Here is a 230,686-nt window from a genome sequence, read left to right as displayed (position 1 = left end):
TTCCTTGTTGAGAACCAGTGAACCATTGATGATGAGGTTGTCGAACTTCACGTTTCTTGTCTTGCCGGTAACCTTGGTAGGCTGCTTGATGACACCGTCGAACTTACAGTTTTTTACATGGATGTCGTATACGTTTTCTACCTTGTTTCCACCGATGATGAGCACACCGTAGTTGCTCTTCTGGCAGGTAACATCTTCCATGCTCACGTTGCGCACGGTAGGTTCAAATCCGCGGTAGCAAGCCTCTCTTGGCTCATAGTCGAGGTTGATTTTGAGTACGGCTTCCTTACACTGTCCTACGGTAACCTTGCGCATGTGGATGTTCTGGATGAGTCCGCCGCGGCAGTTGTTGGTCTTGATGCGGAGGATGCGCTCCAGATGAGGAGAGTCCATCTCGCAGTTCTCGGCGTATACATTCTCGCATCCGCCTGAAATCTCAGAACCGATGACTACGCCACCGTGTCCGTCTTCCATGCGACAGTTGCGGATGATGATATTCTTAGATGGCTTGTTCCAGAGACGACCGTCGTTGTTTCGTCCGCTCTTGATGGCGATGCAGTCGTCGCCGGTGTGGAAGATACAGTTCTGAATGAGTACATTCTCGCATGCTTCAGGGTCGCATCCGTCTCCGTTAGGTCCTTCGTTCCAAACGGTTACGCCGTCTACCGTGATGTCCTTGCAGAGCAGAGGGTGCATCACCCAGAAAGGCGAGTTGATCATCTTTACGTCCTTGATGAGAATGCGCTCAGAGCGTACGAAGTTGACGAGCTGAGGGCGGAGACCCTGTCCCATACCGAACTTGCGCTCATCGAAAGGCACACCGTCTTCTGCCATTTTCTGCAGTCTGGCGCGGGAGCCCATCTTCTGGTGTTCCTTGGTTACGCCCTCCTTGTATCCGAAGTAAGGATTGCCGTTCCACTGCCACCATGTATCATTGTTGCCGCCTCCGTCGATGGTACCTTTACCGGTAATGGCGATGTCGGAAACCTTGTAGGCGTAGATGCATGGAGAGTAGTTCCAGCATGCCAATCCTTCCCATGCGGTGCGAACCAGCGGATAGAGTTTTGGCTCAAAGGCAAACTGCAGTACGGCACCTTCTTCGAGGTTCAGTTCTACGAAGCTCTTCATCTCAATGGCTCCTGTGCGCCAGGTACCCTTCGGTATGACGATGGTACCGCCACCTTTCTTAGAGACGAGGGCGATGAGTTTGTTGATTGCCTTCTGGTTCTGTGCAGCCGAAGCGTTCTGCTTGGCTCCATAGGCAGAAATTACATACTTCTTGGTTGCCTGCTTGATATTAGGCAACTGTATGCTCTGTTCAATGCGCTGATATTCAGCATCGTTCCATCCGTCGGCCCAAGCGCAGGCTGGGATGAGAAGCAGAGCAACGAGTAAGGTCTTAAAGAATTTCTTCATTGTCTTTGTTCTAGTTTTATGATTATTTGTATTTATTTATTTGTATGAATCTGTTTATTCGTTTGTTTGGGTTTGATGTTTAACACATCGGTGCAAAGTTACGAATTTTATTTGGAAAACAGGTACTGGTAATGTTAAAATTAAATGTTTTTGCAAAAAAGTTTGGTGTTTTCAAAATAAATTGTTATCTTTGCAACGATATTTAACATTATTAACGCAATAAATACTGGGTAGCCTATTGGATAGACATTTACTTAATAAATAAGATTAAGAAAATGAGAAAACTCAATAATATGACAGACGAAGAGTTGGCCCTGGCTTATGTCGGGGGCGACAACAGAGCCTTTGACCTGTTGCTTTCACGCAACGAGGTGAAACTGTTCTCTTACATCCTTTTCGTGGTTCACGATGAGGATCTGGCGAATGATATCTTCCAGGAGACATTCGTAAAGGCTATCAGTCGTTTGCATGCTGGCCAGTATTCCTGTTCTGGCAAATTTATTTCGTGGTTAATGCGTATAGCGCATAATGTCATCATCGATGGTTATCGCAGTCAGTGTGTATTCCGCATGGTTGAACAGGGGAACGACAATGATCTTTCCTGTCTGCGAGGCGAAGATTTTCAGGCAGACTGTGCTGAGCAGGAGATGGTACGCAAACAGGTGCTCCGTGATGTGAAGAAACTGGTAGACTTTCTGCCGGCTCCACAACGCGAGGTGGTTTATATGCGTTATTATCAGCAGATGTCTTTCAAGGATATAGCCGAGTGTACCAATGTGAGCATCAATACGAGTCTAGGAAGAATGCGTTATGCGCTCCTTAACCTCCGCAAGATGGCTAAGGAGCACAATATCTATCTGAATCTTGATTAGAGGAGTTCTTTCAGGGCATGGATGGTAGCATAAGGGTCTGTGCTCTTGAACACATAACTTCCGCTTACCAGCACGTCTACTCCGGCTTTCACCAGTCTTGGAGCAGTTTCTGCCTGCACGCCGCCATCTACCTCGATGAGTGCCTGGCTTCCGCTCTCTTTGATGAGCTGGCGCAGACGGCCTATCTTCTTGATGGTGTTCTCGATGAATTTCTGTCCGCCGAAGCCTGGGTTAACGCTCATCAAAAGTACCATGTCTACATCGCAGATGATGTCTTCTAGTACACATACCGGGGTAGAAGGGTTGAGGGTAACTCCTGCCTTCATGCCTGCTGCATGAATCTGCTGGATGGTGCGGTGCAGATGGGTGCAGGCCTCGTAGTGCACGTTCATCAGCATGGCACCGAGCTTGGCAGTCTGCTCAATGTAATTTTCCGGGTGCTGTATCATAAAGTGAACATCGAGGGGCTTGGTGCACACCTTGCTCACGGCTTCTATCACAGGGAAGCCGAACGAGATGTTGGGCACGAAGACACCATCCATCACATCGAGGTGGAGCCAGTCGGCCTCACTCTTGTTAATCATCTCTATATCACTCTTCAGGTCAATGAAGTTGGCTGAGAGCAATGAAGGGGATACCATTGTTTTCATCTTTCTTCTTCTTCTAGTTAGGATAGCACACCTTTAGCTTCCCATTTTGCACCATGGTATGATAGGAGTAGGCTATCTGCTTGATGAAGTAGATGGTCTGAGCCGAAGGTCTCATTTTCTTTGGTGTAAATACTTGCTTCATAGGCGTGAATCTTTTTATTTGAATAATACTTCTTGTTATTTGTTTTTAGAACGGGCATGTCTTGAGGATGAGTTACCTGTTCTCTAAATAAATAACGGCGTATTGGGAAATTTATTACATTCAGGCGAAATATTTTTTCTTTTTCTTTCTCCCTATATATAATAAGGTATAGTGGAGAAAACGTGAGACGAAAGTGGAGAAAAAGGGGCGCTGGATGATAAAATAGTGTTAAATCTTAAAATTTCTCGACAAAAAGTTTGTAGTTTAAAAGAAAAACTGTACTTTTGCGGTAGAAATGAAGAACGAAGGAGAATCTTTTCGTTAAAAAGAAAGAAACGCCTCGTTTTTGGTAGTAACAAACAATTAAAAGAAAAGCAATATGAATACATTCGTATCTACATCATGGTGGTGGCGTAACTCAAGATTCCAGAAGTCGTGAGTCGAGACGCTGTATGTGGATGTGAACAACATAATATACTAGGGGTCTGCCGTAACTTACGACAGGCCCCTTTTCTTTTACAACGAAAAATAAAAACAAAAAATATAGGAGATATTAACTATGGAAATGAAGGACATTTTGAACAGAATGTTGAACCATGAGGAACTTTCCCGTGAGGAAACCCGAGACATCATTGTAGGAATCACCAAGAGTGATTTTCCTGAGGAACAGATTACAGCCCTGCTCACCGGTTTGCAGATGAGAGGCGTAACGGTAGATGAACTGCTCGGTTTCCGTGACGGAATTCTTGCCACAGGCGTGCCAGCCATCCTGGATTGCGACCGCTACATTGACGTGGTGGGAACCGGTGGCGACCGCAAGAACACCTTTAACATTTCTACTACTTCCTGCTTCGTCATTGCGGGTGCGGGTTACAAGGTGGCAAAGCACGGCAACTATGCGGCTACTTCGGTGAGCGGTGCCAGCAACATCATCAAGAACCACGGTGTCCAGTTTACCGATGATATAGACAAGCTGAACCGCAGCATCAACGAGGCAGGCATCGTTTATCTTCATGCCCAGCTCTTCGCCAAGGCAATGAAGTTTGTAGGTCCTATCCGCAAGGCTTTGCAGTTTCCTACCGTGTTCAACCTGTTAGGTCCTCTTGTTAATCCTAGTCAGCCTAAGTGCCAGTTGCTGGGTGTAGCCAATCTCGACCAGATGCGCCTTTACAATCAGGTTTACCAGAAACTAGGCATTGATTTCGGCATTGTTAACAGCATCGACGGATATGATGAAATTTCACTCACCGGCGACTTCAAGGTAACCACCAACAACTATGAGAAGATCTTCAAGCCTCAGGGTCTCGGTTTCGAGATAGCCAAACCGGAAGAGGTGCGAGGCGGAGCAACCGAGGAAGAGGCTAAGGACATCTTTGATGCAGTACTTGAAAACCGTGCCCTCCCAGCCCAGAAGAACATCGTTCTCGCCAATGCAGCCTTCGGCATCCAGGTAATGGAGAAGGGACAGAAGAGCATAGAGGAATGTGTGGAGATAGCAAGAGAGAGCATTGACTCGGGTAAGGCGCTCGCTACCTTCAAGAAATTCGTAGAGATCAACAGTTAAAGGTAAAAAGGGCTTTTAAAAGTAAAAAGGTAAAAGGGTAAAAAGGTAAAAAGAGCCTTAACCCCTTTGTTCCCCCCCCCTCCCCCCGTTCCCAGCGATTCCATCGCTGGTTCCCCAAGTCTTTATCTTAAATAAAAAAACGAAAAAAATGGCTGATATTTTAGAGGAAATTGTGGCTCATAAAAGAATAGAGATTGAGCAGCGTAAGCGCTTTATCCAGCCACGGCAGATGATAACCCTCACCGAGCAGAAAATGCAGGAAGATGGGGGAAAGGTGCCGGGCGGAAGCATGAAGGAGTCGCTGATGAACTCGGAAACGGGAATCATTGCTGAATTCAAGCGCAAATCGCCTTCTAAGGGCTGGATCAAACAGGAAGGTAAGCCGAGCATCATCCCGCTCGCCTACCAGCAGAACGGAGCCTCGGCGCTCAGCATCCTCACCGACATTGATTACTTCGGAGGATATGATGAGTATATTCAGGAGGCGCGCCATGTGGGCGTTACCCTACCTATCTTATATAAGAACTTCGTGGTAGAGGAATACCAGCTGCTGCAGGCGAGATACTGCGGAGCTTCTGCCGTGCTGCTCATTGCGGCCTGCCTGACCAAGGAGGAGTGTAAGCAACTCATGAACATGGCACACCAGCTGGGCATGGAGGTACTGCTCGAGATGCATAATGAGCGCGACTTCGAGTATGCTGAACTGGAACCGGATATGTACGGCATCAACAACCGAAATCTCGGAACCTTCTTTACTGATGTGGAGAACAGCTTCAGATTGGCAGAGAAACTTCCGAAGGATGTGTGCAGGGTGAGCGAGAGTGGCATCTCCAACCCGCAGACGGTTCTCCGGTTGAGAGAAGAAGGCGGCTTCAGAGGTTTCCTGATGGGCGAACAGTTCATGAAACAGGCTGACCCGGGCGTGGCGCTTCAAGAGTTTATTAAGCAGTTGAAACAATAAAGAAAATGTTAGTAAAGGTTTGTGGAATGCGTGAACCTGGTAATGTAAAGCAGGTTGCGCAACTCGGCGTTGATATGATGGGATTTATCTTTTATCCTAAGTCTCCACGGTATGCCAGTCATGTGCTGGCTCGCTCTGATGCTGACCGCAATGTGTGCCGAGTGGGAGTCTTCGTGAATGATTCCATTTCCAATATGTTGGATAAGATTCATTCATTCTCTCTGAATGCGGTGCAGATGCATGGAAGCGAGAGCAGGGAACTGTGTGAGCAGCTGCGTGCAGCAAAGGGGAATATGAAGATAATCAAAGCCATTAGTGTTTCCACTGCCGGGGACATTCTGAAATATAAGGAGTATGTAGGCGCTGTTGACTACTTCCTTTTCGACACCAAATGTAAGACAGTGGGCGGAAGTGGTCAGCAGTTTGACTGGCAGGTACTGGATGAATATGATGGCGATGTTCCATTCCTGTTGAGTGGCGGCATAGGTCCGGAAGATGCTTCCCGTATCCTGTCTTTCCATCATCCCCGATGCGTAGGAATCGACCTCAATTCCAGGTTTGAGATAGAACCGGGACTGAAGGATGTAGAGAAACTCAAGGAATTCCTTTTAAAGGTAAAAAAGTAAAAAGGTAAAAAAAATGAATAAGATAAATGCATTATTTGCAAACAATAAAGACCGCAAGCTTTTGAGCTTGTATTTCTGCGCCGGATGCCCAACTTTGGAAGGTACCGGTGATGTAATTAAGGCGATGGAGCGCAAGGGGATAGATATGATTGAGGTAGGAATCCCTTTCAGTGATCCGTTGGCTGATGGTCCTGTTATCCAGAGTGCCGGAACCGTGGCTCTGAAGAACGGAATGACGGTGAAGAAACTCTTCGCCCAGCTGAAGGAAATCAAGGATGAAGTGCAGCTTCCACTCGTGCTGATGGGTTATCTGAACCCAATCATGCACTACGGCATTGAGGCTTTCTTCAAGAGCTGCGTAGAGAGTGGAGTGAGCGGCACCATCATCCCAGACCTTCCCTTTGATGATTATCTGAAGGTGGTAAAACCCATAGCCGATAAGTATGACATCCGTGTCATCATGATGATTACGCCAGAAACCAGCGAGGAGCGCATCCGTTTCATCGATGAGCATACCGATGGATTCATCTACATGGTCAGTTCGGCAAGTATCACGGGCGCCCAGAGCAGTTTCGGCGATGCCAAGCTGGCTTATTTCAACCACATCAACAGCATGAATCTGCGCAATCCACGCATGATAGGTTTCGGCATCAGCAACAAGCAGACCCTTACCAGTGCGCAGGATAATGCGGCGGGAGCCATCATCGGCAGCAAGTTTGTAACCCTGCTCAATGAAACCGGTGATCCGGATAAGGCTTTAGATGGGCTTTTTGAGTGCCTCGAAAAGTAGTTGATAGTTAACAGCGGCTTCGCCGTATAGCAGGCTTGCTCTATAAACTATAAATAATAAATTATAAACTAAGTATTATGTATCAAGTTGACGAAAAAGGATTTTTTGGAAAATTCGGAGGAGCGTATGTTCCTGAGATATTATATAAATGTGTAACCGAGTTGCAGCAGGCTTACAAGCCAATCATTGAGAGCGAGGAGTTCAAGAAGGAATACCGTGCGCTGCTCAAAGATTATGTGGGCCGTCCTTCACCTCTTTATTATGCCAAGCGCATGAGCGAGAAGTACGGATGCCAGCTCTATCTGAAGCGCGAGGACCTGAACCATACCGGTGCACACAAAATTAACAACACCATCGGTCAGATTCTCATGGCCAAGAAGATGGGCAAGACCCGCATCATTGCCGAAACCGGAGCCGGACAGCACGGTGTGGCTACAGCTACGGTATGCGCCCTGATGAACATGAAGTGCGAAATTTTCATGGGTGCCACCGATGTGGAACGCCAGCATACCAACGTAGAGCGTATGAAGATGCTGGGAGCCAAGGTGAACCCTGTGCGCACCGGCAATATGACCTTGAGCGATGCCTGCTCTGAGGCCATACGTGACTGGTGCTGCCACCCACAGGATACCTTCTACATCGTAGGTTCTACCATGGGTCCGCACCCTTATCCAGACATTGTTGCCAAGATGCAGAGCGTAATCAGCGAAGAACTGAAATGGCAGTTGGAGGAGAAGATAGGCCGCGACTATCCTGATTACCTCATCGCCTGCGTGGGTGGCGGAAGCAACGCTGCCGGAACCATCTACCACTACATTGATGATGACCGCGTGAAGATATATCTGGCTGAGGCTGCCGGACACGGAATAGATACCGATTATACCGCTGCCACCATGCACTGCGGTACAGAGGGCATCATCCACGGAGCCCGTACCCTCGTGATGCAGACCGAGGACGGACAGATAGAGGAAGCCTTTACCATCAGTGCCGGTCTCGACTATCCGGGCATCGGCCCTATGCACGCCGACCTTGCCACATCGGGCAGGAGTCATGTGCTCGCCATTAAGGACGATGAGGCCATCTACGCCGGTTACGAACTCACCCGCATGGAGGGCATCATTCCGGCTATTGAGAGTGCACACGCCGTGGCAGCCCTGAAGAAGATGAAGTTCAAGAAGGATGATGTGGTGGTGCTCACCGTGTCAGGCCGTGGCGACAAGGATGTAGAAACGTATTTGAGCCATAAGGAAATGGCAGGAGAGTACGGAAACTTCTAATAGCAAAGATTTAATTTTTAAAATGGCAAAGTTTAGTTACAAGACAGTTACCCGCAAGATTCTCGCCGACCTCTATACGCCGGTGGGAGTCTACATGCGACTGAGAGATATTTATCCGCAGTCGGCTCTTATGGAGAGTTCCGACTATCATGGCTCCGAGAATTCGCGCTCCTTCATCGGTGTGCATCCGCTGGCAAGCATCGCCGTGAGTCATGGTGAGGTCATCAAGACCTATCCCGACGGAAGAGTAGAGAAAGAGCAGCTTCCTGCCTTCGGTGCCGGTCAGGGCGAGGACTGCAAACTCGCCATCTCAAAGAGTATCAACGACTTCATCTCTTCCTTCCATGTAGAGGGCGAGAGCAAGGAGTTCTGCGGACTCTACGGATTCACCACCTTCAATGCGGTGAGATATTTTGAGAACATCCCAGTCAAGGATACCACCATGGAGAAGAATGATGCGCCCGACATCTATTACATCATGTATAAGGACATCATCGTCTTCGACCATTTCAACAACACCATGGAGCTCATTGCGCTCCAGGAAAGTGAAGATCCTCACTCTTCACTTCCAGAGCTCGATGAACTGCTCAAGGCGGTGAACAAGGCAAATGTGAAACCTTATGATTTCCACCCGGTGGGCGAAACCACCTCTACGCTCACCGATGAGGAGCACAAGGCAAACATACGCCGATGCATACAGCACTGCCTGCGCGGAGATGTATTCCAGATTGTGGTGAGCCGCCGCTTCGTACAGAAATATGAGGGCGATGATTTCAAACTCTACCGTGCGTTACGCAGCATCAACCCTTCGCCTTACCTCTTCTATTTCGACTTCGGCGGTTTCCGCATCTTCGGTTCTTCGCCTGAAACCCATAACCGCATCGTGGGCAACAAGGCGTTCATTGACCCGATTGCCGGAACCACCCGACGCACAGGAGATATGGAGCAGGACCGCAAGGCTGCCGAATTCCTGCGCAACGACCCGAAGGAGAATGCCGAGCACGTGATGCTGGTAGACCTGGCGCGCAATGATCTGAGCCGCAACTGTCATGGGGTGAAAGTAGATTTCTACAAGGACATGCAGTTCTACAGTCATGTTATCCATCTCGTGAGCCGTGTGAGCGGAGAGTTGGATGAGCATGCCGACCACATCAAGGAGTTTATTGATACCTTCCCTGCCGGCACGCTGAGCGGTGCGCCTAAGGTGAGAGCGATGCAGATTATATCAGAGCTGGAGCCTCACAACCGCGGTGCCTATGGTGGCTGTATCGGTTTCATCGGTCTGAACGGCGACCTGAATCAGGCCATCGTGATACGTACCTTCATTAGCCGAAACGGCGAACTCTGGTTCCAGGCGGGTAGTGGAGTAGTGGCAAAGAGCAATGATGAGTATGAGCTGGAAGAGTGTAACAACAAGCTCGGTGCGCTGACCAAGGCGATTCACATTGCTGAAGAATTGTAATAGTGATTAATTATTAGTGATTAGTGATTAGTGATTATTTCTCGCTGATTGTACTCAATAATCAATAATAAATAACAAAAGATGAAAGTAGTAATCATAGATAATTACGATTCCTTTACCTATAATCTTGCCCATCTGGTAAAGGAGTTGGGAGCTGATGTTACGGTGTTCCGCAACGACCAGTTCCAGTTGCCGGAGCTGGAGCGCTTCGACAAGATCATTCTGAGTCCGGGTCCGGGCATTCCGTCGGAGGCGGGACTGCTGATGGATGTTATCCGCAAGTATGCAGGCCGCAAGCCGATGCTGGGCGTATGTCTGGGTCATCAGGCCATAGGCGAGGCGTTTGGAGCCAAGCTTACCAATCTTTCTGAGGTGTATCATGGAGTGGCAACCCCTTGCACCCATTTTGGCAACGATGTTATTTTCGACGGGTTGGACAAGCGCATAGAGATTGGCAGATACCACTCTTGGGTGGTAGACCGCTCGGGATTCCCTGACTGCCTGGACGTTACGGCAGTAAGCGATGATGGTTGCATCATGGGTCTGAAGCATAAGAACTATGATATTCATGGTATCCAGTTTCATCCGGAAAGCGTGCTGACGCCAGACGGCAAGAAGATGGTGAGAAACTGGTTGGAAAAAGCTTAATGACCTTAATGACCAATGACTTTAATGACCACCATGACCGCATGGTGGTTGTTGAGGTTTTTGTTTATGATAAGAAAGCAAAGCCTGACGCTCTCTCGAGTGCCAGGCTTTTTACTAACATCTAACCCTCGCTACAATCCTCTCACGAGTTTCGCGAGTTTGTATTAACTTAAATCATACCTTCCCAATGAAGGAAAGGTCTACTAATAACTGTCTTAATCTTTTAAAAATTTTACATATCCCAAGCCACAGCACTCGCACCGAGTACGGCAGCAGAACTACCATCAAGGGTAGAAACAAGGAATTTAGCCTTACCCTTGAAGGTGCGGAGCACGTGCTCATCATAAGCCTTCTGGATAGGTTTCATGATGAGGTCGCCAGCCTTGGTCAGACCACCGAAGAAGACGAAAGCCTCTGGTGAAGAGAAGGCTGCGAAATCAGCACAAGCCTCACCGAGCATCTTGCCGGTAAACTCGTATACACGCAGTGCCAGCTTGTCGCCCTTGCCTGCAGCAACGCTCACATCATAAGATGTAATATCCTCCGGATTCATCTCACGGAGCAATGAAGGCTCATCGCTCTTCTCGAGGAACTCGCGTGCTGTGCGAGCCACACCAGTGGCAGAGCAGTAAGCTTCGAGACATCCTGTACGGCCGCATCCGCAGATACGACCCTCTTTGCCACGTACCATGGTAACGTGACCCAATTCGCCTGCGAATCCGTCGCAGCCGTAAACCATCTGTCCGTTGATGACGATACCAGAGCCAACGCCTGTACCGAGCGTAACGTCGATGAAGTTTTTCATGCCTCTTGCTACACCGTATGTCATCTCGCCGAGCGCAGCAGCGTTGGCATCATTGGTCATACCTACAGGCAAGCCGCCGAGGGCTTTGCTGAACAAGTCGGCCAATGGTACCACTCCGTCGTGTGCCCAAGGAAGATTTGGAGCGAATTCAATGGTTCCATTATAATAGTTTGCGTTTGGCGCACCGATACCCATTGCCTTAATCTTGTCAATGCCGCCTACCGTATCAATGATAGGCTGGAGAGCTTCTACGGCTGCCTTCACATAGTCTTCAACTTTTCCGTAACCGCCTGTCTTGATGGCAGTTGTTGCTTTGATCTCTCCGCGAGCATCTACGATGCCGAAAACTGAATTTGTACCGCCGAGGTCAAGGCCTATTACGTACGGTTTAAGTGTATTATCTGTCATGTTAATTATTTAAAATTAGTTAGAATTATTTTATTTCTCGGCAAAGATACTGAAAACTTTTGAATCTCGTTTATTTTTAAATATAAAAAATTTTAATTTTCTTTTTTTTCTGCCAGATGATTTGCTGTCCGAAATTTCTCTGTTGCCCTAAATCCTGTTTATATTCATGCAGAACATCCGCGTAATCCGTGTAATCCGTGCCCGAAAATATAAAAAACGGATATAAAATGAACTTTTAGGCAAAAAAATTGTGCTTTGTGCCCAAAATTTTGTAACTTTGCCGACTGTTAGAAATTGTAACGATACTAAGATGAATTTAGCATTTCCAATTGAGATAAACATCCTTGACTTCATATTCAAAGGAATTGTCATCGGTGTTCTTGCCTCAGCCCCTATGGGTCCGGTAGGCATCCTTTGCATCCAGCGTACACTCAACAAGGGTCGCTGGTATGGGTTTGTAACAGGTGTGGGTGCCGCATGCAGCGACATTGTATATGCTCTGTTTACAGGCTTGGGCATGAGTTTTGTAATGGATTTTGTGAGTAACTCCGAGAACAAGTTCTATCTTCAGATTTTCGGCAGTCTGATGCTCCTCGTATTCGGAATCTACTGCTTCAAGAGCGACCCGATGAAGAACATGCACAAGTCGAGCAACAAGCAGGGCACCCTGATGCACAATGGCATCACGGCGTTCCTCGTAACACTCTCCAATCCGCTCATCGTGTTCCTCTTCATGGCCACCTTCGCGCAGTTTGCTTTCGTCGTACCGGATATGCCGGTAGAAATGGGAGTAGGGTATCTCAGCATCGTCTTCGGAGCCCTGCTGTGGTGGTTCGGACTCACCTGGCTCGTCGACAAGATTAGGAACAAGTTTGATACCAACGGCATCGTCATTATCAATAAGGTAATAGGCAGCGTGGTCATCATCTTCTCCATCATCGCTCTCTTCGGCACGATTTTCAATCTGTATCATCTGCCGGAATTTTAAAAGTCCTTAAACAGGTCTTTAAACACCCCTTCAATCAGAAGAAGGCAAAGCATAAAGTTCAAAAGTTAACAGTTCAAAGTTTATGTTTGTAGCACAAGAATTAAGAAAGAAAAGTATCGCAGAATACTTATTATATATGTGGCAGATTGAGGACATCATCCGAGCTTACGGATGCTCGCTGCCTGTCATCAAAAAGAATTATGTAGACCGGTTCGACTTTACACCCGAGCAGCGCGAGGAAGAACTCGACTGGTTTGGCAACCTGATTCGCATGATGAACGAGGAGGGAAAGCGCGAGGGAGGACACCTTAATATTAATAAGGTGATACTGAAGGACGTCATTGATCTGCACGGCATGCTGCTGCAGAGCACCAAGTTTCCTATCTACAATGCCGAATATTACAAGGTGCTGCCTTTCATCGTAGAGCTGCGCCAGCGGGGCGACAAGGATCTCAACGAGATTGAAACCTGCCTCGATGCTCTCTATGGTGTGATGATGCTGCGCCTGCAGAAGAAGGAAATTACGCCCGAAACCGAAAGGGCCATCAAGGAGATAACCGTTTTCATAGGTCTGCTCAGCGATTATTACATCAAAGACCGAACCGAGGGACTCAAGTTTGATGATGACGACATGTAGGGATTAGTTATTAGTGATTACTTTTTAAGAATATACATTATTATATATTTACAACAGGATGAACGAAATAGAAAGAAGAAGAACATTTGCCATTATCTCTCACCCGGATGCTGGTAAGACAACATTGACCGAGAAGTTTCTGCTTTTCGGTGGACAGATTCAGGTGGCAGGTGCTGTAAAGAATAACAAGATTCGCAAAACTGCGACTTCTGACTGGATGGATATTGAGAAACAGCGTGGTATCTCGGTATCTACATCTGTAATGGAATTTGATTATCTCCCTGCCGGACAGGAGGGAGAACCTTATAAGGTGAATATCCTGGATACTCCAGGTCACCAGGACTTCTGCGAGGATACCTACCGCACACTTACAGCCGTAGATTCAGCCATCATCGTGGTTGACTCTGCCAAGGGTGTGGAGGCACAGACCCGTAAACTCATGGAGGTGTGCCGCATGAGAAATACCCCGGTAATCATCTTCATCAACAAGATGGACCGTGAGGGACGCGACCCGTTTGATGTGCTTGACGAGTTGGAAGAAGAGCTCAAAATCAAGGTTCGCCCGCTGAGTTGGCCTATCGGTCAGGGCGCCCGTTTCAAGGGTGTTTACAACATCTACGAGCATCAGCTGAACCTCTTTACCCCTAACAAACAGCGAGTTACCGAGAAGGTAGAGGTAGACATCCAAAGTTCAGAACTCGACGAGCGGGTTGGTGAACGTGAGGCTGCACAACTGCGTGAGGAACTGGAACTGGTAGATGGTGTTTACCCTAAGTTTGAGGAAGAAACCTACCGTTCGGCCGAAGTAGCACCTGTGTTCTTCGGTTCGGCACTGAACAATTTTGGTGTTCAGGAACTCCTCGACTGTTTTGTTCATATTGCTCCATCTCCTAGACCCACCCAGGCAGATGAGCGACTGGTGAAGCCTGAAGAACCTAAGTTCAGTGGTTTCATCTTCAAAATTACAGCCAATATTGATCCAAACCACCGCTCCTGCATCGCTTTCTGTAAGATATGCTCGGGCAAATTTGTGAGAAATCAGCCATATTACCACGTGCGCTTGGATAAGAACGTGCGTTTCTCTTCGCCTACCCAGTTCATGGCACAGCGCAAGAGTACCATTGACGAGGCTTATCCGGGTGACATTGTAGGTTTGCCAGACAACGGTATTTTCAAGATAGGAGATACGTTGACGGAGGGAGAGAAGATGCATTTTCGCGGTTTGCCAAGCTTCTCTCCACTCCTTTTCAAGTACATCGAGAATGATGACCCGATGAAGAACAAGCAGTTCCAGAAGGGATTGGAGCAGCTCATGAACGAGGGTGTGGCGCAGCTCTTCGTCAACCAGTTCAACGGCCGCCGCATCGTGGGCACGGTTGGTCAGCTGCAGTTCGAGGTTATCCAGTACCGCCTGGAGAACGAGTACAACGCCAAGTGCCGCTGGGAGCCCGTGCATCTTCACAAGGCTTGCTGGATAGAGGCAGATGACGAGAAGGAACTCGAGAACTTCAAGAAGCGCAAGTACCAGTACATGGCCAAGGATATTGAGGGGCGCGATGTCTTTCTTGCCGATTCGGGCTACGTGTTGAGCATGGCGCAGCAGGATTTTGAACACATCAAGTTCCATTTCACATCGGAATTCTAAATCAATGTAAAAAAGATGGATGAAGAAATTCTAGATTACAACGGGCAGAAAGAGGGATGGGTCAGTAAGATGGTGGATTGGCAGAAAAAACATATTTCTGACCGCCAGATGACCCTTATCCTGGCTTTTATCATCGGCCTTCTGGCGTCGGTGGCAGGATATTTCCTGCACGGCATTGTGCACGAAATACAGTTGCTGCTCACTTCGGGATTTAACAAGGGCACCTATAACCTGCTCTTCCTGCTCTTCCCGATTGTGGGCATTTACCTCACCATGCTCTTTATTAAATATGTGGTCAGAGATAATATTTCCCACGGTATCACCCGTGTGCTTTACGCCATCTCTACCAAAAATTCCAAGCTCAAGGCCCACAACTGCTGGTCATCGGTGGTGGCATCAGGTATCACCATCGGTTTCGGTGGTTCCGTGGGAGCCGAGGCTCCTATTGTGCTCACGGGTTCGGCCATCGGCTCAAACCTGGGACAAATCTTCCGCATGGACAAGAAAACCATGATTCTGCTGGTGGGCTGTGGCGCCTCTGCAGCCATTGCTGGAATCTTTAAGGCGCCTATTGCCGGACTCGTGTTTACGCTTGAGGTGCTGATGGTAGACTTGAGCATGGCTTCCTTGCTGCCTATCCTTATCAGTTGTGTAACAGCTACTTGCTTTACCTACATCCTGATGGGCTCCAAGAGCCTTTTCGATTTTACGCTTACCAATCCGTGGGCGCTCGACCGCGTGCCTGCCTGCTTGTTATTGGGCATCTTTTGCGGTTTGGTGAGCCTTTATTTCATGCGCACCATGTCGGCATGCGAGGGCTTCTTTGCCAAGCTTTCGCCTTATCCATACGTAAAGCTGCTGTTTGGCGGACTGATTCTGAGTTCGCTCATCTTCCTCTTCCCTTCGCTCTATGGCGAAGGCTATACGGCAGTCAACGTGCTGCTGAAGGGACAGAATGTGGAAGACTGGGGGCAGGTGATGAGCCGTTCGCTCTTCTACGGGCACAACCAGCTGCTCATCCTCTATATCGCCTTGGTAACCTTTACCAAGGTTTTTGCCACCTCGGCCACCAATGGTAGTGGCGGATGCGGTGGTACCTTTGCTCCTTCGCTCATTATCGGAGGTTTTGCCGGTTTCCTCTTTGCGCGCCTTTGGAATGTGAATCAGGTAGGTGTCTATGTTCCTGAGCAGAACTTTACACTGATGGGTATGGCGGGCCTCATTACGGGCGTGATGCATGCACCGCTTACGGGCATCTTCCTCATCGCCGAACTCACGGGCGGCTACCAGCTCTTCATGCCGCTGATGATAGTGTGCATCTCTTCGCTGCTCACCATCAGCATCTTCGAGAGTCACAGTATCTACGCCCTGCGTCTGGCTAGAGAGGGCAAGCTGCTCACCCACCATATTGACAAGGCTGCGCTCACCCTGCTGGGCATGCAGGATGTCATTGAGAAAGACTATCATCCGGTAGGTTCGGATCTGCCGATGAGCAAGCTGGTGAGTGAGATAAGTCGCAGTAACAACAACTTTCTGCCTGTTTTGGATCAGGCGGGTGTGCTGTTGGGAGTAATAGATATTACGAAGATTCGCCACATTATCTTCCGCACCGAACTGTATCAGCATTTCACCGTGCGTCAGCTGATGATGCAGCCTGCTGCCGTTCTTACCGAACATGACAGTATGGACGAGGTGATGCAGAAATTTGATAAAACCGATGCCGCCCAACTGCCAGTGGTTGATGTGGCAGGCGTACTTAAGGGTTACATCAGCCGTACTAGAATCTATTCCATGTACAGGCAGATTGTAGCGGATATGTCGGCAGAGTAGGAGTTTTAAGTGAAGAGTGAAGAACGAAGAGTGAAGAATTCAACGGCTTTGCTGGTTTTATTTTAAAATATTAGTGTTTTATGGAGAAGAAGGATTTGAGAATTGTTTTCATGGGAACACCGGAGTTTGCGGTGGAATCCCTCAAGCACCTAGTAGAGGGCGGTTACAATGTTGTGGCTGTGGTTACGCAGCCTGATAAACCGGTGGGCAGACATCAGGATACGCTGCAACCTTCGCAGGTTAAGCAGTATGCCGTAGAGCATGGTTTACCGGTGCTGCAGCCTGTAAAGATGAAGGACCCAGACTTTGTGGAGCAGTTGCGTTCTTATCAGGCTGACTTGCAGGTGGTAGTTGCTTTCCGCATGCTGCCAGAGGTGGTTTGGGCGATGCCGAAATATGGTACATTTAATGTACATGCAGCCCTCCTTCCGCAGTATCGCGGTGCGGCGCCTATCAACTGGGCAGTGATTAATGGCGAGAAGGAGACGGGTGTTACCACCTTCTTCCTCGACCACGATATTGATACCGGTCGCATCATCCTGCAGAGACGTTTTCCTATTCCGGAGACGGCAAATGTGGAGTATGTTTACGACGGGTTGATGCATCTTGGTGCTGAATTGGCGCTGGAAACCATTGATGCGCTCATCGCTGCCGATGGCAATATCGGTTCCATTCCTCAGAGCGAAATGATAGGACAGGGTGCCGAACTAAAGCCGGCTCCGAAAATCTTCAAGGATACTTGCCGCATCGACTTCCACAAGCCTGCCAAGCAGGTGTATGATTTCATCCGCGGTCTTTCTCCATACCCTGGTGCATGGACTGAAATTAAGAAGAAGGAGACAGTAGTATTCTTTGACGATCCTAAGGGCGATGATGATTACGTGAGGTTCCCTGAGCCTACTGCTCATCCATCCCATAAGCAGAGTACACAGAAAATTCAGGTACTTAAGATATTTTCTACCCGTCTTTCATGTATGAAGCGTGGTGATGCGCCTGTGGGATCGCTCCGCGTTGAGGGGAAGTCGTTACAAGTAGCCTGCCTTGACGAATGGCTCATTATTCAGGAGTTGCAGCTCAGTGGCAAGAAACGCATGGATGCTTCTGCTTTTCTCAATGGTATGAAGGACATAGCTTATTATGAGTGTTTGAAGAAAGATGTTAGTGACGATTTTTAAGATTCAAAAGATTTTTGATTTTTAGTTTTATAGTATTATGACTGTAGATGAAGACATCAAGCGTGCTGTAGAGTGCATGCGAAAGGGTGGAGTGATACTCTATCCTACAGATACCGTATGGGGCATAGGATGCGACGCCACCAACCCTGAAGCGGTAAAGAAAGTTTATGAAATAAAGAAACGTGACGATTCTAAGGCGCTTATCTGCCTGATAGATTCTGCTGACCGCATGGCGCGTTATTTCCGCAATGTGCCACAGGTAGCATGGGATTTCATCGATGCTGCCATGCCTGTAAAGCCTACTACGGTTATTCTTGATGATGCGAGTGGAGTGGCTAATAATCTGGTAGCAGAGGATGGAAGTCTGGCGATGCGTATAACCTATGAGCCTTTCTCCAAACAACTCTGTTACCGTTTTCAGAAGCCTATTGTAAGTACAAGTGCTAATGTGAGTGGTGAGCCTGCTGCACAGAATTATCGCGACATCTCCGAGGAAATCCTCAATGCTGTAGATTATGTTTGCTGGAGCCGCCGTCAGGAGCATAAACCACATCAGCCTTCCAGCATCGTTAAGATTGCTAAGGATGGTGAAGTGAAAGTAATCAGATAGGTTTTCCATCCTTATATGAATGCCTGCTAGAGGGATATTTTCTTCCCTTAGCAGGCTTTTTTGTATGTTTCTGTCTATAATATACTTTAAGAAGTACTATTGTTATTCGTTTATATGACAAAAAAGAATTCCGCTCAATACGGATATATAACAAGAAACCCTGCAAGAAATGAATCTTGCAGGGTTTATCTTGGGTGGAAGGTGGGACTCGAACCCACGACATTCAGAACCACAATCTGACGCTCTAACCAACTGAACTACGTCCACCATATTGGTTATGTTTTGCTTTTTCAAAAATAGTTGGGTGGAAGGTGGGACTCGAACCCACGACATTCAGAACCACAATCTGACGCTCTAACCAACTGAACTACGTCCACCATATTCTTGTTAAGCGGGTGCAAAGGTACGAAAAAAAAATGGTTCTACCAAATTTTTTCGTACCTTTTTTCTTATTTTTTATTTTGCAGGGCTTGTTGGAACAACTGGAGCTGCCTTCTGGGCATCTGCACCAGCTGCAGGAATAGCCTTCTGCGCACCTGCTGCTGCATCCTTGCTAGCACCTGGCATAGCAGGAAGAGCGGTCTGCTCCTGAGTGGCTCCCTCCAAAACACTGCTTTCGCCAGCTGCCTGAGGGGCTACATAAGCACATGCCACGCTGATGACAACCAAGGCTGCAGCGAGGCCCCATGTTAATTTCTCAACAATGTCAGTGGTCTTGCGAACACCCATGATTGAGTTGGTTGAAGAGAAGTTACTTGCAAGTCCACCTCCCTTTGATTCCTGGATGAGCACGATGAAAATCATCAGGATAGCTACCAGGACGATTAATACTACTAATAATGTGTAAGCCATTTTTTAAAACTAGTTTTATTTATTTATTATTCTTCTTTATTTCTTCTTGCTGTTCAGCATCAGTTTCTCAAGGAATCTGAGCTGGTCAACATAATATCCGTTCTTGTCAGGATGCTGCTGATGCAGGCGGCTGATGATTTCGTAAGCCCTCTGATACTTGCCCTGCTTGATGTAGATGCGGGCGAGGGTTTCGGTGAATACACCGCTGTTTTCCTCTTCGCCATCCTTGCCGGAATCGGTCTGAAGTTCGGGAGTAAATTCTGGTTTGTAATCTTCGTCCTGCTGGATTTTGAGCAGTTTGAAACCGCCATCCTCCATAAAGTCGTCGATGAGACTCATGGTGCGCGAAGTATCTTCTGGCTCCTGCTGGTCTTCGGTCTCCATGAGATAAGCCACATAGTCTACAGCCGCGTCAGCAGGTGTAGGCTTACGTTTCTCCTTCTTCTCTTCTTCGTCTTCTTCCATAGGTATGGATCCCAGGAAGTGATCGATGAGGTCGCTAGTACGGTCTCCGTGTTTTTCTGCTCCTATTCCTCTTACGCCTTGCTGCTTGTCGGATTCAGCCTCTTCAGGGGCGTTTTTTATCTGATAGTGGGCTGCCTCTACCATCTCGAAGATAATCTTACGGTCGGTGATGTAGATGGCTGCACGGCGCAGTTCTTCGTCGAAACTCGGGTCGTGGAGCAGGTACAGATTCTTCAACATCAGCAGGCGTGCCGTCTGATAATACGGATATAAGGCCAAGAGGGCGCGCAAGTCGTAGAGCGTCTCTCGGTTCATTTCCTCCGGGTGTTGTATCAATCTGTTTAATTCCACGATATTTTTACTTTATTTTATTTTGAACTTTAAACATTGAACATTGAGTTTTGAACTTTATGATTAGTAAAGCCGTTAAATTCTTCACTCTTCGTTCTTCACTTACTTTACCAGTTAGCTACCGTAGCGTTGAATATCTGGTCTACCAGGTCTTTGATAATCTGGGTTACCAGTTCTTCCTGCACCGAGGCAAGGCTCTGAGTGGTGTCGTAGGTCTTGGCAGATGTAAACTGCTTTTCGAAGTCCTCGGTATGGTTCTTGGTGTTGGTGAAACGTACGTTTACGGTGATACTGAGCTCGGTCTGTGCTGAGTATCCCTCAGAACTAACCGACTTGTTGCGCTGAGAATATTGGGTGATTTCGCCCTCTATCTTCAGGTCTCCGTTGCGTGACACCTGTATGAGCTGGGTGTTGCTGGCAAACTTATCCTTGAGTTCGTTGTTGAACATCGGACCCATCGGACCCCATACATACGAACTTCTGATAGGGAAGTCGGCTATCTGTATGGTCTTGGTTTTGGTGTAGTCGATGCTGGCACCGTTGAACTTGTAGCTCACGGAGCATGCTGCCATGACCGCCACCATCAGTGTGACTCCTATTATATATAGGTACGCGCGTATATGCTTCATAACTTATATTTGTTAATCTTTCTGTACAGAGTTCTGTCGGAGATTCCCAGTTCTTCTGCCGCTTTCTTGCGGTTTCCGTTGTTTCTCTCCAGTGCCTTTTCTATCATCTGCTTGCTAAGATCGCTGAGGTTCAGATTCTCGTTTTCTTCCTTGATCTCCTCAATCTCAGCATCCTCGGCTTCGGGTTTGTAAGTGCCCCTCATGCCTCCTGTAGCTATTTCCTGACGGATGTGTTGTAGCTCGTCGAGATCGGTAATCGGAGGTACGGAAGATACCGGAGAAACCGATGAAACCGGAGATACAGATGATACTGGAGCTACCTGGGTATTCGGCTGAACCGGAGAAACATATCCGCCTGTACCGCCCAACTGGCGGGCCTCATCGAGTTGCTTGCGCAGGCTGTTCATCTCTCGTCTCAGGTCGCTCACGTTGCCCCTCAGTTCGTAGAGAATCTTATATAGCAGTTCGCGCTCGCTGGCGTAGCTATGGTCGTCCTTGCCATCCTTCTGTATGGTGGCGAGCTGTGTAGACTCCTCATCTCTCGGAATAAACTGGGTGAGAGTCTGTGCATCGATTTCTCTTTCCCGGCTTAGCACTGACATCTGTTCGGTAATGTTCTTGAGCTGTCTCACATTTCCCGGCCACTTGTATTTCAGCATGATCTGCTTGGCCTCATCTGAGAGTGAAATCTTAGGCAGACGGTATTTTTCGGCCATCTGCATGGCGAAGAGGCGGAAGAGCAGGAGGATGTCGTCTCCACGCTCTCTCAATGCAGGCATCTGTATCGGGATAGTGTTGAGGCGGTAGTAGAGGTCCTCGCGAAAGCGGCCTTCGCTCACAGCCTTGCGCATGTTTACGTTGGTGGCTGCCACGATGCGGACATCCGTTTTCCTTATCTCAGTTCCACCCACGCGGATGTATTCTCCCGTTTCGAGCACGCGCAGCAGTCTTGCCTGCGTCTGTATCGGGAGTTCGCCCACCTCGTCAAGGAAGATGGTACCCTTGTTGGCAATACCGAAGTATCCTTCGCTTTCGCCTATGGCTCCAGTGAAGGAACCCTTCTCATGTCCGAAGAGTTCGCTGTCAATGGTTCCTTCCGGAATGCTTCCACAGTTGATGGCGAAATATTTCTCTCTGCGGCGTGGCGAATTGTCGTGAATCACCCTTGGAATGATTTCCTTACCCACACCGCTCTCGCCGATGATGAGCACGGAGAGATCGGTCGGCGCTACCTGTAGGGCTACGTCGAGCGCATGGTTCAATCCGTCGCTGTTACCGACGATATTGTAGCGTTGTTTTATCTTTTGTAGTTCGGAAGTATCCATTTAGCTGCCAAAATTACTCATTTTTTCCGAATTATCTGCATTTTTTTTTAATTTTAACGTTCGGGAGGTCTGATTACAGGGCAGATTAGCCTTTTTTGCGTCATCTTCCCTCCCGAATCTTTCTTTATTCCGCTTTTTCTCGGGAATAGGGAATCTTTCTCTTATCCCTTTTTCTTAGGGATGGAGAATCTTACCTTCTCACTCTCGTCACGCTTCTCGTGGTAGAGTTTAGGCAGTGGATTCTCGTAGGCCTCATCATAGTCTTCGCGGTTGCAGAAGGCATCCAGCGCCAAGTAGATGGCGTGGCGGAAGGAGATTGCATCGGCTTCGTTGCAGCCCGTGATGCTGTAGCTAGGAGTGGTGTTGGCGGCGGTGTGCACGAGTGGCAGACCGGCAGTAAAGAGTACGCCATCCTCGGTGTAGAGAGAATGGAACGGGGTAGTAGCCTGATCATGATACATGGCCATGATGCCGTCGAACTCTACGAAATGGCCGTTGCCGAAGAACTCGTCAGCAGGGTAAGGACCAAAAGCTTGTATTTTCTGCTCGGCAAGCTGGTCAATGGCTGGGATGATGATGCTGGCTTCCTCTGGTCCGCAGCTCTCCTCACCGTTGTTGCTAGGATTCAGGGCGAGCACGGCGATGCGCGGGTTGGTAATCATGAAGTCTCGCTTCAGTGATGTGTGCATCTGCTTCACCTTCTCGATGATGAGCTCCTGGGTGATAGCTGCCGGCACGTCCTTGAGCGGAGTCTTTTCGGTTACGGATGCGATGCGAAGGTCGCCGCCGCAGAGGATGGAAAGGCCTTTGGCACCTTCGCCCAGGCAAGTTTCTATGTATTCCTTGTGGCCCTTGAACTGGAAGCCCTCAAATTGTGCGTTCTGGTTGTTTACCGGTGCGGTAACGAGCACGTCGAAGAGCTCGTCGCGGTAGTCGGTCATGGCTCGGTCAAGTGCCTTGATGGCTGCCGTACCCGATTCCTGAGTAGGCATGCCCATGTCAACCTTTACCTCCTCATCTACGGCTGGCAGGAGGTTGATTCTTCCGTCTTCAGCATCTTCTGCTTTCTGGATGATGGAGAACTGGGCTGGCAGATTCATCGCCTTGCGGTAATAAGCTGCCACTTTAGGCGAACCGTAGATGATAGGGGTACAATACTCCAACATCTCTGGCTCACTGAATGCCTTAAAAATGAGTTCGTATCCGATACCGTTGGTATCTCCGTGAGTGATGGCCACTCTAATCTTTTTGCTGTCCATTTATCGTTTTATTTTATAGTAGAAATCGCAGCTTCTAGCTGCTTGATTAATATTTTCTTTTTCATTTCGGGCGCATAGACGAAGCCGATGATGATGATTTCATCCCCCGTTTTTCTCAGGCGGATGCGCCTCATCACGTAGGGACCTCCCATGGCGTCGCCCTTCATCTCCCAGAGTCCTTTTTCTGAAAGGACCGGGATTATCATGTACATGCTGTCGGTTTCGCCGGGCATGTTTGTGCGGAGCATGCTGTCAATCTGCTGCTTCTCTTGAGCAGGAAAAGCATCAGAATTAGCTTTCCCTCTTCGTTCTTCCCTCTTCACTTTCATGAGGATGAGGTTCTTCATGCCCGAGCTGGCGTTGTTTGAGATCCAAATGAAGTTCTTCGCCTTTTTGCTTGCCTGCATTTCGGCAGGGATGTTCATGCTGATGCCGAAGTTCTTCTTTACCAGTTGTTGCATCTCGCGGTTCTGCTTGCTCGGGTTGGTGGAGATGATGGATGCGAGGTGCTCCAGTTCAGTCTCATCTACGAGCTGGCGCAGTTTCTCGGGGGTGAGTTTCTCTCTGAGTTGCTGCAGCGAGCGGGCAGAGATGCGGATGACGATCTGCGGTGAAGCATTCTCGTTGCGGCTCAGCCTGACTGAGAATTCCGCTGCCGGGATGTTCACTACGATGCGAGTTCTTACGAGCAGGTAGCTGTCGTGGATCTTGCCCTTCTTAACCTGGATGAGCCGGCAGAGCGGTTCGGGTTGGGGCAGGGCTGGCACCTCTTCCGTCAGTATCTTCGTAACGATGCTGTCGGTATCTCCCTTGAGTACCACCTCGTAAGGCTGTCCTGTGCTCTTGGGCAGTTTTCTGTTTCTTCCTCCTCCCGGGCTGCAACTTGCCAGAAAAAGGAACAAAAGACAGCCGGCAAGTAGGATCTTTAAAGATTCTCTAACCATTTTTCCCCACCTTTCCTTACTTATTCATCTTCTCTTCATCCTCGTGCTCACGGATTTCTCCGATTTTCTTCGAGGTGCTGAGCAGACCGCAGGCGGCGTAGATGTCCTGGCCGCGGCTGGCACGGATGGTGGTGAAGACACCATGCTGGGTGAGGTAATCACGGAACTGCTCCATCTTCTCATCATCCACACCTTGCAGAGGAATGTCTGGAATTTGGTGGAAACGAATCAGGTTGAAGCGGCAGTCAAGTCCCTTCACCAGCTTGATGATGGCCTTGGCATGCTGCATACTGTCGTTTACGCCCTTAAAGACGATGTATTCGAAACTCAGGCGGCGTTGATGAGAGAAATCATAGTTCCTCAGCAGTTCTACTACCTGCTCAATGCCCATGCCCCTTTCGGCAGGCATCAGTTCAGCGCGCTCAGAAGGGATAGGGTCGTGCATGCTGATGGCCACATGGCAGTCGCTCTCTTCCAGGAACCGCTTCAGCTTGTTCTTCACGCCCACCGAACTTACCGTGATGCGCTTCGGGCTCCATGCCCAGCCGTAGTCGGCGGTGAGAATCTCTGTGGCGCGCAGCACATTGTCGAGATTATCCATCGGCTCGCCCTGACCCATGAACACGATGTTGGTAAGCTTGTCCACCTCCGGCAGCGAGTAAACCTGGTTCAGAATGTCGCCTGCAGGCAAGCTGCCCTCAAACCCCTGCTTGCCGGTCTGGCAGAACAGGCAGTTCATCTTGCATCCCACCTGCGAAGAAACGCACAGCGTGGCGCGGTCTTTGTCGGGGATGTAAACCGTCTCGACAAATTTGCCGCTTCGGGTAGGGAAGAGGTACTTGATGGTACCATCCACCGAATGTTGTGCATCGGAATATCCGAAGCATCCTATTTCGTATTCGGCAGCGAGTTTGGCACGGTTCGCCTTCGAGATGTTGGTCATCTCATCAATGCTCTTCACATGCTGCTCATAGAGCCACTTCGCCATCTGCCCACCGGTGAAGGCGGGCATGCCTAAGTCCTTTGCCACCTGCTTCAATTCGGCAAGTGTAAGGCCCAAAAGATATTTTTTTTCATTATTCATACTGCAAAGATAGTGTTTTTTGCCGAAAAATTAGTATCTTTGCCACATATTTTAATATAATAAGATAAAATAAAGATAAAAAACACAGATTTAGCCCCCCGAAAAGGGCTGAAGTGAACAAAAATAACGTAAGAAAATGAGAGAAAAAATAGACCTTTTCTTGCCTTGCGAATACATCGATGATGCGCAGAATGCCTTGTCGGTGCTTCATGAGTACAAGACAGTACAGCATATCCACTTCCTGGTGAGTGCTGATTTTGCCGCTCATCATCAGGTGCCCGAAGGATGTACGTTTGTCATCACCGACCGCCTGGAAAGCAGTAACACCATTGTCAGCATCGCTGAAAATACAGATGCCGACTACGTGATGATCTGTACCCGCCACACCACCATAGGATGGGGAAACAACACGCTGGAGCGATTCCTCAGAGTGGCAGATGATACGGATGCCGTCATGGTTTACGCCGACCACTACAAGATGGTGGAAGGCAAAATGGAGAAACATCCGGTAATTGACTACCAGTCAGGTTCTTTGCGAGATGACTTCGACTTTGGAAGCCTCTGGTGCATCAAGGCACAGGCGCTGGCCGACTACATCGCCCAACCCGACCGCGAAGAGTATCAGTTTGCCGCCCTCTACGACCTCCGTCTCTATCTGAGCCGCGTGGGCGAAATCTTCCATCTCAACGAATTCCTCTATTCAGAAGCCGAACTCGACACCCGTAAGAGCGGCGAGAAGCAGTTTGACTATGTAAACCCGCGCAACCGCGAGGTGCAGATAGAGATGGAAAAGGCATGCACCCAGCATCTGGGCAAGGTGGGCGCCCTGATAGACACCACCTTCTACCGCCAGCCCGACTTCGGTGAGCAGGATTTTGAATACGAGGCATCTGTCATCATCCCCGTCTTCAACCGCGAAAAGACGGTGGCTGATGCCGTGAAGAGTGCGCTGGGACAGAAGGCCAACTTCAAGTTTAACGTCATCGTGGTAAACAACCATTCTACCGACCGCACCGGCGAAATACTGGATGAACTTAAAGCCGACAACCTGATACAGATTGTGCCGGAGAGAACCGACCTGGGAATAGGCGGATGCTGGAACGAAGCCATCAACAGCAGTTTCTGTGGAAAGTTTGCCGTACAGCTTGACAGCGATGACCTCTATTCTTCACCAAAGACACTCCAGAAGATAGTAGATGCCTTCTACAAGCAGAAGGCTGCCATGATTATAGGCTCGTACCGCATGTGCGACTTCGACCTCAACACCCTGCCACCGGGACTGATAGACCACAAGGAGTGGACCGATGAAAACGGATGCAACAATGCGCTGCGTATCAACGGATTGGGTGCTCCGCGCGCCTTCTTCACTCCGCTGGTCAGACAGATCCAGTTTCCTAACACCTCGTATGGTGAGGATTATGCGCTCGGCTTGGCATTTTCGCGCCGTTACCGCATCGGCAGAATCTACGACGAACTCTACCTCTGCCGCCGCTGGGGAGGTAACAGCGATGCTGCCCTCAGCGTAGAGAAGGTGAACGCCAACAACCTGTATAAGGACCGCCTGCGCACCATGGAACTGAAGGCACGCCAGCACCTGCTGCAGGGCAAGGCCGACATTATGGAAGACAGCAGCATCTCGCGTTTCTTCAACCGTCAGCTGGAGGTTTGGACCGATGCGCGCCACCGCTTCCGCGACCTCAAGCATGTAGAAACCCGCCAGTTCTCCGACCTGCTGAAACTGCAGTGGAACCCAGCCCGCATCGTAAGTACGGGCGCCAAGATAGATAAGAAAACCCTGGGCGAGCGCCCTTGTTTCCTTTGCGACAAGAACCGTCCTAAGGAACAGATGTCGAAGCAGATAGACGAGAAATTCCATCTTTTGGTGAATCCGTTCCCGATTCTGCCAGTCCACTTCACCATTCCGGCACGCAAGCATCAGCCTCAGCTCATCTACAAGAACTACGGCGAGATGCACCGCTTCATCAGTCTGCACAGCGACCTGATGGTGTTCTACAATGGTCCGAAGTGTGGTGCATCGGCTCCAGACCATCTTCATTTCCAGGCAGGAACCAACGGCATCCTTCCTCTTCAGACCAACTGGCAGCGTCTCTCCCGCAACCTGACCGATATCATCTCTCTCAATGATGAGGAGAAAATCTCAGTGGTTCGCGACTTCATCGTTCCCGCCTTCGTCATCATCTCGAAGAGTGCTGAGAGCGATGAGGCCCTCTTCCGCCGTCTCTACAAGGCAATGCCTCAGCGTGGCGACGAAACCGAACCGATGATGAACATCATCTCCTGGCGCAAGGGCGAGGAATTCATCAGCGTGGTCATTCCGAGAGAAAAGCACCGTCCGGAAGCCTATTTTGCCGAAGGTGATGCCCAGTTTGTGGTTTCGCCGGGAGCACTGGATATGAGCGGACTCATCATCACCCCTCGTGAGGAAGATTTCCGAAAGTTGACAGAGGAGAAAGCCCTCTCGCTGCTGCAGGAATGTGGCGTTTCGGAAGAAAAGATGAACGCCATCATCGCCAAACTGAAGGCATCTAAGGATGCCGAGGATGCAGCCGAAGCCTCTTCCACCTTATATAATAAAGGTAAGCAGCCCGACGTAACGGTGGGCATCGTGAGTGCGCAGAAGATTCATTTCTCGCTCAACAAACCTTATCTTGCCAAGGGCGAAAAGGTGCTGGGCGAACAGGTGGTAGAATTCTCTGAGGGCGGTGTGCTCTGGAACGGCAACCAGTACAGCCAGCTTACCTTTCATCCGCAGAGTGCCGACGCCTCGTTTTCGCTGAGCGACGTAACCATCGGTGTCAACTTCCACTGGGAGCGCAAGGAAACCCAAACCTTCCTGGGCACGCTCCGCTTTGTGGTAGAATCGGATAAGATTGTGGCAATCAATGAGTTGCCTGTAGAAAAGTATCTGGAGAGCGTCATCAGCAGTGAGATGAGTGCCACTTCGAGTCTCGAACTCCTGAAGGCGCATGCCGTCATCTCCCGTTCATGGCTCCTGGCACAGATGAAGAAGCGCCGAGAGGTGGCTGAGAGCGGCAACAACTTCTTCTCCTTCACCAAGAAGGAAGATACGCTCATCCGCTGGTACGACCGCGAAGACCACACCCTCTTTGATGTATGTGCCGACGACCACTGCCAGCGCTACCAGGGTATCACCAAGGAAACATCGCCCCATGTAGCTGAAGCCATCCGCCAGACCAAGGGACAGATTCTGATGGACGGCGACGAAATCTGCGATGCAAGATTCTCGAAATGCTGCGGCGGAATAACCGAGGAATTCCAGTATTGCTGGGAGGACACGCCGAAGACTTATCTCACGGCGGTTCGCGACATTGCCCTGGGCGTGGAACATACACTGCCTAATCTGACCAATGAGGAAGAGGCCGAGAAATGGATCCGCTTTAATCCGCCAGCTTTCTGCAACACGCAGGACAAGAAAATCCTGTCAGAAGTGCTCAACGACTATGATCAGGAAACCGTCAATTTCTACCGCTGGAAGGAAACGCTCAGTCAGGAGAAGTTGCAGCAGCTCATCGCCGACAAACTGAAGATGGACCTGGGTGCCATCCTAGACATGAAGGCCGTGGAGCGCGGAAAGAGTGGAAGAATCAGCAAGCTCCAGATCATCGGAACAGAGAAGATCTTTACCATCGGTAAGGAACTCGAAATCCGCCGTACGTTGAGCGACAGTCATCTGCTGAGTTCAGCCTTCGTGGTGGATAAATATGATAAGGATGAACAGGGAGTGCCTCAGCGTTTCGAACTCATCGGAGCCGGTTGGGGGCATGGAGTAGGTCTCTGCCAGATTGGTGCTGCCGTGATGGGCGAGCAGGGTTATCATTATGATGCCATCCTGCTGCACTACTATCAGGGTGCTGAAATCAAGAAACTTTATAAATAGTGATGTAAAATGGTAACAAAGAAAAACAGTCGGAGTCCATGGGCATGGATTCCGACCCTCTATTTTGCCGAAGGACTCCCCAACGTCATCGTAACCGCCCTCTCTGTGGTGATGTACATGCAGTTGGGGCTGACTGATGCTGAGGTGGGTCTCTATACCGGATGGCTCGCCCTTCCCTGGGTCATCAAGCCCTTGTGGAGTCCGTTTATAGATTTGCTGAAGACTAAGCGCTGGTGGGTGCTCACCATGCAGGCTCTCATCGGAGCTGCCCTTGCCGGCATCGCCTTCTCGCTGCCTACCGCCTTCTGGTTCCAGGCAACGATGTGCTTCTTCTTCCTCATCGCTTTCTGTAGTGCCACCCACGACATTTCGGCAGATGGTTTCTACATGATTGAGCTGGATGAACATACGCAGACTAAGTTTGTAGGCTTGCGAAATACCTTCTACCGCCTCGCCATCATCTTTGTGAATGGTTTTCTGGTGATGCTGGCAGGTGTGCTTCAGGTTCTCTTCCGCAACCAGATTCGCTTCTCATGGGCGCTTATCTTTTACGGACTGGCAGGTATCTTCATCGGTTTGTGGCTCTATCACAGCCGCTTCATGCCTCGCCCGAAGGATGATGTGCAGACCGACAGGACGGTTGGTGAAGTGGCTCATGAACTGAAGAACATGTTCCGCACCTTCTTCGTGAAGTTCGGATTGGGTGAAACCGTCTGTGTGATGCTCTTTCTCTTGTTCTACCGATTCCCTGAAGCGCTTCTGAACACCATGACCAAGACCTTCATCCTCCGTCCTAATTCGCAGGGTGGACTGGGACTGTCACCTCAGGAATATGGCTTTGCCAATGGTACTGTGGGATTGATAGGTTTGCTGCTGGGTGGAATTCTTGGTGGTATTCTGGTGAGCAGGGATGGAATGAAGAAATGGCTCTGGCCTCTGGTTTGCGCCATCACCTTGCCTGATGTGGTTTACATCTATCTGAGTTACTCACTCAACAGCAACCTCATCGTGGTTTCCAGCTGTCTTTTTGTCGAGCAGTTGGGTTATGGTCTGGGCTTCACGGTTCTTACCCTCTACATGCTGTTCTACAGTCAGGGAAAGTTCAAGACCTCCCATTATTCCATCTGTACGGGCATCTCCTATCTCGGATTGATGCTGCCGGGCATGGTTTCTGGATATCTGAAGGATATGGTAGGTTACCGCATGTTCTTCATCATCGTGATGGCATGTTGCGCCATCACCTTCCTGGTTACTGCTTTCCTGAAGATTGATCCTAATTTCGGAAAGAAAGAGGAGAAGGAAGAGGATGAAACGGAATTGGACGCGATAGAATAAATGATTATGTTAACGTAAAAACGAGGATGTGCGAACATCCTCGTTTTTATCTTTAGTATGCTCGGCATGAGTTTATTCTAATGGGTGCAAGTCCCTAACAAGCCCTAATAGCGGGAATTGTATAGCCAATAGCAAAGGTGTCCACTGCGAGGTGGAATCTGAAAGAAGCTGGCGGCAAACATCTGACCTAACGTACAGAAACTTCATATAAGGCATTTGACCATGGATGAGATTGCTAAACAAATCAAAGTCCTATAGCTATTCGGAATGGTTGGTGTAAATGAAGTGGGTATAAGATGGAAAGAATAAGCCCTTATCCGAGGAGGTCTCACGGACATGACGATTAGTTGCCTTTACGAAAGTCATGGAGTAAAGCTTGCTGTGAGAAGTCAGCAGATGCCATAGTAGTGCAATAGTCGATAACGTTGCACGAAGGGCAGAACCTAACAATTAAACGATAGTAATTGAAACATACCTTATGAAGGAAAGAATGCAGAAAACATTATCCCAAGTTAATGGCTGCCCCCAAAGAGATAGGTCGGAAACCGAATGGTATGGGGGAGTGCAGACCTTCATGTGGATGTGTGAAGACAACATCGTGGAAGTACCATTCGACAAGGAACACCTTTTCGAGCAAATCCTTAGTCCTGCAAATCTCAACCGAGCCTACAAGGCTGTTGTGAGAAACAAAGGCTGTGGTGGTATCGACAAGATGTCGTGCGAGCAACTGCTCCCATGGCTCTTGACCAACAAGGATGAACTCATCCGTTCCTTGATGGACGGTTCTTACCGTCCGAACCCAGTGAAAAGGGTAGAAATACCCAAGGACAATGGCAAGATGCGCCTGTTGGGAATACCTACAGTAGTAGACCGTCTGGTGCAACAAGCCATCAACCAAGTACTGACTCCCATCTATGAGAACCAATTCTCCAAGACGAGCTACGGCTTCCGTCCGAGAAGAGGATGCCATGACGCACTACGAGGAGCGCAAAGGATAATCAACGAAGGCTACATATATGTAGTAGACCTTGACCTTGAACGCTTCTTCGATACCGTGAGCCATAGCAAACTCATAGAAATTCTCAGCCGTACGATAAAAGACGGCAGAGTGGTCAGCCTTATACACAAATATCTCCGAAGTGGTGTAATGAACAAAGGCTTGTTTGAAGCGAGCGAGGAAGGAACTCCCCAAGGAGGACCGCTAAGTCCGTTGTTGAGTAACATCATGCTCAACGAATTGGATAAAGAACTTGAACGCAGAGGGCTTCCCTTTGTGCGCTATGCAGATGACTCGATGATATTCTGTAAGTCCAAGAGGGCTGCAATGCGAGTGAAGGAGTCTATAACCCGATTTATAGAGAATACTCTATATCTCAAAGTCAACAAGGAAAAGACCGTAGTGTCGTATGTGCGCGGAGTGAAATATCTCGGCTACTCCTTTTATGTGATGAAAGGCAAATGCCAACTCACGGTGCATCCAAAGTCCAAAGCCAAGATGAAGTCAAGGTTGAAAGAACTGACAAGTCGCAGCAACGGATGGGGATATGCCAAGAGAAAGCAAAAGCTGAAAGAATACATAAGAGGTTGGGTCGGCTATTATCATCTTGCCAATATGAAGCGTCTTTTACTTGAAACAGACGAATGGCTAAGGCGTAGAATCCGCATGTGTATATGGAAAGCTTGGAAGAAACCCAAGACAAAAGTGGCAAACCTCATTAAATGTGGTATCAATAAATACCAAGCATACGAATGGGGTAATACTCGCAAGGGCTATTGGCGTATAGCAGACAGCCACATACTGCATAAAGCTATAACAAATGAGCATCTATGTAGGGCAGGGTATGCTGCTTTAATGGATGCGTATCTCGAATGGTATCCAAAATAGGAACCGCCGTATGCGGAACCGCACGTACGGTGGTGTGAGAGGTCGGAAAACGAAAGTAGGAAGAAAACTGCTTCGTTTTCCTCCTACTCGATTTCCCCGATAATCGTTGCGATGAGGTGTCGGCTTCCGCCTCCCTCTCTGAATTCGCAGAGGTAAATTCCCTGCCATGTACCAAGGTTCAGTCTGCCATTGGTAATAGGAATGGTGAGCGATACACCCACCATGCTCGATTTGGCATGGGCCGACATATCCGTAGGTCCTTCATCCTGGTGCAGGTATCTTGGGTCGCCATCCGGAACCAGTCTTTCGAAGATCCCCTTCAAGTCATGTCTCACATCTGGGTCGAAGTTCTCGTTCAGCGACAATCCGCAACTGGTATGTCTTACGAAGAGATTCAGAATCCCTGTCTTAGGCAGCGCTGGCAAGTTCCTCATCACCTCATTGGTTACGAGGTGAAAGCCGCGAGGAAGCGGACGCAATGAAAATTCTACTTGCTGTATCATATCATTCTTTGTTTTTATATTCTTATACTTCTATCTTTATACTTTATAATTCCTTCTTCAGCCATTCACCGAAGAACTTATCGTATAGTTCGTAAGTTCCATCCGTCTCCGTAACAAAATCTTTCTCCAATAATCCCTTGATACCACCTTGTACAAAACTGGCGGAAGGAAGATTGTGCTTCTTGATGAATGCCGATGACATGATGTTTTGAGCCTTGCCAGCGTTGCAGATGGCTAAGAGAAGTTCCTTTTGCTTGGCTGGCAACTGGAAAAGGAGGGCTTCATAGGCAAAAGCACTTTCGTCTATAATCGAGTTGAGCGCCAGTTCCATCATCTTATCATCAGCCAGTTCCCTCGTCTTGTCATCAGCCTTTCCCGTGAGCGAGAAAATCTTATTGAGCATCCTTTGCAGATACCAGGTGATGCCGTCAAAACGGTCGTATATTCGATAAATGGTTTCTCGTTTGATATGCTTCTGTCTTTCCTCGAAAAGACGAGTAGCAAAGTCGGCATACACATCTCTATCAATAGCTTTCAGTGTTTTTATGGAGGTGCTCTGGTAGAAAGGACGGGCATGGCTCAAGAACATTTCCGACATCATATTGCGCTGAGATCCGGCAAAGATGAAACTGGCATTATGGCAGTGCTGGATGTAGGTGCGCAGTATGGCTTCCACATTAGCTTCTCTATAGCTGCTGATGGTTTGGAATTCATCAATGGCCACGATGCAAGGCTTATCTGCGCTCTCTAGATAAAGGAAAATTTCATCGAGCGTTGTGGTTGGACTGGTGATTTCTCCCAAATCTACTCCCCACGAAGGTACGCCATTCATATCGAAGCTGATGGATGAACGGAGTGAGTGGAGGCAGTTAAGAAAATGTTCCACTACTTTGGTGCCTTTAGGTTTCAGACTTTGCAGAATACTTCTGCCTAGTTCCTGAATGAAGTCGGCTAGGGTTTTCGTGGCATAAATATCTACAAGAAATGTATAGTATTTTTCCTTGATTTCTTCCTGGGCATAGACGTGCTGCACCAACCCTGTCTTGCCGATTCTTCTAGGTGCAATCAGGGTGATATTATTGCCATTCTTGATTTCTCTTATCAAGTCGATGGTTTCCTTTTCTCTATCACAGAAGTAAGCGTCGGATATGTATCCTCGCAGAATAAACGGATTCTCTATCATTGTATATTATCTTCTTTATTGTCTTTGAATAGTCTTATATCTTTCTGATAATCATGGTGCAAAGATAATTATAATTTTATTATTATAATACTATTATAATGCAAATATAGGAAAGTTTAACCATTTAAGGGAATCTCCTTCAATCAAGTCGAGTATATCTCTTCTAATCAAGTCGGGTATTTTCTTGCTATTTGCTACCCCGAAAAATCTTCTTCTTTAGAAGAAGGAAAAAAACAAGAAAAATAATCCCGAAAAAATTTGGTGGTTTCAGAATAATGATGTACTTTTGTACCCGAAATCAAGCATTAAGAGTTGCCCAGTTGTGGCACACCAACCGAGTTTCGCATAGAGATAACCACGGTGGTAAAAGAATGTGTAAGTGTTTAACAACTTAAAATAATTATCTTTATGAATCCAAATTCAGATTTAAAGAACAATGAGAATGTAATGGCAGCTAATGCCGAGTCTTCAACAATTAAGGCAGTTAATGCCGAGTCATCAACTGTTGATGCAGGTTATGCCGAGTCAAGAATTTCAGAGTATGCTGCCCGCTTTGCTGCATACAGCGATGAGCGCTTGAAGCAGACCATAGATCACGAGCGCAAGGTTCGTGGTTGGGGCAGCGAGCGCAGCTACTTCCTCGCCGCCCTGCGAGGAGAGTGTGAGAAACGAGGCATTGATTACTGCTAATCAAGCCCCATCTGTGTGAATCTGTGAATTGAAAATCGGCGGCCGAAGGGAAAGCCAAATCTGTGGGAGTTTATGACTTGAATTCCTCGATGAAGGGTTGCAGGTTTCCACCTCTTGGCGAGTTATGGTCTTCAAGGATGGCGAAGGCGATGAGCTTGTACTTGTCCATGAACTCCTTCTCGTCGATGACTTCGTGAAACAGTCTTGCGATATGTTTCGGAGGATTGTGGAAGGCACCGCAACCGAATGCACCTAGCACGATGCTGTCGTGTCCGTTCAGCAAACCGATACGCAGCATCGTCCTCATTTTGTTCTTTGTCAATGCGGCATCTTCTTCACAGATGTTCCCATCTCTATCTAAATCAGGATGATTGATGGCGGCTACTGCTACGAACGACATATAGTAAGGAGTATCGAGCAAGGCAAAGTTATCCTTGGCTCCAGCCCTGAATACGGTAGCGTCTGGCACATAGATGCCTCCGAATCTCACAGGCATCGGATATTGGAACTTGCTTTTCTCCAGACCGTAATCCTCGGCATATTCCGCATAACGATACATTGAGAGAAAGAGGTTGGTGCTGCGGAAGAGGCTCTCCTCCTGAGCCCGGCTTCCGTTCTTCACTCCACCGCCCGGGTTGCGACGGCTTGCCAGGTTGAGAACCACGGGATTGTATCCTTCCTGTTGCAACAGATGACCGCAATGAATGCTGTCGTCATTCTTCACGATAATCTTGGTGGAACCATCTGCAAGGGTAGGTATGTTTGAAGCATCCAGCGGTTTGGTATAGAATCTGCTTCCCTTCAGCATCTTCGTGTTGTCGGGCAGTTTCACTTCCTCCCCATTCTCAGATGTGTAATGTCCCTTCAGTACAATATCTATAGTTTGCTGATACACGTCAGCCAGTTGCCTTCTGTCGTTTATCATGATTTCTTCTGTTTTAAGCTAAGTATCTTTAAATACTTCATTAATCTTCTGCCAATAAGTCACAATACATGAGTTTGGTTTTTCTTAATTATCTTAATCCTGATTTGCGTAACATTTCTCTCATTTTTATAATAAAGGGGTCTTTATTTCTATCCCTTTTCGATCTTGAAAGAAATGCTCTTTCGTTTGCTTCCATTTCCTCACGAAAGCGAATTGCATCTTCGCCATGTAAAGTAGGGATTGCTTTTATTGCTGTTGCCATATTTATGTCCTCCTATTAATTAATTTATTATATGTGCTGCAAAATTACAAGTTTTCTTTGTATTCTCCAAACTTTTATATAAAAAATGTGTATTTGTTCTATTAATAATACATATAGCAAGAGATTTGCTAAGAGTTGTTTATAGAACTTAACAAGATTCTATAAGGCTTTCCAAAACATTTTCCAATCACTGATTGGAAAAAATGAGCTTCAATTTGCATATCTGATGGTCGAGAAGTGATAGTACCGATATCTATGTTTCCCGATATTAAGAGTCTGAGTAAGAAGCAGAGATAGGATTATTTGATTATGGATGACCAGTATTTCTCCTTTGATGCTTCAAGTAAAATTTACTCGATAAAAGATATTTTGAAGTATTAAGTTGCATATTTCATTTATTTTTTGTAACTTTGCCCTCGAAAAGGGAAAGGTTGCCCCACAGGCGGCTGCTCCCTTGTAACATAAGTTGAACAATTAAAATAGAATAATAAGAAACAGAAAGAATAAACTTTAGATATATAACATATTAATATACAAAGCGTTTACGATATTCGGAATACTCTCGAAATTTGGCGATTTAAAGACGTATTTCCTACATAGAATAAGTGAATGCCTGCGCTATAGCGTGGGCTGAACTTATCTGTAGGAATGGGCCACGCCAAATGCCCGAGAGTTAGATAAGGGAAGCTCACGCTTCTTTTGTATCTATCTCTCGGGCATTGTGTGTTAGCCCATTCTCTGAATGAAGTTCAACGCTCATCTATAGCGGCAATTTTGATGTTACAGACGAATTGTCGAACATCTTATTTTCATTTTTTTTGGAATAGAAATAAATCAATTATCAGTTACTGGTGGTTATTGGTTTTATCTGTTCCAGGAGAAAATATTTGCTGCTTTTTATTGGTATTGCTAAAAGTGTATTTAAGTAAATAGGCTGCCCATCTTGTGTGTTTTTTATGCATGAGGTGGGGGCTTCTATTGCATATTTACGCTTTTGGTATGTTTCGTTGTGTTTACGAAAATGAGTAATGGCAAGTAAGTATAGATTTATTGATTTATTTTGTGGCATTGGTGGCTTCCGGTTGGCTTTGGAAAGATTGGGGGCAAAATGTGTTTTCTCTTCTGATATAGATGTGTTTGCTCAGCAAACATATTTTGATAATTTTGGTGAAAAACCATTTGGGGATATAACGCAAATAGAAGCGAAAGATATTCCTTCTTTTGATATTCTGACAGCTGGATTTCCATGTCAGCCTTTTAGTTATGCAGGTTTGTGTAAGGGTTTTGAAGATCAAACACGAGGTACGCTATTTTTTGATGTCTGTCGAATCTTGGCTTATCATAGACCTAAGATGTTTTTTTTAGAAAATGTAAAGGGACTTGTGTCGCACAATGGAGGTAATACTATCAGGGTAATATTGGATAATCTTAAGGAACTGGGATATGATATTCATTGGAAGGTTTTAAGTTCTTTGGATTTTGGTCTGCCTCAGAAAAGAGAGCGTTGGTATTGTGTTGGCTTTGATAAAAAAGTGATTTTTGAATTTCCTCAGCCTTTGGCTATAAGTCCTACATTGCGTGATATCGTAGATTTAAATGATGACAATCCTGCGTTAAAGTTGAGCAAGTTTGAACATGATAGAATACAATATCATTTTGCTCATTGTCATGAAGAAGAGAGGGTACAACATGATAACTCCAAGTATGCTCCTAATACTAAAAAAGGAAAATATGGAGTCTATTCTTTCCAAAAGCCTGATGGGTCTTTGAGATTTCATGTTGGTGATGCCGCTAAGACCCAAATTCAGGAAGCTTTCTATGCGTGTTTGGATACTTATGCGCCAACTATCATTGCAGGAAGAACTCCAAAACTTTGGGATATAGATCGGAAGCTATCTGTTTTGGAGGCTAAACGTTTGCAGGGCTTTCCTGACGATTTTAAGTTTACTGTGTCTGATAATCAGGCCTATAAACAACTTGGAAATTCTGTAAGTGTTCCTGTTATAGAAAAAATTGCACAAAATATGATAATGGCATATAATAATTAAAGCTTATGTATTACTTATCAAAAGAAACTGCTGTACAAGCGTTCAATTCCTTAATAGGAAAAGTTGAGAACAAGTTTTGGGGATTGCTTGGCATATTAAAAAACATAAAGTCTGATGCCATTCATTCCAATACGACTTATGGCATGCTAGATGGAAAATTAGCGTTTTGGCTTGACTCTCAATTTTATCTTTCTGATTATAATGGAAATTATGGCAGTTCTAATCTATACGTTAAATTTTCAGATAAATGGATAGAGTATGTCAACGAAAGGTTCTTTAAAGAAAGAATTAATGTTTATTCTTTAATTGCCTTTTTGTATAAATACGAGAGTTTTGAAGTAATACCTTCAAATGTTGATTTGCTATCTAGATTTAGTGATGATTATCATTTGGGTAGTGAAATTATAAATGAATGGTTTGATACAACACCGCTGCATCTAGATTTTGATGTAGAAGTGTTGAATCCTTCTGTGTATAAAGCTTTGCTTGGAATTTCTAATAATACCATCTCTTTTGACAAACCATATTCTGTAACAGCTCGTGCTGGTGAATTATCGCGAGCTCCTTTTTTACAGACTCTTTATGCAGGAATGGATAGCATCAAATGTTTATTGATTCTAAGAGAGAATATTGATGAATATTATTCTAGCACCAAACAATCAAAGGAATATGGTAAATTCTGTTCTGAAATTAGCCAGGCTTATCGCCCTTATATCACAGCTATCAAGTCGAAGCCTTTCCTTCTCTTGGCTGGTATCTCTGGTACGGGTAAGAGTAGAATCGTTCGTGAATTGGCTCGTGCTTGTTGGGATGTTGATTCTCCTGAATATAAGGAGCATAAGCCAAAGAACTTTGAAATGGTACAGGTGAAGCCTAATTGGCATGATTCATCTGAACTTATTGGGTATGTAAGCCGAATTAATGGCGAACGTTTTGTAGTCGGACCATTTCTCCGATTTATGGTTAAGGCTATCCATGACCCAAAGCATCCTTATTTCTTATGTCTGGATGAGATGAATCTTGCTCCTGTAGAACAATACTTTGCTGAGTTTTTGAGTGTGATAGAAAGCAGGCAAGTTGATGAAGATGGCGTTGTTGTAACGGATCCGATTGTTGATTATGAACAGACTGAAGCTTATAAAAATTTGATAGATCAACTCTTTGCAGATAATGACGAAGAAAGAAATCTATATTTGAAAGAAGAAGGTGGAAAGCGATTAACAATCCCCCAGAACCTCATTATCGTGGGAACCGTCAATATGGACGAAACAACCTTTTCCTTCTCCCGAAAAGTTCTCGACAGAGCCATGACCATCGAAATGAATGAGGTGGATTTATATGGTGGATTAACTTCCCGACACGAACAGATAGGAAAGCTCAACTTTGAAGACTTGGTAGGAGATATGGTGGAGGGTGTTGACGTGTATCAGGAAAACCTGGAGGTTTGCAACCAGGCGATACTGTACTTACAGGAAATCAATGCTGTATTGGAAGGTACACCTTTTAAGATAGCTTATCGAACCCGTAACGAGTTCTTGCTCTATGTGGTCAATAATTTGCCTTATCGTAAAAATAGTCAAGGTCAGGAAATGACGCAAAGTGAAGTCGTGGTCCGTGCTTTGGATGAGATTACTTCTATGAAAATCCTGTCAAGAATAGAAGGCGATGAGGAGAAGGTAAAGGCGGAGTTACTCGCTTCTTTGAAGGAAGTGGTTTCGAAGATGTTGCCGGAAAACATGAGAGATAGTTCTGTTTCTCTGGCTAAGTTGGATGAAATGGAAAAGAAGCTTAGTTCTGGTTACACTAGTTTTTGGAGTTAACGGTAATGGAACTTTTAAGAATCAGGCATCACGACTTTGTGATGACCATAGAATGCACCAAGTTTGATGCTATTTGGGATAAAGCGAAGAGGAATGTGGGGGAAGACAAACTTTCCTCCACATATTCCTGGTCGGATGGTGTTGAACTGGTGGAGCGGTATTTGAATGACCAATCCACTTCTAAGGTGATATTAAAAGATTCTTCTGCTCCTGCCATATTCTTTGATAATGCAGACTATCCGATATGGGTGGAGTTTGAGGAAAAGAATGATGCCAAGATTGTAGATGCACATTTTGGTTCCATCTTGCAGAATGATAACGACAGGTTCAGTTTCCGTCATGGTATGTTGGCTGGCTTTCTGAATTTCGGCAATGAGATAGGACGTTCTGAAATCTGTTTTGATTATATTGTTAAGAGAAAGAAATCAGATGGTGTATCTTCTGAGTTCATCAAAAGAAAGTTTTCATTCTCCTTTGAGGTGTTGAGTACCAAACTGGATTATCATTCTCATTGGAAGAAAATTGTAGAGGATATTGAGCAAGAGTATCGGATGCTCTCGCTTGATTTTCTAAAACGGACCTATCATAGCTTTGCTCCTGATAAACAGGGAGAAACACCAGAGATTATATGGTGGAGTATCTTTGCTGGTGAACAAAAGAAGTTCTTGGAGGCTTGTCGGCACATTATCGACCGACCACGTCATCGCTTGCATGGCAGGGAAACTTATCTGCGGGCAGATAAGGTGCGCCGAGTTCCTATGTCTCTTGAAAATGAAATAGCTGAGCATCGCAAAGAACCCGCTCATCTTTATCGTATCACCGAAAAAATAGAGTCGAATGATACCCAGGAAAATCGATTTCTGAAATTTGCTTTATCTCAGATTACTAGTAAGTATGAACTCTTAAAAACTCGTATAGAGCAGGTTAAGGAGGTTTCTGATGCTACTAAGCAAGAACTTCAGGCAACTTATGTTTCCCTGAATCGGTTAAGGAAAAATTCTTTCTTCCGAACCGTTGGGCGTTTCAAGGGGTTGAACCAGGAAAGTATGGTTCTTCAGAAAGCTACGGGATATAGTCAGGTTTATCGGACTTGGAATTTGCTCCGTAAGGCTTACTCTCTAAATGAAGGCATCTATCGGTTGCAATCCAAGGACATCGCAACGCTTTATGAAATATGGTGTTTCATAGAGGTGAGCCACATAGTAAAGAAGGAGTTGAATCTGGATACGGATGATGTGGAACATCGCAACCGAATGGAGTTGAATGGACTGTTTACCTGGGAGTTGGGCAAGGGAGAACATTCTCGTATTCTCTTTAAGAAAGATGGGGTAGAACTTGCCGAATTGGTATATAATCCGAAAAGTACGGAGCAGACCAATGATAGTATTGGAATGCAGAATCTGATAGTGCCAACGGTTCCTCAGAAACCGGATATTGTCTTGCAACTTACCAAGAATGATCTGCAGAAAGATATGAAGATGACTTATCTCTTCGATGCGAAATATCGGATAGCCAGCAAGAATGCGAGTGGAGTAGATGTGCCGCCGGATGATGCCATCAATCAGATGCATCGTTATCGTGATGCCATTTATTATCGTGATTATGTTGAGGCTCCATTAAAGAAGGAGGTGATAGGTGGATACATTCTTTTTCCTGGTGATGGTGAACCGGCGAAGGTGGAGGTTTCAAAGTTCTATCAGACTATCACGGAGGTGAACATAGGTGCTTTTCCGCTTCGTCCGAACGATAACGAAAACAGAAAGTTGCTTGAAGGTTTTATCCGGGAACTGATAGAAACGAAGGCGAAGGATACTGTGCAACATGTGATTCCGCAGAAGGGAACTGTAATGGAAGTGGATAATCGGGTGTTGGTTGGTGTGGTTCGTCCGAGTCATCGGCGTGGGTATGAAAAGAGTTTCTTGAATCAATCTGCCACCTTATATTATACGGGTGCCAAGTTCCCGTCAACCATAGCATTGCAGGATCTTCATTATTTCGTGCCGTATATCAAGGGGAAGGGGATTCGTGATGTGTATGAGATTGTAAGAATGAGAACCATTACGGGTAAAGAGGCAAAGCAGGATGAAGGGGCTGATGCAACAGATGATTTGCGTTTGGCCTTTGAACTTCGTTTTTCTCGCCAACTGTATAAGGAATATCGTAAGATTGATGTTTTGAAAATGACAGAACTCACGTTCTTGGATACGACATTTAGCGATATTGATGGCTATATTACATCGCGTATGTAGGAAAAAGTTTTTCTATTTTATTGTCACATCTGCCACGCAGATTGTAAGTAATTGATACACAGAAAGAAATGGGTGGCAATAAGACGTATTCTTATTGTCACCTATTGCCACCTAATGCCATGCCTTAGTAAACGGCTCCGCATTTATACCTTGCCCTTTATCGTAAAAGTTCTTACCTTTGCACCATAATTTTAAAAGCAACGAAATTATGAGAGCAACAGAACGTTATGAGAGGGCATGGAATGCCTTCCAGATTCATTTGAATCATAATCCAAAAGCCAGTTTGATTCCTTTTTTAAAGGAACGGCATGTAAGCCATCGCTCGATGCATAGATGGATGTCAGAAAAAGGTTATTCTGTTAGGTTAGCCAAACAGCAGATTCGTCTGCTTCAGGCCGAAGCCCGTAAGGAATGTTCCGAAGCAACAGCCAAGGACACTGGGATGATGTTCCTTCCCATGGAAATGCCATCCGATTCCGTCTGCCCGGAAAATTATCTTTTCGGCATAACCTTAACCTTTCCCAATGGAACGATAGTCACCATCAAGAAAGGTAGTGCCAAATCAGTCATGCATCTGATGAAACTTTACGAGAAGGAGGACTTGCTATGTTTGGATTAAACGAAAACACCCAGTATTACGTCTGCCAGCGATATGTCCGAATGAACATGGGCATAAATGGCCTGTACCAGATTGTGAGGACGGAGATGGAGCTGCCGCCACTCGGTGGTGCCGTCTTCATCTTCTTCTCCAAGAACCGCCAGCAGGTAAAAATGCTAAAATGGGATGGCGACGGTTTCTTGCTGTATCAGAAGCGACTGGAGCGAGGAACCTTTGAATTACCATTCTTTGATCCCCAAAGCAAACAATGCAAAATGCCGTACAAGACGCTATCTGCCATCATGAGCGGAATTTGCCTGAAAAGTATGAGATATAGGAAACGGCTTAATCTATAGGCGCATAAGATTATATTTAATGAACTGTGTATCAATAAGATAGAAAAATAAATATCTAAAAATCCTTGCATATCTCGATATTTTTTCGTACCTTTGCACTATGAAAAAGGACGAAATTATAGTACTTTTAAAGGAACAACTTCAGCTTGCAAACGAACAGCTTCAGCAAGCTAATGCTACAGTGGGTTCGCTGACTGCACAGGTCAACGAACTCATTGAACGTATAAAGTCATTAGAAGAACTACTCGTCCAGAAAGGAATCGCCATTGACAAAGTGAATCGTCAGAACAAGGCTCTCGGCAAGCTCGTTTCAGGCAAGAAGTCCGAACGTCAGGAGAAGAATCCACAAGATTCGATGACCCAGGAGGAATTTGACAAGAAGAAAACAGAGCAGGCCGAAAAGAGAAAGGCACGCAAAAACAACGGAGCCAAGCGTGACATGCATTACGAAATGAAAGAAGTGCATGTTACGATAGATCCAGTCATGGATGCAGAGCTTTTGAAGACGTTGCGTCTCTTCGGGACTCGTACCTGTATACGTTACAGCATGGAACCCATCAAGTTCATCAAGACCGTGTATCACATCAACACTTATACGGATGGAAGTATCATGTATCCGGGGAAGACTCCACCGGCTCTGTTGTTGAATTCTTCCTATTCGCCTTCCTTTGCTGCAGGTCTCCTGCAGATGCGATACATCTATTCCATGCCGGTAGAGCGAATCACCAAATACTTTGCCGACAATGGGTTTACGTTAAGGAAAGCCACAGCAAACAAACTGATTGCCAGAAGTGCCGATGTGCTGGAAAACTTCTATAAGGCTATCTGCCAAGTAGTGTTGCAGCAGGATTATGTCTCGGCAGACGAGACATACCATAAAGTACTGTTAGCTAAGACAAAGCCTACGGACAAGGGTTCGAAGAAAGGCTACTTCTGGGCTGTAAGTGCGCCTAAACTGGGACTTGTCTTCTTCGTATATGAGGATGGATCACGCTCTGAGCAGGTCATACTTAACGTATTCTCAGATTATAAAGGTACCATACAGAGTGATGCGTATGCTCCTTACCGGAAACTGGAGTCGGATGCTTATCCGGACATCATGAGAATCGCCTGCCTACAGCATGTCAAGAGAGATTTCTTCGACTGCGGCAAGGAGGACAAGGATGCTCAAGAAGTCGTAGATATCATCAACAGGTTTTATCAAGAAGACAAAAAACATAAGGTTGGGGTAAATGGATGGACCGTTGAAGACCATCTTGCCTATCGGCAGTCATACGCACCGGACATTTTGCAGGATTTATTGGAGAAACTGGAGGAAATATCTTCCAGGAAGGATTTACTGCCCAAGTCTACCTTGGCGCAGGCGGTCGGCTATGCCCTTAATGAATATAATGCCATTTGTGACATCTTCAAAAGAGGTGATACGGCTCTCGATAACAACTACATTGAGAGAATCCAGAGGTACATATCACTATCTTTTACCTTTGCACCTGGAAACAAGTTTAAACGAATTGGTTAACGGGTGTTAAGGTGAACTGTATGTCACTCTAGAATATCACTATTTTTTGATTCAGTCCTTCGCCAAGCCAAATGTTTTCTTGTTTCCATTTAATGCTAAAATGTCAATAATATGGATAAGGAACTTTACTTTGGCGTAGATGTCTCCAAGAAGACTCTCGACCTTGCTTATTATGATGGTGAAACCATCGACTGGAAGAATGCTCATATTAAGGTGAGCAATGATGATGCTGGGTTCAAAAAGATTGGCTCCTGGGTCGCAAAGGTAGGAAAAGACTTCGATACCTTTTTGTTCTGTATGGAATATACTGGACTCTATAACCAAAACTTCAGATTATGGCTGGAATCCAAAGAATATATCTATGGTATGGTGGAACCTCGCAAAATGCATCGCTTCGAGCCAGACTTGGATGATGACCAGCGCTCTCTAGACCGTATCAAGACTGATGAACTGGATGCTTTCAGAATAGCAATCTATTGTGAGCAGAACCACAAGAAGATTCTTCGCAATCCCTCCAAACTTCCTTCACCTGTCTATTTCAAGTTGAAGAGATTGCTGGCAGAGCGTAAGCAGAACACCAAGCAGTCAACTCTCTATAAGCAGCAGCTTCATGATATCAGCGCATACGATACAGACTTATCCGTTGAACGCAAGAAACTCCTGCTGAAGAACATGCAGGAAAACCAGAAAGCAATAGACAAAGAGATTGACAGCTACATGAATGAAGATACAAGCATCAGAAAGAATTACAATCTGCTGACCTCCATTCCTGGCATTGGTCGCATCATAGCGTTGGAAACCATTGTATTGACGGAAAATTTCACTGCAATCAGCAATCCTCGCAAATATGCCTGTTACATAGGAATAGCCCCTTTTAAAAAGGAATCTGGTACCTCAGTAAGAAAGAAAACGGGGGTTTCCAAGAAAGGCTTTTCTGAAGCCAAGGCAGACTTATCCATAGCTGTCCTTTCCGCCATAAGGAACAATCCTTCAATAAGAGACTATTGGATACGCAAGAGAAAGGAAAAATGCGGTGGCATCGTGCTCAATGCCGTCAAGTTCAAGCTGGTCCTTCGTATGTTTGCCGTGATAAAGCGTGGAACACCATATGTGGAGACAGATGCATATAAGAACTAAAATGCAGCAAAAGTGAACTATCGCACTTCTTAGAGCATAACTATTTCCCGACTAAGTCTTTTGTCTGCGTTTTTTTCACTACCTTTGCCGGAGCATCTGAAATGGAAGGAACTCCGGACGGGGGTAGTGAACTATTTTGTCTTAGACAAAGACCTTTCCCTGATCTAGTCTCCCCAGCCTGAAATGCCAGGTCAAGTGCCGTTTAGGGAATTAGCCGTGGAAGCTTTTAAAAGATGTGGCTTACCCTGACATAGAGAGCTCCTTCCTACAAAATGCGGTACAAAGGTATGAAAAATAAATCATTTATCGGCATCGACATCTCAAAAAATGTCATTGACGTATCAATTTTCTGTGAAGAAACCCCAATTAAGGACTTTTCTCACGATGTATTCAACAATTCCCGCAAGGGATTTGGCGAAATGTGCACATGGCTCAAGAAGAATCATGTGGTTCTCTCGAACAGTCTCTTCGGAATGGAGTTCACCGGCAGCTATTCCATGGAGCTGGAGAAGTTTCTTAATACCAGGAACTATCAGTTCTGCATGCTCTCCACCCATGTGGTAAAGCATTATCCCATGGGGCCCAAGGACAAGAGCGACAAGATTGACTCTGCCAAGATTGCAGACTTTCTCTATCGCTATAATGGTACTGAATGTGTCAAGCCTTATAATATGCCTGACAAGACCATGCAGAGACTCAAGGCACTGATGAATGAGCGTAAGTTCCTGGTGGAACAGCGTACATGCTTCATGAACAGAAGACAGCTATGCATCACAAAGGAAGATGCCCAGTTATATGATGGCTACATCAAAAAATTCAGCCGTGACATTGAGAACATCGAGTTGGAAGAACAGAAGTTGCTGGCTACAGACGATAGCCTCTTGTCTACTTACAAGAATCTTCTGACAATACCGGGAATAGGCTTCGTCAATGCCATAAATGTCATTGTCATTACCCGAAACTTTACCGCTTTTGAAACAGCAAGGCAATATGCCAGTTATGTCGGCGTGGCACCGCACTTCCGCACTTCAGGCACCAGTGTGAAATGGCGTCCCCGACCTTCAGCACGCTGTGATGGTCAGGCGAAAGCAGATCTATCCATGGCGGCCACAGTTGTTGTACAATATGATGCAGAGTTACAATCATTTTATAACCGTAAATTAGGAGGTAAGCAAGATTCAGACACAAAACGCAAGGCATTGAATGCCGTTAAGTTCAAACTTGTTCTCAGAATGTTCGCTATAGGTAAGCAGAACAGAAAATGGGAACCGTTGGATTCAAAGAGCAGCAATGAAAAACTTGCAATATCATAAGTCCGAAACAAGTGAACTATAGCAGTCTGTGCTACTGCCATTTAGAGTCTTGTAAAGACACAAACACGGATAACTAATTAGGAATCTAGCCACACGCTATTAAAAGAACGAGTTCCGTGTTGATTTGTAACAGAAAAATCATTTTTGACCATTTCTGCTACCGATATTTTAGTGCCTGTATGTTCCAAAATACCTCTTTTGTATTTATTAACACAAAAAGTTGCTCAAAAATTTGGCTATGTCTTAGGAATCAAGAAGAAACTCAATGTTCTTTGGTTCGCACGAAGGAGCAAGCCGGGGAGCTATCCTATATTCCATCGCCATCTCATGCAAACTGAATGGCATCAATCTGTTTGAATACATTAGCGATGTCATAGAAAAGACCATTGAATGGCAACCGAATACCCCACTGGAGAAATATAGAGACTTACTTCCTGACCGATGGAAAAAGCAGTAGCAGCATTTGTTTAATCAGCTGTTACTGCTTTTTTTGAATTATGCAAGGTATAAACGCGGAGACTCTTACATGCCTTATTCTTGCTTATTCTTCTGAAAACTTCTCAGAATCAAGTAGTTGCTTAATTTGCGGCATCAAAACTGGTATATCCTTCTCTATGATATTCCAAAGCTGTTTGGGCTTAATTGTATAGTATCCATGCACCAAAACATGCCTTAAACCTATCATTTGCTCCCAAGGAATCTCTGTATGTTTCGCTCGAAATTCCTTTGTAAGCATATAAGAGGCTTAACCTATGATTTCTGCTAACTTGACGAAACCATAAAAGATAATAGGATCGTCTTTAACTGCATCAAATGTGTACTTGTCTTTTGAGGCAAGTAAATCATTACAAGCTTGGAGAATATGTTCAAGCCTTCCTTTGTCTTTAACTTTTTCTCTCATAAATCAATATTTTATCTCGGTTTGCTGATTTTGATGCAAAAGGAAGAAGACAGTCCTCTTCTATTAAATCTACAGGGCGCTTGATAATCTTTTTGAGATTTACCATGATTCCAGAGATATCGAACAGAGACATGGAGTCACTGTCTTGGTATCTTACCAACAAGTCAACATCGCTCTTCGGAGTTTCTTCACCACGAGAGCATGAACCAAACAGCCAAGCCTTTTCTATGGGCTGGCTAGCAAGATACTGCTGTATCTTGGGTATCATTTCTTGTACATTCTTGCTAAGCATAAGCGATACAGTTTGATTTATGTTGCAAATATAATCTTTTTTATCGGCTTTTCCAAACTTTTTATAAAAAAAGTGAACTTTTTAAGCCTTATTGCTAAGTAAAGGCAGAGTGTCTACTATTTCAGTTTTATGAAAGTAATGGTGTCTACCTTTCTAGTTTATAAAGTAAAAAGTATCTATTGATAGAAGAAAAAGACATGATGCGGATTTCTAGAAGACGCAAGGCAATGCAGAGAGCTGCTGCATGATGGTCTTAGCCATGCGGGAGTGACCGGCATCGTTTGGATGAAGACGGTCGGTATCCGGTTTGTTAAACATCTGCGCACCAGCATCGTAAAGAGGGAAGAGACCGGAAAGGGAGTTGAGGTCGATGACCGGAACTGCCCAGACATTGCCTGTTTCCTTGATAGCTTTCACGTATTCATCGAAGAAGATGCCACGCGCATTCTCGTACATCTCATCTGGCTGGATGTTCTTGTCACCACTGGCAAAGAGAGCACGATGCACAGGAGTCATCACCACAATTTGCTTGGTAGGATACATCTGCTTCAACTTCGACATGGCGATGTTGATGCGGCCTTTCAATGTATTCTTGTCCATGCAGAAGTGGCGGTGGCGGCGCTGTACCATTTCGCTTGGCTTGTGGCGGGCTACTCTCACGCTGTCGAAAGTCTCTGTATACCATTCGCCTACAGGCACACCGTTGTTGTAATCGTTGGTACCCATAAAGATGAGGATGGCATCGAAATCATCACCATGTTCCTTCTGCAGTTGGTCTGCCTGACGGGGAATATCGTTCCACTGTCTGCCGCTCACACCATAAACGTAAGGGGTGATGCCGAGCCAATCCTGCAGGAATCCCCAGTATTTCACCTTCGATGCCTTGATGTTAGGGTCTGTGATGGAGTCGCCGAAGTAAGCCACTTTCTTTCCCTTCCAGGGATGCTGAAGGTTCTTGAATGCCTTTTCTTTTTCGGCAATTTCTTTCTTGCTCATCGCCTTCTGGGCGAAGGCGTGTAGGGTTGGCATTGCCAGAGTGAGGGCGAGTGCCAGGGTAATCATTGTTTGTTTCTTCATTGCTAGTTTGTTTTTAATTCTTTTTCTGAGTGCAAAGGTACGGCAAAAATCTCAAACGGCGCAACATTTATTGTTCAAATATCAGTCTTTTTCTGTTTTTTTTTTGTAATTTTGCAGCCGCTAATAGAAATGAGTATTTATAATAGGTATATTATTAAGGATGACAGTCAGTTTGAGTAATTTGAGTAATTTAAGTGATTTGGCGCGCAAGCGAGTGGCGGTTGCGGCTTATTATTTTGTTCCGGGAGTAGTGTTTGCCAGTTGGGCAAGCCGTATTCCGGATGTAAAACAGATGTTGCATCTGAGCAACGGACAGCTGGGAACGGTGCTTTTCGCCATTCCTATCGGCCAACTTCTGATGATGGCTTTTTCGGGTATCCTGGTGAGTAGATTTGGCAGCAAGAAGATGCTGGTTCTCTCTGAGTTGCTCTATGTTCTGGTTCTTTTCTGCATCGGTAGCAGTACTACGGTTTTTCATCTGATTTTGAGTCTTATTGCTTTCGGAATGATGGCGAATCTGATGAACATTGCCACCAATACGCAGGCATGTCTGGTAGAGAAGATGTATGGGCGCAACATCATGTCATCGTTTCATGGTCTGTGGAGTCTGGGTGGATTCTCCGGTGGTATCATCGGTGCCATCTTTGCCAACACTTTGCTCCCGATAGATGTCCACTTTGGAACTATCCTGGTTCTGAGTATTCTCATCGTTGCTGTCGGTTTCCGCTTTCTGATTAATGATGCCATGGCGAAAGCAGAAGAGGAGGATGTTCCGAAGTTCTCTTTCAAGACCATCGATCCGATTCTTTTCCTTTTGGGACTGATGGGATTTGCAGGCATGTTCTGTGAAGGTACCGTTTACGATTGGAGTAGCGTATATTTTTCATCAGTAGTAAAAACCGATGAGGCTTTTATCCGTGCGGGCTATGTTGCTGGTATGGGTGCGATGACGTTGGGTAGATTCATGGCTGATGGGTTTGTTACGAAATTCGGTCCAGCCAGAGTATTGAAGGTTTGTGGTGGTTTGATATTTGGCGGTTTGTGGCTGGCTGCTGCCTTGCCTTATCTCATTCCTGCCACCTTGGGTTTCCTGCTGGTAGGTTTCGGCATCTCTTCGTCGGTTCCTATCTGTTACAGTATCGCCGGAAAATTGGGAACCATCAAGGCGAGCATCGCCATTACCATCGTTTCGAGCATCAGTTTCTTCGGTTTCCTGGTAGGACCTCCGGTTATCGGATGGCTTGCTGAGGCTACCGGTCTCCGCATTGCCATCAGCATTGCCGCCTGCCTGGGTCTGATGATAGCGTTTGTTGCCGCAAAGGTAGGAAAGAGATTATCCTGAATAAGGAAACGGTTGATGTCTTCTAATGATATGATTGATGTCGTTCAGGTATATGACTGATAACGTTCTAGTATATGACTAAAGTCTTCCGAACAGTTACTTGAAGTCTTTCAGATATATAGAATAAGTCTTCTGGATATATTATATAGTAAGCCGCACAACAGTTGATGTGCGCTTGCACAACAGGTGTTGTGCGAGCGTCGCTCAGTTGTTGTGCGGCTGTCGTTCAGGTGTTGTGCGCTCTCTTTGTTTGTTTTCTTAAAGCTGACACCTTGATTAGATAAACAAACTTCCTATCTGGAAGACCAGGGCTGATACTACCCATGCCAATAGCGTGGTGTATCCGGCGGCGAAGCCTGCCCATTTCCAACTGCCCGTCTCGCCCTTGATGGCTGCTATCGTGGCGATGCAAGGGAAGTAGAGCAATACAAAGAGGAGGAAACAGTAGGCGGTGAGCGTTGCCTTCGCTGCTGCCTCGGCATCGCTGTAACCGTAGGTCTTCTTCAGGTCTGAAGTCATCTGCTTCTTCAAGACTTCGTATTTTCCGTCTTCATCGTTGTAATCCTGATCATCAGAGAAACTGTCGTTGTTGCTGTAGAGCACGCCCATTGTTGAGGCTACAATCTCCTTGGCACCCACACCGGAAACCAAGCCCACATCCAGTTTCCAGTCGAAACCCTGTGGGGTGAAGATAGGCTCGATGGTCTTACCGATTCTGCCGATATAGCTCTGTTCCTGCTGAGCCTGGTTATCAAGTTCTTCATTATGAGGAAAGTAACCCAAAGCCCATACGATGATACTTGCCACAAGGATGATACCACCCATCTTCTTCAAGTACTGCTTGCCCTTTTCCCAGGTATGGCGGCCTATCGCCTTCCAGGTAGGGAAGCGGTAAGGAGGCAGCTCCATTACGAACGGGGTATCTTCGCCCTTCACCACGAAACTGGCAAAGATGCGGCTCAATATCACGGCTAGGAAGATGCCGATGAGATAGAGCGATACCATGATGAGTGAACGGTATTGGATGGCAAAGAATGTTCCGATGACCATGATGTAGATTGGCAGACGAGCCGAACAGCTCATCAATGGCAATATCAGCATCGTAATCAGACGGGAACGGTGACTCTCGATGGTTCTTGTTGCCATCACCGCAGGCACGTTACATCCGAATCCCATAATCAGCGGAATGAATGATTTGCCATGCAAGCCCATCTTGTGCATCAGCTTATCCATGATGAAGGCGGCACGAGCCATATATCCCGAATCCTCCATATAAGAGATGAAGAAATACAGAATCAGAATCTGTGGCAGGAAGACAATCACGGCACCTACACCACCAATCACACCATCTACCAGCATATCCTTTACAGGTCCGTCCGGCATCGTATTGCTGATGAAATCGCCCAGCCATGCCACGCCGTCCTCAATCCATCCCTTAGGAATCTCGCCCAGTACGAAGGTGGCTGAGAACATGATGAACAGCAGGAGAACGAAGATTGGGAAGCCTACATATTTATTGGTCAGGATGCTGTCGATGAGGTGGGTTACCTGATAGGTATCCTTCGCCTTGCCCGGTTCATAGCCTGCTTCCTGCAATGCGCCATGGATAAAACCGTATTTGGCATCCATGATGGCGGTTTCGCTATCCTCTTGGGTCTCTTCCTTCACACGCTTGGCTGCCTCGTCACGGGCTGCGAAGATTTCCTTTGCAGAGTTCAGATGACTTACGTATTCCTCAGCGTGCTTATCATTCTCCAACAACTTGATGGAGAGGTATCGGGTAGAGTAGCGCTGGCGGATGGAATCATCTGCCTTCAGATATTTCTGGATATGCTCGATACCATGTTCTATCTCATGTCCGTGGTTGATGTGGATATGGCGATAGTGAGCGCTGGAATCTTCCTTGCCTTCGTAGAGTTCGATGATGGTCTCGAAGAGCTTGTCCACGCCTCGGCCATTGGTGAAGACGGTAGGAATCATCGAGATACCGAAGAGTTCGCCCAGTTTGTCGTAGTCGATGTTATCGCCACGCTTCTCGGTTTCATCAAACATATTGAGGGCGCAGACCATGCGGATGTGCATATCTATCAATTGTGTGGTGAGATAGAGATTGCGCTCCAGGTTGCTGGTGTCGATGACGTTGATGACGATATCCGGCGTATGCTCGATGAGCTGCTTGCGCACATAGAGTTCTTCTGGCGAATAAGCCGAGAGGGAATAGGTACCCGGCAAATCTACCAGATTGAAGTGGTAGCCGTTGAAATCGGCTTCGCCCACCTTGGCATCCACGGTTACACCGCTATAGTTGCCTACGCGTTCGTGAGCACCCGAAGCAAAGTTGAAGAGGGAAGTCTTACCGCAGTTTGGATTTCCCACCAGTGCCACGTTGATGACGCGGTGGAGTCTTTCTGCTTCCTGTTCAGCCAGGGCTTCGTTGCTGGCATTGTCTTTTCTTTCAGCTACGAGCATCTTGTCGCCGAGCGCCTGCTCGTCGCTATCGTTGGAATCTACTACTTTTGAGTCAATTACCTGTTGGCGGTCTTCTTCTTCCGCCTTGCTGAGCTTTGCATCGTTCTTGGCTTCATCAATGGAAACCACCTCGATATGGTCGGCTTCGCTGTGGCGGAGAGACACCTCGTAACCCATAATCTTGTATTTCACTGGGTCCTGGAGTGGGGCGTTAAGGAGTACATCTACCTTCTTGCCCTTGATGAATCCCATCTCGATGACTCTCTTTCTGAAGCCACCGTGTCCTGATACCTTGACGATGACGGCGCTTTCACCTGTTTTAAGTTCTGATAATTTCATATATCTTTCCTTGTTTTAATCTTGTTCTTTTCTTTGGGGCATGACCTCATGGTCAGCTCTTTTTTCTTTTCGACTGCAAAAATACTAATAATTTTTTGCAACTTAGTAGCAATAATGTGGTTTTAAAACAAAAATACCTAGAAATGATGAGAGTATCATCAAATCTAGGTATTCTTATCATTATTTCTGATGATGGATGTTCTTATACCTTATTATATATATAAGAGCATCATCATTTATTGTGATTACAGGTTTCTGCCGTGGCAGTTCTTAAACTTCTTGCCGCTTCCGCATGGACATGGGTCGTTAGGACGTGGCATGTGCTCTGCACGGTAAGGAGTGCGGTTTACCTGTGCGCCCTCTCGGGTATCCTGGTTAGCAGCTGCCTCCTGTGCCTCACGCTTTGCATCCAAATCTACCTTGCTCTCAACATAGTTCTGCTGAGTGTGCTGCTCAGGAGCTGCCTCCTGAACTGGCTGCTCTTGCTCCATTACTGGAATCTGACCACGCATCAGGATACTTGCAATACGGTCGTACATGTCATTAATCATGGCATCCCAAACCTTGGCACTCTCCAACTTAAAGATGAGGAGAGGATCCTTCTGCTCGTAGCTTGCATTCTGTACAGAGTGCTTCAGTTCGTCGAGCTTGCGGAGGTTCTCCTTCCAGTCGTCATCGATAATCTGGAGAACAACGCTCTTCTCAAACTCCTTCACTACGTTCTTAGCCTCGCTCTCGTATGCCTCCTTGAGGTTGCAAGGAATATTGTACATGCGCTTGCCGTCTGTGATAGGCACCATGATGCGCTCGTATATAGCACCCTGGTTTTCGTATACCTGCTTGATGATAGGCATAGCTGTAGCCTGGATGCGGTCTGTCTTACGCTTGAATGTAGCCATAGCCTCCTGGAAAGCACGCTCAGCCAAATCCTCACGTCTGCCGTTCTCATACTCATCCTCGTTGAATGGAATCTCCATAGCGAGAACTTTCAGGAACTCTTCCTTGGCACCGAAGAAGTCGTTGTTGTTGACGATGTTCAATACGCGGTCCCAGATGATGTTGGCAATATCCATACCGATACGCTCACCCATGAGGGCGTGGCGACGCTTCTCGTAGATAACGGTACGCTGACGATTCATCACGTCATCATACTCCAAGAGGTGTTTACGGATACCGAAGTTGTTTTCCTCAACCTTGCGCTGAGCACGCTCGATACTCTTGCTGATCATTGGGCTCTCGATACGCTCGCCATCCTCGAAACCGAGACGGTCCATTACCTTGGCGATACGCTCTGAAGCGAACAGACGCATCAGCTTATCCTCCAATGATACATAGAATACAGAAGAACCTGGGTCACCCTGACGACCGGCACGACCACGGAGCTGACGGTCTACACGGCGGCTCTCATGACGTTCTGTACCGATGATGGCAAGACCACCTGCAGCCTTTACCTCTGGAGTCAGCTTGATATCGGTACCACGACCTGCCATGTTGGTAGCGATGGTTACGGCACCCTTACCGTTTACTGAGCGACCTGCCTCGGCTACAATCTGAGCCTCCTGCTGGTGCAGCTTAGCGTTCAATACATTATGAGGAATGTTGCGCATCTTCAACATCTTGCTCAACAACTCAGAAATCTCGACAGATGTTGTACCTACCAAGACTGGGCGGCCAGCATTACGTGTTTCCTCGATTTCGTCGATAACTGCACGATATTTCTCGCGGGCAGTCTTGTATACACGGTCATCCAAGTCCTTACGCTGGATAGGGCGGTTGGTTGGAATCTCAACAACATCGAGTTTATAGATATCCCAGAACTCACCTGACTCTGTACTTGCAGTACCGGTCATACCTGCGAGTTTGTGGTACATACGGAAGTAGTTCTGAAGTGTGATGGTAGCAAAGGTCTGTGTAGCAGCCTCTACCTTTACGTGCTCCTTAGCTTCAATAGCCTGGTGCAAACCATCGCTCCAGCGACGGCCTTCCATGATACGTCCTGTCTGCTCATCCACAATCTTCACCTGTCCGTCCATGACAACATATTCGTCGTCCTTATTGAACATGGTGTAACCCTTCAGAAGCTGCTGCAAGGTGTGAACACGTTCGCTCTGTACACCATAGTGAGCCAGCATCTCGTCTTTCTTGTCAAGACGCTCCTGGTCGGTAAGGTCTGTACGTGCCTCGAGTTCACTCATTTCTGTTGTGATATCAGGCAATACGAAGAGTTCCTTGTCGTTTACCTGCTTAGCCAACCAGTCGGTTCCCTTATCGGTAAGGTCGGCAGAATTCATTTTCTCGTCTACTACGAAGTACAATGGCTCTGTAGCCTTAGGCATCTCACGGTTGTTGTTTGCCATGTAGTACTCCTCGGTCTTCAGCAGACCAGCCTTGATACCTTCCTCAGAAAGATACTTGATCAATGGCTTGTTCTTAGGCAATGCCTTGTAAGAACGGAAGAGTGCGAGGAAGCCTTCATCAAGGAGTTCCTGATTCTTAGCTTTTGTACCTTCGTTAATCTTCTGCTTAGCCTCGGCGAGCAATTCTGTAGCCTGCTTGCGCTGTACCTCATAAAGTTTCTCAACCAATGGCTGATACTGCTCAAACATCTGGTCGTCGCCCTTTGGAATAGGACCAGAGATGATCAATGGGGTACGGGCATCATCAATCAACACTGAGTCGACCTCATCGACGATGGCGTAGTTGTGCTGGCGCTGTACCAGATCGGCTGGGTTGGTAGCCATGTTATCACGAAGATAATCGAAACCGAACTCGTTGTTGGTACCGAAGGTGATATCTGCCAGGTATGCCTTGCGACGCTCGTCGGAATTAGGACGATGCTTGTCAATACAATCTACAGAGAGACCGTGGAACATATAGAGAGGTCCCATCCACTCAGAGTCACGCTTAGCCAAATAGTCGTTCACGGTAACGACGTGAACACCATTACCAGTCAAGGCATTCAGGAAGATAGGTGTTGTACCTACAAGGGTCTTACCCTCACCGGTAGCCATCTCGGCAATCTTACCCTGATGGAGAACAACACCACCGAAGAGCTGTACATCGTAGTGAATCATTTCCCACTTCATATCATTACCGCCGGCTGTCCAGTGGTTGTGATAGATAGCCTTGTCGCCATCGATGGTAACGAAGTCGTTAGCTGGATTAGAAGCCAACTCGCGGTCGAAGTCGGTAGCAGTAACTATTGTTTCCTCGTTCTCTGCGAAACGGCGAGCAGTATCCTTAACGATAGCGAAAACCTGAGGCAAAACCTCGTTGAGGGCTTCCTCATACTTGTCGAGTGCTTCCTGCTCTAACTTGTCGATCTGGTTGAAGATACCTTCACGCTCATCAATAGGAGTGTCTTCAATTTTAGCCTTGAGTTCAGCAATCTTAGCCTTCTCTTCCTTGGCGTACTCCTGTACGTACTTCTGAAGTTCTTTTGTTTTTGCACGAAGTTCGTCATTGCTTAAGGCCTGCATCTTAGGATACTCTGCCTTGATCTTTTCTACGATTGGCTGGATCAACTTCATATCGCGAGTTGACTTGTTGCCAAACAATGACTGGAGAATTTTGTTAAAGTTCATTGTATATTTATTTTTTATTATTATTCGAAATATAGGAGTTAAAGAAGTTAAGGAGTTAAGACAAATGCTGCTCTGTTAGTCCTTTTTTCCTCTTCTGCTTTTTCCTGTTGTTTATAACTAGCTTGCAAATTTACTAAAAATATCTGTAAATCTGCAAGGAATTGCCAATTATTACCTGTTTTTATGGCAAATCTTCTGAGTTTTGCTTACGGAAAGCATAAAATCAGCAGTCTGGACCTCGAATAACAATACTCCCATACGGAACTTTGTATCTATGCTCCGTAGGGGAATCATAATAAATATGTGAATGAATGTCTGTCAGAATGTCAGAAGAATTGGCGGCAAGTGTTGCCGACAGAATAGGATGATGCGTTGCGATGCTCTCATCTTCTGATGCCGCTTTGATGGCTTTGAGCACGCAGAGAATGTCCTCCTCCAATGCCTTCGCCTCCGGTTGTTGGATGAATTCATCGTAGGATATATCCGTAAGCGCAAACTTCAGCGCCTGCTGATAAGTCTGCGCCTCCATGCCGGTTGCCGCCAGGACAACCAAAAGGGCTGTGATATATCTGTTTACCATCATTGTTGTTTATCTTCTTCTGTTCGGAAACGATGTTGTACCAATCGTTTCCTTACGTATATTTTAATGTCTATTTATTCTTTCTGAATTTCTTTACGATATGCTTCTGCAAACCATAATTGTTTGGACTTAAATCCATCATGGTCGACTTGACGCAGTATCTCGCTAGCAAAGAAAGTGCCAAAATACTCATACCCTCAGCATAGTTCTGCCATATCTGCATGAACAGGGCAATGAGCAGAAGCCATCCCAGGAGTTCGAAATACCAATACTGACGACCTGCTTTCATCCTCTTGACAGTCTTCCAGGCAAAGATGAGGTTGAGCGGATTCAGTATCAGAATCTGGAAATTTATCTGTACAGTAGGATGCTGCGAGAAGATCATGGTAAAGAGAATCAGTCCCGGTAATCCTGTCAGAACAAGCAGGATGGCATCAAACCACCAGTAGTTTTTCTTTTTTACACATTCTCTTACCGTTGTTCCTATGATGATGATTGCCAGAGCTATGGCTATCATTTGTGGTGTAACAGGAGCATCGTCTGTTATTTGTGCCTGGGCTGGGATAATATCGGATGTTTCATCTACCAGAGTGATATAGCCGCTGGCACTTGTTGCATTGGTCTTGCCGTCTGCAGTCTGAGATGCATCAATAAAGTCGGTTCTTCCTTCTGTGGCAAAGTCTTTGCTCAGATTGTCTGGCAAGAATTCCCATTCTCTTTGTGTGATAGGGCGGTCTGCCTGACAACCCAAAAGGAGGTCATTGCCGAATCTTGCCCAGCGGTGCTGTCCGTTGAGTTTGTGAATCTCTTCCCTGTAGGTAGAAGGGGTAGGGATATCTTTAAAGTTGGTACTCTGGTTTCCAATGTTGGAGAGAATCATCTCGCGTGCCCGGGTCGTACAATTATCATAGAAGAAATTGTAGCGGTATACGCGGTTCTCCGGCTGTGCATTCTTGTCGATGCTTCTCAGAATTCCCAGTTTCTCTGTGCGGGAGAGACGGAGGCGCTGCTGTCTTACCCATCTGCCTTCATGTGCATATTCGGCTATGAAGTCGCTCATCGGGTAGATGCCAATCTGATAGTCGGTGAGTCCGAAAACAAAACGGAGTACGAAGCAACTTTGGTTAAAACTGAACATACCCCAGTTGACGGCAACATCCGTTCCCATAGCTTTGTTCTGGATGCGTAGAGCGGTATGTCCATAATACGACCACACCTCCTGACCTGGTCCGCAAGTCAGGAGAGAAATGTCAACAGAATCGAGCCACGCAGTAGCTTCTTCATTGACACGACTGTTCTGCACAGAAATATCAGAGTCCTTGTCTCTTGAAAAATCCTGTGCAGCCACTTCAGTAGTTAAATTGATTAAAATTACTGCTAAAATGGCACTAAAAATATGCTTAAAACGTTTCACGATGCAAAAATACCTTATTATTTTCAATTATCCTTCTTTTTTCTAGATTTTTTTTAATACTTTTGCACTCTGAATATAATTTTGAATGATTATTAAAGAATGAGAAAGCTTTTTTTAGCAACCCTATTGTTGGGTTCAGCCCTTATGGTTAATGCCCAAAGTGGTACTAATTCGCCATACAGCCAGTATGGTCTTGGCATCTTGTCAGACCAGACTTCTGGTTTTAATCGCGGTATGAATGGAGTCGGTCTCGGCTTTCATGAGCATAATCAGGTAAACTATCTCAACCCTGCATCTTATGCTTCGATTGATTCTATGACTTTCATCCTTGATGCCGGTATCTCTGGTCAGGTGACAAATTTTGAAGAGAATGGTGTGAAGAAGAATGCCAATAACTCAAATTTTGAGTATGTTGTTGCAGGCTTCCGCTTGCTGCCACATGTAGGTATGAGCTTCGGTATCATTCCTTTTACCAATGTTGGCTATAATTATTCTGCATCAGAATGGGTGAATGCTGACAAGGAAGCTTACTATACTAATACTTATTCTGGCGATGGTGGTTTGCATCAGGCATACATCGGTGCGGGTTGGGAACCGGTCAAGGGCTTGGCCGTAGGTGCCAACTTCTCATATCTCTGGGGTAGTATAGACAGAAGTGTAGCAAACAGCTACAGCAATTCTTATTACAAGACCCTCACCCGTTACTATTCTATGCAGGTGAACAGCTATAAGGTTGATTTCGGTGTACAGTATACCCATCAGTTCTCAAAGAAAGATTGGGCTACCGTAGGTGTCACCTTCTCACCAGGACATGGTCTGGGAGCTTCTGCTGATATGAAAATCATTTCTAATGATACCCAGAACGGTGTTACCGATACCACTGCTTACTCTATTGACAAGGCTTATAAGTTGCCTACCATGATTGGTGCGGGTGTGATGTGGAATCATAACAACCAGTGGAAGGTTGGCTTTGATTACAGTCTGCAGAAGTGGGGTAGCTTGGGTTATCCTAGTTTCGATGGAACCAACTACGCCTTGAAAAATGGTATCTACAAGGATAGAAGCAAGTTCAATCTCGGTGCCCAGTATTGCTATGGAGAGCGCAGCCGTGCTTTCTTCAAGCGTGTTCAGTATCGTGTAGGTGCCAGCTACGCCACACCTTATTATAAGATGAATGGTGTTGATGGTCCGAAGGAAATCTCTGTAAGTGCCGGTTTCGGTATTCCTATCATGAACTCTTACAACAACCGCTCTATGCTGAATATCAGCGGTCAGTGGGTGAAGAGTTCGGCTAAGGATCTGATTAAGGAAAATTCTTTCCGTATCAATATCGGATTCACATTCAACGAGGATTGGTTTAAGAAGTGGAAGATGGATTAATCTTCCGCTTATATATAATAATGTATAGAATCTATATATAATAATGTATAGAATAAAAGGCTCTTATGTTGTCGGTATCCTGATGTTCCTGATTTTGGCTGGTTGCCAGAACCAGGTAGAACATACTGCGCCCGCCATCCGTCCGCAAGACTCGGTGGCGATGATGACGTCGTATGGTGTAAATACATTGGTAAGCGACTCGGGAGTTATGAAATATCGCATCGTAACAGAACGGTGGGAGGTGAATACCAGCAAGAATCCATCTTTGTGGATCTTTGATAAGGGACTTTTGCTGGAGCAGTTTGATGAGAAATTCCATATTAATAGTTATATCCAGTGTGATACAGCTTATTATTATGATCAGCAGAAGATATGGAAACTTTATGGTAGGGTGAGTATCCTGACCAAAGATGGTTTGCGCTTCAATAGTGAGCAACTTACCTGGGACCAGAATAAGCACGAATTGTCAAGTAACGTATTCAGTAAACTTGTTACTCCTGAAAGAACGCTACAGGGTTCTCATTTCTGGAGTGATGAAAAGATGACGCGCTATTATGTGAGCAATTCGAAGGGTAGCTTTGAAAAGGGAGACCTGACAGGAGGTGGTGGTGGTGCCGATACGTTGAGCAGCCAGCCTGATTCTGTCAAGAATAACTTCCGTCAGCCGGCTACACCAGTCAGAGCCACTACGATTCCTATCATGCACTAATTAAAAAGAAAAAGATATAATGAATGAACAGGTGGATATGAGTTTAGTCGTAGGCATTCTCATTACAATGGTCTTCTCTGCATTCTTCAGCGGAATGGAGATTGCCTTCGTCTCTTCCAACCGTATGTTGGCGGAGATGGATAAGGAGAAAAACGGCCTTACGCAACGACTGTTATCTTTGTTTTATAATCATCCGAATGGCTTTGTCAGTACCATGCTCGTGGGCAACAATATAGCCCTTGTAGTTTATGGTATCCTGATAGCCCGTCTTTTCGACAATACGATTTTCGCAGGTTTTGATGCAGCCTTTACGGTGCCTGCAGATACCATTCTGTCTACGCTGATAGTACTCTTTACAGGTGAGTTTCTGCCAAAGACGCTTTTCAAGTCTAACCCGAACCGCTTGCTTTCTATCTTCAGTCCGGTAGCTTATCTGTGCTATGTGGTATTGTGGCCTATCAGTAAGTTCAGTACTTTCTTGAGTAAGTGCCTGCTGCGTCTGATAGGTATGAAGATGGATACTGAGGGGGCGGATGAAGGCTTTTCTAAGGTAGATCTTGATTATCTTGTGCAGTCAAGTATCGATAATGCTACCAATGAAGATGAAATTAATGATGAGGTGAAGATATTCCAGAATGCCCTTGATTTCTCCGATACTAAAGTACGCGACTGTATGGTGCCCCGTACTGAGATTCAGGCTGTTGAAATGAATACTTCTCTCGAAGAACTGCAGCAGAAATTCATAGAGAGCGGTAATTCGAAAATCATTGTATATGAAGAGGATATAGACCATATTGCGGGATATATTCACAGTTCCGAACTGTTCCATCATCCTTCACGTTGGCAGGATCATATCCGTACACTTCCTTTTGTGCCGGAAACGATGCAGGCACAGAAACTGATGCAGACTTTTTTGCAGCAGAAGAAGTCTTTAGGTATCGTTGTAGATGAGTTTGGCGGTACCAGCGGTTTGGTGAGTCTGGAAGATATCGTGGAGGAAATCTTCGGTGATATAGAAGATGAGCACGATTCTGCCAAATATGTAGCTAAGAAAACCGATGATGGTGACTATCTCCTTTCTGCACGATTGGAGATTGACAAGGTGAACGATATGTTTGGTCTTGAACTGCCGGAAAGTGATGAATATATGACTGTAGGCGGTTTGATATTGCATGAATATCAGAGTTTTCCTAAACTCAACGAGGTGATTAAGTTTGATAACTTTGAGTTCAAGATTATCAAGTCAACATCGCGTAAAATAGAGCTTGTTAAACTCCACATCATCAAATAGCTGAGCAGGAAAAGGGAATTTTTTGCTTTTTTTGAGGTAATAGTCAAAAAAGATAGCAAAAAATTCCCTTTTCTCGTATTATTTTTGTATTTTTGCAGACAATTGGCTACTAGCATCAAAAGTGGTTCAATCTAAACTTAGGAAAAAATAATAATAATAATTAAAACGTAATGGCAGCATTAGGAACAATTAGAAAAAGAGGCGTGATACTGGTTTGTATCATCAGTTTCGGCCTTTTCGCCTTTATTGCCGAGGAAGCTTTCCGCTCTTGCGATTCAGCAAAGAATAATGAGCGCCAGCAGATCGGTGAAGTTTTGGGCGAAAAAATCAGCGTGCAGGATTTCCAGAAGCTCGTTGATGAGTATTCAGAAGTTATTAAAATGCAACAGGGTCAGGAAAATCTTCCTGAAGAGCAGATGAATCAGGTGAAGGATATGGTATGGAATACATACATCCAGAACCAGATTATCGCTAAGGAAGCTAGCAAGTTGGGTCTCACTGTGACCGACGAAGAGCTTCAGGACATCTTGAAGACAGGTACTAACCCTATGCTTCAGCAGACTCCTTTCGTTAATCAGCAGACAGGTCGTTTCGATGCATCTTCTCTCCAGAAGTTCTTGGCAGACTACAAGGCACAGAAGGCTAACCCATCTGCTAACGCACAGATGATGGATCAGTATACCAAGATTTACAACTACTGGTCATTCATCGAGAAGACTCTCCGCCAGCAGACTTTGGCTCAGAAGTATCAGGCTCTTCTCGCCGGTTGCTTCCTGTCAAACCCTGTAGAGGCTAAGATGGCTTTCAAGGAGGAGAATGAAGAGAGCCAGATTCAGTTGGCTGCTTTCCCTTACTCTGACATCCAGGATGATAAGGTAAAGATTTCTGAAAGCGATTTGAAGGCTAAGTATGATGAGATCAAGGCACGCTTCAAACAGCCTGTTGAGAGCCGTGACATCAAGTTTGTTGATATCGAGGTTCAGGCTTCAAATGCAGACCGTGCTGCTCTTAACAAGGAATTTGCAGGTTATCACTCACAGTTGGCTGCTGCAGCAGATCCTACAGAGGTTGTACGTAAGTCAGCTTCTACTGTAGCATATCTTGGTATTCCTGTTTCAAAGGATGCTTTCCCACGTGATATCGCTGCTCAGCTCGATTCTATGGCTGTAGGTTCTACTTCTGCTGTTAAGGCTAATGCTGGTGACAATACATTGAACATCGTTAAGTTGGTAGCTAAGCAGGAATTGCCTGATTCAGTACAGTATCGTGTTATCCAGGTTGCTGCTAACTCAGTAGCTGAGGCTAAGACTAAGGCAGATTCTATTCAGGGCGCTATTGCCGGTGGTGCTGATTTCGAGGCTATCGCTAAGAAGTATGGCCAGACTGGTGACAAGGCTTGGATGACTACCAAGCAGTATGAGTATGCCCAGTCTATGGATAAGGACAACAAGACATTCATCAATACATTGAACACAGCAGCTGTCAATTCTTTGAACCAGCTTCAGCTGGGTCAGGGATATGTAGTTCTTCAGGTTCTTGACCGCAAGGCAATGGTCAGTAAGTATACTGCTGCCGTTATCAAGAAACCTATCGACTTCTCGCAGGGTACTTACCGTACAGCTTACAACAAGTTCTCTAGTTTCGTAAGTGCTAATCCTAAGTCAGAGGATCTCTTGAAGAATGCAGCTAAGGAAGGTTACAAGGTTCAGGACTTGAAGGATATTACAACTTCTGTTCACTATGTAGCAAACATCCATTCTACACGCGAGGCTTTGAAGTGGATCTTCGATAGCAAGGAGGGTGAGATTTCACCTCTCTATGAGTGTGGTGACAACAACCACCTGTTGGTTGTGGTTCTTGATAAGATTCATCATATCGGTTATCGTGATTTGAATGATGCAGTTGTCAAGGAGACTGTTAAGGCAGAGGTGCTCAAGGATAAGAAGGCTGAGATGATTGAGGCTAAGTTGAACGGTGTTAAGAACATCGCAGCTGCTAAGGCTAAGGGCGGTAAGGTTTCTTCTGTAAACCAGATTACTTTCGCTGCTCCTGTATTCATCGCAGCTACTGGCGCTAGCGAGCCAGCTCTCTCTGGTGCTGTTGCAGGTACTAAGAAGGGTGCTTTCTCTGCTCATGCTGTGAAGGGTAACGCTGGTGTTTATCTCTTCCAGGTTGTAAACAAGACTAACCGTCCTGTTAAGTTCGATGACAAGACATACGAGCAGAAGTGCCGTCAGAAGGCTATGCAGTATGCTGGTAACTTCATGAACGAGCTTTATCTGAACGCTCATGTAGTTGATAACCGCTACTTGTTCTTCTAATTCAGACTAGTAAATTCATTCCAATAAATAAAAAAGGTGTATTGCCAATGAGCAATACACCTTTTTTATTTATTGGGATATCTTTTATTGTATCTATCAGGTTATCTTTTATCGTATTTACTAGGATATCCTTTTGGAGAAACACTTTATCCGCGGCTCCACCAATGCTTCTTCTTAGGGGCTTCCTGCTGCTCGCCGAACTTCTGCTTCAGTACTCTGCAATAGCTTGTATGGTTGGTGATAATCTGATAAATCTCCCCCCAGTCTGGCAAACCGCCAATACCTCGGTCATCGATAAACCAGTCGGCTTTGAGCTTGCGTGAGAAGTGGTTATTGTTCTCCAGACTCTCTTCAGGATAATCCTTATTTACAGCCCAGAATTCAACTCCTCTTTCTCTACACCATTCTACTGCCTCGTCCAGGAGCTTTCCTTCGCGTACGCTCCATAGAATAAGCTTGTGGTGGTCTCTAATCAACATCTTTAATGTTTCTGTGGCGAAAGGTAGTTCTGTACCAATCTTCGGGTACTCGTGGGTTACGATTGTACCATCGAAATCTACTGCAATTGTTGCCATATAGTCTTAATGTTTTTATTAATCTAAAAGAGTCTTCCTATCTGGATAGAAAGACTCTTATTTTTGTTGAATGTATGTTTTTGATTACTTCTTAATACTGTTGTCGTTGGCATTGCCATAGTGGCTGTTGCTATAGTTGCCATAGCTGCCATACTGGCCGTAAGTTCCATATTTGCCATACTTGCCGTATGATCCATAAGAACCATAGTTGCCATATTTACCATATTTGCCGTACTTACCAACACCATAATAGAAGCTGTGCTTCTTCTTAGAGAGGTCGACGCCATTGAGTACTAAGCACATGTTAGGCAATTTATTCTCGGCTTTCAAACCATTGATCATGCCGAAACTAGCCTTTGGAGTATAATCTGCGCGGCAGACGTATACACAGAGATTAGCCAGACGTCCAAGCTGCAAACTGTCGTTTACAAGACCTACAGGAGCCGTATCGAGGATAACATAGTCGTAATGTTCCTTCAACTGACTGATAATGTCGTCAAGGCTTGCTCTGGTTACCAACTCTCCTGGGTTAGGAGGAACAGGACCAGCCATCAGGAGGTCGAGTTTACTGTTGACGCCCGAAGAGAGAATCTGTTTCTGAATGTCATCCCATGTGTTATGGTCGTGTATAATCAGATTGGTGATACCATTATGGTGGTTGTCAATCTCGAAGAGCTCTGCCAGACGAGGCTTGCGGATATCCAGACCTACCATGATAACCTTCTTGCCCAGTAAGGCAAGCGAGATACCGATATTGGAAGCCACGAAGGTTTTACCTTCACCTGATGTAGAAGAGGTAAACATCATGACCTTTTCACCTTCCTTCAGCATAAACTGAATGTTGGTACGCAAGCCACGGAAAATCTCCTCCATCAGGTTGTTTACATTCTGGTGAACCACAATATCAGCCTTTCCTTCCTTCTTGGCAGCGTCGCTTGCCACAGGAATATCGGCAATGACAGGTATCTGAGTGAGTTTCATCACGTCTTCATGTCCCTCAATCTTGTACTTGAAGAATTCTCTCAGGAAGAGGATGCCGGCAGGGATTGCGATACCCAGTACCAGTGCTATCAGCATAATGATAGGATTCTTAGGACTAACCTTTCCTTCCAATGAAGGAGCATCGATAACCTTACCCTTGTCTGCCGTTGCTGCTAGCGAAATGGAGTTTTCCTCACGTTTCTGAAGAAGCATCAGGTAAAGACCAGATTTTACTTCCTGCTGGCGACCAATCTGTGTAAGAACTCGCTCTTGCTCTGGCGAGTTACCTATTTGGTTGGCATACATGGCAGCTTGTTTGGCTATGCTGTTACGCTGGATTTCCATACCTAGCTTAGCTTGTCTCATGGCACGTTTGATAGATGTTGTGAGTGCATCCAACTGTGCGGTCAGAGGAGTTATTGTAGGAGAAGTCTCGCTGGCTGCATGCAAGGCGTTGTTGCGATCCAGGGCTATTTTGTTGTACTGGTTGATGAGTTCTGTTGAACTTTCATCAGTCAAACCTACGTTTGATGGGATAGGCTGATATCTGTTGCCAGGTTCGTTCATGTATTTGCCAAGCTCATTCAGAAGTTCAACCTGTGTGTTAGCCTCCTGGAGTTTCTGGGCGTATGTGTCTGAGTTAGCGATGGCAGCTGTTGCGTTGAGCTTCATCTCTACAACATTGTTACGCTTCTTGTAGCTTTCGAGCTGGCCTTCTGTATTGCCCAGTTCGTTGTTGATCTTCTCCAGACGCTGGTTGATGAACTGTTCTGTGCGGAAAGAAATTTCATTCTTGTCCTCGTTGGCCTGGCGGTTATAAACATTTACCAGAGTTCTCAGATAGTCGATGCTGCGCTGAGGATCTTCATCTTTCATTACCAGTTCGGCTATGGTTGTAGTCTTTGAAGTCTGGCTGACAGTCAGTGCTTTTGTATAGCCCTTAGCCGCCATTTCTGGTGACACGATAATCGCCTTCAGGCTCTCACCGTCTTTTAATGCGTATTTGCCGTTCTGAGTGAAGTAGAGGGTTCCTACACGTGTATTGATGCTTGCTGGCAGACCAGCTAAAGTCTTTTCAATCTTTACAGGATCCTTCTGATAGGAAAAGGCATCTACAGGTATGTAGTATGAACCTGTTACCTGATACTGGCTGCCAGTTTTCTCTATAAGAAGCTTGATAGGAGCATTCAGTTTCTTGAGATGAGCCAGGTCTAAGTCAACGCTGACTTCCTGCTCTTTATAGACTAACTGATCCCTGAAGGTTCCTTTATGGTAATAGTTCACGTAGCATTTCATGTCTACTACAGCCTGGTTAACCAAGTCTTGAGCCGAAAGAATTTCAATCTCATTGTCTATACCATTTGAGTTTGAAATAAAACCGAGGTTTGCAGCATTCTGAATCATGCTGTTACCCATTCCTCTGTTCTTTCTCTGGTCGTCATCCTTTATCAGTACCTTGGCGGTTGCCTGGTATTGCGGTCTTGCATGGCGTATGTAGAGATATCCCAATCCCAAACATACAATGAGTGATAGAACGAACCATTTCCAGTTGAGGATAAGAGTAGAATAAATCAGCTGGAAGTCAATAGATGACTTCTCTTCCTGCTCTTGATCACGTCCCAAATCAAAGTTCTTTGTTTCTTCCATTATTTTATATTCTATTGTGTTTACACCTTTTTATATTCGTATAAGATAAATGATAGAATCTGTGCTATCTGCTTGCCGCTAGTTCTTTCAGATACTGTCCATAACCGTTTTTGAGCATCGGTTGGGCAAGTTTCAGCAACTGTTCTTTGTCAATCCATCCTTGTTTGAATGCGATTTCTTCCAGACATGCCACTTTCAGCCCCTGTCTCTTTTCGATGACTTCTATAAAGGTACTGGCTTCCGAAAGGCTATCGTGGGTACCGGTGTCTAGCCAGGCGAAACCGCGCTGTAAGGTTCTTACCTTCAGAGTCTTTTCTGTCAGATAGTGCTGGTTTACTGTTGTTATTTCCAACTCACCTCTTGCGCTAGGCTTGATGTTCTTAGCCACCTGCACCACGCTGTTTGGGTAGAAATAGAGTCCTACAACCGCATAGTTGCTCTTAGGCATTTCCGGTTTTTCTTCTATGCTCAGGCAGTTGCCGTTTTCATCAAACTCTGCTACACCATATCTTTCCGGATCGTTGACATAATAGCCAAATACGCTTGCCAGTCCTTCTTCTGCAGCTTTTACGCTTTCCTTGAGTAAACCCGTAAAACCGGCTCCATAGAAAATGTTGTCACCCAAAACCAGACAGACTGTATCATTACCGATAAACTTCTCGCCAATGATGAAGGCTTGAGCCAGACCATCGGGTGATGGCTGTTCTGCATATTCGAAGTGTACACCCAATTCGCTGCCGTCGCCTAACAGACGTTTGAAACCAGGCAAGTCGAATGGGGTAGATATAATCAAAATCTCCTTGATTCCTGCCAACATTAGCACGGAAACAGGGTAGTATATCATTGGCTTATCAAAAATGGGTATCAATTGCTTACTGATACCTTTGGTAATAGGGTAAAGTCTTGTACCCGAACCTCCCGCTAATACGATTCCTTTCATATCTTCTCTATTTCTAATATAATAAAGTTGAATAGTCTTATCTTAAAACGCGGCAAAGTTACTAAAAAAAGTTGAATGAGTGAAATCATAAGCCATAAAAATGCATTTTTTGATAAAAAAAGCACCTTTTTATATAAAAAACGTCGCTTTGATTTGGGTATTTACTGATTTTATTGTATTTTTGCAGAACAATTTAAATAGATATAGAAAATAAAATAATAAAGGAATGGGAATTTTTGCTAAACTATTCGGTCGTAAAGACGACGATAAAAAGGTAGGTGGAATGGAAGATTACATGACTTTGGTCCGTGTATACTTTCAGGCTGCACTTGCTTCTCAGTTAGGTATCACCAATTTGGCCATGTTGCCAGACTTGCGTGTCTTCAAGACAAGTCTGCATGTTCCGACGGTCAACAACCGTCTGGGTATTGGCGAAAAGGCACAGGTGAAGAAAATGATGAAGAATATCTATGATACGGATGATGCCTTCTTTAAGGAAATAGATTCCAGTATCCGTAAGAACTGCCACAAACTGCAGGATGTAAACATATATCTCATCCAGTTCCAGAACTTCACTCAGGATCTGATGATGCTGATGGGCAACTTGATGAAGTTTAAGCTCCGTTTGCCTAGCTTCATGAAGAATTCACTTTACAAGCTGACTGCTAAAACTGTAGAAGATATCTTCACTAAGAATGATTTCTCTGATGCCAGTGTGCTGAAAACCGTGCTTCAGTTGCGCCAGTTCAACAAGCGCTTGGCGTTCAGCCAGCAATGGGTAACCGACTTTACCTTCCAGGTATTGATGCTTGCCAAAAAAGAGCCACGTCCATCAGATGAAGACGTAGAAAAGGCAAAGCAGAAGATGGGAAAGTAACAAATGTTGCGCCCAAAATGAAAAAAAATAGCAGAATATTTGTTTTATTCAAATAATTCTCTTAAATTTGTAGCCAAAAATAATAGTCATGAGTGCAAATGAGAAAACAATTAATACGTTTGCCACAAGAGTAAGGCAGATGATTCTCAAGTTTGACGAGGTCAAGCAGGAGAATGCTGAACTCTATGCGATGGTGGATGAGCGCGATGCCAAAATCAAGGCATTGGAGGAAAAGTTGGCTCAAGCGCAGAGTGATTACGACAGCTTGAAGATGGCGAAGATGATGACGATTTCTGACAATGATATGGAAGCTACTCAGAAGCGCATCGCCAAGCTCATAAGAGATGTCAATAAGTGTATCACACTATTGGGTGAAAAGTAAAAATCGGAACGATGGCAGAACAAGAACAAGATAAATTACTCATACGATTACACGTCTATGATACAGATCTTTCTGTAAGAATACCTAGGGAAGACGAGGAGTATTATCGTAAATCAGCTAAGCTGATAGATGATATTGTAAACTCATATACCAAGATTTTCAAAGGCAGAAAGAGCGATAAGGAAATCCTGTATATGGCGCTCATTGATGTGGCATTGAGATATGAGAAGGAATCGGATCGGAATGATACGAAACCTTATGATGATATTCTTGAGAAGCTTACCTCCGAGATTGAAGACGCTTTGAAATAAGAATATTAATAAACATATATATAATATAATGATAGTAACTATTATAGCAGCCTTGGTGGCGCTTGTTATCGGCGGTGCTGCTGGGTATTTCATTTTCCGTTATGTCATTAAGGGAAAATATAATGAAATGATAGAAGCTGCCAACAAAGAGGCAGAAGTAGTAAAAGAGAAGAAGCTTTTGGAAGTGAAGGAGAAATTCCTCAACAAGAAGGCGGAACTCGAAAAAGAAGTGCAGCAGCGTAATTCTCGCATCCAGCAGAATGAGAATAAGCTGAAACAGCGCGAGATTTCTCTCAATCAGCGTCAGGAAGACCTCGGTCGACGCAAGATGGAGATTGATCAGTATCAGCAGCGTGTTGACAACGAGAAGAAACTCTTGTCTGTCAAGCAGCAGGAACTTGATAAGATGCAGAAACAGGAGCAGGCTAAACTGGAAGAACTTTCTGGTCTGAGTGCTGAAGAGGCTAAGCAGAGATTGATTGAGAGTCTGAAAGATCAGGCTAAACTCGATGCTGCAAGCTATGTGAACGAAATTATGGATGATGCCAAACTCAATGCTAACCAGCAGGCTAAGAAGATTGTGATTCAGACAATCCAGCGTGTTGCTACTGAAACAGCCATTGAGAACTCTGTCAGCGTTTTCCATATCGATAATGATGAGGTGAAGGGACGTATTATCGGTCGTGAAGGCCGCAATATCCGTGCTCTGGAAGCAGCAACTGGTGTAGAAATCGTTGTGGATGATACTCCTGAGGCAATCGTTATCTCAGCCTTCGACCCTGTTCGTCGTGAGGTTTGCCGTCTGGCTCTCCATCAGTTGGTAGCTGACGGCCGTATCCACCCAGCCCGTATCGAGGAGGTGGTAGCCAAGGTGAAGAAGCAGTTGGATAATGAAATTATCGAAACTGGTAAGCGTACAGCTATCGACCTCGGTATTCATGGTCTGCACCCAGAGTTGATTCGTATCATCGGTAAGATGAAGTACCGTTCTTCTTATGGTCAGAACCTCTTGCAGCATGCCCGTGAAACCGCTAACCTCTGTGCGGTTATGGCTTCTGAATTGGGATTGAATCCTAAGAAGGCTAAGCGTGCCGGTCTTTTGCACGATATTGGTAAGGTGCCTGATGAGGAGAGTGAATTGCCACACGCATTGTATGGTGCCAAGATTGCAGAGAAGTATAAGGAAAAACCTGATATCTGCAATGCCATCGGTGCTCACCATGATGAGATGGAGATGAACACATTATTGGCTCCTATCGTACAGGTTTGTGATGCTATCTCTGGTGCCCGTCCTGGTGCCCGTCGTGAGATTGTAGAGGCTTATATCAAGCGTTTGAACGATCTTGAAGCTATCGCCATGAGTTATCCTGGCGTAACCAAGACTTACGCTATCCAGGCAGGTCGTGAACTCCGTGTCATCGTTGGTGCGGATAAGATGAACGATGAAGAGAGCATCAAGCTTTCTGATGAAATCGCAACCAAGATTCAGAATGAGATGACTTATCCTGGTCAGGTTAAGATTACTGTGATTCGTGAGACTCGTAGTGTAGCTTACGCTAAGTAAGATAGAATTATATTTGAAGTTTAAATTGTCGTTTCTCTTCTGCAAGGTAGAGAGATGTATCTTGATAAAGCCGTACTCTGTTTATAGGGTGCGGCTTTTCTTTTCCCTTTTCAGAATATGATGAAAGCAGAACAGAAAGTATTAAAGCGATTCAATAAGGGATGTGTCGATTACCGGCTTTTGGAAGATGGTGACCATATTCTTATAGCCTTGAGTGGTGGAAAGGATTCCCTGGAACTGGTCCGTTTGCTGGCTCAGCGTGCCCGCATCTATAAGCCACATATTGAGGTAGAGGCGGCTCATATCATCATGGATAATATTCCTTACGAGACCGACCGCTCTTATCTGCAGGATTTCTGTGCAGAGAATGGCATCAAGCTTCATATCCTTCATAGTTCGTTCGATGAATCCACCGATCCCCGAAAGACCCGTTGCTTCCTCTGTGCCTGGAACCGACGCAAGACGCTCTTCGAGTTTGCTGTAAGCCACGGGTTCAATAAGATAGCTCTGGGACATCACATGGATGATATCCTCGTTACCCTGCTGATGAACATCACCTTCGAGGGTTCGCATTCCACCATGCAGCCCAGTCTTCCTCTGAAACATTATCCGCTTACCATTATCCGTCCGCTCTGTCTCGTACATGAGGCGGATATCCGGCAGGTAGCAGAAGAGTTGCATTTCACTAAGCAGAAGGCGTTGTGTCCTTACGAAGAGACTACCCGCCGTTCGGATATGCAAGCCGTCTTCCATCATTTGGAGCAGTTGAACCCAGAGGCGCGCTATAGTCTTTGGCGCTCTGTCTTTATGGAATAAAATATAGTAGAAAAAGCAATAAAAAACGAAAGTACTTTCATGAGCACATGAAAGTACTTTCGTTGGACAATGAAATAGGCTTCATTTGCCATTGAAGCCTATTTCATTTTTTTATGCATACGAGTGCATTCCGGTAAGGAAGTAATTTACTCCGAAATATGTCATGGCAATGCTCATGAATGCCAGGGTGATGTAAATGTGATATACCAGTGGCTTGCGGAAGACCGGTAGACTCTGCGTATGCACTACTACGGCATAAATCATAAAGGTGATGAGCGCCCACGTCTCCTTGCTATCCCAACTCCAGTAATTACCCCAACTCACGTTAGCCCAGATGGCTCCGATGAAGATGCCGAACCCCATCGTGGTGAGGGCAGGGTAGAGGAAGAGACGGCTTAAATCCCGCAGTTCTTCGCCATGAAAGCGCATGCAGATGCCCATGATGCCGCAGATGAAAGTCAAGGATAGCAGTGCATAGCTCATCATGATGATGCTGACATGGATGCTGAGTAACGGACTGTTCAATACTGGCATCATCTGTCCGATAGCAGGATCCATCTGGTTGATATGGCTTACCTGAAGGAAAAATCCTGAAATTAGGAAGCCGAATACCATCACGATGCGGATGCGCAACTGCATCAAAATGCTGATAAGCATCACGAACCAGGCTACAGTCAGCATACTTTCATATCCGTTAGACATAGGTATGTTGCCGCTGATAATCCATCTCAATGCCAATCCGAAGGTTAAGGCAAAGAAGGAAACGCCAAGCAAGATAGGCAAAGCGATGTTCAATGCCTTGATTTCTCTCTTCTTCGTCATGCGATAGATGGTGTAGAAGAGGGCAATGAAGCCCAGTGTGAGGTTTGCCATGAAGAGAATGGTTGCAAAAGGAAAGGCATTATTGATGCGTTCTGCCTTATACTGTGTAGCTGTTGGCAGCGAATTACCGCTACTAACCTCCTGATATTTCTTCATCTTGACGAAGAACTCGTTTACTCGGCTCGTATTGCCTGCCTTTACATCACCATTCAGCAGAGAGAATACATTCTTGATATAGAGCGCATGCTGGTGCTCCACGGCCTGTGGCAACTTATCTACAGGTGAAAACCACGTGGTAGTGCCAGCCTTGATGAATGAATGATCCTTGGTAGCCTTCACATTCTTGGTGAAGGTGTAAGGAAGAACTTTCAATGAGATACCTTCTCGCAACTCCATGATGATTTGTATCTTGCCATCGATATCGGCGGCTTGCTGATGGAACTTGTCCTGCTGCCCATTGTAGTATTCCTGAACATACTGTCCGATGGTATAGCCCCCCATCTCACGATTGAAGAAAGTATTGAGCGAAGCATAGTCAGGCAGATTCATCGCTGTTTTCATTTCTCCGCTCTTGATCTTGATGAAAGGCTCGTTTGCCCAAGTATTTCCATAGAATACCCAACCAGAGAGTACCTGTTCTGCAGTCAATCCCAGATAGCTCCTGGCTCCATATATCTTCTTGCAGAAATCGAGGGCAAAGGTCTGTACCGGACAGATGCGGTCGTTGTAGAGAATATGAAGCTCGCCAAACTTCTCTGCAGTTTCCTTTGGCAATACTGCATTTTGGAGATTGCTTGTTGCAGATTCTGCATGCAGTGTCTGTATATTGCCCATGCTGAGGATGAGTGCTGTTATCAACGCTCCCTTCTTGAGCAAAGGACTCTTCAGTAGTCTGCGATAACCGCCCTTAGGGTCGAAGAGCATCCATACGAGGGAGATGAAGAGCAGCGCATAGCCAGTATAGGTGACTGGTATGCCGTATGGATCGGCATTGATAGCGAGCACGCTTCCCTTGCCGTCTTCATCGTAAGATGACTGATAAAGACGGTAAGACCGGTGGGAATAGATGTTGTTCATCGAAACTTCGCCTTCGCTCTTATCATCTCCGTCTATTACGGTGAATTTTGAAGAATAGTCAGCCACAGCGTTGGTACCATCATGCATCTTCGCTTCAAACTTCTGCAGGCAGAGCGAGAAAGGCAGTTTCTCTTCCTTCATGCCCTGCTCTTCATCCTGAGCCATATAGGTATCTGTAGGCTGACCGATGCGCAGATGAATCATGCCTCTTTTAGCTGATACATGCGTGAGTAGGGCACCCAAGAGGATGATGATGAAGGAGAGATGGAGTGCCAGCGTAGAAGCGCACTTCACTTTTCTTTTGATGATATAGAACGCACCTAGGGCAGCGAGTACTGCCCAGATTAGAATGAACCACCATGCCCCATAGTAGTGGGCATGGGCATAATCCGTGCCCTGGCTTTTTTCCACGATGGTGGCGGCAGCCATGCATACGAGCACAAGAATGTAAAGAATGAATATAATCTTTTTAACCATACTTAGTTGGAATCTTGATAGAATTTCCGCTGCAAAATTACGATATTATTCGGAGACAAGCAAGATTTTATACGTATATTTAGAGGTTCTGATAAAAAAGCTGCCAAATGCTTTTGATAGCCTGGCAGCTTTTCTTATTTTTGTTTCTTCTTGTAATATCTTATCATTAGATAGAACGCAGGAACTTAACCACTGCATCACGATCGCTCTTCGATGCTTTGTAGAAGTTCATGGCTGAACTATAGGCATGACTCTTCTTGCTGTAGCAGTGCCACATGATGGCTTCCACCTCGTTGCGGGCACGACAGTCGTGCAGGCGATCTTCTGCACCTGTGTTCAGATAGCTCAAGCCACGACCCCAAAGTGGAGTGGTGCGGCACCATGATCCATGGATGTCGTTCATCATATAGAGCTTGTGCTGAATGAAGTCAGAATATGGATAAATGGTCTGGTTCTGATAACGAGGCAACTTCTTGTCGGCGATGTACTTGGATGTTACGTAGTTATCGTCACCGGTCTTCCATGATGGCTTGTGACAGTTGGCGCAGCCCCATTCCATGAAGAGTTTTTTACCTTGCTGTACCTGTGAATCATTCAAGTTGCGGGCACGAGGTACTGCAAGTCCACGATGCCATACCATGAAGGCATAGAAATCGTCCATGCTCTGCTCAGGCTTGAAGTTGTGCCATTGGTTGTCAAACTGGTTGGTTTTTGGATCCAACAGGTTTACTACTGCTTCCTTGATTCCCTCGTCAGTACCATCTGCATAATATGGAGAGGTAGGGTCCTTCTTGATGGCTGCAATCACATCCGTATTCTCTGACATTGCCTTTGCCCAAGGGGTCGTGGTATAGAGGCAAGGACGATCCTGACGGGTAACATTGGTGATGTTCCAGATAGCGTTAGCACCAGGACCATCCTGTAAACTACCACGGGTCAAGGCATAAGTGAAGCGCTTGACAATCTTTTTGTTCAATTCAGAGGTGTTTGGATCGAATGTGCTGCCATCTGCATGCACGCCACCAATAGCGTATTTGCTATCTCTACCAAATGTTGTATAGTATGCTCCGTCGGTAAAGTCATTCTTGTCGGCATCCCAAAATGATGGATTGATGTATTCTTTTACGTCAAGTCCAGCTTTCTTGAAGTAAGATGCCTCTGATGCATACTGTGCCTTGATAGCTTCGTTAGGAATGGCATCTACCAGTCCTGTACCACCAATACCGATGGTAGATTCCAATCTTACAGCTACTGTACCATTGCCGGTTTCGTATGGAGTAGGACTGGTGTTGAAGGCACTCTTAGGGATAGAAATCTCAGGATAAATCAAATCAAACTTTTCGCCATCAGGGAACTGCATGGATGGTATCTCTTCTGTTTCCATCTTGTTGACGTGCTCCCAACTCATATTGATTTTGCTCTCATCGATAGGTGGCAAGAATGGAGACTGTGCTTGTGTCTGAGGCATACCTGTAACCTCAGCTACATAGCCACCATCATTGCTGTTGGCACCATCTACAGGATGATAAACTACGAGCAGATAACCATTACCGTTACCATAGCGGGTTTCATACTGTGCCTTGCGCTTGCCATGACCATACTCTGGGTGGCAGTCAAAGCAAGATGAGCGTACAGAAGCAGGACCCAAGCCCTTGAAGGCACCGGTGTTCCATGAATACTGGCGCTCGAATATCTGCTCGCCGATAAAGAACTGCTTGAAGAGTTCTGGATCGTTATCTACGGCAGGGGTCTGGTCAGAGTAACTGCTGGAACCAGTGTTCTCTGTTGTCCCCAGCTTACCACCTGGATACCACTCATCTGCAGTAAAGTTACCCACTTCCTTACCTACGTATGCGGCATCTGTTTCCTGAATTTCAACTTTGTTGTCATCGTCAGAACAGCTAGCCATTGTCGTAGCCAAAGCCAGGGCGAACGACAGGTAGGCGTAATTCTTAAAATTCTTATTCATAATGTATTTTCTTTGTGATATATTATATTTAACCCAAATGACGTAGCTTCGCTTCTATTGAAGAAAGCAAAGCTACGTAATCCTTTATTCCTGTTGTTTCTGCTGTAAGGGATAAATTACTTGGAAACCTTCAAGGCGCGGAACCAGGCACCCGCATTGTTCAACTCGTCGTCCAGGGTGTTGATCTTGTCGATGCAAGTCTTTACCTGAGCATTGGCTGGATCATCCACGAAGGCGATACCGCTCTTCTTGGCAGACTCCAATGCTGCGATAGCCTCATCAAGAGCTGTATTCAATGCGTTGTAGCCACTGTAGTTGTACTTCTTCATGATAGTCATCAATGAATTAGCAACAGGAGTTGTAGCAGTTACATGACGTGTACCATAGAGAGAGTTCTTGATAGAGTAGATGTTGTCCTGATAGTCGATGAATGAACGCTTGCTGTATGGTGACTCAATGTAGTCGCGAGATTCAGCTTCGCCATCCTCTGTTGTACCGCCATGACCGGTAGCTACACGGTAAGCCTGACCCAGCTTCTGGGTGTAAACCTCCTGGCAGATGCTTGAGCAGCCGCCTACGAATACATTCTCCAAGGTCTCCTGCCATGTAGGGAACCAAGCCTTGTCGCCTGTGGCATTGAGGAAGAACTGACCGTAACCGATACCTGCAGAAGAAAGGGCACCAGCACTCTCCTCCAGACCAGCAAGACCATCAACCACCCACTTGCAATTGGTTGTCAACCAAGAACCGAGGGTTGCATCACCATTCCAACCATACTGGAGGAGTGAAGTCATGTTGTAGATGTCGCCAGCTACAGCGGCAGCAAATGCCAACTCGTCGATACCCTTTACGGTGGTCATGCCCTCTTCTGTCTCGTTGTTGTTCAGCATGGCTGCAGTACGTGCGGCTCCATTACGGAAGAGTACGAACTCCAATCCGTGGAAACCGATTACAGAGTCGAAGTTCTTGTTCTCGGTATAGATAAACTGAGCTGGGTTTGAACCCTGGATTCCGGCGATGATGTTCTGGTTGTTGAGTGCCTCTACCATCTGGTCGTGGTCGAGTGGCCATGAGTCGATGTGTGGGTCAATCTCGTTGTTGGCTGCTGCACCATAGAGGAATGCCTCACTGCGCTCCCATTCACGACGAGCGTTCTTGAAAGCCTCGCAGGCATCGGTGATATCTGCATCGCTCAAGTTGCCAGCCTTGGCGTTGGCGTATGCCTTGTCGCATGCATCCTTCAGAACCTTAGCGTTGTCTCTCAAATCCTTGTAGGTAGGATTGATAATGTCGTTTACATAAGTGTTGGCAACTGCTGATAATTCTGTTGCTGGAACTACGTTACCCTCTGTTACTGGGCCATCATCATCGCTACAAGAAGCGAAACCCAAAGATAAGGTCATTGTTGCTACGAACAAGAATGCCTTCTGGAAAATCTTTTTCATGTTTCTTTGTTTTTTATGTTTGAATATGATAATTATTATTCTATGAAACGGCTCTTTTCACCTGGATTAGAGGAAGAAGCCCTGATAAGCGATGCCGATGTTCACGGCTGGCTCATTGTTGTACTTAGAGTGGAAGATGCGCTGGTTGTATTCAGCTTTCACACAGATTTGTGGGAGAGGGAAGTAGTTGATACCTGCTGCCACAATTTTGCGGTTGGTCCACTTGGCGGTGGTATTGTGAACGGATGAATCGTAATACTCGAAATGACCGAACACATACAGCTTCTGGTTGTTTTCACGCAACTTGGAAATCTGAGAGAAGACATCATAGCCTGCTTCCACCATGGTAGCGATGGCATGACTGCCGAAGTATTTGCCGCTGCCTGATTCATTAGGCTTGACGTTAGCCGTACCAGGATATACAATGCTGGTAATGGCTGTAGCATCGCTTACATAGCCATAATCCACGTTGCCTCTAATCTTCCAGTTGTACTTGTTGTAGGTGAAGTCGAAGGCACCTACATATACGTTTCCCTTGATGTTTTTGTGTTGGGTATCCTGTGGGGTGGTGTTGCCCATCGCCTTGCCGTAGTAACCGCTCAGTCCGATGCGCAGACCAGGAATACTGTAGTTATCTACACGGGCAGCAACGGCATATTTGTTGGCTACCTCAAACTCGTATGGACTCTTGGCACCGCCTTGAATCCAGTTGCTGCGACTGAAACGGTAGGCGTTCAAACCTGCCAGAAACTGTGCCTCGTAGCGGAACTTACCGCTCTTTCCCCAGAAACTGATACCAGTCTGGTGCCATGTACAAGGAAGAATGGTGTTTTCTCCTTCCGGACGATAAACAGTAAAGAAATTCAATGGTTCGTGATAGGCATTGGTAAGACCTACAGGTACAACGATGTGTCCAGCCTTGATGTTAGCCCATCGACCGAATGATTTCTGAATCCAGAACTGTTCGAGTTCCACCTCGCCACCTTTCTCTACCTCTTGTTCATACTCGATGGCCTCCTCTGCCTCGTATTCGATAGACTGTCCGGTACCTCCGTGTTCAAACTCAATTTCAGTACCCATGGACCATCCCTTTCCGAAGTCGTAACCCAGGTAGATTACTGCATGAGGAATGTCGAAGCGTCCGTGGTCGGGTGCGTTTTTATAAGCGGTGGCGTTAGAGTAGCGTTTTCCTGCGTCGCTATAGAAGTTGCGGCTCATGGCAACCTCGCCATAACCACCCACGCTGAGGCGCTTGCCGTTTACATGCTGCATCACACTATCGGCAGCCACTGTTTGTGCACTTGCCGTTGCCAAACCGGCAACGAGGGCAGCGGACATCAATCCAATTCTTAAACTGTTCATCTTTAATATTTTGAAATTATTGTTATCGTATAATTTTATATAAAGGAAAGAGCGCGGATGTCTGCTTGCGGTCTCGATACTTTAGAGGCCTAGTATCTCCTTAAAGCCATGAGGCATGATAAGGAATTACGCAGCTCTGCCGCTCGGGAGTGGCAATCATCACCGCGCTCTTTCTCGATTTTGGGTGCAAAGTTACAGAGTTTTAAAATATCTTGCAATACCTAAAAATCGGTAAACTGGCGCATCCCCATTTTTAGGTATTGCGAGTTTCGAAACTTTTTTGTATATTTGCAACCGAAATAGAAACATTATGAATGTTCTTGATACAAGGATGTTTTCATTTAAGGATAAAGAAAGATGAAAAATCAGAAGATGTATGAAGCTGATGACAAGATGATCAGCATCATTAGAGACAATTATAACATTTTACAGAGCCTCGGCAGCTTCGGTATCAACCTGGGCTTTGGTGATAAAACTGTGTGCGAAGTTTGCGAAGAACAGCAGGTGGATACCTATACTTTCCTGTCCGTGGTTAACTTGACGATTAATGGTTACAAGGAGTATGACGATGCTGACCGCCTGTCGCTGCCGACCCTATTGCATTATCTCAAAGCATCGCATGCCTATTACATAGATTTCCAGTTGCCGTTTATCCGTAAGGAACTGGTTGAAGCGCTGGATGAAAAGGATAATCTGGCGCGCCTTATCCTCAAGCTTTATGATGACTATGCCCATAGCATCACCAATCACATGAAGTATGAGGAAAGAATGGTATTCCCTTATGTTCAGGCACTTATAGATGGTAATGCCAATGCAAACTTTGATATAGAAACCTTCTCGAAGCACCATGCTCAGGTAGATTTGAAGTTAAAGGAACTCAAGAGTATCATTATCAAGTATTTGCCTTCTGATGGCTTGCATAATAATCAGCTCAGCGCCACTCTTTATGATATATATAATAATGAGGAATGGCTGAAACATCATTCTGAGGTTGAGGAAGAAATCTTTATTCCTGCAGTAAGAAATGCAGAGCGTAAACTGAAGCAGAACGATGTGAGTGCCAAGATTTCGAGCATGATTAATCAGACTCCGATGAGCGGTGAACAGTTGAGCGACCGTGAGAAAGATGTGATTGTTGCTTTGGTTCAGGGAATGACCAACAAGGAGATTGCTGACCACCTGTTTATCTCTATTAATACGGTCATTACGCATCGCAGAAACATCGCCCGAAAGCTTCAGATTCACTCTCCAGCAGGTCTTACAATTTATGCCATCGTGAACAATTTGGTTGATATTTCTTCTGTAAAGCTGTAGCTTATCTGTGGAATATCTGTTTAAATAATGTTATTTTTCCTAAAATGATAGCGCCTTCCTCTCACATGAGGGGAAGGCGCTATCATTATATTTAGGTATGTGATGATTCTGCATCACTATTTATGGTAAAGGCTAGATCATATTGATGTCAACAAAACCATGCATCACAGCATAAATAGTGAGTGATGACACACTTTTTAATCCCAGTTTTTCCTGTATTTTCTTGCGATGGGTAATCACAGTAGTCAGTCCGATACAGAGTTGGTCGGCTATCTCTTTGTTGATTTTCCCTTGTGCTACCAGAGATAATACCTCTATTTCTCTATCCGACAGAACTTTTTCCTGAGTGACAGGGGGCATGGCAGGGATATGTTCGCCATGAGGATGACCGGAATGCTGCAGGTTGAGAAACTCTTTTATCAGGTATCCTTCTGGTACATTGACGCAGAGACAATGAAATTCTGCAAGTTGCGAATTGGGATCGTTGCTGGGTGTTAGAACGATCACGTGGTGGTTCCTGTTGCCCTGTGTGAAGAAGTAACGGTGTTCCAGTACAATGTGCATAGATACAAAACTATGAACAAAGTGGTCAGGATTGTTTGCCTCGTACTGACGGAACGAACCGAAGGTCGAGATTTTCATCATGGGCATCACTGACTCAAGCAGTTGTCTGAGTCCCATTGCGGCGAGTGTATTGCTCTCTACTATTGCCATTTCCGGCATCTGTTTGCCAGCCATGGCTTTCATCATTTCTTCATTCATCTCTGTTTATTTTACTTCTGCTAGTGAAAGTTGGGTTATACTTATATCTTGTTTTTACAAGAATGGAGTGAGTACCTTTGCGGCAAACCATCCTTTGAATCTTTGCCAGCCCGTACGCCACTCTCTCCAGTTCTTCTCATTGAGTAAGAAACTGTCTTTCTTTTCCCCATCAAAGAGCTGTACCAGTTGTTGGGTAGTGCAAGAATCCACAATCACTGCATTCTCTTCATAGTCCCAGCGCAGGCTTCGGGCATTGAGATTGGCACTGCCAACGGTACAGAACTTGCCGTCTACCATGATAATCTTGGTATGGTGGAAGCCCCGTGTGTACATCCAAACATTGCATCCTGCCTTCATCAGTTTGTGGGCATTATAGAAACCGCAGTCAGGAGTCAGCGGAATATCGCTCTTGGTAGAGAGCATGATTTCTACTTTCACTCCTCTTTTCACAGCATTCTTCAATGCCTTTTTGAGTTTATGACTCAAGGTGAAGTAGGGGCTGATGATCTTGATGCTGTCCTGTGCATCATTGATTGCATTCACATAAAAATATCGGATGATATCCTTTGTTATATGAGGCTCACGATTAATGATGCCGACCATCTTTCTGTAGGCTGTTGCTGTCGTATCTGGCTTGAGATTCTCTACCAGATAATCCTTCTTCTTATATCTCCAGAACTCAGTGCTGTGCACATTCTGTCCGCTCACCTTATTCCACATTTTGAGGAATATCTTCTGCAGGGTATTCACCTCGCTTCCGTCGATGCGACAGTGCATATCGTGCCATTCTCCTACAACCTTCGTACCTTTTATATAATAGTCGGCAACGTTCATACCGCCTGTGTAGGCAATCTGTCCGTCAATGATTACGATTTTACGGTGATCACGGTTGAAGATTGCATGTACCCATGGAAACTTCAGGGGCTTATATTCATAAATCTCTATGCCGTTGGCACGGATTTTCTTGAGATGTCTCTTTCGCAGAGGCTTATTGTTGGAAGAGTTTCCGAAACCATCATATAAGGCTCTCACCTTTACACCCTCCTTGACTTTCTGAGCTAGTAGGTCGAAGAGGAGGGAGGCGATGCTGTCGTTGCGAAAGTTGAAGTATTCCAGGTGTACACTATGTTTAGCCTGTCGGATTGCCTGGAACATATCATCAAACTTTTCCTGACCGTTCATCAGTAGGGTTACTGAATTATCGTGAGAAAAGCTGACACCTTTCCCACGAAGCTGATTAACAATCAATGAATCGCTAGTCTGTGCGCTGCACAACGAACAAGACAGCCATAATGTCGCTATTAATAAAAAATATCTCATCTTATCTATAACCGTGTTATCTATAAATCCGTGTAATCTGTGTAATCCGTGCCTAAAAATTTATACCATGCAGGCATAGTGGTCTACGATACCTTTCAGATGATTATCCTTGTCTACAACCAGTACCGTATGCACCTTATATTTGTGCATGATGCGCTGAATCTCCGAAATCTTCGTCTTCGGAGTCACCATTTTCGGAGTGGTGGTCATGATGTCGCTTACAGTCTTGTTAAAGAATTCTGCCTGCCATTTCTCCATGGCGCGTCGGATATCACCATCGGTAATAAGTCCGATAACGTGGTTGTCTTCATCCAATGAGATACCCAATCCCAGTTTGCCCTTGCTTACGTGGATGATAGCCTCGCCCAGGTGCATTTCCTTGGGAATGATAGGCATATCATCGCTGCGCATCACATCTTCTGCTGTGGTCAGCAGTCGTTTGCCTAATTCTCCACCAGGATGGAACTGTGCAAAGTCACGAGGCTTGAAGTGGCGTACCTGCATCAGGGCGATAGCCAGTGCATCACCCATAGCCAATGCTGCAGTAGTACTGCTGGTAGGGGCTAGGTTCAGCGGACAAGCCTCCTTCTTTACCTTTACGGTGATATGATGGTTGGAGTATTTTGCCAGCAGGGAATCTGGATTTCCGGTGATGGAAATGATAGGAATATTCATGTGGAGTACCATCGGGATGAAACGAAGCAGTTCATCGGTCTGACCGCTGTTACTCAGTGCCAGAACCACATCCTTGTCGGTCATCACACCTAAGTCGCCGTGATAGATATCCAGTGGATTGATGTAGAAGGCTGGTGTGCCTGTAGAGGCAAGTGTAGCGGCAATCTTGGCACCTACGTGTCCACTCTTGCCCACACCTGTAACGATAATCTTGCCTTGACATTGATACATCATGTCTACAGCTTTCTCAAAGTTGTCATCCAGATAAGGTATCTGGTCGAGGATGGCCTGCGCCTCGTTTCTAAGAGCCTGTTCGCCATAACCGCGAACAATCTTATCATCTATATTGTTATTTTTATCGGTCATTTCTAAATCATTTGAATTGGCTTTCCCTTCGGACGCCGAACCTTTTTTCTTCGTTTTTCACTTACAGGAGTTCTTCTATAAGTGATTCCAACTTGTTTAATTCCAGCATATTGGCAGCATCGCTCTTGCCCTGGTCTGGGGCTGGATGTACTTCAAAGAAGTAGCCGGTAGCTCCGAAAGCTTTAGCCGCCTTTGCCATTGCTGGAACGAACTTACGGTCGCCTACGGTTTTGCCGTCACCTGCACTCGGGCGCTGAACGCTATGGGTACAGTCCATGATGACATTTGGCACAATCTCCTTCATGTCAGGGATGTTTCTGAAATCTACCACGAGATTGTTATAGCCGAAACAGTTGCCGCGTTCTGTGAGCCAAACTTCTTTGGCACCGCTCTCTAAAGCCTTTTCTACAGGATATTTCATATCTCTTCCGCTCAGGAACTGTGCCTTCTTGATGTTGACGGTTTTGCCTGTCTTAGCTGCAGAAACCAGAAGGTCGGTCTGTCGGCAGAGGAAGGCTGGAATCTGGAGAATATCACATACTTCGCCTGCTGCTGAAGCCTGATAACTCTCATGAATATCTGTTGTAACCTGAAGGTTGTACTTCTTCCTGATATCTCCCAGCATCTGGAGTCCTTTCTCCAGTCCTGGACCACGGAAAGAGTGGATGCTGGTACGGTTGGCTTTATCGAATGAAGCCTTGAATATGATTTTTGTTCCTAACTTTTCGTTGATGCGGACGAGTTCCTGAGCTACTGTTTCCAATAGTTCCATTGACTCGATGACGCAAGGACCTGCAATGAATGTTGCCATGTTTTTTAAAGTTTATAGTTTATAGTTTACAGTTAATAGGGAGCTAACCTGCTATTAACTGTAAACTGTAACCTGTTAATTATTAACTTGTTTGATTGTAATTTCACGCTGTGGGAACGGAATCTCGATGTTATGATCGTTGAGCGTATCGTAGATGCACTCCATGATGGTGGCATCATCGATGGCTTGGGTAAGCACGTTCACCCATACTACGATTCTGAGTGTGATGCAGCTGTCATCGAAACTCTTCAGTAACACCTTCACGCCTTTGTCCTGATAGATACAGTCCAGTTTCATGAGGGCATCAATCAGAATCTGTTTCACTTCCTTCACATTGCTGCCATAAGCAATACCTACCTCCAGAATATCCAGCTCATAACCATGATTTTTGGTCATGTTCTTGTAGTTTTTGGAGAAAAGCTGCGAGTTCTGGAAGGCTATGACCGAACCGTCGGTAGCCTCCAGCATCGTAGAGGTATAACTGATACTGCTTACCTTACCACGGGTGCCATCACAGATAATATAGTCACCCACCTTCACACGGCCCATCATCAGAGAGATGCCGTAGTAGATGTTCTCGAGAATATCCTTTGATGCAAAACCCAGACCAGTTGATAAACCGGCAAAGATAGCTAGCAGCCATGATTTTCCTACCTGGAACACATTCAGGGCTATCAGCAGCCAGATACCCCAGATAATCACCTGCATCACGTTCTTGAACATCACAATCTTTGAAGCAGCCGACGCCGGGTCTGCCTTCTCGAAGTGATGACGCATGAAATCTACAGAAGTAATGTTGATGTAGTTGAACAGGAAGTACAGGCAAGCTACCTCTGAAATACTGAAAAGCGATGCAGTGAAGTTACTGGTCTTGATGTAATCCTTGTTGAATATCTCCCATGTCGTATCACTCATGTTGAATATATCTGCAGCCCAATAGATAGAGATGATGAACGAGAGTACGCCTGAAATAGGGAGCAATACCTTATAGATAAAGCGATACAGCCATTTGTCGGTAATCGCCTTGTCAGCCAACTTCTTACGCTTGGCATATACGCTGAGCCATCCTTCGCAACAGGTGATGGTAAGCACGCAGGTAAGCAGCATGGTCCACCAGATGATAAGCTGGACGGCAAGCAGTGTGAAACCTGTCCAGGCAAAAATGGTACTTACTCCGAATACGGCAAGCGATATGAATGCGTATGTCTTGTCGGTGCGTAATACCTGGTTGTGCTTTCTGCCAATCACATTCCACTGCCAGAGAGCGCAGAGCAGAAGGACTGGTGGAAAGATGAGGTTTACCAGGTCGTTTGGTATCAGGATGATACGGAACACGATAACGATGAAACCTACCAGCATCAATGGTGAATAGATACGGAAGGTATTCTTGATCTTATCGTTGTCTACACGTAGCAGGATAGATACCAGGATGACGCCAACTAGCCAGGAATATTCTACCAGCAGCTGGCTTGCCATAATCACGAAGTTCTGGGTAACCGCCATTCTTACGATACCCAGGATGAATGCGAAGGTTACTACCGTCATCGCCATGACAAGGCATGGTCGTTTTGCCATAAAACTTTCCTTTCTGTTCTCGAACATACCATGCTTCATGAGTTGGGTAATCACGATGCGGATGGTAAAGAGATTGAGGAAGATGGAGATTAGTCCCCAGAAGACGATGATACCAAAGAGGATGTAGATGATACGAACATCCCATTGCGACATCATGCCCGGTACGGGCTTGTATTTCTCGGTTACAGATGTCTTCGCCTCCTTATAGTTCATGCTGAAGTTACGGAGTATGCGCAGATAGTTGTCGTCTCCATTATTGAAGATACTGTTCTGGATATCTTCGTATCTGCGGTTGGCATAGTCGTTGAGCGCCTGTAACTTACGGTCGGTTCGGTCGTAAGCCTGCACATAGGCTTGCAACTGTTTCTGTTTCTCTACCAGCTGGCGGCGGATATTGACAGCCAGAGTCAGGTCTACGTTTCGGTTCACCTGTGCTTCTTCGCTGAGAAACATGGTGTTCATGCCGTAGAGATAGTTAATGAGCGAATCGAAACGAGCCACCTCAACATTGTTCTTCTTGATCATCTGGCGGAAAGGAACAGCCTTCGACTTAAACTTCTTAAACTGCTCTGTAGCCTCATGACAGGCATACGTCATGTCGAAAATATACCCATTGCGCTGCGAATAGAGCATGATGGAGTTCTGGTCAGCCTGTTTCACAATACTGATGAGTTCCTGAATCACAGCCAACTGTTGAGCCTTGGCAGCTTGGTTCTGTTTCTCCAAGTCTATGTGATAGTTGGTCAATTCTGTACGCAGCATATAGAGTGTTGTGTCCAGGTTGGCTTCCTTGAGCACTGCGTTGCTTGGCAGCACGAATGCCACCATCAGCAGAATTATGATGTATAGTCTCTTCTTCATATTTAGTAAATTTGACTGCAAAGTTATTAATAATTCGTGAAAAAGCAAAGAGAAAATCGCCTTTTTTGATATATTAGCATCTTTACGTTCGATTTTTAGGGTTATCTTTTGCATTTTTCATATAAATTGATTACATTTGCAACGTCAAAGGATATGTTAATTAATCAGATAAGAATATGAAGATACTCATAGCAGATAGTGGCAGTACCAAGACCGATTGGGCTCTGGTTGATGAACAGGGTAACGTGATGGTTACCTGTAAGACGCAGGGCATCAGTCCGATTCATCAGAGTGATGCCGAGATATTGGATGTATTGTGTAAGGAACTTGTTCTGTCAGAGCAGCCTCAGCAGGTTTTCTTTTATGGCAGTGGAGTAACCGAGGCGATGAAGTCTCGCATGAAATCACTCTTGCAGCAGTCTTTTCCCGAAGCCAAGGTTGAGGCAGAAGGTGATATGCTGGGAGCAGCCCGTGCCCTCTTTGGCAAGAAACCGGGTATTGCCTGTATTTTGGGAACCGGTGCCAACAGTTGTCTTTACGATGGAGAGAAGATTGTGATGAACACGCCTCCGTTGGGATATATCCTGGGCGATGAGGGTAGTGGGGCAGTAATCGGCAAACTTTTTCTCAATGGTATCTTCAAGGGCACATTGCCTGTATCGCTAAAGAATAAATATCTTGCCTGGTCAGGCTTGGATTATCCTACTATTATTAATAAGGTGTACAGACAGCCGCTTGCCAATCGCTTTCTGGCTTCCATCTGTCCTTTTATCTCAGAACAGATAGCAGAAGGTGAGAAATACGAGAACGGGACTGACGAACTGAATGAAGCGATGGCTCTCTATCGTATGATACTGGAGAGTTTTAATCAGTTCTACGCAAAGAATCTCACACCTTATATTAAATATGTCAAGGCGAGCACCGAGGATATAAGCCAGTTGGAGCCAGGCATGAAGGCATGGCATTCATCCTTGGAAGAAGAAATCCCGATGCTTGGTTTTGTTGGAAGCATAGCTCATTACTTTGAATCACCTTTGAGAAATGTGATGGAGGATGAGTTTCATCTCAAGATTTTCCAGATATTGAAAGCTCCGATGCCGGGGTTGATAAAATATCATGTTAATTAAACTAGTTTGATATAAAGTAGGTGTGGGCGTATATCAGGGGAATTTTTCTCTGATGTGCGTCCTTTTTTTGTGCAAATATCGTACATCCTAACATAATATACTTATCCTTTTATCAAAAGTATACATTCACGCTACAGTTTTTTCGCTATCTTTGCAACATGATAACTTCAAAACCCGATAATATGTTAGATTGATATATGAAGAAGATAGTTATGATTATATTGGCTGCCGCTCATTTTGCTTGGGCTGGCGCACAGGTTAAACCTGTGGATGACCGTATCTCGAAAATGAAACTCACGGCTACCGAACTGGCTCACTATATGGCTCCAGGAGTCAACCTGGGTAATACGATGGAGGCGTGCGACTGGAATGAGGTCTTTACCAATCAGGCAGGATTGAAGTCGGAAACTTCATGGCAGAATGATAAGACTACTGAGAGCTATATCCGGAGTTTGAAACAGCAGGGGTTCAACAGTCTTCGCATCCCTATATCCTGGGTGGCTGGACATCTTACGGATAAGGAGAATATGACCATAGATCCTGTCTGGATGAAACGAATCAAGGAAATCGTAAACTATGGTCTCAATGCCGGTCTCTGTGTCATCATCAACGAACACTGGGATGGCGGATGGATGGAGCATGATGCCTTTACCAGTGGGGCGAATGTGACAGAATATAAGGAGATGTTCCGCAAGCTGTGGACGAATATAGCAAAGGAATTCAAGATGTATGACCAGCGGGTTCTCTTTGCTGTCCTCAACGAACCGGGAGTGGGAGGCGCCAGTCCGCAGGTTCAAGGCGACATGCTGGCTCCTGATAGTAAGGAGTTAGCCGACCGTCTCCTGGCATACGAACAGGTGTTTATCGATGCCGTCCGTGCTACCGGTGGTAATAATGCCAGCCGTGTGCTCATCGTACAGACTCCAAAGACCGAGATTGATTTGGCAGCCAAGGATTCTTACGACATCACCCGTCTGAAAGATAATGCGAAGAACCGTCTGATGGCAGAGGTTCATTTCTACGATCCTTATATATTTACCTTGATGGACAAAGATGCCGATTGGGGCAAGGTGGCTCTTTATTGGAAAGGACATGCTCCTGCCGATGACCAGGGACGAACCGTAAACACCATCTGGTATAATAATAAGAATGTGGATGCCTACCAGCATATCACCAATCAGGTGATGAAGATGAAACAGAAGTTTGTAGATCTGGGTTATCCGGTAGTCATCGGCGAATATGGTGCCAACCGTAAGGATGCCTCTCTCTTCGGTGGTAATCAGGAGAAGCATAATGAGAGTATGATGGCATGGTATGGTGCTGTGACTGCCGAAATGATGAAGGCAGGTCTTATCCAGTATGTCTGGGATATCAATGTGCAGCCTCTTCCTCACATGACCATCTTCGACAGAAAAAAACAGGTGGTTTCTGACTCCTATATATTTAAAGGTGTGATGCAGGGAGCAGCCGAAGGGATGGAAGATTACCTGAAAATCTATCCGAAACCTTAGAAAAATAGAGAAAAAGCAATATTATATGTAGAAAGGGCAAAAAAGTATCATGCTTTTTTGCCCTTATTTCGTATCTTTGCAACCGAAAATGAATCTTTAAACTGTAAACTTAATAAATAGATGAAGAAGATATTTGTTTTATTGATGATGGCATTGGCTACATGCAATATCTCTGCGAAGTCAAACTTTGTGCAGGTAAAGGACGGACATTTCGTTCGCGACGGTAAACCTTATTATTATGTAGGTACCAATTTCTGGTATGGTGCCATCCTCGGTTCAGAAGGACAGGGCGGCAACCGCGAGCGTCTCTGCAAGGAACTCGATAAGATGAAGGAGATGGGCATTGACAACCTCCGCATCCTGGTGGGCTCTGATGGAAAGCGAGGAGTGAAGACCAAGGTTGAGCCGACGCTGCAGGAAGCTCCGGGCGTTTATAACGATACGATTCTTGCCGGTCTCGACTATCTGCTGATGGAGATGGGAAAACGCAAGATGCTGGCCGTGCTCTATCTGAACAATTCCTGGGAATGGAGTGGCGGTTATGGCTATTACCTGGAGCAGGCTGGTTTGGGCCAGGCTCTCCGTCCTAACGAAGATGGATATCCTGCCTTCATGAACTTCGTCGCCAAATATGCATCCTGCGAAAAGGCGCATCAGCTTTTCTATGATTATGTGAAATTCATACTTACGAGAACCAACAGATATACAAAGAAGAAGTATAAGGACGACCCGGCTATCATGTCATGGCAGATAGGTAATGAGCCTCGTGCTTTCAGCAAAGAGCAGTTGCCTGCTTTCGAAAAGTGGCTGGGTGAAGCGAGCAAGCTGATCCGTTCGCTCGATAAGAATCATCTGATTTCTATCGGTAGCGAAGGTAAATTTGGATGTGAAGGTGAACTGAACTGTTGGGAACGGATCTGTGCCGACAAGAATGTAGATTATTGCAACATTCATCTTTGGCCATACAACTGGAGTTGGGCGAGAAAAGACCATTTGCAGGAAGATTTGGAAATCTCCTGCCAGAACACAAAGGAGTATATTGATGAACATCTTGAGGTATGCGGACGTATCAGGAAGCCATTGGTGATGGAGGAGTTCGGCTATCCTCGTGATGGTTTCTCTTTCTCAACTTCTTCTACAACAGAAGCACGTGATGGATATTATAAGTATGTGTTCAGTCTTGTTGGCGACAATGCTGCATCTGGCGGTTACTTTGCCGGTTGCAACTTCTGGGGATGGGGCGGCTTTGCCAATCCTAAGCATGAGCAGTGGCAGGTAGGTGATGACTACACCGGTGATCCTGCTCAGGAGGCGCAAGGTCTGAACTCCGTTTTCTCTACCGATAAATCTACATTGGATGTAGTAAAGACGCAGGTAGACAGAATGAAGAAGATTGGTAAGTTATAAGTTTAGTGAAATTGTTAGTTGTTTTAGGAGGGTGTACCATCTGTTTTCATGGTGCACCCTCTTTTTTTGTTTGACTTTTTATGATAATACTTTTATGTTTTTTCGTAAAAGAATTGCCATATAGTTCGTTAACTGTTTGATTATGAGAATGTCCCGATATTGCAATAGCTTTTTAATTGCCATAATCTGCCATATATTGCCATAAAAATAGCGATACTCAGGCGTTTTTGGTGATTTTTAGCGGTGTTTTTGATGCTGTTTTTTCCCGTATAATCTCCAATGCTGTTCCCGAAATTGCGTCCCGACGTAGCATCTGGTACGTCCCGACGCAGCTCCAGATACGTCGCGACGTAATTTTAGATACATCCTGCCCAGAATCAAGTGAGCTTCATTTGAACTCCAGATAAACTTCACTTGAAATGAAGAACCAGAGGGGGATGATTTTTTTCTTTTCCTTCTTTTTGAAAGAAAACCCCTGAATTTCTTGGCAGTTTCAATCAAAAAGAGAGGGTATGTAATGCCCTCTCTTTTTGATTTTATCCGTTTCGAACATTGATTAATGTTCAAGATATAGTCCGTTTAGCTTTTCCAGGAAAACACAAACTTCATCATTTATCATTTCCATGAACCCATGAGTCTTTTTGTTCGATACACCAGGATATGGAGTATAGTAATGCTCCTCAATCGGTTCTCCCTGGTTTCTGCCAAACATCAGGTAAGCTATGTTTCTTTTCTCGGAAAAGAAGTTTGGAATCAATAGATTCTGTTGAGAGCTATATTATATATAATGTTCGCGTACCTTAATATAATTTAGTATCATTGGATTATAAAAAGCACTTTTTTCATCTTTGAAGAAAAGTATGTTTATTGAGCAAAAAAATACATGAGAAGTTCGAAAATTTGCAGTATCTTTGCAGCCGTAAAACAGGAAATAAACAATTAGCAATAAATTAATAACAATTGAACAATGAAGCAGCTTGTTTTTAGGTTAATAATTATAGGTGTTCTGATGAGTGTGCTGGGGACTTCAAGCCTCAGCGCACAAATCAGAGGAAACAACATCGTGGTAACGGTAACTCCTGACCATCAGGACTGGAATTACCGGATAGGCGAGAAGGCTAACTTCACGGTGAATGTGAGAAAGAGCGGTACGCTACTCAACCAGGTGAAGGTTGATTATGAAGCCGGTCCGGCAATGTTTCCGGAGGTGAAGAAAAGTACCACTCTCAAGGGCGGAACCATGAAATGGTGCGGCAGTCTGAACAGACCGGGCTTCTATCGTCTCAAGGTTATCGCTCATGTTGATGGCAAGGATTACGAGGGACTTTGCACGGCAGGTTTCTCTCCAGAGAAGATCCAGCCTTTCGCACAGGAACCTAAGGATTTCGATGCTTTCTGGAAGAAGGCACTGGATGAGGCAAGACAGAATGACCTCAATCCTACCAAGGTGCTTCTGCCTGAGCGTTGTACCAAGGATAAGAATGTATATGAAATAAGTTATAACAACAACCGATGGGGCTCTAAGATGTATGGCATCCTGAGTGTCCCGGTAAAAGAAGGTAAGTATCCGGCTTTGCTCCGTGTACCTGGTGCGGGTGTACGCCCTTATGCCGGCGATACTTATACGGCTCCTGCTGAGTGCATCGTACTGGAAATCGGTATTCACGGTGTTCCTGTTACCATGCAGCAGAAGATTTATGATGATCTTGCCAATGGCGAACTGAAAGGCTACTGGGATACCAATCTCGAGAATCCTTATCGCAATGCTTACAGACGGGTAGTAACCGGTGCAGTCCGTGGTGTGGATTATATCGCTTCGCTCCCTGAGTGGAACGGAAAGACTATCGGTGTAACGGGTTCATCACAGGGTGGATTTCTTTCCATCGCTGTGGCAGCTCTCGATAAGCGAATCACATTCCTGGCTCCTGTTCATGATGCTATGTGTGATTATGAAGCTGAGATTCACGGAGTTGCAGGCGGCTGGCCTCACTATTTCTATAAGGAAGACAAGGCACAGGGGGCTGCATGGAAAGAGCAGAAACTTACAGATTTGGAAAAGGCAAGACTCGAAGGTGCACGCTATTATGATGGCGTCAACTTCGCCCGTCGTATCACCGTTCCTGGCTGGTACAGTTTCGGTTATAATGATGAGGTGGTTCCGCCAACATCATCTTACGGCCTTTATAATTCGGTAAAAGCGCCTAAGACCTTGAGTCTGTACCAGATGACCGGTCATTACTGGTATCAGGAGCAGTGGGATGAATGGCAGGCTTGGATTATTCAGCAATTAAAGAAATAGATATATGATAGGAAAAAGAATTTTGATTGGTGCTGCTTGCCTCATGGCGATGCAAGGAGCAATGGCACAGGTTGATGGCGTTACGGGCGCATCAGTCCAGACTGCCAATACTTCCTGCTGCAAGGGTAAAAAGCAATGTTGCAATACTCCGGCAGAGCAACTGAAGGTCAGACTGCAGAAATTACGGAACAAGGGAATCATGCTCGGTCATCAGGATGATCCGGTGTATGGTACTACTTGGAAATGGGATGAAGGAAAGAGCGATGTATTACTCACTACAGGTGATTATCCTGCTGTGATGGGCTTTGATCTCGGTAAGCTAGAGCTCGACAGCAAGGAAAACCTCGATGGCGTATCTTTCGATCGTATGCGAAAAGAAATCATTGCCCAAAATGAGAGAGGAGGCATCGTTACTTTGAGTTGGCATCCTTGGAATCCGGTTACTGGCGAGAATGCCTGGGATCCGAAAGGTGATGCCGTAGCTGCTATCCTGGATGGAGGCGCCCAGCAACAGAAGTTCGACGGATGGCTCAAGAAGGTTTCCGATTTCATCCTTTCTTTGAAGACAAACGATGGTAAACTGGTTCCTGTCATCTTCCGACCATGGCATGAAATGAATGGCGGATGGTTCTGGTGGGGAGCTAGCAGTTGCACACCTGCACAATATAACCAATTATACGTAAAAACCCTAAATATACTTACTAAAGCAGGGTGCAATAACATCGTTTGGGCTTGGTCACCAAATCTCAGCGACGAGAAGACGGTAGAAAAATTCCTGGAGCGATTCCCGGGAGAAAAGTATGTGGATATGCTGGGTGTTGACGTCTACGAGTTCGACAACAGCGATGCCAACTATCAGCAGAACCTTGCCGCTACGCTCGATGTGCTGATGGAGGCAGCCAAGAAGGTCGGCAAGATTCCTGCCCTCACCGAAACGGGTTGCAGGGGTATCTCCAGCAAGAAGGACTGGTTTACGCAAACCCTTTGGCCTGTACTTCAGAAGTATCAGTTGAGTTATGTACTCTTCTGGCGTAATGCCTGGGATAAACCTCAGGAGGAAGCCTATCTTCCTGGAGTAGGCGATGGTGCCATCGTCGAGGACTTCAAAGCATTCAAGAAGGAAAAGAAAGTCCTCTTTGCCAAAGAGGTTTTAAAGGTTAAATAAATGTTGAATGTTGAATGTTGAATTGGCATTAGTCCAATGTACATTTTATACTCAACATTCAACACTCAACATTAATATAAAATAAAATATGACTACATTTCAAGACAAAGTGAAAGCACTTCGCGCTCATCATGAGGAACTGTTGAGCCGTAAGAATGAACCCGTAGAGTGGGGAAATGGTATCTACGAAAAGTATAAGAACCCAATCCTCACCGCAGAACATACACCATTGGAGTGGCGTTACGACTTCGATGAGAAGAGCAACCCTTATCTCATGCAGCGCATCATGATGAATGCTACCCTCAATTCGGGTGCCATCAAGTGGAATGGTAAGTATCTCCTCGTTGTTCGTGTTGAGGGTGCTGACCGCAAGAGTTTCTTTGCCGTAGCAGAGAGTCCTAATGGTGTTGACAACTTCCGTTTCTGGGATGAGCCTATCACTATGCCGGAGGATGTTATTCCTGCTACCAACATCTATGATATGCGACTCACAGCTCATGAGGATGGTTATATCTATGGCGTGTTCTGTGCAGAGCGTCATGATGATGCACAGCCTGGCGACCTCAGTGCTGCTACTGCTACTGCAGCCATCGCTCGTACCAAGGATCTGGTAAACTGGGAGCGCCTTCCTGATTTGAAAACCAAGAGCCAGCAGCGCAATGTGGTTCTCCATCCGGAATTCGTTGATGGCAAGTATGCTTTCTATACCCGTCCACAGGATGGTTTCATCGATACAGGTTCTGGTGGTGGTATCGGTTGGGCTCTTGTTGATGATATCACTCATGCCGAAATCAAGGAAGAGAAGATCATCAATGCCCGTCACTATCATACCATCCAGGAGGTGAAGAACGGTGAGGGTCCTCATCCTATCAAGACTGATAAGGGCTGGTTGCATCTGGCTCACGGTGTTCGTGGCTGTGCCAGCGGTCTCCGCTATGTGCTCTATATGTACATGACTTCTCTTGAGGATCCTACAAAGGTGATTGCAGAACCAGGTGGATATCTCCTCGTACCGGAAGGTCCTGAGTATATCGGTGATGTAATGAACGTAGTCTTTGCCAATGGTTGGATTGCAGATGAGGATGGCAAGGTATTCATCTACTATGCTTCTTCTGATACCCGCATGCATGTGGCAACTTCTACCATCGACCGATTGGTAGATTACTGCATGAATACACCAAAGGATGATTATCGTACTCAGTTCTCTGTAGAGAAGATCAAGGCTTTGGTAGCAAAAAATAAACAGACTTTAAGTAAATAAGTTTCAGGTATTAAGATTGTAGGGATTCGTACTCCTCATCCGTATTATCAGATATAGATGGGGAGCGAATCCCTTTTTAAATATTAATAAGTGAAGAGTGAAGAACGAAGAATTCAATAGTTTTTGCTAATCATAAAGTTCAAAGTTCAAAATTCAAAGTTCAAAGTAAAACAATGGCTCGTTTAAAAGAAAAAATAGCTTATGCATTGGGTGATGCCGCTGCGGGTGGTATTGTATGGAAGGTGATGTCTATCGCTTTTCCTCTGTTTTTTACAAATGTCTTCGGACTCTCGTTTGCGGATGCGGCAGTACTGATGCTCGTAGCCCGCATGTTTGATGTGGTTACTGACCCACTGATGGGTACTCTTGCCGACCGTACCCAGAGCCGTTTCGGTACCTACCGTCCTTGGCTCATCTATGGTGCCATTCCTTTCGGATTGATATTCGCCCTCTTGCTCTATACACCAGACTTCGGTCCTGTGGGCAAGCGAATCTATGCTTACGCCCTCTATCTGCTGATGATGGCGGTATATACCATGGTGAATGTGCCTTACGGCTCATTGCTCGGTGTGATGACCGAGGATGATGATGAGAAGAACCAATTCTCTTCTTTCCGTATGGTGGGTGCTTATGCCATGGGATTCGTCACCCTGCTTTCTTTCCCTTATCTCCAGAAAATGGTAGGTGGAACAGCCGCACATCAGTATGCTGTCATTGGTGCCGTGCTCGGTATTATTGCAGCTGTGATGACATTGGCTTGCGGACTCCTTACCAAGGAACGTCTGAAGCCGAAGCGTGCTGAGAAGTTCTCTTTCCAGCAGTTTGCCGACCTCGTTCACAACAAGGCTTGGCTCTATATGACAGCCATCGCCGTGTGTACCAACTTCTTCAACGGATTCCGCTATGCCGTAGCTGGCTATATGTTTGATTACTGTCTGCATGGCAATGTAACCATCGAGGGATTGATTATCAACTATACCGTTTTCATGGCGTTTGGTGAAGTAACTTGTATGATTTTCGGTGGTGTATCTCCTTGGTTCACCCGTCTGGTAGGCAGCAAGCGCATGGCATTCTTCTGGGCTGCAACACTCTGTCTGGTTCTCTCGGTTGTCTTCTTCTTCATCCCGATGAATCCGTCGTATATCTGGGTGATGATAGCCATCGTTATCCTTACCTCTATCGGTATCGGTATCTATTCGCCATTGATGTGGTCAATGTATGCCGATGTAGCCGACTACCATACCGAGCATTTCGGAACATCCGCTACAGGTCTTATCTTCTCTTCCGGTACGATGAGCCAGAAGTTTGGTACAGCCATTTCCGGTTCTCTCATCGCCCTCTTCCTGGGCTGGGCAGGTGCCAACATGATAACAGATAAGATGGGTAATACGATGATCGACCCAGCCAGCGTCACCGACTCTGTACTTACGATGGTATGGTCATTGTTCTCACTCTTCCCAGCCGTCATCGCCTTCCTGCTGATGGTGCTTGCCTGGAAGTTCCCTATCCGCAAATAATTGTTTTAACATAACTAATAATCACTATTAAAAAAGGAAAAATGGAAAATCTTAAAGAAACGATGCGGGATGTTCTGGAGAACAACATCCTCAGCTATTGGCTAACGAAAGTGAAAGATGAAGAAAACGGTGGCTTTTACGGACGTGTAGACGGTAACGACCAGGTACATCCTGTAGCCGAGAAGGGAGCAGTGATGAATGCCCGTATCCTCTGGGCGTTTTCTGCTGCCTATCGTGTCTTGAAGAAGCCGGAGTATCTTGAGGCTGCCACCCGTGCCAAGGATTATGTGCGCGATTATTTCCTCGACAGGGAATATGGCGGAATCTACTGGAGTGTTGACTGTCAGGGTAATCCGCTCGATACCAAGAAGCAGACTTATACCATCGGCTTTGCCATCTATGGTTTCTCGGAGTATGCCCGTGCAACAGGTGACAAGGAGGCGTTGGATATCGCCATCTCCCTGTATCATGACATCGAGAAGCATGCCTTTGATGCCAAGAACAACGGATATATCGAGGCATTGACCCGTGAGTGGAATCCGATTGCAGACATGCGTCTCTCTGATAAGGATGAGAATGGTTCCCGTACGATGAATACCCATCTGCATATCATCGAGCCATATACCAATCTTTATCGTGTATGGAAGACTCCGGAACTGGAGAAGAGCATCCGCAATCTGCTCGATATCTTCACCGATAAGCTTCTGAACAAGGAGACTTATCATCTCGACCTCTTCTTCAATGACGAGTGGGAGGGCAAGCGCAATATCGAGAGCTATGGTCATGATATTGAGGCGTCCTGGCTGCTCCACGAAACCGCGCTGGTTTTGGACGATAAGATATTGCTGCATAAGATAGAGCGCATCATCCGTCGTATAGCCGATGCAGCAGATGAAGGCTTACGTCCGGATGGCAGTATGGTTTATGAGCATTGGAAAGATGGAGATAAGTATGATCTCCAGCGCCAGTGGTGGGTGCAGTGCGAGAACATCATCGGACATATCGACCTCTATCAGTATTTCCGTACCGAAGAGAATCTTCTGGTTGCCATCTCCTGCTGGAACTATGTAGCCAAGCATCTGCTGGATGCCAAGAACGGCGAGTGGCACTGGGCTATCCTGGAAGATGGTACGGTCAACAAGGAGGATGATAAGGCGGGTTTCTGGAAATGTCCTTACCACAACTCCCGTATGTGTCTCGAACTCATCGAACGTGACTATTAACATACAGATTCCCTGCAAGGCAGGAATATAATACAAAAATCCAAGCAAATCATATATTTGCTTGGATTTTTTTGTTTATCCCGATTTTTTATTGTACTTTTGCAGCCAATGCGGCGCCAGCCCCATTATTCATTATTAAATTGTAAATTATTCGTATTAATAAATGTATATAGCAATAGCAGGAAATATCGGTAGTGGCAAGACAACCCTCACCAAGATGCTTTCTAGACATTATGGATGGAAACAGTACTTGGAGCCCGTGGCTGAAAACCCCTATATCGATGACTATTACAAGGATATCTCGCGATGGGCTCTCAATATGGAGGTGTTCTATCTGAAGCAGCGATTCAAGAATCTGCTGGAAATCCAACACAGTAAAGAGACGGTTATCCAGGACCGCACCATCTTTGAGGGTGTTTATGTCTTTGCGGCCAACAACCGGAAGATGGGCAACATGGACCAGCGCGACTACGAGACTTATATGGAGCTCTTCGAGTCTATGATGGAAGTGGTGGAGATGCCTGAACTGATGATATATCTCCGTTCTTCAGTTCCTCACCTCGTGAAGAATATCCAGAAGCGCGGTCGTGATTATGAGCAGAAGATGCCTTTGGATTATCTGGAAGGTATCAACAATCTTTACGAAGATTTCATCATGAACAAGTATAAGGGCAAGGTGCTTATCGTAGAAGTTGATAATCTCGATTTCGAGCACAATCCCAAGCAGTTTGGTGAAATCGTAGATAAGATAGATGCCAAGCTCTTCGGGCTGTTCTCTTAAAGGTAAAAAAGTAAAAAGGTAAAAAAAATGCATATAGCAATAGCAGGAAATATAGGTAGCGGCAAGACAACATTAACCAAGATGCTTGCCAAGAGATATGGCTGGAAAGCTAATTTCGAGCCGGTAGATAATAATCCATATCTGGCTGATTATTACAAGGATATGGAACGTTGGTCGTTTAATCTTCAGATTTACTTCCTGAACAAGCGATTCCATGATGTTGTGGAGATTTCCCGTTCAGAGCAGACCATCGTACAGGATAGAACCATCTTCGAGGATGCGCGTATCTTTGCGCCTAATCTTCATGATATCGGTATGATGAGCGACAGGGATTTCAAGAACTATACCGATCTCTTTGATCTGATGATCAGTCTGGTGAAACTCCCTGACCTGATGATATATATCAAGAGCAGCATTCCTACGCTCGTGAAGCATATCGAGAAGCGTGGCCGCGATTTCGAGAAGAGCATCCGCATCGATTATCTCCAGGGCTTGAACAAGCGTTATGAGGATTGGATCAAGGATTATAAAGGTCGCCTCATCATCATCGATGGTGATAATCTGGAGTTCGGAGAGAATCCGGAAGACTTCCGAAAGGTTACTGACCTAATAGATGCTGAACTCTTCGGCCTGTTTGCTGAAAAAGAGGTTTAAAAGTAAAAAGTAAAAGGGTAAAAAGGTAAAAAGAACCTTAACCCCTTTCGCCCCCCCCGTTCTTAGCGATTCCATCGCTAGTCCCCCAAGTCCTTATCATAAAGGTAAAAAGCGCAACCCCGCTAGGCGTCAAAGGAGGAACGCCTGGCGTGGTTGCGTTTTATGGTTGTACAACTAAAGGGTTATGGTTGTACGACTATAAGGGTTGTAGTTGTACGATTAAAAGGTGTTGTCACTAGGCTCGGCAGAGCTGCTGACTAGGCTCAGTAGGTCTGCTGAGCTTAGTGGCAACCTTCGAGAAGCAGTCTCCTTCAACTCGAGAAGCAGTCTCCTAAAACTAAAAGAGACATCTCTTTGAACCCAAAGAAACGTCTCCTTTCGCTTATTCAATCATATCCTTAGAACCTGGTTCGTGGCTGCAAAGATACATATTTTCCCTGTTATAATCTCTTAAACCTTGGAAAATATTCAATAGCTGCATTCTTTTTAACTTATTTTGGGGCAAAAAAATCCTACTATTCTGTTCCTTTTTGCTACAAAATACGCTCGTTTTCTCTGTTTCCGAACCTTCGTTAATACTGTCTGTTAACTGATTAAATCAGGCAGTTTTTTGTATTTTTTCACTTTGAACGCAAATTAAACCATAAAAAAAAGTGCTCTTTCAGAAAAAAGTGTTACCTTTGCAACCGCTTAGAAGCATTTATATAAAATAACGTTATAACAAATTTATGAACTTTACACTATTTATCACCGTTTTGCTGACGGCTGTAACCTTGGTGGTGGCTGCTTATGTCATCGCGAAGTTGATCGGTCCTCGTTCATACAATCCGGTAAAGGGTGAACCTTTTGAGTGCGGTATTCCGACTCGTGGCAGCTCATGGTTGCCATCACACATCGGCTACTACCTCTTCGCCATCCTTTTCCTGATGTTTGACATCGAGACAGTATTGCTTTATCCATGGGCAGTCGTAGTTAAGCAGTTTGGACCTATGGCTCTCGTGAGCATCGGGTTCTTCCTGTTGGTATTGGTATTTGGCCTTGCTTACGCTTGGCGGAAAGGAGCATTGGAATGGAAGTAAACAAAAGAGCCTCTATCAAGAGTATTCCTTACGACGAGTTTAAGGACAATGATACCCTCGAAAAGATTGCGCAGGAGCTCAATGAGGGTGGTGCTAACGTGGTAATCGGTTCGCTCGATGCTGCCATTAACTGGGGACGCAGTAACTCACTCTGGTCTTTGACCTTCGGTACCTCTTGCTGTGGTATCGAGTTTATGGCTGTAGGTTGTGCGCGTTACGACTTCTCACGTTTCGGTTTCGAGGTAACCCGTAACTCTCCACGTCAGGCTGACTTGATCATGTGTGCCGGTACTATTACCAATAAGATGGCACCTGTTTTCAAACGTTTGTACGATGAAATGGCTGAGCCTAAGTATGTGGTAGCTGTAGGTGGATGCGCCATCTCTGGTGGTCCGTTCAAGAAGAGCTACAATGTGGTTCGTGGTATCAGCGAGTTGGTTCCTGTGGATGTTTATATCCCTGGTTGTCCTCCACGCCCTGAGGCTATCCTTTACGGTATGATGCAGTTGCAGCGTAAGGTAAAGGTTGAGAAATTCTTCGGTGGTGCCAACCACAAGATGACTCAGGATGAGAAGGAACTCTCTATGAGCAAGGGTGGTCTTCGCGGCTTGAGCAACGAGAACCTCTCTGACAGCGAGAAGCTCGGACACAAGGAGCCTATCATCGTAACTGAAGTACCTGAGGATTTCGACCCTCAGAAAGGTCTAACTGATTAATATAATAAGGTATAAGAACATGAAACTGAATAATATTGAATTGAGTTTTGATAATTTCGCCTCAGAAATGGCGAAGTTGAAGAACGAGAAGCATTTCGACTACCTTGTTACCATCATCGGTGAAGACTTCGGTGAGGAAGGTCTCGGATGTATCTATATTCTCGAGAATACTCAGACCAACGAGCGCTGCTCGGTAAAGACCATCGCCAAGAAGGTAGATGGCAGTGATGTGATTCCTACAGTTATCAATCTCTGGAAGGTAGCTGACCTCCTGGAGCGTGAGGTATTCGATTTTGTCGGCATCAAGTTCCTGGGTCACCCAGATATGCGCCGTCTTTTCCTCCGCACCGATTTCCAGGGCTATCCATTGCGCAAGGACTTCGATATGAGTCCTGAGGCAAACAAGTTCCCTTGTACTGATGAGCCAGAGGATGACTTCACCATGGAGTTTTCCTTGAGCGAAGATGGCCATCTCGTTGTTACAGAGAAGCGTCGCTTTGATGAGAACGACTATGTTGTCAACATTGGTCCTAACCACCCATCTACCCATGGTGTGCTCAGATTGCAGACTGTTATTGATGGTGAGACCGTGAAGCGCATCTATCCACACCTCGGTTATATTCACCGTGGTATCGAGAAGATGTGGGAGAACATGACCTATCCTCAGACCTTGGCATTGACCGACCGTCTGAACTATCTTTCTGCGATGATGCACCGCCACGCTCTGGTTGGTGTTATCGAGGAGGCTATGGGTATCGAACTCTCAGACCGCATCCGCTACATCCGCACCATTATGGATGAGTTGCAGCGTATCGACTCACACTTGCTCTATCTCGGCTGTACCGCACAGGACTTGGGTGCCTTGACCGCATTCCTCTACTGCATGCGCGACCGTGAGCACGTATTGAACGTTATGGAGGAAACCACTGGTGGCCGTCTGATTCAGAACTACTACCGTATCGGTGGCCTTCAGGCAGATATCGACCCTAACTTCGTTCAGAACGTGAAGACCCTCTGCAAGTATCTCCGTCCGATGATTCAGGAGTACCTCGACGTATTCGGTGACAACGTGATTACTCACAATCGTCTCGAAGGCGTAGGCCCTATGAACCTTGAGGATTGTATCAACTATGCCGTAACCGGTCCTGCTGGTCGTGCATCAGGTTGGAAGAACGATACCCGCAAGCGTCATCCATACGATATGTACGACAAGGTGGAGTGGAAGGAAATCACCCTTACCGGTTGCGATTCAATGGATCGTTACTATGTACATATCCAGGAGTTGTATCAGAGCTTGGACATCATCGAGCAGTTGATTGACAACATTCCAGAGGGTGAGTACTACATCAAGCAGAAGCCAATTATCAAGGTTCCGGAGGGACAGTGGTACTTCTCTGTTGAGGGTGCCAGCGGCGAGTTTGGTGTATATCTCGACTCAAAGGGTGACAAGAGTCCATACCGTATGAAGATGCGTCCGATGGGTCTTTCACTCACAGGAGCCTTGGATCCAATGCTCCGTGGTCAGAAGATCGCCGACCTCATCACTACAGGTGCAGCAATCGATTTCGTAATCCCTGATATTGATAGATAATTATGTTTGATTTTAGTATAGTAACAACATTCATCGACAATCTGCTTCGCCAGACCTTGGGTCTGGGCGACTTCCTGTCGATTCTGATTGAGTGCGTGCTCGTGGGTATCTGTATTTTGACAGCATACGCCCTCATCGCTATCGTACTTATCTTCATGGAGCGTAAGGTGTGTGCCTACTTCCAGTGCCGTCTCGGCCCTATGCGTGTAGGTCCTTGGGGTATCTTCCAGGTATTCGCCGACGTGCTCAAGATGTTGATCAAGGAGATCTTCGCTGTAGATAGAGCCGATAAGCTGCTCTACTACATGGCACCATTCCTCGTGATCATTGCCTCTGTAGGTACTTTCTCATTCCTTCCATGGAACAAGGGAGCTCATATTCTTGACTTCAACGTAGGTGTATTCCTCATCACAGCCGTAAGTTCTATCGGTGTGCTGGGTGTGTTCCTCGCTGGTTGGGCATCTAACAACAAATACTCTGTGGTATCTGCCATGCGTGGTGCCGTACAGATGGTTTCTTACGAGATGTCTCTCGGTCTCTGTCTGATTTCTGCAGTTGTTCTTACCGGTACCATGCAGGTAAGCGGTATTGTAGAGGCTCAGACTGGCGCTTGGAACTGGTTGATTATCAAGGGGCATGTGCCAGCTATTCTGGCTTTCCTCGTATTCCTTGTAGCAGGTAATGCTGAGGCTAACCGTGGTCCTTTCGACTTGGCTGAGGCTGAGAGTGAGTTGACCGCAGGTTACCACACAGAGTATTCAGGTATGGGCTTCGGTTTCTACTACCTGGCAGAGTACCTCAACCTCTTCGTGATTTCTGGTATCGCTTCTACCGTATTCCTCGGTGGTTGGGCGCCATTGAACATCGGTATCGAGGGCTTCGACAATCTGATGAACCTCATCCCAGGTTTCATCTGGTTCTTCGGTAAGACCTTTGCCGTGGTATGGCTCCTGATGTGGGTACGTTGGACATTCCCACGTCTGCGTATCGACCAGATTCTGAAGTTGGAGTGGAAGTATCTGATGCCATTGTCACTGGTCATCCTGATCTTGATGACAGTATGCGTAGCATTCGGATTCCACGGATAATCTTTAATACACATTATTATAATAATAAGAAAGTATGTCTAACAATTCATATTTCGGCGGTATTGCAGCGGGTTTGAAGACCCTCGCTATCGGTATGAAGACTACCATGAAGGAGTACTTCACACCAAAGAGCACAGAGCAGTATCCTGAGAACCGCAAGACTACACTCCACGTATCTCCACGTTTCCGTGGTCGCCTGGTCTTCGTTCGTGATGAGAACGAGGCTTACAAGTGTGTGGGTTGTACATTGTGTGAGAAGTCATGCCCTAACGATACCATCAAGATTGTAACCGAGATGGTGGAGGATCCAGAGACAGGCAAGAAGAAGCGCAAGCTGGTAGATTACCAGTACGACTTGGGCGACTGCATGTTCTGCGAGCTCTGTGTGAACGCATGTAACTTCGGTGCAATCAAGTTTGTCAACGATTTCGAGAATGCAGTCTTCGACCGCAACAAGTTGGTGATGCACCTTGACAAGGAGGTTTATAAGGGCGGTAGCCTTCCAAACCTCATCGAGGGTGGTGCCCCATTGGAAATCGGTAAGTTTAACACCAAGACTAAGTAAGGAGGACTTTAGACAATGATAACAGCAAATTTATTTATGTTCGTCATCTTGGCAGTAGTCATCCTTGGCTCAGCCATCATGTGCGTGTTCACCAAGCGCATCATGCGTGCGGCAACCTTCCTGTTGTTCGTACTCTTCGGTGTAGCAGGCATGTTCTTCCTGCTCGACTATACTTATCTGGGTGCAGCTCAGATTTCTGTATATGCCGGTGGTATCACCATGCTTTATGTCTTCGCTATCCAGTTGGTATCAAAGCGTACTCTCCAGGGTCTTTTGGAGCATGTCAAGGGTAGCAAGATTGTAGGTCGCGCACTCGTCTGCCTCGTTGGTTTCGTAACCTTGGCAGTCGTCGTGTTGAAGAATCACTTTATTGATATGGCTGCAACCGTAGCCGACACCGAGGTGCCAATGGACCAGGTAGGTTCTGCACTGGTAGGTGCTGACAAGTATGGCTATGTATTGCCATTCGAGTTTATCTCTGTATTCCTGTTGGCATGTATCATCGGTGGTATCTTAATCGCAAGAAAGGAGGATAAGAAATGATTCCAGTACAATATTTCTTCGTGCTCTCAGCACTCTTGTTCTTCATCGGAGTCTATGGCTTCTGTACACGCCGTAACCTCGTTGCCATGCTCATCTCCATCGAGCTTGTATTGAATGCAGCCGACCTGAACTTCGCTGTGTTCAACCGCATCCTCTTCCCAGGACAGTTGGAAGGTTTCTTCTTCACATTGTTCTCTATCGGAGTAGCAGCAGCCGAGACAGCCGTAGCGCTCGCTATTATTATCAACGTTTACCGCAACTATCACAGTGACCAGGTGAACAGTATTGAAAACATGAAATTCTAAAAGACAATGGAATACAATTATGCATTTTTGATACTTCTTCTGCCATTCCTGAGCTTCCTGGTTCTGGGACTTGTGGGTATGAAGATGAAAAGACCGGTAGCAGCACTCATCGGTACCGTATTGATGGGCTGTGTATTCGCGATGTCTGTCTATACAGCATACGAGTACTTCTTTGCAGTGGGTCGTGATGCCTCAACAGGTATGTACCCAACTGTTACCGTATTTAATTTCACATGGTTGAAGTTTACTGAGTTGCTCACCTTCAACATCGGTTTCCGTCTGAGCCCAATCTCTGTATTGATGCTCATCGTGATTACCACCGTCAGCTTCATGGTTCACATCTACAGCTTCGGCTATATGGCAGAGCGTGATGAGAACTACAAGGTTGAGGAATACGAGAAGGGTATGCAGCGTTTCTACGCTTACCTGAGCCTCTTCACCATGTCAATGTTGGGCCTGGTAGTAGCTACCAACATCTTCCAGATGTATCTGTTCTGGGAGTTGGTGGGTGTTTGCTCATACCTGCTCATCGGTTTCTACTATCCAAAGCATGCTGCAGTTCATGCCAGCAAGAAGGCGTTCATCGTAACCCGTTTCGCTGACCTCTTCTTCCTCATCGGTATCCTGTTCTACAGCTTCTATGTAGGAACCTTCAACTATGACTTGAATGCTCAGCCAGAGCTCAACTCTGCTTTGGCAGGTGCAGCTTGGGTAATGCCAACAGCTTTGTTCCTCATGTTCATCGGTGGTGCCGGTAAGAGTGCGATGTTCCCATTGCACATTTGGTTGCCAGATGCGATGGAGGGTCCAACACCTGTTTCTGCGTTGATCCACGCCGCTACCATGGTTGTAGCAGGTGTTTATCAGGTAGCCAGCCTCTTCCCAATCTGGGTACAGTATGCTCCTGAGGCTTTGCACTATGTAGCTTACATTGCAGCCTTCACCGCATTCTATGCAGCAGCTGTAGCTTGCTGCCAGCGTGATATCAAGCGTGGTCTGGCTTTCTCTACTATCTCTCAGATTGCCTACATGCTCGTAGCTCTCGGCGTTTGCTTCGCTGTAGATAACCACCATGGTGGTTTGGGTTACATGGCTGGTATCTTCCACCTGTTTACCCACGCTATGTTCAAGGCGTTGCTCTTCCTCTGCTCTGGTGCTATCATCGTCATCATCGGCAGCAACTTCAAGGATTACATGGGCGGTCTGCACAAGTATATGCCTATTACCAACATCTGCTTCCTCATCGGTTGCTTGGCGATTGCAGGTATTCCTCCATTCGCAGGTTTCTGGTCAAAGGATGAGATTATCTCAGCTTGCTTCCAGTTCTCTCCATTTATGGGCTGGTTCATGACAGTGGTTGCCGGTATGACTGCATTCTACATGTTCCGTCTCTACTATGTAATCTTCTGGGGACAGAGCTACTATGAGCTTGATCCTGAGAACCGTCGCAAGCCACAGGAGGTTCCTTTCGTGATGTGGGGTCCATTGGTATTCCTCGCCATCATCTCTTGCCTCTGTGGTTTGATTCCATTCGGTCACTTCGTTTCTGCTACAGGTCAGAGCTACGATATCCATATCGACATGAGTGTGGCAACAACCTCTGTTATCGTTGCTATCATCGGTATCGGTCTGGCTACTTACATGTATGCTCCTAAGAAGACTCCATTGGCAGACGCTTTGGCTAAGAAGATGCCTAAGTTGCACAAGGCAGCGTTGAACCGTTTCTATATCGACGATGCTTGGCAGTTCTTCACCCACAAGATTGTCTTCGGTTGCTTCTCAAAGCCAATCGCATGGTTCGACCGTCGTGTTATCGATGGTACCTTCAACTTCATGGCTTGGGGTACACAGGAGGCAGGTGAAACTATCCGCCCATGGCAGAGTGGTGATGTTCGCAGCTATGCTATCTGGTTCCTCACCGGTACCGTGGCATTGACATTGTGCCTGCTCGCACTTCTTTAATGAAAGTCTCACAATTAAGTAAATAGAAAAGAAATGAATTTAAGTATATTCGTCATAGTACCACTCCTGATGTTGCTCGGCCTCTGGTTGGCACGCAACGACAAGCAGGTTCGTGGTGTGATGGTAGCAGGTGCCAGCGTATTGCTCGGTCTCTCCATCTATTTGGTGTTTGCATTTCTCGAAGCTCGTGAGACAATGCCAGCCGACCAAGCTCCGATGCTCTTCACCTACTGTGTGCCTTGGTTTGAACCATTGCACATCAACTATTCACTCGGTGTGGATGGTATTTCAGTGGTGATGATTCTCCTGACTTCTATCATCGTGTTCACCGGTACATTTGCTTCCTGGCAGATGGAACCAATGAAGAAGGAATACTTCCTCTGGTTCACGCTCCTGAGCATCGGTGTATATGGCTTCTTCATCTCTATCGACATGTTTACCATGTTCATGTTCTATGAGGTTGCGCTGATTCCTATGTACCTCCTCATCGGTGTATGGGGTAGTGGTGCAAAGGAGTATTCAGCCATGAAGTTGACTTTGATGTTGATGGGTGGTTCAGCCCTTTTGGTTATCGGTATCCTGGGAATCTACTTCTACAGTGGTGCTCAGACCTTCGAAATCCTCGATATCGCTCACCACACCAATGGTGCTCATGCGATTCCAGAGAGTGTGCAGAACGTGTTCTTCCCATTGCTCTTCATCGGTTTCGGTATCCTCGGTGCGCTGTTCCCATTCCACACATGGTCTCCTGATGGTCACGCCAGTGCGCCAACAGCCGTATCTATGTTGCACGCCGGTGTATTGATGAAGCTTGGTGGTTACGGTTGCTTCCGTATCGCCATGTTCCTCTTGCCAGCTGCTACTCACGGCTTCTGGATCAAGGTGTTCCTCGTACTGACTACTATCTCTATCGTATATGGTGCTTTGTCAGCATGTGTACAGACCGACTTGAAGTACATCAACGCTTACTCATCAGTTTCTCACTGTGGTATGGTGCTCTTCGCTCTCTGTATGATGACCGAGACTGCTGCTACTGGTGCAATCCTCCAGATGTTGTCTCACGGTTTGATGACCGCCCTCTTCTTCGCCGTTATCGGTATGATTTATCATCAGGCTGGTACACGTGACGTACGTTATCTGGGTGGTTTGATGAAGATTATTCCATTCCTCTCTGTAGGTTATGCAGTAGCTGGTTTGGCTAACCTCGGTTTGCCAGGTTTCTCAGGTTTCGTAGCCGAGATGACCATCTTCGTGGGTTCTTTCCAAAATGCAGATACATTCCATCGCGTATGTACCATCATCGCATGTACCTCAATCGTTGTAACAGCGGTTTACATCTTGCGTTGTGTAGGTAAGATCCTTTATCAGAAGGTTCCTAATCCAAAGTTGGAGAAGCTTCACGATGCTACCTGGGACGAGCGTATCGCTGTAGCAGGTCTTATCGCCTGCGTTGCAGGTCTCGGTATGTTCCCACTCTGGGCAGAGGAGATTATCATGGACGCTGTCGGTCCTATCTTTAGTGTAATCATGTAATAAATATCAGAAGAAATGAATTACAGTCAATTTTTAAATATGATTCCAGAAGCTACCCTGATGGTAGTTCTGTTGATCACTTTCATTGCTGACTTCTGCAGTTCCAAGAGCGCAGACCGTAAGTGGTTCAATCCTCTGGTATGTCTCTTGATGGTGGCTCACATTGCCATCAATATCTTCCCAACAGAAGCCACAGAGGCATTTGGTGGCATGTACACAACAGGTCCTGCTGCCGGTGTTTTGAAGACTATCCTGGCACTGGGTACCCTCATCGTAATGGTACAGGCTAAGGAGTGGTTGAGCCGCAAGGACACAGCCTTCAAGGAGGGTGAGTTCTATATGCTGATTATCTCTACCTTGCTCGGTATGAACATGATGGTTAGTGCCAACCACTTCCTCCTGTTCTTCCTCGGTCTCGAAATGGCATCTGTGCCAATGGCTTGCTTGGTAGCATTCGATAAGTACCGTCACAATTCTGCTGAGGCAGGAGCTAAGTTCATCCTTACTGCTACTTTCTCAAGTGGCGTGATGATCTACGGTATCTCTCTGCTCTATGCTGCTTGTGGTACTTTGTACTTCGATGATATCGCAAAGGTTATCTCTGCATCACCATTGACCATCGCCGGTATGGTATTCTTCTTCAGTGGTCTCGGTTTCAAGATTTCCTTGGTTCCTTTCCACTTCTGGACAGCCGATTCATACCAGGGTGCACCAACTACTGTTACAGGTTATCTGTCAGTAGTATCTAAGGGTGCTGCAGCGTTTACTCTCTGCGCTATCCTCATGAAGGTGTTCCAGCCAATGGTAGAGTACTGGACCGTGTTGCTTTACATCGTGATTGTACTTTCTATCACTATCGCCAACCTGTTTGCCATCCGTCAGAGCGACCTGAAGCGTTTCATGGCATTCTCTTCTATCTCTCAGGCAGGTTACATCATGTTGGCTGTGGTAGGTAACTCAGCGATGAGCGTGAGCGCCCTGACTTATTATGTATTGATTTACGTAGTAGCCAACCTGAGCGTCTTCACCATCATCTCATCTATTGAGGAGCACAATGACGGTACAGTTCAGATGGACAGCTACAATGGTTTGTACAAGACTAACCCACGCCTGGCATTCCTGATGACCTTGGCATTGTTCTCATTGGGTGGTATTCCTCCATTCGCCGGTATGTTCTCGAAGTTCTTCGTGTTCATGGCAGCAGTTGGTACACACGACATCCACACCACATTGGGAGCCTGGGCATACGGCGTAGTATTCATCGCGTTGGTAAACACAGTTATCAGCTTGTACTACTATCTGCTCATCGTGAAGGCTATGTTTATCAAGCACAGCGATAATCCGCTTCCTACTTTCCAGAGCGCATGCTCAACCAAGTTGGCGCTTGCAATCTGCACCGTAGGTATCGTAGCATTCGGTATTTGCTCATTCGTCTTCGACTGGATTTCAGTTGCAGTGAATGCGTAAATCATCAATAATTTATAAAAATCCCAGCAATCGGTAAAAGATTGCTGGGATTTTTTTTGGTATTGTCTGAATTTTGCAGTAATTTTGCACCCCGAAAGAGGCATGGTGCCTCAAGTAATCAATAATAAATATTAATTAATCAATCAATATAAAAAGGATGGATAAGTTACCAATGAATGATGTTCCGATGCTCGTAAGCGCCATCAACTTCCTGCTTCGTGACCACGAGTTTGAAACACTCGATGAGATTTGTAATCACTTCAATGTGAACCGTGCGGCATTAGAAGCCAAAATGGCTACCCAAGGATTTGAGTGGTCAGAGCAACAGAAGAAATTCTGGTAAAGAGCACGCTTTCAACTATAAATAGTGCCCTGTAAACTATAAATTATAAACTGTCAACTATTAGTAGTAAATTATAAATTAATTATGACTCCTCCTCGACCCTTGTGGAAGTCTGTACAAGACTATGTTTTGATTGCGATAGGTATGATATCCTACGCTATTGGATGGAACGTGTTCCTCTTGCCAACCAATGTAACAGCAAGCGGACTTCCTGGTATCTCCAGTATTATCTATTGGGCAACCGGTTGCCCTGTGCAAATTCCGTATTTTATCGTCAACGCCACCTTATTAATATGTGCGTTCAAGATTTTGGGAGCAAAGTTCTGTGTCAAGACTGTTTATGCCGTTATAGTGGTAACCATCCTGACCTCTTTCTTCTCCAGCCGTTTAGGTGATGTTCATCTTTTGGAAAACCAACCTTTATGGGCTGCTTTCCTGGGTGCCGTTTTCTGTGGCTGCGGAATCGGACTCGGTTTCTCGGTTGGTGGAAGTACGGGTGGTACGGATATCATCGCAGCCATCGTCAACAAGTATCGCGACATTTCTCTTGGTAGAGTGATTATGATATGCGACATCTTCATCATCAGTTCCAGCTATCTGGTGGTACACGATTGGGAGAAGGTGTTATATGGTTATGTAGTTCTTTGCGTTCAGGCATTCTGCATCGACCAGGTGGTAAACAGCAGAAGACGAAGCGTACAGTTCTTTATCATTTCACAGAAGTATGAGGAGATAGGCAAGCGCATCAATGTAGATGCTGATAGGGGAGTAACGGTGGTGAATGCCAGCGGTTTTTATTCCGGTCAGGATGTGAAGATGCTTTTCGTGTTAGCCAAGCAGCGTCAGGCTCCAGCTATCTTCCGTCTTATCAGCGAGATAGATCCGCATGCCTTTGTTAGTCAGAGTGCCGTTATCGGTGTGTATGGTGAAGGTTTTGACAAGATTAAATATAAAAGCAAAAAAGAGCACGGAGTTTAATATTCCGTGCTTTTTTGTGCATCAGGAAAAGTCAGGTGATGGTACATGCCAGTAATCCGAAAAAGTGAGGGTGTGTCATAAGTCTGAATAATAGTTGGCGCATAACAGTTGACCACCGCATGCACAACAGCTGTTGTGCATGCGCATATCAGCTGTTATGCAAGCGCACAACAGCTGTTGTGCGGCCGAAGATACTGACTGTCTCAACAACATATCCTATCTCTCCCAACAACATATCCTATCTCATCCAACAACAAGAAGAGGGTGAACCATAAACTTATGACACACCCTCACTTTACCAAAAGAGCATGTCTGGGTTCGGTAAGTCCAGTGGAAGGGTAGTGACTACAAATATAGTACGATTCTTTTTCTTGTGTCTATAAAATTAGGAACAAATAATAAGGTGTGTCTACTATTTCTGTTTTATGAAATTGATAGTGTCTACCTTTCTAGTTTATAAAGTAAAAAAGTGTCTACTGAAATCAGGAAAAGTCAATCTGTTTCTTTGCAGCCTTGTTGCTGAAATAAAATTAATCTGCGTTTTATTAGAATAAAGATGCTTTAGTTTCAAAAATAATCCGTATCTTTGCAGTCGTATTCTTCCCGATAGTAGTTCTTGAATGCTTAATCTGGTAGAATGAAATTTAGAAAGAGCGGACATTTGGGATGCTCATAATTTAATAATGGAGGATTGGATATGAATAAATTAACAAGAGAAGAGGCGCTTAGACGTTGGAAATCTGCCAAGGCCACAAAGATAGCCATGGTTGACAAGATGCAGAAGATGCTTTATGAAGACTACAAATTACGTACAGGCGAGGAGCCTGTGAGATTTAATGTCTTGTAATGAAAGAATTTGCGACATCTTTATAATCCATTTCATGTTGTTTTTATATTACCATCAATAAATGCAGTAAAGCCTTAAAGCCGCCCTTGTTCTTTTCTTCTTTGAATACTTTAAGAACTTTCTCCTTGATGATATAGTCCTTTAATTTATCTCGATAAGTAGGATGGGAGAGTAATATCCAAAGTTCCTGATCGATGTAGGCATATTGGGTATTCCTGTCTAGCCATGCTCTTGAAGGAGACTCTGTTTTTACTTCAGCATTAGTCCAAGCCAAATGCCAGAACTTATCCGATTTCAAGAAGTAATAAGGATAAAATAATGGAGTAAGGTTTTCCTGTTGAGCCCTTAAAAAATACTTCCCGAAAACACCTTGGTATATAGGTGCAATCTCTTCATAAGTGAACTGGTTGTCCGGCTTTCCGTTTTTTATCAGTTTGATGATAGATAGGATAAGTGCAGGCTTAGCGATGATACGTGTATGGTTGTTCCTGTTGGTGCCTTGTAGCATCTTGTCGATGAGTCCGCAATAGTATTCAAAGGCCTCATCATAATTGAAGAATCTGAGATATGTAGTCATAATCTACTGTATTTTTATGGGTTTAGCGTCATTTTCTGCAAAAATACAAAAATAATCTAAGATTAGCGCACGTATTTCAGAAATAATTATTATTTTTGCAATTACATTCTACCGCAGAAAGCCCGAAGGGCTGAGCGGGTGGGTGTGACTTATATAAAATAGAGCGTTTGCTAACGTTCGTCTACGACTACTCGTAAACTTCGCAACTTTACCTTTAGTTGGACGTAGATGTGACAATGGTGAATGTTCACGGTGGGTGTATTGTATCCTGCTGCGAATTGTCGTATACATACCATAACAATATGTTAGGGTATCGTGTATGACTAATAGTTCGTATTTGGAATCATTATATACCATAACGTGGGCTTTCTGCATTGTCCGTCTCTTTCAACTAGGGCAATGCGAAGGCCTTCGAGTGGTGGGATGGGCAAGGAGAATCCCACGTTTCCGTTTTATAGAGGTCTAACAGAATACTAATACAACTCACGATACCGGGATTCTATCGCTTTGAAGAAGATAGATGTACAATAAATATACACTCTCTGGACATGAATCTTTTCCTTGCAAAACCTTATGGCTCACCAAGGGATATAACTTTATGAAAGATGGAGGAAACTTCAATGCTTCTGATGCTGTAATAGCTTTGGGAGTAGGAAAAAACATGGTTTCTTCTATCCGATATTGGCTCAAGGTGTTTGGAATTTCCAATCAGGATGAGCCAAGCAGAATAGCAGATTATTTATTCGATGAATCAGAAGGCGTAGATAAGTACATTGAAAGTTTAGGCACTTTATGGTTGCTTCACTACCTTCTGGTAAGTTTGAAAGAGGCAACGCTTTATCATATTACTTTTGTGCAATTCCAAAAAGAACGCAAGGTCTTTGAGAGGGAACAATTGGTGAACTTTGTGAAAAGACTGATGATAGAGGATGGAAAGGATAAAATCTTTAATGTGAATACCACCAAGAAAGATGTGGGTGTGCTGTTGCAGAACTATGCCCAACCTTATAAGGCCAAGTCGTTTGAGGATTATTCTTCTCTTTTGATTGATTTGGATCTGATAAGAACTGAAGATAATGGTAAGACGTTCGCCTTCAATGTCGAAGGTAAGCGCAGGGTTCCGATGGAGATTTTTTTATATGCCATTCTTCAGGAAAAAGGTAAGGATAAGTCTGTATCATACGATACATTGCAGGAAATAGGCTTGATGTTCTGCATGACAGATGCTGAGGTCATTGATATGGCCCAGTCTATCGGTGAGCATTATTCAGAGTATGTCCAGTATAGTGATAATGCAGGTATCCGTCAGCTATTGTTTAAGGAAGGTTCTTCTTTGAAGGACATTGATGTTTTAGATAAGTATTATAAGAATGCGACAGTTTAGTTTATCAGCAAACATAGAGGAAGGCTTTGCTAGTGAGGCCAAATATATCGTAACTCCTAATGTTCGTCAGGTGGCAGAGGGTATTGTGAATGGATTCCGATCGGGAGTTCATTCTTATACCATCATTGGCTCTTATGGAACAGGTAAGTCTAGTTTCTTATTGGCTTTGGAAAGAGACTTGATGGGAGGTAAGCAATATGATTTGTTGAATCCTTCTGAACTTTCAGAGAAGAAGAAGTTTGAAGTTCTTAAAATTGTTGGCGACTATAAGGAACTGTCTGTTTTGTTGAGTCAAAAACTCTCTGTTGATGGCACTGCTGATAGCATTCTGGATGAACTCAAAACCAAGTATAACAAACTGAAGAGCCGGGGAAAATTCCTGGTTATCTTCATTGATGAGTTTGGCAAGGTGCTGGAGCATGCTGCCAAGAATAATCCGGAGCGTGAACTTTACTTCATGCAGAAATTGGCTGAGTTCGTGAATGTGCCATCCAGAAATATTCTTCTTCTGACTACGCTTCATCAGAATTTCAACGCTTACTCCCGTAAGTTGAATGAAGTACAGAAAGAAGAGTGGACGAAAGTAAAGGGGCGTTTTCAGGAGTTGGTATTCGTAGAACCGATAGAACAACTTCTCTATCTGGCTTCTACGCAGATTGATGCCAGTAGAACCATGCAAAATGATGATTCTGTAATTGATTCATTGGCTTCGTTGGCAAAGAAAACTGGCTTTGTGTCTCAAAACTTTTCTGAAGCAACTGCGCTGGCATTGGCTCCGCTGGAACCATTTGCTGCATACGTCATTACACAGGCCATTCAGAGATATGGACAGAATGAGCGTTCTTTGTTTTCGTTCTTGAATGCAAGGGGACGTAACTCTTTGTCTGAATATGAGGGAAAGATATATCAGCTTCAGTGCTGCTATGATTATATCTACTATAATTTCTACTCTTACCTGAAGGAGGCGAATGCCGACTCCATGCAATGGAGTTCGATGCAGGTTGCCATCGAGAGAGTGGAAGGTCAACTATGGGAAACCAAGACAGACCTTGTAGATGCCATCAAACTGGTGAAAGCAATCGGATTACTGAATCTTTTCGGCAATGCTTCATTTAAGATGAACCGTGAAGATACTGCCCTGTATGCCAAGACTGCTTTGAATATAGAAAACCCAACGGGGCTTTTAAAGAAGTTGGAGCAATTTAAGATTATCCGATATGCCAGCTATAAGTTCCGCTACATTCTTTTTGATGGCACGGATATCAATATAGAAGATGAAATCCGCAAGGCTGGTTTGGTGGTTAGCCGTCCTGTAAACTTTGTGGATGATATCAGAAACTATTGTTTCAAGAAGGTGGCTCCTGTCAAGGCTTGCTATTTCCAGAAAGGTACTCCAAGATACTTTGAGTATGAAGTGCTGGGTGAAGGAGTGGACAAGACTCCAACCGGTGATACTGATGGATTTATTCAGTTGATCTTCTCTTCCCGTAAGAAAGTGTTGAAAGAGATTTGCGAGCTGAGTGAAAAGAGTGAGAATGCCATTATCTTTGTTTGTTTCAGAAATACAGACGAGTTGGTGTCTCACCTCTATTTGATAGAAAAGTACAAATATATTTTGAGTAAGGTGTTGTTAGATAAATCTGATAAGGTTGCTATCAACGAAATCAACAATCTGATGGAGTATGAGAAAGTGGTTCTCAATAAATCTATCAGTAATAGCTTGTTTGCATATAATGGAGATGTAACTTGGATTTTCAAGGGCGAGGAAAGAGAGGTTTGCTCCTTAAAAGACTTCAACCAGTTGCTGTCAGTGGTATGCGATGAGATTTATTCTCAGACTCCAGTGTTGAACAATGAATTGTTCAACAAGCATAAGTTGAGTGGTTCTATCTCTAGTGCGAAAGGTAAGTACCTGGCTGCATTGCTGAATCAGAGCAATGAACAAGACTTAGGATTCCCGGGCGACAAGTTCCCACCGGAGAAAACCATCTATTATTCTCTCTTGAAGAGTACTGGACTTCATGTGAATGGAGAGTTTGCTGATGTGCCATCCAATGAAGGAATCATGCCTTTGTGGGATGCATGTGAGGAATTTCTGAAATCTACAACTTTCAAGCCTCGTAAGATTTCTGAGCTGATTAAGAAGTTGTCAGTAAAACCATATAAGCTGAAGCAGGGATTCTTGGATTTCTGGATTCCTACCTATTTATATATAAAGAAGCAGGATTTCTCTCTGTATGGAACCAATGGAGCATATATCCCAAATATTAACATGGAGTTCTTCGAGTTATTGCAGAAGCATCCGGGAGAATATCTGGTCAAGGCATTCGACGTGACAGGTGTGAAGGTGCAGATTTTCAATCAGTATCGTAAGTTCCTGAATGTTGAAGCCATGGGAAGTATCAAGAGCGATGATTTCATAGAAACCATCAAGCCATTCTTTTTCTTCTATAACAAGAGATTGAATGATTATGCCAAGCATACCCGTAAGTTCAACCATGAGCAGACGGTAAGATTCCGTGATACTTTGGCTAGGGCAAAGGACCCGGAGAAGACTTTCTTCGAGGATTTGCCAGAGGCTCTGGGCTACGATAAGGAAGCTTTGCAGAATCCGGATAAGGTACAGGAGTTCTGTTATGTCATCAATCGGGCTGTGAAGGAACTTCGTTCTTGTTATTCTGATATGATAGACCGTGTGGAAGGTCGCTTGTTGGAAACATTGGGCATCGAGTCATACGATTATTCTGAATATGTGGTAGAGATCAGAAAGCGTTTGGCTCATGTTAAGGAATATCTCCTGACAGATAGACTGAAGGAATTCTATCAGCATGTGATGGCTGAGTTTGATAACCGCAATGAGTGGTACCAGTCTATTTGCTATACGGCATTGGAGCAGCCATTAGAGCGATTGCGCGACGAGCAAGAAGAAAAACTGATTGACAGTTTGCTTATGCTCTTCCATGAATGTGAGAAATATTCTGATATATCCAAGGTGGCAGAAGATGAATCGGATGAGATTTATTCGTTGGATTTGGTTTCAACGAAGGGCAGCAATATCCATTCCCAGACTTTCAGATTGCCAGAAAGCGAGATGCAGAAGGCTGAGGAATTGGAAAAGAGCATCGACAAGCTACTTGATGGCATAGGAAATGACAATGTATCGGTATGTACTTTGTTGAAAATATTGAATAAGAAGCTGGGTAAGTAGCCGCTTCCTTAAAAATGAATAGAGCAAAATGAAAGTAAGAAATATTTTAGGAATATCTGGCGGAAAGGACAGTGCGGCTTTGGCCATCTATCTCAAGCAGAAATACCCAAACTTAAAGATTGAGTATTATAATTCTGATACTGGCTGTGAATTGGCTGAGACGGAATTGCTGATTGATAGATTGAGCGCTTATCTGGGAAACATTAAAAGACTTAGGGCTGCTGAAGACAGTCCTGAGCCTACGCCTTTTGAGCATTTCCTAAAGGCTGCAGGTGGATTCCTGCCATCGCCACAAGCTCGATGGTGTACCAAGAAGATGAAACTTGATGAGTTTGAAAGATATGTAGGTGATGACTATGCTGTATCATACGTTGGTATTCGAGGTGATGAAGACCGTGACGGTTATGTGTCTTCAAAACCTAATATTCAGTCTGTCTTTCCTTTCAGAAGAAATATCTGGAGCGTGGATGTCATCAATAAGTTCTTGCACAAAGAAAACCAGGAGCAGATTATTGACATCTACGATAAGTTGTGCCCTGAGGGATTGATGAAGGAAGACTTGATGGATGTGTTGAAGAAAACGATTACCAAGCAATTCTACTATTCCAAAAAGCTGAATGCATTGTTGGATATAGACGTGAAGATGTTTAACCATGCCGTCTTTGAATACTTGAAGACTACGGATTATCCTGTTGGTCATCTGGATTCATTCCCTTTGATAGATAACGACGAGGTGCTTGTAAAGGAAGACATCTTCAGACTGCTGAGGGATAGTGGAGTAGGAGTACCATCTTATTATGAGGAAATTCCTTTCGAGGTGGATGGTAAGACGGGAACCTATTGCAGAAGCCGAAGCGGCTGTTATTTCTGCTTCTTCCAGCAGAAGATAGAATGGATCTGGCTCTATGAGCAGCATCCTGACTTATACGAAAAGGCTATGTCGTTTGAGAAGGATGGTTATACTTGGATTCAGAATGAGAGTCTGGCAGACTTGATAAAGCCGGAGCGTATTCGCCAGGTGAAACTGGATATCATCAAGCGACAGGAAACAAACAAAAATAAGAACAAAGGCACTAGTCTTGCCGAACTCTTCGGTGATGAATATGTTTGTGCCAACTGTTTTATTTAAGACTTTATAACTAGAATATAATCGGAGGGACGTCTATGTTGAAAGATGTAGAATGGGCAAAGGATGGAACCTATATACCTGGAGAAGAGTTTTCTCCAGAAAGGTTCTTTAATGATGGATTGAAGAACAGTTGCAGTTTCGACCTGCAACTAGGCTATTTCAGTTCTGCCACTATTAGTGTATTGGCAGAAGGCTTTGCTACGTTTATAGCAAATGGCGGGGTTATGCGTCTTATCATCAACCAGATTGTTTCTGAAGAAGATAAGGAAGCTATCCAGAAAGGAGTCTTTGGTGATGTGGTAGATTGTATGGATCTGTCTGATTTCGAGTCTCTTCGAAAGACATTTGATGAGTATCAGAATCAGTTTTTCAGATGCTTGGCGTATCTGATTTCTCAAAATAGAATTCAAATCAAAATCATTAAGCCAAAGAAACATAAGGGAATAGCTCATACCAAGACAGGGCAATTCCGTGATGATGATACCATTACTTCGTTCACTGGTTCTGCCAATTTTACAATTAATGGTTTGCTTTATAACATAGAGGAAATCAAGATAGACCGAAGCGATTCTCCTGATGAGATGACTCAGAATAGAATCAAATCTCAAAGAGCAAAGTTTGAGCTTATCATGAATGAGCAGGAAAGCGATATAGAGTATCTGTCTCCAAGCCAGTTGGAGACGGCAGTATCGTCATGTTATCAAGACACGGCCATAGAAGAACTGCTAGATGTAGAAAAAAAGTTGGACAGAATTCGCCAGGAACGAAAAGCTCAAAAGGCAATTATGGGTGGAGATATGGTTAGGGAGGACATTTGTCCGGAAGAGATAACTCCACGTTTTCCATATCCATCAGGTCCTAGAGAATACCAGCAGCAGGCTTTTGAAAACTGGAAAAACAATAAGCAGAAAGGTCTGTTTGCCATGGCCACAGGAACGGGTAAGACAATCACCTCGCTGAATTGCTTGTTGGAGATTTATAAGCGCAATGGATACTATAAGGCGATAATTCTGGTACCAACGATTACTTTGGTAAATCAGTGGGAGCAAGAATGTCATAAGTTTAATTTTATGAATGTCATAAAGGTTTATTCTAAGAATCCTTTATGGAAAGAGGATGTTGAGTCGATTCATTTTAATGAGGAATATCGTTTGAAGAATGAGCGTGAGACCTCTTATGTGATTATATCTACTTATGCATCTTATACTCGTGAAAAAGTATTTAATACATTGAATGGCTTCAGCAAAAAACAGTTGTTGGTGATTGCTGATGAATGCCATAATATGGCTTCAGGCAGTATGTTGAAACGATTAGCCTATATTCCTTATCTGCGTAGAATAGGCTTGTCGGCGACACCAGATCGTCAATACGATGATGAAGGTAACAGGAACTTGCGTAAATTCTTTGGTGCAGAGAATCATTATACTTATGAGTATAGTATGGAAGAAGCTATCAGAAAAGGTGTGCTTTGTAAGTATCTGTATTATCCACATATAGTACGGCTGACTACGGAAGAACTGGAAGCTTATGTCGAGTTATCTGAAAGAATAGCTAAGTATTTCAATGATGATACCTGCTCTTTTGCAAAAATGGATGAGGGACTTAAAATGCTCTTGTTGGCAAGAAAGCGAATTGTTCATAAGGCTGCAAACAAACTTAAAGCTTTTGAGGACATCATCAAGAAGCGGTATCAAGAAAAAGGAAATTTGAAATATTCTCTGATATATGTCCCTGAAGGAAATGAACCTAATTATCTTGAAGTTGAAGATGATACGCTTAATCAAGATGAGGATTCTGAGCATCTTATAGATTTATATACAAAGTCGATATTGAAGTTGGATGATAAAATAACGGTGCGTAAGTTTGTCTCAGGGCAAAAGGATAGAGAGGAAATTCTTGAAGATTTTGCCAGTGGTAAACTTCAAGTGCTGACTTCTATGAAATGTTTGGATGAGGGTGTTGATGTTCCAAGAAGTGAATTGGCAATCTTTTGTTCAAGTACAGGAAATCCACGTCAGTTCATTCAGCGACGAGGACGTGTGTTGAGAACACATCCTAAGAAGAAGATGGCGGTGTTGCATGATTTGGTAGTTGCTCCTGAGATTAACCCAAATAGTAGTAGTTATCGAATGGAGCGTGCCATGCTGAAGAGTGAGCTTATTAGAGTGAACAACTTCGCATTGCTATCAGAGAATCCTTCTTACTCAGAATTGGAACTGAGAGAGGTGATGGAACATTATGGTTTGAATTTATATGATAATGATAATATACAATGACAAATAAAGAAAGAATGCTTCACATGGTTCTTGATGACACAAAGTTGCAAGAACTCTATGATTACGACCAGTCTGAATATGAGGACTTATATACAGCCTTGAATTCAGATAATGTGGTTGTGGCTTCTGTTGCTCGCATCATAAAGGAGCTTGATGGTTCTACTGATGAGAGTGTTCAGAAGAAAGTGTATAAAACAATATTTTCTTATATTAATGATAACTTATTGATATGATTATAAAGAAGATAGAAATAGAGAATTTTCGAAGCTATTACAAGTCCAATGTTTTTGAACTTGTAAATAGTCTTAACCTCATCATTGGTTCTAATGGTGATGGTAAGACTACGTTTTATGAAGCTTTAGAGTGGTTGTTCCGAACTGATGGGACTTCAAAGGCTGATACAAAGTTGATTTCCAAGAAGAGAAGTGAAGAACTTTTTGCAGATGAATCAGCCGATGTTCGTGTGGCAATGACATACGAACACAAAGGGTATGTCAAGACTTTGGAAAAAAGTTTTCATTTTACGAAGTCTTATGATGGTGAAATTACGACTTCTAATTTTTCTTTTGATTTAATAGAAGAAAACGGGAGTGAAAGAATGCGACGCGATGGCTTAAAATTTGATTATGATTTGCCTTCCGAGATTCGCAAATACACTATGTTTAAAGGGGAAAGTGATCTTGATGTATTTCAAAGTTCAAATGCATTAAAGATGTTAGTTGAGACCTTCAGCGATGTCAAGGATTTTGAGGCATACTTCTCTTTTATGGAATACTCTACAAAAATGGCAGAGCAGGCACAAACAAATGCTCAGAAATCTGATCGTAAAAATAGTGAGAAGATTGCTCAGCTCAAGCGTACTATAGAGCAAGAAAGTAGTACATTGGAAGACATAGAAAATGAAATTAGAAATAAGGAAGATGAGGCTTCTAATTTCGCTGGTTTATTAAAAAGTATTGAGCAAAGCAAAGAAGCTTCAAAGTTGCTTGTTAATGTCAATAGACGTATAGACACTTTAACTAATAAACGTGCGCAAGTTCAAGCTTCTATTAAAGAAGATTATACAATCAATCTTCTGGATGATATGTGGATACTTATGGGCTTTGAGGATATTGCTGAGGAATATTCTCAAAAGATTAGTGCGGTCGATAAAAAACGAAGAAAATTAGAGAATGATTATTTGCAGACTGCTGGTGCGGAAAAAATAATCAAGAAAATGCAAAAGGAAACTTCTTTTGTACCATTGCCTGTGCACATTCCTGGTCAAAAAATAATGCAGGAAATGCTCGACGAAGAAGTTTGTAAAATTTGTGGGCGTCCAGCTAAAATGCATAGTGAACCATGGAATTATATGCTTCAGCGTTTAGAGGAATACAAGAATTCTTTAAAGGTCGATGAAGATGAGGAGGTAAAACCATATTATCAGAATGAATATATCGTTGAGTTACAAAAGCGAGATACGATTCTAAATGATAATCTTGCTGGAATTACCAAACTTCGTCATCATATACAAAAGGTGATTTCTAACAATAATCGTTTGCATGATGAAGTCAAGAAAATAGACGCAAATTTGAATAATGAAATTGAAGCTAAAAAGCGTATCTTGGCACAGGCTGATGGATTAACAGAAGAGCAGCTCTTGTCTCATTTAAAGAATATTTCCAATTGGATGGATTTAAAGAATAAGGCAGTAAGCCGATTGGAGGTATTGAAGGGGCAACGCATTAAGCATCGTAAGACTCTTGAGGAGGCACAAGAAAGTTTGGGCAAATTGGCAGAAGGAACTTCTGCTGCTTTATATGCAAAGATTGCTGCACTTATTCGTCATATTTCTGCAGCATTCAAGTCTGCTAAGGAAACCAACAAGAAGCGTCTTCTTCATTCAATTGAAGATGAGGCTAATGTCTTCTTGGAAAGTTTGAATACCAATGATTTCAAGGGTACTATCCGTATTCTGGAAAAAGCTAATGGGCAAGGTGAGGCGGTTCTTATGAATAGTGATAATACAAGAATCTTCAATCCTAATACTGCTTTAAGAACAACTTACTTGATGTCGGTATTATTTGCTATTGGCAAGTTGGCCACTCAAAGAAGTGAAACGGAGTTTCCTTTGATATTCGATGCTCCAACTTCTTCTTTTACTGATGCTAAGGAGACGGAGTTCTTCAATGTGATTAGCAATTTGGATAAGCAAGTTGTTATCGTGACAAAGAGCTTCTTGAAGGAAAGCTCTGATGGCAATTTAGTCCTTGACCAGAACAAGGTTAATGAAGTTTCTGGTAGAGTGTTCCGAATAGAAAAGAAGAAGCCTTTCGATGATAAGGATCTAGCAACAATCCAAACAGTTATAACAAAAGTAAAATAACAATGGCAGAGGTTTTAAATAATATAGAGGAACTTGTTGATAAAAACGAGAAACTCATAGATATATGGGGACGTAGAAATCCCAAATTTGAAATAAAATACGAGAAGACCGTAATGAGAGCTATCTCGGATTATGGTGTTGGTGCATCTGAGAATACTAGTGCAAGAGGCAAAGTGTTTGGTTCTGGATATGAGCCTTATATCATGGCGTTTTTTATCGGTTTGTATGCAGGTAAGAAACTGCCATTATCAGAAGAAACAAAGGTCTTGGGACAGAACTTGGTCTTTTGGGGTACTGCTGAAGCACGAAAAGGGCGCAAAGCTTATCCTGCGTTGCGTTCTTATATATTTATGGCTCTTGTGGCAAAGACAGACGTAGATTGGATAGCCTTGGATAAAGGTGAAATAAAGCCTAGTACAGTTGTTTCTCAATTGATAACAACAATGGAAGAGTATGCTAATTATGGCTTCTCTGTCATGGAGGATAAATTAAAGGAAGATAAGGGATATTTCTTTTCTCATCGTTCCTTCTTGGATATGTTTTTACAGTTAACGTCCAAAAAGGTTGATGAAGAACATGATGAAGAGGAGCCAGAAGAATTATAAAGTAATATAGAAAGGGAAAATATGGACTATGTAGAGGCTTTTGAAAATTTAAAGCCGAATGAGAAATATGGCCGTAAAACTCCACATAAGGCGGTTCTTTTGCTTACCATTATAGAAATGTGTGAATCGGATGAGATTTATTCTAATGAAATTAGATGTAATCAGCAGCTGATAGATACTTTTCATAAAGTATGGAAAAGAACCCTGCCTAATGACGATTCTTTATTTGTGGATGCGTATTTCCCATTCTGGACTATGCAAAATGAAGATTTTTGGCATCTTGTTCCCTATCGTGGCAAAGAAGAGAACTTGACTCTTCTGAAAGAAAGACAAGTTAGACCTTCTGAGAGTAAAATCAAGGAATGCGTTGATTACGTGGAACTTGATGAGGATTTGTTTTTCCTTATGACTTTACCGTCAGGACGTTCTTCTTTGAAGCGTGCTTTATTGGAGAACTATTCTGCTCTTACAGAAGAGAAAATTGGTGAATTGGCGACTAGTAAAGACAATGCCATAGATAAGTCTATAGAGGCTTTGGCTGAGTATAAAAAGATTTTGTCATCTGAAAATGAACCCAAAAATAATCTTGTGGCAGAGTCGTGTGATGAGGAAAAGCAGAACCTTTTTTATGCTTTAGATGAAGATGTACAAATTCAATTAAACATTGAATACTATACTTTCCTCAAGGAACATAAGGCTGAGAGAGAAATGTTTAGATCATTATGTCCAACGGTCTTTGATTTATATGATAAACTCTTGGCTCATCCTGTAAGGCAGGAAGATATAACAAGTTCTTTGCTGTATCTTTATGAGAACTTCTTGCTGGATTTAAAAGTAAATCTTTTAGGTGTGGATGCTACGTTAAGTTTGGTAGATTGTATTGATAATGCAATCAACCAACTTCATGCTCATGAGCACCAAGAGGATGTGTTCATCTCAAATATTGGAATAGAAGATGAAACAGTAAATACGGAAAAGGCTTCCGGTGATTCAACGCCTTCTGATGATTCTGTGTTTTCTAGTGATGAAGAATCTTCTGAGGTGAATTGTAGAAGAAAGGATTTGCCATGGACCGAGAATGAAGAAGAATTACTTTTACTATGTTATGAAAAGGGAAAAAGCATAGAGGATATTGCTAATATTTTAGGGCGGCCACAGAACTCGATTATGTTACGTCTCGCCAATTTAGGAAAAATAAAGTATGATTTTTACACAAAGTGAAAATGATAAAGGTTCTAAAAATACTGAACAGGATTTGTCTTCTCTTGATTATTATGTCGAGAACATGGAGAGGCTGTGCTTTATTTTGAATAGAAATGGTGAACGTGTCTATTCTACAGATGGAAAATTTAAGATTCTGCATGGCAAGCTCTATCGTTTCAATTACAAAGATAATATTTGTTTCACCGTAAAGGATATGGTGTGTACAAATGGAGTTTGGGATAAGGGTAAGAAGACAATAGTTGCTTATATGCAAACAGATTTGTTCCCGTTATTGGATAAAACTCATTATCTGGACTATATTGAGGAACTTCAAGAAGGAAACTGCATGCAGCAAAATAAAATTCGTGTTGATGGGAAATGGTATGATTTTGATGGTCATTTTATAGGTAGAGCAACCGAACAACTCCCTGATATATTGGATAATGTTGAATGTGAAAGTATCCAGGTTCAAAATACAGGGAAAGATTTTGTGCCCAAAGCAGGTCTTGAACTTATCGCCACAAAGTTATGCTGTTCTTACGACTATCTTTGGTTGATGTCAATTGTTGATTTGGTGAATGTTAACCAACATTTGAGTGTGTTCGATTTCGATGAAATAGCATGTATGATGATAGCAGAGGCTTGGTCTCTGTTGGACAAATATCCTCATCTTAAGACGAATAACGAGTCTTTGGTTGAGTGTATTGAGTTCTTGATCAATGAATCTGAGTATAATATGGAACAAAAGTTAGGTTGGCCTACTCCAAGATTCGAAGTGTTTAGTGCTATCAAAGACTATCCAATGAGTGGTATTTTTGAGGATTTAGTAGATGAGCTTGTTGAGGAATCTCCTGCTAATGTTTTAAGATTATGGTTGGACGATAAGGATGAGCGAGATTTAGTGTTGCATTCAGCCAATTATGTAAACAGGTGCTTGTACTCTTTGCATCTCAAGAAATTTGATTCTTTTATAGAGGTTAATCCTATTTGGAAAAAGTATTTGAGGGTTGAACAAACTAATTTGTTAACTTTTATGCAAGATAGTTTAGTTGCTTTTCTCAATCGATAACTACCGATAAGATGAACGCAGAATAGATACTAATTCGAAGGGTAAACCTTAAATTCCGTACCGCCAAAGTACATTCATATATCATGTACTTTGGCGGTATATTATAATTCCAGTCTGTCGGTATCTATGCCGAATAATTCAAATAATCTCCTGCAGGATTTGATTGGCAAGGATTCTTCGGCTTGACCGATGAAGTCTTCTTCATGGCTTCTGATATAAGTATCCGTATCTTCCTCCTTAACAAGGATTGGACCTTTGATGTTTGTAAAGATGAAAGGGTAGCTATCGTCATATTTTATACTGAAATAAAAATTCCCCAACCCGCTTGAGAAAGTAGGTTGGGGGGTATTTGTTATGGTATCCTGCATAAAAGAAAAACGTTAGTTTTCGCTTTTATCAGTAGCTCAGATTTTGAACCATATCCAAAGGTAGCTGGGTCGCTTTGGCAACCTGTTCTGTTGGAAGCCCCATAGCCAGCAAACGTTGAGCAGTTTCTATGTTAGCTTCTATTCTACCTTCCCTTTTCGCCGTATCAATAGAGTTCTTGATATCCCGATATGCCATCTTGCTTGCTTCATATTCCCGAATCTCCTGTGGTGTGAATTTGGCAATCTCGGCTTCTTCGAAAAGTCGGTCGAAAACCTTATCGCACAGTTCTTTCGGGCGTTGAGTAAGTTTATAGAGGTTCTTTAGTGCATAAAGCCACTTCTCGTAGAGTGTTTCCAATTCTTCCAAGGTCTTATTGAACTTGGCAATCTCTACATAGATAAACTCCAGCTTATCATAGAAAATCTTGTGGGTAGCGGTATCGCACAACTGTACATGGTGACGAATTTCCTCCTTGTCGAAGGCATCCTCGTTCATGTTGAAATTGAGCAGGGCTACGGTATAGATATGGTTGAGCTTGAAATCCCATTCATTACCTTTGGGTGCCTGCTCACGGATAGGAAAGGTAGAATAGAACAGAGCACGATCTTTGAAATAAGTCTGATAGGCATTCTGCATTTCTACGATGAACTTCTCGCCGTTTTCTCCTTCGCAATACACGTCGAAGATAGCCTTGCGGTCGGTATAAACATCACCGACGTGCTCCGGGTTCAGATACGAAACGTCCTTAACAACCTGTCTGCCATTGAACAAGCTGTTGAGGAAGCAAATGAGCAAATCCTTGTTCATTGCTGTTCCAAAAATGCGCTTGAAGCCGAAATCGGTCAGCAAGCTGATGTATCGTTCTTCTACCTGTTTCATACGCTGTTTGTTTTATATCTTATGCAAAGATAAACTTAATATTTGTAACATCCAAACTTTTAGAGCGTTTTTTTATTTTCTTCTGTCACAGCCTTCGTTCCTATCCTGATTTATTCAGGTTTCCCTGATTTCTTCAGTAAAGGGGCGAGGAACTTATAGGTATATCCTTTTTGCTGCTTCACCATTTCTTCTGGTGTTCCGGCAAAGAGGAGCTGACCGCCGCCTCGTCCACCTTCCGGACCCATGTCGATGAGCCAGTCGGCGAGTTTGATGACATCGAGATTGTGCTCGATGATAATGACCGTATTGCCACGGTCTACCAGCTTCTGGAGTACATCCATCAGTATGCGGATGTCTTCGAAATGCAGACCGGTTGTCGGTTCATCGAGAATATAGAGCGTCTTGCCCGTATCACGCTTCGAGAGTTCGGTAGCCAGTTTTACGCGCTGACTTTCACCGCCAGAGAGGGTAGTGGAACTCTGTCCTAACCTGATGTATCCGAGACCTACATTCTGTAATGCTTTGATCTTCTGCAGTATCTGAGGAACATTCTCGAAGAAATCTACCGCCTGGTTGATGGTCATGTCGAGAACATCGGCTATGCTCTTTCCCTTGTATCTTACCTCCAGCGTCTCGCGGTTGTAGCGTTTGCCGTGGCATACCTCACAAGGTACGTAGACATCCGGCAGGAAGTTCATTTCGATGGTCTTATATCCGTTACCCTTACATTCCTCGCATCTTCCACCTTTCACATTGAAGGAGAATCTGCCCGGCTTGTAACCGCGGATCTTTGCCTCGGGAAGTCCTACGAAGAGCGAGCGGATATCGCTGAACACGCCTGTGTAGGTAGCTGGATTGCTGCGAGGCGTTCTGCCAATCGGACTCTGGTCTACATTCACTACCTTGTCGATATTCTCGATACCTTCGATGCTCTCGTATGGCATCGGTTTCTTGAGCGAACGGTAGAAATGCTGCGAGAGGATAGGCTGGAGAGTCTCGTTGATGAGAGTGGATTTGCCTGAGCCGCTGACACCCGTTACGACAATGAGTTTGCCGAGTGGAAAATCAACATCCACCCCCTTGAGGTTGTTGCCCGTTGCTCCGTGAATGGTGATATGCTTGCCGTTGCCTTCTCTGCGGAGGGCAGGCACCTCAATAGCCATCTTGCCATTGAGATACTGGGCGGTGATGGTATCGGTCTTGAGCATCTCCTGAGGTGTGCCCTGGAAGACAACTTCACCTCCCTTGCGTCCCGCCTTCGGACCGATATCTACTATCCAGTCGGCAGCCCGCATCATATCTTCATCGTGCTCCACCACAATAACGGTATTGCCCAGGTCGCGAAGTTCTTTCAGACTGTTGAGCAGACGTTCGTTGTCGCGCTGGTGCAGACCGATGCTTGGCTCATCGAGGATATAGAGTACATTGACCAGCTGGCTACCAATCTGAGTAGCCAGACGGATGCGCTGGCTCTCGCCACCCGATAGAGAAGCTGACTGGCGGTTAAGCGAGAGATAATTGAGTCCCACATCGAGGAGGAAGGTAACGCGTGAGCGCAACTCCTTGATGATTTCGTGAGCCACCTTCGCTTTCATCGAAGGCAGATGCTGTTCCACTTCTTCGAGCCAATCGCGCAGTTCATCGATGTCAAGACTGGCTACTTCGGATATATTCTTATCCCAGATTTTGAAAGAGAGCGATTCTTTTTTGAGTCGCAAACCATGGCATTCAGGACATTCGATGGTCGAGATAAACTGGTCGGCCCATTTCTTGCCCGCCGCACTCTCGTCATCCTCCATCACCTTCTGCAGGTAGTCGATGATGCCATCGTAGGCGCAGAAATAGTCGGTAGAGGTATGCACCTTTTCCTTTTCTATCTTCACGTTTTCGAGCGAACCATAGAGAATTTCCTGCATGGCATCGCCCGGAATCTCACAGATAGGTGTCTTCAGGTTGAGGTCATACTTGCTGAGCAATGATTCTATCTGCCAGAAAATCATCTGGTTCTTGTATTTGCCGAGCGGAGCGATGCCGCCTTCATGGATGCTGAGTTTATCATTGGGAATTACCTTCTTGATATCAATCTGGTTTACCTTTCCCAGACCCTTGCAATGCGGACAGGCACCTTCGGGAGAGTTGAAGGAGAACATGTTAGGAGCCGAATCCTGGTAGGCGATACCCGTTACAGGGTCCATGAGACGCTTGGAGTATGTCTTGGCCTCCTTGGCACCTTTCTCAAGAACCATTACCATGCCGTCGCCCTGTTTCATAGCCGTTGCCACACTCTTGCGGATGCGTTCCTCATCTTCTTCCTTCACCACCAGTTTATCGACCACAGCTTCTATATTGTGGTTCTTGTAGCGGTCGGTTTTCATATTGGGAACGATTTCGAGGATGTTGCCGTCGAGTCGCACATAGAGATACCCCTTTCTGCGCATACTTTCGAAGAGTTCGCGGTAATGACCCTTGCGCTGGCGTACGAGGGGAGCGAGCAGGAAGATAGCCTTGCCCTTATAATCGCTGAGAATCATGTCGATGACCTGTTCCTCGGTATATTTCATCATCTCCTCGCCACTCTGATAGCTGTATGCAGTACCGGCGCGGGCATAGAGCAGACGGAGATAGTCGTAAATCTCGGTGGTAGTGCCCACGGTAGAGCGGGGATTCTTGTTGGTGGTTTTCTGTTCTATGCTGATGACCGGACTCAATCCCGTAATCTTGTCAACATCCGGGCGTTCCATATTACCCAGGAAGTTGCGGGCATAGGCAGAGAATGTTTCGATATATCTGCGCTGACCTTCGGCAAAGATGGTGTCAAAAGCCAGTGAACTCTTGCCCGAACCCGAGAGTCCGGTAATCACGGTGAGGGAATCACGCGGAATCTCCACATCTATGTTCTTGAGGTTGTGGACACGTGCGCCCCATACATTTATCTTTTCTTCTGAATTCATATTCCAATTCTGCTAATTGCTGTTTGCCTAATAGTTACTGTTCTGCTCTTCGGTATAACCTCTGAGCAGGTTGACATCACGTTTGATGTTATACACCACGCCATCTGCTCCCTTCGCCTTGACGAGACAGAAGTAGACACCCTCCTTGACCGGTTTTCCGCGGTAGGTGCCATCCCATCCCGTGGCAGGGTCGGTCCATTCATAGAGTTTCTGTCCCCACCTATTATATATATAGGCGTGGAACTCCTCAATGTTCCGGTAACCATCCTTGGGCTTATAGATGTCGTTGATGCCATCGCCATTTGGAGAGAAGGCATTCGGCATGAGAAGAGAACTGACTTTCGTCGTCTCTTCTGTGTTGTCCTCCTCGTCGTCGTTGACTTCCTGAGCGTGTAATTGACACGTCAAAAGTGGCAACATGATGCAAAGTAATGCTATTTTTCGTCTCATTTCTAAAATAATTTGTGCAAAGATAATAAAAAGATGAGAGATATTGCGTCAGATGCAAGATTTTTTGTATTTTTGCAGATGAAAACATGAAATATTTGAAGATATCGTTAAAAAAATCTTGTGATATGAGACAAAAAATGAGATATTTCCTGCTGTTCGTTGGGCTTCTGCTCAGTGTCAGCATTGGCGCGCAGACTGTAAAATGGCGCGACATTTACACGGTTAAGAAGAAAGATACTATCTTTGGTATCGCCAACAAATATGGATTGAGCCTTCCTGAACTGATGGATGCCAATCCGGAGATGAAGCGTGAGGGATACATGCTGCAGAAGGGAGCTACGCTCTTTATTCCATACACCAAAGACCAGAAGAATCCTAATCAGGTGAACGGTCAGAAGTCGGGGAATGGGGCGACGGTTCAGAAAACTGCTACAGCTCCGGCAACCTCAAAGGCTGCTGTTGCCAGAAATGCGGTAAAGGTAGGCGTGATGTTACCTTTGCATAATGTTGATGGCGACGGCAAGCGAATGGTGGAGTATTACCGCGGTTTGCTGCTGGCTTGCGAAACCCTGAAGCAGCAGGGCGCCGATATAGATGTGCATGCCTGGAACGTTCCTATTGATGCTGATATCCGGAATACACTCTTGCAGGAGGGCGCTAACCAATGCGACATCATCTTTGGTCCACTTTATACCAAGCAGGTGGCTCCGCTGACCAACTTCTGCAAGACCTACGGCATCAAACTGGTGATTCCGTTCTCTATCAGCGGAGATGATGTAGAAAGAAACAAAGAGATTTTCCAGGTTTATCAGAGCGATGATGCACTGAATGATGCGACCATCAAGGCATTCCTGAGCCGTTTTTCCAATGTGCATCCTATCTTTGTAGACTGCAATGATTCTACTTCGAGAAAGGGCAACTTTACGTTCGGTCTGCGCAAGGAACTGGAACGCAGGAAAATCAATTATAGCATCACCAATGTGAATTCAAGTGTCGAGCAGTTTGCCAAGGCTTTCATGCCTTCCAAGCAGAATGTGATAATCCTGAATACGGGACGTTCGCCACAGTTGACTCAGGTATTGAACAAACTCGACGAATTTGATGCGAAGTATCCGGGTGCAGCCATTTCTCTCTTCGGCTATACCGAATGGCTGATGTATGCCAAGTATAATCTGGAAAGATTCTATAAGTATGATACTTATATCCCTTCCACCTTCTATTATAACCCGAACTCAGCACAGACCAAGGCGCTTGAGAGCCGTTATGAGCGATGGTTCCATCAGCCTATGATGGTGGCACAGCCAAGATTCGCCATCACCGGTTTCGATCACGGAATGTATCTGATTCAGGGTGTCAAGAGATATGGCAAGAACTTTACAGGTGAGCGCCAGCAGATGACTTACCAGCCCGTGCAGACTCCACTCCGTTTCGAGAAGACCAGTAGAGGAGGATACAAGAACAAGAGTTTCCAGTTGATTCACTATACCTTTAATCATCAGATAGAGGCGGTGAAGTACTAGTTTACAGTTTACAATTTATAGTTTACAATTTATAGTTGATAATGAATAGAAATATTGGGTTGCTGATTCTGATGCTCATCTTCGGAATTCCAGTTTCGGCACAGATAGGAGAGCATCGTAATGATTTCGCCATCGGTTTTAATGGGGGCTATATGATGAGTAGCGTAGGATTCACACCCGAGGTACAGCAGAAGCAGCACGGCGGACTGACGGGCGGTTTCTCGATGAGATATACCTGTGAGAAATATTTCAAGACCATCTGTTCTATCTATGCCGAGGTAAACTATGCGCAGGCAGGATGGGAAGAGGATATCCTGGATAAGGAGAATAATCCGGTGATTATAACCGAAACCAAAGAGGCGATGGCTTACAAGCGTACCATCAACTATATTCAGGTGCCAATCTTCGCGCATCTGGCATGGGGTAGGGAGACAAGAGGACTGAATATCTTCGTGAATGCCGGTCCGCAGTTTGGTCTCTATCTGAGTGATTCGCAGAAGACCAACTTCTCGGTAGAGCACATGCCGGCAACCGACAATAACCGTGTAAGTCCGGTAGTGGCTCAGGATACAATGGCAGTCAAGAACAAGCTCGATTATGGTATCGCCCTGGGTCTGGGTGCTGAATACAGTATTCCGAAGGTGGGGCATTTCCTTGCCGAAGCCCGATACTACTATGGTCTGGGAAATATCTACGGTGCTTCTAAGCGTGATTATTTCGGAAAGAGTAACTACGGACAGATTGTTCTGAAACTCTCTTATCTCTTTGATATCACCAGAACGAAGAACGTGAAACGGAAATAGATGATAATTAATAATTGATAATTAATAATGATAACGGGTTTATCATTTATGTTTTGAAAAAAATGAGTACAACAGAAAAAATGCAGATGAAATTGAGCGTCTCTAAGTCAGCTCGCTGGACCGCCCTCCTCATCGTGAGTATCACGATGATGTTTGGTTACTTTTTTACAGATGTGATGTCTCCACTGGAGCCTCTCTTGACAGCAGCCAAGGGAGCAGAGAATGGTCTCGGACTCGGATGGAATTCGGATGAGTACGGCTTCTTCTCTGGAGCTTACGGATACTTCAATGTGTTCCTCCTGCTCCTCTTCTTCGGTGGTCTTATCCTCGATAAGTTTGGCATCCGTTTCACTGGTATCCTTTCTACCGTCCTGATGTTTGGTGGAGCCTTGTTGAAGTGGTATGCTTTAGGTCATGAGTTTGACGGAATGGTTGCAGTACCATTCTTCGGTACTTACAGTACGCAGGTAGTGATAGCTGCTCTTGGCTTTGCCATCTATGGTGTAGGATGCGAGATATGCGGTATCACAGTGAGCAAGGTCATCGTGAAGTGGTTTACGGGCCATGAGTTGGCTCTGGCAATGGGTGTACAGGTAGCTACGGCTCGTTTGGGAACTGCTGCAGCTCTGAGTGCTTCTCTTCCTTTTGCCAAGGCAATGGGTGGAGTATCTGCTTCTGTTGCTTTAGGTGCCGTATTGCTTTGTGCTGGTGTACTGGTATATCTGGTTTATTGTGTGATGGACAAGAAGGAGGATGCTTCTGCAGCAGCTGTAGCTACAGAACCGGAAGAAGGTTTCAAGTTTTCAGACTTGGGTGGTTTGTTCAAGACAACAGGTTTCTGGTATGTGGCATTCCTTTGCCTGATGTTCTATGCCGGTGTATTCCCATTCCTGAAGTTTGCCACCAAACTGATGATTTTCAAGTATGGTGTGGATGCTAATTTGGCAGGTCTGATTCCTGCGATGTTGCCATTCGGTACCATCTTCCTCACACCGCTCTTCGGTAGTATATACGATAAGTATGGCAAGGGTGCTACGCTGATGATTATCGGCAGTTGCCTCCTGACCTTTGTACACGTCATGTTTGCCCTGCCAATCAACTCATGGGTGCTTGCCATCGTGCTGATGCTCATCCTGGGCATTGCATTTGGACTGGTACCATCAGCCATGTGGCCATCTGTGCCAAAGATTATCCCAATGAAACTCTTAGGAACTGCATACGCCCTTATCTTCTATATCCAGAACATCGGACTGGCTCTCATTCCGGTATGGATTGGTAAGGTGAACCAGGCTAACACGGGTGCTGATGGTGTTATCGACTATACCCAGACGATGACTATCTTTGCAACCTTCGGTGTGATTGCTATTATCATCTCTTTCCTCCTCTTGTTTGAAGATAAGAGAAAGGGATATGGTTTGCAGAAGCCTAATGTGAAATAAGTGAAGAGCGAAGAACAAAGAGCAAATTGAGTGAAGAGTAAAAACGAAGAGTGTAGAATCCGTTTGCTCTTTGTTCTTCTAAATCTTTGAAAGTATAATTTTTAAAAGAAAGGAAATAACCATGAATGCGACACCTGAATCATTGATTAAGGACTATGCTGACCCGATAGAGCAGCAGGAGATTGACAAGTTTGTATGTTCTGAGATGGGCAGACAGATACACCGGTATATCAAGGGTATGTCGGGTACCAAGCAAGCTATGTTGAAATTTGAGGAAAGGCTGGCCAGCCTCTCTGTACCAGAGAAGGAGAAGGCGATAGCCAAGTATATTGATCTGAACAGAAAAGCATTGGATGGTCTTGACTTGAAGATGATTCTGGTCCGTTCGGTAGCCAACTATTGTGACACCTTCCAGTATATGCTGGATTTTGTCAACGATAAGCGCAAGATGGTTTTCTATTACCAGCGCATCAAGGCGAAATACATTCAATATCATGAAGTATTTGAGCAAGATGGCAAGTTTGGTATGAAAGATCATCAAGGCAATATCATGCTCTCGCCAAGTTATGATTTCTTGCGCACCTGCTACATTTATAATGATGACTTGAGCATCATGCCGGTAATAGCTGAGAAGAATGGCAAGATGGGACTGGTAATGCCGGATGGTAACGATACGGTAGTGGCGGATTTCCTTTACGACGAAATTTGCTTGCGTGATGAATATCCTTACTTCGAAGCATCCCGTGAAGGTATCAGTGGCTTTATTGATAAGTTTGGAAACTTTGTTAATAGTTAATAGTTAACAGTTTATAGTTAATAGAGAAAGGGCAATCAGATTGGGATGAACCAACTGATTGCCCCTTTTTACTTCCGTTGCTATGAGCAACTTGGTTTTATCTATTTTTCTCTCGTCTCCAAACCCTAGTGAAGAAAAGCAAAAGAATTCTTCACTCTTCGTTCTTTACTCTTCACTTAACTTATCCCAAGTACTTCATCAAGATTTTGATCTTACCGCTATCACGGAGCTTGATGATACTCTTTTCGCGAATCTGGCGAACACGCTCACGGGTAAGGTTGAACTCGCTACCGATTTCCTCCAAACCCTTCTCGTGGCAGCCTATACCATAGCAGTAGCACAGAATCTTGCGCTCACGGTCTTTCAATACAGAGTTGAGAACGCGGTCAAGCTCGCTCGCCATAGACTCGAAGTCAACACCCTTGTCGGTACGGCTGTCATCACCCGAAGCCATCACGTCGACCATCGCATTGTCATCATCATCGCTACCGAATGGAGCATCGATACTCATGTGGTGATTATCTGCCTTGATAGTCTGGTCGATTTTGCTTTCTTCCATCTTTGTGATTTGAGCGAGCTCAGCAACAGAAGGTTTGCGCTGGTTCTCCTGCTCAAACTTACTGATTTCTGCACTAATCTTACTCAATGCACCTACCTGGTTCAAAGGCAGGCGAACGATACGGCTCTGCTCGGCAATAGCCTGCAGGATGCTCTGACGAATCCACCATACGGCGTATGAGATAAACTTAAAGCCGCGGGTCTCGTCAAACTTTTCAGCAGCCTTTACCAAACCGATGTTACCCTCGTCGATGAGGTCGGTAAGAGAAAGACCTTGGTGCTGATATTGCTTAGCAACAGATACAACGAAACGAAGGTTTGCTTTTACCAATTTCTCCTTGGCACGTTCTCCCTCACGACCGCCTTTGCGAATCTTCTGGGCAAGTTCGATTTCTTCATCGATAGAGACCATAGGCTCTCTACCAATCTCCACCAAGTACTTGTCGAGTGCTTCACTGGAACGGTTGGTTATACTCTTACTAATCTTAAGTTGTCTCATAAATATCCTTTTACCTTTCTATTTAGAATTTTTTGAAGTATTTTTGTGTATCCTGAAACCTCCTCATGGTTTCGGGGTGCAAAGGTACGAAAAAAAATGCAATTACGTTGTAATATAAACGGATTTTTTTTATCTGATTTGTCTGTTTTTTAGAATTTTAGCCGGTTTCTAGTAGAAAAATGCTATGTGAAGTGCGCTTTTGGGTGCAATAAGTTTGAAATATGGAATAATTTATGTATCTTTGCACAAAAATTGCGAGAAAAGAATAACTAAATAATAAAATAACAACAAAACAAAAAATTATGTTTGAGAATCAACCAAAAGGTCTGTGGGCCTTAGCTTTGGCAAACACGGGTGAGCGTTTCGGCTATTACACCATGCTTGCTGTGTTCTTGCTTTATTTGCAGGCCAACTTCGGTTTTGAAACTGGATTGGCAAGTACTATTTATTCTACATTCCTGATGATGGTTTATTTCCTTCCTATCATCGGTGGTATCGCAGCCGACAAGTTTGGCTTTGGACGTATGGTTACCACAGGTATCTTCATCATGTTCATCGGCTATCTTGTTCTCTCACTTCCTCTTGGCAAGGAAACCGTTGCCGTTGCTGCTATGGGTATTTCACTTATTCTCATCGCTTTGGGAACCGGTCTGTTCAAGGGTAATCTGCAGGTGATGGTAGGCCGTCTCTATGATGAGCCACAGTATGCCAGCAAACGTGATTCCGGTTTCTCACTCTTCTATATGGCTATCAACATCGGTGCTATGTTTGCTCCTACTGCTGCCATCAAGATTATGAAGTGGGCGCAGGAGAGCCTGAGCGTTTCTGTGGAGGATTCATATCACTTCGCTTTCGCTGTGGCTTGTGCTTCACTGATTTTCAGTATCGCTATCTACTATGCCTTCAGCTTTACATACAAGCATGTTCTTGCTTCTGAGACCAAGAGTAAGGATGATAAGACTTCTGCTACGGAGACAAACGAACTTTCTAAGGCTGAGACCAAGGAGCGCATCATCTGCCTCTGTCTCGTATTCGCTGTGGTTATCTTCTTCTGGATGGCTTTCCATCAGAACGGTAATACATTGACACTCTTTGCCCGCGATTATACACAGAAGACTTCAGAGGGTCTGCAGTCAATGGCGTTCGATGTTACCAACCTCGTAGCCTGCATCTTCGTGGTTTACGGTTGTTTCGGTCTGGCACAGAGCAAGACCGGCAAGGGTAAGGGTATCTCTCTTGGTGTTATTGTTGCTGCCATCGCTTTCCTCTTCTACAAGTACAGCAACCTTGAAGGTGCCGTAGATGTTGAGGCTCCTATCTTCCAGCAGTTCAACCCATGTTATGTAGTGGCATTGACACCAGTGAGCGTTGCTTTGTTCTCATGGCTCCACAAGATTGGCAAGGAGCCTACATCGCCAGAGAAGATTGGTTTGGGTATGCTCGTTGCTGCTCTCGGTTTTGTATGGATGGCTGTAGGTTCTATGGGTTTGGAGCTTCCTTTGACACAGGGCGATCCTGCTACAGAGGGTACACGTGTAAGTGCTAACCTCCTCATCTCTACATACCTCATCCTTACATTCGCAGAGCTTCTGCTTTCTCCAATCGGTATTTCATTTGTATCGAAGGTAGCTCCTCCAAAGTATGCTGGTTTGATGATGGGCCTCTGGTTTGGTGCAACAGCCATCGGTAACCAGTTGGTTATGATTCCTGGCATCATGTGGGGTCAGAACTTCAACCTCATTGCCATCTGGGGTGTTCTCGCAGGTATCTGTCTGGTTTCAGCTCTCTTCATCTTCTCTATCATCAAGAAGTTGAATCGCGTAAGCTAAATCTTAGAATTATAATATATAAAAAAGGCTTGCTTCATTACGGAGCAAGCCTTTTTTATATGTTATTTCTTCAACCACTTGTCTAACCAGCCGAAGAAGGTGCGCTGCCAGAGCACGCCGTTCTGTGGCTTCAATACCCAGTGGTTCTCATCAGGATAGATGAGGAGCTCGGCTGGGATGCCACGCATGCGGGCTGCATTGAAGGCGCCCATGCCCTGGTTGGCATTGATACGGTAATCCTTTTCGCCGTGGATGCAGAGGATTGGAGTATCCCACTTGTCTACAAACTTATGAGGACTGTTCTCGTAAGTCTTCTTGGCGTTGGCACTCTGGTCCTTGTTCCAGTAAGCATCCTCGTATTCCCAGTTAGAGAACCAAGCCTCCTCTGTATCGGTGTACATGCTCTCCAGGTTGAAAGCACCATCGTGAGCGAGGAATGCCTTGAAACGCTTGTTGTGATGACCGGCGAGATAGTATACTGAGAAACCACCGAAGCTGGCACCTACACAACCCAGACGATCCTTGTCTACGTAAGGAAGATTGTTGGCAGCATCATCAATAGCTGAAAGATAATCGTTCATGCACTGGCCTGTCCAGTCGCCAGAAATCTCTTCGTTCCATGCGCTTCCGAAGCCAGGGAGACCGCGGCGGTTTGGCAATACGACAACATAGCCGTTGGCTGCCATGATCTGGATGTTCCAGCGGTAGCTCCAGAACTGGCTTACCGGACTCTGAGGACCACCCTCGCAGAAGAGAAGGGTAGGATACTTCTTGTTGGCATCGAAATTAGATGGCAACATGATCCATACCAGCATCTGCTTGCCGTCGGTAGTCTTTACCCAACGCTGCTCACACTTACCCATATTCAACTGGTTCAGAATATGGTCGTTCTCGCGGGTAATCTGCTCTACCTTGGTACTCTTGGCATCCTTGCCTGGAGTTACGATGTAGATATCTGTAGGATGACTCATGCTAGCCTTGGTAGCAAGAAGCTTGTTGCCGTTGTTGGCAAGCGAGATGCTTCCGTAGTCAGCCCACTCGTTGGTAATCTGCTTTACTTCGCCCTTGAAGTTTGCCTGATAGAGGTTCAGGGTTCCGTGCCATACACCGATGAAGCTGAGGCTCTTGTTGTCCTTGTTCCATACGAAGCCCTCTACGCTAGAGTCGAACTTCTCTGATACATAGTTCTTCTTGCCGGTAGCGAGTTCATAAACACAGAGGCGGTTGCGGTCGCTCTCGTAGCCATCGCGGGCCATGCTCTGCCAAGCGATGTACTTTCCGTCAGCAGAGAACTGAGGGTTCACGTCGTAACCCGGATTGTTCTTCAGATTCTCAGGAGCGTTGACAGCCTGGTTCTTCATGCTCTTGGTAGCATCAATCTTAGGCTCTACATAGCCAGCCTTCTTGCAGAGGTTCTTTGTCTCGCGCGTACCTATATTATATAGGTAGATATCAGAGTCGGTAGAGATGGCATACTGAACGCCTTCCTTCTTGCGACAGGTGTAGGCGATTGTCTTGGAATCCGGACTCCATGCCAGCTGCTCGATGCCACCGAATGGAGCCATAGGGCACTCGAATGGTTCATCCTTCAGGATGTCTTCGCCGGCATTGATGGTACCGTCTTCAGCCACATCAGCCACGAAAGGATGGAGAAGGCTCTCTACGTAGTGATCCCAGTGGCGATAGTTCATATCAGTTACGAGACGGCCGGTAGCCAATGGAAGATCAGAAGGATTCTCCTTGATGGTTCCGTGATAAGGCAACTCCTTGATGAGGATTACCTTCTTGCCATCTGGAGAGAAGCGGAATCCCTGGATGCCCAACTTGTCGTTGGTGAGCTGCTTTCTGCCTGTACCGTCAGGGTTCATGCTCCAGAGCTGTCCGTCGCGGATGAAGGCAATCTTCTGTCCGCCCTGAATCCAGGCAGCATCTGTTTCGCTCTTTGCATCCGTGGTCAGTGCCTTCTGGTTCTTGCCGTTGGCATCCATGATGAAGAGCATCTGATGACCCTTGTTCTCCTTTACACTGTAGTAACCCACCTGGTACACCACCTGCTTGCCGTTAGGCGAAGCTTCGGCGCCACCGATACGTCCCATTGCCCAGAGAGCCTCAGGAGTCATCAGGTGGTTTTCTACCTTGATGTCATTTTTCTGAATCATAGTCTGTGCATCAGCAGCTGTGCCCATCGTGAGAGCCGCAGCAGCTAAAATCATAGCTTTAATCATGTTTCTAATTTTACTGTTATAATGTTGCTTTGTTGTTATGTATCCTATTTGTCTTAAATCTGATCCAAAGCCTGCTTGATATCATCGAGGATGTCTTCTACATCTTCGATACCTACGGAGAGGCGAATCAGATCTGGCGCAACACCTGCTTCCTTCAGCTGCTCTTCGCTGAGCTGGCGATGGGTGTGACTGGCTGGATGGAGCACACAGGTGCGGGCATCGGCTACATGGGTTACGATGTTGATCATGTCGAGAGAATCCATAAACTTGATGGCTGTCTCGCGATCTCCCTTCAATCCGAAGGCGATAACACCGCAGGTGCCGTTTGGCATATACTTCTGGGCAAGCGCATGATACTCATCGCCCTCCAGACCGCTATAATGAACCCAAGCCACACGCTCATCGTTCTGCAGGAACTCTGCCACCTTCTGTGCATTTGCACAATGCTGGCGCATACGGAGGTGGAGACTCTGAAGACCGAGGTTGAGGATGAATGAATTCATTGGGGCAGGGATGCTGCCGAGATCGCGCATCAGCTGAGCTACGAGTTTGGTGGTGTAGCCCATCTTGCCGAAAGCCTTCACATAGGTCAGACCATGGTAGCTGTCATCCGGTGTGCAGAGACCTGGGAACTTATCAGCATGAGCCATCCAGTCGAAGTTGCCGCTATCTACTACCACACCACCTACCTGTGAAGCGGTACCATCCATATATTTGGTAGTACTGTGGGTAACGATGTCGGCACCCCATTCGAATGGGCGGCAGTTGATAGGCGTAGCGAAAGTGTTGTCAACGATGAGAGGCACCCCATTCTTGTGAGCAATACGTGCAAACTTCTCGATGTCGAGTACAGCGCAGCCCGGGTTGCTGATGGTTTCGCCGAAAACAACCTTGGTGTTAGGGCGGAAAGCCTTCTGGATTTCTTCTTCGCTATCGTTCGGATTCACGAAAGTACACTCAATGCCGAGCTTCTTCAGGGTTACACCGAAGAGATTGAAGGTACCACCATAAATCTCATTAGATGTAACGATATGGTCGCCCGCTTCGCAGATGTTGAACACAGCATAGAAGTTGGCAGCCTGACCGCTGCTGGTTAATACGGCTCCCACGCCACCTTCGAGTTCGGCAATCTTCTTAGCCACAACGTCGTTGGTAGGGTTCTGGAGACGGGTATAGAAGTAGCCTTCCTTCTTCAGGTCGAAGAGCATAGCCATCTCCTCAGAGTTGTCATACTTGAAAGTAGTGCTTTGATAAATTGGCACTTCAATAGGTTCGCCGTTCTTTGGCTCATAGCCTCCCTGCACGCAGATAGAGGCGGTACGTAATTTTTTTTTCATTTGTTGGTTATGTTTTCTTTTAAACTTCATGTTTTTGCGATATGACATGTTATGCTGCCCATTGCAAGATGCAAAGATACGGCAAATCCTTGAGAATTAAGAATAATTTGCGTAAAACATTGTTCTATAGCCAGTTTTTTTTGTACTTTTGCAGTCAAATTTGCAAAATAATAGCGATATAGTTTTATTTAAAGTAGTATGAAGATAGGTTTCGATAACGAGAAGTATCTGAAGATTCAGTCAGAACACATCAAGGAGAGAATCTCACAGTTTGACGGAAAGCTTTACCTCGAATTGGGCGGTAAACTTTTTGACGATCACCATGCCAGCAGAGTTTTGCCGGGGTTCCAGCCTGACAGCAAACTGCGTATGTTCCAGAAAATCAGCGATAGCATCGAGATTGTTATTGTGATTAGTGCAGCCGATATAGAGAAGAACAAGAAGCGTGCCGACTTGGGCATTACATACGATGAGGACGTGTTGCGCCTTCGTGGTGAGTTCCAAAACCGTGGTTTCATGGTGGGGTCTGTTGTCATCACTCATTATAATGGCCAGCCTGCCGCCATCGCCTTCAAACAGCGTCTGGAGCGCGAAGGCATCAAGACTTACTGCCATTATCTCATCGAGGGCTATCCTCATAACGTGAGTCTGATTGCCTCTGACGAGGGCTTCGGTCAGAACGATTATGTTGAAACAGAGCGTCCGCTGGTTATTGTTACTGCGCCGGGGCCTGGCAGCGGTAAGATGGCGGTTTGCCTGAGTCAGCTTTATAATGAGAACAAGCGTGGTGTGCGTGCCGGTTATGCCAAGTTTGAGACATTCCCTGTGTGGAATCTCCCATTGAAGCATCCTGTGAACATCGCATACGAGGCTGCTACTGCCGATCTGAACGATGTGAATATGATTGACCCGTTCCATCTGGAGGCTTATAACAAGATAGCCATCAACTATAACCGTGATGTAGAGATTTATCCTGTGCTCAATGCGCTGTTCGAGGGTATCTATGGTAGCAATCCATACAAGTCGCCTACAGATATGGGTGTGAACATGGTAGGTTTCTGTATCTCTGATGATGAGGCTTGCTGCGAGGCATCCAAGAATGAGATTGTCCGCCGTTACTATGCGGCTACCAACAAGATGGCGGCTGGTGCTTGCAATGATGATGAGATCAATAAGATTCAGATGCTCTTCAATCAGGCTAAGATTACTACTGATTACCGCAAGGTGACGGTAGCTGCCAAGAATCATAAGAAGGAGACGGGTCATACCTCTTCTGCCATTGAGTTGGAGGATGGTACCATTATCTGCGGTCATAGCAGCGAGTTGCTGGGCTGTAGTGCCGCCTTGCTCCTGAATGTTACCAAGCAGTTGGCAGGCATCGACCATGAATTGAAGCTGATTCCTCAGTCGATGATTGAGCCTATCCAGCATACTAAGGTGAATTATCTCGGTGGTCACAATCCTCGTCTTCATACGGATGAGGTTTTGGTAGCTCTTTCTGTTCTTTCAGAGAATGATGAGAACTGCAGGAAGGCATTGGAGCAGTTGCCTAAGCTTCGTGGCTGTCAGGCTCATTGCACCGTGATGCTGAGTGATGTAGACCAGAAAATCTTCAAGAAACTCGGTGTGAATATCACCTGCGAGCCGGTATTGAAGAAGTAAATTAGCTTAAAATAAAATACCCCCGAAAAGGTATAATTTATAATATCATTTAATAAATTATACCTTTTCGGGGGTAATATTATGCGTTTGTGGCTGGAGTAACTCCTGTCACATTAGCTAGCGTGTCACGGATAAAACCATTGATGGTTGTTCCTGCTTGCATTGCCATCATCGCAATACGACTATGGATTTCAGGAGTTATGCGGATATTTAAGTTGCCACTATAAGGTACACGAGGTGCCTTACCATTGGCTTTACATAAGGCAAGATAGTCATCTATTGCGCCTTCAAAATCCTTGCGTAATTCATTAACGTCTTGACCTTCGTAGGTAATCATATCCTTGCTCATTCCGAGAACCTTACCATATAGGCAATTGTCCTCCTCGCTATAATCTACGCTACCCGTATAACCTTTGTATTTTAATAATCCCATATTATGTTCCTCCTATTTGTTAATATATCCATTAGCTTTTAGAAATGTGAATACTTGTTTCATAACATATCCTTTGATAATATTTGAAGGATGAGGCTTATGCATGATGTAGCTATTGCCATCTTTGCCATTGACAAATATGACTCTTGAACCAGAAGTTGATCCTTTGTTTTCCTGATGGAACCCATAGCAGGAAAATACACTAACTATTTCGTCGAAAGTGAAATCTTTCGGCAGGCTATAGAAGCGTTTCAAAAGTTTATCTTTCTTGTTCATTTTCCACATTCTTTATGTATCCGACTGCAAATGTAACTAAAAATAGTTACACTGCCAAGTATTTGGGGCTTTTTAACAATCTTTTCCTGGCTTTAAGTATGTAATCCTATAAAAAAAGCGTAATGAACACCTTTTTCAGGTAATCCATTACGCTTTCATTTTTATCTGTTAATCTTTATTTTCCGAGATTGTTCTTTTTCTCGTTCAGTTCTGCCTGCTTGCGCATCATCTCTTCCTGCTGCTTGCGCTGCATCTCCTGGAGAGCCTGCATTCTTGCCATCAGGCCGCTTGCCTTCTTAGGGTTGTTCTTGTTTTCCTGATAGCGCTTCTCAAGGATGGCGAGGAGCTTCTCGTCGTCGGTTGTCTTGCGCAGGGTCCACATGATTGCGGCACTGAAGAACAATGAGATGAAGTAGTAGAAGTTCAGACCGGCTGAGTAGTCATTGAACATGAAGAAGAACATCAATGGCATGAGATACATCATCCACTGCATCATCTTCATCTGCTCTGCCTGCTGACCTACCATCTGGTCGCGCTGCTGACGCATGGTCATCCATGAGTACAACAGGTTGGCTACACAGAACAGGATACAGGTCAAACTCAAGTGGTCGCCAATCAGCCAGATGTTGGTATTCCATTCGAAGATTGGGTCGAAGGTGCTCAAGTCGTTCATCCACAGGAACTTCTCACCACGAAGCTGGATGGCATTAGGAACGAAGTTGAACATCGCAACCCAAACCGGCATCTGAATCAGCATAGGGATACAGCCAGATAATGGACTTACACCATACTTGGCATATTCCGCCATCATCGCCTGCTGCTTCTGCATCTGGTCCTCAGGCTTGTTATACTGAGCTGTAGCAGCTTCGAGTTTTGGTTTCAGCACGCGCATCTTGGCTGAACTCATGTAGCTCTTCTTCACCATAGGGTAGGTGATGAGCTTGAGGAGCAAGGTGATGAGAATCAATACGATACCCATTGGGAACACGTTGCTCAACCAGTCGAATACGTAGAGTGTGAAGAAACGGTTGATCCAGCGGATGATAGGCCATCCCAGGTATACGAGCTTCTGGAATTCCAAGTCTTTGCCGAAGGTACTTTCCTTCTCGGTATTCTTCAGAATCTGGAAGTCGTTAGGACCGAAGTAGAACTCAAACTCAGATGCCTTCTTACCGGTTGGGTCGAAAGCTGTCTTCATCTTAGCCTGGAACTGCTTCAGATAGCCCGAACCCTTCTCCTGAGGGATAGAGGTCATGAAAGCATCCTTCTCGAAGTTATCCTTTGCTACGATGATGGCAGAGAAGAACTGGTTCTTGAAAGATACCCAGTCGATGGTTTCTTCTATTTTCTCGTCAATCTTCTCGCTACCTTCGTTGAGGTGGTCGGTACCGCCTTCTGCATTATGGTAGGTGAGGGTAGTGTAACGGTTTTCGAACATGAAACCACGTTCCTGCTGGCGTGCCTTGTCGCTCCAGTCAACATCCATCTTATTATAATTAGGTGAGAACAGACCCGCCATGCCATTTGCCTGCAGGCTCATGTGCAGCATGTAGTCATTGCCCAATGTATAAGTCAGGGTGAGCGTCTTGCCTTCACCAGCCACAGCGGTCAGGGTTACAGACTTGTCGGTCACGTTGGATGGAGTGAAGTAGAGATCGCTGGTGATGATGTTGGCCTCCTTAGCCTCGAGCATGAACTTGAGGCTCTGGTCGTTACCGTCGAAGAGGGTTACGTCCTTGGCATCAGCCGAACCGTCTTTCACCTGCAGGTTGTGTCCCACATAGCCCTTGATGACAGCCTTCTCTACAGTAGCACCCTTGGTGTTGAGTGTTAATTCTACCTTCTCGTTTTTCAATACAATCTTCTTAGCCTGGCCTTTGAGTGCCGAATAGAAGAGGGCGGTTGAGTCTGCCTCAACCTTTGCTTTGGCATTAGTCTGGCGCTTAGCAGCGGCAGCCTTGCTGGCCTTTTCCATCTCGGCATGTTTAGCCTTGGCGATGGAGTCCTGAACGAATGCCGCTCTCTGTTCTTCGGCAGATGGCTGGTTATACCAGCTAAAGCCAATCAGCACTACGGCAATCAGGAGGAAACCGATAATGTTGTTCTTGTTCATTTTTTAAATTTGAAATTAAAGGAGTAAAGGGGATCACTCCTTTAACTCCTAATATTTACTTTTTGTTTTCTATTGCTGTCTTTACGAAATCCATGAAAAGTGGATGTGGTTTCAGTACCGTACTCTGGTATTCCGGATGATACTGTGTACCTACGTACCACTTCAAGCCTGGGATTTCTACGATTTCTACCAGGTCGCTCTCAGGGTTTCTGCCTACGCACATCATGCCGTTCTTCTCAAATTCCTGCTGGAACTCGTTGTTGAACTCATAGCGGTGGCGATGGCGTTCCTGAATATGCTCCTTCTTGTAGATATTGAACACGCGTGAACCCTGTTTCAGCACACACTCGTAAGCGCCGAGACGCATGGTTCCACCCATGTTTGATATGTTCTTCTGCTCCTCCATGATGTCGATGACATTGTGTGGAGTCTTCTCGTCCATCTCGCGTGAGTTGGCATCCTTGTAGCCCAATACGTTGCGGGCAAACTCGATGACCATCATCTGCATACCCAGGCAGATGCCGAAGGTAGGGATGTCGTGGGTGCGGGTATAGTGGGCGGCGATAATCTTGCCCTCGATGCCTCGCTGGCCGAAGCCTGGGCAGATGACGATACCGTCCTGTCCCTTCAGCTGTTCTGCCACGTTCTCTTCTGTGAGATATTCTGAGTTGATGAAGGTAATCTTCACCTTGTGGTCATTGTAGGTGCCGGCATGCGAGAGACTCTCGCGGATACTCTTGTATGCATCCTGCAGGTCGTACTTGCCTACGAGACCGATGTTTACCACCTCTGTAGCCTTGTTTCTGCGGTCGAGGAATGTTCTCCAAGGACCCAGCGCAGGTGTTTCGCCGATAGGCTCGCCCATCTTGCGGAGGATGGCGGTGTCGAGGCCCTGGTTCTGCATGTTTACAGGCACCTCGTAGATGCTAGGAAGGTCTTCGCTCTGAATCACACAGTCCAGGTCTACGTTACAGAAGCTGGCTACCTTCTTCATGATTCCCTCTTCGAGATGTTTCTCGGTGCGGAGAATCAGGATATCTGGCTGAATACCTACGCTCTGCAGTTCCTTCACAGAGTGCTGTGTAGGCTTTGTCTTCAACTCGCCTGCTGCCTTCAGATAAGGCACATAGGTAAGGTGAACGTTGATGGCGTTCTTGCCCAGCTCCCATTTCAGCTGTCGGATAGCCTCCATGTAAGGGGCGCTCTCTATGTCGCCGATGGTTCCGCCTATCTCGGTAATCACGAAGTCGTAGTGATACTTCTTGCCGAGCAGCTTCACGTTGCGCTTAATCTCGTCGGTGATGTGAGGCACCACCTGGATGGTTTTGCCGAGATAATCGCCACGACGCTCCTTGTCAATGACTGCCTTGTAGATACGACCAGTGGTGAGAGAATTCGCTTTCGTAGTTTGAATGCCGGTGAATCGCTCGTAGTGTCCGAGGTCCAGGTCGGTCTCCATACCATCTACCGTTACGTAGCACTCACCATGCTCATACGGGTTCAGCGTACCCGGGTCGATGTTGATGTATGGGTCAAACTTTTGGATAGTAATGTTGTAACCTCTTGCTTGAAGAAGTTTACCGATGGATGAAGATATGATTCCTTTACCCAAAGAAGAAACCACACCACCAGTTACGAAGATGTACTTTGTTTCAGCCACGATATTTATAATTTAAATTAGAATAATTTGGCTGCAAAGTTACGACATTTTTGTGAAATGAGCAAAAATATTTCTAATAAAGGGCATAGATTTATGAATTATTTATTACCTTTGTGCCCAAATTTATAAAATTAAGGTATGAAAATAAAATTTGGATTACTCGTTCTTGCGTTCCTTTCGGCTCTGACGCCTGTTTCTGCCCAGCGCAAATTGAAGAAGGTGGCGCCCGGAGAGGCATCGAAGAACAGGTTGGCTGAAATCTATGCTGACTCGCTCTTGATGTGCCGTCAGCGCATCGATTCCATGAAGATGGATTCCGGGGATAGCAGATATGCCCAGCTCTTTACGCCGCTCACCTTCTATCATGGGCCGGCAGCCCGCATGTTGCGACTCAAGCCTCAGGATGGGGTGAAGGATTCGCTCGGAACGATGCTCGACCAGACGCTGATGGAGGTATATCTCAAGCGTCCCGACCTGGTGCGCAATACTGAGTCTCATCTCAAGGAGGTGGGAGCACCGCTGGCTGCGCAGAGCAAACCGAAGAAGAATCATCCTGATATCGTAGAGCAGGTGGCTCCGAAGGCGATTGAGGTGGATGCGGCGCCGATGGATATCGTCATCACCCGTCCTAACTTCTGGACCATAGGTGGCGATTATTATCTACAGTTCCTGCAAAACTATGTTTCTGACAACTGGTATAAGGGTGGTGAGAGCAATTATTCGGTGCTCGGAAGAGTGACGATGTTTGCCAACTACAATAACAAGCAGAAGGTGAAATGGGATAATAAACTGGAGATGCGTCTGGGTTATCAGACTTCGAAGGGTGATACGGTTCATACGCTGAAGACGAGCGATGATATGATACGATACACCGGAAAACTCGGTCTGCAGGCTTCCAAAAAGTGGTATTATACCATCCAGCTGGTTGGCCAGACTCAGTTTACGCATGGTTACAAGAGTAATGACAAGAAGGTTTATTCCGATTTCTTCTCGCCATTCAATCTGAACCTCTCTGTCGGTATGGATTATAATGTAGACTGGTTCCATCATCGCCTGAAGGGTAGTGCTCATCTGGCTCCTCTGGCTTTCAACTGGAAGTATGTGGGCAGAGCGGATCTGGCTACGCGATATGGACTGGATGAGGGTAAGCATGGCATGACCGATTACGGTTCTGAGTGTACCTTCGACCTGTCGTGGCAGATAGCGGATAATATCAAGTGGAAGACCCGTCTCTGGGGATACACCACTTACAAGCGTGCTGAAATAGAGTGGGAAAACACCATTTCTTTCCAGTTTAACCGCTATATTTCTACCAACATCTTCCTCTATCCTCGTTTCGACGATGGTGTGAAGCGCAAGGACGACCAGAGCTACTGGCAGTTTAAGGAATTCATGTCAGTAGGTTTCTCTTATTCATTCTAGGATAAGGTGTTGGCAGTAAATACAATAAAGGCTCGTTCCTGTTGAGGAGCGAGCCTTTGTTGTATCTGTTAGAATCGGAAGCAAACCTCGGCATCTGCCATGAAGTAATTATGCTTCGCGAGTGTCTTGTCGTTGATGAGCGCATACTCGGTAAAGATAGAGATTCGCTTGCCGATGTGGAAGTTCAAACCTGCCTCATACTGGGTTCTCTGCATGTTGCTCTTGCCGTTAGGCTGATACATGTCGTAACGTGCCTTCACGTCGATACGGCTGTTCTTTGGCAGCTGAGCCAATGGAGCGATAACCAATCCATATACACCCTGTGCCTTGTCGCCGATTTTTGCATTCAGATTGCAGTCCTTGGCGTTGGCATCGTTGAAGTTGGTGATGCTCTTGTCAAAAGCCTTGCCGGTAGAGTGGATATACTCAGAACGTACGGTCCAGCCGTCTTTCTTATATTCGAAAGAGAAGGCGTAGCGGTTCTGGTTCAGGCTGCGGGTACCGCTGAAAGTCTCTTTTACAGGTTTTCCATCCTTGTCAAGAACGGAATTTCCAGCAGCATCTTTTTCGTAGATGATGTTTCCCTGTTCATCATCGTTCCATGTTCCCTTTCTTGCATAAGAACCGGTCCATCCGAAGGCACCGATGCGCATGCCGCTTACAGGCATTACCCATACACCTCCGATGATGTTCTTCTGATTATCAACGTCCTTGGTATTGGTTCCCTGTCCGTTGAATACACCAATCTGATAGTGCAGCAGGTTCCTGCCATTGGCATTCTTGAGGAAATCGCCCTGGAACTGAAGACCGATGTCACGGCCGTTGGATGCATGTTCTCCGGCACGGTCGCTGAAACCGGCCAGCTTGCTCACGTTCTGTGAATATCCCATGAAGCCCTGGTCGATAGGGTGCATCGGATTCTCAAAGGTGAACGGGTTCTTGAACTGACCGATCTTCACCTTGAAGTATTCATATTTCTGCCATTCTGCAAACAGATCCACCATTCTCGGACTGGAACCGAGGGTAGAGGTGTTGCCGTTGAACTGAATCTGAGTTTTCCAGTAGAAGTCGCCTGCTATGCGACCTTCGAGAGAGATACGCGCCATACGGATGTTGAATGAGTTGGATTCAGCATCTTTCTGTCCGCTGTACTGATACTGGGTCATTCCATACCCCGACAATTTCACGTTGCTCAACCATGATGGTATTTCGATGGTCTGCTTCTGCTGGGCGCTGGCTGAGACCGAAGCTGCAGCCATGAGCGCCATGATGATGGTTTTCTTCATCTTGTTTCTGTTTTGATTTCTAGGTTTATCTCTTTTCGAGCAATACCACGTTCTCTACGTGAGGGGTATGAGGGAACATATCCACCGGCTGTACGGCAGCTACCTTATACTCCGCATCCATCAACTGCAGGTCGCGTGCCTGGGTTGCCGGGTTGCAGCTTACGTATACGATGCGCTTTGGTGCTGCATTCAGAATGACGTTTATTACGTCTGGGTGCATTCCGGCACGTGGTGGGTCGGTGATGATGACGTCAGGTCGACCGTGCTGTGCGATGAAATCATTGGTCAGGATATCCTTCATGTCGCCTGCATAGAAGAGGGTGTTCTCGATGTTGTTCACCTGAGAATTCACCTTGGCATCCTCTATGGCCTCTGGCACGTACTCGATACCGATTACCTTCTTTGCCTTGTGTGCCACGAAGTTGGCGATGGTTCCGGTGCCGGTATAGAGGTCGTAAACCAGCTCATTTCCGGTAAGGTTGGCAAACTCGCGGGCCACGCAGTAGAGGTGGTAAGCCTGCTCGGTATTGGTCTGGTAGAAACTCTTAGGACCCACCTTGAACTTCAGGTCTTCCATCAGTTCGTAGATATGGTCGTTGCCCTTGAAGAGGCTGAGTTCCAGGTCGTTGATGGTATCGTTTCCCTTCTGGTTGTCTACATACATGAGCGATGTAATCTGAGGGAACTTGTCAGCCACCTGCTGCATCAGCTCCAATGCTCTCTGCTCATCGCCCTCCTCATCGTAGTGGAACTGGAAGACGAGCATCCACTCTCCGGTGTTCGAATTACGAATCATCATGTTGCGGAGCAAACCATGCTGCTCACGCAGGTCGTAGAAGGTATAGTCGTGAGAATCAGCATATTCGAATACGAAGTTGCGGATCTCGTTGCAGAGGTCATCCATCAGCCAGCACTTCTTGATAGGATAAATCTTGTCGAAGGCTCCGGTGATATGGAAACCGATGGCGTTCTGGGCGTGGCGCTCCTTGAGTGATGTTACGGTATCATCCTCTTTCTGAGGGAGCTGAGCCAATTCCTCGGCGGTGAACCATCGCTTGTTGCTGCATCCGAACTCTATCTTGTTGCGGTACTCCTGAGTCTTCACGCTGCCCATGATAGGGCGGAACTCAGGTAGTTCAATCTTTCCGATGCGGGTGAGCTGGTCTTCCACCTGCTTCTGCTTAGCCTTGATCTGCTCTTCGTAAGGCAGGTTCTGCCATTTGCATCCGCCGCAGATGCCGAAGTGCTCGCACATAGGCTCCTGTCGCACCTCGCTCTTCTTGATGAAGCGAACCACCTTGGCTTCGCAATACTTATGTTTCTTCTTTACTACCTGCAAGTCGACAACATCTCCTGGCACACAGAAAGGTACGAAGATGACCTGTTCATCTACGCGTGTGATGCACTTACCCTCGGCTGCTACTGCCTCGATGGTGATGTTCTCTAACAGAGGTAATGGTTTACGTTTTCTTGCCATAATAATGTTTTGTATTTTTTATGGGTGCAAAGATACTGCAATTTTATGAGAAATGCAAGAGTTGTCCCAAATTATTTGCTTTTAAAGGTGAAAAGGCGTTTAAAGGTAAAAAAGTAAAAAGATTATCAGGCGATAACAAAAGTAACAAAAGTAACAGGTAACATTCGGTGTTTGTAAAGGGATAAAATGTGAATGTGAATGTGAATTTGAAATGTAAGTGAAGAAAACGGACTGTCATGTGTATCCTTTTGTCGAGGCTGTTTATTGATGATTTTTGATAGTATATATTTTAATTGTACGTACGCGCGTACCTTATTATATTGGAATTAAATGATATTATATCATTACATGCATTCTTTTTTCTTCACTTACATTTCACATTCACATTCACATTCACATTTTTACATCAGAGGTCACCTGTTACTTTTGTTACTTTTGTTATCGCCCGATAATCTTTTTACTTTTTTACCTTTTTACTTTTTTACCTTTAAACGCCCTTTTACCTTTAAATTACGTCCCGACGCAGCCGTTGCTACGTCGCGACGTGTCTGGCACTGCGTCGGGACGTAGCCATCGCTACGTCGTGACGCAGTTTCGGGCGCATCGGCAGGGAGGCAAAAAACATCAGAATGCAGGCTGCAATCCCGAGAGACGCACTTTCAGATTCGTCAAATATCTTTCTATCGTATACGGGATTGTTAATTTTCTGCCCGTGTGTGCGTCAACAGTATAAAATGTAATCTCGGGATAGCAAAAAAGCGTATAAAAGTTTGGTAGTATCAAATAAAAATCGTATCTTTGCATTACAATTAATAGTTAGCAACGTAAAACGAAATAAAATATATACCTATAACAATTATGAACGAAAAAAGAGTTTATACATTCGGAAACGGAAAAGCAGAAGGCAATGCCCAAATGCGAGAAGTACTTGGTGGTAAAGGCGCAAACCTTGCCGAAATGAACCTGATTGGTGTACCAGTTCCTCCAGGTTTCACCATTACTACAGACACTTGTAATGAATATTATGAAGTGGGTGAGGAAAAAATCAAAGAACTTCTTCAGGACGAAGTGATGGCTGCTGTGGCTCATACTGAGGCATTGATGAACAGCAAGTTCGGTTCTGTAGAGAATCCACTCCTCGTATCAGTACGCTCAGGTGCACGCGCATCTATGCCTGGTATGATGGATACCATCCTCAACCTCGGTTTGAATGACGAAGTAGCTGAGGGATTGGTCAAGAAGACCGGTAACCCTCATTTCGTATACGATTCATATCGCCGTTTCGTACAGATGTACGGTGACGTCGTTATGGGATTGAAGCCTGTAAACAAGGAAGATATCGACCCATTTGAGGCTATCATCGAAAAGGTGAAGGAAGAGCAGGGCGTTACACTTGACAAGGATCTCTCTGTAGAGTCGCTCAAGAAGCTCGTTGAACTCTTCAAGGCTGCCATCAAGGAGCAGACCGGTCAGGATTTCCCTACCAACCCAATCGATCAGCTCTGGGGCGCTATCTGCGCTGTGTTCCGTTCTTGGATGAACGAGCGTGCTATCCTCTACCGCAAGATGGAAGGTATTCCTGATGAGTGGGGTACTGCCGTATCTGTCATGGCGATGGTATTCGGTAACATGGGCGATACATCTGCTACAGGTGTTTGCTTCTCACGTGACGCTGGTAATGGTGAGAATCTCTTCAATGGTGAGTATCTTATCAACGCACAGGGTGAGGACGTGGTAGCCGGTATCCGTACTCCACAGCAGATTACAAAGATTGGTTCTCAGCGCTGGGCTGAGCGTGCAGGTATCTCTGAAGAGGAGCGTGCTGCCAAGTATCCTTCTATGGAAGAGGCTATGCCTGAACTCTATAAGGAACTCGACGCGCTGCAGGATAAGCTGGAGCACCACTATCACGATATGCAGGATATGGAGTTCACCGTACAGGAAGGCAAACTCTGGTTCCTCCAGACTCGTAATGGTAAGCGTACAGGTACAGCTATGGTGAAGATTGCCATGGATCTCCTCCACGAGGGTATGATTGATGAGAAGACTGCTATCCTGCGCTGTGAGCCTCAGAAACTTGATGAGCTTTTGCATCCAGTATTCGATAAGCTGGCTCTTTCTAAGGCTAAGGTCATCACACAGGGCCTCCCTGCATCTCCAGGTGCTGCCTGCGGTCAGATTGTATTCCATGCAGACGATGCTCAGGAGTGGCATGAGGACGGCAAGAAGGTGATCATGGTTCGTATCGAAACATCTCCAGAAGACCTCGCTGGTATGTCAGCTGCTGAGGGTATCCTTACCGCTCGTGGTGGTATGACTTCTCACGCTGCCGTTGTAGCCCGTGGTATGGGTAAGTGCTGTGTATCAGGCGCCGGCTCTATCAACGTAGATTACAAGACTAAGACTGTAGAGATTGAAGGCGTTGTTTACAAGGAGGGTGATTATATCTCTCTGAACGGTACTACAGGTCAGGTTTACGCAGGACAGATTGAGACAAAGGCTGCAGAACTTTCAGGCGACTTCAAGGAGCTGATGGATCTCTGCGACAAGTATACAAAGATGGAAATCCGTACCAATGCGGATACTCCACACGATGCTGAGGTAGCCCGTGCATTCGGCGCCAAGGGTATCGGTCTGACACGTACAGAGCACATGTTCTTCGATGATCAGAAGATTGTAGCTATGCGTGAGATGATTCTGGCAGACTCTGTAGAGGGTCGTGAGAAGGCACTTGCCAAGCTCCTCCCATATCAGAAGGCTGACTTCTATGGAATCCTCAAGGCAATGGATGGCTGCCACGTGAACATCCGCTTGCTCGACCCACCTCTCCACGAGTTCGTACCTCACGATTTGGCTGGTCAGGAGACCATGGCTAAGGAGATGGGTGTAAGCGTAGAGGAAATCAAGAAGCGTGTAAACTCTCTGGCAGAGAACAACCCTATGCTCGGTCATCGCGGTTGCCGTCTCGGTATCACATTCCCAGAGATTACGGCCATGCAGACCCGTGCCATCCTCGGTGCAGCTTGCGAGTTGAAGAAGGAGGGTTACAACCCATGTCCTGAAATCATGGTTCCGCTCATCGGTACCGTTCAGGAGCTCAAGCAGCAGAAGTCTATCATTCTCGCTACTTCTAAGGAGGTATTCGCTGAGTACGGCGTAGAGGTAGAATTTGAGATTGGTACCATGATTGAGATTCCTCGTGCTGCCCTTACAGCAGGTCAGATTGCAGAGGAGGCTCAGTACTTCTCATTCGGTACTAACGACTTGACACAGATGACCTTCGGTTATTCTCGTGATGACATCGCTTCATTCCTCCCTGCATACATGGAGAAGAAGATCTTGAAGGTTGACCCATTCCAGGTTCTCGACCAGGAGGGTGTTGGTCAGCTCATCAAGATGGCTGTTGAGAATGGTCGTGCTACCCGTCCTAACCTCCGCACAGGTATCTGTGGTGAGCACGGTGGTGAGCCTTCATCAGTTAAGTTCTGCGCTAAGGTCGGTATGAACTACGCATCTTGCTCACCATTCCGCGTGCCTATCGCCAGACTTGCGGCGGCACAGGCTGCTGTAGAGGAGTAAATCTCTTCTGAAAGAAGATTGTACGATTAATGATTAGATAATTAGAGGAAAGTGTTTCGTAATGAAGCGCTTTCCTCTTTTTCGTCTTTTTTAGGTTAAATTTCGAAAGAAAATGAGCAAATCATTTGCAAGTTACATTTATTTTCCGTAATTTTGTCGGAAAATAGAGAAATATGACTGCAAGAGAAGATAGAGAAAAGGAAAAATTTACCAAGGAAACTGTAGTAAAGTATTTCTTTGATATGAGTAAATCCACCTATACTATTATGGTTTTAGGTGGGTTGGCTGCATTATTTGGTATAGTTGAGACTAATGAAAGCGGTACCATAAGTGCCATTTTGTTGGGCGTAGTGTTGGCTGCAGTCTTATCAATTATTGGTTATGTAATTTCTAAACGTTAAGAGTATGAATACATTGGCTTTAACTTTTGCAATATGCTTGGTTCCTGCAACAGCATTTTTGATATGGCTCTTTACTCCTTGGGGAAAGAAGTGGTCGAAGGAATTGTAGTGATGAAGAAGATAAAATATATATTATGTGCTTGCCTGATGATGGCAAGTATGGGCATGGAAGCCAAGTCGATGAAGGACTTGCTGGTTTCGATGCCCGATTCTGTTGTGCCTTATCTCAACCACAACCTGCGGCTGGAATTTGCTGAGCTGCAGGAGATGGGAGTGAAGGCAGAAGTGAAGAATCTTTTAGGCGAAACGAGTGTGATGGATACGCTGACTGCAGATTTCGTTCAGTTGAGAACGAGTAAGAGCGCTACTTTGCAGATGAAGAAACTGCCATCGGCTAACGGCGATTCGCTGCTTTGCGTGGTGAAGACTTTTGCCGGAGTAGAGAAGGAGAGTGAACTCTATCTCTTTAATCAGGATTGGCAAGAGCAGGATGCCAGCAGGATTTTCGATGGGAAATCTTTGCAGCAACTGGCTTCCGGTCTTGTTGCCAAACCCGATACGATGAGCGAGGCTAAGTTTGAGGAACTCAAGGGGAAAATTGAACTCAAAATCGTGAGTGCTTTGCTCCTGCAACATGAAAACAGCCTCGTAGTGCGCTTGGCTTTACCTTTCGTGTCTGCTGACGATAAGAAGGCTATAAATGCAATAAAAGTGCAAAGAAAATATAATTGGAATGGTAAAACTTTTAAGGAGAGTTAAATTCTTGAAGTTTTTTGCTATAAACTATTGCAGGTTACAAGATTATTTGTACCTTTGCATCGTGTTTTTCATGGTATTAGATTATTAAGGTTAATAAAAGATTGGTTGTCGTGAGACAATCAATTTTTTTTGTCCCTATCTGAAGGCATTAGCCTCTTGTCTTACCCATCGGCTGGAGGCCGTTGGTTCAGACCGCAGGGCGATGTTTAGAAGATAACCATTCCGATGATACCGCAGATGAAAAGCAGCAGGATAGGGTTGGTCTTTCTGAATTTTGTGAAGTAGAAAGCAGCCAGAAACAGCACGATGCTTGCTCCGAAGACAAACGGATTGTCGGTTGGTGATCCGAAGTTCTCTTTATTCATCAGGAGAACGGCGGCAGCAGCTATCAGTCCGATGATGGCAGGGCGGAGTCCCGCAAAGATATCCTTTACGATTTTAGAATCCTTGTGCGTAATCAGATAGCGGCTGATGAGAATCATGATGATGAAAGGCAGCCACATGATGGAGAGCGAAGCCAATACCGAACTCAGACAGGCTGCCCAAGTAGGATAGCCGTCGTGAAGGCAGGCGGTATAACCTACGTAGGTGGCACAGTTGATTCCGATAGGTCCCGGTGTAGACTGGCTGATAGCCACAATATCCGTAAACTCAGCATTGGTAAGCCAATGGTTCTTCACTACCGTCTCGTTATGGATGAGCGAAAGCATCGCATATCCGCCACCAAAATTAAATGTACCAATCTTGGTAAATATCAGAAATAACTTTAGAAATAGCATAATCTCTATATTTTTTACCTTTTTACTTTTTTTACCTTTCCATAGAGCCAGCCCAGCACACCGGCTGCGATGATGATGTAGATAGGGGAGATACCGAAAGCTGCAATCAGCAGACAGCAGACAACGGGAATCCAGATGTTGTAGCGGTTGATGTTTGCCGTCTTTGCCATCTTGAAGCAAGGCGCAGCAATGAGCGCTACCACGGCAGGGCGCACACCCATGAAGAACTTACCCACCCAATAATTGTCCTTGAAATGCTGGAAGAACATGGCGATGATGAGAATGGCGATGATAGAAGGCAGGGCGATGCCTATGGCACCCACAATGCCTCCCCAGACTCCCTTCAGCTTATAGCCGATATGACTCGCCATGTCGATGGCGAAGATGCCCGGAGTGGTCTGAGCCACTACCATGATATCCATGAACTCCTGTTTGTTCATCCACTGGTTCTTGTCTACAAATTCCTGTTCCATGATCGGTATCATGGCGTAGCCTCCACCTAGCGTGAATGCCCCGATTTTATTGCACGTGAGGAAAAATTTTACTAACATATCAGTTGCTTCTATATTATTTTTCTCTTATATCTGTTGAAATCGGCTGCAAAAATACACATAATTTGTTAAATATGCTAGCTTTCATGCGGATAATCTTCAAAATCGTGTGCTTTTTACCCGAAAATTTGTATCTTTGCAGCTAATATTTTATAATAAAAAGACATTAAACTATGAATCTGAAAGTACGCCTAGCAGTGATGAACTTCCTGGAGTTTGCAGTTTGGGGAGCTTATCTTACGTCTATGGGCAACTATCTCGGCAAGGCTGGGATGGGTGCCGAGATTTCCTGGTTCTATACCATACAGGGAATCGTATCTATTTTTATGCCTACATTGATGGGCATTGTGGCAGATAAGTATATCCAGCCGCAACGTCTTTTGGGCTATTGTCACCTTTTGGCAGGTGCAGCCATGATAGGTCTGTTCGGTATGGGACAGGCTAGTCAGACTCCTAATGAGGCTATGTTTATTGCCGTTTACACCTTCAGCGTGGCTTTCTATATGCCTACATTGGCATTGTCAAATACTTCGGCATTCAGTATATTGAAGAGCAACGGGCTCGACACCGTGAAGGCTTTTCCGCCAATCCGTGTGTTCGGAACCGTGGGCTTCATTCTCACGATGTGGATTGTGAACTGTGCTACCTGGGACAACGGTTCATTCTCGTTCCTGTTGAGCGAGAACGCCCATAAGTTCCAGTATACCCATTATCAGTTCCTGGTATCGGGTGTGCTCAGCATTCTTCTCTTCCTCTATTGCTTCTCATTGCCAGCCTGTCCTATCGTGAAGAAAGAGACAAAGAGCTGGGTAGAGACATGGGGTTTCGATTCCTTCAAACTCTTCAAGAGCCGTGAGATGGCGATGTTCTTCATCTTCTCTTGCATGCTCGGTATGAGTCTGCAGGTAACCAATGGTTATGCCACTCCGTTCATTACCAGTTTCAAGGGTGATCCTGCGATGCTCGATACTTTTGCAGCTAACAATGCTACGCTCCTGGTATCCATCTCTCAGGTGGCCGAGGCGCTCTGCATCCTTCTCATTCCGTTCTTCCTGAAGCGTTATGGCATCAAGGTTGTGATGCTCATCGCCATGTTGGCATGGGTTTTGCGATTCGGCTTCTTCGGATTGGGCAATCCTGCATTTCCGGGTGTTACCTTCTTTATCCTCTCATGCATCGTTTACGGTGTAGCCTTCGACTTCTTCAATGTGTCGGGCGGTCTGTTTGTAGACCAGAAATGTGATGTGAAGGTAAGAGCATCGGCTCAGGGACTGTTCATGCTGATGACCAACGGTCTGGGAGCATCTATCGGAACCATTCTCGCAGGTATGGTCATCAACCATTACTGCCACTGGACAGATGACGGCTACCTGATGGGTGACTGGAAAACCTGCTGGTTCATCTTTGCCGGTTATGCGCTCGTGGTAGCAGTAGCCTTTGCTGTCCTTTTCCGTCCGAAGAAAGAACAGAAATAAGAAAGAAAAAGGTCATACTCAACGCGAGAGTAAAAGCAGAATGTTACGTAAGAATATAAATAAATTTAAATAAAGAAAGGGTACATAATGATGTTGTACAAACTTAAACTCGCTGCCTGTTTTGGCATTCCGGAAGCTTTCGGGACATGTATTATTAGTTTGGTAGACGAAGCCGAAAAAAGAGCTTTGTCTATTATGACTACTGAATATGTAGCAGAGCAGCTGAAGGCATGTAATTCGAAAACTTCTGATTTTAAAAATGATGTGATCTCTGTACTTTGGACACTATTTGACAGGCTCAATGTTGACGATTTCTATCTCGAATTCGATGCTACGCCAGAGAGGGGAGTATATGCTACTCTTGTGAATAAAATCACAAATGAACGTATGAGCATCAAGACTGACCAGGCTGTGTTGCTGTCTGTGGCTGCGGATATAGAAATGTATACAACAGAGCTGGTTATAAAGGAAATTTCTACTCCTTTTAATAAAAATGATATGAGTTCGACTTCTTGTGCGGTACCTATTTCGGCTTTGCCAGACCAGATGCTTGAGAAGGCATTGGATTGTGCCATTAATGAAGAAGATTACGAAACAGCCTCAGCCATTCGCGATGAGATAGAGCGCCGCAAAGGCAAAAAAAGTGAATAATTAAAGGATATTCTTGCGGAATAACAGAAAATTAAGAAGAAAAAGTAACAATAAGAGGAAATGAAAGAAGTTAGATTTTTCTATGTGCCAGATGCGGCTACACAGACAGAACTGCCTCAGGAAGAGGCTACTCATGCACTCAGGGTTTTGCGTATCCAGGCGGGGGACGAATTGTTCCTGATGGATGGCAAGGGGGTGTTCTACCGTGCAGAAGTTTCGCTGGCTACCAACAAACGGTGCATCTATGAGGTGAAGGAGGTTATGCCGCAGCAGCCTGCCTGGCGAGGACACATTCACCTGGCCATCGCCCCGACAAAGATGATGGACCGCATTGAATGGATGGCAGAGAAGGCTACGGAAATCGGCTTCGATGAAATCTCTTTCCTCAACTGCAAGTTCTCTGAACGCAAGGTCATCCGCATAGACCGCATCGACAAGATTGTGGTTTCTGCCGTCAAGCAGAGCCACAAGGCTTGGAAACCTGTAGTCAACGAACTGCAGAACTTTAAAGATTTTATTACGGCTCCCCGCAATGGCAGAAAGTTTATCTGCCATTGTTATGAGGAGATAGAAAAGAAAGACTTTTTTGCCGAGATTTCCAAGTCATGCCCAACTGATGATTCTGCCGGAGCAGCCCAGGAGGGTACTGATGACATCACCGTGCTGGTAGGACCTGAGGGCGATTTCTCTATCGATGAGGTGAGACTGGCCCTGGAAAACGGATATGAGAGTGTTTCGCTTGGCACCAGTCGCCTCCGTACGGAAACAGCAGGATTGGTGGCTGTCAACATGTGCCATCTGGCAAGAGCTTTATAATATTTACTAGTGTGATGAAAAGATTGTATAAGAGTTTGATGTTCATGTGCTTGGCTGTCGTATTGGGATTGCTGAGCTCATGCTCGGGCACTGACTATCTCAATGCCATTCCAAAGAAAAGTACTGCGCTCATCTCTGTTGACATGCAGCAGATGGCATCCGGCAAAAGCGATGAAGACAAGGCGGGAATGCTAAAGTCTCTGCTGCACGTTGAGGATGCATCGAAGTGTGGCATCGACATCTCAGAGAAGATATTCCTCTTTGAGAGTGCTGATGGCAACCTCGGACTTTGTGCCAAGGTGAGCGATGAGGGCGATGTTGAAGACTGGCTTGCTTCGCTTGCCAAACAGCATATCGCTACAGAGGTGAAGGAGCGCAAAGGCTTTCATTTCTCTGTATTGAAAAATTCGTGGCTGCTCGGCTTTTCTGATCAGGCACTCCTCGTTATGGGACCGGTTGTAGCCGATGCGCAGGCCCAGCTCCAGCAGCAGATGGTGAAATATCTGAAGGCTGATGAGGACGAAGGTATTACCGCATCGCCTATGTTCGAGCGACTGGAAACCATCACTTCGCCTATGGCTATGGTGGCTCAGGCTCAGGCGCTGCCGGAGAAGTTCGTAGCTCCATTTACTCTTGGCACGCCTAAGGATACCGACCCTTCGCAGGTAGTGATTGCTGCTGAGATGGACGTGAAAGACGGTATCCTGCAGGTGAAGGGAGAAACCTTCTCCTTTAATAAAGAAATATATGAGGCCCTGAAGAAGGCGGCTCAAACCTATCGTCCGATTAAAGGCAGCTACGTCAAGTCGATGCCTGCTGATGCCCTGGCGGGTATCTTCATGAACGTAAAGGGCGAGCAGTTCCTGCCGATGATGCAGAGCAACCGCAGCCTTCAGACCCTCCTGATGGGTATCAACCAGGCTATCGATATGGATAATATCATCCGTAGTGTGGATGGGGATATGGCTATCGTGTTGCCTTCGCTTACGGATAACAATATGCAGATGACGATGGCTGCTAAACTGTCGCATGCCAAGTGGTTGGGCGATGTTGATTATTGGAAAACTTCATGTCCGGCTGGTGCGAAGATAGCCAATTGGGGCAAGAATGCTTACTTCTATACCGACGGCAAGACCTCGTTCTATTTCGGTGTGACGGATGACAAGCAGTTCTTTAGCGGAAGCGACCAGCTGATGGCGCAATATGCCGTGAAACCAAGTAATCATCCGATAGATGCAAAGATTCAGAAACTCATCGTCGGTCAGAAACTGGCAATGGTCATCAATCTCGCCAAGAGTTCTGATAGTGACGGCTCGGGCAAGGATGATGCCATCTCTACCGTAACCGGTCTGCTCACCCCTGTCTTTGGAAATCTTACTTCGGTGGTCTATACTTTAAAGGTAAAAGATTAAACATTAAACATAAAAAAAGTGGAAAAGATTCAGCTTCATTCCGTTCTCCCACAGGTTTTTGCCCAGCGCAACGACCTGGATTCGGAGATATGGAAGCAGGATGTTACCTTCGAGAAAGGTCATCTTTATCTTATCGAGGCAGAGAGTGGCAGCGGAAAGAGTACTTTCTGCAGCTATGTGCTCGGCTATCGTCACGACTACAGCGGAAGCGTGATGTTCGACAATGATGTTACCGCCAACTACAAGGTGAAAGACTGGGTAGAGATGCGCAAAAAGCACATCAGCCATCTCTTTCAGGAACTCCGTCTCTTCCCTGAGCTTACTGCCCTGGAGAATGTAGAAATTAAGAACAAAATAATCGGATTCAAGACGCGTGAGCAGATTCTTAAATGGTTTGAGATGCTCGGTATTGCTGATAAGGTAGATGCCAAAATCGGCAGAATGTCGTTCGGACAGCAGCAGCGTGTGGCAATGATGCGTGCGCTCTGTCAGCCTTTCGACTTCATTCTGGCTGATGAGCCTATTAGTCACCTCGACGACAACAATTCGCGCATCATGGCAGATATCATGATGACCGAAGCGAAGGAGCAGGGGGCTGGCGTCATTGTAACCAGTATCGGTAAGCACATGGGCTTGCCCTACGAGCACGTGTTTAAACTTTAGTAAAGTTAATAGTTGACAGTTTATAGTTTATAGTTAATAGCAAGTTTGCTATAAACTGAAAATTATAAATTATAAATTTAAAATTTAAAATGAATCTCGTTTGGAAATTATTGCGTCAGCATATCAGCATACCTCAGTTTGCGGGCTTTGCCTTCGCCAATCTCTTCGGTATGCTCATCGTTCTTTTCGGCTTCCAGTTTTATCAGGACGTGCTGCCTGTCTTCACTCAGGAAGACAGTTTCATGAAAGCCGACTACCTCATCATGAGCAAGAAGATAGGTATGGGAAATACCATCAGCGGCCGTTCCAATATCTTCTCGGGTTCTGAAATCGATGAAATCGGAGACCAGAAGTTTGTGAAGAAAATAGGAAAATTCACCTCTACTGAATATAAGGTAGATGCCCAGATGGGTGTAAACGGCGTGAACGTTCTAAATAGCGAACTCTTCTTCGAGAGTGTGCCTGACGGTTTTGTTGATGTGCCGCTCAAGAACTGGAAATATACGCCGGGAACTCAGGAGGTGCCAATCATCCTCCCGCGTACCTATATTAATATGTATAACTTCGGTTTCGCCCAGAGTCATTCGCTCCCTAAAATCAGCGATGGACTGATGGGCATGATTGATTTCAATATCCAGATTCAGGCTGGTGGCAAGAAAGAGCAGTTCAAGGGAAAGGTAATCGGTTTCTCTTCGCGACTCAACACCATCCTTGTTCCACAGGCATTCATGGACTGGAGTAACCAGGAATTTGCGCCAAACCAGAAGAGCGATCCTAACCGCCTCATCGTAGAGGTAGGAAACCCAGGAGACGAGAACATCACTAAATACCTGGATGATAATGGTTATGAGGTAGAGACAGACAAACTGGATGCAGAGAAGACTACCTATTTCCTCCGCATGATGGTATCGATGGTGATGATTATCGGTTTGGTTATCTCTGTCTTGAGTTTCTACATTCTGATGCTCAGCATCTATCTGCTGGTACAGAAGAATTCTTCTAAGTTGGAGAATCTTCTTCTGATAGGTTACAGTCCGAACAATGTAGCAAAGCCATATCAGGTGCTCACCATCGCGCTGAACATCGTGGTACTCATCATCGCGTGGATCATCCTCTTCTTCCTTCGCGATTACTACATGAGCTTCATTGAAACCCTCTTCCCTGATATCGACGAGGGCACCATGCTCCCAGCCATCGCCCTGGGTCTGTTCCTGTTCCTGATAGTTTCTATCCTGAACATCGTAGCCATCCGACGCAAGGTAATGAGCATCTGGCAGCGAAAGGAGTAAGAGTGCCTAGCCTCCGTTCCAGACGATTCCATCGCCTGTCATAAAAGCTCAGTCCCCCGCTTTTAGCCTCCAGAAAAAACTATAAGCAAACCCCCGTTATGAAATAACAAATTAAAGGAAATCTGCGTTATTTGCTTAACGCAGATTTTTTTTATGTTATAAAACACATTTTTTCATGCTGTTGTAACACTTATATCGAATTTTTTGTTTAATTTTGCACCCGTAATAGATATTTGGGGGCTATTCCCCCGTATTATTAATTAATTTTTTAAAAAAGGTATGCTGAAAAGATTGCATTTACTTCTGGCTTTGTTCATCCTGACGGTGAACGCTGCAATGGCTCAGATTACCACTTCAGGCATTAGTGGTAAGATTTCTTCCAATGGCGAAACCGTTATTGGTGCTACAGTTACTGCTACACACCAGCCATCTGGTACTGTGTATCGTGCTGTAACAAATGTAGATGGTCGCTATACTATTCAGGGTATGCGTCCAGGTGGTCCTTACAAGGTAAGTATCTCTTATATCGGATATAAGGACAAGGTTTTCAACAATGTCAGTCTGAACTTGGGTGAAAGCCAAAATCTCTCTTGCTCTCTTCAGGAAGATGCCAAGCAGCTTCAGGAGGTTGTTGTTTCGGGTAAGGCTGGTCTGAATGGTACGAAGACCGGTGCGGCCATGAGTATCAATGCTCAGCAGATAGCTGATATGCCTTCTATCTCGCACAGTATTGCGGATGTGGCTCGCCTGAATCCACAGCTTACTACAAACGGGCAGTCTGGTTCTATGTCATTTGCCGGTATGAACAACCGTTATAATTCATTCCAGATTGATGGTGTGATGAATAACGACGTGTTCGGTCTTACTGCTAATGGCAGTAATGGCGGTCAGGCTGGATCTCAGCCTGTTTCTATGGAGACTATTGACCAGATTCAGGTAAATATCGCTCCTTTCGATGTTCGCCAGGGTGGTTTTACCGGTGGTGCCATCAACGCGGTAACCAAGAGCGGTACCAATGAATTCCATGGAAGTGGCTATTTCTATGGAAACAACCAGGATTTGGTAGGTCGTCATTATAAGAATATGGATGGTACCTATGCTCAGCCTTATGATGATGAGAAGGAAACTTTGTTCGGATTTACGCTCGGTGGTCCAATCATCAAAAACAAACTCTTCTTCTTCGCAAACTATGAGAATTCAGAAAAGTCGTACCCAACTCAGTATACCATCGATTCTCCAGATGTTAAGTTTAATCCGGATTTGGCTCAGGACTTGATGTCTAAGATTTATGACTTGGCTAACCGTCAGGGGTATGATTATGCAACTTCATGGGCAGATAAGGATAAGAACGTGAAGAGCCAGAAAGCTGGTTTGAAGTTGGATTGGAATATCAACGAGTTCAACAAGTTCTCTGTACGTTGGAGTTATGTTGATGCTAAGCAGACGCTTGGTCTGGGTGGTATTGCTACATTGAATACTACCGACCACTTGTATGATTTCAAATCTAAAACTCATTCTTTCTCAGCAGAGTTGCAGAGCCGCATCTCTCCAAACCTGAGCAATGAGGCACGTGTATCTTACGTTCGTGTTCGTGATGAGCGTACTTCTGGTCAGCCTGCACCATCTATCACTATCTATAAGGTAGGAAATGGTACCATGAATATCGGTAATGAATATTCCTCAATGGCTAATGGATTGAAACAGGACATTTATACCCTCGAAGATAACTTTACATGGTACAAGGGTAATCATACACTGACATTCGGTACACATAATGAGCTTTACAAGTTCTCTAACCTCTTCCTTCAGAATCTCTATGGATGCTATTATTTTGATACTCCTGAAGATTTTCTGAATTATTATAATGGTTGTGGAGCCGATGGTTTTGGAGGTGATGGTAAGTATATCAAGAACTTCTACTTCACACAGGCTAATGTTGAGGTGACTGGTAATCCTCGTTGGGCACCAGAGTTTAGCGCAGCTCAGCTGGGCTTTTATGTACAGGACAAGTGGGATGTGACAGACAGCTTCCAGCTCACCTATGGTCTCCGTATGGATATGCCTCTGTTCTTTGATACTCCTGCCGAGAATGCTAAGTTCAATGAGTGGGCAGCAGGTAAGGGATATGGTTTCAAGACCAATCAGAAACTTGCCAGTACACCAATGTGGAGCCCTCGTGTAGGTTTCCGTTGGGATATTGAAAAGAACCGCAAATATATACTTCGTGGAGGTATCGGTGTATTCACTGGTCGTATTCCTTTCGTCTGGTTGAGCAACAACTTTACGAATACTGGTGTGCAGACATCTTCTTACTCTGCAAAAAATAATTCTGCTGTGCAGCTCATCATGGATCCTAACAAGCAGACTCAGAATGCAGATAATCTGAAGGCTACCGGTAGCCAGCTGATCAATGTGTTTGACAAGGATTTCAAGTTCACTCAGACTATGCGTGTTAACCTTGGTTTCGATTTCAATCTCCTGGGTATCGACTGGACTGCTGAGGGTATCTTCAGCAAGAGTCTGAATGATGTTTATTACAAGAACTTGGCTTATGAGGAGTCTGGTAAGACCTTGTCTCAGACCTCTTACATGAACTGGGATAACCGTCCTCTTTATACAAAGGTGGCAGATGCTAAGTCGTTTACCAACATCTATGCAATGTATAATACCAGCAAGGGCTATAGCTACAGCCTGTCTTTGTCAGCAGCTAAGCACTTTGCGTTCGGTCTTGATCTGAATGCATCTTATACATTCACTCACTCAGAGTCTGTAAGCAGTATGACCTCATCTGTTGCTCAGAGCAACTGGCGTAATACTCATACTTATCGCTTCTCAAACAACCCAGAGTTGGCTAATAGTGGTTATAATGTGCCTCATACAGTGAAGGCTTCTGCTTTCTATCACTTCAACTGGGGAACCAACAAGTTGTTTACCACTACTGTAGGTCTTATCTACCAGGGTCAGAGCGGTTCTCCTTACTCTCTCGTTTATAGTGGAGATATCAACGGAGATAATGGTACAAGTAATGACTTGATTTTCATCCCTACAGATGCGCAGGTAGACCAAATGAAGTTCTTGGGTACAGATGCTTATACTGCTGAGCAGCAGCGTGCTAATTTGAAGCAGTGGCTTGCTACTACTCGTTATGTGAAGGATCATCGTGGTGAGTACTTCGAGCGTTATGGTGATAACTTGCCATTCGAGAGTCATTTCGACTTCCACTTCGGTCAGAAGTTTGGCATCCGTACAGGTAAGTATGTACATGCTTTGGAACTTACTCTGGATATCATGAACGTGGCTAACCTCCTGAACAAGGATTGGGGCCGTACCTTCAGTAGTGGTTATAACAGCGAGTTTGTTTCTCCTATCACGTACAAGGGTGATGGTGTATTCCAGTTCGCTAACCCATCAGATATGCCTCTCAAGTATCCTAGCTCATACTATAGCCGCTGGCGTGGCCAGGTTGGTTTGAAGTATACATTCTAAGGTATATACGAATCGAGATTAACAAAGATTTTGTATAAACAATAAAAGGGTATGAAGAAAGTTTAGATAATAGTTGGCGCATAACAATTGACTAACGCATGCACAACAGGTGTTGTGCATGCGCATATCAGCTGTTATGCAAGCGCACAACAGCTGTTGTGCGACCGGAGATACTAACTATCTCAAAAACTTATGTTATATTTTCTAACAACATATATTATCTTTTCAGACAACATATCATTAATATCATTAATATAAAAAGAGGGTGAATCATAAGTAAATGATTCACCCTCTTTCTGGTTTTATAAGAACAAGTCTTTCTTTGGCATGTTTGCCATATATTTCTTTCTCAGTTTCTCGAAGAAAGCCATTGTATCGTTAGAGAAACCATGTCCCTTCCAGGTGGATGTGTTCGTGATGAGAATCCAGCATTGGTTATCCGGATATTTCAAGACAATGGCTGATGTGCCAGCCAGCGAACCTGTACGAATCCATGGTTTGTTGCTCTTTGGTGTATAGTTCCAGCCGATAGAGTATTGGTGGTCAGCCTGCTCGCGCGTCATAAACTCGATACTCTTCTTACTGAGGATATCCTTGACATGTGGCAAACCATCGATGCTGGCAATAAAGCGGCTCAACTCTGCAGTCGAACCACACCAGGCACCTGCACCCGAGAGACGTGGAAGGTCGGTATCGCCATAGCATTTCTCTACCAGTCTGCCGCTGTTGTTATATTCGTATACCGGAATACTTCCTCCATGCATGTAGTATTTCGTCTCGTTAGGTCTGCGGTCCTTTAAGTAAGTTCCCGCAATATGCATGTCGTAGCAGCCGGCTGGGTGGAGCACATACTTCTGCATGAAGTTTTCATATTTCATTCCGCTCTTCTTTTCTATAATCATGGAGAGAATCATGTAGCCTAGATTGCTGTAGCATTTGCCTTTGCCAGGAGTATAGCCCAAGTGGCGCTTCAAGAGAATCTTGAGCAGGGTAGGGTGATCAGGTGGCGTTTTGAGATGGTTCTGCATCATGATGTAGCGGGTGGAAGATACCGGGTCACCGGCATAATTGTTGAAACCAGCCTGATGGCGCAGCAACTGTTCTACGGTGATGTCGTAATATCGCTTGTCCTTGATACTGTTGTTGTAAACGGTATCGCGCAGGATTCCCTTTTCGCCAAACACCTTCTCGTTCAGCTTGAGTTTCTTCATCTCCTGCAACTTCATGATACCTACGGCTGTAATCAGTTTCGATACAGAGGCGAAGCGCATCAGCATGTTAGGCTCCATTCTGATGCCTCGCTCCTTATCCGCCATTCCGAATCCGCGGGCATAGAGTAGCGAGTCGTTGCGGGTGATGACGAGTTGGGCTCCATTGATTTCCCATCTCTTGAGATACCTTTCTATTACCGAGTCCATCTCATGATATTCCTTCCCCTCTGTCAGGGCATTTGAGATGGAATCGTTGATGTGAACCTTAGGGAGCGAATCTGCCGCCTTGTTCTTATCTGATGCTGATGTACAGCGAGATACACAGCTGTGTGTAGTCCATCCTACGATTGCTGTAAAGGTAAGCAATATGATTGCTATGCGTTTTTTTCTTAGTCGTCGTGCCATTTTATTTAATTTTTCTTATGCAAAGATAATGCAATCTTCTCAAATAACAAAACATTGAAAATATATTTAAATTTATTTTGTATTGTCTATGAATTATCGTACCTTTGTACCCAGTTATAAAGAAAAACAATGAAGAAGGTATTAAAAAAGGTATTAAGATCCATATTCTATATAGTAGTCATGTCGGTTCTGGCATTCCTGCCCGACTTCTGGCTTTGGCACATCGGGGTGAGTGAGTGGCCTTTGCTGCTAGCCATCTTATGGTGGGTTCCCTCGTTGTTACTTGTTCTTGCCGAAGTGGGGTTGCAGATGGGGTTCTTCCATAAGTTGTCAGTCCGTGTACTCTTTACTACCATACTTTTCTCGGCATTCCCTAAGGTTGTCTTCATCCTGTTCGATGCATTTCTTCCTTGTTTTTTTGCTCTGATTCCAGCTTTGGGTGTAATGGGGTGGTTTGCCTTCGGCTTTATAGAGGGTTGGAAGCGGTTAGAACTGAAACATATTACCTTTACCTCGCCCGATTTGCCACCTTATTTTGATGGTTACCGTCTGGTACAGATTACCGACTTTCATCTCGGTTCGTTTCCTCCCGGCAATGATTTCGTGCAGAAGGTGGTGGATGCGACCAACAATGAAGAACCCGATATGATTCTCTTTACGGGCGATCTGGTCAATAACCAAGCCGGCGAAGTGGAGCCTTATCTGGATACGCTGGGGCAGCTTCATGCGTCAGATGGCATCTATTCTATCTGGGGAAATCATGATTATTGTGAATATGGCAACAATCATTCTATTGGCGCTTTGAAGAGAAACCGCCGTATGCTTTATGGTTATCAGGAAAGTTTGGGGTGGCATCAGCTGATGAACGAACATCATGTGGTGAGTCATGGTATGGCATCTATCGCTGTAATAGGCGTAGAGAATCCCGGTCAGCCTCCTTTCACCAATCGCAGTAATCTGAAGAAAGCGATGAAGGGGTTGAATCCAGATATGTTTAAAATCCTCTTGAGTCATGATCCTCACCATTGGCGCAGAGAAGTAGTTGGTAAGAAGATACAACTTACTCTGGCGGGACATACGCATGCCGGACAATTGAAAATAGGTAAGTGGACGCCTGCCCGCATGGCTTTCAAAGAGTGGGGCGGAGCTTACCGGATTGGTGAGCAGATGCTCTATGTATCATCGGGTATTGGTGGTTCTTTCCCTTTCCGCCTAGGCGCATGGCCTGAACTGACAGTTATCACGCTGAAACGTGATTTATAGTTCTTAAAGATAACGAAACTGGTGTTTAAGTGTTAACATATAGTTAAATATTAGCCGCTTGAACCATTGTGATGAAAAAAACGTGTTAAAAATTTGGTGGTTCGAATAAATGTTGTACCTTTGCACTAGTTTTCGCATATATTTGGGCAAATGGGGGGTGTCGTGAGATTGTACTCCATTTGTTTTTTGAAACAAGGCGAAAATACTTCACATCAGAAGTAGCTGTTCACATTTTAAATTTTATATTTAATATTGATAATAATGAAGATTTCTGTAGAAGAACAATATAAATACGTAAAACTTACTCTCCCGGATGGAAGCAAGGTTGAAGGTCAGGCTGTCTTGTTGCATGCCTGTTGTGCACCTTGTTCGGCGGCTATCGTAGAATGTATGCTTCGTAATGGTATGAAGCCTACTGTATATTTCAGTAACAGTAATATCTATCCTCAGCAGGAGTATGATGTTCGTAAACATGAACTGAAACGATTTCTGGAAGCCCAGAATGTACCTTATGTAGAGGATGAGTATGATCATCATGAGTGGCTTTCTGTTATTAAGGGTTTAGAGGATGAGCCCGAGCGTGGCAGCCGTTGTTCTGTCTGCTTTCAGTTCCGCCTCTCTCATGCAGCCAAGTATGCGCAGGAGCATGGATTTCACCTTCTTACTACCACGTTGGCATCTTCGCGCTGGAAGAATATCAGGCAGATAGATACTGCCGGTCATCTTGCCGTTGAGGCTTATCCTGATGTAGAATGGTGGGATATGAATTGGCGGAAGGGCGGTTTGCAGAATCGCCGAGGTGAACTCTTGAGAATCAATGAATTCTATAATCAGTTATATTGTGGTTGTGAATTCAGTATGAGATAAATGAAAAAGCCCAGGACATCACGCCCTGGGCTTTTTTATAAGAATCTGTGAAATCTGTAGTGTTTAAGAAAGACCAGTAATCTCACCGTTTACTACATCAATGCGCTCAGCCTGTGGGCTCTTTGGTAAGCCCGGCATACGCATGATAGGACCAGCGATGACTACAATCATCTCGGCACCCATATTTACGGTGATGTCGCGAACGTGGAGTTCGAAACCTTCTGTAGGACCGTATGCCTTGGCATCGGTAGAGAAACTGTACTGAGTCTTGGCAATACAGATAGGGAACTTTTCAGCACCCAGTTTCTTGATCTCTTCAATCATCGCCTTGGCAGAATCGCTCAATGTCACGCTGCCTGCTCCGTAAAGATTGAATGCAACCTTTTCTATCTTCTCCTCAACGCTATCGTTATCATCGTAAGCAAAATAGAGAGGGGCTGATGGACGCTCATCAATGGTCTTCACTACGAGGTTGGCAAGTTCAATGGCACCGTTTCCGCCTTCGGCAAAGGCGCTGTTTACGGCGAAACCGCAACCCATCTCCTCGCAATGCTTGCGCAATACTTCAATTTCTTCATCTGTATCGGTTGCAAACTTGTTGAATGCAATCACTACAGTCTGACCAAAGCTCTGCAGGTTCTTTACGTGCTTGTCGAGGTTCCAGTAACCGGCTTCCATACCTGCGATATTTGGCTTCTTGATATCTTCCTGAGCTACACCACCATGCATCTTCAATGCCTGGAGGGTAACAACGAGAACGGTGAGGTCTGGTTGCAAACCTGTCTTGCGGCATTTGATGTCATAGAACTTCTCTGCACCGAGATCTGCACCGAATCCTGCCTCTGTAATAGCATAGTCGCCATACTCAAGAGCAGCAGCAGTAGCCATGACGGAATTGCAGCCATGAGCAATGTTGGCAAAAGGACCGCAATGAACAAATGCCGGTGTACCCTCTGTTGTCTGAACCAGATTTGGCTTCAAAGCATCGAGAAGAAGAGCTACGATACTGCCACCTACACCCATATCCTTTACGGTAAATGGCTTGTCATCCTCGGTGATGCCCAGGAGAATATTATCGATACGGCGACGAAGATCATCGATGCTTGTTGCGAAACACATGATAGCCATAATCTCAGAAGCTGGCGTAATATCGAAACCAGACTCTGTCTCGATGCCGTTCTTATCTCCTATACCGGTGATGATGCGGCGCAAGCCTCTATCGTTCACATCCATGACGCGACGCCAAAGAATCTTCTTGAGTTTGAAACCCTCTGCTTCGTGCTGGAAACGGTAATTGTCCAGAAGGGCAGAGATCATGTTGTTGGCCTCTGTGATGGCATGGAAATCGCCAGTGAAATGGAGATTAATCTTATCCATAGGCAAAACCTGGGCATAACCGCCACCTGCAGCACCACCCTTCATGCCGAAGCAAGGACCCAGAGATGGTTCGCGAAGAGCCACTACAGCCTTCTTGCCAATCTTCTGCATACCCAGGGCGAGACCCACGGATACGGTGGTCTTGCCATTACCAGCCTTGGTAGGACTGATAGCGGTAACGAGGATGAGGTGATGGTTCTTAAACTTGTTTCTGTCAATTCTGGCCGTAGTAATCTTAGCGATGTAACGGCCGTAGTTTTCCACTTGGTCTTCGTGAATTCCAAGTTCTGCTGCCACTTCATTGATAGGGCGCAATTTTACCGATTTAGCTATTTCAATATCTGTTAACATAAAATAAATAGTTTTATGGTGCAAAGGTACAGAAAAGTATTCATATATTAAAATAAGAAAGTATAAAAAAACAAAATAAAAAAAGGAAGACTTTCCCCATTTTCAAATGACGAAGTTTAAAAAAGGTAAATTGTAGGATTTTGTCGTGTGAATGTAGTACCTTTGCAAGCGAATTTATATTTTATAGTACGTATGAACAAGTCTTTAGCATTAGCTCATTTTCAGACGAGCTTTCAGTTTATCACGCATCAGAACGAACGCTTCTCTTATCTCGAAGGAGCCTATCTAGCACTTATCGGAGGATGTGATTGGATTCAGCTTCGCATGAAAGGTGCTACCGATGAAGAGGTTGAGCCTATAGCCCATAAGTTAAAGTTGGCTTGCGAGGGTGCCGGTGCAACTTTTATCCTCGACGACCGTGTAGAACTGGTGAAGAAGTTACAGATAGATGGTGTACATCTTGGGAAGAATGATATGCCGGTTGATGAGGCCCGTAAGTTCCTGGGTGATGAATTCATTATCGGAGGCACAGCCAATACTTTTGATGATATTCGTCGTTTGCATGAACAGGGGGCTGACTATATCGGTTGTGGTCCGTTCCGCTATACTACTACCAAGGAGAAACTCTCTCCGGTGTTGGGTATAGAAGGTTATCGCCAGATTATTGAGCAGATGAGGGAGAATAAAATCTCTCTGCCTATGGTAGCTATCGGAGGTTTGACTCCAGACGATATAGATCCGCTTGCAGAATTGGGCATCGGTGTGGCAATGAGCGGTACCATCCTGAATGCGGAGAACCCTGTTACCATGACACGTCAGATTCATGACAAGTGTTTCGGATTATTCATCGAAAATCTCAATCACTTTTTTGAGAATCAGTAGAATGATACTCATAAATGATGATTTTTCATAGATAAGAGAAGAAAGTTTCGGTTTTCTTCTCTTTTCTCATTTTATTGTCGTAACTTTGCACCTGCATAGCAAAACTGTTGCAAGACAATTACAAATAATGAATTTAAAAGACATGAAATTAAAAGTGGGAATTAACTTAGGATATATAGGAAAAACAGATGCTGTTGGAAAGAACGATAACATCATGATATACGCACCTTCAAATAAAGGTGCTTAAAAACCCGGGCACAAACGTGTTCGGGCTTTTTAATTTTACTATATATAAATAGGTGTAAAACCAACTCAAAATAGATAGTGTGTGCAAAATATATAATTATTAACTTTATAAAAAAAAGGTATCAAAATGATGAAAACAGAATGGAGAGGTTTCAAAGGAAACATGTGGCAGAGTGAAGTGAATCTTCGTGATTTCATTCAGAACAACTACACTTGTTATGACGGCGATGAGTCGTTCCTTGCAGAACCAACTCAGGCAACTAACACCCTTTGGGGTATGTTGAAGGAACTCCAGAAGGAGGAGCGCGCCAAGGGTGGTGTGCTTGATATGGAAACAGAAATCGTTTCAGGATTGACAGCTTATGGTGCTGCTTATATCGGTGAAGGTACAAAGGATTTGGAGAAAGTGGTAGGTCTTCAGACTGATAAGCCTTTGAAGCGTGCCTTCATGCCTTACGGTGGTATCAAGATGGCGGAGCAGGCTTGTACAACATATGGCTATCAGCCATCAGAGAAGCTCCACGAAATCTTCCACAAGTATTGCAAAACTCATAATGATGGCGTATTCGATGCTTATACTCCAGAGATGAAACTCGTTCGCCATAACCACATTCTTACCGGTCTTCCTGATACATACGGTCGCGGCCGTATCGTGGGTGACTACCGTCGTGTGGCTCTTTATGGTATCGACTTTCTCATCGAGGAGAAGAAGAACGACCTCGCTAACATGGGCGACCGTGAGATGATTGACGACGTTATCCGTCTTCGTGAAGAGGTTTCTATGCAGATCAAGGCTCTCAAGGGCTTGAAGGAGATGGCTCAGTTGTATGGTTACGACATCTCTCAGCCTGCCAAGAACGCTCGCGAGGCTGTTCAGTGGTTGTACTTCGGTTACCTCGGAGCTGTGAAGACTCAGAATGGTGCTGCGATGTCTGTAGGCCGTATCTCTACATTCCTCGACATCTATATCCAGCGCGACTTGAACGAGGGTACTCTTACCGAGGATGAGGCTCAGGAGCTCATCGACCACTTGGTCATGAAGTTCCGTATGGTTAAGTTCGCCCGTATCCCTTCTTACAACGAACTCTTCACCGGCGACCCAGTTTGGGCTACTCTCGAAGTAGCTGGTATGGGTCAGGATGGCCGCTCAATGGTTACCAAGAACGACTTCCGTTTCCTCCACACATTGGAGAACATGGGTCCTTCACCAGAGCCAAACTTGACAGTACTCTATAGCTCTCGCTTGCCAAAGGCATTCAAGCACTACGCTTCTTTGATTTCTGTAAAGACAAGTTCTATCCAGTATGAGAACGATGACGTAATGCGCCCAGTTTGGGGTGACGACTATAGCATCTGCTGCTGTGTATCTGCTACTCAGACAGGTAAGGAAATGCAGTTCTTCGGTGCACGTGCCAACTTGGCTAAGTGCTTGACCTACGCTGTATCTGGCGGTGTTGATTCAAAGACACGCGAGCAGTGTGGTCCTAAGTATCGCGCCGTTGAGGGTGATGTATTGACATACGAGGAGTTCATGCCACGTTTCATGGATATGATGGACTGGTTGGCTGGCGTTTATGTGAAGACATTGAACCTCATCCACTACATGCACGATAAGTACTTCTACGAGGCAGCAGAGTTGGCGCTCATCGATACAGATGTTCGTCGTACTTTCGCTACAGGTATCGCTGGTTTCAGCCACGTGGTTGACTCTATCTCAGCTATCAAGTATGCCAAGGTAAACATCATTCGTGATGAGACCGGTTTCCCTCTCAGCTTCAAGACCGAGGGCGACTTCCCACGTTACGGTAACGATGATGAGCGTGCTGATGAGATTGCAGTATGGTTGCTCAAGACCTTCATGAACATGATCAAGAAGCATCATACATACCGCAATTCTGAGCCTACTACATCTATCCTGACTATCACATCAAATGTAGTATACGGTAAGTACACCAGCAACATGCCTGATGGTCGTCCAGCCGGTGCTCCATTGGCTCCAGGTGCTAACCCATCTTACGGTGCAGAGAAGAACGGTCTTTTGGCTTCATTGAACTCAGTAGCTAAGTTGCCATACGAGTATGCTCTTGATGGTATCTCTAATACTCAGACCATCAGCCCTGGTGCTCTCGGTCACAACGATGAGGAGCGTGCCCAGACATTGGTAGGTGTATTGGATGGTTACTTCAACCAGGGTTCTCACCACCTGAACGTGAACGTATTCGGTATCGACAAGCTCAAGGATGCGATGGAGCATCCAGAGAAGGAAGAGTACCAGAACTTTACTATCCGTGTGAGTGGTTACGCTGTTAAGTTCATCGACTTGACACGTGAGCAGCAGCTCGACGTAATCGCTCGTCAGGCTCACGAGAGACTCTAATCAATTAGAAGAATAAATATTGCCCGCTAGATTTTCTTTCCGAGGATATTTAGCGGGCATTTTTAGCTTAATTGTTATGCATAAAGGATTTGTACACAGCATAGAGAGCTTTGGTTCTGTAGATGGACCAGGCATCAGGTTTTTGATTTTCCTGCAGGGTTGCCCCATGCGCTGCCAGTTCTGCCACAACCCGGATTCCTGGAAGACGGGGGTAGGAGAAGAGTGGAGTGCCGATGCCCTGCTGGATAAGGCAGAGCGATTCAAGAGTTATTGGGGTGACAAGGGCGGTATTACCGTAAGTGGTGGAGAAGCCCTGATGCAGATAGACTTTCTCATCGAACTTTTCGAGAAAGCCCATCAGCGTGGCATCAATACCTGTCTTGATACATCAGCGCAACCATTTAGGAAAGAGGGTGCTTTCTTCGATAAATTCGAGCGTCTGATGACCGTCACTGATACTGTTCTTCTTGATATCAAGCATATCAACGATGAAGAGCATCGTAAACTCACCCGCCATTCTAATGTAAACATACTGGATTGTGCACGATATTTAAGCGAGATACACAAACCGGTATGGATTCGTCATGTCCTGATTCCAGGTATTACCGACAAGGATGAATACCTCTATCAGCTGCGTGATTTCCTCTCAACACTCTCTAATATTGAGCGTATAGATGTCTTACCTTATCATACGATGGGTATCTACAAGTATGAGAAACTAGGTATTGCCTACCCGCTGGAAGGCATAGATCCTCCTACTAGTGATCGCATTGCTCATGCAGAAGCAATCTTGCAAGAGGCACTTTAGCCTCTTGCAAGACTGCTTAGATGAGCGTCTAGCGAACTGGTGAGACGGGCTTTGATGATAGGCTTTGTGATGTAGTCGTTTACTCCAAGCTCGTAGCATTCATCCACATTATCCTTGTTGCTTAACAGGGAAACCACGATGATGACCATTTCACTTTTCGAGTATTTAGAGCGTACATGGTCTATTACGTCCCACCCATTTACATTTGGCATCATCAAGTCGAGCAGTATCACGTCCGGCTTGAATGAGTCAATCAGTTCAATGGCTTCTTTTCCGCCATTTGCAGTTTTCACGTCGATGTCAAAGTCTTTTATCATTTCAGAGATAGTTTCAATATTTTCTGGAATATCATCGACGATTAGTACTTTATTCTTTTCCATTTTTCACAGGTCTGTTTTATGTAGGTTCTTTCCGATCTTGAAAATCTAGCTTCTTGGCTTGTGAATGCCGTAGATGTCGCATATGAATCCTTTATCAGTGATTAGATTGTTCATGTCGATACTGTCGAACATCTTGTGATGAGTACCGATTACCACAATCTGATACTCTTTTTCCAGAACTTTAGGATCATCTGTCACCTTGATGTTATATTCTTCTTTTACTTCCTTTACATCTACCAATGGATCGTAGAGTGTGGTTTTGTAACCTGCTCCTACCAGGTTGATATAGAGATCGGCTACTTTTGTGTTCCTGATATCATCGCTGTCTGGCTTGAACGAGAAGCCGAGAATCAGCACGTTAGTCTCCGGAGCCTTGAACTTTCTGCTTTCAGATGCATTCTTAATCTTTCCTGCCATCCATACCGCCATCTGCTCGTTAACCTCGCGGGCTGTAGAGAGCAGCGATGGTACCACGTCAACCTCCTGTGCCTTGTTAATCAGGTAGTATGGGTCTACCGCGATGCAGTGGCCGCCAACGAGTCCTGGAGTAGCTGGCACGAAGTTCCATTTTGTGCTAGCTGCCGCCGTTACGTCTTCGATGTTGATGTTCATCTTGTCAAAAATCTTTTCCATCTCGTTGAAGAAGGCTATCTGTATGTCTCTCTGGCAGTTCTCCATCAGTTTACATGCCTCTGCTATTTTGATACTCTTCGCCCTGTAGGTGCCATGGGTAAGTACAGAAGCATAGAGACTGTCGATGATAGCAGCTGCTTCGGGTGTAGAACCGCTGGTAACCTTCACGATGTTCTCAATGGTATGAACAGTATCGCCCGGGTTGATGCGCTCTGGCGAGAAGCCTACAAAGAAACTCTGGTTCAACTTCAATCCTGATGTAGATGCCAGTAATGGAGCGCAGACCTCTTCTGTCAGACCTGGGTAAACGGTACTCTCGTAGACTACGATATCACCTTCTTTCAGGATCTTGCCAACCTCAGCTGTAGCATTGCGCACGCAACTGATGTCTGGCTTGTTCGATTTGTTCACCGGTGTCGGTACAGCGATGATATACACATTACACTTCTTCAGGTCATCAATATTGCTGGTCAGTTTCAGTCCCTGTTCCAACGCTTTGGATACAGGTCTGTTGTCTTCCATCGTGCTTTTGGCTAACTTGGCTACCTTCTCAACTTTGATGTCATAACCCCATGTATCGTATTTCTTTGAGAATAAGCATGCCAGTGGAGTACCAACATACCCTAATCCTATTACTCCAATCTTAAACTCAAAAGACTTGTTTATCATATACTATATTGTTTATGTTTTATAATGTTATTTCTTTTATTGGGAGCTCCCTGCTGTATGTACGTTACAGCAAGTAACTCGGGTCTTTTAGATTCCTTCAAGCTGAGCATAGCGCGAAGTCTTCTCAGGGTTCCATGCGTCCTTGTAAGAACGGCGGAAGAAGATTTCTTGCAGATGAGCCGACAGACGGGCGATACGCAGGAAATAACCTGTATAAGGCGACATCAGTGGCAGGTATCTGTAGAGGAACCACACGTCTTTCTTTCTTTCTGAAACCATCAGCACCAGGAGGAAGGCAAGCTGCGAGAAGCATACTCTGATAAAGTAGCCCAGCGCCAGCACCTCGATGATGTGCGTGTTAAACGTGATGGCGAGCTTGATGATATACCACAACCACAGGAAATTGAGGAAGCAGTCGAAAACCACACTCTCCATGTTGGATAACCAGTTAAGGATACTCCAGTTCTTGGTAGGCAGCAGAATGTCGGCATGCTTGCGGAGACGGAATCTCACGAGCGAGCGCGACCATCTGATGCGCTGATGATACAGCTTGTACCATTTGGTAGGAACATTGGTCATACAGATGGCATCTTCGGCAAATTTCACTTTATATCCGGCTTTGCGGATCTTCTGTGTCAGGTCACCGTCCAGTCCCGGTCCTATGTCCCAATAGCCCACTTCCTTCAGCGTCTTTCTTTCGAAGGCTCCGAATGCTCCCGAAATGATGTGGTAGATACCCAGTTCGCTGGTTACGATACGTCCCACCTGTATTCGCTTCAGGTATTCGAAAGCCTGCAGCGATGAGCAGATGGTCTCCTTGTAGTTGCGTACCTTCACGCATCCTCCTACGCCCTTTACCATTCCGTCGATGTAGAAGGGGAGTAGGATTTTCTCCAGTGCATCACGGTCGAGCGAAGAGTCGGCATCCAGGCATACGATGTATTTGCCTTTTGCCATCTGGGCTCCATAGTTGCTGGCGGCAGCTTTACCGCCTCTTGTATCCAACCTCAGGTAGTGGGTGATATACCCGGCTCGGTAGAGGTCGTTACAAATCAGTTTGGTGTCGTCGTCGCTACCATCGTCTACCACGATGATTTCGTAGTTGCGGTAGGTTTGCTCAGCCAGCGAGTTCACCATTTTGAATATATGTTTGCCTTCGTTCTTTCCCGGTACGAGGATGCTGATAAGCGGATTCTCGCGGTACAGGAAGTACTTGGCATATTCTTTCTCTTTATCTATCTGGTTTCTCTTCATCAGTCGGTTTCCGATTACGAGATATTCCAGGATATAATATCTTGGCATCTCGAAGAAGAAGAGGAACCAGTAGGTATTCACGATACTGCTAAACGATAGCGTGCTGATCCAGTCGAAGAAATCGTTCAGATGTTCTGCTATGCTAAACATACGCTTTTCCCTTTCTTCTTGATGGCTTATCTCAGCACGGTGAGCGCCAAGAGGGCCATGATTATGAGTATACCTGCGATGGTGACAAGGATGTCAACGAGTTTCTTGTAGAGCACGATGCGTTTCTGTATCTTGTCGTTTTCATCTTTCTTCGGCTCCGTATCAAGCAGCTCTTCCTGCGGCTGCACCAATTTCTCTTCTTCCTTCATCAGAGGTTCCTCTGAGTAGCGGCAGTAGTCGTCTGGAGTCATATCCACATATTGCAGTTTGTTGAAGAACTCGTCATAGTTGTTGGCGATGGTCTTCGTCTTGGTTTCCAGCATGCTGCAGATAATCTCGTCCGGTTCTATCGAGTTGGCCACCTTTCTGATGGCTACCGACATCTCCTTGCTCAGTTTCTGCTGGGCTTCTTCCACCGTTTCTTCCTGCTCATAGAGGGTAGAGGATACGTAGAAGATATTGTTGTAGTAAGACACCTTGTGATTGGAGAAGATTCTACAGAGCTTGCCCTGTATGCTTTCCTTTATCTTTACGGTATCCTTGTTTTCATCTATAATCCATATCTTGCCTACCATGACCGAGAGTTCATCCTTGCGGTAGGTTTCCATCAGTTGGCGTCGCAGTCGGTTCATCAGCAGATAATATTCCATGAAGTTATCATAGATGTTCACCATGTTGTTGAACATGATGTTGCCGCTGGTCAGCGTTCTGATACCTTCTTCCGTTATCTCGTAGTCCTCAATGTCTCGTGGCACCAGGGTATTTACCGGAAAGGTGCTCTGGCAGTAGCAGCAGGTTGCCTTGGTGATAGGCGAGGTAAACGAGTTCTCGCAGTCGTTGCAGGTATATACCACGGCTGGTCTGTCATAGTCAACACCGATGTGGCGCAGTTTCTTGTGACACTTCGGACAGATGAGCATACCGCCCACATTGTAGCTGCTTTCCGGCGATACGTTGGCGCAGCTGAAGTGGTGGATGATGTTCTGAAACTTCAGGTTCGAACTTCCGCACTTCGGACAGCACTCCGTATAGAGCAGGTGAGAGTGGTTGCACTTAGGGCAGAGGTGCTCCTTGAGCAGGAAGCGGTGAATGCGCAGTGATCCGAACTCCACCATAGTTTCGATGAACATGAACATCTCGTTGAGATGGAAGAGACCCATACTGTGATAGTGCTCGAAGATTGGGTTGATATATCCCAAAGATGATTTCTCCAGCAGTCGGTGTCCCATGATTCGTTGGTCTCTTGAGAGCAGGTATCTCAGAATATTGGCAAAGAGCTGGTTAGGCTGTGTAGGATGGCTTGTTTCGCTTTTTACACCAAACTTCTGTCTTGCCATCTTGATTCTGTCAATAATCTCGTATACCTTTTCATTGTTCATGTCGCTCACATAGGCATCGACGATATAGTCGATGATCTGTTCCTTTCCCGATACCGCCGTATTGACGAATATCGGTTTGTAGCTACATTTCCACGATAAGATTGGACTGGCTCCAAACAGTATATCATGGAACGCATGCTCACTCTTCGTATTGATGTAAATACAATCGAAGTAGTCGGGCTGGATGTCCGGTGTCGAGTCGATATCTATATAGCTATCGATGGTGAGCACCATATCTCCACGTTTGTTTCTTCTAAGTCCAATCATTCTTTATTTCTTTTGTTCTTGATGATTATTGGTGTTGCTCGAAAACCTGTTGCTTCGCTTCACGTTTTCGTTCTTGCCCACTGGGACGGTGTACATCGGTAGTGGCTTCGGATCGAGCATGGCACCAATCTTGTTCACTCTTATTCTTACCGGCAGTCTGTTGCTCATTACCCATGCCGGAACTCTCTGGTTAGGGTTCAGGGTGAATACGGCAACCACTGCGTTGGCATCATGCGAGAAGTTACTTTGCAGATGCTTTGGTATTTCCTCTACTCTCAGACCTACCATCTGCAACTTAGCCTTCAGTTCCAGGTCTTTGTTGATGATGATGTCTGCATCGTCAGGGCTTTCCATATACTTCACCATGTCGTTTGGTACGTATGCGATTACTCCCAGATGGCAGTCTGCATAGTCGGTATGCTGGATAACCATCACCTCCTCGCTTTTGAACACCAGGGTTTTGTCGCTCGCATTGATTTTTGAGATGTAAGCATCGGCTGGTGCACAGCAGTAGTGTATCAGTCCCGGGTTGTAGATGCTTGTGTTGGAGTAAGGCATGGCAGCATTTGCTCTGCCGGCTCCTCTGCGGCTCATGAAGTTATAGGTGGTGTTCTTTGCCTGTGCGTAGATTTCCACCTTCTTAGCCTGCTTTCTCAATTCCTCTTCTACCTCGGCAATCTCGGCATCCAGTGCATTTCGCTTGGTGTTGTCGGTAAGGCCGTAGTAGATGTCCGAACTTTCAGATGCTTTCTGTTTTTTCAGTTCGGCAAGTCGGGTACGCAGCACCGGAATCTCCTGCTGGGCGAGTTTAGCCTGTACCTCCATGTCGTGAGTCTCCTTTACGGCTGAAGGCAGGATGTTCGGGTCGTATTGGTTCACAATATTACCTAGCAGTACATAAGAGTAGAGCGTATCTCCCTTATGTACCACTTCACCCATTTCTTTGTTCACCTTAAGGATATAGATGTCGTCAACGGCACTGATATGGTTTTCATCAAGGGTTATATAACCGTCGAAGGTTGCCCATATCATACGAGTGACAATATAGTAGGCGGCAAGCACGATAACCAGCAGGAAGATCAGGGCAAAGACGATCTGCTGTCTGGCAAGGCGGTGACTCTGCGTCTTCAGCAAGTCTGCCATCGCCTGTTCTTGTGGCGTGCCATTATATTGGAATTCATTCATATTCTAGTTTCCTTACATTCAAAGTTCTATTTCTTTGAAGATGTTGTTGTTGTCATAGATGCTCACGGCTTTCTCGATATTGATGATAGCGAGGGCCCGGTTCTGCATCAGTTTGTACATGCGCTCCATACTTTCCAGGAGTCCCGTATATTCGTCCATACGCATCAGATAGTTGTATCCCTGCTTCTGGTTCTGGTAGGCAAACCGCCGCATTTCGATATATTTGCCGGTCTGGTCTATATGGAAAGCCTCGGTGGCTATAGCCTTGTTCAGGTTGTCTATCTTCTTGAGCAGGATGCCTACCGACTGTTTTATTTCCTTCACATCGGTACCGCGGCTGCTGCGTATGATTTCCTTCTGGGTCTCCAGTGCCTGTCGTTTGCGTGGCGTTTCGTTCCAGATAGGAATGGTGAATCTCACGCCCACGTCGGCATTGTTCGAAATCTTGTTGTTGCTCTGCCAGTAGCTCGACCATCTTGCGAATGGTGTGAGTCGGGTAGTGCTTAAATAGTTGGTCAGCTTGCTGTCGTTGTCAGCAATCTGTTCTTTCACCATCATGATGCGTGCATCCAGACTTTCCTGGTTCAGATGGTTCCAGAGGGCTGTTGTGTCTACCACAATCTTGGTTGGTTTGATGCGGTAGATAGGCTTGTTGCTGATATCTCTGTCTGTGCAGAGCACGGAGATGTCATATTCAGCCTCCAGCTTATCGTTCATCACTTTCAGCATCTTGTCGTTGCTGATTCGGTCTTTTTCCAGCATAAACTGGTACGCTTCGTTCATGATGTCGAGGTTGTCCAGTCTGTGTGCTATGACAGTACCGATATAGAAATTATATTGTTCGGTCAGCTCATCGGCTGCCTTTTCATAGATGTCTGCAGTTTGGCGCTTTTTTATTTGCAAGCGGTCGAGTTCATTGGCAAGAGCAATCTTTGTTCTTTTCTCCTTGCCTTGGTAGAACTTCGAGTTGATGATGTTCCAACCCAGTTCGGCTTGAACCTTCATCTTATATTTTGATACCTCTTTTGCATCGTCTTCATCAGAATCGAAGTACGAGTCAGGTCGGGCATAAACCTGTCCGGTCACTTCCAGACCGTTGTGTCTGTTGAGCGCTAGGTGCTCATGTGCAGTTTTCGACCAGAACAGAGAGTCGGTCTTGTTGATATCAGCGTGATGCTGATTATTGAGTCCCAGTTCTATGACTGGTGCTTTCACCCAAATAGGGTTTTTGATGAGAGTGTCGAGTTGTGCGAAGCGCTGTTTAAAGTGTCTCAGTACATTATCGTTCTTCAGATTCTCATATACGAGCATCTTAGGGCTGAAACTTTTCGGCTTTTTGCCTTTCGTCTGAGCCGTAGCGCTTTGTGCTGCCATGAGAAGTAGCAGAGCTGTAGTTGAGTATAGTATTATTTTTCGCTTCATAATGAGTTATTAAACACGATGAATGCAGCTGCGAGCTGTTGCAGCTGCATTCATCTGGTGTCTTCTTGAGTTTTTTATTCTCTAGTATTTCTTATCTTGCTATTTGGTGCCATAGTCTGTATTTGATCCAGATGTGCTACCATCAACCAATTGGTAAACCTTGAGTCGGTTCTTACCGTAAGCTACGTAAATCAGTCCATTATAGAGTGTTACGTAGTTGGCAGAGTTCCAAACTATTCTTCCCTGTTCGTTGGTAATACCAGTAACTCGGGTCTTGGCGTAAACTGCTGGTTTGCCATCCACCATCTTGTTCTTGTCGAGAACCACGAGACCGTAACCTCCGCAAGCCAGATAGACATACTTGTCGTCGAATGTCACACCGTTGGCATAGCCCTGAGGCTTGGATGTGGATGCGGTAAGCGGAGCTTGCCATGTCCACTTCTCTGCACCGGTATTCTTGTCGTAACAGGTAAGACCGTTTGCGCTTCGGCATACATAGACGTTGTCTCCGTCGATGGCTATGGTGTTCTTACCATTGTTTGGTGCAATTTCTGAAATGGCGATTGATTTCTCTGGTGTTGCAGTTGTAATGTCTGCACCAGCGTTGAAAATCTCCAGTGTTCCGGCTACAGGAGTTTCTGTGCTTGATAATCGTTCATTGTAATATAAGGTAGCAATCTCGCCATTGTTCAGTGCGATGTGCTTCGCCTTACCCGGAGTCTTCTTGCTGCTCAGCAGTTCCAGGGTGTTAGGGTCGTAAACCTCATAACCTCTGGTACTTGTTACGAGCAGTTTGTCACCGTCGCGAACGATTGCATTCTCATCCTCATTGTTGCTCTGGTTGTTCTCCAGAGGAACGATAATCAGCGGATTGATGGCTGCATCACCGATATTCTTAACCTCAGTATTCAGCAGCCCGTTGCTCTTGAGGTCGATTCTTGCCATCATGGCTCCTGCATCACTCTGCTTGCCAGTATCCTTGTTTGTATATCCGTAGTTGCCTACAACATACAGGTTTGGAGTAGATGATTTGCCATCTACCATCAGATGGTTGAAATCCAGCGATTTATCTTTATCCTGCAAGAACTGCAAGAGTTGGGTCTGCTTCTGGTTGTCTGTCTCGAATACCTCGATACATCCGCCATGTCCGTTTCCACGAGTGTGGTATGACATATAGAGCTTTCCGTTGTATGGCTGGATACAGGTAGCAGTGATGTCTGTATGGGTATGGTCGTAGAGAACTTCACCCACCTCATCAATATGTGGTGGAGTAGGAACGTCTGGTTTCAGCGTGTAGCCACATTCTGCCTTTTCCAGTTTAACAGGTGCACTGTTGTTTCTGAAGTTGTGGGCTTTACCAGATCCCAGGAACTGGACGTCGCTGAAAGCGAGGTTACCACCATTAGAAGAACTGTTGTCGAAACGATCTGCATCTATGTAGTATTCGCCACCGGTATCCATAGCGTTGAACATATAGCAGTCGTTCAGTGAGGCAGGGCTTCCGCTACCATTATATTTGATGACATTTGCCTTGATATAAGCTTTAGAGTTGACACCCTGCAGGAAGATCATGGCACTGGCATTCTTGTTGCACTGAAGGGTTCCTTCTACTTCTATGCTGCTGTTGTTCACCAGATAGATGTTGTTGCTGGAAGCAAGCAAAAGATTCTTTGCCTTCAGGTAGCTGGTATGTAAAGCACTGCTTGCGCCATCACCGCCCATAGACTTGAATTCGCCTGTCAGTTCCAGGGAACAGCAATAGAGTTGACCATTTCCCATCAGGTACAGGTCTTTCATCTTGCAGTTTCCATCAATGTTTACGACACCATCTACTTTGATAGTTTGGTCTTCTACGCCCTCGATGCCGCCTTGTATATTTGTATAAGCGTTAGCCTGGTTCTCGAAGTTGTTGCAAATGAGCTTGCCTCCGATATAAACACTGGCATTGTTCACTCTGAATGTATGTCCTTTTAAGTTTAAATCGCCTGCAATTTTGAAGATACCTCTGTTTTGAACATCCAGGTCTGCATTGCATTCGAAGTTTCCGTAGCAGAGGATTTTTCCGCCGTTCTGATGAGGAAAAAGGTATCCACCTTTCCATTTCAGTGTTCCATCTTTTAATACTACGATGGTGTAGTTTCCATCTGTATGATCTGGGTTGTATTCATAAGTTCCTGCTACGTATATTTTATTTCCATTAAGATGGTAGTTTTTGGAAGCGATGGTTTCGCCTGGAGCAATATACATATCTTTGTTTGCAGGAAAGTTCCATGTATCGTGGTTGGACATCTTGTCCATGCTTGCAAAGTCCAATCCTGTTGGTTCTGCCTCCATGGTATATGCCTGGTTTAAATTGGCAGATGTTACTCCTGCCGCTCTTGTTGTGCTTGGTCTTTTGAAGTTATAGACACGTGCAGCCAACTGCTGAGCATCTGTAATAGAGGTTACTTCCTTTCCTATGATTCCTGTTTCTGCAGGATTCGGAGTTGGATTAAGGGTATCATTAGAGTCGCTACAAGATGCCAGGAGCATTGCAGCGAAACCGAATGTTACCAATTTGATATTTCTTTTTTTCATATCAGTTTGTTTGTTAAATCGTTAGTCTACATCCTTAACGTTATACTTTCTTTTCGAGCGGTCTTTCCAATTTTAGAAGTTTGTTCTCCCACTAGAACCCCATTGGGATGGTAGTGAGAGAACATTCTTTTAAGAATTGATTATTTCTTTGTCTGGGTCAACTTGAATACCTGTACGCGGCTCTTACCATAAGCTACGTAGATATAGCCGTCCTGACCAATTGTTACATAGTTTGCAGAGTTAGGGTTTGCCCACTTGCCGTTCTCCAGGAAGCCGTTGAATGCGGTGCGATGGCAAACCTCCTTACCATCAGCCTTGTTAAGAACAACTACGCCATAACCGCCAGCTGCTACATATACGTAGTTGCCACTGATAGCTACGCCATTGCAGTAACCCTTTACGCTACCATACTTCTCGCTCTTCTGGTTTGCGATGGTAGGAACCGTGTAATCCCAAACCTTCTCTCCGTTGGCATTGTAGCGAACAATACCTCTCTCGCCTTGACAAACATAGATGTCTGTTCCGTCAACAGCAACAGTGTTCTTGCCTTTCTCAGGACCTACGTTGCCATCAGTTGTGAATGATGTTGTAGTTTTATCCTGACGGAGGTCAATACCATTGAATACATTCACAGTACCTGTCGTGTTCTTACCAGTAGCCAGCAAGCTATAGAGGTTGCCGTTAGCTGAAGCAAGACCCTTGGCGTCTGCTGTAGTCTGGAAATAGGTATGACCGAATTCCTTGTCGTAGAACTCGTAACCTCTTGTAGAAGACATAACGATGTTGTCGCCATACTTCACTACGCAGTTAGCATCGAAACCGTTTTTCTTGTTCAATGCATCGAGAACATACTGGGTCATCGTTGTTGAATAAACATTGTTCTCCAAAGGAACAACGCCGAGGAATGCACCCTTGTTGATATCGGTAGCAGCGATGTATGCCTTGTTGTTGTCAACCATTACGTGGTTGATGTCCATTCCTGCTTTTCCGTTAACTATCTGGTCACCTGTAAGCTTGTTGTCTGCCATGTGGAGAACTTCAAGACCACCCTTCAGGTTTGTTTTGCCGTTGCCATAGGTATGGTAAGATACATATACGTAGTTGCCAACGGTCTGGATGCAAGATGCAGACATACCATTGTTTTCACCGAATGAAGCAACCAAGTCTAGCTTAGGGGTAGCACTGGCGTTCTTTGCCTCTTCGCTCAAGGTATAACCATACTGCTCTTTGGTCTCATCCTTTCTAATGACAAGTTGACCACTTGTTGCCTTGTCGTAGTCGAGGTATGATGCAGAGATGTCAAGGTCGCCAGAAGAAGGCATTTGTGTAGTACCCATGAAGCACTTGCTCATCTGTAACAAGAGTACAGAATTTGTACCAGGAGTAGCGAATGCGTTGATGGTAGCATCACCATTGTTGGTGAAGTTATCTGCCTTGATGACGGCTACGGCATTATCGCCCTGCAACTGAATCTGAGCAGCAGAAGCGTTGTCTGTAACGAGGTTGTTCACGTTGACAACGCCGAGGTCTGCAATCTGAATCTGACCGCCCTCCTTCAAGTTAAGCTGGGCATCACCCACATTAACTACATCCTTGCCATTCTTTGTGCCTTCGTATGTGTTGTCGGTTACGTTTACGTAGTTAGCCTTGATGAGAGAACCATCCTCCAGGTTGAGCTGCTTAGTAACCTTAACTACTGAATTTGCGTTAGATGCATCCAAAAGACCTGTGATATTGAGGTTCTCTGACTTGCAGAAGCCACCCACCTTCAATGCACCGGCAAGGTCAACCTTTGTTGCATTCAGGATGTTTCTTGTAGCTGTAACTACAGCGCCATCCTCAATGGTAAGGTTCTTAGCACGGATTGAACCGTCGATGAAAGCCTTAGCGCCACTCTTGAAAGTGATATTCTGGGTAGGGTTAACCTTTGATTCTACAGCGCCGAAGCCGCCATGGAGAATATTCTCTTCGCCCTGACCTTCCCATGCAGCATAGAGTTCACCTTCTACAACGATATTGTCGTTGGTAGCCTTGATAGCACTGCTGGCTGCGCCATATACCTTATCGGTAGCCTTAATCATAGAGCCAGTTCCTGTATATTCAAGGGTAGCGCCCTTAGCCAATACGATAGTGTTTCCACCGAGAGACTCATTGTAAGTCATCTTGCTGTCTCCACTAACGAAGATGGTTACACCCTGAATCTTGTGGTCAGTAAAGTCAAGCTTGTTCTTGTTCTTGATAATGTAAGTGTTTGTTGGATTGCCCTCATCAAAAACCAAGTCTGTTGCTTTGGTAAGCTCTTTAATCAACTGTGGTTTTGTTGGGAAATTTGGCATTGCAGTCACGAAGTCTGTAGCTGAAGCTCCTCTTGTAGCGAAGAACTTACGAGCCATAGCTGTGCTGTTCTTGTAATTGATTACAGAACTTGGGGTTAAAGCTGTAAGTTCAACTGAATTAACCTCTGACTTTACACCATCGCCACCAGTAGGATCACTTGTGCTGTCGCTACATGATGCGAATACGAATGCTGCCAAACCGATAGCAGCAAGTGTAGAATTGAATACTTTCATATCTATTTAAGTTTAAATTGTACTTTCAGTTTCAGATTAATACCATTTACTTATATTCTTGTCCTTCAGTTCGTTGTCTTTTGGGTAGTTTGACTATCGTTTAGGTAGTTTGACTATCATCATCTTGCGTACACTTACAAGTGGAGCTGTTAGACGGTTGCAAATTTAATGTAATTTTTTCATAATCAGTTGTTTTTTTTGTTAAATAAAGTTAATCTATTGGCTTTCGCTCTGATGGTCACGAGGTTGGCTTGGGGTGGGCGGTAACGAATTGGCTGTTCCACTTGTCGAATGATAACTATCTCTGAAATCAATAACACGAAAATTACTCCGAAAGATAGCAGAATATCTCCGAAGAATACGAAAATATCTCCGAAAGATAAAATAATATCTCCGAAGAAACCACTCAAGTTTCACATGTAAGCTCCACACGCCCTGAACCAACGGTCACCGGCCGAATGGAATTGAAAATCGCTGGCCGAAGGGTAAAGCAAAGGTAAAGGGCAAAAGCTCCTAGCCCGTTCTTGAACCACATGCGAAAGTTCAGTAAACAGAAAAACAAATGTTGGGAATACGATGATGGATATGTGTTGTGGTGACGAGGTGAAGGGTGAAGGCTATATTTTAAATCTTATATTATATTCTTTTTTTAGGATTTTTGGAAAATCCAGAAAGTCAGAAAAATGAAAAAACGGATTTTTTCCCTTGCCGCGCGTATATATTAAAAAGAGTTTTCAAACCTTCACCCTTCACCTTTTTATTTAAGGTTTTATGTGTCAAATAGTTACGGGTGAAGGGTGGTGAAGGGTGTTTTCGCTTTTTATAAACATATTTTAAGAATTTAGCCCATTTTTACATATTTTAAGCGTTTGTTTTTGGTTCCGAAAGAGGTGCCATTTTTTTTAGGGACCCATTTTTTCTCTTTTCTTACCGCAGAAATCTTTGAAAAGCGAGTGGGGTAGGGTATCCCGTGTTATGTTGTGTTAAACAATTATCAGATAATAGAAGTTAACGATACCGAAAAAGGACTGATTTTTAAACAAATATTAACGTAGAAAACTTGAAATTTCGCATATTAGATGATTCAAGTTTAAGGCAAGTTCAGAAGTTAAAAGAGTTAAAGAAGTTTAAACGGTTAAAGAAGTTAAAGGGAAGTTAAAGAAGTTATCACTCTCTACGGTCGTTCAGTAAACCAGTAAAACAAATGTTGGGAATACGATGATGGATATGTGTTGTGGTGACGAGGTGGAGGGTGGTTCTTTGCTCTTTTTGTGCAATATTGTCTGGGTTGATATAAATAGAATCTTCTAGCTATTCGTGGTGTAATACACGACTGGTTATTGTTGTCTTCCCAGAACCATTAGGTCCCGCAATGACAATTAAAACGGGGTTGCGTATTTTTGCCTCCATTAATTCAAATTGAATTTTTGTCGTTGTTCTTTAGCCTGTTTTTGCATATTGGCAAAATAACTTCTGTAAGCTTCTTCGTTTTCTCTGTTGTATAATTTTCTGAAACGTGCAAGAAAATCTTGTTTTTTTATAAAACTTGCATAATAAGCAAGGCAATTGAGGCTCTTTTGCAATCTTTTTGGGCTTTCCTTGCAACCTTTATGTATCTTCTTACGTCTAACCATCAGATTTCCGAAACAGAACGGTATTCGGTTTATCACGTATTTAGAAACATAAAATTAGATATGAATATGAAGAAATTTGGTATTTTGGCGGTAACTGCCGCTTTGTTCTTTGCCCCAATGGGCTTGAGTTCTTGCAGTATGGGATCTTCTGCCAGTGAAATGAAGGGAAGTCTAAACTTTACGCAGGATGATTTGACCGAGAAGCCTTTTAAGGCGATCGACGTGGATGTGATTGCCGATGTTTATTATACTCAGAACGACGGCAATGAATGCAGCGTGAAGATGGATTACTCTGCCATCAAGGACCAGGAGTTTGTAAAGAAACTGAAGGAGAAACTCAAGGTGGTATACCGGGATGGAGAAGTGAAGATAGGATTGAACGGAAGACTGAACGTGCCTTCTTCATGTAACGGTGATAATAAGAGACTGAAGATTTATATCACAAGTCCTGACCTGGTGAAGATTACGAGAGAAGGTGTGGGTTCTTTCCGTGCCAAGACGATTAATAGTGACAGACTGGAAATCGATAACGAGGGTGTAGGTGCTGTCAAGATTGGGAAGATTCTTTCCAACAAACTGGAGATAACCAACGAGGGTGTTGGCTCGGTAAATATCGATGATGTGGCTGGAGATGATATGAACATTGATAACGAAGGCGTAGGCTCGGTGAAAATCTCTAAGATTGAGATGGGAAGTGTGAAACTGGATAATGAGGGCGTAGGCTCTGTTAGTCTGGGAATGTTTAAGGGCGGCAGTCTGATTATCAAGAACGAAGGTGTGGGCAGCGTGAAAGCCAAGGTTGACTGCCAAAGTGTAAACGCTACATCCGATGGTGTTGGCGGAGTTAACTTGAGCGGTGTAACCCGTCAGTACAATAAGAAAAAAGGCGGAATCGGAGGAGTTTCTGATGGCGGATTGACTGTAAGAAAGTAACGTAAGTTGTTGAAAAACAGAATATAAAGTGGTTAATGATTAGCTGCGGAAAATTTTCAAAAATTCATTTTGAAAATTTTCCGCAGTTAAGAAATTCGTAATTAGAAGTCCCACTTTACACCGAGGCAAGGGCGAACCATCCAGCCGGCATTGCTGCCGAAGTTGTGGCTGATTTCTACCTCGCTACCTACGCTTAGGTTCTCGCAGCCGAAGTGCTGACCTACATTGTACCAGAGCTGTGGCTCTGTAGTGAAGACGGTGTGCTCAGCAGTGGTTTTGGCTATGAGATTGCCGTCATTGTCCTTGATGAGGTTGCCGTCATTGTCTTTGAGGAATTCTTTCACGTTTCCGTGCTTGTCAAGCATACTTACGTGATTCTCCCACCAGAAATCTGCGAAACCGCTAAAGTTCAATCCCTTTAATCCAAAGATGTCTTTGCATCCCCAAACAGCAGTAAACTGCATTGGCACGTTCTGGTCGGTCTTGCGGATAGTCTTGTAGAGTGCCTGGAGTGTCAAGGTGTTCTTGAAACTCTTGTCGTGCATGAAATACTCCACACCGAAGAGCCAGGCATTGTTGATAGGGTAGTTCTTGGTAATACCACCATTATACTCTACGTGGAGGCTCCAGTTCTTCATTGGGCTGTTCTGCCAGAAGTTCAATGCACGTGAAATCTCAGTATAGGTTCCACCCTGTGCCACGTTTGGACTGTTGGTGTCCATCTTGTCGTAATTGAAGTCGTGGTCTACAAAGAAATAGGTGTTACCCCATTTGTCCTGCTTGAACATTTCGAGTGTGAGGGTAACAAACTTGCGGTCACTGCCGAAGTCGTAGAAAACTTGGGCGTTGGTCTGTGCTAAAGTTTTGCTCGCAGGGAGCAACGCAAGTGCCATGAGCAGTAGGCTTTTCATCTTTTTCATAAATTTTTTCTTTTCTTTATTATTTATTAAATGAAACAAAAAACTGCGGACGGAAGGCCCGCAGTTTGTAATTATATTTATCCGTAACGATTAGTATGCGAAGAGAGGGTAATCCTTCATTGTAGCATTCACCTTTTCGCGAACGCGGGCAATGACCTTCTCGTCCTCAGGAGCATTCAGAACCTCCTCGATGAGTTCGGCAATGAGGTGCATCATATCTTCCTTGGCGCCACGTGTGGTCATGGCTGCTGTACCCAGGCGGATACCTGATGTCTGGAAGGCAGAACGGCTGTCGAATGGAACCATGTTCTTGTTGACTGTGATGTCGGCTGCAACCAGCGCATTCTCAGCGACTTTTCCTGTAAGGTCTGGATATTTACTTCGGAGGTCTACGAGCATAGAATGGTTGTCTGTACCACCGCTCACGATACCAAATCCGCGACCGATGAGGTCATCTGCGAGTACGGCAGCATTCTTCTTTACCTGAGTAGCATACTCCTTCCATGAAGGCTGCAGATTCTCATTGAAGGCTACCGCCTTGGCAGCGATGACGTGCTCCAGCGGACCACCCTGCTGACCTGGGAATACGGCAGAATTCAAGAGCATGCTCATCTTCTTAACCTCGCCCTTCTTGGTAGTCAAACCCCATGGATTGTCAAAATCTTTGCCCATCAGGATGATACCGCCACGAGGACCACGAAGGGTCTTGTGAGTAGTAGAAGTAACAATGTGCGCATACTTCAATGGGTTGTCGAGCAGACCGGCTGCAATCAGACCTGCAGGGTGAGCCATATCAATCATGAGGAGAGCGCCTACCTCATCGGCAATCTTGCGCATGCGGGCATAATCCCACTCGCGGCTATAAGCGCTACCACCACCGATAATCAGTTTTGGTTTGTGCTCAAGAGCCAGTTTTTCCATCTCGTCGTAGTCTACACGGCCTGTTTCCTTGTTCAGGTTGTAACCGATAGGGTTGTAGAGAATACCGGATGTATTGACGTGGCTACCATGAGAGAGGTGGCCGCCGTGGTCGAGGTTCAAGCCCATGAAGGTATCACCTGGCTTCAATACGGCAAGCAGAACAGCAGCGTTAGCCTGTGCACCAGAGTGAGGCTGTACGTTGGCATACTCAGCACCGAACACCTTCTTTACACGCTCGATGGCGAGGTTCTCTACGATGTCAACTACCTGGCATCCGCCATAATAACGCTTGCCTGGCAGCCCCTCGGCATACTTGTTAGTAAGGTAAGAACCCATAGCGTTCATCACCTCGTCACTCACGAAATTCTCAGAAGCGATAAGCTCCATACCCTTCAGCTGGCGCTGATGTTCTCTTTCGATTAAGTCGAAAATCTCTTGATCTTTTACCATTTCCCTTTACTTTTTATGGTTGATGTTTAATGAAATCGGATGCAAAAATAAGCAATATCTCTCAAACTACCAAATAAATCGTAACATTTTGAGTGATATTGCTTACTTTTTGTTATAAACTACCTGTTTTTATTATTTGCAGAGCTCTACTTTGCCCAATTGCTGCTCTTTGTCGCAGTAGTGGCAACGTACGATACCGAGCACTTTGTCTACGGTATGGAAGAGGGTCTGCATAGGCTCGTTGTTGGTGATGCACTTAGGGTTGTTGCACTTTACGATGCCTTTCAGCGTATCAGGAGTCTTGACAGTCTTCTTCTCTACGATTTCGTAGTCTTTGATGATACTTAGTCCGATGTTAGGCGCAACGACAGAGAGTCGGTTGATTTCCTCATCGGTAAAATACTTGTTGGCAACCTTGATGATGCCCTTCTTGCCAATCTTCTTGCTTGGCAGGTTGTAGCCGATAGTAACAGGAGTCTCCATCTTCTCCAACTGGAGCAGATTTACTACCTGATAGGTCTTTTCGGCTGGTATATGGTCGATTACGGTACCGTTCTCGATAGCCGCAACCACTAATTGACTTTTATTGTTTGCCATAATTAATCACTAATAATTAATCACTAATTAATAATCACTAAACACTACCCAATAATGGTCTTATCGTTCTTCACATCATCGAGCGAAATGCCGAGGCAGTGGCAGAAGATAGCCTCACGTGCATAGAGACCGTTCTGAGCCTGCTGGATATAGTATGCATGTGGATCATCATCTACATCGTAAGCAATCTCGTTCACGCGTGGCAGCGGATGCATAATCTTCATGTTTTCCTTCGCCTTGCAGAGCATGTCGCGCTTCAGGATATACACGTTCTTTACGCGTTCATACTCCATCAGGTCGCTGAAACGCTCCTTCTGTACACGGGTCATGTAGAGGATGTCGGCACCTGCAATCACATCTTCGTTAAAGTCCTCGTGCTCAACATATTTGATGTTGTGCTCCTTGCAGTAGAGTTTATACTCTTCTGGCATGGCGAGTTCCTTAGGTGCGATGAAATGGAAGGTAGGATTGAAGTGGCGCATAGCTGTGATAAGTGAGTGAACGGTGCGGCCATATTTGAGGTCACCCACAAGATAGATGTTTAAGTTCTCCAGGGTACCCTGGGTCTTGTAGATAGAGTAGAGGTCGAGCAGGCACTGTGAAGGATGCATGTGAGCGCCGTCGCCTGCATTTACGATAGGCACTGGTGCTACCTCACTGGCATACTGGGCTGCTCCCTCGATGAAATGGCGCATGGCGATTACATCGGCATAGTTGCTTACCATCAGGATGGTATCCTTGAGGGTCTCACCCTTGGTGGTGCTGGATGTCTTGGCATCAGAGAAACCAATGACACGGGCACCAAGACGGTTGGCAGCGGTTTGGAAACTGAGTTGGGTACGAGTAGATGGCTCGAAGAAAAGGGTCGCTACGACCTTTCCCTTCAACAACTCCCTGTTCGGGTGCTTTTCGAACTCTTGCGCCATTTCCAGGAGGTACATGATTTTCTCCTTGGAAAGGTCTGCAATGGTCACAAAATTATGTTTTTCCATTTGAAATATGATTGAATGTTCTAAAATCGCCCCCAAAGTTACATAAAAAATCTGATTTATGTGCGATAAGTCAAAACTTTTATGTAATTTTGCACAAATATTTAAAGAAATAGTGATGAGAAAGCGATTTATACATATTTTATGGGCTGTTTTCGGCACCGGAATACTCACGGTAGTTCTTGCCTTTGTTGCCATCTGGTTTGGAATGATTGGCTACATGCCCGACATCGAGGATCTGCAGAATCCTATCAACAGATTTGCCACCCAGGTTTACTCTGCCGATGGCAAGGTGCTTGGTACGTGGAACCTGAACAAGGAGAACCGTATCGTGATTCCTTACAAGAAAATGTCACCTTATTTAATAAAGGCACTGGTGGCTACTGAGGATGAGCGATTCTATGAGCATTCAGGTATCGACTTCCGTGCACTGGGACGTGCCATCGTCAAGCGTGGTATCCTGGGACAGACTAATGCGGGTGGTGGAAGTACCATCACGCAGCAGCTCGCCAAGCAGCTTTATTCTGAGAAGGCAGGCAGTACGATGGAACGATTGTTGCAGAAGCCGATAGAGTGGGTGATTGCGGTGAAGCTGGAGCGCTATTATACCAAAGAGGAGATTCTGGCTCTCTATCTCAATTACTTCGATTTCCTGCACAATGCTGTAGGTATCAAGACGGCGGCCAATACCTATTTTAATAAGGAACCGAAGAATCTGACCCTCTGTGAGTCGGCAACGCTTATCGGACTGTGCAAGAATCCGTCGCTCTTCAATCCGGTTCGCTATCCGGAGAGAGCGAGGGAGCGCAGAAATGTGGTTCTTTCGCAGATGGTGAAGGCGGGATATCTGAGCCGGAGCGAGTATAGCCAGTATGCTGCTGAGCCGCTGACACTCAATTTCCACCGTACCGACCATAAGGATGGTTCGGCTACTTATCTGCGTGAGTTCCTTCGCCAGTATATGATGGCTAAGCGTCCGGAGCGCAGTGATTATCCATCCTGGAACCGTGCCCAGTTTGTGGTGGATTCTACCCAGTGGGAGAATGATCCGCTCTATGGATGGTGCAACAAGAACTATAAGAAGGATGGTTCGCCATATAATGTATACAGTGATGGACTGAAGGTGTTTACAACTATCGATAGCCGTATACAGCAGTATGCGGAAGAGGCTATGTATCAGCATGTAGCCCGCTATCTGCAGCCTCGCTTCAGTGCGGAGATCGCCCGCAAACCAAGCTCGCCATACAGCGATAAGCTGACACCGAAACAGATTAAGAGTATACTGAACCGCAGTATCACCCAGAGTGAGCGTTACCGTACGATGAAGGCTGCGGGATATTCTGAGGATGAAATCAAGGCGGCATTCCGCAAGAAGCAGGAAATGACCGTATTTACCTATCATGGTGATATTGATACGCTGATGAGTCCGCTCGATTCTATCCGTTATTACAAGAGTTTTCTGCGTAGCGGTTTTATGAGCATGGATCCTAAAACGGGTGCTGTGAAGGCGTATGTGGGTGGATTGGATTATACTCATTTCATGTATGATATGGTGAGTCTGGGACGCCGGCAGGTGGGTTCTACCATCAAGCCATTTCTTTACAGTCTGGCGATGTCTAACGGCTTCCAGCCTTGCGATCTGGCGCCTAACCGTCAGCAGACCTATATGGTGGCAGGTCGTCCGTGGACACCTCGCAATGCCAACCATTCACGTGCCGGACAGATGGTACCGCTGAGTTGGGGATTGGCACAGAGTAGCAACTGGGTGAGTGCTTATCTGATGAGTAAGCTCAATCCGCAGCAGTTCGTACAGATGTTGCGCGACTTCGGCATCAACAGTCCTGATATCCATGCATCCATGAGTCTCTGTCTGGGACCATGTGAGGTAAGTGTCAGCGAGATGGTGAGCGCTTATACCGTATTTGCCAACCACGGCATCCGTACTGCTCCAATGTTTGTGAGCCGTATCGAGGATAATGAAGGTAATACGATTGCTACCTTCCAGCCACGTATGAACGAGGTGATCAGTGCCGATAATGCCATGAAGATGCTTACCATGCTGATGGGCGTTGTGGATAATGGTACGGCAGGAAGACTGCGCTACCGTTATAACCTGGAAGGGCAGATTGGCGCCAAGACCGGTACTACCAATAATAACAGCGATGGTTGGTTTATCGGCTTTACTCCACAACTCGTAAGTGGCTGCTGGGTAGGTGGTGAGGAGCGTGATATCCACTTCGATTCCATGAGTATGGGTCAGGGCGCTACCATGGCTTTGCCTATCTGGGCGATATTCATGAAGAAGGTTTATGCCGACCCGTCGCTGGGTATCAGTCCTGCTATCAAGTTCGATTTGCCGGAAGACTACAATCCTTGTTCCCGCAAGGCTGCCGAACAGGATGACTTTGAGGAAGTAGGAACTGGCAGTATCGACGAAGTTTTCGAATAAAAATCAAGGCATTCGCCATTTTTGCATGTATTTATTTTAAATAGTGCAAAAATGGCGAATGTTATTTGTTTATATGCATTTTTTTTTGTATTTTTGCAGAGTTTTAGAACATGCATAGCCCGAATGATGTTTCTTCGGGTTTTTCAAAATAGAAATAAAATAAAAAATCATTATAATGAACGTTTCATACAAATGGCTTAAAGAATACGTCGATTTCGATTTGACACCACAGGAGACTGCGGACGCGTTGACCTCTTGCGGACTCGAAGTTGGCGCTTTGGAAGAAGTTCAGTCTGTCAAGGGCGGACTGAAAGGTCTCTATGTTGGTAAAGTATTGACATGCGAGGAGCATCCTAACAGTGATCACCTCCATGTTACAACCGTTGACTTGGGCAAGGGCGAACCTCAGCAGATTGTCTGTGGTGCTCCTAACGTTGCTGCAGGTCAGAAGGTTATCGTGGCTGATTTGGGCTGCGTGCTTTACGATGGCGACCAGAGTTTTACCATCAAGAAGAGCAAACTCCGCGGTGTAGAGAGTTTGGGTATGATCTGTGCTGAGGATGAGATTGGTGTAGGTACCTCTCACGACGGCATCATCGTACTCCCAGAAGATGCTCCGGTAGGTCAGCCTGCTGCTGAGTATTATCACCTGGAGAGCGACTGGCTCATCGAGATTGATATCACAGCCAACCGTGCTGATGCGCTCGGTCACTGGGGTGTAGCCCGCGACCTGTATGCCTGGTTGAAGCAGAATGGCTACAAGACAAGCTTGCATCGCCCATCTTGCGATGAGTTTGTGGTAGACAACGAGGATCTTCCTATCGATGTTGAAATCCAGAATACTGAGGCTTGCAAGCGTTATGCCTGTGTAAGCATCACCGGTTGTGAGGTGAAGGAAAGTCCTAAGTGGTTGCAGGATAAGCTGAACATCATCGGCTTGCGCCCTATCAACAATATCGTGGATATCACCAACTACATCATGATGGCATACGGCCAGCCATTGCACTGCTTCGATGCAGACATGGTTACCGGTCATAAGATTGTAGTCCGTACCCAGCCAGAGGGCACCAAGTTTGTTACTCTCGATGGCGAGGAGCATACCTTGGGTGAGCACGACCTGAGCATCTGCAATGCTGAGGAGCCTATGTGTATCGCCGGTATCTTCGGCGGTAAGGGTTCTGGTACTTACGAGACAACCAAGGATGTAGTCTTGGAGAGTGCTTACTTCCATCCTACATGGATCCGCAAGAGCGCTCGCCGTCATGGTTTGAGTACAGATGCCAGCTACCGTTTTGAGCGTGGCGTAGATCCAAACGGACAGATTTATGCTTTGAAGCAGGCAGCCATCCTCTGCAAGCAGTTGGCAGGCGGTAAGATTTCCATGCAGATCAAGGATGTATATCCAGAGCCAATGCAGGATTTCCCAGTTCGCCTGAACTATGAGTATGCGCATCGCCTCATCGGTAAGGAGATTGGTGCTGAAACCATCAAGAACATTGCTACATCTCTCGAGATGAAGATCGTGAAGGAGGATGCTGAGGGCATCGACCTTCTGGTTCCTGCTTATCGTGTAGACGTTCAGCGTCCTTGCGACGTGGTAGAGGATATTCTCCGTATCTACGGATATAATAATGTGGAGATTCCAACCCAGTTGAAGAGCTCCCTGACTGTTCAGGGCGATGAGGATAAGGCTTATCACAGCCAGAACCTCGTGGCAGAGCAGCTGGTAGGCGAGGGCTTCATGGAGATTCTCAACAACTCTCTGAGCAAGGCTAGCTACTATACCGACTTCGACCTCAACAAGTATCCTAACGAGACAACCGTGAAGGTGATGAACCCATTGAGTGCTGATCTCGGTGTGATGCGCCAGACGATGCTGTTCGGTGGTTTGGAGAGCGTGGTTCGCAACATCAACCATAAGAGCCAGAACCTGAAGTTCTTCGAGGTGGGTAACACCTATATATACAATAAGGAGAAGTGGAGCGAGGAGAGTCCTATCAAGGCTTACTCTCAAGAGGGTCACATGTCACTCTTCATCACCGGTAAGCGCGTAGAGGGCAGTTGGGCTCATGCTGATGAGCAGAGCAACATCTACGAGTTAAAGGCTGTGGTAGAGAATGTTCTCCGCCGTGTGGGTATGCCACAGAACAACGTGGTTATCAAGCACAGTGACAATAACATCTTCTCTAAGGGCGTAAGTTACGAGACCCGTGCCGGAAAGGTATTGGTAGAACTGGGTATCCTGAGCCTGAAGTTGAAGAAGGCATTCGATATTGAACAGGATGTATTCTATGCTGATATCCACTGGGATAACCTGATGAAGGCAGTGAAGAAGGTGAACCTTACTTACACTGACATCAGCAAGTATCCTTCAGTGAGCCGCGACCTTGCATTGCTCGTAGACAAGAATGTAGAGTTCGCTCAGATTGAGCAGATTGCCCGCCAGACAGAGAAGAAACTTCTGAAGAGCGTTGTTCTCTTCGATGTTTACGAGGGTGAGCATTTGCCAGAGGGCAAGAAGAGTTATGCCGTTAACTTCATCCTTCAGGATGAGGAGAAGACTCTGAATGACAAGCAGATAGATGCTATCATGAAGAAGCTCATAGCCAACCTTACAAGCAAGCTCAATGCAGAATTGAGATAATGCAGAAGGTGCTCAGTGCAGAATTAAGATAATATTATAAACAAACGATAAACATTTAAAATTTTATTCCAATGGGAAGAGCATTTGAATATCGTAAAGCTACAAAGCTGAAAAGATGGGGCCACATGGCCAAGACATTTACTAAGTTGGGTAAGCAGATTGCTATTGCTGTGAAGGCAGGCGGTCCAGAACCAGAGAACAACCCATCATTGCGTGCTATCATCGCTAACTGTAAGCGTGAGAACATGCCTAAGGATAACATCGCTCGTGCCATCAAGAACGCTTGTGGCAAGGATACCAGCGATTACAAGGAAGTAACATACGAGGGATATGGCCCTCACGGAGTGGCTGTCTTCGTTGATACTCTGACAGACAACACTACACGTACTGTTGCTGACGTTCGTTCTATCTTCAACAAGTTCAGCGGAAACTTGGGTACAACAGGTTCTCTGTCTTTCCTCTTCGACCACAAGGCTGTGTTCACATTCAAGAAGAAGGAAGGTCTGGATATGGACGAGATGATTCTCGACCTGATCGACTACGGCGTAGAAGATGAGTTTGATGAGGATGAGGAGAGCAACGAAATCACAATCTATGGTGCTCCTACAAGCTTCGGCGAAATTCAGAAGCATCTGGAGGCTGAGGGTTTCGAGGTAACTGGTGCTGAGTTCACTTACATTCCTAACGATTTGAAGGATGTAACTCCTGAGGAGCGCGAAACTATCGACAAGATGGTTGAGAAGTTGGAAGAGTTTGACGATGTTCAGACTGTATATACCAACATGAAGCCAGAAATTCCTGCAGACGCAGAATAAGCATTATGTTGCAGCAAGACAAACAGGATAAGTTGCAGAAGGTAACTTATCAGACTCATGGCACCTGCTCAAAATACATCTGCATCAGTATAGATGAAGATGGAAATGTACAGGATGCCCAGTTCATCGGAGGCTGCGATGGCAATACCAAGGGCGTTTGTGCTTTGATTAAAGGCATGAAGGCAAAGGAGGTCATCGTCCGACTGAAGGGTATCACTTGTGGCAATAAGCCTACAAGCTGTCCAGACCAGTTGGCGACAGCTTTGCAGGAAATGGGATATTAAGAGTATTTTAGGCACGGATTACTATAGTGATCCGTGCCTTTTCTACTACTGGTACTCCGTGTCTTTTCTAATACTTGAAGGTATCATCCAGCAACACCTCCTTCGGGTTCTTAGCCGAATGATATACGAAACGGAAGGTGAAATGCTCTTCCTTATATTTCTTCAGGCCAGGGTTGTTGTCCAGGGCTTCCTTCTGAATCTTATGGAGTTTATCCTTGTTGGCATCAATCGCCTTCTTGTTATCTGCCTTGTTTCTCAAAGAGATATAGTATGTATATATCTTCTTGGTTTTATCAAATGCAGCACTGTCAGTCCTGGCGTCGTTGACGTATGGAGTAGGACAGTACTTTTCAGTATATTCCTTGGCTTCACGAGCCGCTTTGTCCTCCAGACTTTCTGTACAAGAAACGAGCAAAGAAGCAAAAATACCGATGTAAATCAACTTTTTCTTCATGATTTTTCTATATTTTATCTAAAAATCTCTATTATTTTCAATATTTTGTGCAAAGATACGAAAAAAAATACTATCTTTGCACTCTAAAGAGAGAAAATTATATGGAGAATATAAATAAAATAAGAAATTTCTGCATTATTGCACATATAGACCATGGTAAAAGTACCTTGGCAGACCGACTTCTGGAGAAGACTCAGACCATCAAGATTACTGAAGGACAGATGCTTGACGATATGGATTTGGAAAGAGAACGTGGTATCACGATCAAGAGTCACGCTATCCAAATGGAATATAAGGCAAAGGATGGACAGACCTATATCCTGAATCTTATCGATACTCCGGGACATGTTGACTTCTCATACGAAGTTTCCCGTTCCATCGCTGCTTGCGAGGGAGCACTGCTGGTTGTTGACGCAACTCAAGGCGTTCAGGCACAGACCATTTCAAACCTCTATATGGCTATCGAACACGACCTGGAGATTATTCCGGTAATCAATAAGATAGATATGCCTTCAGCTATGCCTGAAGAGGTAGAAGATGAAATTGTAGACCTGATCGGTTGTAAGCATGAAGATATTCTCCGTGCTTCAGGTAAGACCGGTGAGGGTGTAGAAGATATATTGGAAGCTGTTGTTAATCGTGTTCCTGCTCCGGTAGGAGACGAGAAGGCACCGCTTCAGGCTTTGATTTTCGACTCTGTATTCAACTCTTTCCGCGGTATCATCGCCTATTTCAAGATAGAGAATGGCGTGATCCGTAAGGGAGATAAGGTGAAGTTCTTCAATACCGGCATGGAATATGATGCTGATGAAATCGGTGTATTGAAGATGGATATGATTCCACGCCAGGAATTGGGTACCGGTGAGGTAGGTTATATCATCTCGGGTATCAAGAATGCTACCGAGGTAAAGGTGGGTGATACCATTACTCATATCGCCCGTCCTTGCGACAAGGCGATTGCGGGTTTCCAGGAAGTGAAACCTATGGTCTTTGCCGGTGTTTATCCTATCGATCCTAGCGATTACGAGAATCTGCGAGCATCGCTCGAAAAACTGCAGCTCAATGATGCTTCATTGACTTTCTCGCCAGAGAGTTCTGTGGCTTTGGGCTTCGGTTTCCGTTGCGGATTCCTCGGATTGCTCCACATGGAAATCGTACAGGAGAGACTGGACCGTGAGTTTAATATGGATGTCATCACTACCGTACCTAACGTATCTTATATGGTATACGACAAGCAGGGCGGTGTGAAAGAGGTTCACAATCCTTCCGGATTGCCAGACCCAACGCTGATAGACCATATTGAGGAACCATATATCCGGGCAACCATCATTACGGCTACCAATTATATTGGACCAATCATGAAACTCTGTCTGGATAAACGAGGCGAACTCATCAATCAGGAATATGTGAGTGGAAACCGTGTAGAGCTCCACTTCATGTTGCCATTGGGAGAAATCGTCATTGACTTCTATGACAAGCTGAAGAGTATCTCCAAGGGATATGCTTCGTTCGACTATCATATCGATTCATTCCGTCATTCCGACCTGGTGAAGCTCGATATCCTGTTGAATGGAGAGCCTGTAGATGCATTGAGTACTTTGACTCACCGCGATAACTCTGTGAGCTTCGGCCGCAGAATGTGCGAGAAGTTGAAGGACCTCATACCTCGTCAGCAGTTCGATATTGCTATCCAGGCAGCTATCGGTGCCAAGATTGTGGCACGTGAGACTGTTAAGCAGGTGCGCAAGGATGTTACTGCCAAATGTTATGGTGGTGACGTGAGCCGTAAGCGCAAGTTGCTTGAGAAGCAGAAGAAGGGTAAGAAGCGCATGAAGCAGATTGGTAATGTGGAAGTTCCACAGAAAGCTTTCCTGGCTGTGCTCAAACTCGACTAATTAATATAAGTATAAAGGAAAAGGAGGTTAAGTATTATGGCAGACTTTAAAGTAATTACCCCTAAGCGTGATATTGCGCGCGAACTGGCGCGTAAATATAGTACGATGACTCATGATGAACTCGATGTGGTGGAAGATATCCTTGAGCCTATCAAGTATGGCAAGGGCGAGATGATCTTGCCTGAAGGTGAACAGTGCATGGGTATCTCGTACATCGAGAAGGGATTGGTGCGCCAATTTTACTTTAAGAATGGCAAGGAGGTGACCGAACATCTGGGTGTGGATCATTCCATCTTTATGTGCATTGAGAGCCTCTTTAAGGAAGAGCCTACACGCTTGCAGGTAGAAGCTTTGGAGCCTACTCTGGTGTATATGCTACCGAAGAAGAAGCTGGAGGCGGCTGCTATGCGTAATGTTAATATCCAGATGCTTTATCGTAAAATATTGGAAGAGAGTTTGATTCAGTCTCAGATTCATGCCGATCTGATGCGATTTGAGTCGGCACCTAATAAATATAAGCGCCTGTGCGAAATGAGCCCACAGGTGGTTCTGCGTGCTCCGCTCACCTATATCGCAAGTTATCTGCAGATGACTCCGGAAACGCTGTCCAGAATCCGCTCGAATACTATATTATAATTTATAAAAAATGGTGTGACTTCAAAACCGAAGTCACACCATTTTTTTATTTCATAATACAGGTTCGCGAGTCCGTAAGGCGGAACAGGAGAAACGTCTAGCGGATTTGCGAGCCTGTCACCCTCTTACTTTACTCTGCCGTATAGAGGAATCGCTTGATGCTCTTCTTAGGAGTTTTTTCAAACTCATCTTCATGTATACGTATTTCTGATACTTTGCTGTAAGCAGGAATCATGGTGTTGAGCTCCTGGCGGTTCTGCTCCATGACATCTGCCAGTTCGTTGGTACCGAGATTCAGGGTCTGAGCTTCATCATAGTCAGGGTGAACCAGAGCAATGAGCTTGTCGCCCTTCTGTACAACCACGCTTTCCGCTACCAGGGCCAAAGAGTTGAGCTTATCCTCAATCTCCTCAGGGTAGATATTCTGACCGTTTGCGCCGAGCAGCATGTTCTTGCTACGACCCTTGATGAAGACGTTGCCGTCACCATCCATGGTTCCGAGATCGCCTGTATGATACCATCCGTTCTCGTCAATGGTCTGCTTGGTAGCTTCCTCATTCTTATAGTAACCCAACATTACATTAGGACCCTTGGCAAGGATTTCGCCTGGTACATTCTCAGGATCAGGACTATCGATGCGTACCATCATGTGGAGGGCAGCCTTACCGCAAGAGCCCGGTACGAAGTTTTTGTAATCCTCGTAGCAGATGATAGGGGCACATTCTGTTGCGCCATATCCCACGGTATATTTGAAACCTACGCTATGGAGGAAACTTTCCACTTCCTGGTTAAAGGCTGCACCACCGATAATCACCTCGTAGAAGTTGCCACCGAAGGCATTGGATACCTGGTCGCATATCTTCTCCTTCACCTTCTTGCTGATCACAGGCATGTGGAGCAGCATACGCATGCGGTTGTTCTGGATCTTAGGGAATACCTTCTTGCGGATAATCTTCTCGATAACCAGAGGTACAGATATAATGACGGCTGGCTTGATGCGGCCGAATGCCTCGGCAATGATGGCTGGACTAGGGATGCGGGTGAGATAGAAGATGTGGCAGCCCTTGATGAATTCGAAGATAAATTCAAACGCCATGCCGTACATGTGGGCCATCGGCAGGATACTGATGATAGAATCTCCCGGCTTGATCTTCTTACCCAGTACGTCCTCAGCAAAATCTGCATTGCCCCAGAGTGCACGGTATGGAACCATTACTCCCTTGGAGAAACCGGTAGTTCCGCTGGTATAGTTGATCATAGCCAACTCATCCGGATTCTGTTCCATATAGTAGTTGACATGGTTTTTGCGGAAGTACTTAGGATACTTGATACCGAACATCTCGTTGAGGTGTTCGCGCGCATAAGTCAACTTGTCGGTACGTGAAACGACAAGTGAATAATCCGGTATATAGATGATGCCTTCAAGACCTGGCATCTTCGTTGCATCAATCTGTGTAGCTACAACATCACCCACAAAGAGCAGTTTGGCATCGCTGTGGTTTACGATGTTGTGAATCTGGTCTGGCATGAATTCATGCAGGATAGGTACGGCAATGGCACCATAGGTAAGGGTAGCAAGGAATGCTACAGCCCAGTTTGCGCTATTTCGACCGCAAAGTGCTATCTTGTCGCCCTTTACTACACCAGAATTCTCAAACATGATGTGTAGCTTCTCAATTTTGCGTGCTACATCATGGTACTGCAAGGTTGCTCCCTTGTAGTCTGTCAGAGCATCCATATCCCAATGGTCTACGATGCTCTTTTGGATTAGTGCGTTAAAACTTGGAATCTCCATATTCTTGTTATTTAACGATTTGCTTTTTTATATTTTTCTCGTACTGAAGTCCGTTTGCTGATGATAGACCTTATCTGCTGATGGTCTGTCAGCAGATAGGGCCTGTCTCTAGATTGCGTTCTGATAGAGGTAACGCTTGATAGACTTCTTGGCTGTCTTTTCAAATTCCTGATTATGAAGTTTGATGCGTGACACCTTTGCGAAGCTAGGTATCTGCATGTTCAGTTCCTTGCGGTTCTGCTCCATGATGTTCTCCAGGTCTTCGTCTGTAAAGCCGAGGTTGTTAACTTCTTCCATATCCGGATGAACTAGAGCTACCAGCTTGTCATCGCTCTGTATTACGATGCTCTCGTTGACCATAGCCATGGAGTTGAGCTTGTCCTCAATCTCTTCCGGATAGATGTTCTGTCCGTTAGGTCCCAGCAGCATGTTCTTGCTTCTGCCTCTTATGAAGATATGTCCGTCGGCGTCCATCGTTGCCAGGTCGCCTGTATGGAACCATCCGTCTTTATCTATTACGGCATCTGTTGCCTCCTGGTTCTTGTAATAGCCCTTCATCACATTGATGCCGCGGCAAACCAGTTCACCGGCTACGTTCTCCGGGTCATCGCTCAAAACCTTTACCTCCATGTGCTTCACGGCAACACCACAGCTTCCTGCCACATAGTTGTCCTGATGGGCAAAGGTGATAAGTGGAGCAGTCTCAGTGGTACCATATCCCATTGCGATAGGGAAACCTACGCTGATGAAGAAGTTCTCTATCTCCTTGTTGAGCGGAGCACCACCCACAACAACCTCGTAAGGACGTTCGCCAAACTTTCTCAATACAAACTCGCGAACCTTCTCCTTGATGCGCTTATTGATGACAGGCATGTTCATCAGCAGTCGTGCACGGTTGGTTTGGATATGTGGGAATACTTCCTTTCTTACAATCTTGTCTACTACAAGCGGCACCGCATAGAGGATGTCTGGCTTGATTTCTGACAACGCCTCTGAGATGAGCGTTGGGCTCGGCAGACGGGTAAGGAAGAAGATATGGTTACCCAATACTATATTGAAGAGAAATTCTGTCATGAGTCCATACATGTGAGCCATCGGAAGGGTAGAAAGGATGTTGCTGTTCTTACCTATATTTGGTTTCACTGAATCAATGAGGTAGTCAAGATTACCCCAAAGTGCTCTGTATGGGAGCATCACACCTTTTGAGAAACCGGTAGTTCCACTGGTATAGTTGATCATCGCCAGTTCTTCAGGATCGTCTACGTGATACTTCACGTGTTCTGGTCTGAAATACTTAGGATATCTGTGTCCGAACATTGCATTGAGGTTCTCGCGCGCATAAGTCAGTTTCTCAGAACGCGAGATGACAAGCGAATTGTCCGGAAGATAGATGATTCCTTCCAGCGAAGGCATCTCCTCTGGTGTTATCTCTGTAGCTACCACGTCACCAACGAACAGAAGTTTGCTTTCGCTGTGGTTCACGATGTTGTGAATCTGCTCAGGCTTAAATTCGTTCTGTATAGGTACGACAATGGCTCCGTAAGTAATAATGGCCAGGAAGGCTACTGCCCACTGGCTACTATTTCTTCCGCAGACGGCAATCTTGTCGCCCTTCTTTACATCGCTGTTTTCGAACAGGATGTGTAGCTTCTCAATCTTTCTGGCAATATCGTGATATTGGAGGGTTGCGCCCTTGTAATCGGTGAGCGCATCCAGATTCCAATTCTTGATAATGCTGTTCTCAATATACGAGTTAAAACTTGGTATTGAATTCATTGCACAATTTACAAAATTTTGTGCAAAGATAATGAAAATAGTGCACACTGCAAAATAAAATGTGCACTATTTTCAAAAACTACATAAAATAATTAGTTTTTTTTCCTTTTTAGTCTACATATTGTGGTGTTATAGACTGTATTTTACTCATATCTCATTGATTTGGCTGGATGGATGTGAGAAATCAGGTAGCTTGGTGCTACGAGCATGAAGATACTTATCAGCAGCGTAGCAATGTTCAGGGCTATGATGGCAAGCCAGTTGAATTCTACCGGAACGGTACTTACATAATAGGTCTGTGCATCGAGTTTGATGATGCCTGTAAAGTACTGGAGGGTAAGAATGCCGAGGGCGATGGCGTTGCCCAGAAGCATACCCTTGCCGATGATGAAGACGGCAAACCACAGGAAGGTGTGGCGGATGGTCTTGTTGCGGGCACCCAATGCCTTCATTACGCCTATCATGGAGGTGCGTTCCAGAATGATGATGAGCAGACCGCTGATCATGGTGACGCCGGCTACTATCAGCATCAGACCGAGAATAATCCAGACATTCAGATCCATCAGGCTCAGCCATTGGAAGATGTTTGGATTCAGGTCCTTGATGGTAGAACTGCTGTAGGTTTCTCCATAGTGATCTACCGTGCGGTTCACCTTATTAATAATATAATCTTCAGTCTCGTTGAGCTTGTTGAAGTCGTTTACTGTCAGTTCTGCACCGCTCGTCTGGTCTTCTTCCCATCCGTTCAGCTTCACGGCAGTATAGAGATCGGTGTATACCATTACCTCATCATACTTCTTCAGGTTGGTCTGATAGATACCTTTGATGGTGAAGCGGCGCATACGCACTCCGTTGTCATCAAAGAAGTAGGCAAAGATGCGTTCTCCCGTCTTCAGCTTCAGCTTACCAGCCATCAGCTGTGAGATGAGAATCTGGTTATGACTCGCTTTGTCATCAAACTTAGGGATGCTGCCTTCGATCATGTTCTGATGGATAAAGGTAGAATCAAAATCAGGCCCTACACCTTTGAACATGACGCCCAGGAAATCGCTGTCCGTCTTCAGGATTCCCTCTTTCATGGCAAATTTCTGCACATGTTTTACGCCAGGTATCTTTTTCAGTACGTTGACCATCGAGTCGTTCATAACCACCGGATACTGGTTTTGCTGCTGCAGCGTCATGAAGTCGGCCACCTGTATATGGCTTCCGAATCCTATTACCTTGTCACGTATGGTATGCTTGAATCCGAGCACTACGCATACCGACATAATCATAATGGCGAGTCCGATAGCAACACCTGCAGTGGCTATATGAATAGCAGGGCGAGAAACTTTACGTTTATCGCCCTGATCGCTATATAATCTCTTTGCTATAAATAGAGGAAAATTCATCTTTACTTTGAATTTTGATCTTTGAACTTTATGATTAGTGAAGCTGTTGTATTCTTCACTCTTCGTTCTTCACTTTCTTACAGTCCTTCGTCTTCCACTCTTCCCGGATAAGCCTCAAGTGCCTTACCCAGAACCACCAGAGCACGCTCCAGATCGTGTTTCTTCAAGACGTAAGCTACACGAACCTGATTGTGGCCGGCTCCAGGAGTCGTATAGAAACCGGAGGCTGGAGCCATCATGATGGTTTCGCCCTCGTAGTTGAATTCCTCCAGACACCAGCGGCAGAACTTTTCTGAATCATCGATAGGCAGTTTGGCTACGGTATAGAAGGCTCCCATAGGAATAGGAGAGTATACGCCCGGAATGCGGTTCAAGCCGTCTATCAGGCACTTACGGCGCTCTACATACTCATCGTATACATCGCGGTAGTACTCTTCAGGAGCGTCCAGAGAAGCTTCGGCTACAATCTGACCGATCAGTGGAGGAGAGAGACGGGCCTGGCAGAACTTCATCACCGCCTTGCGGATTTCTGCATTCTTGGTGATGAGGGCACCCACACGGATACCGCACTCACTGTAACGCTTCGAAACAGAATCGATGAGAACCGTGTTCTGCTCGATGCCTTCCAGGTGCATCGCACTGATATAAGGACTGCCGGTATAGATATACTCACGGTAAACCTCATCAGAGAAGAGATAGAGGTCGTACTTCTTCACCAGGTCACGAATCTGATTCATCTCTCTGCGGGTATAGAGATAGCCCGTAGGGTTGTTAGGGTTGCAGATCAGAATGGCACGGGTGCGCTCATTGATCAGCTCCTCAAACTTCTCCACCTTAGGCAGGGAGAAACCTTCTTCTATCGTTGTGGCGATGGTACGGATCTTGGCACCCGCAGAGATGGCAAACGCCATATAGTTAGCGTAAGCAGGTTCTGGTACGATAATCTCGTCGCCAGGGTTGAGGCAGCTCATGAAAGAGAAGAGTACAGCCTCAGAACCTCCCGATGTAATGATGATATCATCGGCAGTTACGTTGATGTTGAATTTCTTATAGTAATCTACAAGCTTCTCGCGATAGCTGAGATAGCCCTGACTTGGAGAATACTCCAAGACCGTGCGGTCTATATGCTTCAAGGCATCTAGGCCACATTGAGGAGTTGGAAGGTCAGGCTGACCGATGTTGAGGTGATATACCTTTACTCCACGTTTTTTTGCTGCGGCAGCCAGAGGAGCCAACTTTCTGATAGGTGACTCTGGCATTTCAAGACCGCGTACAGATATTTCTGGCATCTTAAAATATTGTTTCTTTCTATTAATTATCCGTGTCGAAAATTGAATTCTATGACCTTTTGGTCTTTTCAATTTACGCTAATCGGCTGCAAAGATAAGAAAATTAGATGAGAATTGAGAATAACTTTCGGTTAAATTTTATTTTTTGATTAAAAACTCTTTAAATATGTCGCTCTTTGCTTTCTTTTTTATAACTTTGCACTTAATTTCAAGAAATGTTATAAGATTATACTAATTAATTAAAAATAAGTAAGAAGAAAAATATGAGAAGTAGAACAAGTACATGGTTTGAGACCAAAGTGAAATATCAGAAGACAATGGAGGATGGTTCAGAAAAGGTTGTTTCTGAAGCATACGTAGTAGATGCTTTGAGCTTTACCGAGGCTGAGAGCGCCATCATCGATGAGATGTCGGTTTATGTAAGCGGCGAGTTGAAGGTGAGCGGTATCGGTAAGGCTTGCTACGGCGAAATCTTCTTCAGCGATGTGGATGATGATGATAAGTGGTATAAGGCTAAACTCCAGTTCATCACAATTGATGAGAAGAGTGAGAAGGAGAAGCGCAGCAATGTTACTTATCTTGTTCAGGCTAAGTCTCTCGCCCGTGCCCTCCGTTATATTGATGAGGTGATGGGCAAGACCATGATAGATTATGATGTGGTTGGTTTGAACGAAACCAAACTGATGGATGTATTCGAGCACCATGCTCCTAACGAGAAGAAAGAGGAGAAGAATGATGTGCCTGAATACGAGGAGCAAAAATAATTGAACTATGTATGATGTAAAAGGAAATCTCCATGAGGTGCTGGGCAGCTTGCCTGCCGGTGTCCGTCTCGTTGCTATCAGCAAGTTCCATCCCAACGAGTATATCGAGGAGGCTTATGCTGAAGGACAGCGTATCTTCGGCGAGAGTCATGAGCAGGAACTCGCCAAGAAGGTAGCTTCGCTGCCTGAGGACATCGAGTGGCATTTCATCGGTCATCTGCAGACCAATAAGGTGAAGTATATCGCACCTTATATCTCGATGATTGAATCGGTAGACAGTCTGAAACTTCTAAAGGAGATTGAGAAGCAGGCTGCCAAGCACAATCGTGTGGTGAAGGTTCTTCTGGAACTTCATCTGGCTGAGGAAGATACCAAATCGGGTCTTTCTCTTGATGCTTGCCGCGAACTCCTTGAGGCAGGCGAATGGCGGGAGATGAAGCATGTGCAGATTTGTGGCATCATGATGATGGCATCTAATACAGACGATGAGCAGCAGATTGCTCAGGAGTTTGATGAGGCTGCCCAGTTCTTTGATGAGATAAAGGCCAGATATTTTGCTGATGATGATGCTTTCTGCGAGCGTAGCTGGGGTATGAGTCACGATTATCATATTGCCGTCAAGCACGGCAGCACGATGGTTCGTGTAGGTACTACCATCTTCGGTCCTAGAATATATTAAAATAATAAGAGGGTGTGTCATGTTTAATGACACACCCTCATTGTTTATATAGTTAGTATACTATCTTCTGTCCCTTGCTGGTAATATAAATCTTGCCCTTTTGTGGAACGGAAACCTTTCTGCCTTCCAGATCAAAATAGGCTGTCGGTCTGTCTTTACCGATGATGACCGAAGAGATTCCGGTAGGAGAGAAGTTCTTGAGATAATCGAAGGTTACCAGACCGGTTGCTTCATCCTTTGTGATGTTGTAGAGCGGATGACTCGTATCAACACTGTTGTTCAGGGTGATACTGGTCAGACTGTTCACCTCGTACTCTGTAGCAGAGCTCGCCTTGTAGGTCGGGAACGGGTCGTTCTGAAGACTCGTTATGATATCATCGCTGCTGACGCCCGTGTTATAGCTGTTGTATACCATTCCGTCTGCAGGAACAATCATGACCCTTGGCTTACCTGTCGTGTTGTTGGGATTATCCCCCAGATTAACCGATGGCAAATCATCGTAGGCGATGCGCCATACCAGCAATCCGTAACCCAGAGCCTTCTTGTACCATCCCTCGTTTCTGATATTCTGCAGCAGCAGGTATTCGCCCTGGCTGTTGGCTATAATCTTGTATGCATCCGATGCCTTGTCGTATGGTTCCAGCTTTATCTGCTTCGCCTCGGTATCAGAAAGGAGGGTAGGCTGTTTCCATCCTACGATGCTCTTCTCCCATGGTGAATAAGGGATAGGCTGATAGCCGTCAGCCTGATAATTGCCCGTATCCATGACGTCCCAATATTCAGGACTCTGGTTGTGCTCAGTGATTTCGTTGGTCGGATAGATGTCTGGCAAACCGAGGGTATGCGAAAATTCATGGCAGAAGAGACCGATACCATTGATGTAGTATTTGCCGTCTTGGGTATCTGCAGGCTTATTGTTCAGCTCGTTGTTGATGCCGAATCGGGATACTGTTTTCCCGTCATAGGTTCCCACTCCTACGGTACCCGATTTCGGCCAGAGACAATCGCCTGAATTACCTACGATACTTTCAGAATAGCCGGCATAGATTACATATACGAGGTCTACATATCCATCGCCATCGCTGTCGTAATCGGCAAAGTTAACCTTGTCGTCTACCTGCTGGCAGGCTTCCTTAATCATCTGAGGAAAGTTGGTGTCACTTCCGTCGTCACGTCCGTTCTTGCCATAATAAGCTGATTTCTTGCTTACCGTAACAGGACTCACTACGTCAAACTGTGGTATAAACTGGTTATCGCTCATGTCAGCGAAATACTGCTGTACGCTGCCATAGTTCTGGCAGTATTTCTCGTTGGTGATAAACACTTCTTTATCAGCCTCAGGCATAGCTTCTCCCTTCTTTCCGTTGAGGTAATGGTTGAATGTTGCAACCGGATCCTTACTCTTGAACTTCACATCCTGAAACTGCACCAGGAGTACCAATGCCTTCGGGCTTCCCTTATGAGGGAAATAGCTTGGGCTCACGGTTCCTATTTCTGAAGCTCTTGTAAGATTCTCTGAAGAGAAAGCACGGGTTTTTCGGGTGTTCAACTCTTCAGCAGTTATCTTTTCGTATTTTCCGTCTTGGGTTTCCCGCAGGGGCGTACCGTCCAGCAGCATGTAGTAGTGGAAGGTTTCGTCGCCATGCAGGGTAGCACATGCTACGGTTCCATCAGCCAGCATAATCTTGGCGATGCCCGGTTTAGCCTTTACGGCATAGAGATTGGCGATGCCCAGGAAGGCGAGCGCCAGAGAGATGATTGCCTTCTTCATAAACAGTTAGGGTAGATGGGGGATTATTTATAAAAGTATTGTCCTTTCTTCTGAGTCTGGTGACCAAACTCGATGGCGTGATGCGGACAATGGTGATAGCAGGTAAAGCAGGTGAGGCAATCCTTGTGATGTAGCCATTCCGGATATTCTCCATGACCGCCCTTGATATCGCCTACAGGACAGACGTTGGCACAGATGCCACACTTCACGCACTTGTCTTTCTCCACATGAAACCGCTTGTCGGTGATGAGCACCTTCTCAAAGAATCCGCCCACAACCTTGGTGAAGAACCAGGGGATAGGACCTTTTACCAGACGGTTCACGCCCTCTTTCCTGTCGAATATCTCTTCGCAGATAACCGCCAGTTCCTGTGCCGATTTCGATTTCTTACGAACTTCGCGCTCCTTCGGATCAACATCCATAAAAGGAAGTCCTACATAAGATTCCGGCATGATGAGCGAGTAGGAAGCAGAAACCTCCGTGATGCCCAATGCCTGAAGCGATGCATTCAGCGCAATCGTATCGTTGAGGTTTTCGATGGTGAGTCCGATGCTGTCGCCTGCAGTACAGACGCAATAGGCGAAAGGATGCTTTCTGAACGTCTCCTTGTCTTCAGCAGTAGCATCAGGAGTTTCTCTCCGTATCTTCATCTTCCTGATAAACTCCCTTACAAGGCGTGGAACCCTCCAGCCATGTACGGGGAAAACGAATCCGAGCCGTTCATTCTCTTTCAGAATAAACGGCTCGGCTATATTGTGGCTTGAATCATCCGCCCGCATATAAGGGGCGATAGGAATCAAGTCTTCGTGTGTAGCCGCTGCCAGTCTGGCTGCTGCCCACTTGGTATTTCCAGTTCCGGAGAAATAGAAAATCATGCTTACTTTTAAATATGTATTGAGCTAGATTATTTCTTTTCTGTCATAACACCTTCTATATAGAGACGTGACATTTCTACATTGCCGTTAGAACGGACGGTGATGCTCTTCTTGAAATGACCAGGGAACATGCCCTTGCCGTTATAGGTAACACTAATCTGTCCCTTCTCGCCTGGAGCGATAGGCTTCTTGGTGTAAGAAGGTATGGTACAGCCGCAGCTGGCAATAGCCTGGTTGATAATCAAAGGCTTGTTGCCCACATTGGTGAAGGTAAAGGTAGCCTTCTGTACCGGGTTTGACTCTTCGAACGAACCGAAGTTGTGTATCAGTTTGTCGAACTTAATCTCTGCCTGAGCAGATGCAGTAGCTACAAGAGCCACCAGCATAGTGAGTGTCAATATGATTCTTTTCATCTTCATATCCTTTCTTCTTTCTTTATATTTTCTCTTTAATTTGTTTCTTATTTTTATTTAATTCGATGCAAAAGTACATATAAAGTTTAGTATTACGTTACTTTTTTACATTATTTAAAACAATTATGCCTTATATTTCATGTTACAGCCTTCTTTTCTGTGGAAAAGTGGGGGCGCAATACTCCTCATTATGAAGAAGTTTGCAGATTCCTGAACAAAAAATCCCCCAACCTTAATCACTTAAGATTGGGGGAGAAAGTAGAAAAAATAATAAAGTATGAACAATATCAACTGAATAGAGGGCTAAATGTGGAATTTGATTTCATTCAGCCAAGCCTGAACACTGAAGCAGGGACAGGACTTGTGGACGTTCGGGAGATCACGATGACCTAGGATCTCGGCTTCGGGATAGTCTACGCACAGACTCGTCAGGAGATTCTGGAGCGACTGCTTCTGAGCCTTCGTACGGGTATCTGCCGGATTGCCGTCGGCGTCGAGACCGCCTTCGTAACAGATGCCGATACTGTGTGCATTGAAATGGCGGGCGTGGGCGCCGATTTCTGATTCGGGACGTCCGGGGTAGATGACGCCGTCTTTCGTGATGTAATAGTGATAACCGATGCTGCGGAAACCACGGGCTAAATGACAGGCTTCGAGCTTTTCGAAGGTGAAGTCCTGCGTGACGCGGGTGGCAGAACAGTGAATGACAATAAGTGATATTTTTCTTGTGTTTTTCATAGTGCTGAATCTTTAAAGGGTTGATACTACTGGCAGCTCTGCACACAAAAGGCAGAGGCTACGGCGGTGAGAACGGTAATGACGAAATTCAGAATTTTCTTGAGTGTTTCTCTTTTCATTTTCATTTGATTTAAGGTTAATAAATGGATTGGGGGCTCGGATTTCCTATATCCGGGCGATACTGGAGAAGGAAGGCTGACAGGATGAGCAGATGGGCTTGATAGCGCGTGTTTCAATGATGCTTGCTATATTGATGAATAGCCGGGGGTGCTATAGCCGAATCCCGGACTGCATCCTGTCTAAAACCTTCTTTCTTCATCTACTGGCGAGGGGGTTACTCCAGGCCGTCGCTACCATCGGAGCCGGTGCTCTCGGTGTTGCCTGATCCGCCAGTCTGTGTTGAGTCGCCACCCTGGCTTGTGCCGCCACCCTGGGTAGTATCGCCTGTGTTATCCTTACCGCCGTCTGGTGGAGTAACATCTCCTGTTACGGCTGTAGCCTTCTTCAGGGATGCATCGAGGTTCAGACTGTTTGCCTTGAACTCACCGGTGCCACGGGCACGGAGCTTCAGTCCGGCAATGTTCTTGGTGATGCTGAACTCCTTCTCGGAGGCAGCACCTTCCTTGTTCTTGATGCCGATGCTGAAGATGGCGAGGTCGGGAATCTTCACGGCGATACCCTGCAGAACCAGTTCTCTTACGCAGCTCACCATGTCGGTGAGCATACCCTTGATGGCTCCCTTTGAGAACGGTGTGTTGTGACTTTCCATGTGCTCTGCGAGTTCATCAAGACCATAGGTCTGGGTGATTACAGGGTAAGCGAAAAACTTGCCGTTAGCGGCGCTCAACTTCTCGTTGACATACTTCTTTAATGTGTACAGAATCATAGTGTCTTCATTTTAAGGTTAATAAATTGTGTTTGTGTAGTAGGGGGCGCTGCGCATTGCCTCTTGGTGGTATGAGATGTTATCTCTGAACCACAATGCAAAGATACGAAATCGGTGAGGGGTCAACTCACAGTTGCTCATACTTGCTCATGTTTTATCATACTTTTTCATAGATTCTTTTTTTCTGGAGTTTATAAGCCCATTATAATCAATCATCATTTGCTTGAATCTTATTCAAGTTTCGCGAGTTTTACCCCACACGCCCTGAAAGGGCGATGCCCTGGGCTAGGGGCTTCTGCCCTTTCAGGGCGTGTGGGGCAAAACATGCGAAAGTTCAGTAAGGAAGTATATGGTAACTATAGTTTCGCAAGTTACTTGAATATACTGACAAGGAAAAGACTTTACACCCGAAGCTTTCTGAAAGACTCCGGAAAGAGAAGTGAAAGAAACTGGAAGGCTGGTGCGCCGGCGGGGGATACACGCTACTTCACTTCATGCCTAAACTTCACCTTCCGCCTCTGGCTTGCCAAGATACGTTTTGTGGCTTCTCTGCCCGAACCTATCTATACCGCATTTTCAAGTTAAAGGAAGGCTGTACTCCTACCGAATGGCGGGAGAAAATGGCTGAAAATGTAGCCCCGGAGGATAAAAAGCAGGATTAACCATTTTTCGATAAATACCAGGAAAACGCATCACTGAAGGGAACAAATTGTTAAGGGGGGCTACTTGCAGGAAGTAGACACCTAAAACATAGAAAATAGACACTTTTTTATAGGAAAGCAACACTTTTTTCGAAAAAAATACTATATTTGCACCATGGAAAATATGATAGAGACTTTCACGAAAGAGGAACAGGCTATTTTTATAGTGGCATTGTTTCTTCTGCTGTTCGCCATAGTCATGAGCTATGCCATGGTTCAAGACTACAGGATATATCTTGATGGAAACAACAAGGCTCGCTACAGTTTCTGTGATTTCATCAAGAGAGGAAGATATTATATCTATCTGTTTCTCAGACAGTCTTTCGTCATCATCCTGGGAATGACAGTATATCTGACGGCAATGAGAGAATAGGTGCTTCGGTGGATAATGCCGCTGCATAGTGGCAAGATTTGGCTGAATGCACAAAAGTATTTTTTTTTACAAGAAAATATTAATTTAATAACTAACAATATGAAAACGAATTTTGTAAAATTGAGATGGCTTTTCACGATGCTTTTGTTCGTGACAACCATGATTATGCCAACCATGATGTTGGCGAAAAGTATTGATCTAAAAATACCGGAAGGTGATGGCGCAGGAACCCCATATAAAATTGGTACTGCTGAAGAACTTTATTGGTTTGCAGGTCTGGTGAATGGTACGCTTCCAGGCGTCAAAAAGGATTTATCTGCCAATGCAATCCTCACGGATGACATTATCGTGAATACGGGCGTTCTTGACCCAAATAAAGATCTGGTAAGCGGAAACGACTTTATAGAATGGATACCTATTGGTAAATCTTCTTCTGATGATGATGCATATACTGGCACCTTTGATGGCAATGGACACACCATCAGCGGATTGTATTTCAATAAATCTAACTCATGGTATGTTGGCTTGTTTGGCTGCATAGGAGCCGAAGGCAAGATTTCCAACGTAGGAGTTTCGGATTCATATTTTCAGTCCAGTAACTGTCCGTATATAGGCGGCGTGTGCGGATCGAATTCTGGCGAACTCCAAAACTGTTCTAACAGCAGCACTGTAATTGGCAAAGAAAACGAGTATAGAATAGGCGGCGTGTGCGGCTATAACAGTGGCACTGTCAAAGATTGCAAAAATACAGGTTCTGTCAGAGGAAAAGAAACAATAGGCGGCGTGTGCGGATATAATGAAAGAAGATATAATGAAAAAGGCGGAATAATAGAAAACAGCTTTAATGAAGGCACTGTCAGCGGAACAGGTGATTATGATGTTCTTAATATCGGCGGCGTGTGCGGCTATAACTATGGTGGCACAATCAAAAGCTGCTATAACACAGCTTCTGTAAGCGTAACAGGTAAAAAAGTCGGCGGCGTGTGCGGCGATAACTCGGATGGTACAAGTACAATAACAAATTGCTTTAATGAAGGCACTGTCAGAGGAAAAGAAACAATAGGCGGGGTGTGCGGCAATAACAGTGGCACAATCAAAAACTGCTATAACACAGCTTCTGTAAGCGGACAATATTCTGTCGGCGGCGTGTGCGGCGATAACTATGAAGGTCCAATAACAAATTGCTATTATCTTAGTGGCACAGTCGCAGACGGTAAAGGCGGTATAGGAGGAAAGGATGATGAGAATGGCAAGGCAGTGGAAATGTCCAAAGATCGGTTTAAAAGTGGCGAGGTGGCATGGCTACTTAATGGTTCCAAATCTGTTTCTACCGAAGAAAGCACCTTGGCATGGTATCAGAAGTTGGGTGAGAATGCTGACGCTTATCCAGTCTTGAAATCCACTGACCACAATACTGTATATAAAGCACCCCTCTTCTCTTGCGACGGGACAACCCGTATTGGTGAATATGCAAACAAACCAGAAGGCGACAAGTTGTCTCACAACTATCAGATGGCAGAAAAGGCTGATGAAGGAACGTCAAATCTTTATAGCGAGGAATGCGCTATATGCCACAATTAAAAGATGGAACAAAGTACATCAAGGACTTCTGTGGCAACAAAGACAACATTATTAAGCTAACAGCGGAGTCTGACGGTTCATACAAGGCAGCCGAGCCTGTTGACATCAATGACAATGCGGCTTACGACAGCCCTGTGGACTTCACTGCCCCAACGCTGAAATACACGCAACTATCTCGGCGCAGACCAGTGGCAGGCTGTGTACGTGCCTTTCGAGACTCAGGCTACAGACTGGACAGACAACGGCATCACCGTGGCAAGCATCAACAATTTCCATGAGTACGAGAAGAAAGATGGCAGCGGCTATGAGACGGTACTCGAAGTGAAGAAGGCTACATCTGGAGAGTTTGAGGCTAACACCCCATACTTGTTGAGAACAAAAGATAGCGGAAGCAAGACTATCACTATCAATAATGTCAAGTTGCATAAGGCAGAATCGAAGACATACTACTGCATGAGCATGACTCGCAAGTATAACTTCACTGGCATCTACACTCCACAAAGTGGATTAGGTCAGGATGAATCATCAGTTGCCGTATATGCTCTCAACAAGCAAGGACTCATAGCTCCGTTAAACCCTTCTACCGAAGTTGGTGCACAGCGTTGGTATCTTACGGTAAGTAATCGTAATAGTTCTAACATGTCACAGGCATCAAAATCCCGTTCTATCAGCATAGATGAGGTCGGCGAGGGAGCAACAACTGCCATAAAGGGCATCCAAGTTATAACCAACAATGAGGCTGATAACACATCTCTAAATGGTATATATGACTTGCAAGGTCGTAAGCTCAGCAAAGAGCCTACTCATGGCATCTATATCAAAAATGGCAAAAAATATGTGAAATAGATATGTAAAATTTAAAAAGTAAGGAATATGAAAAAGAATTATCAGAAACCATCAATCACTGTAGTTGAGTTGGAAAATTCCTGTGTTCTATTAGCTGGGTCTAACCCATTGCCAGAAGGCTATGAGCAGGTTCGATTCACTGGTGAAGATTGTGATCCTGCATAGTATTGTGTTTTGGTTTATGCCAAATGGATCTACAAAATATCTGGCATAATTATCAACCCATACTTTGCGGTTGTTCCAAGGGTCTATACACCTCGACAAAAGGGTGTATAGACCCTTTTTCCTATTGTATGATGTCTTCAGTTAGAAGTACCTTTTGTTGGCTCATTTTCAGATTAGGCGGAACAGGGTTAGGGCTCACCGAGGAAGTAGAGAATGTAGGAGACTTGCATCGGGGTGAACTCCTTGCAGTTCTTGCCGTAACCGGTGGCGGCGAGCTTCTGGAGAAGGTCGGGGATGCGCTGGATCCATCGCATCAGGTGAGCACTGGCTACTGCTGGAGTAGCATCGGGAAAATACAGAAGAGCTAGCTCTTGCTTGGTATAACTTCTTAAATCCATAGTTTTGTTTGATTTTTTAAGGGGTTTATGATTGAGTTGCGGTTCATAAGCTACTGACTTTTGCATCGTAAGTCTCTGACTTTTGCACCGTAAGTCCTTGGTTTCCGTTTCGGAAGTAACTGGCTTCCGGGTGACAGGGTGACAGGGGTGACAGGGAATTCTGAAGATTTACTCTCGCGCGGGCAGGCAGGAAAAATCAGGCCGAAAGTTCCTGCCTGCCCGCGTGCGAGGCGAAATGTTGAAAAACTCGTGTCACCGTGTCACCGTGTCACCCTGAACCGGATGGAACCGAAGGTTTGGAGGAACGGCTAGAACGGGGCATCATCATCGCATTGCGGTGGGTTGATGCAGACGGATACCTGGTAAGCCTTGATTTCCTCGGCTGTACGGACGATTGCCCTGTAACCACGGCTGTGCTTGGTGCGCATCTTTTCGAATCCGAGATCATTGAAAGCCTTGCCCAGTTTCGAACTGTTCAGCTTCTGGGAGATGTTGCAACTGATGATCTGCATCGCTCTGGCTATGGACACGAACTCCCCTGTCTCCGCCTCCGTTGGCTTTCGGAAGTAGAGATCCACAAGTTCCTGTTCTAGTCTGGGCGCCTCAAAAGCGCGGTTGTGCCGGTTCTGCTTTTCTATCTCCTCATCGGTGAACCAGTAGCGGAAATCACTCTTGTAGAGGGCGTAAGCCTGGGCGTAGATGCCTTCGTAATTGAACGGATGCTCACGGGGCGAGAGGATGCTCTCTATCTCGTAGGGCAGCCAGCGACGGTTACCGGTAGGGTCGCTCAAAAACTCGGGATTGTTGCCCGTGCCGCAGAAGGTGTTGATATGCTTGCGCTGCTCGGCATAATGGCCGTATGCCGCCCTTTCGTTGGTATACTGCATCGTTACCACAGCCTTCAGCTGGTTCAGTTCCGATGGACTCATCGTGTCGAGCTCTTCATAACAGATGAGTGCATACTGCGAAAGGGCGATGATATCATCCTTCGTCATGCGCCTGGCATTCGCCTTCGTATAGAAGTATTGCTTCAGTTCCGGCGGCAGGAGATAGTTGAACCAGGTGGTTTTGTAGGCGCCCTGTCTGCCGATGAACACCAGGATGACATTGTTGACGGCACCTTCGTCTATCCATCCTGCTATCATCGCCACGAGCCATTTCCTGAGGGCTTCACAGAAGGGCATCACGGGGTCTCCCTTCATCTTTACCGTGGCAGCGAGTTCGGCTATATAGTCCTTGTCGCCTTCCTGCCAGGGTGGGAGATTCTCCAGATAATCGGTGAAGGGATTGTAGGGCGGGGTATAGTCGCTCTCGATGACATTGATCATGTCGCTCTTGCTCACCCTTGCGGTTAGCGACATGTTGCTCCATTGCGTATTCAGATCGCGGTCCTGGAGGATTCGCCATTTCCCCTTCAGATACTCGTAGCGCAGGGTGATGAGGTTGAAGCGGAGTTTGATATGCCCGTCGAGGAAGTCTTTGATTTCATCTACGGTGGCATAGGGAATCTTTCCGGTTTCTGCCTTCATCTTCTGTGGGTGAGTGGTGTTGTCGTAGCACGACTTGAACACCTGTTCTACACTGTCGTATTCGGGAAACTGCCTGATAGCCCACTGGGTGGCTTCTTTCCTGTCGTACCGTTTCTTAGCCATCATGTAGCCCACCCGCATCACATACTGGTTGTGGTTGCCGGGTTCGTACCTGATCTTTTCGCTTTCCAGCTTGGGTTTGACGATCTGCTCGTAGTAGTCGGCGATGCGTTCCTGTTTCTTTTTCTTCTGGGCGGTCTTGAGCGTAGCTGAATGGAAATGGCTGATTTCCTCGGCGCTGAAGGCTGTGGCTTCAGGATTGAAATAGACTTCGGGGTCGTAGGCGAGTCCGCTGAGCCTTGTGATGTTCTTGCAGAGCGGATCGCTTTCCTTGCCGATGAGATGCGCGTAGTAGTCGTTTCCCATGGCGAAGGCGGCGGGATAATCATCGCCTTCGTAGCGGTAGATGACGCGCAGTCCGTTGCCGCTCATGGTAACGTAGCAGAGCAGGGTGTGGGCATCGTGGCAGATTCTCTCTTTGAGCGAGCGCAGGGTGCCGTCATCCGGTTTTTCTGTGATGTGGTCGAAGTCGACCAGTGACAGATGTGTGAGGCTCCGGATGTTGTCCTTGCCTTTTCCGCCTTCGAAGATGCAGGCTACGGCGAAGAGGGGTGCATCGTGCTTGTACGACTTATTCCCCGTTTTCCGGTAAGACTCGGTGAAAAACCTGAGTTTCTCATCTTCCTTCATGAAGGTTACCAGGCCTTCCAACTGGCCAGGTGAAGGAATCTTGCTGGCCATGTTAATGAATGTTGTTATGTTCATAATCTCCTAAAAATATTATATTGTTTATACAATATATGTATCGGTTATTCGTTTCCTTATAGGTAAGCAGATTGTTGAATCTGTTTTACATGGTGCAAAGATAATAAAAAGAAAATAAAAAAGAGTTCCCGTAGTGGGAACTCGTATACAATAATTACAAACAATTTAAAAAAATTAAGTAATGAAGATTGTTAATTTTATTGCAGACAACAGCCGTTTCGGCGTTGTTCTGAGTGAAGTGATGAAGAACCATCATGTATCTGGTTCTGATCTGATGTTTTATGCTGGGATGCATAAGGAAAACATTTTTGCAATCTAAAAGGGTAAGGGCGATTATCGGCTCAGTGTTTATGTGAGGATTGTTTCAGCTCTTCGGTACTTTATCGAAGATCCGGAAGAATACGCCCGAGTAAAGCAACGACTTATCGAAGCAGCCTTCGATGATAGTTACTTTTATAATAAATAATTCTTTTGAATTGGTTTTTTAAAATTAAAAAGTGGAATCCGGCGGTTGTCGGATTCCACTGATATCGTATTTTCACCCTGTGCGGGTGGAATTACCCAATACGCCCTGAAACTTCAATTTAACGCAAGAACTTTCCGGTAAGGCTTGCCTTGCAGGCAGCTACTTCTTCCGGAGTTCCGGCAACAACGAGATTACCGCCCTTGTCGCCGCCTTCCGGACCGAGGTCGATGATATAGTCGGCACACTTGATGACATCCAGATTGTGCTCAATCACAACCAGCGAATGGCCCCTTTCTATCAGGGCATTGAAGGCATGGAGCAGGCGCTTGATGTCGTGGAAGTGAAGACCCGTGGTAGGCTCGTCGAAGATGAAGAGCGTAGGCTCCTGTTCTTCCTTACCTATGAAGAAGGCGAGCTTTACACGCTGATTCTCACCACCCGAAAGCGAACTTGAATTCTGACCGAGCTTGATATAACCCAGACCTACATCCTGAAGCGGTTTCAGGCGGTTTACGATGATGCGGCAGTTGTCGAAGTCGCCCTCGTTGCGCTGCAACTTTTCATCGCTGAAGAACTCGATGGCCTCGTTTACCGTCATGTTCAGCACATCATTGACGTCTTTTCCGCCATAGCGAACCTCCAGGATATCGTGCTTGAACCGCTTGCCCTTACAAGCCTCGCAGGTCAGCGTGAGGTCTGCCATAAACTGCATCTCGATGGTAACATATCCCGCACCCTTACATTCCTCGCATCTTCCGCCTTCAGTATTGAAAGAGAAGTACTGCGGCGTGAATCCCATCTGCTTAGCCAGTGGCTGGTTGGCAAAGAGGGCACGTATCGCATCGTATGCCTTCAGATAAGTGGCAGGGTTGCTGCGGGTACTCTTTCCGATAGGGTTCTGGTCAACAAACTCTACATGATGGATGCTCTTCCAGTCGCCTTCCATCGATGTATATTCGCCTGGGGCATCTGCTACGAGGTCCAGACGGCGACGCATGGCAGGATAGAGGATTCCCTTGATGAGCGAACTCTTGCCTGAGCCTGATACACCGGTTACACAGGTGAATACGTTGAGCGGTATCTTAACATCGATGCCGCGCAGATTGTTCATCCGGGCTCCCTTGATTTCGATATACTGGTTCCAGGCACGGTGGCTCGTTGGCACCTTTATCTCCTCGTTGTGGGTCAGGTACTTGATGGTATAACTCTCCGGATATTCAGCCAGCAGCTTTTCCTGTTCAGCCTTGTCGGTGGTTGAATATTCTGATGACGGACCGGCGTAGACCACTCTTCCGCCCAGTCTGCCGGCATCGGGACCGATATCGATGAGATAGTCGGCTGCCCGCATAATCTCTTCGTCGTGTTCTACCACAACCACCGTATTGCCCAGTTGCTGCAGTTCTTTCAGCACCTTAATCAGTCGGGCGGTATCGCGGCTATGGAGTCCGATACTAGGTTCGTCGAGGATATATACGCTACCCACGAGCGATGAGCCCAGGTTGGTGGTCAGGTTGATGCGCTGACTCTCACCGCCGGAGAGGGTGTTGGAGAGTCGGTTGAGCGTAAGATACCCCAGACCAACATCCAGGAGGAACTGCAGGCGGTGGGTGATTTCGGTGAGCAGACGCTTGCTGATTTCCTTCTCATGCTCCGAGAGTTCCAGTTTCCTGAACCATTCGCTCAGGTTCACAATCGACATCTCAACCAGTTCGGTGATGCTCTTTCCGCCAATCTTCACATAGTTGGCTTCCTTCTTGAGTCGGGTACCATGGCAGTCAGGACAAATCGTCTTTCCACGGAATCGGCTCAGCATCACGCGGTATTGTATCTTGTACTGGTTCTCCTTTACCATTCTGAAGAACTCATCGATGCTCACCCTTTCCTGCTGTTTGCGTTTCTTCTCGCCAGGCAGACCGTGCCACAGCCAGTCCTTCTGCTGCTGAGTCAGTTCGAAATAAGGCTTGAAGATAGGGAAGTCGTATTCAGCAGCTCTGCGGATGAATTCCTTGAGCCACATACCCATCTTTTCGCCTCGCCAGCAAACCACACATCCGTCATATACGCTCATCGAAGTGTTCGGGATGACGAGTTTCTCATCGATGCCTATTATGCTGCCGAAACCTTCGCAGGTAGGGCAGGCTCCGAGAGGTGAGTTGAAGGCAAACATATTGTCGGTAGGCTCTTCAAACTGCATGCCGTCAGCTTCGAACCGGGTAGAGAAGTCGTAGCAGATGTTGCTTGGCAGGAAGACGAGGCGGCAGGCTCCATCTCCCTCATAGAAGGCAGTTTCGGCAGAATCCATCAGTCGGCTGATATCATCCTTCTCATCGCTTACCGAAGCACGATCGATGACCAGGAAGATTTCTTCATCCTTCTGTTGCATTCTCTTTCTCAGTTTGTCGCCGCTTACTTCCAGCAGTTCCTTATCCGCCTGCTCCATGAAGTCTTCGATACGCACGAATTCACCTTTTATATATATACGCGCGTAACCTTCCTGGTTGTACATCTCCAGCTGTTTGCCCAGACTGCGCCCTTCGATGACGTGGATAGGGGCGAGGATGACAAACCTGGTACCCTGGGAATACTGTCGGGTACAGGCGAGTACATCTTCGGTAGTATGGCGTTTCACCTCCTGTCCGCTGATAGGCGAATAGGTTTTTCCGATGCGTGCGTAGAGCAGTCGCAGGTATTCGTAGATTTCGGTGTTGGTGCCCACGGTAGATCGTGGGTTGCGCGAAATCACTTTCTGTTCGATGGCGATGGCAGGTGGCAATCCTTTGATGAAATCACATTCCGGTTTGCTCATACGTCCCAGAAACTGGCGTGCGTACGAAGAGAGCGACTCCACATAGCGGCGCTGGCCCTCAGCATATAAGGTATCAAAAGCCAACGATGATTTTCCCGATCCCGAGACACCCGTAATGGCAACAAACTTGCCCTGAGGTATCTTCACATCGATATTCTTGAGGTTGTTGGCTCTTGCCCCTTTTATTTCTATATATTTATCTTTCCCCATTTTTTTACCTTTTAACTTTTTTACCTTTATTCGTGGTGGTAAGGTTCACCTTTTATAATAGTACATGCGCGATAGAGCGCCTCGGTAAAGATAAGGCGCACCATCTGATGCGAGAAGGTCATCTTGGAGAGGGAAATCTTCTCGTTGGCGCGGTCGTAGACAGACGGTGAGAAACCGTAAGGACCGCCGATGACAAAGACGAGCCTTCTTGCCGTGGCCTGCTTGCGCTCTATCCATTTGGCAAACTCGATGCTTCGGAATTCCTGTCCATGTTCATCCATCAGCACCACCGTATCCGAAGGCTGGAGGAGTTTCAGAATCAGTTCTCCTTCCCGTTCCTTCTGCTGCTGTTCGCTGAGACTCTTGGTGTTCTTGAGCTCAGGAATGGTTGTTATATTGAAAGGCATATAATGGGTGATGCGCTCGGCATAATCCTTGATGCCCGCAATGAAATGCTTGTTTACGGTCTTTCCGACCAGAATGAGTTCTGTCTTCATTTCGTTGGCGTTTTCTTCCTATACACTTTACACTTGAATTGACTTTCACTTCGTCCGTCGAACGTTGTTTCTTCGTTCTTCACTTCTTCTCGTCCCTGTAATATCCTGTTCCTATTCTTTTCGGATTCTTCGGGAACCAGCCTTTCTCGCAGCGTTGTCTCTGTTCGAAGAGTTCACCGATGCTCCAAAGGCATGAAGCACCTACTACGCCCAGTATGGCAGAGAAGAGCACGTTGGCAACCAGAAAGGCAGCTCCTATGCAGATGATGCCTGCAACGAGGAAAACCCACCAATAGCGGGTGCCCGTATAATATTCCGTCTTCATGACGATAGGGTGAAAGATACCTATTATTAAAAAGGTGGATACGGCGATGATGACGCCCGTGTAATATACTTCCATATTCTATTGTTTTTATATTTTGTTCATTCAACTTTGCTATCTTACCAATATAATATTGCTAAATATGAGCTTTATTCTATTTTCAATTCCATTTCAATGTGCAAAAATACAAAAAAAACTTCATTCTTGCTTGGTTTATCAAAATTTTTATATAACTTTGTACGCAAATAGAGAAATTATGCATTGTTTTCGTGCACATCCTTCTCGATA

At 45.4% G+C, this 230,686-nt stretch carries 186 protein-coding genes, 2 tRNA genes, 3 pseudogenes and 1 riboswitch (1 of these 192 running past the window's edge); of the genes and pseudogenes, 107 read left to right on the top strand and 84 right to left on the bottom strand.

Annotated elements, in window-relative coordinates; genetic code table 11:
• Positions 1 to 1,416, bottom strand: the 5' portion of a protein-coding gene (locus KUA48_RS14435; protein ID WP_153079602.1) for a glycoside hydrolase family 88 protein. 1,206 nt of this gene lie to the left of the window's left edge; only the first 1,416 of its 2,622 coding nucleotides appear in the window; its start codon is at positions 1,414 to 1,416; the stop codon falls past the left edge of the window.
• A gap of 275 nt (positions 1,417 to 1,691) precedes the next feature.
• Here KUA48_RS14435 and KUA48_RS14430 point away from each other — a divergent pair, with 275 nt between their 5' ends.
• Positions 1,692 to 2,288 (top strand): sigma-70 family RNA polymerase sigma factor, encoded by a 597-nt coding sequence (locus KUA48_RS14430; protein ID WP_118253824.1) that lies wholly within the window; start codon positions 1,692 to 1,694, stop codon positions 2,286 to 2,288.
• Here the strand turns inward: KUA48_RS14430 and rpe are convergent.
• Positions 2,285 to 2,938 carry a ribulose-phosphate 3-epimerase gene (rpe, locus tag KUA48_RS14425; RefSeq protein ID WP_215652389.1) on the bottom strand — a complete coding sequence of 218 codons (654 nt, stop codon included), beginning with the start codon at positions 2,936 to 2,938 and terminating at the stop codon, positions 2,285 to 2,287. The genes KUA48_RS14430 and rpe overlap by 4 nt on opposite strands.
• A gap of 13 nt (positions 2,939 to 2,951) precedes the next feature.
• Positions 2,952 to 3,080: a hypothetical protein gene (locus KUA48_RS14420; RefSeq protein ID WP_022120798.1), complete on the bottom strand. Its 129-nt coding sequence runs from the start codon at positions 3,078 to 3,080 to the stop codon at positions 2,952 to 2,954.
• A gap of 559 nt (positions 3,081 to 3,639) precedes the next feature.
• Between KUA48_RS14420 and trpD the strand changes: the two genes are divergently transcribed.
• The 7 genes from trpD to KUA48_RS14385 all read left to right on the top strand — a co-directional run bounded on the left by trpD (position 3,640) and on the right by KUA48_RS14385 (position 10,408).
• On the top strand, positions 3,640 to 4,644 hold the full coding sequence (gene trpD, locus KUA48_RS14415) for an anthranilate phosphoribosyltransferase (RefSeq protein ID WP_218433402.1): 1,005 nt from the start codon (positions 3,640 to 3,642) through the stop codon (positions 4,642 to 4,644).
• A gap of 148 nt (positions 4,645 to 4,792) precedes the next feature.
• Positions 4,793 to 5,605 (top strand): indole-3-glycerol phosphate synthase TrpC, encoded by an 813-nt coding sequence (trpC, locus tag KUA48_RS14410; RefSeq protein ID WP_118151989.1) that lies wholly within the window; start codon positions 4,793 to 4,795, stop codon positions 5,603 to 5,605.
• 5 nt (positions 5,606 to 5,610) lie between these two features.
• Positions 5,611 to 6,231 carry a phosphoribosylanthranilate isomerase gene (locus KUA48_RS14405; protein ID WP_119237142.1) on the top strand — a complete coding sequence of 207 codons (621 nt, stop codon included), beginning with the start codon at positions 5,611 to 5,613 and terminating at the stop codon, positions 6,229 to 6,231.
• Positions 6,232 to 6,244: 13 nt separating this feature from the next.
• Positions 6,245 to 7,021, top strand: coding sequence for a tryptophan synthase subunit alpha (gene trpA / locus KUA48_RS14400; RefSeq protein WP_118253821.1), 777 nt, complete (start codon positions 6,245 to 6,247; stop codon positions 7,019 to 7,021).
• Between the two features lie 77 nt (positions 7,022 to 7,098).
• Positions 7,099 to 8,298 (top strand): tryptophan synthase subunit beta, encoded by a 1,200-nt coding sequence (gene trpB, locus KUA48_RS14395; RefSeq protein WP_022121018.1) that lies wholly within the window; start codon positions 7,099 to 7,101, stop codon positions 8,296 to 8,298.
• 22 nt (positions 8,299 to 8,320) lie between these two features.
• Entirely contained in the window at positions 8,321 to 9,760 is a 1,440-nt protein-coding gene (locus KUA48_RS14390) for an anthranilate synthase component I family protein (protein WP_153138894.1), read from the top strand.
• An 81-nt stretch (positions 9,761 to 9,841) separates the two neighbouring features.
• Positions 9,842 to 10,408, top strand: coding sequence for an aminodeoxychorismate/anthranilate synthase component II (locus tag KUA48_RS14385; protein ID WP_218433404.1), 567 nt, complete (start codon positions 9,842 to 9,844; stop codon positions 10,406 to 10,408).
• 232 nt (positions 10,409 to 10,640) lie between these two features.
• Here the strand turns inward: KUA48_RS14385 and KUA48_RS14380 are convergent, their stop codons facing one another.
• Positions 10,641 to 11,621, bottom strand: coding sequence for an ROK family protein (locus tag KUA48_RS14380; RefSeq protein WP_119226838.1), 981 nt, complete (start codon positions 11,619 to 11,621; stop codon positions 10,641 to 10,643).
• Between the two features lie 310 nt (positions 11,622 to 11,931).
• Here KUA48_RS14380 and KUA48_RS14375 point away from each other — a divergent pair, with 310 nt between their 5' ends.
• The 6 genes from KUA48_RS14375 (at position 11,932) to KUA48_RS14350 (ending at position 18,506) form a co-directional block, all read left to right on the top strand.
• A complete protein-coding gene (locus tag KUA48_RS14375; RefSeq protein WP_118253816.1) occupies positions 11,932 to 12,609 on the top strand; it encodes a LysE family translocator in 678 nt (225 codons plus the stop codon).
• Between the two features lie 82 nt (positions 12,610 to 12,691).
• Positions 12,692 to 13,246, top strand: a complete 555-nt coding sequence (locus KUA48_RS14370; protein ID WP_006846332.1) for a DUF4924 family protein — start codon at positions 12,692 to 12,694, stop codon at positions 13,244 to 13,246.
• Between the two features lie 58 nt (positions 13,247 to 13,304).
• Positions 13,305 to 14,891, top strand: a complete 1,587-nt coding sequence (locus KUA48_RS14365) for a peptide chain release factor 3 (protein ID WP_119237144.1) — start codon at positions 13,305 to 13,307, stop codon at positions 14,889 to 14,891.
• Between the two features lie 15 nt (positions 14,892 to 14,906).
• Complete coding sequence (locus tag KUA48_RS14360) at positions 14,907 to 16,721, top strand: chloride channel protein (RefSeq protein WP_371833714.1); 1,815 nt, start codon at positions 14,907 to 14,909, stop codon at positions 16,719 to 16,721.
• A gap of 80 nt (positions 16,722 to 16,801) precedes the next feature.
• Positions 16,802 to 17,896 carry a methionyl-tRNA formyltransferase gene (fmt, locus tag KUA48_RS14355; protein ID WP_153079597.1) on the top strand — a complete coding sequence of 365 codons (1,095 nt, stop codon included), beginning with the start codon at positions 16,802 to 16,804 and terminating at the stop codon, positions 17,894 to 17,896.
• Positions 17,897 to 17,933: 37 nt separating this feature from the next.
• A complete protein-coding gene (locus tag KUA48_RS14350) occupies positions 17,934 to 18,506 on the top strand; it encodes an L-threonylcarbamoyladenylate synthase (RefSeq protein ID WP_118253812.1) in 573 nt (190 codons plus the stop codon).
• 192 nt (positions 18,507 to 18,698) lie between these two features.
• On the opposite strand, the gene KUA48_RS14345 is transcribed toward KUA48_RS14350, so the two are convergent.
• From KUA48_RS14345 to rlmN, 9 genes are all read right to left on the bottom strand, one after another.
• A tRNA-His gene (locus KUA48_RS14345) sits at positions 18,699 to 18,774 on the bottom strand.
• Between the two features lie 34 nt (positions 18,775 to 18,808).
• Positions 18,809 to 18,884, bottom strand: a tRNA-His gene (locus KUA48_RS14340).
• A gap of 78 nt (positions 18,885 to 18,962) precedes the next feature.
• The gene (gene secG, locus KUA48_RS14335) at positions 18,963 to 19,358 is read right to left on the bottom strand and encodes a preprotein translocase subunit SecG (protein WP_119226835.1); all 396 of its coding nucleotides are present in this window, start codon (positions 19,356 to 19,358) and stop codon (positions 18,963 to 18,965) included.
• A gap of 36 nt (positions 19,359 to 19,394) precedes the next feature.
• On the bottom strand, positions 19,395 to 20,174 hold the full coding sequence (locus KUA48_RS14330) for a tetratricopeptide repeat protein (protein WP_218433406.1): 780 nt from the start codon (positions 20,172 to 20,174) through the stop codon (positions 19,395 to 19,397).
• Between the two features lie 107 nt (positions 20,175 to 20,281).
• Positions 20,282 to 20,803 (bottom strand): LptE family protein, encoded by a 522-nt coding sequence (locus tag KUA48_RS14325; RefSeq protein WP_119226833.1) that lies wholly within the window; start codon positions 20,801 to 20,803, stop codon positions 20,282 to 20,284.
• Positions 20,800 to 22,128 carry a sigma-54-dependent Fis family transcriptional regulator gene (locus tag KUA48_RS14320; RefSeq protein WP_118253807.1) on the bottom strand — a complete coding sequence of 443 codons (1,329 nt, stop codon included), beginning with the start codon at positions 22,126 to 22,128 and terminating at the stop codon, positions 20,800 to 20,802. Before KUA48_RS14320 ends, KUA48_RS14325 begins: the two co-directional genes overlap by 4 nt.
• A gap of 161 nt (positions 22,129 to 22,289) precedes the next feature.
• Positions 22,290 to 23,387 carry a PdxA family protein gene (locus tag KUA48_RS14315; RefSeq protein ID WP_218433408.1) on the bottom strand — a complete coding sequence of 366 codons (1,098 nt, stop codon included), beginning with the start codon at positions 23,385 to 23,387 and terminating at the stop codon, positions 22,290 to 22,292.
• An 8-nt stretch (positions 23,388 to 23,395) separates the two neighbouring features.
• Positions 23,396 to 24,331: a DUF4837 family protein gene (locus KUA48_RS14310; protein WP_218433410.1), complete on the bottom strand. Its 936-nt coding sequence runs from the start codon at positions 24,329 to 24,331 to the stop codon at positions 23,396 to 23,398.
• A 16-nt stretch (positions 24,332 to 24,347) separates the two neighbouring features.
• Entirely contained in the window at positions 24,348 to 25,415 is a 1,068-nt protein-coding gene (gene rlmN / locus KUA48_RS14305; protein ID WP_118253805.1) for a 23S rRNA (adenine(2503)-C(2))-methyltransferase RlmN, read from the bottom strand.
• 136 nt (positions 25,416 to 25,551) lie between these two features.
• Here rlmN and KUA48_RS14300 point away from each other — a divergent pair, with 136 nt between their 5' ends.
• The 3 genes from KUA48_RS14300 to ltrA all read left to right on the top strand — a co-directional run bounded on the left by KUA48_RS14300 (position 25,552) and on the right by ltrA (position 32,554).
• Positions 25,552 to 29,334, top strand: a complete 3,783-nt coding sequence (locus tag KUA48_RS14300; protein ID WP_218433411.1) for a DUF4922 domain-containing protein — start codon at positions 25,552 to 25,554, stop codon at positions 29,332 to 29,334.
• 9 nt (positions 29,335 to 29,343) lie between these two features.
• Positions 29,344 to 30,669, top strand: a complete 1,326-nt coding sequence (locus KUA48_RS14295; protein WP_218433412.1) for an MFS transporter — start codon at positions 29,344 to 29,346, stop codon at positions 30,667 to 30,669.
• Positions 30,670 to 31,147: 478 nt separating this feature from the next.
• The gene (gene ltrA, locus KUA48_RS14290; RefSeq protein WP_218433413.1) at positions 31,148 to 32,554 is read left to right on the top strand and encodes a group II intron reverse transcriptase/maturase; all 1,407 of its coding nucleotides are present in this window, start codon (positions 31,148 to 31,150) and stop codon (positions 32,552 to 32,554) included.
• A gap of 83 nt (positions 32,555 to 32,637) precedes the next feature.
• On the opposite strand, the gene KUA48_RS14285 is transcribed toward ltrA, so the two are convergent.
• Positions 32,638 to 33,057, bottom strand: a complete 420-nt coding sequence (locus KUA48_RS14285) for a secondary thiamine-phosphate synthase enzyme YjbQ (RefSeq protein WP_218433414.1) — start codon at positions 33,055 to 33,057, stop codon at positions 32,638 to 32,640.
• A 43-nt stretch (positions 33,058 to 33,100) separates the two neighbouring features.
• Positions 33,101 to 34,240, bottom strand: coding sequence for an ATP-binding protein (locus tag KUA48_RS14280; RefSeq protein WP_218433415.1), 1,140 nt, complete (start codon positions 34,238 to 34,240; stop codon positions 33,101 to 33,103).
• 297 nt (positions 34,241 to 34,537) lie between these two features.
• Positions 34,538 to 34,649: riboswitch (SAM-I-IV-variant riboswitch) on the top strand.
• Here KUA48_RS14280 and KUA48_RS14275 point away from each other — a divergent pair.
• The gene (locus KUA48_RS14275) at positions 34,649 to 34,930 is read left to right on the top strand and encodes a hypothetical protein (protein ID WP_006846349.1); all 282 of its coding nucleotides are present in this window, start codon (positions 34,649 to 34,651) and stop codon (positions 34,928 to 34,930) included. It overlaps the preceding riboswitch by 1 nt.
• A 70-nt stretch (positions 34,931 to 35,000) precedes the next feature.
• On the opposite strand, the gene KUA48_RS14270 is transcribed toward KUA48_RS14275, so the two are convergent.
• On the bottom strand, positions 35,001 to 35,855 hold the full coding sequence (locus tag KUA48_RS14270) for a TIGR02452 family protein (protein WP_006846350.1): 855 nt from the start codon (positions 35,853 to 35,855) through the stop codon (positions 35,001 to 35,003).
• 88 nt (positions 35,856 to 35,943) lie between these two features.
• The gene (locus KUA48_RS14265) at positions 35,944 to 36,117 is read right to left on the bottom strand and encodes a hypothetical protein (RefSeq protein WP_006846351.1); all 174 of its coding nucleotides are present in this window, start codon (positions 36,115 to 36,117) and stop codon (positions 35,944 to 35,946) included.
• A gap of 1,028 nt (positions 36,118 to 37,145) precedes the next feature.
• On the opposite strand from KUA48_RS14265, the gene dcm reads away from it, so the two are divergent.
• The 9 genes and pseudogenes from dcm to KUA48_RS14220 all read left to right on the top strand — a co-directional run.
• The gene (gene dcm, locus KUA48_RS14260; protein ID WP_218433416.1) at positions 37,146 to 38,165 is read left to right on the top strand and encodes a DNA (cytosine-5-)-methyltransferase; all 1,020 of its coding nucleotides are present in this window, start codon (positions 37,146 to 37,148) and stop codon (positions 38,163 to 38,165) included.
• A gap of 5 nt (positions 38,166 to 38,170) precedes the next feature.
• Positions 38,171 to 39,985 (top strand): McrB family protein, encoded by a 1,815-nt coding sequence (locus KUA48_RS14255; protein ID WP_218433417.1) that lies wholly within the window; start codon positions 38,171 to 38,173, stop codon positions 39,983 to 39,985.
• A 5-nt stretch (positions 39,986 to 39,990) separates the two neighbouring features.
• On the top strand, positions 39,991 to 42,234 hold the full coding sequence (locus tag KUA48_RS14250) for a DUF2357 domain-containing protein (RefSeq protein WP_218433419.1): 2,244 nt from the start codon (positions 39,991 to 39,993) through the stop codon (positions 42,232 to 42,234).
• Positions 42,235 to 42,442: 208 nt separating this feature from the next.
• A complete protein-coding gene (locus tag KUA48_RS14245; RefSeq protein ID WP_153087481.1) occupies positions 42,443 to 42,853 on the top strand; it encodes a hypothetical protein in 411 nt (136 codons plus the stop codon).
• Complete coding sequence (tnpB, locus tag KUA48_RS14240) at positions 42,841 to 43,188, top strand: IS66 family insertion sequence element accessory protein TnpB (protein WP_117588063.1); 348 nt, start codon at positions 42,841 to 42,843, stop codon at positions 43,186 to 43,188. The genes KUA48_RS14245 and tnpB overlap by 13 nt, the downstream gene beginning before the upstream one ends.
• A gap of 100 nt (positions 43,189 to 43,288) precedes the next feature.
• The gene (locus KUA48_RS14235; RefSeq protein ID WP_218433798.1) at positions 43,289 to 44,707 is read left to right on the top strand and encodes a transposase; all 1,419 of its coding nucleotides are present in this window, start codon (positions 43,289 to 43,291) and stop codon (positions 44,705 to 44,707) included.
• Positions 44,708 to 44,818: 111 nt separating this feature from the next.
• On the top strand, positions 44,819 to 45,844 hold the full coding sequence (locus KUA48_RS14230) for an IS110 family transposase (RefSeq protein WP_218433791.1): 1,026 nt from the start codon (positions 44,819 to 44,821) through the stop codon (positions 45,842 to 45,844).
• A gap of 287 nt (positions 45,845 to 46,131) precedes the next feature.
• Entirely contained in the window at positions 46,132 to 47,157 is a 1,026-nt protein-coding gene (locus KUA48_RS14225) for an IS110 family transposase (RefSeq protein WP_181993552.1), read from the top strand.
• Between the two features lie 250 nt (positions 47,158 to 47,407).
• Positions 47,408 to 47,614, top strand: a pseudogene (locus tag KUA48_RS14220) (IS66 family transposase); the annotation flags it as partial.
• Positions 47,615 to 47,698: 84 nt separating this feature from the next.
• On the opposite strand, the gene KUA48_RS14215 reads toward KUA48_RS14220, so the two are convergent.
• The 4 genes from KUA48_RS14215 to KUA48_RS14200 form a co-directional block, all read right to left on the bottom strand.
• Positions 47,699 to 47,893 carry a DUF86 domain-containing protein gene (locus KUA48_RS14215; protein WP_256624395.1) on the bottom strand — a complete coding sequence of 65 codons (195 nt, stop codon included), beginning with the start codon at positions 47,891 to 47,893 and terminating at the stop codon, positions 47,699 to 47,701.
• 9 nt (positions 47,894 to 47,902) lie between these two features.
• The gene (locus KUA48_RS14210) at positions 47,903 to 48,058 is read right to left on the bottom strand and encodes a hypothetical protein (RefSeq protein ID WP_256624396.1); all 156 of its coding nucleotides are present in this window, start codon (positions 48,056 to 48,058) and stop codon (positions 47,903 to 47,905) included.
• A complete protein-coding gene (locus KUA48_RS14205; protein WP_006846416.1) occupies positions 48,042 to 48,350 on the bottom strand; it encodes a nucleotidyltransferase family protein in 309 nt (102 codons plus the stop codon). The genes KUA48_RS14210 and KUA48_RS14205 overlap by 17 nt, the downstream gene beginning before the upstream one ends.
• 210 nt (positions 48,351 to 48,560) lie before the next feature.
• Positions 48,561 to 49,427 carry an SGNH/GDSL hydrolase family protein gene (locus KUA48_RS14200; protein WP_256624397.1) on the bottom strand — a complete coding sequence of 289 codons (867 nt, stop codon included), beginning with the start codon at positions 49,425 to 49,427 and terminating at the stop codon, positions 48,561 to 48,563.
• Between the two features lie 181 nt (positions 49,428 to 49,608).
• Here KUA48_RS14200 and KUA48_RS14195 point away from each other — a divergent pair, with 181 nt between their 5' ends.
• On the top strand, positions 49,609 to 50,769 hold the full coding sequence (locus tag KUA48_RS14195) for an MFS transporter (protein ID WP_218431659.1): 1,161 nt from the start codon (positions 49,609 to 49,611) through the stop codon (positions 50,767 to 50,769).
• Positions 50,770 to 51,045: 276 nt separating this feature from the next.
• Here KUA48_RS14195 and feoB read toward each other — a convergent pair whose 3' ends face one another.
• The 4 genes from feoB to KUA48_RS14175 form a co-directional block, all read right to left on the bottom strand.
• The gene (feoB, locus tag KUA48_RS14190) at positions 51,046 to 53,577 is read right to left on the bottom strand and encodes a ferrous iron transport protein B (RefSeq protein WP_218431660.1); all 2,532 of its coding nucleotides are present in this window, start codon (positions 53,575 to 53,577) and stop codon (positions 51,046 to 51,048) included.
• Positions 53,578 to 53,822: 245 nt separating this feature from the next.
• Positions 53,823 to 57,161: a preprotein translocase subunit SecA gene (secA, locus tag KUA48_RS14185; RefSeq protein ID WP_218431661.1), complete on the bottom strand. Its 3,339-nt coding sequence runs from the start codon at positions 57,159 to 57,161 to the stop codon at positions 53,823 to 53,825.
• 223 nt (positions 57,162 to 57,384) lie between these two features.
• Positions 57,385 to 57,744 carry a hypothetical protein gene (locus tag KUA48_RS14180; protein ID WP_228112481.1) on the bottom strand — a complete coding sequence of 120 codons (360 nt, stop codon included), beginning with the start codon at positions 57,742 to 57,744 and terminating at the stop codon, positions 57,385 to 57,387.
• A gap of 67 nt (positions 57,745 to 57,811) precedes the next feature.
• A complete protein-coding gene (locus KUA48_RS14175) occupies positions 57,812 to 59,089 on the bottom strand; it encodes a DUF4105 domain-containing protein (RefSeq protein ID WP_288178424.1) in 1,278 nt (425 codons plus the stop codon).
• Positions 59,090 to 59,254: 165 nt separating this feature from the next.
• On the opposite strand from KUA48_RS14175, the gene KUA48_RS14170 reads away from it, so the two are divergent.
• The 4 genes from KUA48_RS14170 to KUA48_RS14155 all read left to right on the top strand — a co-directional run bounded on the left by KUA48_RS14170 (position 59,255) and on the right by KUA48_RS14155 (position 64,856).
• Complete coding sequence (locus tag KUA48_RS14170; RefSeq protein WP_022120995.1) at positions 59,255 to 60,535, top strand: outer membrane protein; 1,281 nt, start codon at positions 59,255 to 59,257, stop codon at positions 60,533 to 60,535.
• A gap of 82 nt (positions 60,536 to 60,617) precedes the next feature.
• Positions 60,618 to 61,244, top strand: coding sequence for an LPS export ABC transporter periplasmic protein LptC (gene lptC / locus KUA48_RS14165; protein ID WP_371833720.1), 627 nt, complete (start codon positions 60,618 to 60,620; stop codon positions 61,242 to 61,244).
• A 19-nt stretch (positions 61,245 to 61,263) separates the two neighbouring features.
• The gene (locus tag KUA48_RS14160; RefSeq protein ID WP_022120993.1) at positions 61,264 to 62,535 is read left to right on the top strand and encodes a hemolysin family protein; all 1,272 of its coding nucleotides are present in this window, start codon (positions 61,264 to 61,266) and stop codon (positions 62,533 to 62,535) included.
• A gap of 170 nt (positions 62,536 to 62,705) precedes the next feature.
• Complete coding sequence (locus KUA48_RS14155; RefSeq protein WP_022120992.1) at positions 62,706 to 64,856, top strand: peptidylprolyl isomerase; 2,151 nt, start codon at positions 62,706 to 62,708, stop codon at positions 64,854 to 64,856.
• A gap of 146 nt (positions 64,857 to 65,002) precedes the next feature.
• Here the strand turns inward: KUA48_RS14155 and KUA48_RS14150 are convergent, their stop codons facing one another.
• From KUA48_RS14150 to rfbA, 3 genes are all read right to left on the bottom strand, one after another.
• A complete protein-coding gene (locus KUA48_RS14150) occupies positions 65,003 to 65,431 on the bottom strand; it encodes a BT0820 family HAD-type phosphatase (protein ID WP_022120991.1) in 429 nt (142 codons plus the stop codon).
• A gap of 84 nt (positions 65,432 to 65,515) precedes the next feature.
• The gene (locus KUA48_RS14145; RefSeq protein ID WP_218431663.1) at positions 65,516 to 68,059 is read right to left on the bottom strand and encodes a polysaccharide biosynthesis tyrosine autokinase; all 2,544 of its coding nucleotides are present in this window, start codon (positions 68,057 to 68,059) and stop codon (positions 65,516 to 65,518) included.
• 64 nt (positions 68,060 to 68,123) lie between these two features.
• A complete protein-coding gene (gene rfbA / locus KUA48_RS14140; RefSeq protein WP_022120989.1) occupies positions 68,124 to 68,999 on the bottom strand; it encodes a glucose-1-phosphate thymidylyltransferase RfbA in 876 nt (291 codons plus the stop codon).
• Positions 69,000 to 69,225: 226 nt separating this feature from the next.
• Here rfbA and KUA48_RS14135 point away from each other — a divergent pair, with 226 nt between their 5' ends.
• From KUA48_RS14135 to KUA48_RS14115, 5 genes are all read left to right on the top strand, one after another.
• On the top strand, positions 69,226 to 69,876 hold the full coding sequence (locus KUA48_RS14135) for a hypothetical protein (RefSeq protein WP_022120987.1): 651 nt from the start codon (positions 69,226 to 69,228) through the stop codon (positions 69,874 to 69,876).
• Between the two features lie 88 nt (positions 69,877 to 69,964).
• Complete coding sequence (locus tag KUA48_RS14130; RefSeq protein WP_022120986.1) at positions 69,965 to 70,258, top strand: hypothetical protein; 294 nt, start codon at positions 69,965 to 69,967, stop codon at positions 70,256 to 70,258.
• Positions 70,259 to 70,269: 11 nt separating this feature from the next.
• Positions 70,270 to 70,569 (top strand): cell division protein ZapA, encoded by a 300-nt coding sequence (locus KUA48_RS14125; RefSeq protein ID WP_022120985.1) that lies wholly within the window; start codon positions 70,270 to 70,272, stop codon positions 70,567 to 70,569.
• A gap of 28 nt (positions 70,570 to 70,597) precedes the next feature.
• Positions 70,598 to 72,133 carry a ribonuclease Y gene (gene rny, locus KUA48_RS14120; protein WP_117586134.1) on the top strand — a complete coding sequence of 512 codons (1,536 nt, stop codon included), beginning with the start codon at positions 70,598 to 70,600 and terminating at the stop codon, positions 72,131 to 72,133.
• A 117-nt stretch (positions 72,134 to 72,250) separates the two neighbouring features.
• Complete coding sequence (locus KUA48_RS14115; RefSeq protein ID WP_153094479.1) at positions 72,251 to 72,949, top strand: tRNA 2-thiocytidine biosynthesis TtcA family protein; 699 nt, start codon at positions 72,251 to 72,253, stop codon at positions 72,947 to 72,949.
• 111 nt (positions 72,950 to 73,060) lie between these two features.
• Here KUA48_RS14115 and ccsA read toward each other — a convergent pair whose 3' ends face one another.
• The 4 genes from ccsA to KUA48_RS14095 all read right to left on the bottom strand — a co-directional run bounded on the left by ccsA (position 73,061) and on the right by KUA48_RS14095 (position 80,101).
• Positions 73,061 to 75,325 (bottom strand): cytochrome c biogenesis protein CcsA, encoded by a 2,265-nt coding sequence (gene ccsA, locus KUA48_RS14110; RefSeq protein WP_218431677.1) that lies wholly within the window; start codon positions 75,323 to 75,325, stop codon positions 73,061 to 73,063.
• A 166-nt stretch (positions 75,326 to 75,491) separates the two neighbouring features.
• Complete coding sequence (locus KUA48_RS14105) at positions 75,492 to 77,294, bottom strand: di-heme oxidoredictase family protein (RefSeq protein WP_218431678.1); 1,803 nt, start codon at positions 77,292 to 77,294, stop codon at positions 75,492 to 75,494.
• 116 nt (positions 77,295 to 77,410) lie between these two features.
• Complete coding sequence (locus KUA48_RS14100; RefSeq protein WP_153088440.1) at positions 77,411 to 78,739, bottom strand: imelysin family protein; 1,329 nt, start codon at positions 78,737 to 78,739, stop codon at positions 77,411 to 77,413.
• Positions 78,740 to 78,805: 66 nt separating this feature from the next.
• A complete protein-coding gene (locus KUA48_RS14095) occupies positions 78,806 to 80,101 on the bottom strand; it encodes a hypothetical protein (RefSeq protein ID WP_119235811.1) in 1,296 nt (431 codons plus the stop codon).
• Positions 80,102 to 80,458: 357 nt separating this feature from the next.
• Between KUA48_RS14095 and KUA48_RS14090 the strand changes: the two genes are divergently transcribed.
• Positions 80,459 to 81,415 carry a LuxR C-terminal-related transcriptional regulator gene (locus KUA48_RS14090; protein ID WP_218431679.1) on the top strand — a complete coding sequence of 319 codons (957 nt, stop codon included), beginning with the start codon at positions 80,459 to 80,461 and terminating at the stop codon, positions 81,413 to 81,415.
• 132 nt (positions 81,416 to 81,547) lie between these two features.
• Here the strand turns inward: KUA48_RS14090 and KUA48_RS14085 are convergent, their stop codons facing one another.
• From KUA48_RS14085 to KUA48_RS14065, 5 genes are all read right to left on the bottom strand, one after another.
• The gene (locus KUA48_RS14085) at positions 81,548 to 82,138 is read right to left on the bottom strand and encodes a response regulator transcription factor (protein ID WP_371833719.1); all 591 of its coding nucleotides are present in this window, start codon (positions 82,136 to 82,138) and stop codon (positions 81,548 to 81,550) included.
• A 93-nt stretch (positions 82,139 to 82,231) separates the two neighbouring features.
• Positions 82,232 to 83,497, bottom strand: coding sequence for a cardiolipin synthase (gene cls, locus KUA48_RS14080; RefSeq protein ID WP_118152659.1), 1,266 nt, complete (start codon positions 83,495 to 83,497; stop codon positions 82,232 to 82,234).
• Between the two features lie 60 nt (positions 83,498 to 83,557).
• Positions 83,558 to 84,538 carry an SIS domain-containing protein gene (locus tag KUA48_RS14075; protein WP_153073925.1) on the bottom strand — a complete coding sequence of 327 codons (981 nt, stop codon included), beginning with the start codon at positions 84,536 to 84,538 and terminating at the stop codon, positions 83,558 to 83,560.
• A gap of 61 nt (positions 84,539 to 84,599) precedes the next feature.
• On the bottom strand, positions 84,600 to 85,349 hold the full coding sequence (gene kdsA, locus KUA48_RS14070) for a 3-deoxy-8-phosphooctulonate synthase (RefSeq protein WP_218431680.1): 750 nt from the start codon (positions 85,347 to 85,349) through the stop codon (positions 84,600 to 84,602).
• Between the two features lie 75 nt (positions 85,350 to 85,424).
• Entirely contained in the window at positions 85,425 to 87,785 is a 2,361-nt protein-coding gene (locus tag KUA48_RS14065; RefSeq protein WP_218431681.1) for a mechanosensitive ion channel family protein, read from the bottom strand.
• Between the two features lie 176 nt (positions 87,786 to 87,961).
• Here KUA48_RS14065 and KUA48_RS14060 point away from each other — a divergent pair, with 176 nt between their 5' ends.
• From KUA48_RS14060 to KUA48_RS13950, 23 genes are all read left to right on the top strand, one after another.
• The gene (locus KUA48_RS14060; protein ID WP_218431682.1) at positions 87,962 to 88,912 is read left to right on the top strand and encodes an ATPase; all 951 of its coding nucleotides are present in this window, start codon (positions 87,962 to 87,964) and stop codon (positions 88,910 to 88,912) included.
• 197 nt (positions 88,913 to 89,109) lie between these two features.
• Complete coding sequence (locus KUA48_RS14055) at positions 89,110 to 90,423, top strand: glycoside hydrolase family 5 protein (RefSeq protein ID WP_218431684.1); 1,314 nt, start codon at positions 89,110 to 89,112, stop codon at positions 90,421 to 90,423.
• A 120-nt stretch (positions 90,424 to 90,543) separates the two neighbouring features.
• Positions 90,544 to 91,830, top strand: coding sequence for a cellulase family glycosylhydrolase (locus KUA48_RS14050; protein WP_218431685.1), 1,287 nt, complete (start codon positions 90,544 to 90,546; stop codon positions 91,828 to 91,830).
• A 967-nt stretch (positions 91,831 to 92,797) separates the two neighbouring features.
• Positions 92,798 to 94,129 carry an acetylxylan esterase gene (locus KUA48_RS14045; RefSeq protein ID WP_218431687.1) on the top strand — a complete coding sequence of 444 codons (1,332 nt, stop codon included), beginning with the start codon at positions 92,798 to 92,800 and terminating at the stop codon, positions 94,127 to 94,129.
• A 4-nt stretch (positions 94,130 to 94,133) separates the two neighbouring features.
• Positions 94,134 to 95,294 carry a glycoside hydrolase family 26 protein gene (locus tag KUA48_RS14040; protein WP_256624398.1) on the top strand — a complete coding sequence of 387 codons (1,161 nt, stop codon included), beginning with the start codon at positions 94,134 to 94,136 and terminating at the stop codon, positions 95,292 to 95,294.
• Positions 95,295 to 95,382: 88 nt separating this feature from the next.
• Positions 95,383 to 96,555, top strand: coding sequence for a glycosidase (locus tag KUA48_RS14035; protein ID WP_218431688.1), 1,173 nt, complete (start codon positions 95,383 to 95,385; stop codon positions 96,553 to 96,555).
• A 173-nt stretch (positions 96,556 to 96,728) separates the two neighbouring features.
• Positions 96,729 to 98,072, top strand: a complete 1,344-nt coding sequence (locus KUA48_RS14030; protein ID WP_218431690.1) for an MFS transporter — start codon at positions 96,729 to 96,731, stop codon at positions 98,070 to 98,072.
• Positions 98,073 to 98,113: 41 nt separating this feature from the next.
• On the top strand, positions 98,114 to 99,295 hold the full coding sequence (locus KUA48_RS14025) for an AGE family epimerase/isomerase (protein WP_218431691.1): 1,182 nt from the start codon (positions 98,114 to 98,116) through the stop codon (positions 99,293 to 99,295).
• A 163-nt stretch (positions 99,296 to 99,458) separates the two neighbouring features.
• Positions 99,459 to 100,076, top strand: a complete 618-nt coding sequence (locus tag KUA48_RS14020) for a deoxynucleoside kinase (protein ID WP_153073840.1) — start codon at positions 99,459 to 99,461, stop codon at positions 100,074 to 100,076.
• Between the two features lie 27 nt (positions 100,077 to 100,103).
• Positions 100,104 to 100,730 (top strand): deoxynucleoside kinase, encoded by a 627-nt coding sequence (locus KUA48_RS14015; RefSeq protein ID WP_117587062.1) that lies wholly within the window; start codon positions 100,104 to 100,106, stop codon positions 100,728 to 100,730.
• 728 nt (positions 100,731 to 101,458) lie between these two features.
• The gene (locus KUA48_RS14010; protein WP_006846362.1) at positions 101,459 to 101,809 is read left to right on the top strand and encodes an NADH-quinone oxidoreductase subunit A; all 351 of its coding nucleotides are present in this window, start codon (positions 101,459 to 101,461) and stop codon (positions 101,807 to 101,809) included.
• A complete protein-coding gene (locus tag KUA48_RS14005; protein WP_118154005.1) occupies positions 101,800 to 102,525 on the top strand; it encodes an NADH-quinone oxidoreductase subunit B in 726 nt (241 codons plus the stop codon). The genes KUA48_RS14010 and KUA48_RS14005 overlap by 10 nt, the downstream gene beginning before the upstream one ends.
• Before the next feature lie 19 nt (positions 102,526 to 102,544).
• Positions 102,545 to 104,116 carry an NADH-quinone oxidoreductase subunit C gene (locus KUA48_RS14000; protein ID WP_218431692.1) on the top strand — a complete coding sequence of 524 codons (1,572 nt, stop codon included), beginning with the start codon at positions 102,545 to 102,547 and terminating at the stop codon, positions 104,114 to 104,116.
• A 2-nt stretch (positions 104,117 to 104,118) separates the two neighbouring features.
• Positions 104,119 to 105,204 carry an NADH-quinone oxidoreductase subunit NuoH gene (gene nuoH / locus KUA48_RS13995; RefSeq protein WP_153073839.1) on the top strand — a complete coding sequence of 362 codons (1,086 nt, stop codon included), beginning with the start codon at positions 104,119 to 104,121 and terminating at the stop codon, positions 105,202 to 105,204.
• 34 nt (positions 105,205 to 105,238) lie between these two features.
• Positions 105,239 to 105,769: an NADH-quinone oxidoreductase subunit I gene (locus tag KUA48_RS13990; protein WP_153073838.1), complete on the top strand. Its 531-nt coding sequence runs from the start codon at positions 105,239 to 105,241 to the stop codon at positions 105,767 to 105,769.
• Between the two features lie 15 nt (positions 105,770 to 105,784).
• Positions 105,785 to 106,312 carry an NADH-quinone oxidoreductase subunit J gene (locus KUA48_RS13985; protein WP_118153996.1) on the top strand — a complete coding sequence of 176 codons (528 nt, stop codon included), beginning with the start codon at positions 105,785 to 105,787 and terminating at the stop codon, positions 106,310 to 106,312.
• Entirely contained in the window at positions 106,309 to 106,617 is a 309-nt protein-coding gene (nuoK, locus tag KUA48_RS13980; RefSeq protein WP_006846356.1) for an NADH-quinone oxidoreductase subunit NuoK, read from the top strand. Before KUA48_RS13985 ends, nuoK begins: the two co-directional genes overlap by 4 nt.
• Before the next feature lie 6 nt (positions 106,618 to 106,623).
• Positions 106,624 to 108,579 carry an NADH-quinone oxidoreductase subunit L gene (gene nuoL, locus KUA48_RS13975; protein WP_006846355.1) on the top strand — a complete coding sequence of 652 codons (1,956 nt, stop codon included), beginning with the start codon at positions 106,624 to 106,626 and terminating at the stop codon, positions 108,577 to 108,579.
• Positions 108,580 to 108,612: 33 nt separating this feature from the next.
• Entirely contained in the window at positions 108,613 to 110,112 is a 1,500-nt protein-coding gene (locus tag KUA48_RS13970; protein ID WP_117692674.1) for a NuoM family protein, read from the top strand.
• A gap of 15 nt (positions 110,113 to 110,127) precedes the next feature.
• Entirely contained in the window at positions 110,128 to 111,579 is a 1,452-nt protein-coding gene (locus KUA48_RS13965) for an NADH-quinone oxidoreductase subunit N (RefSeq protein ID WP_218431693.1), read from the top strand.
• Between the two features lie 157 nt (positions 111,580 to 111,736).
• Positions 111,737 to 111,922: a DUF4250 domain-containing protein gene (locus tag KUA48_RS13960; protein WP_117587069.1), complete on the top strand. Its 186-nt coding sequence runs from the start codon at positions 111,737 to 111,739 to the stop codon at positions 111,920 to 111,922.
• Positions 111,923 to 112,006: 84 nt separating this feature from the next.
• Complete coding sequence (locus tag KUA48_RS13955) at positions 112,007 to 112,900, top strand: YitT family protein (RefSeq protein ID WP_117587070.1); 894 nt, start codon at positions 112,007 to 112,009, stop codon at positions 112,898 to 112,900.
• Between the two features lie 697 nt (positions 112,901 to 113,597).
• Positions 113,598 to 113,747, top strand: coding sequence for a protein tyrosine phosphatase (locus tag KUA48_RS13950; RefSeq protein WP_218431694.1), 150 nt, complete (start codon positions 113,598 to 113,600; stop codon positions 113,745 to 113,747).
• Between the two features lie 43 nt (positions 113,748 to 113,790).
• Here KUA48_RS13950 and KUA48_RS13945 read toward each other — a convergent pair whose 3' ends face one another.
• The gene (locus tag KUA48_RS13945; RefSeq protein WP_218431695.1) at positions 113,791 to 114,324 is read right to left on the bottom strand and encodes a hypothetical protein; all 534 of its coding nucleotides are present in this window, start codon (positions 114,322 to 114,324) and stop codon (positions 113,791 to 113,793) included.
• A 520-nt stretch (positions 114,325 to 114,844) separates the two neighbouring features.
• On the opposite strand from KUA48_RS13945, the gene KUA48_RS13940 reads away from it, so the two are divergent.
• Genes KUA48_RS13940 through KUA48_RS13900 form a run of 9 tightly spaced genes read left to right on the top strand, consistent with a single transcriptional unit; the run spans position 114,845 to position 127,563 of the window.
• A complete protein-coding gene (locus KUA48_RS13940; RefSeq protein ID WP_218431696.1) occupies positions 114,845 to 115,708 on the top strand; it encodes a DUF4007 family protein in 864 nt (287 codons plus the stop codon).
• Positions 115,695 to 118,916: a hypothetical protein gene (locus tag KUA48_RS13935; RefSeq protein WP_218431697.1), complete on the top strand. Its 3,222-nt coding sequence runs from the start codon at positions 115,695 to 115,697 to the stop codon at positions 118,914 to 118,916. Before KUA48_RS13940 ends, KUA48_RS13935 begins: the two co-directional genes overlap by 14 nt.
• A gap of 28 nt (positions 118,917 to 118,944) precedes the next feature.
• Positions 118,945 to 120,045 carry a phosphoadenosine phosphosulfate reductase gene (locus KUA48_RS13930; RefSeq protein ID WP_203054982.1) on the top strand — a complete coding sequence of 367 codons (1,101 nt, stop codon included), beginning with the start codon at positions 118,945 to 118,947 and terminating at the stop codon, positions 120,043 to 120,045.
• Positions 120,046 to 120,080: 35 nt separating this feature from the next.
• Positions 120,081 to 122,321, top strand: a complete 2,241-nt coding sequence (locus KUA48_RS13925) for a DEAD/DEAH box helicase family protein (protein ID WP_203054980.1) — start codon at positions 120,081 to 120,083, stop codon at positions 122,319 to 122,321.
• Complete coding sequence (locus KUA48_RS13920) at positions 122,318 to 122,554, top strand: hypothetical protein (RefSeq protein WP_203054978.1); 237 nt, start codon at positions 122,318 to 122,320, stop codon at positions 122,552 to 122,554. The genes KUA48_RS13925 and KUA48_RS13920 overlap by 4 nt, the downstream gene beginning before the upstream one ends.
• A complete protein-coding gene (locus KUA48_RS13915) occupies positions 122,551 to 124,686 on the top strand; it encodes an AAA family ATPase (RefSeq protein ID WP_218431698.1) in 2,136 nt (711 codons plus the stop codon). Before KUA48_RS13920 ends, KUA48_RS13915 begins: the two co-directional genes overlap by 4 nt.
• Before the next feature lie 2 nt (positions 124,687 to 124,688).
• Positions 124,689 to 125,291 (top strand): glycoside hydrolase family 15, encoded by a 603-nt coding sequence (locus KUA48_RS13910; RefSeq protein ID WP_218431700.1) that lies wholly within the window; start codon positions 124,689 to 124,691, stop codon positions 125,289 to 125,291.
• A gap of 21 nt (positions 125,292 to 125,312) precedes the next feature.
• Complete coding sequence (locus KUA48_RS13905; RefSeq protein WP_203054973.1) at positions 125,313 to 126,512, top strand: hypothetical protein; 1,200 nt, start codon at positions 125,313 to 125,315, stop codon at positions 126,510 to 126,512.
• Positions 126,493 to 127,563, top strand: a complete 1,071-nt coding sequence (locus KUA48_RS13900; protein WP_203054971.1) for a hypothetical protein — start codon at positions 126,493 to 126,495, stop codon at positions 127,561 to 127,563. The genes KUA48_RS13905 and KUA48_RS13900 overlap by 20 nt, the downstream gene beginning before the upstream one ends.
• A gap of 396 nt (positions 127,564 to 127,959) precedes the next feature.
• Here the strand turns inward: KUA48_RS13900 and KUA48_RS13895 are convergent, their stop codons facing one another.
• From KUA48_RS13895 to KUA48_RS13885, 3 genes and pseudogenes are all read right to left on the bottom strand, one after another.
• On the bottom strand, positions 127,960 to 128,811 hold the full coding sequence (locus KUA48_RS13895; protein WP_203054969.1) for an Rpn family recombination-promoting nuclease/putative transposase: 852 nt from the start codon (positions 128,809 to 128,811) through the stop codon (positions 127,960 to 127,962).
• A 110-nt stretch (positions 128,812 to 128,921) separates the two neighbouring features.
• Complete coding sequence (gene uvrA, locus KUA48_RS13890) at positions 128,922 to 131,762, bottom strand: excinuclease ABC subunit UvrA (RefSeq protein ID WP_218431701.1); 2,841 nt, start codon at positions 131,760 to 131,762, stop codon at positions 128,922 to 128,924.
• Positions 131,763 to 131,789: 27 nt separating this feature from the next.
• Positions 131,790 to 132,098: pseudogene (locus KUA48_RS13885) on the bottom strand (T9SS C-terminal target domain-containing protein); the annotation flags it as partial.
• Positions 132,099 to 132,337: 239 nt separating this feature from the next.
• On the opposite strand from KUA48_RS13885, the gene KUA48_RS13880 reads away from it, so the two are divergent.
• From KUA48_RS13880 to KUA48_RS13865, 4 genes are all read left to right on the top strand, one after another.
• Positions 132,338 to 133,732 carry a LysM peptidoglycan-binding domain-containing protein gene (locus tag KUA48_RS13880; protein WP_252190616.1) on the top strand — a complete coding sequence of 465 codons (1,395 nt, stop codon included), beginning with the start codon at positions 132,338 to 132,340 and terminating at the stop codon, positions 133,730 to 133,732.
• Between the two features lie 41 nt (positions 133,733 to 133,773).
• Positions 133,774 to 134,535 carry a porin family protein gene (locus KUA48_RS13875; protein ID WP_117587342.1) on the top strand — a complete coding sequence of 254 codons (762 nt, stop codon included), beginning with the start codon at positions 133,774 to 133,776 and terminating at the stop codon, positions 134,533 to 134,535.
• A 62-nt stretch (positions 134,536 to 134,597) separates the two neighbouring features.
• Positions 134,598 to 135,974, top strand: a complete 1,377-nt coding sequence (locus KUA48_RS13870; RefSeq protein ID WP_153088405.1) for a nitrate/nitrite transporter — start codon at positions 134,598 to 134,600, stop codon at positions 135,972 to 135,974.
• A gap of 121 nt (positions 135,975 to 136,095) precedes the next feature.
• On the top strand, positions 136,096 to 136,770 hold the full coding sequence (locus KUA48_RS13865) for a hypothetical protein (protein ID WP_118086064.1): 675 nt from the start codon (positions 136,096 to 136,098) through the stop codon (positions 136,768 to 136,770).
• A gap of 181 nt (positions 136,771 to 136,951) precedes the next feature.
• Here the strand turns inward: KUA48_RS13865 and KUA48_RS13860 are convergent, their stop codons facing one another.
• The gene (locus KUA48_RS13860; RefSeq protein ID WP_006847025.1) at positions 136,952 to 137,827 is read right to left on the bottom strand and encodes an RNA polymerase sigma factor RpoD/SigA; all 876 of its coding nucleotides are present in this window, start codon (positions 137,825 to 137,827) and stop codon (positions 136,952 to 136,954) included.
• A gap of 302 nt (positions 137,828 to 138,129) precedes the next feature.
• On the opposite strand from KUA48_RS13860, the gene KUA48_RS13855 reads away from it, so the two are divergent.
• Positions 138,130 to 139,656 (top strand): peptide MFS transporter, encoded by a 1,527-nt coding sequence (locus KUA48_RS13855; protein ID WP_118255188.1) that lies wholly within the window; start codon positions 138,130 to 138,132, stop codon positions 139,654 to 139,656.
• A gap of 62 nt (positions 139,657 to 139,718) precedes the next feature.
• On the opposite strand, the gene KUA48_RS13850 is transcribed toward KUA48_RS13855, so the two are convergent.
• Both KUA48_RS13850 and KUA48_RS13845 read right to left on the bottom strand, forming a co-directional pair.
• Complete coding sequence (locus KUA48_RS13850; protein WP_218431703.1) at positions 139,719 to 141,881, bottom strand: S9 family peptidase; 2,163 nt, start codon at positions 141,879 to 141,881, stop codon at positions 139,719 to 139,721.
• Between the two features lie 53 nt (positions 141,882 to 141,934).
• Positions 141,935 to 143,218, bottom strand: coding sequence for an O-acetylhomoserine aminocarboxypropyltransferase/cysteine synthase family protein (locus tag KUA48_RS13845; RefSeq protein WP_118086070.1), 1,284 nt, complete (start codon positions 143,216 to 143,218; stop codon positions 141,935 to 141,937).
• A gap of 198 nt (positions 143,219 to 143,416) precedes the next feature.
• On the opposite strand from KUA48_RS13845, the gene KUA48_RS13840 reads away from it, so the two are divergent.
• Positions 143,417 to 144,880 (top strand): DUF1846 domain-containing protein, encoded by a 1,464-nt coding sequence (locus KUA48_RS13840; RefSeq protein WP_153094359.1) that lies wholly within the window; start codon positions 143,417 to 143,419, stop codon positions 144,878 to 144,880.
• Positions 144,881 to 144,959: 79 nt separating this feature from the next.
• On the opposite strand, the gene KUA48_RS13835 is transcribed toward KUA48_RS13840, so the two are convergent.
• From KUA48_RS13835 to KUA48_RS13820, 4 genes are all read right to left on the bottom strand, one after another.
• Positions 144,960 to 145,313, bottom strand: coding sequence for a type II toxin-antitoxin system HicB family antitoxin (locus KUA48_RS13835; RefSeq protein ID WP_117727056.1), 354 nt, complete (start codon positions 145,311 to 145,313; stop codon positions 144,960 to 144,962).
• A gap of 12 nt (positions 145,314 to 145,325) precedes the next feature.
• Entirely contained in the window at positions 145,326 to 145,589 is a 264-nt protein-coding gene (locus tag KUA48_RS13830; RefSeq protein WP_153073825.1) for a type II toxin-antitoxin system HicA family toxin, read from the bottom strand.
• A 175-nt stretch (positions 145,590 to 145,764) separates the two neighbouring features.
• Complete coding sequence (gene yidC, locus KUA48_RS13825) at positions 145,765 to 147,702, bottom strand: membrane protein insertase YidC (protein WP_218431704.1); 1,938 nt, start codon at positions 147,700 to 147,702, stop codon at positions 145,765 to 145,767.
• Positions 147,703 to 147,757: 55 nt separating this feature from the next.
• Positions 147,758 to 149,362: a CTP synthase gene (locus KUA48_RS13820; protein WP_217744577.1), complete on the bottom strand. Its 1,605-nt coding sequence runs from the start codon at positions 149,360 to 149,362 to the stop codon at positions 147,758 to 147,760.
• 138 nt (positions 149,363 to 149,500) lie between these two features.
• On the opposite strand from KUA48_RS13820, the gene KUA48_RS13815 reads away from it, so the two are divergent.
• Positions 149,501 to 150,784, top strand: a complete 1,284-nt coding sequence (locus tag KUA48_RS13815; RefSeq protein ID WP_218431705.1) for a DUF3078 domain-containing protein — start codon at positions 149,501 to 149,503, stop codon at positions 150,782 to 150,784.
• A 68-nt stretch (positions 150,785 to 150,852) separates the two neighbouring features.
• Here KUA48_RS13815 and KUA48_RS13810 read toward each other — a convergent pair whose 3' ends face one another.
• Both KUA48_RS13810 and rlmD read right to left on the bottom strand, forming a co-directional pair.
• Entirely contained in the window at positions 150,853 to 152,070 is a 1,218-nt protein-coding gene (locus tag KUA48_RS13810; protein WP_218431706.1) for a porin, read from the bottom strand.
• Positions 152,071 to 152,095: 25 nt separating this feature from the next.
• Positions 152,096 to 153,547, bottom strand: a complete 1,452-nt coding sequence (gene rlmD / locus KUA48_RS13805; protein WP_218431707.1) for a 23S rRNA (uracil(1939)-C(5))-methyltransferase RlmD — start codon at positions 153,545 to 153,547, stop codon at positions 152,096 to 152,098.
• Positions 153,548 to 154,405: 858 nt separating this feature from the next.
• On the opposite strand from rlmD, the gene ppdK reads away from it, so the two are divergent.
• The 3 genes from ppdK to KUA48_RS13790 all read left to right on the top strand — a co-directional run bounded on the left by ppdK (position 154,406) and on the right by KUA48_RS13790 (position 158,286).
• A complete protein-coding gene (gene ppdK / locus KUA48_RS13800; protein ID WP_153095504.1) occupies positions 154,406 to 157,126 on the top strand; it encodes a pyruvate, phosphate dikinase in 2,721 nt (906 codons plus the stop codon).
• A 173-nt stretch (positions 157,127 to 157,299) separates the two neighbouring features.
• A complete protein-coding gene (locus KUA48_RS13795; protein WP_218431708.1) occupies positions 157,300 to 157,527 on the top strand; it encodes a hypothetical protein in 228 nt (75 codons plus the stop codon).
• 111 nt (positions 157,528 to 157,638) lie between these two features.
• Positions 157,639 to 158,286, top strand: a complete 648-nt coding sequence (locus tag KUA48_RS13790) for a DUF3256 family protein (protein ID WP_194252366.1) — start codon at positions 157,639 to 157,641, stop codon at positions 158,284 to 158,286.
• Between the two features lie 206 nt (positions 158,287 to 158,492).
• Here KUA48_RS13790 and KUA48_RS13785 read toward each other — a convergent pair whose 3' ends face one another.
• A complete protein-coding gene (locus KUA48_RS13785) occupies positions 158,493 to 159,065 on the bottom strand; it encodes a chromate transporter (protein ID WP_118253409.1) in 573 nt (190 codons plus the stop codon).
• A gap of 14 nt (positions 159,066 to 159,079) precedes the next feature.
• Complete coding sequence (locus tag KUA48_RS13780) at positions 159,080 to 159,616, bottom strand: chromate transporter (protein WP_218431709.1); 537 nt, start codon at positions 159,614 to 159,616, stop codon at positions 159,080 to 159,082.
• A 173-nt stretch (positions 159,617 to 159,789) separates the two neighbouring features.
• Here KUA48_RS13780 and KUA48_RS13775 point away from each other — a divergent pair, with 173 nt between their 5' ends.
• The 7 genes from KUA48_RS13775 to KUA48_RS13745 all read left to right on the top strand — a co-directional run bounded on the left by KUA48_RS13775 (position 159,790) and on the right by KUA48_RS13745 (position 169,408).
• Entirely contained in the window at positions 159,790 to 161,091 is a 1,302-nt protein-coding gene (locus KUA48_RS13775) for an MFS transporter (protein ID WP_118253412.1), read from the top strand.
• Between the two features lie 87 nt (positions 161,092 to 161,178).
• Entirely contained in the window at positions 161,179 to 161,742 is a 564-nt protein-coding gene (locus KUA48_RS13770; protein ID WP_118253413.1) for a UvrB/UvrC motif-containing protein, read from the top strand.
• A gap of 60 nt (positions 161,743 to 161,802) precedes the next feature.
• Positions 161,803 to 162,558: a 16S rRNA (uracil(1498)-N(3))-methyltransferase gene (locus tag KUA48_RS13765; RefSeq protein ID WP_118253415.1), complete on the top strand. Its 756-nt coding sequence runs from the start codon at positions 161,803 to 161,805 to the stop codon at positions 162,556 to 162,558.
• 14 nt (positions 162,559 to 162,572) lie between these two features.
• Entirely contained in the window at positions 162,573 to 163,970 is a 1,398-nt protein-coding gene (locus tag KUA48_RS13760; protein WP_218431804.1) for a DUF4836 family protein, read from the top strand.
• An 18-nt stretch (positions 163,971 to 163,988) separates the two neighbouring features.
• Positions 163,989 to 164,633: an ATP-binding cassette domain-containing protein gene (locus KUA48_RS13755; protein WP_118253420.1), complete on the top strand. Its 645-nt coding sequence runs from the start codon at positions 163,989 to 163,991 to the stop codon at positions 164,631 to 164,633.
• A gap of 89 nt (positions 164,634 to 164,722) precedes the next feature.
• Entirely contained in the window at positions 164,723 to 165,922 is a 1,200-nt protein-coding gene (locus tag KUA48_RS13750; protein ID WP_153073817.1) for an ABC transporter permease, read from the top strand.
• A 279-nt stretch (positions 165,923 to 166,201) separates the two neighbouring features.
• A complete protein-coding gene (locus tag KUA48_RS13745) occupies positions 166,202 to 169,408 on the top strand; it encodes a TonB-dependent receptor (protein ID WP_218431710.1) in 3,207 nt (1,068 codons plus the stop codon).
• A gap of 302 nt (positions 169,409 to 169,710) precedes the next feature.
• On the opposite strand, the gene KUA48_RS13740 is transcribed toward KUA48_RS13745, so the two are convergent.
• On the bottom strand, positions 169,711 to 171,024 hold the full coding sequence (locus tag KUA48_RS13740; RefSeq protein WP_153089046.1) for a serine hydrolase: 1,314 nt from the start codon (positions 171,022 to 171,024) through the stop codon (positions 169,711 to 169,713).
• Between the two features lie 129 nt (positions 171,025 to 171,153).
• On the opposite strand from KUA48_RS13740, the gene KUA48_RS13735 reads away from it, so the two are divergent.
• Positions 171,154 to 172,287 (top strand): metallophosphoesterase, encoded by a 1,134-nt coding sequence (locus tag KUA48_RS13735; RefSeq protein ID WP_218431711.1) that lies wholly within the window; start codon positions 171,154 to 171,156, stop codon positions 172,285 to 172,287.
• Positions 172,288 to 172,548: 261 nt separating this feature from the next.
• The gene (locus KUA48_RS13730) at positions 172,549 to 173,154 is read left to right on the top strand and encodes an epoxyqueuosine reductase QueH (protein WP_153073813.1); all 606 of its coding nucleotides are present in this window, start codon (positions 172,549 to 172,551) and stop codon (positions 173,152 to 173,154) included.
• Positions 173,155 to 173,217: 63 nt separating this feature from the next.
• On the opposite strand, the gene KUA48_RS13725 is transcribed toward KUA48_RS13730, so the two are convergent.
• A complete protein-coding gene (locus KUA48_RS13725; protein WP_153073812.1) occupies positions 173,218 to 174,882 on the bottom strand; it encodes a formate--tetrahydrofolate ligase in 1,665 nt (554 codons plus the stop codon).
• A 192-nt stretch (positions 174,883 to 175,074) separates the two neighbouring features.
• Between KUA48_RS13725 and KUA48_RS13720 the strand changes: the two genes are divergently transcribed.
• The 3 genes from KUA48_RS13720 (at position 175,075) to pflA (ending at position 179,195) form a co-directional block, all read left to right on the top strand.
• Positions 175,075 to 175,764, top strand: a complete 690-nt coding sequence (locus KUA48_RS13720) for a thiamine phosphate synthase (protein ID WP_153073811.1) — start codon at positions 175,075 to 175,077, stop codon at positions 175,762 to 175,764.
• 376 nt (positions 175,765 to 176,140) lie between these two features.
• On the top strand, positions 176,141 to 178,387 hold the full coding sequence (gene pflB, locus KUA48_RS13715; protein WP_153073853.1) for a formate C-acetyltransferase: 2,247 nt from the start codon (positions 176,141 to 176,143) through the stop codon (positions 178,385 to 178,387).
• Between the two features lie 76 nt (positions 178,388 to 178,463).
• Positions 178,464 to 179,195, top strand: coding sequence for a pyruvate formate-lyase-activating protein (pflA, locus tag KUA48_RS13710; protein WP_218431714.1), 732 nt, complete (start codon positions 178,464 to 178,466; stop codon positions 179,193 to 179,195).
• Here pflA and KUA48_RS13705 read toward each other — a convergent pair.
• The 10 genes and pseudogenes from KUA48_RS13705 to KUA48_RS13665 form a co-directional block, all read right to left on the bottom strand.
• On the bottom strand, positions 179,192 to 179,575 hold the full coding sequence (locus KUA48_RS13705) for a PleD family two-component system response regulator (RefSeq protein WP_153079545.1): 384 nt from the start codon (positions 179,573 to 179,575) through the stop codon (positions 179,192 to 179,194). The two genes, pflA and KUA48_RS13705, sit on opposite strands and share 4 nt — an antisense overlap.
• 45 nt (positions 179,576 to 179,620) lie before the next feature.
• Positions 179,621 to 180,877 carry a nucleotide sugar dehydrogenase gene (locus KUA48_RS13700; protein ID WP_153079544.1) on the bottom strand — a complete coding sequence of 419 codons (1,257 nt, stop codon included), beginning with the start codon at positions 180,875 to 180,877 and terminating at the stop codon, positions 179,621 to 179,623.
• A gap of 87 nt (positions 180,878 to 180,964) precedes the next feature.
• A complete protein-coding gene (locus KUA48_RS13695; protein WP_218431721.1) occupies positions 180,965 to 182,281 on the bottom strand; it encodes a glycosyltransferase family 2 protein in 1,317 nt (438 codons plus the stop codon).
• 26 nt (positions 182,282 to 182,307) lie between these two features.
• Complete coding sequence (locus KUA48_RS13690; RefSeq protein WP_218431723.1) at positions 182,308 to 183,927, bottom strand: hypothetical protein; 1,620 nt, start codon at positions 183,925 to 183,927, stop codon at positions 182,308 to 182,310.
• Positions 183,928 to 183,930: 3 nt separating this feature from the next.
• The gene (locus tag KUA48_RS13685; protein ID WP_218431725.1) at positions 183,931 to 185,112 is read right to left on the bottom strand and encodes a multidrug transporter; all 1,182 of its coding nucleotides are present in this window, start codon (positions 185,110 to 185,112) and stop codon (positions 183,931 to 183,933) included.
• Between the two features lie 18 nt (positions 185,113 to 185,130).
• Entirely contained in the window at positions 185,131 to 186,534 is a 1,404-nt protein-coding gene (locus tag KUA48_RS13680) for a hypothetical protein (RefSeq protein WP_153073804.1), read from the bottom strand.
• A 99-nt stretch (positions 186,535 to 186,633) separates the two neighbouring features.
• Positions 186,634 to 189,111: a PQQ-like beta-propeller repeat protein gene (locus KUA48_RS13675; RefSeq protein ID WP_218431727.1), complete on the bottom strand. Its 2,478-nt coding sequence runs from the start codon at positions 189,109 to 189,111 to the stop codon at positions 186,634 to 186,636.
• Between the two features lie 140 nt (positions 189,112 to 189,251).
• Entirely contained in the window at positions 189,252 to 191,681 is a 2,430-nt protein-coding gene (locus KUA48_RS13670) for a hypothetical protein (RefSeq protein WP_218431728.1), read from the bottom strand.
• 1,314 nt (positions 191,682 to 192,995) lie between these two features.
• Positions 192,996 to 193,091, bottom strand: a pseudogene (locus KUA48_RS15730) (AAA family ATPase); the annotation flags it as partial.
• On the bottom strand, positions 193,091 to 193,315 hold the full coding sequence (locus KUA48_RS13665) for a hypothetical protein (protein WP_153094340.1): 225 nt from the start codon (positions 193,313 to 193,315) through the stop codon (positions 193,091 to 193,093). The gene KUA48_RS13665 and the pseudogene KUA48_RS15730, both read right to left, overlap by 1 nt.
• A gap of 66 nt (positions 193,316 to 193,381) precedes the next feature.
• Between KUA48_RS13665 and KUA48_RS13660 the strand changes: the two genes are divergently transcribed.
• On the top strand, positions 193,382 to 194,248 hold the full coding sequence (locus tag KUA48_RS13660) for a GIN domain-containing protein (RefSeq protein WP_218431731.1): 867 nt from the start codon (positions 193,382 to 193,384) through the stop codon (positions 194,246 to 194,248).
• Between the two features lie 101 nt (positions 194,249 to 194,349).
• Here the strand turns inward: KUA48_RS13660 and KUA48_RS13655 are convergent, their stop codons facing one another.
• The 4 genes from KUA48_RS13655 to pyrB form a co-directional block, all read right to left on the bottom strand.
• Positions 194,350 to 195,168: a DUF5020 family protein gene (locus KUA48_RS13655; protein WP_256624399.1), complete on the bottom strand. Its 819-nt coding sequence runs from the start codon at positions 195,166 to 195,168 to the stop codon at positions 194,350 to 194,352.
• Positions 195,169 to 195,258: 90 nt separating this feature from the next.
• Complete coding sequence (gene glyA, locus KUA48_RS13650; RefSeq protein ID WP_117587318.1) at positions 195,259 to 196,539, bottom strand: serine hydroxymethyltransferase; 1,281 nt, start codon at positions 196,537 to 196,539, stop codon at positions 195,259 to 195,261.
• 132 nt (positions 196,540 to 196,671) lie between these two features.
• On the bottom strand, positions 196,672 to 197,136 hold the full coding sequence (gene pyrI / locus KUA48_RS13645; RefSeq protein ID WP_153073799.1) for an aspartate carbamoyltransferase regulatory subunit: 465 nt from the start codon (positions 197,134 to 197,136) through the stop codon (positions 196,672 to 196,674).
• 44 nt (positions 197,137 to 197,180) lie between these two features.
• Positions 197,181 to 198,128, bottom strand: a complete 948-nt coding sequence (gene pyrB / locus KUA48_RS13640) for an aspartate carbamoyltransferase (RefSeq protein WP_119226699.1) — start codon at positions 198,126 to 198,128, stop codon at positions 197,181 to 197,183.
• Positions 198,129 to 198,243: 115 nt separating this feature from the next.
• Here pyrB and KUA48_RS13635 point away from each other — a divergent pair, with 115 nt between their 5' ends.
• The 4 genes from KUA48_RS13635 to KUA48_RS13620 all read left to right on the top strand — a co-directional run bounded on the left by KUA48_RS13635 (position 198,244) and on the right by KUA48_RS13620 (position 204,317).
• On the top strand, positions 198,244 to 200,574 hold the full coding sequence (locus tag KUA48_RS13635; RefSeq protein WP_153073798.1) for a penicillin-binding protein 1A: 2,331 nt from the start codon (positions 198,244 to 198,246) through the stop codon (positions 200,572 to 200,574).
• Positions 200,575 to 200,749: 175 nt separating this feature from the next.
• Positions 200,750 to 203,218 (top strand): phenylalanine--tRNA ligase subunit beta, encoded by a 2,469-nt coding sequence (pheT, locus tag KUA48_RS13630; RefSeq protein WP_218431735.1) that lies wholly within the window; start codon positions 200,750 to 200,752, stop codon positions 203,216 to 203,218.
• Positions 203,219 to 203,289: 71 nt separating this feature from the next.
• Positions 203,290 to 204,033: a YebC/PmpR family DNA-binding transcriptional regulator gene (locus KUA48_RS13625; RefSeq protein WP_153073796.1), complete on the top strand. Its 744-nt coding sequence runs from the start codon at positions 203,290 to 203,292 to the stop codon at positions 204,031 to 204,033.
• Between the two features lie 5 nt (positions 204,034 to 204,038).
• Positions 204,039 to 204,317, top strand: a complete 279-nt coding sequence (locus KUA48_RS13620; RefSeq protein ID WP_153094336.1) for a TIGR03905 family TSCPD domain-containing protein — start codon at positions 204,039 to 204,041, stop codon at positions 204,315 to 204,317.
• 67 nt (positions 204,318 to 204,384) lie between these two features.
• Here the strand turns inward: KUA48_RS13620 and KUA48_RS13615 are convergent, their stop codons facing one another.
• The gene (locus KUA48_RS13615) at positions 204,385 to 204,771 is read right to left on the bottom strand and encodes a hypothetical protein (RefSeq protein WP_006846970.1); all 387 of its coding nucleotides are present in this window, start codon (positions 204,769 to 204,771) and stop codon (positions 204,385 to 204,387) included.
• Between the two features lie 101 nt (positions 204,772 to 204,872).
• Here KUA48_RS13615 and lepA point away from each other — a divergent pair, with 101 nt between their 5' ends.
• The gene (lepA, locus tag KUA48_RS13610; protein ID WP_118079136.1) at positions 204,873 to 206,666 is read left to right on the top strand and encodes a translation elongation factor 4; all 1,794 of its coding nucleotides are present in this window, start codon (positions 204,873 to 204,875) and stop codon (positions 206,664 to 206,666) included.
• Between the two features lie 36 nt (positions 206,667 to 206,702).
• Positions 206,703 to 207,302 carry a Crp/Fnr family transcriptional regulator gene (locus tag KUA48_RS13605; RefSeq protein WP_118151140.1) on the top strand — a complete coding sequence of 200 codons (600 nt, stop codon included), beginning with the start codon at positions 206,703 to 206,705 and terminating at the stop codon, positions 207,300 to 207,302.
• A gap of 130 nt (positions 207,303 to 207,432) precedes the next feature.
• Here KUA48_RS13605 and KUA48_RS13600 read toward each other — a convergent pair whose 3' ends face one another.
• From KUA48_RS13600 to KUA48_RS13585, 4 genes are all read right to left on the bottom strand, one after another.
• The gene (locus KUA48_RS13600) at positions 207,433 to 209,097 is read right to left on the bottom strand and encodes an AMP-binding protein (protein WP_118253480.1); all 1,665 of its coding nucleotides are present in this window, start codon (positions 209,095 to 209,097) and stop codon (positions 207,433 to 207,435) included.
• A 108-nt stretch (positions 209,098 to 209,205) separates the two neighbouring features.
• Positions 209,206 to 210,873, bottom strand: a complete 1,668-nt coding sequence (locus tag KUA48_RS13595) for an AMP-binding protein (protein WP_153079532.1) — start codon at positions 210,871 to 210,873, stop codon at positions 209,206 to 209,208.
• A 143-nt stretch (positions 210,874 to 211,016) separates the two neighbouring features.
• Positions 211,017 to 212,264 carry an FtsX-like permease family protein gene (locus tag KUA48_RS13590; protein ID WP_118151135.1) on the bottom strand — a complete coding sequence of 416 codons (1,248 nt, stop codon included), beginning with the start codon at positions 212,262 to 212,264 and terminating at the stop codon, positions 211,017 to 211,019.
• Positions 212,265 to 212,341: 77 nt separating this feature from the next.
• Positions 212,342 to 213,553: a pyridoxal phosphate-dependent aminotransferase gene (locus KUA48_RS13585; protein ID WP_006846964.1), complete on the bottom strand. Its 1,212-nt coding sequence runs from the start codon at positions 213,551 to 213,553 to the stop codon at positions 212,342 to 212,344.
• A 263-nt stretch (positions 213,554 to 213,816) separates the two neighbouring features.
• On the opposite strand from KUA48_RS13585, the gene KUA48_RS13580 reads away from it, so the two are divergent.
• Positions 213,817 to 214,317 (top strand): DUF4494 domain-containing protein, encoded by a 501-nt coding sequence (locus KUA48_RS13580; protein ID WP_153073795.1) that lies wholly within the window; start codon positions 213,817 to 213,819, stop codon positions 214,315 to 214,317.
• A 7-nt stretch (positions 214,318 to 214,324) separates the two neighbouring features.
• Complete coding sequence (locus tag KUA48_RS13575) at positions 214,325 to 214,996, top strand: YggS family pyridoxal phosphate-dependent enzyme (RefSeq protein WP_153079531.1); 672 nt, start codon at positions 214,325 to 214,327, stop codon at positions 214,994 to 214,996.
• Between the two features lie 52 nt (positions 214,997 to 215,048).
• Here KUA48_RS13575 and KUA48_RS13570 read toward each other — a convergent pair whose 3' ends face one another.
• The 6 genes from KUA48_RS13570 to KUA48_RS13545 all read right to left on the bottom strand — a co-directional run bounded on the left by KUA48_RS13570 (position 215,049) and on the right by KUA48_RS13545 (position 219,679).
• Positions 215,049 to 216,767: a M6 family metalloprotease domain-containing protein gene (locus KUA48_RS13570; RefSeq protein ID WP_218431746.1), complete on the bottom strand. Its 1,719-nt coding sequence runs from the start codon at positions 216,765 to 216,767 to the stop codon at positions 215,049 to 215,051.
• 23 nt (positions 216,768 to 216,790) lie between these two features.
• Positions 216,791 to 217,642 (bottom strand): EFR1 family ferrodoxin, encoded by an 852-nt coding sequence (locus KUA48_RS13565; RefSeq protein ID WP_153079529.1) that lies wholly within the window; start codon positions 217,640 to 217,642, stop codon positions 216,791 to 216,793.
• A 29-nt stretch (positions 217,643 to 217,671) separates the two neighbouring features.
• A complete protein-coding gene (locus KUA48_RS13560) occupies positions 217,672 to 218,055 on the bottom strand; it encodes a DUF1573 domain-containing protein (protein ID WP_022122030.1) in 384 nt (127 codons plus the stop codon).
• Positions 218,056 to 218,358: 303 nt separating this feature from the next.
• A complete protein-coding gene (locus KUA48_RS13555; protein ID WP_022121070.1) occupies positions 218,359 to 218,793 on the bottom strand; it encodes an N-acetylmuramoyl-L-alanine amidase in 435 nt (144 codons plus the stop codon).
• Positions 218,794 to 218,819: 26 nt separating this feature from the next.
• Positions 218,820 to 218,912, bottom strand: a complete 93-nt coding sequence (locus tag KUA48_RS13550) for a smalltalk protein (protein ID WP_167529916.1) — start codon at positions 218,910 to 218,912, stop codon at positions 218,820 to 218,822.
• Positions 218,913 to 219,127: 215 nt separating this feature from the next.
• Positions 219,128 to 219,679, bottom strand: a complete 552-nt coding sequence (locus tag KUA48_RS13545; RefSeq protein ID WP_218431748.1) for a DNA-binding protein — start codon at positions 219,677 to 219,679, stop codon at positions 219,128 to 219,130.
• 324 nt (positions 219,680 to 220,003) lie between these two features.
• On the opposite strand from KUA48_RS13545, the gene KUA48_RS13540 reads away from it, so the two are divergent.
• The 5 genes from KUA48_RS13540 to KUA48_RS13520 all read left to right on the top strand — a co-directional run bounded on the left by KUA48_RS13540 (position 220,004) and on the right by KUA48_RS13520 (position 223,345).
• Positions 220,004 to 220,264 carry a hypothetical protein gene (locus KUA48_RS13540; protein WP_194252730.1) on the top strand — a complete coding sequence of 87 codons (261 nt, stop codon included), beginning with the start codon at positions 220,004 to 220,006 and terminating at the stop codon, positions 220,262 to 220,264.
• A 240-nt stretch (positions 220,265 to 220,504) separates the two neighbouring features.
• Entirely contained in the window at positions 220,505 to 220,753 is a 249-nt protein-coding gene (locus KUA48_RS13535; RefSeq protein ID WP_228112402.1) for a hypothetical protein, read from the top strand.
• Between the two features lie 99 nt (positions 220,754 to 220,852).
• Positions 220,853 to 222,334 carry a GLUG motif-containing protein gene (locus tag KUA48_RS13530; protein WP_153133972.1) on the top strand — a complete coding sequence of 494 codons (1,482 nt, stop codon included), beginning with the start codon at positions 220,853 to 220,855 and terminating at the stop codon, positions 222,332 to 222,334.
• A 198-nt stretch (positions 222,335 to 222,532) separates the two neighbouring features.
• Positions 222,533 to 223,180 (top strand): hypothetical protein, encoded by a 648-nt coding sequence (locus KUA48_RS13525; RefSeq protein ID WP_153073788.1) that lies wholly within the window; start codon positions 222,533 to 222,535, stop codon positions 223,178 to 223,180.
• Between the two features lie 27 nt (positions 223,181 to 223,207).
• Positions 223,208 to 223,345, top strand: a complete 138-nt coding sequence (locus KUA48_RS13520; RefSeq protein WP_153073787.1) for a hypothetical protein — start codon at positions 223,208 to 223,210, stop codon at positions 223,343 to 223,345.
• Positions 223,346 to 223,533: 188 nt separating this feature from the next.
• On the opposite strand, the gene KUA48_RS13515 is transcribed toward KUA48_RS13520, so the two are convergent.
• Together KUA48_RS13515 and KUA48_RS13510 are read right to left on the bottom strand one after the other, a co-directional pair.
• Positions 223,534 to 223,743 (bottom strand): DUF4248 domain-containing protein, encoded by a 210-nt coding sequence (locus KUA48_RS13515; protein ID WP_006846942.1) that lies wholly within the window; start codon positions 223,741 to 223,743, stop codon positions 223,534 to 223,536.
• Positions 223,744 to 224,051: 308 nt separating this feature from the next.
• Positions 224,052 to 226,097, bottom strand: coding sequence for a VapE domain-containing protein (locus KUA48_RS13510; protein WP_218431753.1), 2,046 nt, complete (start codon positions 226,095 to 226,097; stop codon positions 224,052 to 224,054).
• Positions 226,098 to 226,278: 181 nt separating this feature from the next.
• On the opposite strand from KUA48_RS13510, the gene KUA48_RS13505 reads away from it, so the two are divergent.
• Positions 226,279 to 226,416: a hypothetical protein gene (locus tag KUA48_RS13505; protein ID WP_181992797.1), complete on the top strand. Its 138-nt coding sequence runs from the start codon at positions 226,279 to 226,281 to the stop codon at positions 226,414 to 226,416.
• 265 nt (positions 226,417 to 226,681) lie between these two features.
• On the opposite strand, the gene uvrA (KUA48_RS13500) is transcribed toward KUA48_RS13505, so the two are convergent.
• The 3 genes from uvrA (KUA48_RS13500) to KUA48_RS13490 form a co-directional block, all read right to left on the bottom strand.
• Positions 226,682 to 229,579 carry an excinuclease ABC subunit UvrA gene (gene uvrA / locus KUA48_RS13500; RefSeq protein WP_218431756.1) on the bottom strand — a complete coding sequence of 966 codons (2,898 nt, stop codon included), beginning with the start codon at positions 229,577 to 229,579 and terminating at the stop codon, positions 226,682 to 226,684.
• A 26-nt stretch (positions 229,580 to 229,605) separates the two neighbouring features.
• Complete coding sequence (gene rlmH / locus KUA48_RS13495) at positions 229,606 to 230,076, bottom strand: 23S rRNA (pseudouridine(1915)-N(3))-methyltransferase RlmH (protein ID WP_022120940.1); 471 nt, start codon at positions 230,074 to 230,076, stop codon at positions 229,606 to 229,608.
• Between the two features lie 79 nt (positions 230,077 to 230,155).
• A complete protein-coding gene (locus KUA48_RS13490; RefSeq protein WP_022120939.1) occupies positions 230,156 to 230,476 on the bottom strand; it encodes a DUF4491 family protein in 321 nt (106 codons plus the stop codon).
• Positions 230,477 to 230,686 lie beyond the last annotated feature (210 nt).

The sequence above is a fragment of the Segatella copri genome, assembly GCF_019249795.2.
In the GTDB taxonomy this organism is placed as follows: Bacteria; Bacteroidota; Bacteroidia; order Bacteroidales; family Bacteroidaceae; genus Prevotella; species Prevotella copri_B.
This window is presented reverse-complemented; position numbering and strand designations above follow the sequence as displayed.

Coding starts and splice junctions, on each gene's coding strand:
- rlmN (WP_118253805.1), bottom strand. CDS start 25,415: ATGAATAATGAAAAAAAATATCTTTTGGGCCTTACACTTGCCGAATTG.
- trpC (WP_118151989.1), top strand. CDS start 4,793: ATGGCTGATATTTTAGAGGAAATTGTGGCTCATAAAAGAATAGAGATT.
- pyrB (WP_119226699.1), bottom strand. CDS start 198,128: ATGGAAAAACATAATTTTGTGACCATTGCAGACCTTTCCAAGGAGAAA.
- KUA48_RS13865 (WP_118086064.1), top strand. CDS start 136,096: ATGAATGCGACACCTGAATCATTGATTAAGGACTATGCTGACCCGATA.
- KUA48_RS13765 (WP_118253415.1), top strand. CDS start 161,803: ATGAAAGAAGTTAGATTTTTCTATGTGCCAGATGCGGCTACACAGACA.
- KUA48_RS13605 (WP_118151140.1), top strand. CDS start 206,703: ATGGCAGACTTTAAAGTAATTACCCCTAAGCGTGATATTGCGCGCGAA.
- KUA48_RS13895 (WP_203054969.1), bottom strand. CDS start 128,811: ATGAAACAGGTAGAAGAACGATACATCAGCTTGCTGACCGATTTCGGC.
- KUA48_RS13950 (WP_218431694.1), top strand. CDS start 113,598: ATGAATAAATTAACAAGAGAAGAGGCGCTTAGACGTTGGAAATCTGCC.
- nuoK (WP_006846356.1), top strand. CDS start 106,309: ATGATTCCAGTACAATATTTCTTCGTGCTCTCAGCACTCTTGTTCTTC.
- KUA48_RS13620 (WP_153094336.1), top strand. CDS start 204,039: ATGTTGCAGCAAGACAAACAGGATAAGTTGCAGAAGGTAACTTATCAG.
- KUA48_RS14385 (WP_218433404.1), top strand. CDS start 9,842: ATGAAAGTAGTAATCATAGATAATTACGATTCCTTTACCTATAATCTT.
- KUA48_RS14105 (WP_218431678.1), bottom strand. CDS start 77,294: ATGAATAAGAATTTTAAGAATTACGCCTACCTGTCGTTCGCCCTGGCT.
- KUA48_RS13570 (WP_218431746.1), bottom strand. CDS start 216,767: ATGAAGAAGGCAATCATCTCTCTGGCGCTCGCCTTCCTGGGCATCGCC.
- KUA48_RS13810 (WP_218431706.1), bottom strand. CDS start 152,070: ATGAAGAAAACCATCATCATGGCGCTCATGGCTGCAGCTTCGGTCTCA.
- glyA (WP_117587318.1), bottom strand. CDS start 196,539: ATGGTAAAAGATCAAGAGATTTTCGACTTAATCGAAAGAGAACATCAG.
- trpA (WP_118253821.1), top strand. CDS start 6,245: ATGAATAAGATAAATGCATTATTTGCAAACAATAAAGACCGCAAGCTT.
- KUA48_RS14280 (WP_218433415.1), bottom strand. CDS start 34,240: ATGATAGAGAATCCGTTTATTCTGCGAGGATACATATCCGACGCTTAC.
- ltrA (WP_218433413.1), top strand. CDS start 31,148: ATGAAGGAAAGAATGCAGAAAACATTATCCCAAGTTAATGGCTGCCCC.
- trpB (WP_022121018.1), top strand. CDS start 7,099: ATGTATCAAGTTGACGAAAAAGGATTTTTTGGAAAATTCGGAGGAGCG.
- KUA48_RS13555 (WP_022121070.1), bottom strand. CDS start 218,793: ATGAAAAACACAAGAAAAATATCACTTATTGTCATTCACTGTTCTGCC.
- KUA48_RS13910 (WP_218431700.1), top strand. CDS start 124,689: ATGGCAGAGGTTTTAAATAATATAGAGGAACTTGTTGATAAAAACGAG.
- KUA48_RS14430 (WP_118253824.1), top strand. CDS start 1,692: ATGAGAAAACTCAATAATATGACAGACGAAGAGTTGGCCCTGGCTTAT.
- KUA48_RS14215 (WP_256624395.1), bottom strand. CDS start 47,893: ATGCTTACAAAGGAATTTCGAGCGAAACATACAGAGATTCCTTGGGAG.
- KUA48_RS14315 (WP_218433408.1), bottom strand. CDS start 23,387: ATGGACAGCAAAAAGATTAGAGTGGCCATCACTCACGGAGATACCAAC.
- KUA48_RS14325 (WP_119226833.1), bottom strand. CDS start 20,803: ATGAAGCATATACGCGCGTACCTATATATAATAGGAGTCACACTGATG.
- KUA48_RS13760 (WP_218431804.1), top strand. CDS start 162,573: ATGAAAAGATTGTATAAGAGTTTGATGTTCATGTGCTTGGCTGTCGTA.
- rpe (WP_215652389.1), bottom strand. CDS start 2,938: ATGAAAACAATGGTATCCCCTTCATTGCTCTCAGCCAACTTCATTGAC.
- KUA48_RS14030 (WP_218431690.1), top strand. CDS start 96,729: ATGGCTCGTTTAAAAGAAAAAATAGCTTATGCATTGGGTGATGCCGCT.
- KUA48_RS13850 (WP_218431703.1), bottom strand. CDS start 141,881: ATGATTAAAGCTATGATTTTAGCTGCTGCGGCTCTCACGATGGGCACA.
- secG (WP_119226835.1), bottom strand. CDS start 19,358: ATGGCTTACACATTATTAGTAGTATTAATCGTCCTGGTAGCTATCCTG.
- KUA48_RS13855 (WP_118255188.1), top strand. CDS start 138,130: ATGTTTGAGAATCAACCAAAAGGTCTGTGGGCCTTAGCTTTGGCAAAC.
- KUA48_RS13750 (WP_153073817.1), top strand. CDS start 164,723: ATGAATCTCGTTTGGAAATTATTGCGTCAGCATATCAGCATACCTCAG.
- KUA48_RS14300 (WP_218433411.1), top strand. CDS start 25,552: ATGAGAGAAAAAATAGACCTTTTCTTGCCTTGCGAATACATCGATGAT.
- KUA48_RS13860 (WP_006847025.1), bottom strand. CDS start 137,827: ATGAGACAACTTAAGATTAGTAAGAGTATAACCAACCGTTCCAGTGAA.
- KUA48_RS13745 (WP_218431710.1), top strand. CDS start 166,202: ATGCTGAAAAGATTGCATTTACTTCTGGCTTTGTTCATCCTGACGGTG.
- KUA48_RS13970 (WP_117692674.1), top strand. CDS start 108,613: ATGAATTTAAGTATATTCGTCATAGTACCACTCCTGATGTTGCTCGGC.
- KUA48_RS14230 (WP_218433791.1), top strand. CDS start 44,819: ATGGATAAGGAACTTTACTTTGGCGTAGATGTCTCCAAGAAGACTCTC.
- KUA48_RS14050 (WP_218431685.1), top strand. CDS start 90,544: ATGAAGAAGATATTTGTTTTATTGATGATGGCATTGGCTACATGCAAT.
- KUA48_RS14010 (WP_006846362.1), top strand. CDS start 101,459: ATGAACTTTACACTATTTATCACCGTTTTGCTGACGGCTGTAACCTTG.
- KUA48_RS14085 (WP_371833719.1), bottom strand. CDS start 82,138: ATGCCGGAAATGGCAATAGTAGAGAGCAATACACTCGCCGCAATGGGA.
- KUA48_RS13600 (WP_118253480.1), bottom strand. CDS start 209,097: ATGGAGATTCCAAGTTTTAACGCACTAATCCAAAAGAGCATCGTAGAC.
- KUA48_RS14200 (WP_256624397.1), bottom strand. CDS start 49,427: ATGAAGAAACAAACAATGATTACCCTGGCACTCGCCCTCACTCTGGCA.
- KUA48_RS14090 (WP_218431679.1), top strand. CDS start 80,459: ATGAAAAATCAGAAGATGTATGAAGCTGATGACAAGATGATCAGCATC.
- KUA48_RS14275 (WP_006846349.1), top strand. CDS start 34,649: ATGAATCCAAATTCAGATTTAAAGAACAATGAGAATGTAATGGCAGCT.
- KUA48_RS13560 (WP_022122030.1), bottom strand. CDS start 218,055: ATGAAAAGAATCATATTGACACTCACTATGCTGGTGGCTCTTGTAGCT.
- KUA48_RS14180 (WP_228112481.1), bottom strand. CDS start 57,744: ATGATGGTAAACAGATATATCACAGCCCTTTTGGTTGTCCTGGCGGCA.
- KUA48_RS13905 (WP_203054973.1), top strand. CDS start 125,313: ATGGACTATGTAGAGGCTTTTGAAAATTTAAAGCCGAATGAGAAATAT.
- KUA48_RS13695 (WP_218431721.1), bottom strand. CDS start 182,281: ATGTTTAGCATAGCAGAACATCTGAACGATTTCTTCGACTGGATCAGC.
- KUA48_RS14205 (WP_006846416.1), bottom strand. CDS start 48,350: ATGCTTAGCAAGAATGTACAAGAAATGATACCCAAGATACAGCAGTAT.
- KUA48_RS14065 (WP_218431681.1), bottom strand. CDS start 87,785: ATGAAGAAGAGACTATACATCATAATTCTGCTGATGGTGGCATTCGTG.
- KUA48_RS13740 (WP_153089046.1), bottom strand. CDS start 171,024: ATGGCACGACGACTAAGAAAAAAACGCATAGCAATCATATTGCTTACC.
- KUA48_RS13670 (WP_218431728.1), bottom strand. CDS start 191,681: ATGAAAGTATTCAATTCTACACTTGCTGCTATCGGTTTGGCAGCATTC.
- KUA48_RS13795 (WP_218431708.1), top strand. CDS start 157,300: ATGACTGCAAGAGAAGATAGAGAAAAGGAAAAATTTACCAAGGAAACT.
- KUA48_RS13880 (WP_252190616.1), top strand. CDS start 132,338: ATGAGACAAAAAATGAGATATTTCCTGCTGTTCGTTGGGCTTCTGCTC.
- KUA48_RS13920 (WP_203054978.1), top strand. CDS start 122,318: ATGACAAATAAAGAAAGAATGCTTCACATGGTTCTTGATGACACAAAG.
- pyrI (WP_153073799.1), bottom strand. CDS start 197,136: ATGGCAAACAATAAAAGTCAATTAGTGGTTGCGGCTATCGAGAACGGT.
- lptC (WP_371833720.1), top strand. CDS start 60,618: ATGTTCCTGATTTTGGCTGGTTGCCAGAACCAGGTAGAACATACTGCG.
- KUA48_RS14135 (WP_022120987.1), top strand. CDS start 69,226: ATGGGAATTTTTGCTAAACTATTCGGTCGTAAAGACGACGATAAAAAG.
- KUA48_RS13875 (WP_117587342.1), top strand. CDS start 133,774: ATGAATAGAAATATTGGGTTGCTGATTCTGATGCTCATCTTCGGAATT.
- KUA48_RS14025 (WP_218431691.1), top strand. CDS start 98,114: ATGGAAAATCTTAAAGAAACGATGCGGGATGTTCTGGAGAACAACATC.
- KUA48_RS14365 (WP_119237144.1), top strand. CDS start 13,305: ATGAACGAAATAGAAAGAAGAAGAACATTTGCCATTATCTCTCACCCG.
- KUA48_RS13615 (WP_006846970.1), bottom strand. CDS start 204,771: ATGAAGAAAAAGTTGATTTACATCGGTATTTTTGCTTCTTTGCTCGTT.
- pflA (WP_218431714.1), top strand. CDS start 178,464: ATGCATAAAGGATTTGTACACAGCATAGAGAGCTTTGGTTCTGTAGAT.
- feoB (WP_218431660.1), bottom strand. CDS start 53,577: ATGAAATTATCAGAACTTAAAACAGGTGAAAGCGCCGTCATCGTCAAG.
- KUA48_RS13985 (WP_118153996.1), top strand. CDS start 105,785: ATGATAACAGCAAATTTATTTATGTTCGTCATCTTGGCAGTAGTCATC.
- KUA48_RS13835 (WP_117727056.1), bottom strand. CDS start 145,313: ATGGGATTATTAAAATACAAAGGTTATACGGGTAGCGTAGATTATAGC.
- secA (WP_218431661.1), bottom strand. CDS start 57,161: ATGAACTTTAACAAAATTCTCCAGTCATTGTTTGGCAACAAGTCAACT.
- KUA48_RS13690 (WP_218431723.1), bottom strand. CDS start 183,927: ATGATTGGACTTAGAAGAAACAAACGTGGAGATATGGTGCTCACCATC.
- KUA48_RS13955 (WP_117587070.1), top strand. CDS start 112,007: ATGACTCCTCCTCGACCCTTGTGGAAGTCTGTACAAGACTATGTTTTG.
- trpD (WP_218433402.1), top strand. CDS start 3,640: ATGGAAATGAAGGACATTTTGAACAGAATGTTGAACCATGAGGAACTT.
- lepA (WP_118079136.1), top strand. CDS start 204,873: ATGGAGAATATAAATAAAATAAGAAATTTCTGCATTATTGCACATATA.
- KUA48_RS14160 (WP_022120993.1), top strand. CDS start 61,264: ATGAATGAACAGGTGGATATGAGTTTAGTCGTAGGCATTCTCATTACA.
- KUA48_RS13665 (WP_153094340.1), bottom strand. CDS start 193,315: ATGGTTAGACGTAAGAAGATACATAAAGGTTGCAAGGAAAGCCCAAAA.
- pheT (WP_218431735.1), top strand. CDS start 200,750: ATGAACGTTTCATACAAATGGCTTAAAGAATACGTCGATTTCGATTTG.
- KUA48_RS13550 (WP_167529916.1), bottom strand. CDS start 218,912: ATGAAAAGAGAAACACTCAAGAAAATTCTGAATTTCGTCATTACCGTT.
- KUA48_RS14000 (WP_218431692.1), top strand. CDS start 102,545: ATGAAACTGAATAATATTGAATTGAGTTTTGATAATTTCGCCTCAGAA.
- KUA48_RS14170 (WP_022120995.1), top strand. CDS start 59,255: ATGAGAAAGCTTTTTTTAGCAACCCTATTGTTGGGTTCAGCCCTTATG.
- KUA48_RS13845 (WP_118086070.1), bottom strand. CDS start 143,218: ATGAAAAAAAAATTACGTACCGCCTCTATCTGCGTGCAGGGAGGCTAT.
- KUA48_RS14075 (WP_153073925.1), bottom strand. CDS start 84,538: ATGACCGATAAAAATAACAATATAGATGATAAGATTGTTCGCGGTTAT.
- rlmD (WP_218431707.1), bottom strand. CDS start 153,547: ATGGCAAGAAAACGTAAACCATTACCTCTGTTAGAGAACATCACCATC.
- KUA48_RS13580 (WP_153073795.1), top strand. CDS start 213,817: ATGAGAAGTAGAACAAGTACATGGTTTGAGACCAAAGTGAAATATCAG.
- KUA48_RS14020 (WP_153073840.1), top strand. CDS start 99,459: ATGTATATAGCAATAGCAGGAAATATCGGTAGTGGCAAGACAACCCTC.
- KUA48_RS13680 (WP_153073804.1), bottom strand. CDS start 186,534: ATGAAGCGAAAAATAATACTATACTCAACTACAGCTCTGCTACTTCTC.
- KUA48_RS14035 (WP_218431688.1), top strand. CDS start 95,383: ATGACTACATTTCAAGACAAAGTGAAAGCACTTCGCGCTCATCATGAG.
- kdsA (WP_218431680.1), bottom strand. CDS start 85,349: ATGGCAACATTCATTGCAGGTCCTTGCGTCATCGAGTCAATGGAACTA.
- KUA48_RS14255 (WP_218433417.1), top strand. CDS start 38,171: ATGTATTACTTATCAAAAGAAACTGCTGTACAAGCGTTCAATTCCTTA.
- KUA48_RS13915 (WP_218431698.1), top strand. CDS start 122,551: ATGATTATAAAGAAGATAGAAATAGAGAATTTTCGAAGCTATTACAAG.
- KUA48_RS14265 (WP_006846351.1), bottom strand. CDS start 36,117: ATGGCAACAGCAATAAAAGCAATCCCTACTTTACATGGCGAAGATGCA.
- KUA48_RS13815 (WP_218431705.1), top strand. CDS start 149,501: ATGAAAATAAAATTTGGATTACTCGTTCTTGCGTTCCTTTCGGCTCTG.
- KUA48_RS14040 (WP_256624398.1), top strand. CDS start 94,134: ATGATAGGAAAAAGAATTTTGATTGGTGCTGCTTGCCTCATGGCGATG.
- KUA48_RS14005 (WP_118154005.1), top strand. CDS start 101,800: ATGGAAGTAAACAAAAGAGCCTCTATCAAGAGTATTCCTTACGACGAG.
- KUA48_RS13935 (WP_218431697.1), top strand. CDS start 115,695: ATGCGACAGTTTAGTTTATCAGCAAACATAGAGGAAGGCTTTGCTAGT.
- pflB (WP_153073853.1), top strand. CDS start 176,141: ATGAAAACAGAATGGAGAGGTTTCAAAGGAAACATGTGGCAGAGTGAA.
- KUA48_RS14295 (WP_218433412.1), top strand. CDS start 29,344: ATGGTAACAAAGAAAAACAGTCGGAGTCCATGGGCATGGATTCCGACC.
- KUA48_RS14095 (WP_119235811.1), bottom strand. CDS start 80,101: ATGAACAGTTTAAGAATTGGATTGATGTCCGCTGCCCTCGTTGCCGGT.
- KUA48_RS13515 (WP_006846942.1), bottom strand. CDS start 223,743: ATGGATTTAAGAAGTTATACCAAGCAAGAGCTAGCTCTTCTGTATTTT.
- rfbA (WP_022120989.1), bottom strand. CDS start 68,999: ATGAAAGGAATCGTATTAGCGGGAGGTTCGGGTACAAGACTTTACCCT.
- KUA48_RS14420 (WP_022120798.1), bottom strand. CDS start 3,080: ATGAAGCAAGTATTTACACCAAAGAAAATGAGACCTTCGGCTCAGACC.
- KUA48_RS13585 (WP_006846964.1), bottom strand. CDS start 213,553: ATGCCAGAAATATCTGTACGCGGTCTTGAAATGCCAGAGTCACCTATC.
- KUA48_RS14210 (WP_256624396.1), bottom strand. CDS start 48,058: ATGAGAGAAAAAGTTAAAGACAAAGGAAGGCTTGAACATATTCTCCAA.
- KUA48_RS14370 (WP_006846332.1), top strand. CDS start 12,692: ATGTTTGTAGCACAAGAATTAAGAAAGAAAAGTATCGCAGAATACTTA.
- uvrA (WP_218431701.1), bottom strand. CDS start 131,762: ATGAATTCAGAAGAAAAGATAAATGTATGGGGCGCACGTGTCCACAAC.
- nuoL (WP_006846355.1), top strand. CDS start 106,624: ATGGAATACAATTATGCATTTTTGATACTTCTTCTGCCATTCCTGAGC.
- ccsA (WP_218431677.1), bottom strand. CDS start 75,325: ATGGTTAAAAAGATTATATTCATTCTTTACATTCTTGTGCTCGTATGC.
- KUA48_RS13930 (WP_203054982.1), top strand. CDS start 118,945: ATGAAAGTAAGAAATATTTTAGGAATATCTGGCGGAAAGGACAGTGCG.
- KUA48_RS13900 (WP_203054971.1), top strand. CDS start 126,493: ATGATTTTTACACAAAGTGAAAATGATAAAGGTTCTAAAAATACTGAA.
- KUA48_RS14225 (WP_181993552.1), top strand. CDS start 46,132: ATGAAAAATAAATCATTTATCGGCATCGACATCTCAAAAAATGTCATT.
- KUA48_RS14250 (WP_218433419.1), top strand. CDS start 39,991: ATGGAACTTTTAAGAATCAGGCATCACGACTTTGTGATGACCATAGAA.
- KUA48_RS13705 (WP_153079545.1), bottom strand. CDS start 179,575: ATGGAAAAGAATAAAGTACTAATCGTCGATGATATTCCAGAAAATATT.
- KUA48_RS14375 (WP_118253816.1), top strand. CDS start 11,932: ATGAATTTAGCATTTCCAATTGAGATAAACATCCTTGACTTCATATTC.
- KUA48_RS14350 (WP_118253812.1), top strand. CDS start 17,934: ATGACTGTAGATGAAGACATCAAGCGTGCTGTAGAGTGCATGCGAAAG.
- KUA48_RS14320 (WP_118253807.1), bottom strand. CDS start 22,128: ATGGATACTTCCGAACTACAAAAGATAAAACAACGCTACAATATCGTC.
- KUA48_RS13540 (WP_194252730.1), top strand. CDS start 220,004: ATGCGAAAGTTCAGTAAGGAAGTATATGGTAACTATAGTTTCGCAAGT.
- KUA48_RS13735 (WP_218431711.1), top strand. CDS start 171,154: ATGAAGAAGGTATTAAAAAAGGTATTAAGATCCATATTCTATATAGTA.
- KUA48_RS13945 (WP_218431695.1), bottom strand. CDS start 114,324: ATGACTACATATCTCAGATTCTTCAATTATGATGAGGCCTTTGAATAC.
- rlmH (WP_022120940.1), bottom strand. CDS start 230,076: ATGAAGACAGAACTCATTCTGGTCGGAAAGACCGTAAACAAGCATTTC.
- KUA48_RS13625 (WP_153073796.1), top strand. CDS start 203,290: ATGGGAAGAGCATTTGAATATCGTAAAGCTACAAAGCTGAAAAGATGG.
- KUA48_RS14150 (WP_022120991.1), bottom strand. CDS start 65,431: ATGGCAACAATTGCAGTAGATTTCGATGGTACAATCGTAACCCACGAG.
- KUA48_RS13510 (WP_218431753.1), bottom strand. CDS start 226,097: ATGAACATAACAACATTCATTAACATGGCCAGCAAGATTCCTTCACCT.
- KUA48_RS13785 (WP_118253409.1), bottom strand. CDS start 159,065: ATGCTATTTCTAAAGTTATTTCTGATATTTACCAAGATTGGTACATTT.
- KUA48_RS13575 (WP_153079531.1), top strand. CDS start 214,325: ATGTATGATGTAAAAGGAAATCTCCATGAGGTGCTGGGCAGCTTGCCT.
- KUA48_RS13490 (WP_022120939.1), bottom strand. CDS start 230,476: ATGGAAGTATATTACACGGGCGTCATCATCGCCGTATCCACCTTTTTA.
- nuoH (WP_153073839.1), top strand. CDS start 104,119: ATGTTTGATTTTAGTATAGTAACAACATTCATCGACAATCTGCTTCGC.
- KUA48_RS14390 (WP_153138894.1), top strand. CDS start 8,321: ATGGCAAAGTTTAGTTACAAGACAGTTACCCGCAAGATTCTCGCCGAC.
- KUA48_RS13660 (WP_218431731.1), top strand. CDS start 193,382: ATGAAGAAATTTGGTATTTTGGCGGTAACTGCCGCTTTGTTCTTTGCC.
- tnpB (WP_117588063.1), top strand. CDS start 42,841: ATGTTTGGATTAAACGAAAACACCCAGTATTACGTCTGCCAGCGATAT.
- KUA48_RS13770 (WP_118253413.1), top strand. CDS start 161,179: ATGATGTTGTACAAACTTAAACTCGCTGCCTGTTTTGGCATTCCGGAA.
- KUA48_RS14055 (WP_218431684.1), top strand. CDS start 89,110: ATGAAGAAGATAGTTATGATTATATTGGCTGCCGCTCATTTTGCTTGG.
- KUA48_RS14310 (WP_218433410.1), bottom strand. CDS start 24,331: ATGGTTAGAGAATCTTTAAAGATCCTACTTGCCGGCTGTCTTTTGTTC.
- KUA48_RS13520 (WP_153073787.1), top strand. CDS start 223,208: ATGAAAAAGAATTATCAGAAACCATCAATCACTGTAGTTGAGTTGGAA.
- KUA48_RS14270 (WP_006846350.1), bottom strand. CDS start 35,855: ATGATAAACGACAGAAGGCAACTGGCTGACGTGTATCAGCAAACTATA.
- KUA48_RS14405 (WP_119237142.1), top strand. CDS start 5,611: ATGTTAGTAAAGGTTTGTGGAATGCGTGAACCTGGTAATGTAAAGCAG.
- KUA48_RS13940 (WP_218431696.1), top strand. CDS start 114,845: ATGTACAATAAATATACACTCTCTGGACATGAATCTTTTCCTTGCAAA.
- KUA48_RS13685 (WP_218431725.1), bottom strand. CDS start 185,112: ATGAATGAATTCCAATATAATGGCACGCCACAAGAACAGGCGATGGCA.
- cls (WP_118152659.1), bottom strand. CDS start 83,497: ATGAGATATTTTTTATTAATAGCGACATTATGGCTGTCTTGTTCGTTG.
- KUA48_RS13925 (WP_203054980.1), top strand. CDS start 120,081: ATGTTGAAAGATGTAGAATGGGCAAAGGATGGAACCTATATACCTGGA.
- KUA48_RS13840 (WP_153094359.1), top strand. CDS start 143,417: ATGAAGATAGGTTTCGATAACGAGAAGTATCTGAAGATTCAGTCAGAA.
- KUA48_RS14130 (WP_022120986.1), top strand. CDS start 69,965: ATGAGTGCAAATGAGAAAACAATTAATACGTTTGCCACAAGAGTAAGG.
- KUA48_RS13960 (WP_117587069.1), top strand. CDS start 111,737: ATGGATAAGTTACCAATGAATGATGTTCCGATGCTCGTAAGCGCCATC.
- KUA48_RS14115 (WP_153094479.1), top strand. CDS start 72,251: ATGATGAAAGCAGAACAGAAAGTATTAAAGCGATTCAATAAGGGATGT.
- KUA48_RS14125 (WP_022120985.1), top strand. CDS start 70,270: ATGGCAGAACAAGAACAAGATAAATTACTCATACGATTACACGTCTAT.
- KUA48_RS13595 (WP_153079532.1), bottom strand. CDS start 210,873: ATGAATTCAATACCAAGTTTTAACTCGTATATTGAGAACAGCATTATC.
- KUA48_RS13725 (WP_153073812.1), bottom strand. CDS start 174,882: ATGTTAACAGATATTGAAATAGCTAAATCGGTAAAATTGCGCCCTATC.
- KUA48_RS14380 (WP_119226838.1), bottom strand. CDS start 11,621: ATGACAGATAATACACTTAAACCGTACGTAATAGGCCTTGACCTCGGC.
- KUA48_RS13830 (WP_153073825.1), bottom strand. CDS start 145,589: ATGAACAAGAAAGATAAACTTTTGAAACGCTTCTATAGCCTGCCGAAA.
- dcm (WP_218433416.1), top strand. CDS start 37,146: ATGGCAAGTAAGTATAGATTTATTGATTTATTTTGTGGCATTGGTGGC.
- KUA48_RS14360 (WP_371833714.1), top strand. CDS start 14,907: ATGGATGAAGAAATTCTAGATTACAACGGGCAGAAAGAGGGATGGGTC.
- KUA48_RS13700 (WP_153079544.1), bottom strand. CDS start 180,877: ATGATAAACAAGTCTTTTGAGTTTAAGATTGGAGTAATAGGATTAGGG.
- KUA48_RS13545 (WP_218431748.1), bottom strand. CDS start 219,679: ATGATTCTGTACACATTAAAGAAGTATGTCAACGAGAAGTTGAGCGCC.
- KUA48_RS13505 (WP_181992797.1), top strand. CDS start 226,279: ATGAAGATTGTTAATTTTATTGCAGACAACAGCCGTTTCGGCGTTGTT.
- KUA48_RS13730 (WP_153073813.1), top strand. CDS start 172,549: ATGAAGATTTCTGTAGAAGAACAATATAAATACGTAAAACTTACTCTC.
- KUA48_RS14285 (WP_218433414.1), bottom strand. CDS start 33,057: ATGATACAGCAAGTAGAATTTTCATTGCGTCCGCTTCCTCGCGGCTTT.
- KUA48_RS14145 (WP_218431663.1), bottom strand. CDS start 68,059: ATGGAAGAAACAAAGAACTTTGATTTGGGACGTGATCAAGAGCAGGAA.
- KUA48_RS13535 (WP_228112402.1), top strand. CDS start 220,505: ATGATAGAGACTTTCACGAAAGAGGAACAGGCTATTTTTATAGTGGCA.
- KUA48_RS13635 (WP_153073798.1), top strand. CDS start 198,244: ATGAGAAAGCGATTTATACATATTTTATGGGCTGTTTTCGGCACCGGA.
- KUA48_RS13565 (WP_153079529.1), bottom strand. CDS start 217,642: ATGATTTTCTATTTCTCCGGAACTGGAAATACCAAGTGGGCAGCAGCC.
- KUA48_RS13990 (WP_153073838.1), top strand. CDS start 105,239: ATGTCTAACAATTCATATTTCGGCGGTATTGCAGCGGGTTTGAAGACC.
- yidC (WP_218431704.1), bottom strand. CDS start 147,702: ATGAACAAGAACAACATTATCGGTTTCCTCCTGATTGCCGTAGTGCTG.
- KUA48_RS14155 (WP_022120992.1), top strand. CDS start 62,706: ATGGCAGCATTAGGAACAATTAGAAAAAGAGGCGTGATACTGGTTTGT.
- KUA48_RS14235 (WP_218433798.1), top strand. CDS start 43,289: ATGAAAAAGGACGAAATTATAGTACTTTTAAAGGAACAACTTCAGCTT.
- KUA48_RS14045 (WP_218431687.1), top strand. CDS start 92,798: ATGAAGCAGCTTGTTTTTAGGTTAATAATTATAGGTGTTCTGATGAGT.
- KUA48_RS13675 (WP_218431727.1), bottom strand. CDS start 189,111: ATGAAAAAAAGAAATATCAAATTGGTAACATTCGGTTTCGCTGCAATG.
- ppdK (WP_153095504.1), top strand. CDS start 154,406: ATGAACGAAAAAAGAGTTTATACATTCGGAAACGGAAAAGCAGAAGGC.
- KUA48_RS13775 (WP_118253412.1), top strand. CDS start 159,790: ATGAATCTGAAAGTACGCCTAGCAGTGATGAACTTCCTGGAGTTTGCA.
- KUA48_RS13655 (WP_256624399.1), bottom strand. CDS start 195,168: ATGAAAAAGATGAAAAGCCTACTGCTCATGGCACTTGCGTTGCTCCCT.
- uvrA (WP_218431756.1), bottom strand. CDS start 229,579: ATGGGGAAAGATAAATATATAGAAATAAAAGGGGCAAGAGCCAACAAC.
- KUA48_RS14100 (WP_153088440.1), bottom strand. CDS start 78,739: ATGAAAAAGATTTTCCAGAAGGCATTCTTGTTCGTAGCAACAATGACC.
- KUA48_RS13790 (WP_194252366.1), top strand. CDS start 157,639: ATGAAGAAGATAAAATATATATTATGTGCTTGCCTGATGATGGCAAGT.
- KUA48_RS14245 (WP_153087481.1), top strand. CDS start 42,443: ATGAGAGCAACAGAACGTTATGAGAGGGCATGGAATGCCTTCCAGATT.
- KUA48_RS13590 (WP_118151135.1), bottom strand. CDS start 212,264: ATGAATTTTCCTCTATTTATAGCAAAGAGATTATATAGCGATCAGGGC.
- KUA48_RS13720 (WP_153073811.1), top strand. CDS start 175,075: ATGAACAAGTCTTTAGCATTAGCTCATTTTCAGACGAGCTTTCAGTTT.
- KUA48_RS14015 (WP_117587062.1), top strand. CDS start 100,104: ATGCATATAGCAATAGCAGGAAATATAGGTAGCGGCAAGACAACATTA.
- KUA48_RS14060 (WP_218431682.1), top strand. CDS start 87,962: ATGAAGATACTCATAGCAGATAGTGGCAGTACCAAGACCGATTGGGCT.
- rny (WP_117586134.1), top strand. CDS start 70,598: ATGATAGTAACTATTATAGCAGCCTTGGTGGCGCTTGTTATCGGCGGT.
- KUA48_RS13870 (WP_153088405.1), top strand. CDS start 134,598: ATGAGTACAACAGAAAAAATGCAGATGAAATTGAGCGTCTCTAAGTCA.
- fmt (WP_153079597.1), top strand. CDS start 16,802: ATGGAGAAGAAGGATTTGAGAATTGTTTTCATGGGAACACCGGAGTTT.
- KUA48_RS13530 (WP_153133972.1), top strand. CDS start 220,853: ATGAAAACGAATTTTGTAAAATTGAGATGGCTTTTCACGATGCTTTTG.
- KUA48_RS13965 (WP_218431693.1), top strand. CDS start 110,128: ATGAATTACAGTCAATTTTTAAATATGATTCCAGAAGCTACCCTGATG.
- KUA48_RS13780 (WP_218431709.1), bottom strand. CDS start 159,616: ATGTTAGTAAAATTTTTCCTCACGTGCAATAAAATCGGGGCATTCACG.